Here is a 221918-nt window from a genome sequence, read left to right on the forward strand (position 1 = left end):
CGATCACGCTGCGCCCCGACGGGGCCTGCCTGTCCAGCGCCCGGACCCTGGCCAGCATGACGCACAAGGACGCCCAGGGCGACACGACCGGCAGCTCGGGCCTCGACTCGGGCGACGACGCGCAGCGCCAGGGCACGTGGGCCGCCGACGGACGCCGGCTGATCATGCAGTGGGCCGACGGCGGCGGCGAGGAGTGGGAGTACGAGCTGGGCGGCGGCGCCATGCTGCTCAAGGGCTCGGGCCAGCCGAAGCTGTATCAGAAGGTGAACTGACCGGGCGCGGCTCGCGCGGCCCGATCACGCCTCGCCGATGGCCTCCAGCAGCTCCTGCTTGCTCATGGCGCTGCGGCCTCGGATCCCGAGCTCGCGCGCGCGCTCGAGCAGCTCGCGCTTGCTGCGGGCGCGCTGCGGGCGCGCGGGGGCGCCCTCCAGGGGGCGCGCGGGGGCGCCCACGCCGATCCACCGCTCCGCACCCGGCCCGGCCAGGCGGAACTCCGCCGCCAGCCGCGTGCCGGTCCGCAGCGCCCCGGTCACCGCCGCGACCAGCGCGCCACGGTCGTCGGGGTGGATGCCGCGCAGCGCGGCGCGCACCGGCACGCTGCGGAACCCCGCCGAGCCGGGCCCCGGCAGCCCCCAATCGGCGAACACATCGCCCGCCAGCGCCACCCGCGCGGTGCCGAGGTCGAGGTCCCACAGCCCGATCCCGCCGGATTGCTGCGCCGCCCGCAGCCGCGCCTCGCCCACCTGCAGCGAGGAGAGCAGGTGCAGCCGTTCCGACAGCGCCTCGGCCAGCGCGGCGCCGCGCTCCTCCGCCGCATGGATCGCCGCCGCCTCCCGCCGCCCGGCCCTGAGCGCCGCCGAGCCGAGCCCGCCGGCCAGCGCCACCGCCAGGCCGAACACCAGCCCGTTGCGCAGCAGCCGGCGGTGGAACGGCGCCAGCACATGGTCGCGCGAGATCGCCACCACCGCCATTGCCGGCATCGCCGGCGTCATGCGCCAGGCGACCAGCCGGACGGTGCCGTCCGGCCCGGTCTCCTCGGCGATGCCGGCATCGCCGGGCCGCGCCGGCTGCGGCGGCGGCGCCCGGGATGGGAGCGGCCAGCACATCAGCACCGCGCCGTCGGTGCGCACGAGCATCAGCTCCGCGCCCGGACCGAGATCGAGCTGGTCCGCCATGCGTCCGAACGCCTCCGCATGCAGCGAGGCCTGCACCATGCCGAGGAAGCGGCCGCCCTGGCGGATCGGCTCCGCCCAGCCGAAGAACCAGACGCCGCGATGCCCCTGCGTCAACCGCACCAGGTGCCCCTGCGCGCCGCCCGCGAGAGCGCGGAATTGCTCCTCGCCCGACATGTCGCGGCGTTCCGCCTCGCGGCTGATCGTCCAGGCGGCAAGCCGCCCCTCGGCATCCGTCACCCGCAGCGCGGCGACCTCCGGGGTCGTGCGGTCCAGCCTTGCGAATTCCGCCCAATGGTCGCCGGCGATCCCCGCCACCCCGTGGTGCTCCGCCATCTCCGCCGCCCGCGCGGCGGTGAGCTGCGCGATGCGCAGCGCCCGGTCGGCCTGCTCGGCGAGCAACGCGGCCGTGTTCTCCGCGCTGATGCGGCCGCCCTGCAGCGTCGCCTCGCGGTCGGCCAGCATGGCGAGGCCGAACAGCGCCCCGGCGATCAGCGCGAAGGCGCCGAGCGCCAGCCGCAGCCTTCGCCAGGCCGGCCCTGCGCTCGCCACCCCGTGTCGAGCCTCCGCCATCCCGTCCCTTCGCAGCGTCCTTCCCGGCCTGTATCTAGCCTAAGCTCGCGGCGCGGGACATCTGTTCGTGAGACGAACGGTTTCACGCGTTTCGGACACGTTTGGGAGAGGCGGCATGGGCGATCCCGCGGCTGGCGGCACGACGGACCCCGCAACGGCCTGGCAGGCGGTGCGCGCGCTCGCCGCCGCCCCCGGCGCGGCGGGGGTGCGCGCCCGGCTCGCGGCCGATCCGGATCGGTTCCGGCGGTTCAGCCATCGCGGCGCCGGCCTGCTGCTCGACCTCTCCCGCACCGCGCTGACCGAGGAGGTGCTGGCCGCCCTGCTCGCCTTCGCCCGCGCCCGCGGCGTCCTGGCCTTCCGCGACGCCATGGCCCGCGGCGAGCCAGTCAACGCCACCGAGCGCCGCGCCGCGCTCCACCTCGCCCTGCGCGCGCCGCCCGGCGCTTTCCGGACGGGCGCCGAGGACGCCTCCGCCGAGGTCCACGCCACCCTCGCCGCCATGCGGGCCTTCACCGGCGCCGTGCATGACGGCACCGCCCGCGGCGCCACCGGCGAGCGCTTCACCGACGTGGTGAACATCGGCATCGGCGGCTCAGACCTCGGCCCGGCCATGGCCACCCGCGCCCTCTGGCGCGCCGGCATGCCCCTGCGCGCGCACTACCTGGCGAATGTGGACGCGCATGCCTGGGCAGCGATCCGCGCCACGCTCGATCCCCGCACCACCCTCGTCCTCGTCGCCTCCAAGACCTTCACCACGCAGGAGACGATGGCCAATGCCCATCTGGTGCGGGCCTGGCTGGCGGACTCGCTCGGCGAGGCCGCTGCCGGGGCGCATCTCGCCGCGCTCTCCACCAACCTGCCCGCCACCGCCGCCTTCGGCATCCCGCCCGAGCGCGTCTTCGGCTTCCGCGACTGGGTCGGCGGCCGCTTCTCCCTCTGGTCCGCCGTCGGCCTCTCCATCGCGCTCGCCTGCGGCTGGGGGGTTTTCGCCGGCCTGCTCGCCGGCGCCCGCGCCATGGACGAGCACTTTCTTCGGTCCCCCGAAGCCGAGAACCTCCCCCTCCTGCTCGCCGCCACCGAGCTCTGGCACGTGGATGCGCTCGGCTACCCCGCCCGCGCCGTGCTGCCCTACGACGAGCGCCTCGCCCGCCTCCCCGCCCACCTGCAGCAGCTGGAGATGGAATCGCTCGGCAAGCGCGTCACGCTGGAGGGCGCCCCGGTGCCGATGCCCACCGGCCCCGTCGTCTTCGGCGAGCCCGGCACCAACGCGCAGCATTCCTTCATGCAGCTGATCCACCAGGGCACCACGCCGGTCCCGGTGGATTTCATCCTCACCGCCCGCCCCGACCACGCCCACGCCGCCAGCCACCGCATCCTGCTCGCCAATGCCCTCGCCCAGGCCGAGGCGCTCGCCCGCGGCCGCACCGAGGCCGAGGCCCGCGCCGGGATGCAATCCGCCGGCCTGCCGCCGGAGGAGATCGCCCGCCTCGCCCCCCACCGCACCTTCCCCGGCGACCGCCCCAGCGTCTCCATCCTGCTGCCCGCGCTGACGCCCGAAGCCCTCGGCGCCCTCATCGCGCTCTACGAGCACAAGGTCGCCTGCCTCGGCGCCTTCTGGGGCATCAACCCCTTCGACCAATGGGGCGTGGAGCTCGGCAAGCAGCTCGCCGGCGGCATCCTCCCCGCCCTCGAAGGCGGCCCTCCCGCGCAGGATCCCGCCACCGCCGGCATGATCGCCGAGATCAAGGCGCTCTGGCCGTGACCGACAAACCCTACCGGGACAATGTCGGCGCCCTGCTCTTCAACCCCGCCGGCCTGGTCCTCGTCGCCCGCCGTGCCGACCTGCCCAACGCCGAGGGCCGCGCCGGCGGCTGGCAGCTCCCCCAGGGCGGCGTGGACCCCGGCGAGGATCTGCGCATCGCCGTGCTGCGCGAGCTCGCCGAGGAGATCGGCACCGACAAGGCCGAGATCATCGAGGAACACCCGGACTGGCTGTCCTACGACTTCCCCCCCGAGCTGGCCGCCGGCGGCTTCCGCATCGCCCAGAGATACCGCGGCCAGCGCCAGCGCTGGTTCGCCCTGCGTTTCCTCGGCACCGACGCCGACATCCGCCTCGACGCCGACGCCCACCCCGAATTCGACGCCTGGCGCTGGGCCCGCCTCGAGGAACTGCCGGCGCTCGCCGTCAGCTTCAAGCGCGACATCTACCGCGAACTGACCCGCGCCTTCGCCCACCTCGCCGCGCGCTGAGCCGGCCAGGGGCTCCGCCCCCGCGACGCCTGCGTCGCACCCGTTGCCTTCGGCACTCCGCCCGTCCATGGCCCGATGCGCATGCGGCCGCCGGCGAAGCGGTGTTCCAATCGGCTCTACCCCTGGACAAGAAAGGCTGGGGGCGAGGATAAGCGCGGCCTTGCGCTGGATGCAGGCCGGAAGGCAGCGCCCGGCCGCACAGCCCCGGAACCGGGTCGAACCGCGGGCCCGATCGGAACTCCGGCCGCGGCCGGCGCCAGCCAGCCGAGGAGCACAGCATGCCCAGATCCGAGATCGCCGAAGCGAATGCCATCGTAGCGGCAGTCACCAACCTGCTGGAGATCGTCCAGGAGGAAGATGAGGACGACGTCCTGCTGCGGATCTACGCGGATGAGGAGACCTTCCGGCTGGCCCATCCGGACGCCGAGCACATCGACAACGCCCTGCACGCCCGCATCGTCAGGACCGCCGCGCGGGCGGCCTACCGGATGGGCTACGACGTCACCATCGTCCGGCTCCGTGCCGAGCCGATGAGGGCGTGGCTCGGGCAGCAGGCCTCGTCCGACGCCCGCCCCGAGGACTACCCTGGCGAGCCGGAGGACACGCTGTCGGGCGAGGCCGCGCTCCGGGCGCTGGGGCTGAACGCCGCCGACCTCAAGGAAGCGCCGCGCAAGCCCGCGCAGGGCCGCACGCTCGCCGCGCGCATCGCACGCTGGGCGACCAGCTCCGAAGCCGATGAGGGCCTGATCGGCGAGCTGACCGAGGAACTGCTCTCGCAGCGCCTGGATGGCGCGCTCGGCATCGTCGAGAAGATGCTCGAGCCGGAGGACTATGCCTATACCCGGCACGAGATCGACCTCACGGCCTCGGCCTGCATGCTGGGCGACAAGGGCAGGGAACGGGAGGCGCTGCTGTTCGTCAGCCCGGTCCTGCGTGACGGCGACGACCCGCGCGCGCCCGATGTTCCCATGGAGCTTCAGGGGCGGCTCACCGGCATTGCGCTGGATCCCTCCTTCGTGGAGCTCATCCTGGCGCCATACTGGATCCCCACCGCGTCCCTTGCGCGCCTGAAGCCGTCCGAGCTGCGCGAGGCTGCCGAGGCCCTGGCGAACGGGCTCGAGCCCCCGATCCAGCGGGCCTCTCCGGCCGACCGGGATGTGTGCCTGCTCGGCCTCACGCTCCCGATGGTCTCCCGGTCGGGCGACGACGACGACGAGGAGGACGCGGCAGGCGATCGCCTCGATGCCTGGCTGGCCGTCGTCGCGGACGCGGCCGGCGGGGGACGCGCGGAGCCGCCGCTCTCGCTCGGCCGGGCGCTCGATCTCCTCCGCCGGGTCAAGCTCGCCGTTCCCGACGATCCGGTCGGAGAGGATGAGGAGGAGGACGAGTCCGACGACGAGGATACCGAGGTCAGCGAGGCGTTGGTGGACGCCCTGATGGCACATCTCCGAGGCATCGGGGACGGCAGCGTCCTGCTGACCGGCGACGGGGCCGTGGCGATCCGGATCGCGGACGGCACGCCGGACATCGCGCCGGACGAGCTGCGCCAGCTGCTTGCCGATGCGTTGCTTGACGGCGGCGTCCTCTTCGTCGTGCCGGCGGCGCAGAGCGGGGCGGCGAGCCGGGGACACGCCTTCCTGCTCGAGGATGGCGAGGCGGAAGGCCTGTCGGCAGCGGATGCCGCGGCGGCGTTCCAGGACGAGGCGCCGGAGGATTGGACAGCGGCGCCCGCCGGTTGGGGGGATGCGCCCCCCCTCGACTACGACCCTGCCGTGCAATGACGACCACAGCCTTCCTGCCCATCACCGCGGCAGGGCGGCGAACCCGGCAGGGCATGAACGCAGCGGGGCGTTCGGTCCAATGACCGCTTTCGGCCGGTCGTGTCGGAACAGGATCGGTCGAAAGCGGCTGTTCCCCGACATGCACCGGCGTCCCTTCACCCTCACCGCCTGAGCCCCACCACCCATCCCAGCGCCTCCGCCCCGTCCCACCGCAGCCGCCACCAGGACAGCGCGCACCCCATCGGCACCGGCAGCCACGCGTAGCGCTCCGCCGCCACCGCGGCCGCCAGCCGCCCATCCAGCGCCTGCCGCGACAGCGCCCGTGCTGCCGCGCGCACCGCCGGCGGCACCGCCTCCTCCAGCGCCACCTTCACCGCCCGCCGCTCCACCGCCGCGCAGGCGCCCGGCGCGTCCTCCACCCAGCGCGGCGCGAGGAACACCACCGCCGCCATCGCCAGCGCCAGCCCGGCCATGACCCACGGCCAGCGCCGCCGGCGTCGCCCGCGCAGCCACGCTCCGTACCGCCCGCCCTGCCCCGACCACAGGTCACCACCCACGCCCCGGCTCCCTTCCAACCACGCCGCCACCGCTACCCGACAGCAACGCCCAACCGGAACCCCGCCCCGCCACAACGCGATGACACTTGTATTCTAGGAATAAGATCCGATACACTCTTCTTGATCGCCCGCGCGTCGGAGGCCCGCATGACCGCCCATTCCTTCCCCCTCCGGCCGACCCCTCGCCAGCCCTGGGCGCCAATGACCGATGCCGAATGGTCCCTCCTCGCCCCCATCCTCTACGGCGACGAGGCGCGCCGCCGCGGCCGCCCGCCCGCCGATGCCCGCCGCCTCTGGGACGCCATCTTCTGGGTCGCCTGCTCGCGCGGGCCGTGGCGCGAACTTCCGCCCGAACTCGGCCGCGCCGACACCGCCCACCGCGCGCTGCGCCGGCACGCCCGTACCGGCACGCTCGACCGCCTGCTGATCGCCGCCTCGCCCCACCCTCTCGCCGGCGGCGACTTCGCCTCCCTCGCCTGGCGCATCGCCCGCGCCTTCCGCCGCGTCGCGCGCCTGCTCACCATGGCGCAGCTGCTGCTGGCGAAGCGCCTCGGCCTGGCCACCGCCCTGCCCTGTGCGCCGGAACATCTTCCCAAGCCCTATTTGTCCGAAACCATCGCCCGCCTCGCCGCCTTCATCCGCATCGCCCGGCCGAAGCTGCTGCGCCACCTCATCCACCTGCACCGCGAACTCGAAGGCAACCGCCGCCGCTGGCGCCTGACGGATTGAGCGCGCGCCATGGCAACCGCCGATCGCGCTGCAATCGTGATCAGTGACGGGATTGCGAAGGCCCGCCGAGTCCCTGTCTCATGGCTGGTGATGCGAGCCATGGAGGGCGTGGGCTTGGCGACTGCCGGCCCCGATTGTATCGGCGCAGCGATAACCGTGCGCGCCACCCTGGACGCCCCCGCCATCGCGGGTGAGGCGCTGTACGTGCTGGATGCCGCCGGGCGCGTCCGCTTCGCCAGCCGCCAGGCCCTGGAGTGCTGGGACAGGTCGGCCGAGGAGGCCATCGGCCGCCACATCCGCGACCTCTCCCCCTCCGCCCGCGACCGCGATCCCGGCGCCGCCCTGCTCGCCGCGCTGGCGCAGCGGCACGAGGTGTCTCTCTGCGCGCCCTTGCCGCACACCGGCCGCTGGATCGAGCTGGCCGCCTATCCGACGCCGGAGGATGGCCTCACCGTCTGCTTCCGCGACATCGAGCATCGCCGCCGCGGCCATCTCGCCCAGGCCCGCGCCGAGGGCGCCCTGCGGGAAAGCGAGGCGCGCTTCCGCATCCTGGCCGAAAGCGCGCCGGTCATGCTCTGGATGGGCGACCAGGCCGGCAAGTGCCTCTACCTGAACCGCGCGCTGCGCGATTTCTGGGGCGTCGCCGAGGACGCCATCGCCGGCTTCGACTGGGGCACCACCACCCACCCTGAGGATGTCGCGCCGCTGTTCGACGCCTTCGGCCGCGGCATGCAGGCGCAATCCGGCTTCATCGTGCAGGCGCGCTACCGCCGGGCAGACGGCGCCTGGCGCACGCTGCGCACCGAGGCCCTGCCGCGCTTCGGCGAGGCCGGCGAGTTCCTCGGCATGATCGGCGTCAATGTGGACCTCACCGAGACGCTGGCGGCGGAGGCCGCGCTCCGCACCTCGGAGCGGCGGCTGCGCCTGGCGCAGGAAGCCGGCGGCATCGGCGCCTGGGAGCTCGATCTCGCCACCGGCGCGCGGCACTGGTCGCTTGGCTGCTACCGGCTCTGGGGCATCGAGCCGGGCACCCCGGTCACCGCGCCGCTGCTGCTCTCGATCATCCACCCCGAGGACCGCGAGCGCGCCCGCACCGTGGTGGCCGAGGCGGTCGGCCTGACCGGGCCGCTCCCGCCGCTGGAGACGCGCATCGTCCGGCCGGATGACGGCGCGGTGCGATGGATCCTCTCGACCGCGGAGGCGATCGTCGAGGAGGACGGGCGCAAGCAGCGCCACATCGGCGTGATGCGCGACGTCACCGAGCAGAAGGAGGCGATGGAGCGCCTGCGACTGCTGATGCGCGAGCTGGACCACCGCGCGCGCAATGCGCTGGCCGTGGTGCAGGCGGCGCTGCGCCTGACCCCGCGCGACGATCCGGACGCCTTCATCCGCGGCGTGGAGGGACGGGTCGCCGCGCTTGCACGCGCGCATGGCCTGCTCGCCGAAGGGCGCTGGCGCGGTGCCGAGTTGCGGGCGGTGGCGATGGGCGCCCTGACCCCCTTCCTCGGTCCCGCCGGCACCGCCGGGCCGGGCATCACCGTGGACGGGCCGCCGGTGCCGCTCGGCCCCGCCGCGGTGCAGGCGCTCTCCATGGCCTTCCACGAGCTTGCCACCAACGCCGCCAAGCACGGCGCCCTCTCGCGCCCCGGCGGCGAGGTCGCCATCGCCTGGGAGCGCCTGCCGCCGGAGGCGGCCGGTGCGCCCGGCAGCCTGCTGCTGCGGTGGGAGGAGCGCGGCGGCCCGCCGCTCGACTCGGCGCCGTCGCGGCGCGGCTTCGGCTCCTCCGTGGTGGAGGCGACCGTCGGGCGTCAGCTCGGCGGCGAGATCGCCACCCGATGGGAGGGCGAGGGCCTGCGCTGGCGGGTCACGCTGCCGCTCGACCGGCTGACCGCGACCGCCGGCGCCTGGGAAGCCACGGAGTGAGCGGGAGGACGCGGCCCGGTCGGGCCGCTCAGCGCAGGGCCAGCCGGAACACCTGCTCGCGCACCGGCACGCCCCAGGTGGTATCCAGCTGTTCCCGCTCCAGCCGGAAGCCCTGCGCCTCGTACAGGTGGCGGGCGATCAGCAGCTTGTCGAAGGTGGTCAGCCACACATCGTCGAAGCCGCGCTCGCGGCAGAATTCCACCGCATTCTCCAGGAGCTGTCGGCCGAGCCCGCCGCGGGCTTCCTGCTCTATGAAGAACCAGCGCAGCCGCGCGCTCGGCCGGCCGCGGCCGTCGATGGTGATGCAGCCCACCACGCGGGGGCCCGACAGCGCCACCCAGCTGCGGCAATCCGGGTGCGGCAGCGCGGCGGCGTACTCGCCGACATCGCTGGCCAGCATCGCCTCGAAGGGCAGGCCGAAGCCGTGGTGTTCGGCGTACCAGGCCGACTGCATCTCCACCATGCGGGCGAATGCCCCTGGTGGCGGCGCCGTGCTGATGGCGGCGGGCGCGCTGACCCTCAGCAGCATGGCCGGGCTCCGGATCCTGGTGCCAGGCGGATGGGGAACCGTCACCCGGGTGGCACCCACACCCGTTGGACGTGGCTTGCCCGCCGAACCTGCACGCATCCCGCGCATGTTAACGAACGAAACCACCCCAAGGATGCGCGCTTAGTAACCATCGCGCAAGGATCCCGCTGCGGAATCGATCCGCCGACGGCCTCAGAACCGCCGCAGCAGCCGGTCGATGTAGTCCAGTTCGTCCTGCGGCCGCTCGCGTTCGGCGCCGCGCTTGCGCAGTTCGTCCTGCAACCGGCGGGTGCGCAGCAGCTCCGCCTCGTCCGGCACGCGGGTATCGCTGCCATTGTCCTGCGCCCCCGCCGCCTCACGCGTGCGGCGGCCAAGCGGATCGCGTCCGGGTCCCTGGTCCTGCGCCTGGTCCTGGCCTTGGCCCTGGCCCTGGCCCTCGCCCATCATGTCCCCGAACTCCTCGCCCTCGCCTTCCCCTTCGCCCTGCTGCTGGCCGAACTGGCGCTGCATCTGCTGTGCCATCTGGCGCGAGCCCTCGACCAGCTCGCGGATGGCGCGCTGCTGCGCGTCGCGGGCGTCGTCGCCCTGCGCCAGCTGTTCCTGCGCCTCGCGCATCGCCTGGTCGGCACGGCCGAGCTGCGGGGGTACCTCGCCGGTCAGGTCGCCGAACTGCTGCATCACCTCGCCCAGCGCACGGCGCAGCGCGCGCTGCACGCGGGCTTCACGCTGCGCCTCGTTCTCCGCCTGCTCGGCCGCCTCGTCGCGGCGCTGCTGCTCCGCCTGCTGCTGCTCCGGCGTCTGGCGCTGCCAGGGCGCGCGGCGGCGCTGCTGCTCGGCGCGGCGTTCCGCCTCGCGCCGCTCCTCCTCGCTTTCGGCGCGGCGATGGCCGCTGTCCAGCATGCGGGCTTGGCGCTGCACCATGTCCTGCATCACGCCCATCTGCTGCTCGCCGCGCTGGCGCTGCTGGCGGCGGCGTTCCTGCTGCTCGTCGCGGGCGGTGCGGCCTTCCTCCAGCGCGCGCAGCATCTCCTCGAGCTCGGCGAGCTCCCGCTCGGCGTCCTCGGTGCGGTCCTGGCGGTTGGCCTCGCGCATGCGGTCGGTGCGGCGGTCGAGGTCGCGGCGGTCCATCAGGCGGTTCTGCGGGTCGAAGGGCATCGCCTCCGCATTCTCGCGCTGCAGCTGCTCGGCCAGCGCCTCCAGGTGGCGGCGGATGGCGTCGCGCAGCTCCTGGATGCGGCGCTCGGTCTCGGTGCGCTGCTCGGCGTTGCGCTCGCCATTCTCCTCCTGCTGCTGGCGCTGCGCTTCCTCCAGCGCCTCGCGCAGCGCCTCGCGCGCCTGCTGCAGGGCGCGCGCGGTGCGATCGGCGCGGCCCTCCTCCAGCGCGAGCGCGGTCTGCCACATGATCTCCTGCGCTTCCTCCACCGCCTCCGTCCGGCGGTCCCGAGCCAGGCGGTGGCGCGCGGCGCGCAGCGCGAGGAAGGTGGTGGTATCGTGCTCGAAGGCGTCCGGCGCCGCGGCCAGCCGGTCGAGCTCCCGCTGCGCCGCGGGCCGCCCCGCCGGATCGAGCGAGAGCGCCTTGCGCAGCGCGATCAGCGCCTGCGCGACCGGATGGGTGAAGCTGCGTTCCGGCAGCGTCAGCGCGGCGGTGGCGGAGACGCCTTCCTGCCCGGCGCCGTCGCGCGCGCGCAGCAGCACCTCCACATCCAGCCCCGCCCAGGGATGGGCCGAGAGATCGGGGTTGGCGGTGCCCCGCGCCTCGCGCGGCTGGCCGGCCGGCAGCGGGATCTCGACGACATGCGGCGCTGCCTGCGGGCGCGCCTTCAGGCGGATCTCGGCGGCGAGCGTCGCGACGCCCCAATCGTCCTCGGCCTGCCAGGGCAGGCGCAGCGCCAGCCCGCGCGGCGCGCGGCCGGGCGGCTCGGGGAAGGCGGCGCGCGGCGGCTGGTCGGCCTGCACGCTGAGCGTCCAGGCGGCGAGCTCGCTCGCGTCACGGCGGATCGCCAGCCTCGCACCTTGCTCCAGCACCGCCTCCGCGCCGAAGGAGCGGGCATCGAGGGTGCGGAAGGGCGTGGCCGCGCCGCCGACCACCAGCTCCGGCACGCCGCCGGTGCCGCCGGAGAGCGCGATCTGCAGCTTGCTGCCGGCCGGCACGGCGACATCGCCGCCGGCGGCGTCGAGGAACACGGGCGGCGCGCCGGTGTAGGCCGGCGGCGTGACCCAGGCTTCCAGCCTGAGCGGCGGCGGCGCCGCGGCGATGGCGACATCGGGCGTGACGGCACGGCGCAGCCGCTCCGGCGCTTCCGCCCCGGCGATCACCAGCGCGACGAGAAGCGAGAGGCCGAGCGCGGCGCGCAGCGCGATGGGGTCGCGCTTCGCCAGCCCCGGCCGCGGCAGTCCCACGCGCAGCCGGCGGACGGAGCCGAGCACGCGCGCCCGGTGCACCTCCCACACCGCCTGCGCCACCGGGTCGTTCCCGGCGGGCCGGTCGGCGAGGGCTGCGAGCGGGCGGTGGCGCAGCGCGGAGTTGCGCTCCAGCCGCCGGTCGGCGGGATCGTCGCCGGGCCAGCGGAAGCCGCGGAAGCCTTGGCGCAGCGCCAGCCCGAAGGCCACGAGGAAGCCGGCGGCGAGCAGCATCTTGGCCCAGCCGGGCAGCACCAGCGGCAGGCCGAGCAGCGCCAGTGTCAGGAACAGCCCGAGCACACCCAGCGCCGGCCAGATGGCGGGCCAGATCGCCTCCCAGGCCAGGGCCAGCCGCGCCAGGGTCCGTCGCCGCGCGAGCGGCGCAGCCTCAAGGTTCCGGGTGAGCGGGGCGAGCGGGTCGGGCTGTGTCACGCGGTCACATCCAAGCCGGCAGGCGCTGGCCGGCGAGCAGGGCCTCCTGCGTCTGGCGTTCGCGCACCACGGCGAAGCGGGCGCCATCCACCAGGACCTCGGCGGCCAACGGTCTGGCGTTATAGGTGCTGCTCATCGCGGCTCCGTATGCCCCCGCATCGAGGAACGCCACGAGGCTACCCGGTTCGAGGCGGGGAAGGCCACGATTTCGCGCGAAGGTGTCGCCGGTCTCGCAGACCGGGCCGACCACGTCGCAGGGCGAGACAGGGGCGACATGATCCGCCGGCGAGACGGGCAGGATGCCATGCCAGGCCTCGTACATCGCCGGCCGCACCAGGTCGTTCATCGCCGCGTCGAGGATCACGAAGCGGCGCGAACCTGTGTGCTTCTCGATGATGACGGCCGCGAGCAGCACGCCGGCCGGGCCGCTGATCCAGCGGCCGGGCTCCACCATCAGCTTCACGCCGAGATTGCCGAGCGTGTTGCGGATCGCGCCGGCCAGCGCCGCGGGCGCGGGGGCGGGCTCATGCCGGTAGGGGATGCCGAGGCCGCCGCCACAATCCACCCGCTCCACCGCCAGGCCCTGGGCGCGGAGCGCGAGGACCAGCTCGGCCAGCGCGCGATAGGCGGCGGCGTAGGCGGACATGCCCGCGGTGATCTGGCTGCCGATATGCACCGCGACGCCGACCGGGCGCAGGCCCGGCGTCGCCGCCATGCGGGCATAGAGGTCGGGTGCGTCCTCGATGGCGACGCCGAACTTGTTCCCGCTCTTGCCGGTGGTGATCTTGGCGTGGGTCTTGGGGTCCACGTCGGGGTTCACGCGCAGCGCGACATCCGCGGTAACGCCGAGTTCGGTGGCGACGGCGGAGATCATCGCGACCTCCTCCGCGCTCTCGGCGTTGATCTGGCCGACGCCGCGGGACAGTGCGAAGCGCAGTTCACCGGGCGTCTTGCCGACGCCGGAGAAGACGACATGGGCGGGCGCGATGCCGGCGGCCAGCGCCAGGCGCAGCTCGCCCTCGGAGACGATGTCGGCGCCGGCCCCCTCGGCGGCGAGGGTGCGCAGCACGGCAAGGTTGGGGTTGGCCTTGACCGCGAAATGGATCTCCGCGCCGAGCTGTGCCTCATCCAGCGCATCGCGCAGCGCGCGGTAGCGGCGGCGCAGCGTGCCGGCGGAATAGACCCATGTCGGCGTGCCGACCTCGCGCGCGATGCGGGCGAGCGGCACCTCCTCCATGGTCAGCCCGTCATGCGCGTGCTGGGCGAGGTGCGGGCGGCCGGCGAGAAGCTCGGCGAAGGAGGGATCGGCGTCGTCGGTGAGGAGCGCGGGGGCGGGGGAGGCCATTTGCTCAGAATGGGATGGCCGGCGCCGTTCGGGAAGGGAGCGGCCGGTTCGGTGCTGCCTCGGTCGCATCAGATGCCGCCTCATCGGCGTGCGACAGCCAGCACGGCGCGGCGGCGCAGGTGGGCGTGCCCGACGCGCGGGGCGACGACTTCGCCGATGCCCTACTCGGCACCGCCGGCATGGCCTTTCGGCTCATCCATAGGCGAAGTGCGCCAGCCCAGCCGCGTCGAGAACCGCGATCCGCTGGTGGCGCAATGCGACCAGGCCCCGCGCATCGAAAGCCGAGAGCGCCCGCACGACCGAGCGGCGCGAGGCATTCGCCATCTCGGCCAGTTCCGCCTGGCGCAGACGAAAGCCCATGGGATCCTCCGGACGCTCGCCCTCGTCGGCGCGGGTCACCCTCAACAGGGTCGCAGCAATGCGCCGGTCGGCCTTCGGTATCAGCAGGTCGCTCACCGTGCGGACCGCGACCCCCATGTTGATGCTCCCGAGATCGGCAAAGGCCCGCGCAGCGGCCACGCTCGTCGCGGTCAACTCGCGCACCGCCGCGAGCGGCAGGTGCAGGGCGGCCGAGCTTTCCATCGCCCGGAAGCTCAGCATGCGGCGCCGCCCGGCAACGAGCGGGCCCTGTCCGAACCATAGGCCGGCCCGCACGATGGTGGCGACAGCAGGGCTCGCGAGCCCGGTCGCGACATAGATCGCGAAGCTGCCGCGCGCGATGCCATAGATGCCGCCCGCGACGTCACCGGCATGGAAGACGAACGCGTTCGCGGCGAAGCTCACCGGCCGGGCGCGGTCAAGGACTGCCCGACGGAAGGTCGGGTCGCATCCGGCAAGCCATCCGCGCGACGTCAGTACCGCCTCGATCCCCGAGCGCTCCATCTGCTCCTCTTCTGGACAAAGCTTAACCCATTCTGCGCCATTTGGCGCAAATCGGCGCAGCGACCGCTGCCACGATTCGTCCCGGCGCGCGATCCGGCGCGCCATTCAGGGAGCCCCGCCATGTGCCTGGCCTGCAGCCCCTTCGGCAGCGTCTTGCATGCGCCGCCCGCCGCCTCGCGCCGCGGCGTGCTGGGCGGCATGGGGCGCCTTGCGCTCGGCGCCGGTGCGGTGGGCTTCGGCAGCCTGCTGCGCTGCGCCCAGGCGCAGACGCCGCCCGACCCATCCGGCGCAGCCGACCTGATCTACAGCGGTGGCCCGATCGTCACCGTCAACGACGCCCAGCCCTCGGTGGAGGCGGTCGCGGTGCGTGGCGGGCGCATCCTCGCCCTCGGCACGCGCCAGCAGATCGAGGCGACGCGCGGGCCGGGGACGCGGATGGTGAACCTCGAGGGCCGCGCCCTGCTGCCGGGCTTCGTCGATCCGCACGGCCATGTCGTGATGGTCGGCCTGCAGGCGGTCGGCGCCAACCTGCTTCCCGCCCCGGATGGCGAGGGCAACGACATCCCCGCCCTCATCCGCATCCTGCGCGACTGGGCGGGGCGCAACGCTGCCGGCGTGCGGCGCTACAACCTCATCTTCGGCTTCGGCTATGACGACAGCCAGCTGCGCGAGGGGCGCCACCCCACCCGCGACGAGCTCGACCAGGTCTCCACCGAGTTCCCGGTGCTGATCGTGCACGCCTCCTCCCACCTGGCCGCGGCGAATTCGAAGGCGCTGGAGCTTGCGGGCGTGACGGCAGCGAGGCCCGACCCGACAGGCGGCGTGTTCCGCCGCCGCGCCGGCACGCGCGAGCCCGACGGTGTGATGGAGGAGAACGCGATGATCGCCGTGGCCGGGCCGCTGCTCGGCCGGCTCGACGAGGCGGCGTGGCTCTCGATGATCCGCGCAGGGTCGGAGTTCTACGCCTCCTTCGGCTACACGACCTGCCAGGAGGGCCGCGCCATGGGCCCGGTCGTGGGCCGGCTCACCGAGGCGGCGGATCGCGGCCTGCTGGCGGTGGACGTTGTCGCCTATCCCGACATCCTCGGCGCCGCCGACCAGCTTGGCGGTGCGCTGCACGGCCGCGCCTATCGCAATCGGCTGCGCATCGGCGGTGCCAAGCTCTCGCTCGACGGCTCGCCGCAGGGCAAGACGGCCTGGCTGTCGCGCCCCTACCACGTGCCGCCGCCGGGTGCCGGGCCGGACTATCGCGGCCTGCAGACCGCGCCGACCGACGCGACGATCGAGGCGGTCTCGCGCTGCTTCGAGCTCAACTGGCAGATCCTCATGCACGCCAATGGCGATGCCGCGATCGACCTGATGATCGCCGCGGTGCGCGAGGCGACGCGACGGCACGGCCCTGGCGACCGCCGCCCGGTGATGATCCACGGCCAGACGCTGCGCGAGGACCAGGTGGACCCGTTGCGGGAGCTCGGCATCTTCCCGGCGCTGTTCCCGATGCACACCTTCTACTGGGGCGACTTCCACCGCGACTCCGTGCTCGGCCCCGAGCGGGCGGAGAACATCTCGCCGACCGGCTGGCTGATGAGCCGCGGCATGATGTTCACCTCCCACCACGATGCGCCGGTTGCGCGGCCGGATTCCATGCGCGTGCTGAGTGCCACCGTGTCGCGGCGGTCGCGGACCGGCGACATCATCGGCCCGCGGCATCGCGTGCCGGTGATGACGGCGCTGAAGGCGATGACGATCTGGTCGGCGCACCAGCATTTCGAGGAGGCGACGAAAGGCTCCATCGAGGTGGGCAAGCTCGCCGACTTCGTGGTGCTGTCGGACAACCCGATGACAGCGGACCCGGAGCGGCTGGCCGAGTTGCGGGTAACCGAGACGATCAAGGAGGGTGTGAGCGTCTACCGTTCGTGAGTCATGGCGCCCGACCGCGGTGGTTGCGCTGCCGGCGCTGACCGGCTGCGCGACCGATGTGGGCATCGCGGCGTTCCATGAGGTCGGGGTGGCCGCCGATCTCCGGGTTGGACCCCGAAGCGAGACGCGACCGCCGCTTCCCCTATCGCGGCTGCGCCGCCGGCGCCGGCGGGCGCTCCGGCGCCGGGTAGGTGCGGGGGAAGGTCACCTCCTCGGGCGGGCCGGGCGGGCGGATGGGGCCCACCCGGCCGCAGGCGGCCAGCAGCAGCGCCACCGCACCCAGGACGAGAAGCGGCCTCATGCCAGCCTTTCCTTCCACTCCGCCGCCATCGCCGCAACATTCGCCGGCGCGGTGCCGCCATGGCTGGTGCGGGAGCGCACCGAGGCGGCGACGCTCAGCACGCCGAACACGCCCTCATGGATACGCGGCTCCACCGCCTGCATCTCGCCGATGGTCAGTCCCGCCAGGTCCACGCCAATCTGCTCGGCCTTCGCGACCAGCTTGCCGGTGGCGTGGTGCGCATCGCGGAAGGGCATCTTCAGATCGCGCACCAGCCAATCGGCCAGGTCCGTCGCGGTGGAGAAGCCGGCGCCGGCGGCCTCGGCGAGCCGTCCCACCTGCGGCTGCATGTCGCGCACCATGCCGCCGATGGCGGCGAGCGCGAGGGCCAGGTTCTCGGCGGCGTCGAAGACCGGTTCCTTGTCCTCCTGCATGTCCTTGAAATAGGTCATGGCGAGGCCCTTCATCACCGTCAGCAGGGCGACGAGGTTGCCGATCATCCGCCCGGTCTTGCCACGCACCAGCTCCGCCGCATCCGGGTTGCGCTTCTGCGGCATGATCGAGCTGCCGGTGGTGAAGGCGTCGGTCAGCTTGACGAAGCCGAAATAGGGGTTGGTCCAGATCACGATCTCCTCCGCGAAGCGGCTGAGATGCGTGGCGCACATGGCGCAGGCGAACAGGAACTCGGCGGCGAAGTCGCGGCTGGCCACGCTGTCCAGGCTGTTGCGCGTCGGGGAATCGAAGCCCAGCGACTGCGCGGTCATGTGGCGGTCGATGGGGAAGCCGGTGCCGCACAATGCCGCCGCCCCCAGCGGGCACTCGTTGAGCCGCCTGCGGCAATCGGCCAGCCGGCCGCGATCGCGGGAGAGCATCTCGACATAGGCCAGCAGGTGGTGGCCGAAGGTGGTGGGCTGGGCCGGCTGCAGATGGGTGAAGCCCGGCATCACCGTGCCGGCATGCTCCGCCGCGCGCTCCACCAGGGCGCGCATGACGTCGGCGACCTGCGCATCGAGCCCGTCGATGGCGTCGCGCACCCAGAGGCGGACGTCGAGCGCCACCTGGTCGTTGCGGCTGCGGCCGGTGTGCAGGCGCTTGCCGGCCTCGCCGATGCGCTCGGTCAGGCGGGCCTCGATGTTCATGTGGATGTCCTCGAGGGCCTCGGAGAAGGCAAAGTTTCCCGAGTTGATCTCCTGCCCGATTTCCTCGAGCCCGCGGCGGATGGCAGCCTCGTCCTCGGCGGAGATGATCCCTACATGCGCCAGCATGGCGGCGTGGGCGAGGCTTCCCCTGATGTCCTGGCGCCACATCTTGCGGTCGAAGCCGATGGAGGCGTTGATCTCGCGCATGATCGCGCCCGGCCCCTCGGCGTAGCGGCCGCCCCACAGGGAGTTGGAACCGGTGTTCTTCGTCTCGTCGCCCACGGAAGAGGTCGTCCTGTGCTGAATGCGCCGCGCCGGAAGCTGCTGGCCCTCGGGATGGGCGCGACCCTGGCCACCCTGGCCGTTCCGCGTCAATCCTCCGCCGCCGGGGATGGCGGGCTGTCCAAGCTGCGCGAGACGCCGGAAGGCCGCCCGCTGCCGGATGGCCTCGTCTTCCAGGACGCCGAGGGCCGGGAGGCGCGCTTCGGCAGCTTCCGCGGCAAGGGGCTGGTGGTGAATTTCTGGGCCACCTGGTGCCCGCCCTGCGTCGCCGAGATGCCGGCGCTCGACCGCGCCCATGCCGCGCTGGTCCGCGACGGGATCGAGGTGCTGGCGCTGTCCTCCGACCGCGGCGGGCGGGCGCAGGTGGAGCCCTTCTACCGCCGCACCGGCCTGCAGCACATGGCGATGTGGTTCGATACGCGCGGCGCGACCGGCCGCGCGCTCGGCATCCGCGGCCTGCCCACCACGCTGATCCTCGACCGTCGCGGCCAGGAGGTTGCGCGCCTGGAGGGCGAGGCGGAATGGGACCGGCCGGAGATGCTCGCCGCCATCCGCCGCCTGGTCGGCGGCAGCACCGCCCCAACCGGCACCAACACCTGACACGGGAACCCCCCATGCCCGACGACGCCCACCCCGCCACCACCTTCGAGGCCCGGCTCGACAAGCTCGCCATGCTCGGCGTGCGCGTGGGGCTGAACCTGCGCGCCGGGCAGGAGCTGGTGATGACCGCGCCGCTCGACGCCATGCCGCTGGTGCGCCGCATCGTCGAGCACGCCTACAAGGCGGGCGCGACGCTGGTGACGCCGTTGATCTCCGACGATGCGGTGGCGCTGGCGCGCTACCGCCACGCACATCCCGACGCGGCCTTCGACGTCGCGCCCGGCTGGCTGTTCAACGCCATGGCCGAGGCCTTCAAGGGCGGCGCCGCGCGGCTGGCGGTGGTCGGCGACGACCCGACGCTGCTCTCGGCCGAGGACCCGGAGAAGGTGGCGCGTGCCAACAAGGCGCGCAGCATCGCCTATCGCCCGGCGCTGGAGCTGATCACCGGCTTCGCCATCAACTGGAACCTGGTGCCCGCCGCCACACCCGGCTGGGCGCGCCAGGTGTTCCCCGACCTGCCGGAGGCGCAGGCGGTGGAGCGCCTGTGGGACGCGATCTTCGCCGCCTGCCGCGTGGATGTGGCGGACCCGGTGGCGGAATGGGCGCGCCACAACGCGACGCTGCGCGCGCGCAGGGAGTTCCTGAACGGCAAGGATTTTTCGGCGTTGCACTTCCGGGGGGCCGGCACCGATCTGCGCGTCGGCCTGGCAGAGGGGCATCTGTGGTGTGGCGGCGCCGAGGAAGCCAAGAACGGCATCGTCTGCAACCCGAACATCCCGACCGAGGAAGTGTTCACCACGCCGCATGCGCTGCGGGTGGAGGGCGCGGTGCGCTCCACCAAGCCGCTCGCCTACCAGGGCACGCTGATCGAGGACATCGCCGTGCGCTTCGAGGGCGGGCGCATCGTGGAGGCGAATGCAACGCGCGGCGCCGAGGTGCTGCGCAAGGTGATCGGCACTGACGAAGGCGCGGCGCGGCTGGGTGAGGTGGCGCTGGTGCCGCATTCCTCGCCGATCTCGGCGAGTGGGCTGCTGTTCCGCAACACGCTGTTCGACGAGAACGCCGCCAGCCATATCGCGCTCGGCCAGGCCTACACGACGTGCCTGCGCGACAGCGCGGGCGTGCCGATGGAGGCGCTGGCGAAGCGCGGCGCGAACGCCTCGCTGATCCACATCGACTGGATGATCGGATCGGGCGAGGTGGATGTGGACGGGATCACGCAGGGCGGCGAGGCGGAGCCGCTGATGCGGAAGGGGGAGTTCGTGGCGGGGCCGGTGTGAGGGCGCCTCAATCGTAGCCGAACGCCTCGAAATCCTCGCGGAACCAGTCGCGAATCACTGCGCGGTCCGGCTCCGGCAACGCCGCGGGGGTGACGAGCTTGCGCTCCGTGACGTTCAGGTGCGGCAGCACGATGTCGCAGCCGAGGCGCCCGCCGATCTCCGGCAGGCGCTGCTCGATCTCCTCCAGCCGGAAGGCCTCTGCCGTGCCGGAGGCGCCGCGGAGGCGGGAGAGCTGCGTGCGGCAGGCGATCGACTTCCGCGTGGCGGGATGCCGCAGGAAGCCGCCGAAATCCTCGGTTTCGAGGAAGGCGCGCGAGGTCTCCCAGCGCAGCTGCTCATGCGCCGGCGCCAGCTCGGCCCGGCGTGCCCGCGCCTCCTCGACCGGGATGCCGTGGCTGCGCGACCAGGTGTCGAGGACGCGGGCGGTGAAGTTGTAGAGCGAGCAGATGCGGGCGGCGGGATGCCGCACCAGCGCGAAGGCATACATGCCGCGGAGCAGATCGGCGCCGCAGACACGCTCCACATCGGCCAGCGCGCTGTGCTTTGAGAGGCCGAAGCGCTGGCGGTAGTGACCGTCGATGATCTGGCCGAAGCGCGTGCTGCCGAGCAGCAGGTCGTTCCACTGCAGGCGGGGCTCCAGCGCGGCCTCCATGCTGGTGCCGCCTGCCTTGTGGATGTGGATGAACACGAAGCCGCGCGAGAGGCAGATGATCACCGCTTCACCTCAGCCGCTCGGCGTCACCGTCACGTTTCCGCGCCTCCATTCACCGCGATCATCTGCCCGTTGACATAGGCGCCGCCCTCACTGGCCAGCATGCGCACCACCGTGGCCACCTCCGCCGGGGTGCCCATGCGGCCCATCGGGACCTTGGCGACATAGCCAGAGCGGCTGTTGGCCTCGCCCGGCACGTCGTCGTCCGCGGCGATCGGACCCGGCGAGATGGCGTTCACCGTCACGCCCGCCGTCGCGAACTCCTTCGCCAGCGACTTGGTCAGGCCCCAAAGCCCGTGCTTCGCAACCGACACCGGCGCGCGGCCGGAATAGCCGTGGATGGCGTTCATGCCGGTGAAGTTCACGATGCGGCCCCAGCCGCGCTCGATCATGCCCGGCAGGCAGGCCTGGGAGAGCCAGATCGCCGCCTCCATGTCCACCGCAAGAACCCGGCGCCAATCGTCCAGTGTGCTCTCGAGGAAGGGTTTCGCGGGGCGCAGCGCGGCATTGTTCACCAGCACGTCCACCGCGCCGAACTCGGCGATCGCGGCATCGGCGATGCGGCGGCAGCCCTCCGGCGAGCCGACATCGCCCATCACCACCACCGCCTCGGCGCCATAGGCGCGCACCGCCTCGGCCACCCTCTCGCACGCTGTCTGGTCGGAGGAGCCGTTGATGGCGATGTCGAAGCCGTCCTGCGCCAGGCCGAGCGCGACGGCGCGGCCGATATTGCGCCCGGCGCCGGTGATCAGCGCGGCCTTGCGTGTGGGCATGCTCGTCTCTCCCGCTCAGCCGGCGCGGCGCAGGAACTCCGCGCAGCGCTCGCCGACCATCAGCGCAGCCGGCTGGATATTCGGAGACGGGATCAAGGGGAAGACCGAGGCATCGGCAATCCGCAGCCCCTCCACGCCGCGCAGGCGCAATTCCGGGTCCACCACGGCGCGGTCGTCGCTGCCCATGCGGGCGGTGCCGCAGGGGTGGAAGACGGTGCTGGCGGTGGCGCGGATGTTGGCCTCGATCGCCGCATCCGTGGTCGCGTCGGGGCCGGGGCGCAGTTCCTCTTCGATCAGGTCGCGCAAGGGCGCCTGCTGCGCGATGCGGCGGCAGATCTGCGCCGCGCCGAGCATCACGCGCAGGTCGTTCGGGTGCTCCAGGTAGTTCGGGCGGATCACCGGCGGATCGGCGGGGTCGGGGCTGCGGAGCGTCAGCGTGCCGCGGCTGTCGGGGCGGCAGGCGCCGTAGTTCAGCATGATGCCGGGGAAGGGCGTCAGGCCCTGGCGGTAGTCGAAGGTGGCGAAGTTGATGAAGAGAAGCTGCGCCTCCGCCTCCTCCGCGCCGGGCGTGACGCGGACGAAGCCGCTCGCCTCGCCGGCGCCGACCGCGAGCGGGCCCGACTTGCGCAGCAGCCAGTCGAGCCCGATGGCGGCCTGGCGGAAGCGGCTGCGGATGATCTCGTTCAGCGTGCCGCACGGGCGGGTGCGCCAGATGAACTTGGCGATCAGGTGGTCCTGCAGGTTGCGCCCGACATCGGGGCTGTGCGCGACGACGGGGATGCCCATCGCCTGCAGCGCCTCGCCATCGCCGATGCCCGACAGCATCAGCAGCTTCGGCGTCTCCAGCGAGCCGGCGGAGAGCACGACGCAGCGCCGCGCGCGGAACTCGCCCTGCGCGGTGGCGAGGCCGACGGCGCGCTTGCCCTCGAAGATCAGCCGATGCGCCTGGATGCCGGTGCGCACCTCGAGGTTCGGGCGCTTCATCGCCGGGCGCAGATAGGTGCGCGCGGAGGAGGAGCGGAAGCGTCCGTCCACGTTGAGCTGCACCGGCCCCACGCCCTCGATCGAGCCGCCATCGTTCACGTCGCGCAGGCGCTTGAGGCCGGCGGCGACGGCGGCATCCACGAAGGCCTGCGTCGCTGGCGCCATGCGCCGCGGCTCCATCACGCGGATCGGGCCGTCGCTGCCGCGCGCCTCGGAGGGCGGGCCGAGCCAGGTTTCCATCCGGCGGAAGGCGGGGGCGACATCCTCGTAGGACCAGCCGCGCGCGCCGGCCTGCGCCCAGCGGTCGTAATCGTGCGGCGATCCCCGCAGGAACACCAGGCCATTCACGCTGCCGGAGCCGCCGAGCACGCGGCCGCGCGGCCAGTGGATCTGCCGGTCGCCGAGCGCCGGCTCGGGCTCGGTGGTGAATTTCGGGTCGTAGCGCTGGCTGCCGAACAGGCGGGCATAGCCGGCGGGCAGGTGGATCCAGGGGCTGTCATCCGGCGGCCCGGCTTCCAGCAGCAGCACGCTTGTGCCGGCATCCTCGGAGAGCCTGGCCGCGACCACGCAGCCGGCGGAGCCGCCGCCGACGACGATGATGTCGGCTTCGCCGACCGCGGCCGATTCAGACCTCCGGGCCATTCGACCCTCCGGTCATCGGACGCGTGATGACATCCGCTTCCGTTCCCATGCGCGCCTCCTCCCGCTTGCGCGCGCCGCCTCAGGCCGGCTCGTTCACCCCGAGCCGGCGCGCGACCTGCAGGATGCTCTCCCAGGTGTCGGGCTGCAGCGGCACGCCATTGGCGAGCCGGTCGGCGCGCGTCGCGGCTTCCTTGTCGCCGGGGGCGAGCACCGGCTCGTCCGGGTTGGCTGGCGCGCAGGCCAGCACCCAATCCACGTAGTCACGGCCGGTGGCGAAGAACTCGGCCTCGGTGCCGAAATGCCGCGGCGAGACGTAGAAGCTCAGCATGCCGTTGGCGATGCGCCCGCGCGCATCCACCGGGCCGGAGGTGCCGCCGCCGGTCAGCGCGCCGGCCAGCATCTCGCACATGAAGGCCAGGCCGGACCCCTTGTGCTCGCCGAAGGCGCGGATCGCGCCGCGCCCGTTGGCCGGGCTGCGCGGGCCGACCTGCGGGTACTCGCCATAGAGCGTGTGCGGATCGCCGGAGAGCGTGCCATCCGGCTCGATCAGCGCGTCCTTGGGCAGCGGCTTGCCGCCATTCGACGCCACCAGCACCTTGCCCTCCGCGACCAGCGAGGTGGCGAAGTCCAGCACCAGCGGGCGGCCGGGCAGCGGCACGCCGACGCTGAAGGGCGCGGTGGAGAAGCGCCGCTCCACGCCGCCGAAGGGCGCGACCAGCACGCTGCCGGCGACGTTGACGAAATGCACCGAGATCAGCCCGGCGCGGATCGCCGTCTCGGCATAGTCGCCGGCGCGGCCGATATGGCCGGCGTTGCGCAGGCCGACCACGGCGATGCCGTGCTGCTGCGCGCGGGCGATGCCGAGCTCGACCGCCTGCGGCGCCACCGTCTGGCCGAAGCCGAAATGCCCGTCGAGCAGCGCGAAGCAGCCACCATCCGTGACGATCTCGGCATCCTGGCCCTTCACCACGTAGCCAGCTTCCAGCCATTCCACGTAGCGCGGCACGCGGGCGACGCCGTGGCTGTCATGGCCCGCCAGGTTGGCGCCGAGCAGATGGGTGGAGATGCGTCCGGCCTCGGCGGGGTCGCAGCCGGCGGCGCGGAAGATGGCGGCGACGAAGGCGTCGAGCCTGCCGGCTTCGACCATCACGTAGTTCGGTGCCATGTCGGGGTCCGTGTGGGAGGCGATGGCCGGCAGCATCGGGCTGCCGGCCGTGCACGGCAAGATGGGCGGCGCTACAGCACCTTCCCGCTCTGCGGATCAATCACGTGCATATGGTTCAGGTCGGCGGCCACCTGCATCGGCTGGCCCGGATGGGCATCCGTGGTGGGGTCGATGCGGATGCACACCTCACTGCCCTGCAGCCATAGGTGCACCAGCGTCTCCATGCCCATCGGCTCGATCACCTCCGGCGTCAGCTCGAAGACGGAGATGTTGTCGCGGTCCAGGTTCTTCGGCTCGGTCAGGTGCTCGGGGCGGATGCCGAACAGCACCTCCTTCCCCGCCACGGCGGCGTAGCGGTTGGTGCGGTCCGCCGGCACCGGCAGCACGATGCCGTTCGGCAGGTTGAGGCGCAGCGCGCCGGAACCGTTCTCGACGCGCGCAGGGATGAAGTTCATCGCTGGCGAGCCGATGAAGCCGGCGACGAAGCGCGTGTTGGGGCGGTGGTAGAGTTCCTGCGGCGGGCCCACCTGCTCGATGATGCCGTGGTTCATCACCACCACGCGGTCGGCGAGCGTCATCGCCTCCACCTGGTCGTGGGTGACGTAGACGGTGGTGGTCTTGACCGTCTGGTGCACCTTCTTGATCTCGGTGCGCATCTGCACGCGCAGCTTGGCGTCGAGGTTGGAGAGCGGCTCGTCGAACAGGAAGACCTTGGGGTCGCGCACGATGGCGCGGCCCATCGCCACGCGCTGCCGCTGGCCGCCCGAGAGCGCCTTCGGCTTGCGGTCGAGCAGCGGCGTGATGTCGAGGATGCGGGCCGCGTTCTCCACCCGGCGCCGGATCTCGTCCTTCGGGAACTTCCGCAGCGTCAGGCCGAAGGCCATGTTGTCGTAGACGCTCATGTGCGGATAGAGCGCGTAGTTCTGGAACACCATGGCGATGTCGCGGTCGCGCGGCGGGATGTCGTTCACCACCGTGCCGCCGATCGCGATCTCGCCGGAGGTGATCTCCTCCAGCCCCGCGATCATGCGCAGCGTGGTGGACTTGCCGCAGCCCGAAGGGCCGACGAGGACGACGAATTCATGGTCCTCGATGTCGAGGTCGATGCCCTTCACCGCCTGCACGCCGCCTTCATAGGCCTTGACGATCTTGCGGATGGAAACCTGAGCCATGGATCAGCCTTTCGTCGCGCCGGCGGTCAGGCCGGCGATGTAGTAATCCATCAGGAACGCGTAGACGAGCAGCGGCGGCGCCGCGGCCATCAGGGCGCCGGCCATGATCTTGCCCCAGGCGAAGGTATCGCCGCGGATCAGGTCCGACACGATGCCCACCGTCAGCACCATCTGGTCGGAGCTGACGAGGAAGGCCATAGGGTAGAGGAACTGCGCCCAGGAGACGGTGAAGGCGAAGATCGTCGCCGCCAGGATGCCGGGCAGCGCCACCGGGATGAAGATCTTCCACAGCATCTGGAAGTGGTTCGCGCCATCGATCAGCGCCGCCTCGTCCAGCTCCTTCGGGATGGAACTGAAATAGCCGATCATGATCCAGGTGCAGAAGGGGACCGTCAGCGTCGGGTAGAGCAGGATCATGCCCAGCAGGTTGTTGTAGAGGCCCATGCCGCCGATGATCTGGAACAGCGGGATGAACAGCAGCGTCTCCGGCACCAGGTAGGTGAGGAAGACGCCGGTGGCGAGCGCCGTGCTGCCCCAGAAGCGCATGCGCGCCAGCGCGAAGGCCGCGAAGGTGCTGATCACCATCGTGATCGCCACCACGGTGAGGGTGACGATCACCGAGTTGCGGAAATGCAGCACGTAGTTGCCGTTCGTCAGCAGGTCCCGGTAGTTCTCCAGCGTCGGGCTGCGCACGATCCAGGGATTGCCCTCCAGGTCGGCGATCTCGGCGCTGCTCTTCAGGCTGGTGATCAGCATGTGGAAGGGCGGGAACAGGAAGAAGAACACGAACACCGCCAGCGCGATGTAGGCGCCGATCAGCGCCCAGCGCCGTTCCCGCTTGATGCTGCCGGCCTTGTGGTACATCGGCGCGCCGGCGGCCGTCCCGGTGGTGAGGCTTGCCCCGCTCATCCCGCCATCTCCTTCGAGCGGCGGGTCACGCCGCGCAGCACGAACACCGCGAAGACCGCGAGGATCGGGAACATGAACAGCGACACCGCGGCGCCGAGCGGCAGGTCACCGGACTGGATGCCCACCTGGAAGGCATAGGTGCCGAAGATGTGCGTCTTGTCCTGCGGGCCGCCGTTGGTGAGGATCCGCACGATGTCGAAATTGGCGAAGGTGACGATCAGGCTGAACAGCACGGTGATGGCGATGATGTTCTTCATCATCGGGATCGTCACATAGACCAGCTTCTGCCACGCGGACGCGCCATCGATCGCCGCTGCCTCGTAGAGCTGGTCGGGCACCGATTTCAGCGCGGCGAGGTACATGATCATGAAGAAGGGCGCACCGTACCAGACATTCACCAGGATGACCGAGAAGCGCGCCCAGCTCGGCTCGCCGAGCCAGGCCACCGGCGGGATGCCAATGGTGGCGACGGCCCAGTTGATCGCCGAGTAGGAGGGGTCGAACAGCCACCACCAGGCCAGCGTCGAGATCGCCGGCGGGATCACCCAGGGCACCAGCAGCATGCCGCGCCATTTGCGCTGGCCCTTGGCCGGTAGCGCGTGCAGCACATGGGCGAGGATGAAGCCGATCAGCGCCTTCGCGATCACCGCGCCGACGGCGAACAGCACGCTCTGCCAGATGACGCCCTGGAAGGTCTCTCGGCTGAGGAGGAAGGTGAAGTTCTCGAGGCCTATGAAGCGCGTCATGCGCTTGTTCAGCATCGAGAGATAGATCGCGTAGACGAACGGATACGCCACCAGCCCGCCGATCACCAGCAGCAGCGGCAGCGTCATGAGGAAGGCCAGGGTGGATCGTCGCCGCGCGATCTTGTGCAGCGTCCCTGTCCGGGGTGGGGCAACCGCGGCCGGTACTCCGGGCGCCGTTACGACATTTCCATCGGCCACCAAATTGCCTCCCTGGCCGTTTTTGATTCGTATCTTTCTTCGCGCCGCTCAGCGGGCAGGGGCACCCCCGCGGCCTGGGCTTTCGCCTGGGCCGCGGGGGGCCATCGCCGGGGCGGAGCGCGTCAGCCGCGCTTGAAGCCTTCGACCTCCTGATGCGCCCAGGCCAGCACGCGGTCCAGCGGCTCGTTGTTCTGGACCATGCGGGCGATCATCTTGGCCTGGATGCCCTGGTTGTACATCTGCACCGCGATCTCCGCCGGCGCCGGAGCATAGGCGATGGACGGCGTCGCATTGTGGTGGTTGCGCACCGGATAGTTGTAGACGACGCCATTGGGCGGCTGGACGGTCTTCCAGGCGTCGATGTCGTCGAACATGTTGGCGAAGGGCGGGATGTCGTAGCCGCTCGACGCCTGCACCAGCTTCTGCACCTGCTCGATCTGGCTGACATGCTCGAGCAGCGCCTTGCCGGCCGACTTGTTCCGGCTGAAGCTCCACATGCCGTAGAAATACGGCAGGTGCGGCACCGGATGGCCCTGCGGGCCCGACGGCGAGGGGAAGTGCCAGACGTTGCGCGCGACATCCGGCGCATCGCGGGCCGCCACCGCCCAGGCCGACGGCGGGTTGAAGATCAGCGCCGAGCGGCCGGAGATCAGCGCGCGGTTGTTGGTCGCGTCGTCGGCCGCGAACATCTCGTTCGGGATGTGCTGGAACAGGCGCTTGGCGTAGTCCATCACCTGCCGCACCTTGTCGTTGTTGCGGATGGTGAGATTCCCGTTGGCATCCACCAGATCCGCGCCGAAGCTGCGGAACATCGCGCCGATCCAGTCGGTGGCGTCGCTGAAGGTGCCGGCCGGCAGCGCGAAGGGGAAGCCGGCCTTGTTGCACTTCTCAGCCGCCGTCAGGAAGGTTTCCCAGGTCCATTGGTCGGCGCCCGGCCCGAGCCTGTTCTCGGCCGGGTACATCGCCTGCACGTCGATGCCGGCGTGCTGCTTCATCAGGTCGATGCGGGCGGCGGAGGGCTTGAACTGGCTGCCGACGGTCTGCGGCACGGCGTGCCACTTGCCGCCGATCTTGGCGAGGTACTCGGAGGCGTCGTTGACCTTGCCGTATTTCTGAATCAGCCGGCCCATCACGTCGTCCATCGGCTCCAGCAGGCGCTGCTGGTCGTGGACCATCCAGGTCGGGAAGGAGAGGATGTCGTGGCCCTGGCGCGCCTGCGCCTCGGCCGCGATGGTGATCAGGTTCTTGTTGCCGACCGAGGTGATGAAGTCGATCGTGACTTCCACGCGGTTCTGGCGGGCCCAATCGGCCACGATGGCGCGAAACGCGTCATTGGCCACCGCGCCAACCCAGTGGTCCCACACGCCAAGCGCCAGGCGGCCGCCCGATGTCTGTCCATGCACCATGGGCGCCGCGAGCGTCGATGCCGCGATGCCGCCAAGCCCGGCCTTCATCAGGCCACGCCGGTCAAAACCCTTCGCCATTCCGTTCCTCCTCACTGCGGCCAGCCGTTCTCGACCGTGCCTGTTGCGGCAAACAGCCTATGCGCGGCATTGCCCCGGCCGCAAGTGCCTTGGCGAACGCGAGCGCATAGGTGTGTTGAATATCCGTAATGGAACCGCGGGAGATCGACGGGAACCGACCGGGGGATGCGCCGTCAACTCCGCAAAGCCAGCGGGAGCGCCGCCATGCGCCACGTCATCACAGCCCTGTTCCACAGCGAGCAAGCCGCGAAGGCCGGCGCGGCCGCCTTGCGGGCACGCGGCGTGCCGGATCATCGCATCGCACTCCACCCGGAGCCGCCACAGGAGGTGGCGCGCGCCACCGAGAATGCGCCGGGCGGCGAGCCCGGGCTGCCGCACCTGCTGGATGCGCTCTTCCTTCCAGCCGAGGATCTCGCCGCCCACCGCGAGGCGATGCGCCGTGGCGGCTTCGTGCTGACCGCCGAGGTCGAGGCGGCGCAGGTGGAGGAGCTGCTGGAGGCGCTCGACGATGCGGGCGCGGCGGATCTCGACGAGCACGAGAGCAGCTGGCGGCGCGAGGGCTGGGCGCCGGCGGCGGCGGCCGGCGCGGTCGGCACCGGGCCGGGCGGTGGCACGCCGATGATGCCGGGCACCGGCGGGCTCGACGCCGAGGCGGCCAGGCAGCTCGGCACCGCGACGGGCGGCGGCGGCGAGGCGCCGCAGGATCCGCGCCGCGCCGCGACCCGGCGCGAGCCGGCGCTTGGCCGCGCCCGCTCCTATGTCATCGAGGCGCCGCTCGCGGAGGATCCGTCGCTGCCGGATGACGTCGCGGGCAAGGGCCCCGCCGCGGAGCGCGGCAAGGGCTGAGCTGCCCACCCCGACTGGCCGCGCCGCCCGCACGGCGGGACATTGACGACCACGCCCGCACGGCGGGACATTGACGACCACGCCCGCGCGGCGGGACATTGACGACCACGCCCGCGCGGCGGGACGATGCCGGGCATGGAAACCCAGGATTTCGACGCGATCGTCATCGGCGCCGGGATGGCCGGCGCCACGGCGGCGGCGCAACTCGCCTCGACCCACCGCGTCGCGCTGCTGGAGGCGGAGGAGAGCGCCGGCTACCACAGCACCGGCCGCTCCGCCGCGATCTGGATCCTCAACTACGGGCCGGGCGATGTGCGCCGCCTCACCGGCGCCTCGCGCGGCTTCTTCGAAGCACCGCCGCCCGGCTTCTCCGCCGCCCCGCTGCTCGCCCGCCGCCCGGTGGTCACGCTGGCCCCGGAGGAACAGCGGACGATGCTGGAGGCGATGCTCGCCGCCGGCGAGGGGCTGGAGCCGATCGGGGTGGCGGAGCTGGCCGCGATGGGCGTGCCGTTGCGGCCCGGCTATGCCGTCGCCGCGGCGATCGAGCGCGATGCCTTCGACATCGACGTCGCCGCCCTGCACCAGGGTTTTCTCCAGTCCCTGCGCCGCCATGGCGGCGTGCTGGCGCTGCGCAACCGCGCCGGGCGGATCGAGCGGCGCAACGGAAGGTGGGAAGCCGAGACCAGCGGCGGCGCCGTCTTCGCCGCGCCGGTGATCGTGAACGCGGCCGGCGCCTGGGGGGACGAGGTGGCGCGCATCGCCGGCGTCGCGCCGATCGGGCTGCAACCGAAGCGGCGCACCGCGCTGATCGTCGACCCCGGCGCGCATGACTGCACGCACTGGCCGCTGCTGGGCGATGCCGGCCACTCCTGGTATGTGCGGCCGGAGGCACGGCGGAAGCTGATGGTCTCGCCGGCCGACGAGACCGACATGCCGCCGCATGACGTGCAGCCGGACGAGATGGATGTCGCGATCGCGGTGGATCGCATGCAGCAGGCGCTCGACATTCCCGTCCATCGCGTGGAGCACCGCTGGGCCGGGCTGCGCAGCTTCACGCCGGACCGTTCGCTGGCGATCGGGCGGGATGTCGATGCGGCGGGCTTCTTCTGGATGATCGGCCAGGGCGGCTACGGCATCCAGACCGCGCCCGCCGCCGGCGCACTGCTCGCCGCGCTGGTCCGCGGCGAGGATCCCGGAGCGCTGGCGCCGGTCGTGCCGATGGTGGACCCCAACCGCTTCCGAGGACCAGGCCAATGAGTGGATCACTGCCGACGCATGCCGATGTCCGCGACGCTGCGCGGCGAATCGCCCCGCACGTCATCCGGACGCCGATGCTGCGCCATGCGCTGCTCGACCAGCTCACCGGCGGGACCATCCTGGTGAAGCCGGAGCCGCTGCAGCGCACCGGCAGCTTCAAGCTGCGCGGCGCGACCAACGCCGCGCTGAAGCTCGATGCGGCGCAGCGCAGGGCCGGTGTGGTGACGCATTCCTCCGGCAACCACGGCCAGGCGACCGCCTGCGCCGCGGCGATGCTGGACATGCCGGCGCTGATCGCCATGCCGATGGACGCGCCCGCCATCAAGGTGGAGAGCACGAAGCGCTGGGGCGCCGAGATCACCTTCTTCGACCGCAGGACCACCGACCGCGAGACGCTGGCGCAGACGCTCGCCGAGCAGCGCGGTGGCATCGTGCTGCCGCCCTTCGACCATCCCGACGTGATCGCCGGCCAGGGCACGCTGGCGCTCGAGCTGTTCGAGGATGCCAGGGCGGCGGGGCTGACGCTGGACGCGCTGGCGGTCTGCACCGGCGGCGGCGGGCTGATCGCCGGCTGCGCGCTGGCGGCGGAGGGCGCATCGCCGGCCACGCGGGTCTGGGCGGTGGAGCCGGAAGGCTGGGACGACACGAAACGCAGCCTGGAAGCCGGCGCGCGCGTCGCCAATGACGGGCAGGGCTCGATGCTGTGCGATGCGCTGCTCTCGATGCGCCCGGGAGCCTTGACCTTCGCGGTAAACCAGCCGCGGCTGGCCGGCGGCGTGGCGGTGACGCGCGCGGAGATCTTCCGCGCCATGCGCTTCGCCTTCGAGCACCTGAAGGTGGTCGCCGAGCCGGGCGGCGCCGTCGCGCTGGCCGCCGTGCTGGCGGGCAAGGTGGAGACGAAGGGCAGGACGGTCGGCGTGGTGATCAGCGGCGGCAACGTGGACCCGGCCGTCTTCGCGGAGGCGCTGGCGGCCTGATCCCACACCCCGCCTGACCGGGACGTGATCGGCCGCCGGGCACCGCGCGGCGCGCCGGGCGTATCGGACCAGGCGCAGCGGCATCCGGTCCGCGCGACCATGCGGAGGGTTCGCGGATGGGACGGCGCGGGTGGCTGGCTGCCCTGTGTCTCGTCTGGCTGGTACTGCCGGCGGCGGCCGAAGCGCGTGATCGCCTCTGGCACGCGACGCTCTATCTGGGGCAGTGGGTCTCGCCGTCGGAGTTCACGCGCAGCATCGGCGCCGGCGATGACGCGCTGGGCGATGGCTACTTCGCCTCCGTCCTCGCCAGCCGCGTGCTGGTGCGGGAGTTGCGGACGGACCTGCCGGTGCTCGGCCCACTCATCGATGGCGGCTCGATCGAGCTGGAAGGGCAGTTCGGCCAGCATTTCGGATTGCAGCGCCATGCCGAGGCGAGCCTCGCCCTGCTGTGGCGCTCGCGCGAACTGCGGCTGCCGTTCTCGGCGATGCAGCTGAATCTCGCCGTCGCGGAGGGCCTCTCCTACGCGCTGTCGCGGCCGACCTACGAGGGGGTCGTGAATGAGCGATCACCGCAAAAGTTCCTCAACTACCTGGCCTTCGAGGCGGAGTTCTCTCATCCCGACTGGCCGGGCGTGTCGCTGGTGCCGCGGCTGCACCACCGCTCCGGCATCTTCGGGTTGATCGCGCCGCAGGGCAGCGGCTCGGACTTCCTCGGCATCGGCGTCCGGGTGAGGCTGCAATAGGGCGCCGGCCGCCTCGGCGGCGCGGTTCAGCGCCCGCTGCGGTCCGGCGTCACCGCGGGCGCCGGCACCGGCACGCCGGGCGCGATCTCGCGCGTGATGGCGTTGAGGTCCTCCAGCTGCTCCCGGCGCACTTCCGGCGGGGCGGCGACACCGGCCTCTCGCATCTGCTCGAGGATCTGCTGGCGCTGCGTCTGGCCGCCGGGCTGGCCCGGCCCGCCGAGTGGCACGCGCTCCGTGCCGACCGCACCGCCGCCCGATGCCTGCCCGCCGCTGCCGGTCGCGCCGGAGCGCGAGCCGGATTGGCCCTCTGCGCCCGCCGCGCCGGATCCCGAGCCGCTTGCGCCCGCCTGCGAACCGTCTGCGCGGCCCCCGGACTGGCTGCCGCCCCCCGACCCGCCGCTGCCGAGCAGCGGCGTGTTGGGCTGCAAGACGCCGGGAATGCCGGCCGCTCCGGTGGTGCTGCCAGCGCCCGCGCGCGTGCCGCCCTGCGTCGCGCCGCCAGTTGCGCCGCCGCTGGTGGCCGCGCTGCCGGAAGCGCCCGAGCCGGAGCCGCCACCGCTTCCGCCGCCGGACGAGCCCCCGCCCCCGCCCCCGCCTCCCTGGCCGAAAGCGGGCGGACCGGCGAGCAGGCCGAGACACGACGCCAGGGCCAAGAGCCGGGTCAGGCGGGGGCTGGACATGGCGGCCGCTCCTTCATGATGCGGCCTCAACGCCCCGGTCGGCTCATGGATCGCGCGACGGGGCGGAAAGGTGTGTGCCCGCGCAGCCGGAGCAGCACGATCTCCGTCACCGCGGCGGCGACGAGCAGCCCGCGCTGGCTCGGGGCCGTGCCGGGCATGGCGAAGCCCCACCCGGGCCGGCCCGGGCGGCGCCCCATGCCGGAACGGCCCGCGCGGCTCAACGCGCCGCGCCGCGCGTCTGCTGCGGCTCGGCCGGTTCGCGCCCGCGCGTCGCGCGATCGTCCTTCGCCGGGCGCAGCAGCTCGCCGACCGAGGGCGGCGGCTCGGTGGCCCAGCGATGGGCGTGCACCAGGCCGTCGTCGTGATCGTGGTCCATGACGTGCTCCTTTCCGTTGTTGCTGGACGTTCCCAAGGGGATCAGTGCGCGCGCTCGAACTGCGCCGCCTCGGTGGACGTGGCGAGCGCCGTGGTGCTCGCGGTGCCGCCGCTGGCGGCAGTCGCGACCGCATCGAAATAGCCGACGCCGACCTCGCGCTGGTGGCGGATCGCGGTGAAGCCGTTCTGCTCCTCGGCGAATTCGGCCTGCTGCAATTCGGAATAGGCGCCCATGCCGCGCTCGGCGTAGCCGCGCGCCAGCTTGAACATGGACAGGTTCAGGCTGTGGAAGCCGGCCAGCGTGACGAACTGGAACTTGTAGCCCATGGCGCCAAGCTCGCGCTGGAAGCGCGAAGCGGCCTCGACACCCATCTTGCGCTGCCAGTTGAAGCTGGGGGAGCAGTTGTAGGCGAGCATCTTGCCGGGGAACTGCTTGTGGATCGCCTCGGCGAAGTCGCGGGCGTCCTGCAGGTCGGGATCGCTCGTCTCCCACCACAGCAGGTCGGCATAGGGCGCATAGGCCAGGCTGCGCGCGATGGCGTACTGTTTGCCCATGCCGGGGCGGATGCGGTGGAAGCCTTCCGGCGTGCGCTCGCCGCCGATGAAGGGGTGGTCGCGCTCGTCCACGTCGCTGGTGAGCAGCTGCGCGGATTCCGCATCGGTGCGGCAGAGCAGCACGGTGGGCACGCCCTCCACATCGGCCGCCAGGCGCGCGGCGTTCAGCGTGCGGATGTGCTGGGTGATCGGCACCAGCACCTTGCCGCCGAGATGGCCGCACTTCTTCTCGCTGGCGAGCTGGTCCTCGAAATGCACGCCGGCGGCGCCGGCCTCGATCATCGCGCGCATCAGCTCGTAGGCGTTCAGCGCTCCGCCGAAGCCGGCCTCGGCATCGGCGATGACCGGCGCCATGTAGTGCGTGGTGTCGCCCTTCCCTTCCTGCACCGCGATCTGGTCGCAGCGGCGCAGCGCGTTGTTGATGCGGCGCACCACGGTCGGCACCGAATCCACGGGGTAGAGCGACTGGTCGGGGTACATCTGGCAGCCGCTATTGGCATCCGCGGCGACCTGCCAGCCGGAGAGGTAGATCGCCTTCAGCCCCGCCTTCACCTGCTGCACCGCCTGCATGCCGGTCAGCGCGCCGAGCGTGTTCACGAAGGGCTCGGCCTGCAGCAGCTGCCACAGCCGCCGCGCGCCCATGTCTGCCAGCGTGTGCTGCACCCGGAAGCTGCCGGCGAGGCGGGCGACATCGGCGGGCGTGTAGTCGCGCCGGATGCCGTCGAAGCGGCCGGGCATCGGCGCGCCGCCGCCGAAGCCGGCACCGTCGGGGGCGAAGGTCGGGGTGGTCGAAGGACGGGTCATCGGAACTCCTGTTGCCGCGCTTCCTCATCCGCGGCGCTCGTCAATAATTCACATTGCGCTGCCGAAGTTCAGCAGGAATCCTGGGCGCGGGGCGGCAAGGTTGTGGGATCCTTCACGCACGCCCCGCCGATTTTGTAAGGATTTCACATGTCGCGCCCGTTGATCGGCCGCACGATCCGCCGCCTGCGCATGGAGCGCGGCCTCACCCAGCAAGCGCTGGCGGCGCGGCTCGGCATCTCGGCCAGCTACCTGAACCTGATCGAGCACGACCAGCGCGCGGTCACCGCCAGCCTGCTGATCAAGCTCGGCGAGACGCTGGCGGTGGATCTTGCGGCGCTGTCCGGCTCGCGCGAGCGGCAGATGGAATCGGGGCTGCGCGAGGTGCTCTCCGACCCGCTGCTCGGCCTGGACCAGATCCCGGAGCAGGAGGTGGCGACGCTCGCCGCCTCCGCCCCCAATGCGGCGCGCGCGATGCTGGCGCTCTACCGCGCCTGGCGCGTGGCGCGGGAGGATGCCGCCGGCATCGCACTGCCGACCGGGCGGCGCCTGCTGCTGCCGACCGAGGAGACGCGCGACTTCTTCCACGACCACGCCAACCACTTTCCCGCGCTGGAATCCGTCGCCGAGCGCATCGGCGCCGAGTTGCGCGCCGCGCCCGCAGAGATGAACCACGCCATCGCCGAGCGGCTGCGCAGGACCCATGGCGTGACCGTCGCGGTCGGGCCGCTGGAGGGCGCGCTGCGCCGCTACGATCCGCAGCTGCGCCGCCTCGATCTATCGGAATCGCTGCCGCGCGAAAGCCGCGGCTTCCAGATGGCGTTCCAGTTGATGCTGCTGGAAGCGCGCGAGGCCGTGGAGGCGGCGGTCGCACCGGCCGAGCCCTCCACGCCGGAAGCCGCGGCGCTGATCCGGCTCGGGCTGCTCAACTACGCGGCCGGCGCGCTGCTGCTGCCCTATGCGGCCTTCCTCGCCGCCGCGCGCGAGCTGCGCCACGAGGTGGAGGCGCTGGCCGCGCGCTTCGGTGTTTCCTTCGAGCAGGCGGCGCACCGCCTTTCCACGCTGCAGCGCGACGGCGCGCGCGGGGTGCCGTTCTTCTTCCTGCGGGTGGACCCGGCGGGCAACGTGGACAAGCGGTTCAGCGCTGCCGGCTTTCCCTTCGCGCGCTTCGGCGGGTCCTGCCCGAAATGGATCGTCCACCGCGCCTTCGCCCATCCCGGCGGGACGCAGGTGCAGTTGGCGCAGCTGCCGGATGGCGCCACCTTCCTCACCTTTGCGCGCGCCATCGTCGCGCCGACCACGCGCTGGGGCGAGCCGGCGCCGGTGCAAGTGGTCGCGATGGGCTGCGACATCGGCCGCGCCGGGGAGATCGCCTATGCCGATGGCCTCGACCTCGCCCGCGCCGCCGTGGGCATCGGCCTGTCCTGTCGGCTCTGCGAGCGGCCGGATTGCCGGTCGCGTGCCTTCCCTCCGCTCGAACATCGGTTGAAGCTGGACCCGAACGAGGACAGCGCGGCGCCATGGCGCTTCGAGGCGGCACCGCCACGCTGATCCGCCGACGCAGGAGGACAGGCCATGCCACCGCCCTACACGAGCATCTCGCTCGACCATGTCGTGATCCGGGTCGAGGACATGGAGCGGATGCTCGGCTTCTACCGCGACGTGCTGGGCTGCGAGGTGGCGCACCGGCAGGACGCGCTCGGCCTGGTGCATCTGCGCGCCGGTGCGGCGCTGATCGACCTGGTGTGGATCGGCGGCAGGCTCGGCCGGGGCGGCGCGGCGCCGGACCATGAGCGGCCGAACCTCGACCATCTCTGCATCGCCGTCTCGCCCTGGGACGAGGCGGCGCTGCGCGCGCATCTCGCCGCCCATGGCGTCGAGGTCGAGCCCGCCGCCACGCGCTACGGCGCCGGCGGCCAGGCGCTGTCGGTCTATCTGCGCGACCCGGAGGGGAACGGGGTGGAGATCCGCGCGGCCTGACATCGCGAAATGCGCCGCGCAACCGGCGCGAAGCGGTCGTGCAACATGCGACGTCGAATCGAAACGCCCGGGCACGAAAAGGCGGCTCCCACGCAACCGGAGACGCCGCATCATGGCCACGCTGACGATCCACAACTCCTTCCCCGGGCTCACCCTGCCGCTCTCCGCCTGGCCAGGGCTCGACCGGCTGGAGGGAGGGACGCCCACCGGCGCCGAGTTCATCATCCTCGACGGCCCGCTGGCCGGCGGGCGCGTCGTGATCGGCGGGCGGAACTTCACCTATGACGGGGAGGAGCTGCCGGCCACCGGCGCGATCACCTCCCTCACCATCCTCGCGCCCGACCTCTCGCCGGTGGCGACGCTGGACGGCTTCAGCCGCGCCTCGTCCATCCTGCGCGCGGCGGAGGATCTGCGGCCGCTGCTGCTGAACGGGCACGACGTGCTGACCGGCGGCGCCGGCGCGGACAACATCCAGGGCTTCAACGGCAACGATCTCATCTCCGGCGGTGGCGGCCATGACCGGCTGGAGGGCCAGGGCGGCCATGATACGCTCGAAGGCGGCAGCGGGCGCGACGTGCTGCTGGGCGGCGCCGGCAATGACGAGCTGATCGGCGGCGGCAGCCGCGACGTGATCCGCGCCGGCGCGGGCGACGACCGCATCGTCCTCGCCAGTCAGCTCGATATCGAGCCGGGCGAATTGATCGACGGCGGCGCCGGCGACGACACGCTGGTGCTGCGGCACGCCGGTACCGCCGCCTCGGACCTCGGCAGTGCGCAGGTCTCCGGCATCGAGGCGATCCGCTTCGAGCGAGCCACCTCGCTGCTGCTCAAGGCTACGCAACTGCTGCCGATCGAGCGGATCGAGCTGGACTGGGACGCGCTGGCCGAGCCCTGGGGCGCGCAGCTCGTGCTCGACGGCAGCGGCACCTTCACCCTGGCCGGCTTCGACATCCTCGGCGCGCCGGAGCTGTCGCTGGCATACCGCGTCACCGGCTACGGCGACAGCTTCATCTATGGCCGAGACCTCGCCTCCGGCCACGCCGACGACCACGTGACCTCCTTCGGCGGCTTCGAGTGGATGTGGCTCGGCGAGGGCAACGACGTCGTCCATGCCGGCGGCAGCACCGATCGGCTGTACGGGGAGGAAGGCGACGACACGCTGCATGGAGAGGACGGCGTGGACTTCCTGTCCGGCGGCGAAGGCGATGACCTGCTCAGCGGCGGCGCCGAGTTCGACAAGCTGTTCGGCGGCGATGGCACCGACACGCTGGAGGGCGGCGAGGGCAATGACGAGCTCTACGGCAACGAGGGCGCCGACAGCCTGTCCGGCGGGAACGGTGCCGACACGCTGGATGGCGGCAGCGGTGCCGATACGCTGGAAGGCGGTGCGGGCAACGACCTCTACCAGGTGGACTCCGACGGCGACCTGCTGATCGAGATCGCCGATGGTGGCGTGGACCTGGTGATGGCCTCCACCAGCTTCACGCTCGGCGCCGGTCTCGAGAACCTGACGCTGACCGGGCTCGCCACGACCGGCACGGGCAACGGCCTGGCGAACGTGATCGTCGGCGGCTTTGGCGCGGATACGCTGGAGGGGGCGGGCGGCGCGGATACGCTGAACGGCGGCTCCGGCACCGACGAGCTCTGGGGCGGCAGCGGCGCCGACCGCTTCGCCTTCAGCTCGCACCTCCACAGCGGGACCGCGGCCGGCACCCGCGACATCATCCGCGACTTCAACCGCGCGGCGGGCGACCGGGTGGACCTGTCCGGCATGGATGCGAACACGAGCGATGGCGACAACGACGCCTTCACCTCCTTCGCCGCCTGGAACCCGCTGGAGAATGTCGGGGCCGGCAGCCTCCGCTGGTACGCCAGCGGGACGGGCGTGATCGTGCAGGGACATGTGGACGGCAATGCCGGCGCCGATTTCGCCATCGAGCTCGCCGGCCTGGCCAGCGTAGTGGCGGCCGACTTCATCTTCTGACACCTCCGTTTGCCGCCGCTTAACCGGCTGCCCCCATACCCTGCGGCGGGCAGCCGCATTCACGGACGGGATGGCAAAGGGTCGCAACGCCGGGACGACGATCGTCCTGAAGAAGGTCGAGGAAGGCGGCGACGGGCACCATGGCGGGGCCTGGAAGGTCGCCTATGCCGACTTCGTCACGGCGATGATGGCGTTCTTCCTGCTGATGTGGCTGCTGAACGCCACCACGGAGGAACAGCGCAAGGGCATCGCCGACTATTTCGCGCCGACCAACGTGATGGGCCGCAACCAGACCGGCTCCGGCGAGCCGTTCGGCGGCCGCACGCCGCACAGCTCCGAACAGATGACGCAGGATGCCGGCGCGGTCACGGTGCAGCGCGGCGCGCTGCCGGTGTTGCCGGATGTCGAGGTGGAGGATGACAGCAACGTCCCCGCCCGCCCGGTGCCGCTGCGCGCCGGGCCGGATGGCGAGGATGAGGAGGCGGAGCCGCGGCGCGTGCGCACCGCGCGACCGGACGCGCCGCCAGGGGAAGAGGATCCGCGGGAGGCGACGGACCCGCGCCGCCTCTCCGATGCCGAGCTCCGCGCCGAGCACGAGCGGCGCGAACGCGCCGCCTTCGAGCGCGCCGCCGAGGAGATCAGGCGCGTGGTCGCCGAGGATCCGGCGCTGGCCGATCTCGGCCGCCAGCTGCTGATCGAGCAGACGAGGGAAGGCCTGCGCATCCAGCTTCTCGATGCCGAAGGCGTGCCGATGTTCGCGCTTGGCGGCGCCACGCCGAATGAACGCGCGCGGGCGCTGATCGCGCGCGTCGCGCAGGTGGCGAACCGGCTCTCCAACCCTGTCGCCATCACCGGGCACACCGATGCCACGCCGTTCCGCGGCGGCGTGGAGCGGTCCAACTGGGATCTTTCGGCCGAGCGCGCCAATGCCACGCGCCGCCTGCTGGCCGAAGCGGGCCTGCCGGAATCCCGCATCCAGAGCGTCGCCGGTTATGCGGAGCGCCAGCCGCTGCTGCCCGAGGATCCGAACGCCGCGGCGAACCGCCGCGTCGCCATCACCCTGCTGCGCGAGCCGCCGCCCGCCACGACGCAGGAAGCCGGCGCCGGGCCGCGTGCGGGAGTCGCCACGCCATGATGACGATCGGCGGCTTCGTCTTCCTGCTGGTGATGGTGTTCGGCGGCTACCTGATCGCCGGCGGCAAGTTCGGCATCATCTTCTCCACTCTCGCCTTCGAATTCATGATGATCGGCGGCGCGGCGGTGGGTGCCTTCGTGATGTCGAACAGCATGCACGACATCAAGCACACGATGGGCGGCTTCGGGAAGATCATGAAGGGCGGCAGGTACCACAAGTCGGACTATGTGGAGATCCTGTCGCTGCTCTACTGGTTCGTCCGGCTGGCGCAGCAGAAGGGCGCAATGGCGCTCGAGGTGCATATCGAGCGCCCGCAGGAAAGCCCGGCCTTCCAGAAGTTCCCCAAGATCGCCGCCGACCACCACGCCGTCACGCTGATCTGCGACTACCTGCGCATGATCGGCATGAACGCCGACGACCCGCACCAGATCGAGGACGTGATGGCGCGGGAGCTGAAGAAGGTGAAGGAGGAGGAGATGCACCCCTCCCACGCTTTGCAGAGCATTGCCGATGCGCTGCCCGCGCTCGGCATCGTCGCCGCCGTACTCGGCGTGATCAAGACGATGGGCTCGATCGACCAGCCGCCGGCGGTGCTGGGCAAGATGATCGGCGGCGCGCTGGTCGGCACCTTCCTCGGCGTGCTGCTGGCCTATGGCCTGATGGGACCGCTGGCGACGCGGCTGAAGGGCGTGGTGGAGGAGGAGGCCAAGTACCTCGAGGTCATCCGCGCCGTGCTGGTCGCGCATCTGCACGGCAACGCGCCGCAGGTGGCGGTGGAGACCGGCCGCAAGATGGCGCCCACCCATTCGATGCCGAGCTTCCAGGAACTGGAGGAGAGCCTGCAGAACCTGCAGATCGGCTGATCACGCCGGGCGGATCACCCGCCCCGTCGCCGCCTCCACCACCAGCACGCGGCTGGTGGCGCGGCGGCGGAGCGTCAGGCGCAGGGTTCCGGCATCCTCGCCCTCGCCGCGCTCGACCACCGAATACACCACGCCGGCGCGCAGATCGGCGAGGAAGTCGTCGAGCGGGACGCCGAGCAGCCGCGCCGCCTGCTCGGCCGGCAGCGCCACGTCGCCCGCCGCATCCAGCTCCACCCGCTCCGGCCAGGTCTCCGCCATGTCGCGCCCCTCATCCTGCCGCCGGCAGATGCTGCGGCGGCGGCTTGACCGCAAGGCGCCAGGACGGCAGGGGGCGGGCCATGACCGACACACCATCCCCCGCGACGCTCGACCCGTACCCCGCACCGTTCCACGAGCTGCTCGGCATCGAGCTGCTGGAATGGCGCGACGGCTTCGCGCGCATCGGCTGCGCGGTCGGGCCGCGGCACACCAACCGGTCGGGCATCGTGCATGGCGGCGTGATGCTCTCGCTGATCGACCAGGGCGCGGCCTATGCGGGGCTGTGGTGCAGCGTGCCGGGCAATGTCCGCCGCGCCGTGACGCTCGACCTGGATTGCCGCTTCACCGGCCAGGTGGCCGCCGGGGGCAGGCTGGTGGCGGAGGGCAAGGTGGTCACGCGCGGGCGCAACATCTTCTTCTGCCGCACCGAGGTGTTCGACGCCGAGGGCAAGCTGGTCGCCTTCGGCGCCTCCACCCATCGCTGGCGCGCCGGCAGCGAGGGCGTGGAGGGTCAGAAGCCCGACGCCGGCGAATAGCGGGGCGGCGGCCTACCGGCCGAGCAGCGGCAAGGCGGCTTCCGGCCCGGCCAGGATCTCCGCCAGCCGCGCCACCTCCACCCGGCCGAGCCCGCCGGGGGCGGCAGCCAGGGCGCGCAGGCGCGGCATCGCCGCGGCCACCGCCGGGGCGCAGTCGCCGGCCTCACCGAGGCCGCGGCCGGCCGTGGCCAGCCGGCGCAGCTCGCGCGCCGTGGCTTCCAGCGCCGCCACCGCGGCATCGCTGGCGCGCGGCGTGGCGGCGAGCCGCTCGGCCGGCTCCAGCACCGTCTCGCGCAGCGCCTGCGCGAAGCGCGCCTGGCAGGCCTCGGCGCCCTCGCTGCGAAGCCGGGCGACGAGCCGCCGGCGGGCCTCGCGATTGGCCGGCGTCTCCGCCGCCTCGGCATCGGCCAGCCGCCGTTGCAGCCCCGCCGCGGCCTCGACCAGGTGCAGCATGTCGGCCTCGCGGAGGGCGACGCCGTGCTCGACCAGGTCGGCCTCCAGCGCCCGCTCGGCCAGCGGCGCGACGGCGGGGCTGAGCGCGGCGGCCACCGCGGCGACGCGGGCCGGTGCCTCGGCATGGTGCATCAGCAGCGCCATTGCGGCCGCCAGCGCCGCCGGGCCTTCCTTCGCGAGCGGGGTGAGGGTGGCGCGCAGCAGCGCCTCCGGCGGCCCCCCGGCGCCGGCCATCCGGGCATCCCAGAGCGCCGCGCCGTGCCGCCACAGCGCGCCGGCCAGGGCGAGGATCGGGGCGGCCGCCTCAGCAGGCAGCCCCGCCTCCCGCCAGCCGGGCAGGGGCGCGGCCAGTTCCACCGCGCCCGCCATCCTCCACAGCCGGGCGCCGAGCTGGCCGACCAGCGCGGTGTTGGCCACGGTATGGCCGCAGCCGCGCATCTCGACCTCCTCCGCCAGCTCGCCGAGCTGGCGCTGCACGGCGGCGGCCAGCGGCGTTATGGCGCTACGCGGGATCTCCTCCGCGGCGCGCGTCCAGGCGTTCGGCGCCACCAGCGCGCCTTCCAGCGGCATCGCCAGCAGGCGGGGGAAGCGCAGCGGCCGGGCCGGGCGCAGCCAGCGCAGCCGGCCGCGCACCGGCTCCAGCAGCTCGTCCACGGTCTTGCGGTCGAGCAGGCTGTCGAGCATGCCGACGATCCGCCCCAGCTTGGCATCCGGCGCGCCGGCCAGCGCCGCGCGCACCGCCCGTGCATCCGCGCCCAACATGTTCATGCCGCCACCGCCCGCATTGCTTCCAGCCGCGCCACCATCTCCACCCGCGCCTCGCCGCCCCGCAGCGCGCGCGGCGCCAGGCGGGCACGGCCGCGCAGGATCGCGTCCCAGCCGCCGGCCGAGGACCACCATTCCTCCGCCTCGAAGGGCGCGACCGGCAGAGCGAGCAGGACCTCGCGCAGCAGCGCGGCAAGGCTGCCCGGCGCCAGCCGCGCGAGCGCGGCCGGCCGCCACCAGCCGTCCAGCAGCCAATCCGGCCGAGCCGCGAGCAGCACGACCCGCGCGACCGCGGCGGGGTCGGAGGGCGTGGCCTGCAAGGGCTCGACCGCTTGGCGCAGCGCGGCGAGGCTGGCGCGTGCCGCGGCCAGCGCCAGCTGCGCCGCCGAGGCGACCAGCCGCGCTGTCTCGCGATCGGTGGGTTCGCTGGCGGCCAGCGCCTGGGCGGTCGCCGCCTCGGCGAAGGCGGAGAGCGCGTCGAGCCGGGCCGCGACGGGCGTGCTCGGCCCGCCATCCGGGCCGGTTTCGGCCAGCGCCTCGGCGAGCGCCTCGGCCGGCGAGGTGGCGGCCGCGAATCGGGCCTCCAGCCCGGCGCGCAGGGTCGCCTGCGCCTGTCGCGCGGCCAGCGCCGCCGCCTGCGCGGCGCGGCCGGCGAGGCCCTGGGCAGCGACCTCGCGCGCCGCCGCGCGGATCGTGGCCGGCGTCAGCACCGGCAGGGAGGCGAGGCGCGGCCACAGCGCGCGGTCGTGCAGCGTGGGCGAGAGGCCGAGGCAGGAGTCCCAGCCCAGCACATAGCTGCCGCGGCCGCCGAGCGGCGGCAGCACCAGTTCCGGCGCCTTGCCGGGCAGCCGGCGCAGCCGGGCCGCGGCGAGCATCGGCGTGGTGAAGGGCACCGCCACCCCGCATTCGGCGAAGCTGCGCGCCCGCTCCGGCAGGGTCGCCACGAAGACGTCAAGCTGCTGGAGGTCGGGCGTGGCCATGTTGCCGCCAGGATCGGCGGCCTGGGTTAAGAAGCGCTTAATGCGGCGCGCACGAATTCTGGCGAACTCGTGCCCGCCCACGCCGGCGGTCAGGGCAGCGCCCCGACCCGGCGCCTGGCTGCGTCATGCCGCAGGCCGGAATTCCGGCACGGCGCTTCAAGTCGCGCGCAGGAAGTCCAGCACCGCGGCGTCGAACGCGGCGGGGTTGTCGCGGCTCATCGAATGGCCGGCGTCGGGAATGCTGGCCCGCCGGGCTCCGGGGATGGCGCCCTCCAGCGCATCCAGCACCCTGGTGAAGGCGGGCTGCGTCAGGGCGCCGCCGACGAGCAGCGTCGGCGCGCGGATGGATTCGGCGGCGGCGCGTTCATAGGGTTTCCGGCCCTCGCCGAGCTGGCCGAGCAGGGTCATGGCGTTGTCGCGGGCGAACTGCCTGCGCTCCTCGGTCCGGCGCTCCCAGGCCCCTGGCCCGCCGGTGTATTCGGCGAAGCTGCGCAGCCCGGCCTCCACCTCCCCGCGGCGGACCAGTTCGACGGCCCCGCCGATCAGATCGGCATAGCTCGCCGGCTGCGTGCCCGGCGGCAGCAGCGTTGCGTCCAGCACGCCGGCGGGCTCGGCGAGCACCAGGCGGCGCACCAGCCCGGGGTGCCGTTCGGCGATGCGGAAGGCGATGTGCCCGCCACGCGAATGGCCGACCAGGTGCACCGGTCCGGTGCCGAGCGCGGCGATGAAGCCGGCGAGGTCGGCGACATGCCGGTCGATGGTGAAGCCGCCGCCGCTGCCGTCCCAGTGCTCCGGCCAGAAGTGCCGCAGGCTCGGCGCGATGGCCCGGAAGCCGGCCGCCGCGAAGCTCGGCATCTGCGGCGCCCAGTGCCGCAGGTCGCTCAGCGAGCCATGCACCAGCAGCACCGGCGGTCCGCTGCCCTGCTCGACGAAGGCGATGTCGTAGCCGTCGATCCGCAGATGCCGCATGCGCTCAGCGCCCTTTCCAGGCCGGCTTGCGCTTCTCCAGGAAGGCGCGCGTGGCCTCGTGGAAGTCCTCGGTGTAGGCGAAGCCGTTGACGGCGGCGAGGTCGCCCTCGTTCAGCGGCAACGGGCCGCGCAGCTTCTGCAGCATGGATTTGTGGTAGCGGTTCGACAGCGGCGCGCCCTGGGCGATGCGGTGCGCCATCGCCATCGCTTCCGCCTGCACCTCCTCGTCCGGCACCAGGCGGGTGAGCAGGCCCTTCTGGAAGGCTTCCTCGCCGGTCAGCACGCGGCCCTCGATCAGCATCTCGCAGGCCACCCAGTAGCCGACCGATTGCAGGATCGGGTCCAGCTCGCCCGGGTGGTAGAAGATCGAGAGGTTGCGCGCCGGGATGCCCATGCGGGTGGCCGGGCCGCCGATGCGGAAATCCGCCATCGTCGCGATGCCGCAGCCGCCGCCCATGGTCCAGCCGCGGCAGGCGGCCACCACCGGATGGACGCAGCGCCGGATGGACTGGAAGGAACGCGTGAGCTCCCGCCCATACACCGCCTCACGTTCCGGGGTGCCGCGTTCCCCGCCGAAGGCGCCGATGTCGGCGCCGGCGCTGAACGCCACCTCGCCCGCGCCGCGGATCACCACGCAGCGCAGCGTGTCGTCGGCGGAGGCCGCCTCCATCGCCTCGGCCAGCGCAATCCACATCGGCAGGTCGAGCGCGTTGCGCTTGGCGGGGCGGTCGATGATGACGAGGGCGATCTCGCCCTCGCGCTCGGTGCGGATCATGGGGTGCGGCATGGGCGGCACGCTAGCCAAGCCCGGCGCGCGCCGCCAGCCGGCGGCTTTACCCGCCGTTCACCGCGGCGGTGGATACCGGGGTGAGACCGCGACGGAAACCACTGGCATGCTGCATCGCCTGGCCGAGCTGCCGATCCTGGGGAGGGGCATGATCGTGGTGTCGCCTGACCTTTCCGCTGTCGCCACCGCTGCCGCCCAGCTGGCCGCCTCGCTCCAGGAGGTCGCGCGCGAGGTCCGCGGGGCACCCTTCGCGGAGCGCGGGACCGGCGAGGCGGCGCGAACGATCGAGGAGGCCCCGGGGCTGCCGGAACTGCCGGCGCCGGTGCCGGAGGAGGAGGCGCGCATCCTGGTCTCCGAGCCCGACGCCTTTCTCTCGGACTTGCCCGGGGTGCAGGAGCGGCGCAGGGACGAGCGCATCGCGGGCAATGAGACACCGGCGAGCGTCGCCGCCGGCCGGAGGGAGATCGCCGCGCGCATCGCCAACATCGGCCGCGGCGGCGTGTGGCTGCGCGGCGCGCTCGATCACCTGCGCATGGGGACGGCGGTGCGCGTGGCGCTGCCGGGCGCTGCCGAGGCCGTCGCCGCGCGGCTGGTGCGCCACACCGAGGATGGCGCGGCCTTCGCCTTCCACCAGGATGCGGCGACGATGGCGCTGGTGGACCGCGCGCTGGAAGCCATCGCCGCTCGCCGCGCGGCGTGAAGGCTCAGCGCTTGCGCGCGGCGAGCACGCGGTAGCGCACGAACCCCTCGGTCTGCAGCGTCTCCAGCAGCAGGCCGCCGATCTCCGCCTCCAGCCGCACCCCGAGGCCGAGCAGCCGAGGCAGGCGGGCGCGGCGTTCCAGCGCGGCGAGGCGCGGCGCCAGCTCATCCATGCCGCGCACCCGAAGCAGCGGGTTGAGGTCGCGCTCCGCCACCAGATCGAGCCCGGCGGCGGTGCAGGCGGCGATCCAGCCCTCCCGCGTCGGCGCCACGGGGCAGCGCCAGAAGCGGCGGAAGCGGTCCATCCGGGCGGCGGCCTCGGCCGGCAGCCGCGCCTCGGGCATGTCGTCCACGATCACGAGATGGCCGCCGGGGGCGAGCCCGGCGGCGAGGTTCGCCACGGTCCGTGCGGGGTCGGCACTGTGGATCAGGCTCTCGATGCCATAGGCGAGGTCGTATTGCCCGGGCAACGGCGCGTCGTAGGAGCGGACCTCGATGCGCACCCGGCCCGTGAGGCCACGGGCGGCGACCTCCGCCATGCCACGCGCGGCCTGCACGGCGGAAAGCGTCAGCCCGGTCCAGTCGCCGCCGAGTTGCGGCGCGAGGTCCAGCATGGTCGCGCCATAGCCGCAGCCGGCATCCAGCACGCGCGGCGCGAGCGGCAGGTCCAGCCCCTCCAGCATCAGCTGGTGGATGACGAAGGGCGAAGGCGCGCCACCTGCCGGATCGGCCAGCGCGCGGTGCACCGGCAGGGCGCCATGGCCGGCCTCGGCGCGCCGCTCATGGAACCAGGAGAGGCGGTCGAGCGAGCAGTAGTAGCGCGCCACACGTTTCGCCTGGCGCGCCGCCGCCTTGGGAATGCCGGTCATGCCGCGAAGATGGCGGAAGCGGCGCGCCGCGCAACCCGCAGGCGCGCCGGAACCCCACGCCGCGCCCGCCGTTCCGGGCCTCGACCCCGAAGGGAGAGACCGAGATGGTGGAGACACGGACTGACCAGGCGGCGCGGAACAAGGTCTGGGAAATGATCCGCGAGGTGCAGGTCGCCATGATGGTGACGCTGGACGAGCAGGGCCACATGCGCGGCCGGCCGATGCGTGCCGTCTCGACCAAGGATTTCTCCGGCACGCTGTGGTTCTTCACCAGCCAGCCCAGCCCGAAGACGGACGAGATCCAGCACGATGACCGCGTGCTGCTGGCCTATGCCGACCCGAACGACCAGAACTACGTCGCGATCTCCGGCACCGCGCAGGTGATCCGTGATCCGGCGAAGCAGAAGGAACTGTGGTCGGAGCCGCTGCGCACCTGGTTCCCCGGCGGGCCGGAGGATCCGAAGGCGGCGCTGCTCAAGGTGGAGATGGAAGGTGCGGAATACTGGGACGCGCCCTCCTCCACCTTCGTGCACGCCTATGGCTATGTGAAGTCGCGCATGACCGGCGAGCCGCCGAAGGCGGGCGAGAACGACAAGGTGGCGTTCCGCAAGCCGGCCTGAGCGCCGCTTCGCGATGCTCACCGGCGGCTGCCTGTGCGGCGGCGTCCGCTACGAGGCGAGCGGGGCGCCGTTCCACGAGACGGTCTGCCACTGCTCGATGTGCCGCCGCGCCTCCGGTGCGCCGATGGTGGGCTGGTTCACGGTGCGCCGCGAGGGCTTGCGCTTCGTCGCCGGCGCGCCGGCGCGCTACGCCTCCAGCACCTGGGCGGAGCGCAGCTTCTGCCCGCGCTGCGGCACGCCGCTGACCTTCGAGAGCCGGGACTTCCCGGAGGAGGTGGACGTCACCACCGCCAGCCTCGACGACCCGGAGGCGGTGCCGCCGCGCGACCACACGCGCACGGCGACGCAGCTCGGCTGGGTGCGGCTGGCGGACGGGCTGCCGCGCTACACGGACGCCCGCGACGATTCGTAGCCGCGCCGTCAGTCGGCGAGCGCGAAGCCGAGGCCGGGTGCGTCAGGCACGACCAGCCGCCCTTTCGACAGGGTTGGATGCGCGGCGAAGCGGTCGCGCAGCGCGGCGTGGGCGCCGTGCACCTCCAGCATGCCGCCATGGGCGTGGCCGGCCATGGCGGGCAGGTTCGCGGCCTCGAAGCCGCCGGCGCCCGTCACGGGCACGCCATGCGCCTCGGCCAGCGCCAGGATGCGCAGCATGGCGGTCAGGCCGCCGCAGAAGGCGGCGTTGGGCTGGATGATGTCGAGCGCGCCGGCCGCCAGCGCATCGCGGAACCAGGCGACGGACTGGATCATCTGGCCGGAGGCGAGCGGGATGGCCGTGGCGCGGCGCAGCTCGGCGAGGGACGCGATGTCGTTGTCGCGCACCGGTTCCTCGAAGAAGGCGATGTCGCAGTCGGCGACGCGCTGCGCCAGCCGCTTCGCCTCCGCGACGGTGAAGCCGCAATTCGCGTCGAGCATGAGCGGCGCATCGCCGATGGCACGGCGGACGGCGCGGATGCGCGCGGCGTCCTCGGCGAGGCCACGGCCGGCGCCGACGATGATCTTCACGCCGGCAAAGCCTTCGGCCAGGGCGGCCTCGCAGGCGGCGACCAGCTCGGCCTCGGTGAAGGCGGGCAGGCCGGCGGTGGCATAGGCAGGGACGGCCTCGCGCGCGCCGCCGATCAGCCGCGCCACCGGCTGGCCGAGCGCCTTGCCCTTCAGGTCCCAAAGCGCGAGATCCAGCGCCGAGAGCGCCGAGACGAAGACGCCCGTCGCGCTGCGCGGGTTCAGCTTCCGCGCGAGCAGCGTGCGCGCCGCCTCCTGCGCCATGGCGTCCTGGCCGCGCAGCGCTTCCGCCACCGGGCCGTTGAGCAGCGCGGCGACGCTCTCCGCCAGGAAGCGGCCGGTGACGCCGTGGCCGACCAGCCCGTCCTCGGTCGTCACGCGCAGGCGCAGGAAGGTGAGGCTCTCGCGGCCGGCATAGGCATCCGCCGCGCGCGCCGGGCGCAGATGCTCGACGGCGGCGGCCAGATGCGCGATGCGCATCAGCGCGTCGGGGTCGGGGGCGTCGTGCCGTGGTCGTAGAAACCCTTGCCCGACTTCCGGCCGAGCCAGCCGGCCTCGACATAGGTGCGCAACAGCGGCGCGGGGCGGTATTTCGAATCGCCGAGGCCGCGATGCATCACCTCCATCACCGCGAGGCAGACATCGAGGCCGACGAAATCCGCCAGCTCCAGCGGGCCCATCGGGTGGTTGCAGCCGAGCTTCATGCCGGCATCGATCGAGGCGACGTCGCCCACACCTTCCTGCAGCGCGAAGACGGCCTCGTTGATCATCGGCACCAGGATGCGGTTGACGATGAAGGCGGGGTAATCGGCGGCGAAGGCCACGGTCTTGCCCATCCGCTCGGCGAGCTGCGCCACCGCCTGCACGGTGGCCTCCTCGGTGGCGAGGCCGCGGATGACCTCGACCAGCTTCATCATCGGCACCGGGTTGAAGAAATGCATGCCGACGAAGCGCCCCGGCCGGTCCGTCGCCGCCGCCAGCCGCGTGATCGGGATGGAGGAGGTGTTGGTGGCGAGCAGCGCATCCTTGCGCAGCACCGGGCAGAGGGCGGCGAAGATTTTCTTCTTCACCTCCTCGTTCTCGGTCGCCGCCTCGATCACCAGGTCGCATTCGCCGAACGCCTTGGCATCCGTGGTGCGCGCGATGCGGGCGATCGCGGCGTCGCGGTCGGCCTGCGTCAGCGTGCCCTTCTGCACCTGGCGGTCCATGTTCTTCGCGATGGTGGCCATCGCCTTGTCGAGGGCGGAGGCGGCCACGTCCTGCAGCAGCACCTTGATGCCGGATTGCGCCGCGACATGCGCGATGCCGTTGCCCATCTGGCCGGCGCCGACCACGCCGAGTTTCTCGATGTTGGCCATGCAACATTCCCCTTCAACGAAAAGCGCCGGGGCTTGCCCGAGAAGGGCCCGCCGCCGGCGCCGAACGCCTTCGCCGAAGCGCTGGCGGCTACTTCTTGGCGAGCTCGGCCTCGAGCTCCGGGATCACCTTGAAGACGTCACCGACCAGGCCGTAATCAGCCACCTGGAAGATCGGCGCCTCCTCGTCCTTGTTCACGGCGACGATCACCTTGCTGTCCTTCATGCCGGCCAGGTGCTGGATCGCGCCGGAGATGCCGAAGGCCATGTAGAGCTCCGGCGCCACGATCTTGCCGGTCTGGCCGACCTGCATGTCGTTCGGCGCATAGCCCGCATCCACCGCCGCGCGAGAGGCGCCGATGGCCGCGCCGAGCTTGTCGGCAACGCCTTCCAGGATCTTGAAGTTCTCCGCCGAGCCCATCGCGCGGCCACCGGAGACGACGATGCGCGCGGCGGTGAGCTCCGGCCGCTCCAGCTTGGCGATCTCGGCGCCGACGAAGGAGGAAAGGCCCGGATCGTCCGCGTTCGGCGCGTCCTCGATCGCGGCGCTGCCGCCCTCGGCGGCGACCGGGTCGAAGGAGGCGGCGCGGACGGTCATCACCTTGGTCGCGTCGGAGGTCTTCACGGTCGCCAGCGCATTGCCGGCATAGATGAACCGGCGGAAGGTGTCGGCACCCTCGACGCCCGCGACGTCGCTGATCACCTGCATGTCGAGCAGGGCGGCGACGCGGGGCATGATGTTCTTGCCCATCGCCGAACCCGGCGCGAGCAGGTGCGAGTAGCCGGTGGCCATCGCCACGATCAGCGCCGCGGCGGGCTCCGCCAGGCCGTGCTCATAGGCCGGGCCGTTCGCCACCAGCACCTTGGCCACGCCAGGCAGCTTCGCCGCCGCCTCCGCGCCCTCGGCGCCGAGGACGAGGACATGGATGTCGCCGCCAAGCTTCTGCGCCGCCGCGACGGCGCTGCGCGTGGGCTGGGAGACGGCCGGACCGGACCGGTCGGCAAGGACGAGAACCGCCATCTCAGATCACCTTCGCCTCGTTGCGGAGCTTGTCCACCAGCTCCTGCACGGAGCCCACCTTCACGCCGGCCTGGCGCTTCGGCGGCTCCTCCACCTTCAGCACGGTCAGGCGCGGGGTCACGTCCGCGCCGAGATCCCCGGGCTTGACGTTCTCCACCGGCTTCTTGCGCGCCTTCATGATGTTGGGCAGCGAGGCGTAGCGCGGCTCGTTCAACCGCAGGTCTGCGGTGACGATCGCCGGCAGCTTCAGCGCCACCGTCTCGAGGCCGCCATCCACCTCGCGCGTCACCTTCACGCCGCCATCGGCGAGCTCCACCTTGCTGGCGAAGGTGCCCTGCGGCCAGCCCATCAGGGCGGCGAGCATCTGGCCGGTGGCGTTCATGTCGTCGTCGATCGCCTGCTTGCCCATCAGCACCAGCTGCGGCGATTCCTTGGCGACCAGCGCCTTCAGGATCTTGGCGACGGCGAGCGGTTCGACCGTGCCCTCCGCCTCCACCAGGATGCCGCGGTCCGCGCCCATGGCGAGCGCGGTGCGGATCTGCTCGGCGGCGGCGGCCGGGCCGATGGAGACGGCGACGATCTCGGTCGCCGCGCCCTTCTCCTTCAGGCGCACCGCTTCCTCGACGGCGATCTCGTCGAAGGGGTTCATGGACATCTTGACGTTGGCCGTCTCGACGCCGGTGCCGTCCGATTTGACGCGCACCTTCACGTTGTAGTCCACCACCCGCTTGACGGGGACGAGGATCTTCATCGGCTGCCGGATCCCTAGCTCAGACCCTGAAAGGGCTCACCCGCGGCAGGGCGCAGGCCGCCGCCACGCCGGCCGCTCCTGCGGCCGCGAAACGGGGCGGACCATAGGGCGGGGGGCGTGGCCGGGCAAGGCAGGTGCGCGCGGCGCCGCTCACCCCCGCATGACCAGCAGCAGCAGGAGGAACAGACCGATCGTCACGAACTGCAGGATCACCCGCCAGCGCATCAGCGCGTTGGACCGCGCGCCGCCCGCTGTCTCGTTGCGCACCAGGCCGAGCATGCCCGCGAACATCACGCCGAGCGTGGCCAGCATGGAGACCACCACCAGCACCATCAGGATCGTCGTCATCGGCTCAACATGGCACCCGCGCGCGCCGGGTCAACGGCGCGGCCCGGTGGCGATGGCCAGCGCGCCGACCAGCGTCGCCGCCACGCAGAGCAGGAACCCCGCCGAATAGCCGCCCGTCGCCATCACCAGGCCGGAGAAGGCCGGCGGCGCCACCAGCATGGTCAGGGCGAAGGCGAAGGAGAGCGCCGCCGTCGCCCCGCCCACCTGGCCGGGCGGGGCGATGCGCGCGGCCTCGGCCAGCATCACGCCGTTCCAGCCCACCGCCGTCACCCCCATGACGATCCCGGCCAGCAGCACCACCCAGCCGGGCCAGCCCGGCCCGACCGCCGCCAGCACCAGGCCGGCCGCCGCGGCCAGCAGCCCGCAGGCCACCAGCACGCCGCGCGCGCCGATGCGGTCGGCGATCAGCGCCCAGGCGATCCGGCCCACCACGCCGCCGGCCTGCCCGATCGCCAGCCACAGCCCGGCCTCCGCCATGGAGACGCCCATCGTCGCCACCTGGAAGGCCACGAAGAAGGTCAGGAAGCAGAACTGCGCCACGCCGTAGCCGCAGGACATCACGGTGAGGTGAAGCAGCGCCCGGTCGGTGCGCAGCAGGCCGAGCGAGCCCGCCGCCTCGCGCGCCAGGGCGCCGAGCCCGGCGCCACCGGCACGCGGATCCCGCCCGGCATCGAGCGGGGCGCGGATCGGCTCCAGCGAGAGCGCGATGATGAAGGCGGTGGCCGACATCGCCAGCACGCCGGCCCGCCAATCGCCGTAGAGGAAGGCGATCACCGGCGCCGCGGCGGAGACCAGCATCGCCCCGGCCGGCACGCCGGCCTGCTTCAGGCTGAACACCAGCGCGCGCCGCCGTGGCGGGGTGCGGGCGGCGATCAGGTGGCTGCTGCCGGGCGTCACCGGCCCGTGGCCCATCCCCGCCACCAGGGCGGAGACCACCAGCGCCCAGGGTTGCCCCACCGCCGCCAGCGCGATGCCGAGGCCGAGCACCACCAGCCCCGCCTGCAGCACCCGCACGCCGCCATGCCGGCGCACCAGCGGCCCGGTCAGCGGCCCGGTGACCAGCGCCCCGGCATAGACCAGCGCGGTGTGCAGCCCGGCCAGGCTGGCCGGCAGCCCGATCTCGGCGGCGATGGCCGGCGCCAGCACCGGCACCGTCAGGAACCCCCCCATCCCGGCCAAATGCACCGCGAGCAGGGCCAGCATGAGCACGGGAAGGGAAGGGCCAGCGGCGTTCACGGGCGGCATCCTGTGCCCGGGCGTGCTGCACCGCAACACTGCGCCACGAACGCAAGGGTTGACCGGCGAGAGGGGCCGGGGTTCACCCCCGGCATGGTTCTTCTCCGTCTCCTCGCCCTGGTCCTCCTGCTCGGGGTGGCTGCGGCCGGTGCGCTGGCCCAGGCCCCGCAGCCGGCGCCCCGCCCCGCGACCCCCGCCCCGGCCCCGGCTTCGGCGGCCGCCGCCCCGGCGCCGGAGCTGCAGCGACTGATCGAGGTGCTGCGCGACGATGCGCGCCGCGCGGAGCTGCTGCGCGCGCTGGAGTCGGCGCAGCGCGTCCCGCCGGCCTCCGCGCCGGCAGCGTCCGCGCCCGCCGCCGCGGCGCCGGCCACGCCGACCGCACCGGCAGTGCCGGCCGCACCGGGCGCGCCGGCCGCCGAGACCCCGCCCGCGGCGCCGGCCGCGGCGGAGCCGGCCTTGCTCGCGCCCAACACGCTCGGCGCGCAGCTGCTGATGGGCGCGTCGCAGCGGCTGCAGGCGCTGACCGACGGCCTGGTCACCGCCGCCGAGGCCGCCACCGATCTGCGGGGCATCGCCGGCTGGGCCGCCGGCGTGGCGCGCGACCCCGTGACCCAGGCGCGCGTCGCCGATGCCGCCTGGAAGCTGGCGCTGCTGTTCGGCCTCGGCCTGCTGGCCGAATGGCTCACCCGCCGCGGGCTGCGCCGCTGGTCCGACCGGCTGGACACGATGGCGCCGGAGAATGGCAGCGTCTGGTCCTGGATGCGCCGCGTGCCGCTGGTGCTGGCGCGCCTGGTGCTGGACCTCGTGCCGATCGCCGCCTTCGCCGTCGTCTCCTACGGCATGATCGGCTTCGTCCGCCCGCTGCCGACCACCGAGCTCGTGCTGCTGACCGCCAACAACTCCTACATGGCGCTGCGCGCGGTGATGGCGCTGTCGCGCGTGCTGTTCTCCCCGGCCTCCACCCACCTGCGGCTGGTGCCGGTGATCGACGAGACGGCGGCCTATGTCACGGTCTGGGTGCGGCGGATCGCGGTGGTGGCGATCGGCGGCTATGCGATCGCCGAGGCCGGGCTGCTGTTCGGCCTGCCGTGGAGCGCCTACGACGCGATCCTGCGGATCTCGCTGCTGGCGGTCACGCTGCTGCTGGTGGTGGTGATCCTGCAGAACCGGGACCACGTGGCCGCGGTGCTGCGCGCGCCGCCGCTGGCCGAGCACGAAAGGCCCGACCGCGCGCGGCGGCTGTTCCGTGGGGTGCGCGACCGCTTCGCCGATGTCTGGCACCTGCTCGCGATCCTGTGGCTGCTGGCGCTCTGGGGTGTCTGGGCGCTCGAGGTGCGCGACGGCTTCGAGCGGCTGATCCGCGTCTCGGCCATGACCATCCTGATCGTCGGTCTGGCGAAGCTGGCCGATGAGCTGCTGCGCCGTGCGATCGGGCGCGGCTTCCGCATCGGGCCGGACATGGCGCGCCGCTATCCCGGGCTGGAGGCGCGCGCCAATCGCTATTTGCCTCTGCTGAAGGGGCTGGTGAGCGGCCTGATCGGCGTGGTCGCGCTGCTGTTCCTGCTGGAAGCCTGGGGGCTCGACAGCTTCGGCTGGTTCGGCCGCGGCCAGCTCGGTGCGCGGCTGATCGCCTCGCTTGTCTCGATTGGCCTGACGGTGCTGGTGGCGATCACGGTGTGGGAGCTGGCGAACGCCGCCATCGAGCGCCACCTGGCCAGGCTCTCGCGCGATGCGCAGGCCGCCCGCTCGGCCCGCGTGCGCACCCTGCTGCCGATGCTGCGCACGCTGCTGGCGATCACCATCCTGGTCTTCGTCGCGCTCAACGTGCTGACCGAGATCGGCGTGAACGTCGCGCCGCTGATCGCCGGCGCCGGCGTGGTCGGCCTTGCAGTCGGCTTCGGCTCGCAGACGCTGGTGCGCGACGTCATCACCGGCGCCTTCCTGCTGTTCGAGGATGCGATGGCGGTCGGCGACGTGGTGCAGGTGGGCGGCCTGTCGGGGGTGGTGGAGCAGCTCTCCATCCGCTCGATCAAGCTGCGCGCGCTGGATGGCAGCGTGCACATCATCCCGTTCAGCGCGGTGACGACGGTCACCAACATGACGCGCGACTTCTCCTTCGCGGTGCTCGACATCAGCGTCGCCTATGGCGAGGACACCGACCGCGTGACCGAGGTGCTGCGCGAGGTTTCGGCCGAGATCCGGGCGGACGCGAAGTTCGGCGCCGTGATGCGCGACGACATCGAGATCATGGGCGTCGAGCGGCTGGCCGATTCCGGCGTGGTGATCCGCACCCGGGTGAAGACCGACCCGATGGCGCGGTGGAACATCGGCCGCGAGTTCAACCGGCGGATCAAGCAGCGCTTCGACAAGCTCGGCATCGAGATCCCCTACCCGCACCAGAAGATCGTCATGGAGCGCGGCAGGAAGCACCCGGCGGAAGAGGACTTCCCGGAGGCCGCCGACGCGGCTAAACTTGAGCCGTGACGAGCTTCCGGATCCTCACGGGCCGAATTACCGGCCCGGTTGCCTGAGCCGCCCCCGCATCGGGGTGCGGCACTGCGCGGCCGGGTGCCTGCATGGTCCCTATCCCCGATCCGGAGCTTCTCCCGTGTCCGATTGCCCTGACGAACCGCTGGTGGCAGCGCGTTTCACCGTGACGGCCGACGCCTTCCCCGGCCTGCTCTCCCGCCTGCTGGAGCCCTTCGCCAAGCGCGACCTGATCCCCGACAGCGTGCGCGCCATGCGCGAGGGCGAGGCGATGCGCGCCGAAGTGGCGCTGCACGCCATGCCGCTCGGCATGGTGCATCTGGTGGCGGGCAACCTCGGCCAGATCGTCGGCGTGCGGCGGGTGGAGGCGATGGAAGGGCGGGTCGTCCGGCTGGCCACGGCGGCCTGACCCGCCAGCCCGGCTGGGAGCGATCCGGCGGCGTCACGCCAAGGTGACGCGGCATTTGCACTGGCGCAAGCCGACGCGCGCTAGGCTGTGACCCCGTAAGGACCACGCAGCCGGGAGCCGCAGATGCCGTGGGACGCTTTCCCGAGCGCGCTCGACCTTGCGCGCTTCCAGTTCGCCTTCACCGTGGTCTGGCACTTCCTGTTCCCCGCCTTCACCATCGGGCTGGCCTCCTACCTGGCGGTGCTGGAGGGGCTGTGGCTGGCGACCGGGCGCGCCGTGTTCATCGACACCTACAAATGGTGGCTGCGGATCTTCGCGGTGGCCTTCGCGATGGGCGTCGTCTCCGGCATCGTCATGTCCTACCAGTTCGGCACCAACTGGTCGGTCTTCACCGACCGCGCGGCGCCGACCATCGGCCCGCTGCTCGGCTACGAGGTGCTGACGGCGTTCTTCCTGGAAGCCGGCTTCCTCGGCGTGATGCTGTTCGGGCTGAACCGGGTGGGCAAGGCGCTGCACTTCGCCGCCACCTGCTGCGTGGCCTTCGGCACGCTGCTCTCGGCCTTCTGGATCATCTCGGCGAATTCCTGGATGCACACGCCGGCGGGCTTCGAGATCAGCCCGGAGGGGCTGTTCCTGCCGGTGGACTGGTGGGCGGTGGTCTTCAACCCCTCCTTCCCCTATCGCTTCCTGCACGTGGTCTCGGCGGCGTACCTGACCACCGCCTTCATCGTGGGCGCGGTGGGGGCGGCGCATCTGCTGCGCGACGCCGCCAACCACCATGCCCGGCTGATGTTCTCGATGGCGATGTGGATGGCGCTGATCCTGGCGCCGGCACAGGTGGTGATCGGCGACCTGCACGGGCTGAACACGCTGGAATACCAGCCACAGAAGGTGGCGGCGATGGAAGGCCATTGGGAGGAACGCCGCCCGATGGCACCGCTGATCCTCTTCGCCCTGCCGAACGCCGAAGCCGAGCGCAACGACCTGGAGGTCAGCATCCCCGGCCTCGGCAGCCTGATCCTCGGCCATGACTGGGAGGCCGAGATCGTCGGGCTCAAGGCCTTCCCGCCGGAGGAGCGGCCGACCAACGTGCCGCTGGTGTTCTGGTCCTTCCGCATCATGGTGGGGATCGGGCTGCTGATGGTGGCCCTCGGCATCGCCGCCTTCGTGCTGCGGCTGCGCGGGCGGCTCTACGACACGCGCTGGCTGCACCGCTTCGCGCTGGGCATGGGGCCGTCGGGGCTGGTGGCGGTGACGGCGGGCTGGATCGTGACGGAGGCGGGGCGGCAGCCCTACACGGTGTATGGGCTGCTGCGCACGGCGGACAGCGTCTCGCCGATCGCGGCGCCGGCGGTGGCGACCTCGCTGGCGATGTTCATCGTGGTCTATTTCGTGGTGTTCGGCGCCGGCATCTGGCTGATCCTGCGGTTGATGGGCAGCCCGCCGCATCCGGCGCAGGAAGGCCCGGCCGAGGGCAAGCCGATCCGCACCGCGGGCATCACGCCCGCGCCGGCGCTGCCCGAGGGACGCATCACGCAACCCGGCCCGGCGGAGTAGGCGCGATGATGGAGAACCTCGACCTTCCCCTGATCTGGGCGCTGCTGCTGGCCACCGCGGTGTTCCTCTACGTCGCGATGGACGGCTTCGACCTCGGCGTCGGCATCGTCTTCCCCGGGCTGGCGCGCGGCGAGCAGCGCGACGTGGCGGTGGCCTCCATCGCGCCGGTCTGGGACGGCAACGAGACCTGGCTGGTGCTCGGCGGCGGCGGGCTGCTGGCGGTGTTCCCGCTGGCCTACAGCATCGTCATGCCGGCGCTCTACATGCCGCTGATCGTGATGCTGCTGGCGCTGATCTTCCGCGGCGTGGCGTTCGAGATGCGCTTCCGGCAGGAGACGGATGCGGGCAAGCGCGCCTGGGACAACGGCTTCTGGCTGGGCAGCACGGTGGCGGCACTGAGCCAGGGCATCGCGCTGGGTGCCTTCGTGCAGGGCATCGCGGTGGTGGGGCGCGGCTATGCCGGCGGCTGGTGGGACTGGCTGACGCCCTTCTCGCTGCTGACCGGCGTTGCGCTGGTGGCGGGCTACGGGCTGCTCGGCGCCACCTGGCTGGTGTGGAAGACCGAGGGCGAGCTGCACGAGGTGGCGCGGCGGCTGGCCGGATGGCTCGCCGTGGCGACGCTGCTGTTCATCATCGCGGTGAGCCTGATCATGCCCTTCCTGCAGCCCACCTTCGTCGAGCGCTGGTTCGGCTTCCCGGCGCTGCTGGTCGCCTGGATCGTGCCGGTGCTGGTGGCGGTGCTGATAGTGCTCCTGTTCCGCGCGCTGGCGGCAGCCCCCGTGCAGGGCAAGCGCACCAGCCTGCTGTGGCGCGACGCCATCCCCTTCGGCTGCGCGCTCGGGTTGTTCCTGCTGGGCTATGTCGGCCTCGGCATCAGCCTGTGGCCGATGATCGTGCCGGGCGCGCTGACCATCTGGCAGGCCGCGGCACCGCCGGCGACGCAGGCCTTCCTGCTGGTGGGTGCCGCGGTGCTGGTGCCGATCATCCTGGTGTACACTGGCTTCGTGTACTGGATCTTCCGCGGCAAGGTGCGGCCGGGCGAAGGGTATCACCACTGAACCGCGGGTGGAGAAGGCTCGCCTGGTTCGTCGCGTTGTGGGTGGCGAGCGTCGCCGTGCTCGGCGCCGTCGCCCTGGTGATCCGCGCCGCGCTCGGATTGTAGGGTGCGCTACGCCAGCAGGAAGCGCCTGACGGACTCCGCGTACGCCTCGGGCGCCGTCGTCATGCCCTCATGCGCCTGTCCGGGAAGCGGCTCGACGCGCATGTCGGGCAGCACCGCGGCGAGCGCATCGGTCGCAAAGAGGTCGCGCGGGCTCTCCGTGCCGATCTGCAGCATCACCGGGCAGCGCAGGCTGCGGAAGCGCTCCGGCCGGAAGTCGTAGCGGGCCAGCGCGCGCAGATCATGGAGCGTCGCCGGGGCGTCGGCGAGAATCGGCGGCCAGTGCTCGGTGCCGCGCAGCGCCTCCAGCTCCTCCGCGGGAACTCTGATCGTGTCGCGGAAGAAGGTGAAGGCGAAGCCGTCCCAGTCGCCCGCCGCGGCAAGGCGCTCGAGCTGCGTCAACGCCGCGCCGGTGGGCATGCCCCGCCGGGGCGGCTCGTAGAGCACCAGCTTCCGCACGCGCTCCGGCACCCTGGCCGCCGCGGCGAGCGCGACCTGCGCGCCATGCGAGTGCCCGAGCAGGAACACGGGCTCGCCCGCCGCCTCGATCACGGCCGCGACATCGGCGGCCTCGTCCTCGATCGTGTGTCCCGTGGTGGCATCCGTCTCGCCCCGCCCGCGCCGCGCGACGGCAAGCAGGGTGAAGCGTTGCGCCAGGAGTGGGCCGGCGAAGGTCCAGTTCGTCCGGTGGTCGCTGAAGCCACCGTGCACGAGCACCAGCGGCGGCCCGCCGCCATGGCGCTCGAAGGACACCATGATGCCTGCCGGCGTTGCAAGGCGCTGCATCGCGAACGCTCCCCGTCCCTCCGCGTGCAAGCTGTGGCGTACCCGGCGGCGGAGTTGAATGCACGAGATGGCGAAGCCACATCCCGTGGCATGTCCTACCTGCTCGCGATCCTCGTCCCGCCGCTGGCGCTGCTGCTGCAGGGCCGTCCGTTCCAGGCCGTCTTCAACGGGTTGCTCTGGATTGGCGGCCTGGTCTTCATCCTGCTGCCCTTCGTCGCCGGGCAGGCCGCATGGCTCGTCGCGGTGATCTGGGCCGTTGCGGTGGTCTACAACCGCAAGCAGGAGGAGCGCGACCGTCGCCTCCTCGAGGACGCGCTCCGCCGCAAGGGCTAGGCGCTACCCCAGTTTCGGCCGCGTCTTCACCACGGCCGGGCGCGCGTTCATCTTCTCCCACCAGGCGGAGAGCTTCGGCTTCGCCGCGAAGGCCGCGCCGCCTTCCTTCGTCATGCGGAGGTATTCCACCACCGGCAGCAGGTGCAGGTCGGCGAGGCTGACGGTGCCGCCACACAGCAGGTCGCCGGCGGCAAGCCCTTCCAGCACGTCCAGCACCTGGCGCGTGACCTTCAGCCCCTCGGCGGCGATGGCGGCATCCGGCGTGCCGCCCTGCATGGGGACGATCACCTCCTGCCAGAACACCTTATGGACGATCGCGCCATAGGCGTAGCTGTCCACGATGCCGCAGATCTGCGTCATCCGCGCACGCGCCCTTACGTCGGCGGGTTGCAGCGCGGGGCCGGGAAACGCCTCGTCCACGTAGCGGGCGATGGCGAAGGTCTCGAACAGGCTGAAGCCGTCATGCTCGAAGGCCGGCACCTTGCCCCAGGGCTGGCGCGCCAGGTGCTCCGGCGCCTGGCCCTTGCCGGAGAGGACGTCCACCTCGTTGAGGTCGTAGCCGACGCCCTTCTCCTCGAGCGCGAGGCGGGCGGTGCGGGCATAGGTGCTGTAGCTCGGGCCGTGCAGGACGACGGGCATGGCGTTTTTCTCCCTTGGCGGTGCGGCGGATCCCATCACAGGAATCCCACCGGGTCCACGTCGATCTGCACGCGCACGCTGTTCGGCAGCTCGACGCGGCCGATCCACTCGCGCAGCACCGGCTGCACGCTCACGTCGCGCCGCGCCTTGAGCAGCAGCCGCCGCCGGTGCCGGCCGCGCAGCAGCGCAAGCGGCGCCGGCGCGGGGCCCAGCACCTCCACCCCTGCCGCGCGCGGCGCGGCAAGGCCGAGGTCGCGCGCGGCGCGGTCGGCTTCCCGCTCATCCTCGGAACTGACGATCAGCGCGGCGAGGCGGCCGAAGGGCGGCCAGTGGCCGGGACGGCGCCCGGCAGCTTCCTCGGCCATGAAGGCGGCGATGTCGCCGGAGACCAGCGCGTGCATCACCGGGTGGTCGGGCGAGAAGGTCTGCAGCAGCACCTTGCCCGGCGCCTCCGCACGGCCCGCACGGCCGCTGACCTGGTGCAGCAGCTGAAGCGTGCGCTCCGCCGCGCGCAAATCGCCGCCGGCGAGACCGAGATCGGCATCCACCACGCCGACCAGCGTCAGGTGCGGGAAGTGCCAGCCCTTGGCGACGATCTGCGTGCCGATGATCAGATCCACCTGCCGCGTCGCGATCGCCTCCGCCGCCGCCGCGGCCGCCGCGGGGCCGGGGATGGTGTCGGAGGCCATCACGATGCGCCGCGCATCGGGGAACAGCGCCTGCACCTCCTCCAGCACGCGCTCCACGCCGGGGCCGACAGGCGTGAGCGAGCCCTGCGCCTTGCATTCCGGGCATTCGGGCGGGATCGGCTCGGCATGGCCGCAATGGTGGCATTGCAGGCGGCGCTGGGCGCGGTGCTCGACCAGCCAGGCGGTGCAGTTCGGGCAGCGCATCCGGTGGCCGCAGGCGCGGCAGAGCGTGAGCGGCGCATAGCCGCGGCGGTTGAGGAACAGCATCGCCTGCTCGCCGCGCGCCAGCGTGTCCTGCACCGCCTCGATCAGCGGCGGTGAGAGGAAGCGGCCGCGCTCCGGCGGGTGTTTCCGAAGATCGATCGCCTCCACCGCCGGCAGGCCGGCGCTGCCGTGGCGCTCGGACAGATGCAGGTGGTCGTAGCGGCCGGTCTCGGCGTTCGTCAGCGTCTCGAGCGAGGGCGTGGCGGAGACCAGCACGATCGCGGCACCCGCCAGCCGCGCGCGCACCACCGCCATGTCGCGGGCGTGGTAGATCACGCCTTCCTCCTGCTTGAAGGCGGTCTCGTGCTCCTCGTCCACCACGACCAGGCCGAGATCGGGGAAGGGCAGGAACAGCGCGGAGCGCGCGCCGACCACCACCGGCGCGGCGCCTTCCGCCACCGCGCGCCAGGTCTCCCGCCGCGTGCGCGACGACAGTTCCGAATGCCACAGCGCCGGGTCCACGCCGAAGCGGCGGCGGAAGCGCTCCAGCCATTGCGCGGAGAGCGCGATCTCCGGCAGCAGCACCAGCGCCTGCCGTCCTTGCCGCAGGCATTCGGCGACGGCGTCCAGATAGACCTCGGTCTTGCCGGAGCCGGTCACGCCGGTCAGCAGCGTCACCCCGAACTCGCGCGTCGCCACCTTGCCACGCAGCGCCTCGGCCGCCGCCGCCTGCTCGGGCCCAAGCACCGGGCCGGGATGCTCCGGGTCGGGCAGCGGGAAGGCGGCACCCTTGGGCAGCAGCGCCGGCACCAGAAGCCCTGCATCGGCCAGCCCGCGCACCACCCCGGGGGAGACGCCGGCGGCCTCCGCCAGGGCGGTGGCGGAACGGACCTCGCCCGGCCCCAGCTGGTCGAGCACCCGCTGCCGGGCGGAGGTCAGCTTCACATCTTCGCGGATCGCGCCCGGCGCCAGCTGCCAGCCGGCCTTGGCGGTGGGGGGTTCCAGCGCGGAGGGGGCGCTCATCGCCATGCGCAGCACCATCCCCGGCGGGCTCAGCGTGTAGGACGCCACCCACTCGACGAAGCGGCGCAGGCTCTCGGTCATCGGCGGTGCGTCCAGCACGGCCTGCACGTTCTTGAGCTTGTGCGCCGGCAGTTGCGGGTCCGGCGTGCCGTCCCAAACCACGCCGACCGTCTCACGCCCGCCGAGCGGCACGACCACGAAGCTGCCGGGCGGTGCATCCAACCCGGCCGGCAGCGCGTAGTCATAGGTGCCGGCGGCCAGCGGCAGCGGCAGCATCACAGGCAGCCGTGGCACGGAAGCCACGCCGGTGTGTCGTATCGGGCTCGGTGACTTCCGCCTCTGCTCACGCATCCTGTATGCTCATTTCAATCACTTGGAGAACGACGTCCTTAGCCGGGCGCGCACCTTGAGATAGGATATAGGATGAAATTCTTCGTGGACACTGCCGAAGTGTCCGACATCCGCGCCCTTGCCGAGGCGGGGCTGGTGGATGGCGTGACGACCAATCCCAGCCTGATCGCCAAGTCCGGGCGGAAGATGGCCGAGGTGATCGCCGAGATCTGCGCCATCACCCCCGGCCCGGTGAGCGCCGAGGTCACCGCGACGGATTTCGAGACGATGCTGTCCGAGGGAAGGTTCCTCCGCGACATCGCGCAGAACGTCGCGGTGAAGGTGCCGCTGACGGAAGCCGGGCTGCGCACCTGCCGCGCGCTGGCGAACGAGGGCACGCAGGTCAACGTGACGCTCTGCTTCTCGCCGGCGCAGGCGCTGCTGGCGGCCAAGGCAGGGGCGGCCTTCATCTCGCCCTTCGTCGGCCGGCTGGACGACATCTCGACGGACGGGATGGGGCTGATCGCCGACATCGTGCAGATCTACCGCAACTACCCGCATCTGAAGACCGAGGTGCTTGTGGCTTCCGTGCGACACCCGCTGCATCTCGTGCAGGCGGCGAAGCTTGGGGCGCATGTGGCGACGCTGCCGCCTTCGGTGATTAGGCAATTGTTAAGGCATCCGCTGACTGATAGCGGCCTCTCGGCCTTCCTGGCCGACTGGAAGAAGACGGGGCAGTCCATCCTGTGAAGAACGCGGCCGCAAAGATCCTCGACCCGGTGGCCGAGGAGGTTGCGGCCTTCCTCGTTGCGAACCCGGATTTCCTCGCCCACCGCCCGGAGCTCTACCGGGCGCTAACCCCGCCGCGCCGCGTGCATGGCGAGAACCTGGCCGACCACATGGCCGCCATGGTCGCCGCCGAGCGCGCCAGGCTGCGCGCGCTGGAGGCGGAGATGCAGGCCGCGCTGGTGGATGGCCGCGCCGGCGCCGGGCTGGCGCTGCGCGTCCGGCTGGCGGTCCTCGCGCTGATGCGGGCGCGCGACGTGCCCGACACGGTCGGGCAGGAATGGCCGCCGCTGCTGCGGGTGGACACCTGCTCGCTGCTGGCCGAGCCGCGTCCCGGCCCGGTCTACCTGCACAGCCGCGGCGACACCGCGCTGCCGCGCCAGGGCGTGCGGCGCCTGCCGGAAGGCGCGGTGGCGCGCCTGCTCGGCCCCGGCCGCGACGCCCGGGTGCGCACCGAGGTCACCGACGCCGAGTTGCTGCACGCCGAGGCCTCGGCCCTGGTGGTGCGCGACGCGCTGGTGCGCGTGCCGCTGTGGTGCGGCACGCCCTGCCTGCTGGCGCTGGGTGCGCGCGAGGGCGCGGCGCTGCCGACGAGGCAATCGGTGCAGACGCTGGCCTTCCTCGGCCGCGCCCTGGCCGCTGCCCTCGCCCGCTGATGGACGGGGCCGCGGCCCTCGCCCGCTGGCTCGACACGCTGGCCCATGAAAGGCGGGCCAGCGCCAACACGCTGGAAGCCTACCGCGCCGACCTGACGCTGTTCCTGGGGTTCCTCGGCCGGCACCTCGGGGAGGCGCCGGACCTCGCCGCGCTCGCCGCGCTCCGCCCCACCGACATCCGCGCCTTCCTCGCCGACCGCGCGCGGGAGGGTGACGGCAATGCCACCCGCGCCCGCCGCCTGGCCGCGTTGCGCGGCTTCCTGCGGCACCTGGCGCGCCGGCACGGCACCGGCACGGCGGCGATCGCCGGGATGCGCGGGCCGCGCGCCAAGGCGCCGGTGCCGCGCGCGCTCTCGCCCGAGGCGGCGAAGGAGGCCGCTTCCGGCATCGGCGCCGTGCACGACCCGGCGCGGGCGATGCACCCGGCCATGCAGGCGGCGCGCGACGTGGCGCTGTTCACCCTGCTCTATGGCTGCGGCCTGCGGATCGCCGAGGCGCTGGCCCTCGATGTGCGGCAGGCCCCCCTGCCCGGCGCGGATGCCGCGCTCCGCGTCCTCGGCAAGGGCGCCAAGGAGCGGCTGGTGCCGGTGCTGCCCGCGGTGCGACAGGCGATGGCCGCATGGCTGGCGCAGCACCCGGATCCACGCCCGGACCAGCCGCTCTTCGTCGGCGCGCGGGGCGCGCGACTCGATCCGGCGGTGGCGCAGCGGACCCTGCGAACCTGGCGGCGGCTCGCCGGGCTGCCCGAGCACGCCACGCCGCATGCGCTGCGGCATTCCTTCGCCACCCACCTGCTCGGCGGCGGGGCGGATCTGCGGGCAATCCAGGAATTGCTTGGCCATGCAAGCCTTTCCACCACCCAGCGATACACCAGGGTGGATGCGGCCGGGCTGCTGGAAACCTGGCGGCGCGCCCATCCGCGTGCCGATTAGGCCACGTCACGCACAGATTCCTGCGGTGGGACGGGCTTTTCCGCGTTTCTGACTGTTGCCCGGAACGCTCATGCTGTTCCATACCGCGCGGCGGTGCGAATCGGGCTTCGGTCCGGTGACCGGCCCTCGACCTTCCCTGTCCGTGCGCGAAACCAGCGAGAGGAACGCAGATGGCAAAGCAGGCTCCCCCCAAGAGCGCTCCGAAGGCCGCGGCCGGCAAGGCCGCCGCCAAGGCCGGCCCGTCCACCGTGACGGTCAAGCAGATCGCCGCCGAGCTGGCGGAGAAGCACGACATGCCGAAGCGGCAGGTCGAGGCGCTGATGAACGACCTCGGCGAGGCGTTCACCACGCATCTCAAGAAGGGCGACAAGATCCGCTATTCCGGGATCGGCGTGCTCGAGGTGCGCTCCCGCGCCGCGCGGACCGGCCGCAACCCCGCGACCGGCGCCGAGATCCAGATCCCGGCCTCCAAGAAGATCGCCTTCCGCCCCGCCAAGGAGCTGAAGGAAGCCATCTGAGGCTTCGCCACCCGGAACCCTCCCTCGCGGTCGCGGGGGAGGGTCGGGGTGGGGTGGTGGCCGGCGGAGCGCGCTCAGCCCCGCCCGGTTCCCCGCCGCAGCACCTCCAGCGCCTCGCGGCGCGCCGGCTCCGGCAGGGCGCCCGCCAGCTCGCGCAACGCCGCGCGCAGGCCGTGCAGCTGGTCCAGCAGGTCCAGCGCCACCTCCACGCCCGCGTCGTTGACGCCCATCTCCTCGCGCAGGTCGCGGATCAGGCAGGCGCGGGCGAGGTCGAGCTCCGAGAGCTCGCCTTCGCCGCGAAAGATCCAGCCCTCCTCGATCCAGGCCTCAACCTCGCCGGCGTCCAGCCGGGCGCGGAGCAGCATCTCGCGTGACGCGGCCATTCACGCCTCCATCCCGGCTCGCGGGTCCTGGTCCTTGCCCGCCTGCCAGCGTTGCGCGAAGGCCTCCAGTTCCGGATCGGGCTTGTCGGGCAACACGATCCTGAGCGTGACATAGGCGTCGCCGCGGGTGCCGTCCGCCCGCGGCACGCCGCGGCCGCGCAGGCGCAGCACCGTGCCGGTGTTCGACCCCTTCGGCACGTTCACCATCACCGCGCCGGCCGGCGTCGGCACGCGGATGCGGCCGCCGAGCACCGCTTCCGGCAACGTCACCGGCAGGTCGAGCAGGATGTCGTCGCCGCGGCGGGTGTAGTGGCGATGCTCGCCGACCTGCACCTCCACCAGCAGGTCGCCTGACGCCCCGCCGCCGAGCCCGGCACCGCCCTTCCCGCGCAGCCGCAGCACCTGCCCGTCCCGCGTGCCGGGCGGGACGGTGACGTCGATGGTGCCGCCATCGGGCAGGGTCACGCGCTTCGTCGCGCCGTTCACGGCTTCCAGGAAATCGAGCACGAGGCGGCCATGCAGGTCGGCGCCGCGCATGCGGATCGTGCTGCTGCCGCGCCCGCGCCCGCGGCCGCCGCCGCGCCGGCCGAACAGCTCGGCCAGGATCTCGTCGGCATCCGCCATGTCGGCGAAGCCGGCGCCGGAGGCGTAGCCCTGCGGCCCGGCCTCGGCGAAGTCGCGGTAGTAGCGATCATAGTGCGGCTGCTGCGGACGTTCCTGCCCGGAGGCGTCGATCTCGCCGCGGTCGAAACGGGCGCGCTTCTCCGGGTCGCCGAGCAGGTCGTTGGCGGCGGAGACGCGCTTGAACTTCTCCTCCGCGGCCTTGTCGCCGGGGTTGAGGTCAGGGTGCAGCTTGCGGGCGAGCTTACGGTAGGCGCGCCGGATCTCCTCCTGCGTCGCGTCCTTCTTCACGCCCAGCGTGGCGTAGGGGTCGTCGCTCATCTCCACATCCTCGCAGGGAGCAACATGGAAGGGTCCGGGCCCTGTCCAGGCGCCCGGTGTTCTGTTCGGGATGTGGGCGGCGCGCGAAGCGCGAACAAGTGCTACCCGGCCGGTGCCGCCAGCAGCAGGCGGTTCAGCGGTTCCATCGCACGGATGAGCGCCACGCGGTCGCGCGCCGCCTGCTCGGGCGCGGCGCCGGCGGCGACGACATCGGCGGTGATCTCGCCCCAGCTCCGCCTTCCGTCCACGCGGGCGAGGAAGGCGCCGGCCAAGCGCGGCAGCGGCACCGCGCAGCGCAGCCCGTCCCAGGTGACCGGCAGCACGCCATCGGCACGCAGCCCCTTGGCGAGCGTCGGCCCGTCCAGCTCCCGCAGCACCGGCACCGATGCATCGTCCTCCCAGGGCGGCGCGATCACGCGGTCTTCCGCGCGCACGCAATAGGCGATGTGGATGCCCATGTTGCCGCAGATCGCCTCGGCCAGCGCCGCGCGCTGGATGGGATCGAGCCGCGCGGTGCGGGCGCGCAGCTTCGGGTCCGCCAGCCAGGTGTCGGGGTCGTAGCGCAGCGGCTCCACCAGGGTGGCGATGCGCAAGCCAGCGCCGGCGACCAGCGCGGCCAGCTGCGGCACGGTGAAGGCGATGTCGCGGGGGTTCAGCAGCAGGTCGTAGAGGCCGGCATCGCCGCCCTTCAGATGGTCGGTGATCCAGGAGTTGCGGCGCAGCCAGGCGGTCTCCGGCGCCTGCTTCCACAGCCGCTTCGCCACCTCCACCCGCTCGGGCGGCGCTTCCTCCGGCGGAGTGAGCAGGCGCAGCGCGTCCTGCAGCATGTAGACGCCGGTGCGGCCATGCGGCGCATAGACCATCAGCCCGATCCCGCCCCCCGGCGCCAGCACCGAGACCAGCGCGGCCAGCCCCGCGGCCGGGTCCGGCAGGTGGTGCAGCACGCCGCAGCAATCGATGTAGTCGAAGGGGCCGAGGCCCGAACCCGGCAGCTCCAGGATCGAGCCGTCCTGGAAGGCGATATTCTCCAGCTTCCGCGCCGCCGCCCGCGCCGTGGCGACCTTCCGCGCCTGCGCCGAGCGGTCGAGCCAGGTCACCCGGCCGGGGCGGCCGAGCCAGGCCATCTGCTGCGCCAGCATGATCGTGCCGTCGCCCGAGCCGCCGCCGGCCATCAGCGCTTTCAGCGGCCGGCTCGCGGGGCGGCGCGCGCCGAAGATCCAGTGATCCACCTCCCGCAGGTGGGAGGGGCTGCCGACGACGAGCCTGCGCGCCTCCTCCCGCGGGTCCCGGGCGGGGTAGGGGTAGGCCTCGTACTGGGCGGCGAGCTGCCGGTCGGCGGAGTCGGTCATGGCAGGCCTGCATAGGCGTGCCGCGCGGGTGGCGGAAGCGCGGCGGTTGTCCCGTGCCGGGGCGCGCCGTATCTAGCGCCCATGCCTCGCAACAATTCCCTTGTCGCCGGCCTGGTGCTGGCTGTCCTGCTCGCGCTTCCGGCGGCCGCCCAGCAGGGGCCGCAGCTTCTCGGCGAGCACGGCGCCTGGACGGCCGCCACGCATCAGGAGGGCGGCCAGAAGGTCTGCTACGCCTTTGCCCGTGCCGCCCGCAGCCAGGGCGCGCCGGCCAGTCGCGGCGCCGTCACGCTGACCGTCGCGCATCGCCCGAACGGCCGCGACCAGGTGGCGCTCTCGGCGGGCTATCCGCTGGGGCGCGCGGCGCAATCGGTGCTGGCGGTGGGCGAGCAGGAGTTCCGCTCCTACGGCGTGGTGCGGACTAGCGCCTTCTTCGACAGCAGCCGGGAGCTCATCGCCGCTTTCCGCCGCGGGCGGGACGCGGTGGCGCGCACGCCCGCCCCCACCGGCGGCGGGGCCGTGACCGACACCTTCTCCCTCAGCGGCTTCACCGCCGCCTATGAGGCGATCGGCCGCGCCTGCCCGGCGAGGGCGGCGCGTTGAGCGATCTCACCTCGGCGGAACGGGACCGCATCCTCGCCAAGGCCGCGATCTTCGCGCCGCCCGCGGCGACGCTGCCCGATGGCCGGCGCGACCTGGTCGGCCTCTCGCGCGAGGAGCTGGCGGCGGAGATGGTCGCGATCGGCGAGAAGCCCTTCCGCGCCCGCCAGCTCTGGCACTGGATCTACCACCAGGGCGAGACCGACTTCGCGAAGATGCCGACCATCGCGAAGCCGATGCAGGCGAAACTCGCCGAGCGCTTCGTCGTCGGGCGCCCCGAAGCGGCGACGGTGCAGACCAGCGAGGACACGACCCGCAAGTTCCTGTTCCGCTTCCGCGACGGGCAGCAGGTGGAGACGGTCTACATCCCCGACCGGCACGAGGATCGCGGCTCGGTCTGCATCTCGACGCAGGTGGGCTGCACCCTCTCCTGCCGCTTCTGCCATACGGGAACGCAGAAGCTGGTGAGGAACCTCGGTGCCGCGGAGGTCGTCGGCCAGTTCATGGCGGCGCGTGATTCCTACGGCGAATGGCCGAGCCCGAAGGACGGCACGCCGCGGCTGCTGTCCAACATCGTCGTCATGGGCATGGGCGAGCCGCTCTACAACTACGAGAACACGGCGAAGGCGCTGCGCATCATCATGGATGGCGAGGGCATCGGCCTCTCGCGCCGGCGCATCACGCTGAGCACCTCGGGCGTGGTGCCGATGATGGACCGCTGCGGGGAGGAGCTGAACGTCAACCTCGCCGTCTCGCTGCACGCCGTCACCGACGAACTCCGCGACGAGATCGTGCCGCTGAACCGGAAATACCCGATCGCCGAGCTGCTGGCCGCCTGCCGCCGCTATCCCGGCGCGACCAATGCGCGGCGCATCACCTTCGAATACGTGATGCTGCGCGGTGTGAACGACAGCGAGGCGGAGGCGCGGGAGCTGGTGCGGCTGATCAAGGGCATCCCCGCCAAGGTGAACCTGATCCCCTTCAATCCCTGGCCCGGCAGCCCATACCTGACCAGCAAGCCCGAGCAGGTGCGGCGCTTCGCGGAAATCGTGGAGGCGGCCGGCTATTCCAGCCCGATCCGCCGCCCGCGCGGCCGCGACATTCTCGCCGCATGCGGCCAGCTCAAGACGGACAGCGAGCGCGCGAAGCGCACCCCGAAAGCCGACGCGGCGTGACCATGCCCGTCGTGCTCGCCGTGGCGCGCAGCCCGGTGCACGGCTTCAGCAAGCCGGTCGAGCCCCGCATCCGCCTGCTCGCCGGCCTCGGCGTGGAGGGCGACGCGCATCTCGGCGCCACGGTGAAGCACCGCTCCCGCGTCAGGCGCGACCCGACGCAGCCCAACCTGCGCCAGCTCCACCTGGTCCATGCCGAGCTGATCGAGGAACTCGCGGAAGCGGGCTTCCGCGTCGCGCCCGGCGCAATGGGCGAGAATGTCGTCACGCGCGGCCTCGACCTGCTGGCGCTGCCGCGCGGCGCCCGGCTGCGCCTCGGCGCCGAGGCCCTCGTCGAGGTCACCGGGCTGCGCAACCCCTGCCATCAGCTCGACGATTTCCAGCCCGGGCTGATGGCCGCCACGCTCGGCCGCGACGCCGGGGGAAGGCTGATCCGCAAGGCCGGCGTCATGGCGGTGGTGCTGGCCGGCGGCGAGGTCGCGCCGGGCGATGGCATCGTCATCGAGCTGCCCGCCACGCCGCATGCCCCGCTCGAGCCGGTCTGAGGGGTTGAACCCCGTCTCGCCGCCGATCTGGCTGATGGCGATGGCCGCCTTCACCGTCGGCTGCGGCATGCGCATCCTCGATCCGCTGCTGCCGATGCTGGCGGGCGAGTTCGGCGTCGGGCTCGGCGCCGTGGCGCCGCTGATCGGCGGCTTCGCCCTGGCCTACGGGCTCGGCCAGCTTGCGGCCGGGCCGCTCGGCGATGCACTCGGCAAGATGCGCGTGGCGGCGGTGGCGATGGCGATCTACGCCGCCACCCTGCTGGGCGCGACGCTGGCGGGCGACCTGTTCTCGCTGCTGCTGATGCGCATCGCCTCCGGCCTGGCGGCGGCGGCGACCATTCCGCTGTTCATGGCCCATATCGGCGACCGCGTGCCGTATGAGCACCGCCAGGGGACGATCGGGCGCTTCCTGACGGGGATGGTGATGGCCACCCTGCTGGCCGGGCCGATCTCCGGCACGGTGGCGGAATTCGCCGGCTGGCGCAGCTCCTTCCTGGTGCTGGGCGGCATGGGGGCGGCGATCGCGCTGCTGTTCATGCTGCTGCTCGGCCCGGTCTGGAAGGAAGGCGGGCGCGGCGGGTCGGGCGGGCTCGGCGGCTTCATCCGGCTGTTCGGGCGGCCGGCGGGGCGGCGGCTGATGATCGCGGCGACGGCTGACGGGATGCTGCTGTTCGGCGGCGCAATTCCCTTCATCGCCTCGCTGCTCATCACCCGCTTCGGGCTCTCGGCGGCGACGGCGGGGCTGATCGTGGCGGGCTTCGGGATCGGCGCCTTCGTCTATACCCGCGCGGCACCCTGGCTGGTGCGGAAGCTCGGCGAGCGCGGGCTGGTGCTGTGGGGCGGCGTCGGCCTCACGGCGGCGCTGGTGGCGATGGCGCTGGCGCCCGTCTGGTGGGTGGTGGCGGCGGCGCAGGTGGTGTTCGGCCTGCACTTCTTCATGCTGCACGGCGTGCTGCAGGCGCGCGCCACCGAAGCCCTGCCGGAGGCGCGCGGCACCGCGGTGGCGGGCTTCGCCATGTCGCTGTTCCTCGGCCAGAGCCTGGGTGCGGTGGTGTTCGGCGCACTGATCGCCGCCGCCGGCTTCACCGCCGGCTTCCTGGTCGCGGCGGCGGGCACGGTCGCGCTGACCTTCGCGATCCGCGCAAAGGTCATCCCGAAGGCCTGAGCGCCTCCAGCTCCCTGGCGACCTGCCCCTCGATCGCCGCGCCCAGCCCGTGCAGCGCCGTGGCGCCGTCCGCGCCATCCATCACCCGGTGGTCGAAGGAGAGATAGGCGTCCAACTCGCCGGTCTCCGAGATCGGCCCGTAGGAGAGGAAGCAGGGCAGCACGCTGACGCTGTCCACGATGGCGGCGCCGTGCCGGCCGAGTGCCGAGACCGCGAAGGTGCCGCCATAGCGCAGCAGCGGCCGGCCGATCGCCAGCGCGTAGCGCAGCAGCAGCCGGCGCAGCGGCCAGGGCTGGCGGGCGAAGCGCATCTGCCGCCGGTGCGTGCCGACATTCTCCGCCGGGCTGCGCTTCGCCGCGCGCAGCGCCTCGGCCAGCACCGGCAGCGGCGTCGCGTGCGGCTCGGTGAAGCGGGCCATGCCGAGCAGCGGGCCGGCCGCTTCGTCGCGCTCCAGCACGATGCAGCCGATGGCGTGCGGCACCTCGATCAGCCGCGGCGAGGGCAGCGTGGCGTGCACGCGGCGCAGCTCCGGCTGGCCTTCGGCGGCGAGCGCCAAGCCCTTCAGGAAGATCGTCGTCCAGGGCGGCCGCGGCGCCGGCAGCGCGGCGCGGGCGGCGCGCGCCCGCGGCAGCGCGAGCCGCGCCGTGATGACGCAGCGCGGCACCCGCAGCGAGGCCCAGGAAAGATCGGCGATGGTCTGCCGGCCTGGCGAAGGGCGGATGATCCGCCGTGCCGTCACCCCTGCCATCCGGACAGCCGCGCAAGGCGCGTGGCGGCCTCGGCGTTCAGCGCGCGCTCCGGCATGCGTCCCGCCGCCAGCGCGGCGATCTGGCGGACGGTGTCCATCGCCTGGTGCTCGGCGGCTTCGGGCGTCAGGCCGCCGATATGCGGCGTCGCCACCACATCCGGCCGGGCGGCGAGCGCGGGGTTCGGCCACTGGTCGGGCGCGCTGCCGACATCCATCGCCGCCGCCGCCACCTGGCCCGAATCCAGCGCCGCGGCCAGTGCATCCTCGTCCACCAGCCCGCCGCGCGAGAGGTTCACCAGCAGCACGCCACGCTTCGCCTTCGCCAGCGAAGCCGCGTTGACGATGTGATGCGTGGAGTCGTTCGCCACCGCCAGCGGCATCAACACATCGGCCTCGGCGAAGACGCGGTCGAGGGACACCGATTCCACGCCGGCGTCGGCGATGGTAGCGAAGGGGTCGTGCACCAGCACACGCATGCGCAGCGCGACGGCAAGCTCCGCCACGCGCCGCGCGATGCGGCCATAGCCGATCAGGCCGAGCGTGCGCCCGGCGAGCTGGCGTCCCATCCGCGGCACCGGCACGCGGCCGGCATGGAAATCGGCGGCGTAGGACGACACGCCGCGCGCCAGGTCCACCATCATGCCGATCGCGAGCTCGGAGACGCTGTCGCCGAAGCCGGGCGTCGCCTGCGTCACCAGCACGCCGGCGCGCGAGGCCGCGGCGATGTCGATGGTCGAGACATCCACCGCGACGCGCAGGAAGGCGACCAGGTCGGGCGCGTTCTCGAAGGTTTCCGCCGTGCCGGGGGTGGAGCGGTCGGCGACGATCGCCTGGCTGCCGGCGGCGGCCTCGGCCAGCGCGCGGCCGGAGAGTGGGGTGTCACCCTCGTGCAGCGTGACCTCCGCGACCTCCCGCAGCGCGGCCAGGGGGCGCTCGCCGTAGTAGTTCGCCCGCATCTCCGGCGTATGCGTCAGGAACACCCGTAGCATGGCCTCGTCTCCGTCCCGGTTCGGCACTAGCCTAGCAACCATGGACGACGCCGCCATTCCCTTCACCGCCGGCACCGCGCCGCCGCGCATCACGATCCCCGCCGGCGCGGTGGATTGCCATCATCACGTCTATGACGCCGCGGCGCCGGTCGCAGCCGGCGCGCGGCCGCATGCGACGGCGCGGCTGGCCGACCATGCGCGGCTGCTGGCGCGGCTGGGGGTGGAGCGGCACGTGCTGGTGCAGCCCTCGACCCATGGCTTCGACAATGCGCTGCACCTGGCCGCGCTGGCGGAGGCGGGGCCGCGCGCGCGGATGGTGGCGGTGCTCCCGCCCGACGCGAAGCCGGCGGAGCTGCGCGCGATGGCGGCGCAGGGCGTGGTGGGCGCGCGCGCCAACCTGATCAGCAGCGGGCTGCTGACGCTGGCCGATGTGGCGCCGCTGACGCGCCTGCTCGCCGATGCCGGCTGGCATCTGCAGGTCTTCGCCACCGCACAGATGATCGCCGACCTCGCCCCGGTGCTGCGGGCGGCACCCTGCGAGGTGGTGTTCGACCATTTTGCGCAACTGCCGCTCCGCGACTGGGCCGCGCATCCGGCCTGGGGCGTGGTGCTAGAGTTGCTGCAATCCGGACGCGGCTGGGTGAAGCTCTCCTCGCCCTACAGCCTGGACCAGGCGAATCCGCTGGCGGTGCGCGATCTTGCGCGGGCCTTCGTCGGAGCGGCGCCGGAACGGATGGTCTGGGGCACCAACTGGCCGCATCCGAATGCGACCGCGATGCCGGATGATGCCGCGCTGCTCGATGCGCTGGCGGAGTGGGCGCCGGAGGAGGCAACGCGGCGCGCCATCCTGGTGGAAAACCCGGCGCGGCTTTATCGCTTTGGCTGAAAGCCTGTCTGTGGATTAAGCCTTCGCTCAAAGAAGACCTGACCCTGCGGCGATCACCGCCCAGCCTGCCAGCAGGCCGGCCAGGCCCGCCAGCAGCGTCGGCAGCATGCGCGCGCCGAACAGCCGCCAGCCGAGCACCCCCGCCGCCACGCCGGCCAGCCGCGCAGGCCAGGGCACCGTGGCCAGCAAGCCGCCTGGCGTGGCGATCGCCAGCACGACGAAGGCCGCCAGCGTCGCCAGCGAGACGGCCGCGGCCCAGGCGATGAAGGGATGATCCGGCCGCAGCGCGCCGCCGAGCAGCATCCCCGTCCCGCGCAGGCCGAGCATCGCCAGCACCGTCAGCCCGAGCGCGAGATCGGCCTCGGTCATCGCCTCTGCCACAGGAAGGCGATGGTGCCGCCCACCAGCCCGGCGCCGAGCAGCCCCCAGGCCGGGCCAAGCCACAGCGCCAGCGGCGCCGCCAGCGCGCCGCAGATCACCGCGCTGCGCACCCCCGGCCGGCCGAGATCGGCGGCCAGCAGCAGGGCGAAGTAGAGCGGGTTGGTGAACAGCAGCGCCGCGCGCAGCGCCACCGGCAGGGATGGCGCCAGCCAATGCCCCGCCGCGGTCGCCGCCAACCCGGCGGTCCAGGAGGCGAGGGCGAAGCCGAGGAACCAGGGCAGGCGCTCATGCTCGGGCAGCCCCGGCAGGCGGCGCATGGCCGGCGCCCAGGGGGTTATGGCAATGAAGGGCGTCGCCAGCAGCCGCTTCCAGCCCGGCCGGCGCGGCCCGAGCAGCGGGGCGATGGCCACCGACATCGGCAGGAAGCGCGCATTCGCCGCCGTGGCCGCCGCGACCGCCGGCAGCACGCCCGCGCCCGCGCCGGTGGCCAGCCCGAGCAGCACCAGCTGCCCCGCCATGCCATAGACCGCCGCCGAGCAGAGCAGCGCCCAGCCGAGGGGCAGCCCGGCCTCCGCGACGGCGGCGCCGAAGGCCAGGAAGGTGACGCCCATGGCTAGGGCGGGGGCGCCCAGCGCCTCGATCGCGCCGATGCGGAAGGGGGTGGGTCGCGGCACGGGTGGTATGCTGCCCGCTGCCGGCGGGTTCGTCAGCCTGGGCCCAAGCACGGCCCAGCCAACCGGACCACGGGCCGCAAGGCGGCCCCGCGCGCAGAGCCGGCAATTCAACTCAGCGCCACAGCGCGTCGGCGCGCAGGCAAGGCGGCGGCTTGCGGCGCTGCTGCAAGGCCGCCCGCCGCCTGAGGGCCTGGATCAAGTCTCCTCTTCGCGGTCGGTCTCGACCTCGATGTCCTCGCCCAGCGTCTCGTCGGCGTCCTCGAGCTCCTCGGCGTCCTCGATCGCCTCGTCCGCCTCGTCGGCGTCCACCTCGACGATGTCCTCGGCCTCGGCCTCGGCCGGTACCACGCGCTTCTTCACCCGGTCGTCGGGTGGCGCGGGGGCGCGCTTCAGCTTCGGCTGCTCCGCCGGCTGCTCCGTCCCGCACTTCGGACAGACAGCAGGGGCGCGCGTCATGTCGTAGAACTTCGTCCCGCAGGAGACGCAGATACGCTTCAGTCCGAGTTCAGGCTTGGCCATCAGGAACCGCCAGGCAAAGGGGTCCGCGCGATTGCCACTTCGCGCCCTGCATGTCAAACGCCGCGCCCATGCAAGGCTCTGCCCCGCGCGCTGCGCACGACCCGACCGCCCCCCGCCCGCTGGCCGCCCGCCCGCCCGCCCGCCCCCTCTCCGGCGAGGCCCGGATGCCCGGCGACAAGTCCATCAGCCACCGTGCATTGATGTTCGGCGCGCTGGCCGTCGGCACCACCGACATCACCGGCCTGCTGGAAGGCGAGGACGTGCTGCGCACCGCCGCCGCCATGCGCGCGCTGGGCGCGGAGGTGGAAAATCGCGGCGGCGGCAACTGGCGCGTCGCCGGGCGGGGGATCGGCGGGCTGGTGGAGCCGGCGGACGTGCTCGACATGGGCAATTCCGGCACCGCCGCCAGGTTGCTCTGCGGGCTGCTGGCGGGGCACCCGATCTTCGCGGTGATGACCGGCGACGCCAGCCTGCGGAAGCGCCCGATGAAGCGGGTGACGGAGCCGCTCTCCGCCACCGGCGCCCGATTCGCCACCCGCGCCGGCGGGCGGCTGCCGCTGGCGGTGGAGGGTGCCGCCGATCCGCTGCCGCTCGACTACCTGGTGCCGGTGCCCTCCGCGCAGGTGAAATCGGCCTGCCTGCTGGCCGGGCTCTGCGCCCGCGGCGTGACGCGGATCGTGGAGCGGGAGGCCACCCGCGACCACACCGAGAACATGCTGCGTCACTTCGGCGCGACGGTCGGCGTCTCGGTCGAGGGTGCCGGCCGGGTGATCGAGCTGACGGGCCAGCCGGAATTGGTGGCCGCCCCCGTGGTGGTGCCGGGCGATCCCTCCTCCGCCGCCTTCCCCGCGGTTGCCGCGCTGCTGGTGCCGGGCTCCGAGGTCACGCTGCGCGGCGTGGGGATGAACCCGTTGCGCGCCGGTCTGTTCGCCACGCTGGCCGAGATGGGCGCCGACATCACCCGCCTCAACGAGCGGGTGGAGGGCGGCGAGCCCGTCGCCGACCTGCTGGTCCGGGCCAGTGCGCTACGAGCGATCGACGTGCCGGCGGACCGCGCGCCGAGCATGATCGACGAATACCCGATCCTCGCGGTGGCCGCCGCCGCCGCCACCGGCACCACCCGCATGCGCGGCCTGAAGGAGCTGCGGGTGAAGGAGAGCGACCGCCTCGCCGCCACCGCGGCGCTGCTGGAGGCGAACGGCATCCGCTTCGCGATCGAGGGCGACGACCTGATCGTGCATGGCGTGGGCGGGCCGCCGCCGGGCGGCGGCCTGGTCGTCACCAATATGGATCATCGCATCGCCATGTCCGCGCTGGTGCTGGGCCTGGCGTCCCGCGCGCCGGTGGTGGCGGACGACGCCGCCTTCATCGAGACATCCTTCCCCGGTTTTTCCGAGCTGGTGAACCGGCTGGCGGGCGAGGCGGCGCTGGCAGCGCCGTGACAGAGCCCAGGGTCGTCGCCGTCGATGGCCCCGCCGCCGCCGGCAAGGGCACGCTGGCCAGGCGCCTCGCCGCCGCGCTGGGCCTGCCCTATCTCGACACCGGGCTGCTCTACCGTGCCGTCGGCCGGCGCGTGCTGGACCGCGGCGCCGATCCGCGCGACGCCGCGGTCGCGGAAGCCGAGGCGCGCGCGCTGACCGCCGCCGATCTCGACCGCGCCGACCTGCGCGGGCCGGAGGCGGACATGGCGGCCTCGGCTGTCGCGGTGATCCCCGCCGTGCGTGCCGCGCTGCTCGACTGGCAGCGCGCATTCGGTCGCAGCCACGGCGCGGTGATGGATGGGCGGGACATCGGCACCGTCATCTTCCCCGACGCCCCGGTGAAGCTGTTCGTCACCGCGAGCGCCGAGGCCCGCGCGAAGCGCCGCCATGCGGAATTGCTCGCCCGCGGCATCGCCCGCGACCTGGCGGCGGTGGAGGCCGAGATGCGCGCCCGCGACGCGCAGGATGCCGGGCGCTCCACCGCGCCGATGAGGCCCGCCGAGGATGCCGTGCTGCTGGATACCACCGCGCTCGGGATCGAGGAGGTCTTCGCCACCGCGCTGGACCTCGTGCGCGCCCGCCTCGGAGCGTGACGATGCAGGACCTGCCCGCCCGGATCGAGCTGCATCCGATCTCCACGCTGACGCTGACCGATGCGCAGTTCCTGCGTGGCGAGGCGGCGGGCACGCCGACCACGCTCGCCGCCATGCTCTCGCTGGCCCAAGGAGGTGGGCGGCAGCCGATGGTGCTGCTGATGCATGGTTCGGGCGGGATCGGGCCGTCCATCCCGCTCTGGGTGCGGCAGATCAACGCGATCGGCGCCGCCGCCTGCGTGCTGGACGGGTTCAGCGGGCGCGGCCTGGTCTCGGTGAACCAGGACCAGGCCAGGCTCGGACGGCTGGCCTTCGTGCTCGATATCTACCGCACGCTGCCGCTACTGGCGCGGCATCCGGCGATCGATGCGTCGCGGATGGCGGTGCTGGGCTTCTCGCGCGGCGGGCAGGGCGCGCTGTATTCGGCGATGGCGCGGTTCCACCGCATGTGGAACCCGGGCGGGCCGGTGCCCGTCGGTACGCTCGCCTTCTACCCGGATTGCTGCACGCGCTACCTGGAGGACACGGCGATGGTGCCGGGGCCGATCCGGGTCTTCCACGGCACGCCCGACGACATGAACCCGATCGCCCGCGCGCGCGAGCAGGTGGAGCGGCTGGCGGCGGCCGGGCATGACGCGGCGCTGCTGGAGTATCCGGGCGGGCACCACGCCTTCGACAACCCGCTCTCGCCCGCCGCGGCGCGCGTGCCGGCGCAGAGCGTGCGCGATTGCCGGATCGAGGAGCGCGAACCCGGCCTGCTGGTCAATGCCGCCACCGGCGCACCCTTCGGCTACGACGATCCCTGCGTCGCGCGCCAGGCGCATATCGGCGGCAACCCGGAGGCGGCTGCGGCCGCGCGGCGCGATGTGCTGGGTTTCCTGCGGGGGCTGCTGAGCCTCGCGTGATCTACCAGGCCTTGATCGGCGGCGATTTCACCTCGACCGAGACGGTCGGCTCCAGCGCCTCAATGTGGTGCTCGACGCCGGGCTCGTTGTACCAGGCGTCGCCCGGGCCGGCGATGAACTCCTGCCCTGCGATCGTCACGCGCACCTTGCCGCTGACCACATAGACGATCGACTCATGGTCCGCATGCACATGCGGCTGGGAGGCCTGGCCGGCGGCGAAGGTGGTCTCCACGAACAGCATCCGCGGCGTGACCATCAGCGTGCGGAGCTGCACCTCGCTGCCGAGCGGACGGCCCTCCACCGCCGTCATGCGGGTGATCTCGGCGTCCTGGCGCGCGGTGAAGACGCGGCCGAGCGGGGATGCGGCGCGGGCGGTGGACATCGGGTGTGCTCCCTTGGCAGGTGCGGCCAGCATGCCCGAAGGCGCGGCGGCAGGGCCAGCGCAACGGATTCCAGTTGACTCCTTAATGCTTCACGCGTAACGCCCGCCCCCGAACCGCGTCCCCGGCAACGGGCCGCGGTGCCCCTGCTTTGGCGGCAAGGGGAACGATCCTTCCGGCGACCACCCTCACAGGTCACGCCAGGTTGGGGCGTCGCCGCCAGACCGGGGCCGGGACCGGTGGCCCGTCGCAACCCGCCTTCAGCCCAGGGGCCGTTCGGATCCAAGGGGGATCCGCAGCGGCCACGTCGTGTCCGCGGAATGACCGCGGAGGCGCATACCGCATGGCCCGCCCGTCCCGGCGCGGCCACCACCAGGAACCGCATACCGCATGGCAAGCGCCACCACCCTCGCCCGCAACCCGGAAGAGGATTTCGCCGCCCTTCTCGACGCGACGCTCGGCGACAACACCGGCTTCGCCGGTTCGGTCATCACCGGCAAGGTCATCCGCGTGGATGACGACTTCGCGATCGTGGATGTCGGCCTGAAGAGCGAGGGGCGCGTCCCCCTCAAGGAATTCGCCCCGCAGGGCCAGAAGCCGGAAGTGCAGGCCGGCGACACCGTCGAGCTCTTCGTCGAGCGTTACGAGGACCGCGACGGCTCCATCGTGTTGAGCCGCGAGAAGGCCCGGCGCGAGGAAGCCTGGACCAACCTCGAGAAGTCCTTCACCGCGCAGCAGCGCGTGAACGGCGTGATCTTCGGGCGCGTCAAGGGCGGCTTCACCGTGGACCTCGGCGGCGCGGTCGCGTTCCTGCCGGGCAGCCAGGTGGACATCCGCCCCGTCCGCGACGTGACGCCGCTGATGGGCAGCCCGCAGCCCTTCCAGATCCTCAAGATGGACCGCGCCCGCGGCAACATCGTCGTCTCCCGCCGCGCCGTGCTGGAAGAGACCCGCGCCGAGCAGCGCGCCGAGCTCGTCCAGGGCCTGAAGGAAGGCATGGTGCTCGACGGCGTGGTGAAGAACATCACGGACTACGGCGCCTTCGTGGATCTGGGCGGCGTGGACGGCCTGCTGCATGTCACCGACATCGCCTGGCGCCGCATCAACCACCCGTCCGAGGCGCTGAACATCGGCCAGGCGGTCAAGGTGCAGGTGATCCGCTTCAACCCGGAGACCCAGCGCATCAGCCTCGGCATGAAGCAGCTGATGGCCGATCCCTGGGACGGCGTGGCGACGAAGTACGCCGTCGGCGGCAAGTTCTCCGGCCGCGTCACCAACATCACGGACTATGGCGCCTTCGTGGAGCTGGAGCCGGGCGTCGAGGGCCTGGTGCACGTCTCCGAGATGTCGTGGACGAAGAAGAACGTCCATCCCGGCAAGATCGTCGCGACCAGCCAGGAAGTGGACGTCGTCATCCTCGACGTGGACGGTCCGAAGCGGCGCATCTCGCTCGGCCTCAAGCAGGCCAGCGGCAACCCGTGGGACGTCTTCGCCGAGCAGCACCCGCCCGGCGCCGTCATCGAGGGCGAGATCCGCAACATCACCGAGTTCGGCCTGTTCGTCGGCCTCGGCCCGGACCTCGACGGCATGGTGCACATGTCCGACATCAGCTGGGACGAGCCCGGCGAGGTCGCCATGCAGCGCTACAAGAAGGGCGACATGGTCCAGGCCAAGGTGCTGGACGTGGACATCGAGAAGGAGCGCATCTCGCTCGGCATCAAGCAGCTCCAGGCCGATCCGGCCGCCGAGGTGCTGGACCGCGTCCGCAAGGGCGAGGTGGTGACCTGCATCGTCACCAAGGTCGAGGCGAACGGCATCGAGGTGAAGGTGGACGACGTGCTCACCGGCTTCATCCGCCGTGCCGAGCTTGCGCGTGACCGTGCCGACCAGCGCCCCGACAAGTTCGCCGTGGGCGAGAAGGTCGATGCGAAGGTGACCGCCGTGGACCGCGCCGGCCGCCGCCTGGCCCTGACCATCAAGGGCAAGGAAGTGGAGGAGGAGCGCGAGGCGATGAAGGAGTACGGCTCGACCGACTCCGGTGCCTCGCTCGGCGACATCCTCGGCGCGGCGATCCGCCGCCGCCAGGCCGGCGAGGAGTAGTCCGCGCGCCGGCCAAGCCGGCGCAGGGAGACCGAAGGAACCCCGGGCAGCGTCGCTGCCCGGGGTTTTTTCTTGCTCGGCAAGGCCAGCCGGTCCGGTGCGTCAAGGGCGCGGTCCCGTCGCTGCTGGAGGCGAGCAGGTGTTCGGCGCGCAGCGCCATCGCGCGCGGCGGGCCGCCGGACGCAAGACGGCTTCCCCCGCTCTCGTGCTGCGCGGCGAGGTGCGGGTGATCGCCGCCACCGCCACCCGGCTGCATGCGCCCACCGCGCGCGACCTCGGCGCGTCAGCCGCGAATCATGGCGCGAGCTTCGTCAGCGCCTCTTGAGCCCGCCGCCATGCGGCGTGCGCTCCTCGGCGAGCGGGCGGATCGCAGCGCCCCGCCTTGCGCGCCAGCCGGCGCTGTCCGATACGCGCCTGATCACGAATCGGAGCGGTGGAACGTGGCGCGACTGACGGTGCTCGAACCGGAGGCGATGTATCCGGATACCTCCCTCGAACAGGAGGTCTTCGGCCCCGAGGTCGAGATCCTGCACGGTGGGGCGCCGCACACCGAAAGCCTCGACATGCTGCCCGACGAGGTCTGCGCCCGGGTGGACGGGCTGCTGATCTTCCGCCACTGGCTGAAGCCGCACCACATCGCGCGCTTCCCGAGGCTGAAGGCGGTGGTGCGGATGGGCGTCGGCTATGATCGGCTCGACCGTGCCGCCTGCGCCGCGCGCGGCATCAAGGTCTGCAACGTGCCCGATTACGGCACGATGGAGGTGGCGGACCACGCCATTGCCCTGACGCTGGCGCTGCGGCGCGGCATCGCGCTGCATCACGACCTGCAGCGGGCGGACCCGCCCGCGGCCTGGCGCTACGTGGACAGCCCGCTGATCCGCCGGCTGGAGGTGCAGGGCTTCGGCATCGTCGGGCTCGGGCGGATCGGCACCGCGGTGGCGCTGCGCGCCAAGGCGCTTGGCTTCAAGGTGCGCTTCTTCGACCCCCACCTGCCGAACGGCGTGGACCGCGCGCTCGGCATCGGCCGCGCCCGCACGCTGGAGGAGTTGCTGGCCGGCGCCGACGTGCTCTCGATCCACGTGCCGGACACCCGCACCACGCGCGGGCTGATCGGCGCGGCGCAGCTCGCCCTGCTGCCGAAGGGCGCAGTGGTGATCAACACCGCTCGCGGCACCAGCCTCGACATCGAGGCGCTGGAGGCGGCGCTGCGCTCAGGGCAGCTGGCCGGCGCCGGGCTGGACGTGATCCCAGTGGAGCCGCCGGTGGAGCCAGTGCCCAACCTGCTCGCGGCCTATCGCCGGCGGGAGCCCTGGCTGACGGGGCGGCTGATCGTGACGCCGCACAGCGCCTTCCATACGCCGGAGGCCTGGGCCGATATCCGTCGCAAGAGCGCCGAGACGATGCGGGACGTGTTGCTCCACGGCCACTCGCACAACGAAATCCCGCCACACTCGGATTGAAATGCTCGCATAGGTTGTGTAGTCTCGCGCATTGCGTGTTGTCTGCGCAATGCAATGAGCGTAGCGTGCCCTTCGCCGTAACACACGTTTGATTGATCGCGATCATGTTGCGCTGCATAATACCAGCGCGTCAAAAGTTCGGCGGCATATAGGCACTTCCGGGCGAATGTTCGCCCGGGGCGGCTGGAGCGGCTCGTAAGTCGGCTTTCAGGTCGTGGGGGAGCGGTTGCAGGTCATCCTCGATATCTCCCGGCTGCTCACCGTGGCGCACCGCCCGGCGCCGACCGGCATAGACCGCGTGGAGCTCGCCTATGCCCGGCGCTGGGCCGCGGAGCCGGAGGGGCGCTGCACCTTCGTCGCCGAGATGCCGCTGTTCGGCTTCGCCACCTTGCCCCGCAATATGGTCGCCGAGCTGGTGACCGCGCTGGAAGGCGCCTGGCTGCATGGCGGGCGCAGCGCCGCCACGGTGGCGCGCCGGGCGCGCCTCGCCCTGCCCTTCGGCCGCAGCGCCCTGGTGGAGCTGCTGCGCCGGCCCGCCCCCAAGGCCTTCCTGCTGGTCTCCCACCGCGCGCTGGAACGGCCGGCCCGGATCGCCGCGATGCGCCGGCAGGGCTGCCATTTCGTGCCGCTGATCCATGACCTGATCCCGCTGCAGCACCCCGAATTCGCCCGCGCCGGCCATGCCGACCGCCACCGGCGGCGCATCGCCACCACCGCCTCGCTCGCCGATGCCATCGTGGTGAACTCCGCCGCCACCGGCGAGGAGCTGACCCCCTGGCTCGCCGGCCGGCCCATCCCACCGCCCATCGCCGTCGCCCCGCTCGGCGTCACCCCGCCCGAGGTGGAGGAGCCGCCGGTGGCGCTGCGCCCCTATTTCGTGGCGCTCGGCACCATCGAGCCGCGGAAGAACCACCTGCTGCTGCTCAATCTCTGGCGGCAGTTCGCGGCGAGCCTCGGCCCCGCCGCGCCACGCCTGATCGTGGTCGGCCGCCGCGGCTGGGAGAATGAGAACGTGCTCGACATGCTCGAGCGCTGCGCGGCGATCGACGGCTTGGTACGCGAATGCGGCGCGCTGCCGGATCGCGAGGTCGCCTCGCTGCTGCGCGGTGCGCGCGCCCTGCTGTTCCCCTCCTTCGCCGAGGGCTTCGGCCTGCCGCTGGCGGAATCGCTCGCGCTCGGCGTGCCGGCCATCGCCTCCGACCTGCGCTCGCTGCGGGAAGTCGGCGGCGCGGTGCCCGACTACATCGACCCGCTGGACGGTGCCTCCTGGCGGAATGCCGTGCTGGACTATGCCCGCCCGGACAGCCACGCGCGCCGTTCGCAGCTCGGCCGGCTCAGCGGCTGGAAGCAGCCCACCTGGGCGGACCATTTCGCCGCGGTGGACCGGCTGCTCGAGGTGCTGGTGCGCCAGGCCGGCGGCGCCCGGCCGCCGCACGCCCCGGCCGCCACCTTGGCGCCAGGCCGTGCCGCGGCGCGGGAGAAGGCCGCCGCTATGGACGGCCTCGGCCGTGACGAGATCGCGCCGTGAGCCGCCGCCTCCGGGCGCGCGCCGCACGCCCCTGACCCGCGGCGCGACGCAGTGACCTCACGCGGCCAAGGCCCGCGGCGGGCGCGCCCCGCCGGCGGTGCGGTCCCCGTCGCCATCCTCGGCGCCGCCTGCCGGCTGCCCGGCGCACCGGACCTCGATGCATTCTGGCAGCTGCTGGAACGCGGCGGCGATGCCGTCTCCACCCTGCCGGCCGACCGCTTCCCCCAGGCCGCCTTCTTCCACCCGCGTCGCGGCGAGCCGGGCCGCGCCTATACCTTCGCCGCCGGCCATGTCGGCGACGCCTATGCCTTCGACGCCACCGCCTTCGGCATCTCCCCGCGCGAGGCGGCCGAGATGGACCCGCAGCAGCGCCTGCTGCTGGAGGTGACGCTCGGCGCCGTGGAGGATGCGGGATGGCGGCCCTCGGCGCTGGCGGGGCGGGAGGTCGGCGTCTTCGTCGGCGGCTCCGCCACCGACTACGCGGAGCTGCGCCTGGCCGACCCGGCGGGCGGCGACCGCTATTTCATGACGGGCAACGCGCTCTCGATCCTGTCGAACCGGCTGACCAACGTGTTCGACCTGCGCGGCCCGGCGGAAACCATCGACACCGCCTGCTCCTCCTCGCTGGTTGCGTTGCACGCGGCCTGCCGGGCGGTCGCCGAGGGGCGGGTGAAGGCGGCGGTGGCGGCGGGGGTGCAGATGCTGCTCTCGCCCTACGCCTTCATCGGCTTCTCGCGCGCAGGGATGCTCTCGCCGACCGGGCGCTGCCGCGCCTTCGACGCGGCGGCGGATGGCTATGTGCGGGCCGAGGGCGCCGGCGCGGTGCTGCTCAAGCCGCTGGATGCGGCGCTGCGCGACGGCGATGCCGTGCGCGGGGTGATCCTCGGCAGCGGCGTGAACAGCGCCGGACGGACCATCGGCCTCGCCCTGCCGAACCGCGAGGCGCAGGCGCGGCTGATCCGGCGGGTGATGGCCGAGGCCGGCGTCGGGCCGGACCGGCTCGCCTATTTCGAGGCGCATGGCACCGGCACCCAGGCCGGCGACCCGGCCGAGGCCTGGGCCATCGGCCACGCCGCCGGAGGTCTCGGTTGCCGCTCCGCGGAGAGGGGGCGGACGGCGAAGCTCGCGGTCGGCTCGGTGAAGACGAATATCGGCCATCTGGAGCCGGCATCCGGCATCGCCGGGCTGCTCAAGGCGATGCTGGTGCTGGAACACCGCGTGGTGCCGGCGACGCTTCACCAGGAGAAGCCGAACCCCAACATCGACTTCGACGCGCTCAACATCCGCATCCCCGCCGCCACCGAGACGCTGGACGCAATCACCGAGCCGGTGGCGGGGGTGAACTCCTTCGGCTTCGGCGGCACCAATGCCTGCGTGCTGCTCGGGCCCGCGCCGAAGCCGCGCGCGGCACGCAGGGGCCAGGCGGGCGCGGCACCGCCGCTGCTGCTCTCCGCCCGCTCCGCCGCGGCGCTGGCCGAACTCGCCGGGCGCTGGCAGGCGCGGCTGGAGGGCGCCACCCCGAGGCAGGCGGCGACCCTGGCGCGCGGCGCGGCGCGGCATCGCGACCTGCTGCCGCACCGGCTGGCGCTGCGCGGGCGGGGCGGCACCGGGATGGCCGCCGCGCTCGGCGCCTGGCGGGACACCGGAAAGGCCGAAGGCGTGACGGCCGGCGAGGGTGCCACCGGTCAGACCGCGCTCTGCTTCGTCTTCAGCGGCAATGGCGCGCAACACGCCGGCATGGCACGCATTGCGCTGGCCCATTCGTCGAGCTTCCGGCGCGGGATGCAGGCGGCCGACGCCGCGCTCGCGCCGCTGCTCGGATGGTCGCCGCTGGCGCGGATCGCGGCCGGCATCACGGCGGAGGAACTCGCCGCCACCGACATCGCCCAGCCCACCCTCTTCGCCATCCAGGCGGCGATGCTGCCGGCCCTGGCCGAGCAGGGGCTGCGGCCTGCGATGGTGCTCGGCCATTCCGTCGGCGAGGTGGCCGCCGCCCATGCCGCCGGCCTGCTCGACCTTGATCAGGCGGCGCGGCTGGTGGTGCGGCGTAGCCGCCACCAGCATGCGTGCCGCGGCAATGGCCGCATGGCCGCGCTGAGCGCCACGCCCGAGGAGGCCGCGGCGATTCTCGCCGGCACCGGCATCGAGATCGCCGCCATCAACGCGCCGGCCGCGCTGACCCTCGCCGGCCCGCAGGCGGGGCTGGAGCAGGTGCGCCGGGAGGCCGAGGCGCGGCGGCTGGCCTTCGTGCCGCTCGACCTCGACTACGCCTTCCACAGCGCGGCGATGGACCCGGTGCGGCAGGGCCTGCTCGCCGACCTCGCCGATCTGCGCTGCGGCGCGGCGGCGCTGCCGATCTTCTCCACCGTCACCGGCGCGAAGCTGGCGGATGGCGAGGCGGATGCCGGCTACTGGTGGCGCAACCTGCGCGAGCCGGTGCGCTTCGAGGCCGCGGTGCGCGGCGCGCTGGCCGCCGGCGCACGGCTGTTCCTGGAGATCGGCCCCAACCCGGTGCTGCAATCCTACCTGCGCGAAACCCTGCGTGCGGCAGCGCCCGATTCGGGCGGGTCCACGGCGATCCTGGCGAGCCTGTCCAAGCGCGATGCGGATGCGGCCGATCCCTTCCCGGCCATCGCCGACCGCGCCTTCGCCGCCGGCGCCGATCCGCGCGACGGCCCCGCCTTCCAGGGGCCCGCCGAGCGCCGCCTGCCGCTGACGCCCTTCGCGCGCCGCCGCTTCTTCCATGCGATGACGCCGGAAGGCGCGCGGATCACCGACCCGGAGCAGGACCATCCGCTGCTCGGCTTCCGCCGCGGACAGGAGCCGGGGGTCTGGACCCGGCTGCTCGACACCGCGCTGGAGCCCTGGCTGGCCGATCACCGGCTCGGCGCCGATGCGGTGCTGCCGGCGGCGGCGATGCTCGAGATGGCGCTGGCCGCCGGCCGCGCCCGCCACCCGGAGGCCGGGGCGCTGGAAGCCGCGGAGTTCCGCATCCTCCGCCCGCTGGTGCTGGAGGCGGCGCAGGCGCGGGAGGTGCGCAGCAGCCTCGACCCCGACGGCGCCTTCCGCCTGGAAAGCCGCCGGCGGCTGGCGGAGGAAGGCTGGACCCTGCACGCCCTGGGCGAGGTCCGCCCCGCCACGCCGGCCGCCCTGGGCCTGCCGGCCACCGCACCGCCCGGCGCGGAGACGCTGGCAGGTGCGGAGATCCGCGCCCGCGCCGCCGCGCTCGGCCTGACCTATGGCCCGGCCTTCGCCGCGGTGGAGAGCGTGCAGGCCGAGGATGCGAAGGTCCTGGTCCGGCTTTCGCTGCCGGAGGCCGCGCCCGCCGATGCCGGCTTCCTGCTGCATCCCTCGCGGCTGGACGGCGCCCTGCAGGGTCTGTTCGCGCTGATCGACCCGGCGCTGATGCCGCCCGGCACGGGGCTGGTACCGGTGAAGGCGGGGCGGCTGGTGGCGCTGGCCGCCGGGCAGCCGGCCGTGACGGCCGAGCTGGAACTCACCCGCCGCGGCGCCCGCTCCGCCGCCGCCCGGCTGGTGTTGCGCGACGATGCCGGCCGCGCCGTGGCGCGGCTGGAGGAAGCGGTGTTCCAGCGCCTCGCCCTGCCCGGGGCCGCCGATCCCGCCGAGGCGGCCGCCCGCATCGAGCTGCTCCCCGCCGCCGAGGGCGCGCCGCCGCCGCCCGCCCTGCCCGCCGCCATCGAGGCCGCGCGCAGCCACGCCGCCGCGCATGACCTCGGCGAGGCGGCGTTGCTGCTGGAGGCGCATGTCGCCGCCGCGGCGCAGGAGGTGCCGCTGCGCGCCGCCGCGCCGGAGGCCGCCGCCTACCTCGCCTTCCTGCGGCTGTCGCTGGTCGAGGACGGCGCCGCCGAAGCCGGCCCGCGCGGCTTCCGCCTGCTGCCCGAAGCCGCGCTGCCCCCCTCCGCCGAGATCTGGCGCTCGGTGCTGGACGAGCACCCGGAACTCGCCCTCGACCTCGCCTGGATTGCCGAGGCGGCGGAGCGGCTGCCGGAGGCGCTGCGCGGCCAGCGCCGCGGCGTGGCGCCGCCGCCGCTCGGTGGCGCCGCATTCGGCAGGCTGGCCGATGCGCTGGCCGCCGCCGTCGCCGCCTTCGCCGCCGCTTGGCCGGAGAACCGGCCGCTGCGCATCCTGGAAGTCGGCGCCGCGGGCGACCTGCTGGCGCGGCGCGTGCTGGCGCGCCTCGCGCCACTCGGCCGCCGGCTGCACTACCTGGCCGCCGGCGAGGCGCGCATCCCGCTGCCCGCGGCGCAGGGCACCACGCTCGACTCCGCGGCCTGGGATCCGCGCGGCGGCGCGCCACCGCCGATGGTGGCGGACCTCGTCATCGGCCTGGCGCCGGCCGCCCGGCTGCGGGCCGGGGCGGCACTGGCCGGGGCGCTGCGCCCGGCACTCGCGGAGGGTGGCGCGCTGCTGCTGGCCGAACCGCTGCCCGGCCGCGCCTGGACCTTCGTCTGCGGCCAGGACCCGGCCTGGTGGACCGGGCTCGGGGCCGATCCGGCCGGCGGATCGGATGGCGGCGCGCTGCCGGATGCGACGCTCTGGCTGAACCGGCTGGGCGATGCCGGCTTCCGCGCCGCGACAGCGGAGAAGCTGCCCTGCGCCCCCTGGCCCGCCGTGCTGCTCGGTGCCGAGGCGGCACCACCCCCCGCCGCCGCGCGCCCCGCCGCGCCGCGCACGATGATCTTCGCCGCGCCCGCCGCGGCCCCCCTGGCCGAGGCGCTGGCGGCGCGGCTGGTCGCCGCCGGCACCAGGGTCGAACACCTGCCGCTCGGCGAGGCGCCGCCGCCGCGCGCGCTGGCCGGGGCGCGGATGCTCGTCTTCCCCGCGACCGAGCCCGCGGGGCTGGCGGAGACGCTCGCCGCACTGGTCCGGCTGGCCGAGGCCGCCACCGGCAGCGCAGCCGGCTTCGTGCTGGTCACCGAGGGCGGCGCGCAGCCGCCGGAGGGGCGGCACCTGCCCGCAGCCGCCGCCGCGCGCGGCCTGTTCCGCGTGCTGGCCAACGAAATGCCGGCGCTGCGCCCGCGCCGCATCGACATCGCGCCCGGCCTGCCGGTGGAGGCCGCGGCGCGGCGCCTGGCCGCCGAGCTGGACGCGCCGGATGCCGAGCCGGAGGTGACGCTCGCAGCGGCCGGGCGCCTTGTGCCGCGCCTGCTGCCCGGCCTCGCCGCGCCGCCGCCCGCAGGGCCTCTGCGGCTCGGCATCGGGCAGCCCGGCCGGCTCGGCACGCTGCGTTGGGAGAGGGCGGAGACACGCCGCCCCGGCCCCGGCGAGGTGGCGATCCGCGTCGAGGCCGCGGGGCTCAACTTCCGCGACCTGATGTGGGCCCAGGGCCTGCTGCCGGAGGAGGTGCTGGAAGCCGGCTTCGCCGGCCCGACGCTCGGCATGGAATGCGCCGGCGTGGTGGAGGCGGTCGGGCCCGGCGTCGCGCTGCGCCGTGGCGCACGGGTCTTCGGCGTGGCGCCGGCCGCCCTCGCGGCCCGCGCCATCACCCGGGTCGAGGCGCTGGTGCCGCTGCCGGAGGGGCTTTCGCCGGAAGCCGCGGCGACCATCCCGGTCGCCTTCCTCACCGCCGTCCATGCGCTGGAGGAATGCGCACGGCTGCAGCCGGAGGAGACGGTGCTGATCCATGGCGGCGCCGGCGCCGTGGGGCTGGCCGCCTTGCAGGTGGCGCAGGCGATCGGCGCACGGGTGGCGATGACCGCCGGCTCGCCCGCCAAGCGCGCGTTCCTGCGCGCCGCCGGTGCCGAGCTGGTGCTGGACAGCCGCGACCCCGGCTTCGCCGATGCGCTGCGCGCCGCGTGGCCGGACGGCGTGGATGTCGTCCTCAATTCACTCGCCGGCGAGGCGATGGAGCGCAGCCTCGAACTGGTGAAACCCTTCGGCCGCTTCATCGAGCTCGGCAAGCGCGACTTCGTGGAGAACCGCCGCGCACCGCTGCGCCCGTTGCGCCGCAACGCCACCTATTTCGCCGTGGACGTGGACGAGCTGCCGCGCGCCCGCCCGGCACTTGCCGCGAAGCTGCTCGCCCGCATCCGCGAGCGGGTCCAGGACGGCAGCCTGCGCCCGCTGCCGCATGCGGTGTTCGGGCCGGACGAGATCGAGGCGGCGTTCCGCACCCTCCAGGCCTCGGCGCATATCGGCAAGCTGGTGGTCCGCCCGCCGGCACCGCGCGAGGCGGCCCTCGCCGCCCCCTGGCTGCCGGGCGAGGCTCATGTCGTGGTCGTCACCGGCGGCACGCGCGGCTTGGGGCTGGAATGCGCGAAGTGGCTTGCCCGGTCCGGCGTGCGGCATCTCGCCCTCCTCGGAAGGCGCGGCGCGATGGAGAATCCAGCGGCGCTGCGCGACCTCGCTGCGCTCGGCGCCCAGGCCGCGATCCACGCCTGCGACGTGGCGGATGCCGAAAATCTGGATGCGACGCTGACAAGAATCCGCGGCGTGCGGCCGATCGGCGGCGTGGTGCATGCCGCCGGCATGCTGGACGACGCCGCGGCGGTGGCGATGGACGCCGCCCGCTTCCGCCGCGTGCTGGCTCCCAAGCTCGATGCCGCCGAACACCTGGACCGGCTGACCGCGGAGGATCCGCTTTCGCTGTTCCTGCTGTTCGGCTCGGCGACCACCGCCTTCGGCAATCCCGGCCAGGCCAACTACGTCGCCGCCAATGCCGCGCTGGAAGCGCTCGCCCGCCGCCGCCGCGCCGCGGGGAAGCCGGCGCTGGCCGTCGCCTGGGGGCCGATCGCCGATACCGGCATGCTCGCCGCCGATGCCGGCAAGGCGGCGGCGCTGCACCGCCGCCTCGGCGTCGAGTCGATGACCGCGGCGGAGTCGCTCGCCGCGCTGCCGGCGCTGCTTGCCGCGCCGCATGCGGCGCCGCTGCTCGCCCGGCTCGGCGAGGCCGGGCAGCGGCTGCGCCTGCCGGTGATGGAGGAGCCGATGTTCGGCACGCTGGCCGTCGCCCAGGCCGCGCCCGATGCCGGCGACCTGCGCGCGCGCCTCGCCGCCATGCCGGCCGACCAGGCCGAAGCCACCCTGCTGCGCCTGGTGCAGGAGGAGATCGGCCGCATCCTGCGCCTGCCCGCCGAGGCGGTGGGCGCGGAGGCGGCGGTGGCGGGCCTGGGCCTCGACAGCCTCGGGGCGCTCGAGCTGCGCGGCGCCCTGGAATCGCGGCTGGCCTGCCAGGTGCCGATCGCCGGCCTGTCCGAGGAGTTGACGGTTGCCGCCCTGGCGCGGCAGATCGCCGCCGGGATCCTGTCGCCGGCGAACGGGGGCGAGGCCACGATCGCCGTGCTGATGGAAAGTTTCGAGCCGGCGCCGGGGGCGATCCGCGCGGCCGAGTAGGTTGGGCAGGGCAGGTGATGGCGAGAGCGCAGTCCTTCGGTCTCTCCGCCACCGCGCGGCTGGCGCTGGTGCAGCGTCTGGCCCGGCGTCGCGAGGGGCAGGAAGCGCAGGCGGCCTCCGACCCGCGCGGCTTCGGCAGCATCCAGAACCTCAAGGATTGGGGGCTGGTGCGCGACGCGATGGACGCGCTCGGCATCGAGAGCCCGTTCTTCCGCGCGCATGACGGCCGCGCCGGCGCGCACAGCCTGATCGGCAACCGCGACGTCATCAATTTCGGCAGCTACGACTATCTCGGCCTGAACGGCGATCCGCGGCTGCATGCGGCGGCGGCCGAGGCGATGGCGCGCCATGGCATCTCCGCGTCCGCCTCTCGCCTGGTGTCGGGCGAGCGGCCGGTGCATGGCGCGCTGGAGCGGCGCATCGCCGCGCATTACGGCGCGGAGGCGGCGCTCGCCTTCGTCAGCGGGCATGCGACGAATGTCACGCTGATCGGCCATCTGATGGGCCCGCGCGACCTCATCCTGCACGATGCGGCGATCCACAATTCCTGTGTCGAGGGCGCCAAGCTTTCCGGCGCGCGGCGCGTGCCGTTCGCGCATAACGACCTTGCTTCGGCGGAGAAGGAGTTGAAGGCGGCGCGCCGCGGCGCACAGCGGGCGCTGATCGTCGTCGAGGGCCACTACTCCATGGATGGCGACCTGCCGGACCTGGCGGGCTTCGTGCGGCTGGCGCGCGCGCACGATGCCTGGCTGATGGTGGATGACGCGCATGGCCTCGGCGTGGTGGGCCCGACGGGCAAGGGCGTGTTCGAGGCCGCCGGCGTGGACCCTGCCGAGGTGGATCTCTGGATGGGCACGCTCTCCAAGACGCTCTGCGCCTGCGGCGGCTATGTCGCGGCGCGGGCGGAGCTGGTGGACTGGCTGCGCCACACCGCGCCGGGATTCGTCTATTCGGTCGGGCTCGCGCCGCCGCTCGCGGCCTCTGCCGCCGCGGCCTTCGACATCATGCTGGCGGAGCCCTGGCGGGTGGCGAAGCTGCAGGCGAATGCGCTTCTGTTCCGCGACCTCTGCCGCACCCACGGCTTCGACACCGGCGCCTCCGCGGGGCTGGGTATCGTGCCGGTGGTGCTCGGCAGTTCGGTGCGCGCGGCGCGGGTCTCCGGCGCGCTGCTGGAGCGGGGCGTGAACGCGCTGCCGATCGTCTTCCCCGCCGTGCCGGAAGGCGCCGCGCGCTTGCGATTCTTCATCTCCGCCGAGCATGAGGACGCCGACATCCGCACCGCGGTGGCGGCGCTCGCCGCCGCCGCCGACAGCGTGCCGGCCGCCGACCAGGGACTTTGAGCACGCTCCGCATCGAGGCGGTCACGACGGCGGCACAGGCGCGCGTCTTCCTCGCCCTGCCGGCGCGGCTTGCGCATCTCGGCTGGGGCATTCCGCTGCGCTGGGAGGAGCGGCGGCTCTTCGATCCGCGCTGGAACGGCTTCCTGCGCGACCACGCGGTGGCGCGCTTCCTGGCCTGGCGGGATGGCGAGGCCGTCGGGCGGATCGCCGCCTGCGTGCCGCTGGCCGGGCCAGGCCCCGCGACCTTCGGCTTCCTGCGCGCCGAGCGGGACGCGGCGGTGGTGGCCGCGTTGCTGGACGCCGCGCGCGGTTTCGTGGCGCGGCACGGGCGGAGCAGCCTCGATGGCCCGCTTTCCTTCACCATCAACCACGAGGCCGGCGCCCTCGTCGCGCCGCAGGCGGGCGGCAACGTCATCGTCCCGCCGGAAGCGGGCGGCGAAGCCATGCCCGCGGGTCGCGTGCCGATGCTGCGCATGCCGCGGACGCCGCCCTGGCTGCCGTTCATGATCGAATCGGCCGGCTTCACGCCGCTCGGCGACCTGCTGGCCTGCACGCTCGACCTGGCGCAGGAGCGTCACCGCGCCCGCTTCGCCGCGCTGGCGGCGCGGCGCCCGGCGGAGATAGCGCGGCTGCGGCTGCGGCGGCTCGACCGGCGCGACTTCGCCGCCGAGGTGTCCCGCGTCGCAGCGCTCTACGACGATGCCTGGGGCGCCAACCGCCACGCCGTGCCGCTCCGCCCCGGCGAGGTGGCGACGATGGCGAAGCTGCTGCGCCCGCTGCTGCTGGCCGGCGAAGTGGTGTTCGCGGAGTGGGACGGCGCGCCGGTCGGCCTGGTTTCGGTCGTGCCGAACATCGAGCCGTCGCTGCCGGCGGATGGCCGGCTGCTGCCCTTCGGCTGGCTGAAGCTCGGCGCCGCGCTCGCCGGGCGCACGGACAGTGCCCGCATCCCGATGCTCGGTATCGTGCAGGGCTTCCGCGGCCACCCGGCCTCCGCGCTGGCGATGGGCGCGCTGCTGGCCGAGGCGATCGGCATCGCCGAGCGGCGCGGCTGGCAGCGGACGGAGATCTCCTGGATCCTCGAGGAGAACGCCGCCATGCGGAACGCCATGGCGCGCCTGCCGGCGCCGGTCACCGGGCGGTGGCGGCTGTGGCGCGCGGGCGGGGGCGCCTCCTTGTGACCGGGCGGGACGCGGCGCGGCATTGACAGCGAGGCGCGTGGCATCGAGGTATCCACGCAGCATGTCGCCGCGAGACACCTCCCTGCCACCGGAGGACGAGCCGCGCCCGCCGGGCCGGCGTTTCCTCTTCCTGCAGGGACCGATCAGCCCCTTCTTCGCGGAGGTGGCGGCGGGCCTCACCGCGCGCGGGCATGCGGTGCACCGGATCAACCTCTGCCTCGGCGACCGGCTGTTCTGGAAACCGGTGGAAGGCGCGCCGCGCCCGGTGGACTTCACCGGCCGCGAGTCCGACTGGCCGGGCTTCATCGCCCGCTACCTCGACCTGCACCGCATTACCGACCTGCTGCTGCTGGGGGAGCAGCGCGACTACCACCGCATGGCGATCGCCGCCGCCCGGCGCCGCGGCGTTGCGGTGACAGTGACCGATTTCGGCTATTTCCGCCCCGACTGGATCACGCTGGAGCGCGACGCCATGGGCGGCGACAGCCTGTTCCCGCGCAATCCGGCGGCGATCCGCGCGCTGGCGGAGGGCCTGCCGCGCGCCGATCTGATGGAGCGGCTGCGCGACGACTTCCCGCGCCAGGCGCGGTGGGATGTGCTGTATCACCTGGCGAACCTGCTGCCCTGGCCCTTCCCGCACTACCGCAGCCATCAGCTGCACCACCCACTGACCACCTATGCCGGCATCGGGCTGCGGCTGCTGCGCCGCAACGCCGAGCGGGCGGAGGGTGCGCGTGCGCTGGAGCTGGCCTCCGGCCATCCCTACTGGGTCTTCGCCATGCAGATGGAGACCGATTTCTCCATCCGCGCCTATTCCAGCTACAGCGACATGGACACGCCGCTGGCGGAGACGCTGCACTCCTTTGCCCGCCGCGCGCCGCCGGATGGCCAGATGATCGTGAAGGTGCATCCGCTCGATCCCTGCCTGAAGCGCTGGGGCCGCCGCGTGCCGGCGATCGCCGAAGCCGCCGGCGTCGCGCGCCGGGTGCATCTCGCGCATCACGGCCCGCTCGACACGATGCTGCAGGGCGCGCGCGGGCTGATAACGGTGAACAGCACGGTCGGGCTGCGCGCGCTGATGCTCGGCCGGCCGGTGAAGGCGCTCGGCCGCGCCGTGTGGGATGTGCCGGGATTGGCGCATCAGGGTCCGCTCGACCGGTTCTGGGCGGGGGGTGAGGCGCCGGATCCGTCCCTGTGCGACGACTTCCTCGCATCGCTGCAGGCGACGACGCAGTTGCGCGGCGTGTTCTACGCCGCCGAGGGCCGCGCCATGGCGGTCGCCGGGACGGTGGCCCGGCTGCATGACGGCCGGGTCGGCGTTCCCGCAGCTCAGTCGGCGGGCATCAGCGACGCCGCGATGAGCGGCGGCTCCTGACGCGACGGCAGGTCGTCTCACCGCACGTTGCAGGCCGCCGCGGGCATCGCCCTTTGGCCGCAGCGCTGCGGCTGATGTCTCCTGACGGGCGGGGCCGGGGCTGCGCCACGCTCCCCGCGCTGTCTCCGCGCCGCAGCAATACGTGATTCGCCCATAAGGCGTGTTTGGCAGAAAGAAATGCGCCGCATACGCGTGATACGCGTGTGCCTGCCGTCGAGATCCCCTATAGTTTATCCGTGCCGCCATATTTTCTCCGCAGAGTAGTCCACCTTTAGAAACATGCGGGATACCACCGTCGTCCTCCTGTCCGTCCTCGACGGCGCGGACTACCTGCCGACCCAGCTCGAGAGCCTGGAGCGGCAGGTCGATCAGCGCTGGATGCTGCTGTGGCGCGACGACGGGTCGCGCGATGGCTCGGTGCGCATCCTCGAGGAATTCGCGGCGCGGATGGCGCCAGGCCGGGTGCGGCGGGTTGCCCATGCCGCCCGTCGGCTGGGCATCGCGGCCTCCTTCCTGGCGCTGCTGCGGGCGGCGCCGGCGGATGCCGCGTGCTACGCCTTCTGCGACCAGGACGATGTCTGGCTGCCCGACAAGATCGGCCGCGCTGCCGCGGCGCTGGGGGCCGTGCCGGCCGAGCGGCCGGCGCTCTACTGCGCACGCCAGGTGATGGTGGACCGCGGCCTCAGGCGCCTCGGCCTTTCGCCCGATGCGAAGCGCGGACCGGGGCTGGCGAATGCGCTCGTGCAGAACATCGCCACCGGCTGCACCACCGTGCTGAACGCGGCGGCGCGACGCCATGTGCTCTCCGGCACGCCGCCGCCGCCCACGCTGCACGACTGGTGGGCCTATCTGGTGGTGACCGCGACCGGCGGCCAGGTGATCTTCGACCCGCAGCCCGAGATCCTCTACCGCCAGCACGGCGCCAATGCGGTGGGCGGCAATGTCAGCAAGCTCGCTCGCGCGATGCGGGCGCTGCGGCGCGGGCCCGGCGCCTTCCTCGACACGATGGCCGCGAACATCGATGCGCTTTCCGCCTGCCCTGGCCTGACGCCGGAGGCGCGCCGCACGCTGGATGCGCTCGGCGCCCTGCGCACCGGCAGCTTCGTCGCGCGGCTGCGCACGCTGCGTCGCACCGGCTTGTGCCGCCAGGGCTTCCGCGAAGACGTGCTGTTGCGGCTGTGGTTCACGCTGCGCCCGCTGCCGCGCTGCCGGGCCACGAGGACGGTCGCGACAGCGTGACGAACCTCTCCCTCAAGAGAATGTGACCGCCCGTTTGGACCGTTTGCGATCCGCAGGCGCCGCGCTCGCGGGCCGATGCTTGTCGCGTTGCGGGCCCTGCGGTATGCGCCCCGCGCCTGTGCGCGGTTGCCTCGTGCGCAGCGGATCGGCGCGCGCCTTCCCCGCGTCCGTGCGGCCCGCGTGATGCGGTTTCCAGCCCAGCAGGAGCCCGACAGATGAGCCAGCGCAACGACACGGCGCATATCTTCGTCGGCTCCGACCGGTCGCAGCTGCTGGCGGTGAAGGTGCTGGAGTACTCGATCCGCCGGCACACCGACCTCGAGATCCGGCTGCGCTCGATGCATGACCTCGACCTGCCCGATCCGCAGGACCCGCGGCAGGGCAAGCGCACCGGCTTCTCCTTCACCCGCTTCGCCATCCCGCAGCTGATGGGTCACCAGGGACGCGCCGTCTATCTCGACGCCGACATGCTGGTATTCCGCGACTTCCGCGAATTGTGGGAACTGCCCTTCGACGGCCACAAGGTTCTGATCCAGGAGGAATTGCCGGAGGAAGCGCAGAAGCGCGCCGATGGCGGCAAGCGCATCAAGCAGTGCTCGGTGATGCTGCTCGACTGCGCCGCGCTGGACTGGGATCCGGCGAAGATCATCGCCGGCCTCGACGGGCGCTACACCTATGAGGACCTGCTCTACCACATGTGCGTGCTGCGCGAGGAGGAGGTCGGCTACACCGTGCCCTTCGCGTGGAACAGCCTCGAGACCTACGAGCCGGGCAGGACCGGGCTGATCCACTACACCGACATGAACACCCAGCCCTGGGTGAACCCGGCCAATCCGAATGGCTGGCTGTGGCTCGAGGAAGTCCGGCGGATGATCGCCGAGGGTGCGCTCTCCATCGCCGAGATCGAGCAGGAGATCGCGCTGGGCCATTTCCGCCCCTCGCTCGCGGTCGAGCTTCGCGAGATCGGCGAAGGGCCGGCGAAGCCGGTGACGCAGGAGGATGCGCGCCGCTTCCAGAAGATCGACGACGAGGCCGGCTACAAGCGCCACGCCGCGGTGTACGAATCGGCGCGCAGGCGCAAGCAGGCGGTGCAGGAGTACGAGGCGAAGCTGGCGCGGGAGGCCGGCACCGGCGCGATGGCCGCGCATGCCGCCACCGGCGCGCTGCGCGAAGGAACCGGCGCGCTGCGGCGCGTGGTCGGCGCGCTGCGCCGCGCCTTCCGTTGAGGCACGGCGCCCAGGCGGCCATGGCGGACACCGTCCAACCCACCGGCTCGCCGATCCACCCGGAGGCGGAGTTCGACGCGACGGGCGGCACGCTCGCCCTCGATCCGACGGTGGTGGTGCGCCGCCATGCGGCGATCGAGACCGGGCAGGGCGGGCGCATCTCGATCGGCCGCAAATCGGTGATCCTCCAGTATGCACAGCTGCTGGCGCATGGCGGCGAGATCTCGATCGGCGCCTTCTGCAGCGTCAATCCCTTCTGCGTGCTGTACGGCCATGGCGGGCTGCGCATCGGCAACTACGTGCGCATCGCCACCCATACGGTGATGATCCCGGCCAACCATGTGTTCGACGATCCCGGGGCGCCGATCACCCGCCAGGGCCTGCGCATGCAGGGCATCACCATCGAGGACGATGTCTGGATCGGCGCCGGCGTGCGCGTGCTGGACGGCGTGACGATCGGCCGCGGCGCGGTGATCGCCGCCGGCGCGGTGGTGAACCGCGACGTGCCCTCGATGGCGATCTTCGGCGGGGTGCCGGCGCGCCAGATCGGCTGGCGCGGCCAGGCCTCCGCCAGCGCGCCGCCGGTGCCTGATGCGTCCCCCGCACGATAGCGCGGGCTTCGGCCTCGGCGCCGGGCTGCGCTGGTTGCGCAGTCGGGTGGCGCCGGATGCGCGGAACGCCACGCCGCGCCTGGCCGCGCGCATCCTGCCGTCGCCCGATGCACCGCGTGCGCCGCTCAATCTGCTCGTCATCGCCGATGCTGCCGGTGCCACCCTGCAGATCAACCTGCTGCGTCCGCTGCGCGCATCGCTCGCCGCCGGCGCCTGCCGCATCCACCTCGTCACCGAGGCGGAGGAAGCCGCATGGCGCCTGGCCGGCGGCCGACCGGCCGAGGCGGTGCGTCGCTTGTGGGACGAGGTGGCGCCGGAGGCGGTCTTCGTCAGCCGCTACGGCGGCGGCCTGGCGGAGGAGATCGTCGCGGCCGCGAAGCGCCACCGGACGCCGCTCGTCTATCACCTGGACGACAACCTGTTCGCCGTGCCCCGCGAAGCCGGCGCGGCAAAGGCCGCGAAATACGGCGCGCCGGAGCGCCAGGCGGCGATGCGCCACATGCTCTCGCAGGCCGACCTCGTCCTTCTCTCCACCTCACGGCTGCGCGACCAGCTGGCCGAGGCCGGCCTCTTGCCGGCGCGGCGCGATGCGGTGCAGGTCGCAGGCATCGCCAGCGCCAGCGACCCGTTGGAGCCGGCCATCACGCACGAGGCTGCCGGGCCGGTCTTCGGCTACATGGCGTCCTCCTCGCATGGGCCGGACCTCGCGCTCGCGCTGCCAGGGATCGAGGCGGCGCTGCAGCGCCTGCCTGCGGCGCGCTTCGAGATCTATGGGTCGTTGCCGATGCCCGGCACGCTCGCCGGCCGTTTCGGTGCGCGGGTGCGGCATCATCCCGCGGTGCCGGATTATGATGCCTTCCTGCGTGGCCTCGCCGATCTCGGCTGGCATTGGGGCCTCGCGCCACTGCGCCAGGGCAGCTTCAACGAGGCCAAGACCGACACCAAATGGGTGGAATATGCGGCGGCCGGGATCCCGTGCCTTGCCTCGCGCCATCCGGTGTACGAAGCGTCGCTTGCTGCCGGCGCGGCGGTGCCGGTCGGTGACGGCGACTGGGCGGAAACGTTGCCGGCGGCGCTGGCCGATGCCGCATGGCGGGATCGCGTGCTCGCGGCGGCACAGCAGCGGCTGCGCGCGGAGCACGGCCTGGCGCGCATGACGACGCAGCTCGCCGAGGCGCTCGGCGCCGCCGGCGTGCCGCGGGGCTTGCTGGCGTTGCCCGGGATGTGCCCCGGATGATACCGGGCAGCGCCGGCGGAGACGCGGCTCGGCTTCAGCGGCGGGGCCGGGCCCGGAGCCGGCCCTCGCAATCAATGTTCCTCTGACGACGGGGCGGGAAGACAGACGTGTTGCGCGCCATCGCGAACATCTTTCGCAGGGACGACACCGTGGGTGTGGCGGCCGAGGGTCCGGCGTCGCCCACCGCACCGCCGGTGGCTGCCGCGCCCGAAGTGCCTGTGGCGCCCGAAGTGCCTGCCGCGCCCGAAGTGCCTGCGGCGCCCGAAGCGCCTGCGGCGCCCGTGGCACCGCTCGGCGGCTACGACGAGGGCCGCGTCCACATCCCAGGGGTCGAGTCGCTTCCAGACGAGGAGTTGCAGCGGCTGAACGCGCTGCTTCCCTGGGCGGCCTTCGTGGTGGATTCACGAGGCCGGCGCTTCGGCGCGCCCTATTCCGCCAACAAGCGCAACGTGCCGCAGCTGGTGCCCGATCCGCGCATCGTCGAGCTCGACCGCCGCATGCCGCTCGCCGGCCGCACCGTGCTGGAGATCGGCTGCTTCGAGGGCATCCACACCACCGCCCTCGCGGAGCGCGCCGGCCGCGTGCTGGCCTGCGACAGCCGCATCGAGAACGTGGTGAAGACCATCGTGCGCTGCGCGATGTTCGGCGTGCCCGCGCCACATGTCTTCCGCTGGGACGCCGAGGAGACACCGCCGCCGGGCATGGATCTCGGCTGCGACGTGCTGCACCATGTCGGCGTGCTCTACCACCTCACCGATCCGGTCGGGCACCTGCGCAGCATCGCGCCGCTGGTGCGCGACGGCATCATGCTCGACACCCAGGTCGCGCCGGAGGACGCCGCGGTGCGGGAGTACGAATCGGGTGGCCGCCTCTGGCGCTACATGCACTACCGCGAGGCGGGCCGGGAGGCGCCCTTCGCCGGCATGCTGGACCACGCCAAATGGCTGTTCCGCGAAGACCTCGTCGCGCTGCTGCGCGAGCTGGGCTTCAACGACCTGCATGAGGAAAGCCTGTTCCAGTCACGAAACGGCCCGCGGTGGCTGGTCTATGCCCGGCGCTGAAGCCGCGGCGCGCCGGCTCCCCCCGCTGCGGCATCCGCGCGTCGCGAGCCTTGCGCGCCATCTGCGGCTGGCGGTGGACCTCGCCGCGCGCGACATCCGCGACCGCTACGCGGGTGCCGCGATCGGGCCGCTCTGGCTGCTGGTCACGCCGGCGGTCTACCTGCTGATGTACTGGCTCGTCTTCGGGCAGCTGCTGCGCGTGGGCTGGCCGCCCGGCGCGCCGGGCGAGGCGTCGCCGGGCTTCCTGCTGCCATTCTTCTGCGGGCTGGTGCTGTATCTCTTCATGGTGGATCTGGTGATTTCCTCCACCGACGTGTTCCAGCGCCGCCGCGACTATGTGCGCCGCGCGCCCTTCCCGCTCTGGGTGCTGTGGCTGGCCAACCTGCTGCGCACCGCCACGCCGGCGGCGGCGGGGCTGCTGCTGCTGCTCGTGCTGGCCTTCGCGCAGGGGCGGCTTGGCGTCGCGGGGCTTGCCTGGCTGCCCGTGGCGCTCGGCGCCAGCCTGCTGTTCCTCGCCGCGCTCTCGCTCTGCCTGGCGATGCTCGGCCCGTTCCTCGGCGACCTGCAGGAGGTTCTGCGGCTGGTCGCGCGCGCGCTGTTCTATGCCGGGCCGATCGCCTATCCGCTCGCCATCGTGCCGGAGCAGGTGCGCGCGCTGATGTGGCTGAATCCGCTGACCCACATGGCGGAGATGCTGCGCGGCGCGCTGGTCTACGGGCAGGGGCCGCAGGCGCTGCCCTTCCTCGGCTTCCTGCTCGCCACCGCCTTGCTGCTGGCGCTGGCCGCCTTCCTCTATCGCCGCGTCGCCGGGGCGGTGGCCGATGTCGTCTGACGCCGCGCCGGAGGAGCTGCTGCTGCGCGCGCGCGGCATCGGCAAGGCCTACACCAGCATCGATTCGCCGATGTCGCGCCTCGGTGAGGCCCTGTTCCGCCGCGAGAGCGGCAGGCGGCGCAAGCATGTCGTGCTGGACGGCATCGACCTCGATGTTCGGCGCGGCGAGACGCTCGGCATCATGGGCCGCAACGGCGCCGGCAAGACAACGCTGCTGGCCATCCTCGGCCGCGTGCTGGAGCCGAGCGCGGGCACGGTGGAGCGGCTCGGGCGCATCGCCACGCTGCTGGAGGTCGGCGCCGGCTTCAACCCGCAGTTCAGCGGCCGCGACAACGCGAAGCTGTTCTGCGGCATCATGGGCCTGACCACGCGCGAGGCGGCCGCGGTGCTGCCGGAGATCGAGGCCTTCGCCGACCTCGGCGAATATTTCGAGATGCCGCTGCGCACCTATTCCTCCGGCATGCAGGCGCGGCTCGGCTTCGCCTGCGCGGCGCATGTCGAGGCCGACCTGGTCATCATCGACGAGACGCTGGCGGTGGGCGACGCCGCCTTCCGCGTGAAGTGCTACATGCGCATCAAGGCGATGCAGGAGCGCGGGCAGACCTTCCTGATGGTCAGCCACAGCCCGAACCTGATCGCCAATTTCTGCTCGCGCGTCGTCGTGCTGGAAGGCGGCCGCAAGGTGTTCGACGGCGCGCCCGTCGGCGCCTTCGAGGTCTACAAGGACATCCGCGAAGGGCTGGAGCGCCGCGCCGCGACGGTCGCCAGCGTCGCGAAGCCGGTGACGGCCGACGACCCGCGCCTCACGCTGCGCGGCGCACACCTTGTCGAGACGTGGCAGGCAGACGGGCCGCCGCTGGTGGAGCTGACGGCGGAGCTGGTGGCCGGCGCCGCAATCGCGCGGCCCATCCTCAGCTGCGGCATCCGCAACAAGGAAGGCATCGTGGTCTGCGGGCTGGCCACATCCGACCTCCCCCAGGGCCTTGCGCCGATGCAGGCGGGGGAGAGCCGCCGCCTTCGCCTGGTGTTCCGCAACCGGCTGCTGCCGGGCATCTATTTCCTCGCCGCCCGCACCGGCGAGACGGTGGGCGACGTGACCACCACCTTCAACGTGTACCACAACCTCGCCAGGCTCGATGTCGTGCGCGACACGCCGAGCCGCGGGCTTGTGGACCTCGACATGCGGATCAGCGCCGATGCCGCGGCACCCGTCGGCGACTGAGCGCGACCAGGATGATGACGATGCAAGCCGACCTGCCGAGCCTGTTCGCCGACGCCTATGTCGGCCCGCCCCACAAGCGCGTGGAGCTGCTGCCGCTGCTGCACGGCTTCGCCTTCGCGCTGCTGGCCGCGCGGCACGGGGCGCCGCCGGCGGAGCCGCTGCAGGCGGCCGAGTGCGGCGTCTACAAGGGACACTCGCTGGCCTCCTGCGCGCGGCTGGCGCAGGCGCTGGGAAGCCGCGTGGCCTTCACCGGGCTGGATACCTTCGCCGGCCTGCCGGCACTGTCGGAAACCGACCTGTCCTACAATCCGCACGAGGCGGCGCGCGGGCCGGTACCGCTGTTCAGGGACACCTCGGTCGCCGAAGTGCAGGGCTTCGTTGCGGAGCAGGCGCCGGGCACCGAGGCGCATCTGGTGGCGGGGCTGTTCGCCGACACGCTCGGCACGCTGCCGGAGCGGCTCTACGATTTCGTGCATGTGGACTGCGACCTGTACGAGCCGCACCTTGAATGCCTGGAATACTTCTACCCCCGCGTGCGACCCGGCGGCATCGTGTTCTTCGATGACTACCACTCGGTCGAGTTTCCCATGGCCAAGGGCGCGATCGACGTGTTCATGTCCGGCAGGCCCGAGGAGCTGATGCATCTGCGCTGCGGCGAGGACCGCCCGAACCATACCAAGGCCTGGTTCGTGAAGCGCTGACCGGGCACGAGGCGCAGGATGGCGCGCGGCGATGCGGAGGATGGGACGGAAGGCATGAACGCGACCGGTCCTGCGCCCATGCCCCCGCCGGGACGCAAGCTCGCGATCGGCATCAAGGTGGCCGCGCTCCGCCCGGACATGGCGAGCGTCTGGTACCGTGGCCTCTACCCCGCGGTGCATCTGCACGCGCTCGGCCACCGGGTCGAGGTGTTCGACGCGATCGCGACGGCTGCGCAGTTGCGGCGCTTCGACCTGGTGATCCTGGTGAAGCCGACGACGCTGGACGATCTCGGCTTCGCCAACGCGGCGCGCGACCAGGGCGTGCCGGTGGTGCTCGATCTCTGCGACGACGTGTTCATCCCCGGCTACGGCGGCAGCCGCGGCAAGGAGGCGGCGGTGTGCCGCGCGGTGGCCGGGATCGCCGCGGCGGTGGTCACCACCGGCCCGGTGCTTGCCGCGAAGCTGCGCGCCATGGTGCCGGCCGGGACCCCGGTGGTAGAGATCGCCGATCCCGTGGAGAACGAGGCCGACAACGCGGCAGTGATGCGTGCTTTCGGCGGAGCCTTTGCCGCCGCGCGGCGAAAGCGCGGCCTGCAGCGGCTGCGCGCCGTGCTGCGTCCGCGCCAGCGCCTGCATGCTCTGCGGGTCAGGCTGCGGCCCCGCCGGCGGCTCCAGGCTATCCGTGCCCAGCTGGGGTCGCGGAGGCGCTTCCACGCACTCCGCGCCCGGATGAGAATCGCGTGGCAGCGGCTGGCTCTCATTTTCGTGCTGAAGCCGCGCTGGAAGCTGCTTGCGCTGCATTCGGCGATCCGGCCCCGGCGACGCATCATGCAGCTTCGCGACCTTTGCCGCGCCGCGCCGCGCGCCATCCTGAAGGCGCGCGATATTCCGATTGCGGAGTGGCCGCGCCGGCTGCCGGGAGCCGTCTGGCGCCGATTGGTCTATCTGCTCGGACCAACCCCGCGCAGGGCTGCGCAATCCCCGCTCCCGGCACCCTGCCCCGCCGCGCCGGCATCGCGCCCTGCCGTGCCTGTAGCACGGCCGCCGTCACCCGGACTGCCGCCGTCATCATCCGCGCTGCCGCCCGCGCCGCCGCCCGTGCTGCCGGCAATGCCCGCCGCCGCAGAGCCGCGCCCCGGCGAGGCGCGACGCACGGTGATCTGGTTCGGCATCAAGGGCGCCGCGCATGGCGATTTCGGCATCCGCAACCTGGCGCTGATCGCCCCGGCGCTGGCGCGCGTGGCGGCGGAGATCCCGCTGCGCCTGCTCGTGGTCAGCAACGGCGAGGAGGAGTTCCGCCGCGTCACCGCCGGCTGGCCCTTCGCCTGCGAGTACCGCGAATGGAGCCGTGAGACGATCCTCGCCGAGCTCGACGGCGCCGATGTGTGCGTCATCCCCAATTCGCGCGACGCGTTCAGCATCGGCAAGTCCGCCAACCGTCACGCGCTGGCGCTGAGCCGCGGCGTGCCGGTGGTCGCCACCGCCATCCCCGCGCTGCAGGGGATGGAGGGCTTCATGGTCCTCGACGACTGGGAGGGCGGGCTGCGCGGCTACCTGAGCGACCCGGCCCGGGCCGGTCGCGACGTGGCGGCCGGGCGCGCGCATGTGCAGCGCGCCTTCTCCGCCGGCGTGCTCGCCCGCGCCTGGGATGCGCTGCTGCAGGAGGTGACGGGGCGCGGCGCCGGCCCGGCCGCCGCGGCGGATGCGCCGCCCCGAATCCTCGGCTTCCTCGACCTGGTGCAGGACCTAGACGTGCTGCTGCCGGTGCTGGAGGCGATGCGCGCCGACCCGCGCTTCGCGCCGGAGGCCTGCATCTCCGACCGGCTGGCCGCGGCCTCGCCGCGTGTGCTGCGGGAGTTGGTGGAGCGCGGGCTGATGCCGCGCATCGTGCCGCGCAAGGACGTGATCGCCGGCAGAGCGCCGGCGCTGGAGGGCATCGCCGCGCTGCTCACCGCGGCGGAGAGCTCCCATCCCGCACATCGCGCGCCGTATGCGCTGGCTGCGCGCGCCACGGCGCGGGGGATGCCAAGCTTCACCTTCCAGCACGGGCTGGAGAATATCGGGCTGACCTACTTCGCGCCCGACCCGGAGCATCCCGGCCCGATCCGCTTCGCCTCCTCCCGTATCCTGGTCTGGGGTCCGGTGGAGTCGCTGCCGGCGGACGTCCTGCCCGAGACCCGCGCGCGCTGCGTCGCGGTCGGCTGCCCGAAGCCGGCGGAGGCGCCGCCCGCCACGCTGCCGCTGCCGCCGCATGCGGGCAAGGTGGTGGGCGTGTTCGAGAACCTGCACTGGGAGCGCTACGACGCCGCCTATGTGCAGGCCTTCCTGGCCGATCTCGGCGCCACCGCCGTGCGCTTCCCGGAGGTGCTGTTCCTGGTCAAGCCGCACCATGCCGCGCGCTGGCTGGCAAAGAACCCGCAGGCGCTGGCCGGCATGCCGGGCAACCTGCTGCTCGCCGACCCCGCCCAGCCGACCTGGGAGCCCTTCACGGCGGCGGCGATCCTGGCCGCGGTGGACGGGGTGATCACCACCCCCTCCACCGTCGCGCTCGATGCCGCGCGGGTCGGGCGGAAGGTGGCGGTGGCGGGCTATGGGCTCGACCTGCCGGTCTATGCGCCGCTGCCGATCCTGCGCGGCGCGGAGGATTGGGCGGGCTTCGTGGCCGGGCTGTCGGCGGCCGATGCCGATCTCGCCGGGCGCATGGAGCGCTTTCGCGCCCGGCACCTGCTGCCCGGCCAGGCGGTGCCGCGCATCCTCGACCTCGTCGCGGCCGATCTGGCCACGGCGGCGGCGCCGGCGGGGCGGGACGCCGCGGCCGCATGACCGGACTTCCGGCACGGCTGCGCGGCGCGATCGCGGCGCTGCTGCGTGGCCGCCCGCAGCCTGCATCCGCCCCGCAGGCACCACGGACGCGCCTGACCTATGCCGAGTGGGTGGCGCGCCACGGCACGCCCGGACCGGCGGCGCTGGCGCGGCTGGCGGCGTGCCTCGGCGAGCGGCCGGCCCGTGTCTCGGTGCTGATGGCGGCGGGGGAGCATGACATGGCGGCCGTCACGGCCAGCCTCGCCTCGCTGCAGGCGCAGCTGCATCCGGATTGGGAGCTCTGCCTCGCGGCGCCTGCGGACCTGGTACTGCCCGCGGAGCCACGGCTGCGGCGGGTCGCCGGGAGCGGGCTGGACGCGGCCTGGGGCCTTGCGGGCGGCGACTTGGCGATCGTGCTGGAGCCCGGCGACCTGCTCGCCCCGGAAGCCCTCGCTGCCGCCACGCTGGACCTCGCGGCGGCGCCGGAAGCGCGGCTGGTCTATGCCGACGAGGACCGGCTGGACGCCGCCGGGCGCCGCACCGATCCCTGGTTCAAGGGCGGCTGGAACCCGGACCTGTTCCGCGCCCAAGCCTACGCGCTGCGGCCCTGCGTGATTCGCCGCGTGGCGCTGGAGGCGGTGGGCGGCCTCGCCGGGCCGCCAGGCGCCGAGCTGTACGCGACCCTGCTGCGCCTCGCCGAGGGCGCGCCCGCGGGCGCGATCCGGCACCTGCCCCTGGTGCTGCTGCACCGCCGCGCCGACGCGCCGTCCGAGGAGCCGGCGGCACATGCGGCGGCGCTTTCAGCCCATCTCGCCGCCACCGCGCCCGGAGCGAGGGTGGAGACCCTGCCGCAGGGCGGCTGGCGGCGCGTGGTCTGGCCGTTGCCGGCGACGCCGCCGCGCATGTCGCTCTGCATCCCGACGCGCGACCGCGTGGCGCTGCTCGAAGGCTGCGTCGAGGGGCTGCGCCACCGAACCGACTGGCCCGACCTCGAGATCCTGGTGGTGGACAACGACAGCGCCGAGGCGGCGACGCGCGAGTACCTGGATTCGCTGGCCGACGATCCGCGCGTGCGCGTGCTGCGCGAGACCGGGCCGTTCAACTTCTCCCGCCTCAACAACCTCGGCGCCGCGGCGGCGAGCGGGACGCTGTTCGGGCTGGTCAACAACGACATCGCGGTGCGCGAACCCGGCTGGCTGCGGGAGATGGCGGGCCATGCGCTGCGGCCGGAGGTCGGCGCGGTCGGCGCGCTGCTGCACTACGGCGATGGCACGGTGCAGCATGCCGGCATCGTGCTCGGCATCGGCGGCGTCGGCTCGCACATCCACAAGCGGCTGGCCGGTGCGGCGCCGGGCTACCAGGGACGGGTCGCGGTGGCGCAGGAGGTGGCGGCGGTCACCGCCGCCTGCCTGCTGACGCCGATCGCCACCTGGCGGCGACTCGGCGGGCTGGACGAGGCGAAGCTGCCGGTCGCCTACAACGACGTGGACTACTGCCTGCGCGTGCGGGAGGCCGGGCTGCGCGTGGTGTTCACCCCCCATGCCGTGCTCGACCATCTGGAATCCGCCTCCCGCGGGCTGGATGATGGCGGCGCGCGCCGCGCTCGGCTAGAGCGGGACAAGGACTGGATGCGCGGCCGCTGGGGGGCGCTGCTGGACGCCGATCCCTTCTACAGCCCGAACCTGGCGCTGGACGCGACGGATTGCCGGCTCGCCGCGCAGCCGCGCTGGCGGCCAGGATGGATGCAGTCGGCCTGAACGCCTGCCGATGCCGCCGGGCGGGGCCGCCTTGCGCGCGGCTGCGGGGCCCCTCGGCCACCTGCGCCGCGACCTTCAGGCGCCACTGCGCAGAACGCTACGGCGCCGGATATCCCATCTGTTCCAGCGCCGCGCGGATGCGAAACTCGTGCGCCATGTCCCACTCGACATAGGTCAGGGCACAGGCCGGGCATGCACGCGCGATATGGTCGCGGGCCGCCTGCGCATGGGACGGGTAGGTCGTGGTGTCCCGGCTGCCGGCATTGAGCCAGATGCGCAGCGGCGGCCGGATGCCATCGAGAGCGACGGACGGCGAACGCGCCGCGTATGCGCGATCTGATGGGCCGGCCGGACCTCGCCCGAAGCAGCCGATCATGTCCTGCTGGAACTCACCCCCGTTCGTGGCTTCCCTGAACCACTGCGCCAGGTCGTAGATCGGCAGCCAGACACCCGCGGATGACACCAGGCCAGGGCGGCTGCCGAGGAAGACCAGGGCGACGTAGGCGCCACCGGAGAAGCCAAGCAGGTCAACGACCGCGATGCCGGTGCGCCTGACGCTCTCCTTCAGGACCTGTTCGATCCGGGAGATCGCGTCCTCGGACGCGCAGGCGCGCGGCGTCCGGTTCGGTCCGTTGAAGTTCGGTGCGACGACACACGCATCCTCGAGCGCCCGGAATTCCGGGAAGGCAGCCGCCTGCCTGTGGTCCGCGGACCAGGAGTGGAGGAACAGGAGTATCCGGGTCGGCCGCGTGCCGCACCGCGCCAGATAGGGCTCGTCGCCGATCCGCTGCTCCTCGAAGTCCCGGCCGTAGGTCGCCGCGTCGGCGATCGCGCGTGCCGGGACAAGGCAGGCGAGGGAAGCCAGCAGCAAGGCTGCCGCCGCTCCCATCCGTCGCGCCAGGCGCAGCCGTATCCTCCCGACGGGCGGCATCACGTCAGGCCGGCTTTCGCACGATGAAGCGATCCATGAGCTTGTTGTAGCCGCCGGGCTGGTAGTCCTCGATCTCGAAGAACTCGGACGCCATCTGCTGCGCAAGCCGCGCGCTGATGAGCGAGGCGGATTTGTAGTGCCCCTCGCGCTCGACATGCACCCAGCCATGCGCCTCGTAGTGGGCAAGATGCTCGGCGCCGGTCACGCGCTTCGCGGCGATGATGGCATCGCCCTGCACGGTCAGCAGGGCACGGCCGCCGGGACGCATGACGCGCCGCAGTTCGGCATACCAGAGGGGGTGCTTCGGCGGGTCGATGTGCGTCAGCACCGAGAAGGAGAAGACCTGGCCGAAGAAGCCGTCCTCGTAGGGCAGCGGCGGCTCGTCCGCGCAGGGGCGGGCGTTGGCGATCCCCTGCGCATTGAGCCAAGCGATCGCCGCCCGGTCCACGTCGCAGCCGTGCCACCAGCGCGCCCAACTGCCGACCGGGTGGAGCCAGTTGAGCGTGCGGCCGCTGCCACACCCCCAGTCGAGCACGGGGAAACCCGGGTCGTCGCCGAATACGCTGCGCACAAGTGCTGCGGATCCGTGCCCCTGGAAAAGGAAGTTGGCACGGGTCGTGCGGGTTCCGACGTTGAGGCGAAGCGCCTCGGGTGGGAGTTCGCGGAAACGGGTCACAGGCAGGCCCATGACGACCTGCTCGAGCCGGTGCGTGTCCAGCTCAAGTGCCTGGTACTCGCCGCTGAGCGATCTCAGCTCGCGCGTCAGATCGGCAACGCGGCGGGCACGGTCCTCAAGCTTCGCCTCCATCGACCGCATGCGGCGAAGCTCGGCGGCGTCCGCGGCCGCCGCAGGCGGCCCATGCACAGCCCGTGGCTGCTTGCGATCGAGAAGGGCCGTCAGCCGCGAGACAAACTTCCGCATGCGGCCCTTTCTGGCCTGGGACACGGCTTTCGCAAAGCCGTAATCGACGGCCGGCTCCCTTCACTAGAGTCCGAATATGCCGTCTCCGCTGGGCGCCAGGGAACTCCATACGCCGGAGTTGCCGAACCCGACGACGTCTGCGCGCCCGTCGCCGTTCATGTCCGCCATCTGGCGCGGGAAGCTGTCCTGGCCGGTCCAGGCGCCCGCCTCCGCACCGAACTGCCTGATCAGCAACCGCAGCCCACCGAAGGTGCCATCCGCGTTCTGGAGCGACGCCCACACGCCGGAATCCCCAAAGCCGATGATATCGGTGCGCCCGTCGCCGTTCACGTCCGCCAGCTGGCGTGGGTGACGATCGAAACTGGTCCAGCCACCAGCCTCCGCGCCGAACTGTCGGATCAGCAGGCGCAGGCCGCTGAAGCTGCCATCGGCGTTCTGGGTCGATACCCAGGCGCCGGAATCGCCGAAGCCGACGATGTCGGCCAGGCCATCGCCGTTCATGTCCGCCAGCAGGCGCGGGTGGCGATCGAAGCTGGTCCAGTTTCCCGCTTCCGCGCCAAACTGTCGGATCAGCAGGCGCAGGCCGCTGAAGCTGCCATCGGCGTTCTGGGTGGACACCCAGGCGCCGGAATCGCCGAAGCCGACGATGTCGGCCAGGCCATCGCCGTTCATGTCCGCCAGCTGTCGCGGGTGACGATCGAAACTGGTCCAGCCACCAGCCTCCGCGCCGAACTGTCGGATCAGCAGGCGCAAGCCGCTGAAGCTGCCATCGGCGTTCTGGGTGGACACCCAGGCGCCGGAATCGCCGAAGCCGACGATGTCGGCCAGGCCATCGCCGCTCATGTCCGCCAGCTGGCGTGGGTGACGATCGAAACTGGTCCAGCCCCCGGCCTCCGCGCCGAACTGGGAGATCAGCTTCCGCAAGCCGCTGAAGCTGCCATCGGCGTTCTGGGTCGATACCCAGGCGCCGGAATCGCCGAAGCCGACGATGTCGGCCAGGCCATCGCCGTTCATGTCCGCCAGCTGGCGCGGGTAGCGGTCATAGCTCGTCCAGTTGCCGGCCTCCGCACCGAACTGGGAGATCAGCTTCCGCAAGCTGCTGAAGCCTTGCCCATCCGCCTGCAGGCCGCCGCCCTGCCCGACAGGCGCCCAGGCCGTGTCGTTCCAGACCCGGTCGATTTCGCTGCCGAGACCGGCCGTTCCCGTCACGCCGATGCCCCCGCTTTCGACGGGCAGATCGCGCCCCACCGTGGCATCGAAGTAGCGGGTGGTGCGGATCTCGCCGGCCGCCGCTCCCGGATTCGCCTCGGCGGGCAGCGCCGCCTTCGCGGTGATCTGATAGCTCCCGAAGGGCGTCGCGAAGGTGTCGCCGGTGCCGTAGCTCAGCGCTTCGGCGACCAGGGTGCCGTGCAACCGGTCGCCGCTGTTCGCTTCGAACACCCAGGTGAAGAGGGCCAGCGCCGGCGACCCGACCTGGTCGGCGCCGCCGCGCCCGAAGTTCACCCAGGCCGCGCCGTCCCACGCCGCGTCGAGCTCCGAGCCGAGACCGGCCAGCCCGACCGGTACCCCCGGCCCGGCGCGGGTGGCCAGGAAGGGGCCGGTGGAATCGCGGTACCACTCCACCCGCACCTGGCCCTCCGCCAGGCCGAGCGGCGAGAGGTCCGTGCCGCGCTCCTCCTCGGTGGTGATGAGGTAGTGGCCGTGCGCGGTGAAGATGGTGTCGCCGGCGACGTAGCGGGCGCTGTCCTCCACCAGCCAGCCGCCCCAGCTGTCCCCGGTGCTCGCCTGGAAGACCCAGGTGAAGATGCTGTCGGGAAGCTGGTCCGCGCTGGTCGCGCCGGTGGTCGGGATCGGGGTCGCCATTGCTCCCAAGGTCGCTTGCGGGGGGTGATGCCGTTCCCCAAGCTACAGGAGCCGGGTAAAGCCGAGGTAAGCGGCGCCGCCGACCGACCCGGCGGAGCGCATCAGCGGGAGACGCAGCGGCCTTGACCGCCTTCCACAACATCCACGCCCATGGCTTCGTCCGGGCCGCCGCCTGTGCGCCGCGGCTGCGCGTCGCCGACCCCGCCTTCAACGCGGGCGAGACGCTGGCCATGGCGCGCCGCGCGGCGGAGGCCGGCGCCTCGCTGGTGCTGTTCCCGGAGCTCGGCCTATCGGCCTACGCCATCGACGACCTGCTGCAGCAATCCGCCCTGCTGGAGGCGGTGGAGCAGGCGGTGGCGGGGCTGCTGGACGCCTCGCGCGAGCTTGCGCCGGTGCTGTTCGTCGGTGCGCCGGTGCGGGCGGGCGGGCGGCTCTACAACACGGCGCTGGCCATCCATCGCGGCCGGCTGCTGGCCGCCTTCCCCAAGAGCTACCTGCCCAGCTACCGGGAATTCTACGAGAAGCGGCACTTCGCCACCGGCGCCGGCAGCGTGCCGCCCACGCTGCGCCTGGCCGGCCAGGAAGCGCCCTTCGGCACCGACATCCTGCTGCGCGCCCAGGACCTGCCCGACCTCGTGATCCATGCCGAGATCTGCGAGGATGTCTGGGCTCCCGTCCCGCCCTCCACCGCCGCGGCGCTGGCCGGCGCGACGGTGCTGCTGAACCTCTCGGCCAGCAACGTCACCGTCGGCAAGTCCGCCTATCGCCACGCGCTGTGCCAGGTGCATTCGGCGCGTTGCATCGCCGCCTACCTCTATTCGGCGGCCGGGCAGGGGGAGAGCACGACGGACCTCGCCTGGGACGGCCAGGCCATGATCTACGAGAACGGCGCCCTGCTGGCCGAGGCCGAGCGCTTCGCCGCCGAGCCGCCGCTGATCCTCGCCGACCTCGACCTGGAGCGCATCCAGCAGGAGCGGCTGCGCCAGACCAGCTTCGGCGACGCTGCCGATTTCCACCCGCCGAAGCGCCCCTTCCGGGAGGTTTCCTTCACCCTGGCGGCGGATCGCGAGAGCGACCTCGGCCTGAAGCGCGAGGTGCCGCGCTTCCCCTTCGTGCCGGACGATGACGCCCGCCTCTCGGAACTCTGCTACGAGGCCTACAACATCCAGTCGCACGGGCTTCGCCAGCGGCTGGAGGCGACCGGGATCAAGCGCATCGTCATCGGCGTCTCGGGCGGGCTGGATTCGACGCAGGCGCTGCTGGTTGCGGCGCATGCCTTCGACCGGCTTGGCCGGCCGCGCAGCGACATCCTGGCCTATACGCTGCCCGCCTTCGCGACCAGCGACCGCACCAAGGCCAATGCCTGGAAGCTGATGCGCGCGCTCGGCGTGACCGCGGCCGAGATCGACATGACGCCGGCCTGCATGCAGATGCTGCGTGACATCGGCCACCCCTTCGCGGAGGGGAAGCCGGTCCACGACATCACCTTCGAGAATGTTCAGGCCGGTGCCCGCTCTTCGGCGCTGTTCCGGCTCGCCAACCAGCACGACGCCATCGTGCTGGGCACCGGCGACCTGTCGGAGCTGGCGCTGGGCTGGGCCACCTATGGCGTGGGCGACCACATGTCGCACTACAACGTCAATGGCAGCGTGCCGAAGACGCTGATCCAGCACCTGATCCGCTGGGTCGCGGAGGAGGAGGTGTTCGGCACCGCGGCGAAGCCCGTGCTGCTCGACATCCTGGCCACCGAGATCTCGCCGGAGCTGGTGCCCGGCGACGGGACGGATGGCCCGGCGCAGAAGACCGAGGATTTCGTCGGCCCCTATGCACTGCAGGATTTCACCCTGTTCCACGTCACCCGCCACGGCTTCCGGCCCTCCAAGGTGGCGTTCCTCGCCTGGCACGCCTGGCACGATGCCGCCGCCGGCGCCTGGCCGCCGCACACCCCGCCCGAGAAGCGCCTGGCCTATGACCTGCCGACCATCGCGAAGTGGCTGCGGGTCTTCGTCCGGCGCTTCTTCGCCACCAGCCAGTTCAAGCGCTCCGCCCTGCCCAACGGGCCGAAGGTGAGCTCCGGCGGCTCGCTCTCGCCGCGCGGGGACTGGCGGGCGCCGAGCGACGCTTCCGCGGAGACCTGGCTTGCCGAGCTGGCGCGGATTCCCGCCCCACCGGGCTGACCTGCGCAGCCGGCACGGCTCGGCCTGTCGGCGAGTGCCACGGCAAACGTTACTTACCCAGGAACCGCCATGTTCGATTGCCTCGCCACCCCCGGAACCCCCGCGCCGACGCTGCACGCGGTCGCGCCGGAGGGTCTCGACGCCCTGCTCGCCCGGCTGACGGCGCCGCAGGCGGCCTTCCTGCGCGCCTCGGGCTTCACCGCCCAGGCGCAGGAGCTTCGCCTGCTGCCCGGCGACGAGGGCATCGCCGGCGCGGTGCTCGGCCTCGGCGCCGATGCGACGGAGGCCGCCAGCCCCTGGGCCTTCGGCGCCGCCCCCTTCGCGCTACCGGACGGCACCACCTGGATGATCGAGGGGGCGCCGGATCCGCAGGCCGCGGTGCTCGGCTGGTGCCTCGGTGCCTATCGCTTCCGGATGCTGAAGTCGGAGCAGGGGCGTGCCCCTGCCCGGCTGGTGCCGCCGGCCGGGACCGAGGCGGCGCAGCAACGTGCGGCGGCGATCCGTCGGGGGCGGGACCTCGTCAACCTGCCCGCCAGCCACCTCGGCCCGGCAGAGCTGGCGGAGGCGGTGCGTGAGCTCGGCGCGGCGCATGGCGCGACGGTGGAGATCATCGAGGGTGCGGCGCTGGCCGAGGGTTTCCCGGCGGTGCAGGCGGTGGGCGGCGGCTCGCCACGCGCGCCGCGCGTCGCCGTGCTGCGCTGGGAGGGCGCGAAGGACGGGCCGCTGCTGGCACTCTGCGGCAAGGGGGTCTGCTTCGACACCGGCGGGCTCGACCTCAAGCCGTCGGCGGCGATGTTGCGGATGAAGAAGGACATGGGCGGCGCGGCGGCGACCATCGCCGCGGCCGAGATGCTGATGGCGGCCCGCGCGCCCATCCGGCTGCTGCTGCTGGTCGGCGCGGTGGAGAACGCCGTTTCCGGCACCGCCTTCCGCCCGATGGACGTGATCCGCACCCGCAAGGGCCTCACCGTCGAGATCGGCAACACCGATGCCGAGGGCAGGCTGGTGCTGGCGGACCTGCTCACCTTCGCTGCCGAGTCGCAGCCGGCGCTGGTGGTGGACTGCGCGACGCTGACCGGTGCGGCGCGCGTCGCGCTCGGGCCGGACCTGCCGGCGCTGTTCTGCGATGATGATGATCTGGGGAATGCGTTGCTCCAGGCAGGGTTGCAAAGCAACGATCCCCTCTGGCGGCTTCCATTACAAAAAAGCTATATTTCCTGGCTGGACAGTTCGGTTGCCGACCTGAACAACGTTTCTTCCAAGCCCATGGCGGGGGCTATCGTGGCGGCGCTCTTCCTTCGGCGTTTCGTGCCGGAGGGCCTGCGCTGGGCGCATCTCGATCTCTATGCGTGGAACGATCAGTCCCGCCCGGGGCGCCCGGAAGGCGGAGAGGTGCAGGGGGCGCAGGCCATTGTCGCGGCCGCCCTCAGCCTTTTTTCCGGCGGCCACAACGCGACACGGTAACAAAGCCAAGATGAAACGGGAACTTTCTGGGTCAAGCCGCTCTCCAAGAGGTGCTTCGCGCGAGGACCATTCACGCAACGCCGCATCGCAGAGGCGCGCCAAGGGACGATCCGGAGCCAAGGCGAAGCCGGAATCGGGCAACCGGGAGAGCGCCCAGGAAGGATTTGAGACCATGGCGACGCAGACCAACCCGGATGTGCTGGTCGGCATTCTCAGGGACACGGTTGTAGCCCTCGTACGCCGCGACGGGCCGGACCTTTCGGCCCGGCAGCTCGGCGTGTTCCTGACCGTCTACCTAACCGACGGGCCGCACACCGTGCGCGGCCTGGCGGCGGAACTGAACGTTTCCAAGCCGGCGATCACCCGCGCGCTCGACCGGTTGGGCGAACTTGACCTCGCCCGGCGCAAGGTGGACCCGATGGACCGCCGCAGCGTGCTGGTGCAGCGCACCCTGAAGGGCGCCGGCTTCCTGCGCGACATGCGCAGCATCATGGCCGGCGCCGAGCAGGCCGCGCGGGAGAACCCGCCGACCACCGAGGCCGGCGATGCCAGCTCCCCCCGCAAGGTGGGGTGAACCGGACTCGCCGCCGGCTCAGTAGCCGGCGGCGAAGTCCACCAGGTTGAGCAGCGGCTGCCCCGCCCGGGCACGGTGGATGTTTTCCACCACCTGGGGGGCGGCACTGGCGGGGATGGTGATGCTGGCGGCATGCGGGGTCATCACCACCCGCGCATGGGACCAGTAGGGGCGGCCTGGCGGCAGCGGCTCGGGCTCGAACACGTCGAGCGCGGCACCGGCCACCTGGCCGCTGTCGAGCGCGGCCAGCAGGTCTGCATCCACCACATGCCCGCCGCGGGCGCCGTTGATAAGGAAGGCACCGCGGGGCAGCAGGCCGAGCAGCCGCGCATTCACGATGCCGCGCGTCGCCGCCGTCAGCGGCAGCAGGCAGACGAGGATGTCGGAGCGAGCGGCCATCGCGGGCAGGCCCGCATCGCCGTGGAAGCCCTCCACGCCGTCCAGGGCGCGTGGCCGACGGGTCCAGCCCATCACGGGGAAGCCGAGGCCGCGCAGCAGCCCTGCCGCATGGGTGCCGAGCTCGCCGAGGCCAAGGATGCCGATGCGGCGCTCCGCGGTGACCGGCGCGGGCAGCTCCAGCCAGGTCCGGTCGCGTTGCAGGGCGCGGTATTCCAGGTCCTGGCGGTGGAACCGCAGCACGTTCAGCAGCACCCACTCGCCCATCTGGCTGGTCAGCATCCGGTCCACCAAGCGGGCAACCGGAATGCCCGGCGGCGGCCCCGGCGGGCGGAACAGGTGGTCCACGCCGGCGCCCATCGAGACGATCAGCCGGAGGTTCGGGTAGCGCCGCAGCTCCGCCATGTCATGCGCGGTCCAGACCACCGCCGCCTCGATATCGGCCGGCTCGCCGGCATCGGGGAACAGGCGGATCTCGAGCGTGGGGTCGAGCGCCAGCAACGCGTCGCGCCACATCTCCATCGCCGCCGCCTTGGTGGAGAGCAGCACGGCCATCAGGCGGCATCCTTGATCGGGGTTGTGGCAGTCTCGCGCGCGACGAGGCGGACGAAGCCGCGCCAATCGTCGCGGCGCGTGGCGGCAAGCTTCCGGCCGTCCGGCAGCTCGGTGTAAAGGCTCAGCACGCCCTTCGCCCACAGCGCGTCGAAATGCGCGTCCGATTGCAGCGCAAAGAGCATGGTGCGATCGAACACGCCGTCCTTCACCTTCGGCTGCACCCGGGTCAGCCACCACCAGCAGCCGGCCACCAGGATCGCGCCGCCGAGGTAGTAGTGCACCCAGGCGGTGGCCGCGAAGGAGGTGACGAGGATCAGCCCTGCCGGCCACACATTCTCCCAGGTGCGGTACACCGGGCTGCCCGGCGAGTTCATCTTGCGGATATGCACGCCGAGCTTCAGCTGCTGCCCCTCCAGCAGCGCCCGCATGATCGCGAGCGGCGGTGCCGGCTCCTCCGCGTTCACATCCGCACCTCGCCATTGGCGGTGGCGGCGAGTTCGAAGGCGGCGGCCATCAATGCGCGGGTATAGGCCTGGCGCGGCGCGCCGATCACCGCCTCGGTCTCGCCTTCCTCCACCACCTTGCCATCCTTCAGCACCACCACCCGATGCGCCATCGCGCGCACCACGCGGAGGTCGTGCGAGATGAACAGATAGGCCAGGCGGTGCTTCGCCTGCAGCTCGCGCAGCAGCTCCACCACCTGCGCCTGCACGCTGACATCGAGTGCGCTGGTCGGCTCGTCCAGCACCACCAGCCGCGGCTTGAGCACCAACGCGCGGGCGATGGCGATGCGCTGGCGCTGGCCGCCGGAGAATTCATGCGGGTAGCGGTCGGCCATCGCCGGCTCCAGGCCCACCTCCTCCAGCGCGGCGGCGACGCGGGCGGCACGCTCCGTGGCGGAGAGGCGCTCATGCACGGCCAGGCCTTCGCCGACGATCTCGCCCACCGTCATGCGTGGCGAGAGCGCACCGTAGGGGTCCTGGAAGACGATCTGCATCCGCGCGCGCAGCGGCCGGAGCGTGGCGCGGTCCAGGCCCTGGATGTCGCGGCCCTCGAAGCGGATCGCGCCCTCGCTCTGCTCCAGCCGCAGCATCGCCAGGCCGAGCGTGGTCTTGCCGCTGCCGCTCTCGCCCACCAGGCCGATCGTCTCGCCCTCGCGGATCTGCACGGAAACGCCGTCCACCGCGCGCACCTCGCCGACCACGCGGCGCAGCAGGCCGCGGCGGATGGCGAAGTGCACCTTCACCTCGCGGCCTTCCAGCACCACGGGTGCAGTCGGCTGCACCGGCGCGGGGCGGCCGCGCGGCTCGGTGGCCAGCAGCATCTTCGTGTAGTCGTGCCGCGGGTCGGCGAAGACCTCGCTGACCTTGCCCTGCTCCACCGCGCGGCCCTGGCGCATGACCACGACGCGGTCGGCATGGCGGCGGACGATCTGCAGGTCGTGGGTGATCAGCAGCATCGCCATGTTCAGCGTGCGCTTGAGATGCGCCAGCAGCTCCAGGATCTGCGCCTGGATCGTCACGTCGAGCGCGGTGGTCGGCTCGTCGGCGATCAGCAGAGCGGGGTCGTTGGCGAGCGCTGCGGCGATCATCACCCGCTGGCGCTGGCCGCCTGAGAGCTGGTGCGGATAGGCGCCGAGCCGGTCCTCCGCCTGCGGGAAGCCGGCGCGGCGGAGCAGCTCGATGACCCGCCCGCGCAGCGCCTCGCCCTGCATCGGGCGGTGCAGCGTGACCGCTTCGCTCACCTGGCGGCCCACCGTGTGCAGCGGGTTGAGCGAGGTCATCGGCTCCTGGAAGACCATGCCGGCGACGCCGCCGCGCAGCCGGCGCAATTCCTCGCCCTCGGCGCGCAGCACATCGGTGCCGTCGAGGATGATGCGTCCGTCCGGGTTGCTGCCGGCGCCGGGCAGCAGGCGCAGGCAGGACAGCGCCGTCACCGACTTGCCGCTGCCACTCTCGCCGACCAGCGCGACCGTCTCGCCGCGGTCCACGGTGAAGGAGACGCCGTGCACCACCTGCGTGCCGCGGAAGGCGACGGAGAGATTCTCGACCGTGAGGATGTGCTTGCTCATCGCCCGCCATCCTCCACCGCAGCGCTCGGCGGCCTCATCGGCCGCCTCCCGGCAACTTGCGCGGGTCGAAGGCGTCGCGCACGGCCTCGCCGACGAAGATCAGCAGCGTCAGCACGCCGCCGAGCACGATGAAGGCGGTGATGCCGAGCCAGGGCGCCTGCAGGTTGTTCTTGCCCTGCGCCACCAACTCGCCCAGCGAGGGCGACCCGGGCGGCAGGCCGAAGCCGAGGAAGTCCAGCGAGGCCAGCACCGTGACCGAGCCCGACAGGATGAAGGGCAGGAAGGTGAGCGTGGCCACCATCGCATTCGGCAGGATGTGGCGCCACATCACGGTGGTGTCGCCGACGCCCATCGCCTTCGCCGCGCGGACATAATCGTAGTTGCGCCCGCGCAGGAACTCCGCCCGCACCACGCCGGTCAGGCCCATCCAGGAGAACAGCAGGAGGAAGACCAGCAGCGTCCAGAAGCTGGGCTCGATCACGCTGGCCAGGATGATCAGCAGGTAGAGCTGCGGCATGCCCGACCAGACCTCGATGAACCGTTGGAAGCCGAGATCCACCCAGCCGCCGTAATAGCCCTGCACCGCGCCGGCGGCGACGCCGAGGATGGAGCTGACGATGGTCAGCGAGAAGCCGAACAGCACGGAGATGCGGAAGCCGTAGATCACCCGCGCCAGCACGTCGCGGCTCTGGTCGTCCGTGCCGAGCCAATTCTTCGAGGAGGGCGGCGCCGGGCTCGGTCGGCCCAGGTCGCGCACCACCGTGTCGTGCTTGTAGGGGATGAGCGGCCAGACGGCCCAGCCGCCACGTTCCTGGAACTCCTCGCGCAGCGTCGGGTCCTTCCAGTCCATGCTGATCGGCAGGCCATCGGGAATGACATCGCTCTCCGCATACCCGACCAGCACGGGGAACAGCCAGCGATCGTCCACGCGGGCGACGATCGGCTTGTCGTTGGCCAGGAACTCGGCGAACAGCGTCAGCAGGAAGAGGACAAGGAAGATCCAGAGCGACCAGAAGCCGCGCCTGTTGGCCTTGAAGTTCGCCAGCCGCCGCTGGTTGATCGGCGTCATCGGCGGGCTTCGAAGTCGATGCGGGGATCGATGACGGTGTACATCAGGTCGCCCACGATCTGCATCAGCAGCCCGAGCAGCGTGAAGATGTAGAGGGACGCGAACATGATCGGGTAGTCGCGGCGGATTGCCGCCTCGAAACCCAGCAGCCCGAGCCCGTCCAGTGAGAAGATGATCTCCACCAGCAGGGCGCCGGTGAACAGGATGCCGATGAAGGCCGAGGGGAAGCCCGCGATGATCAGCAGCATCGCGTTGCGGAAGACGTGCCCGTACAGCACCCGCGTCTCGCCGTTTCCCTTCGCCCGCGCGGTGATGACGTACTGCTTGCCGATCTCGTCGAGAAAGCTGTTCTTGGTCAGCATGGTCAGGCCCGCGAAGCCGCCGATCACCAGCGCCAGTGTCGGCAGCGTCATGTGCCAGAAATAATCCCCCACACGCTGCCAGAAGGGCCACAGCTCGCTGCCCGGGGATGAAAGGCCGCGCAGCGGGAACCACTGGAAGAAGGAACCGCCGGCGAACAGCACCACCAGCAGGATCGCGAAGAGGAATCCCGGCACCGCATAGCCCACCAGCACCACGCCGCTGGTGGCCACGTCGAAGCGGCTGCCGTCCTTCACCGCCTTGCGGATGCCGAGCGGGATGGAGACCAGGTAGATGATCAGCGTGGACCACAGGCCGAGGCTGACCGAGACCGGCATCTTCTCGATGATGAGGTCCACCACCGGCCGGTCCTGGAACAGGCTGCGGCCGAAATCGAAGGTCAGATAGCCGCCGAGCATCTCGAGGAAGCGCTCATGCGCCGGCTTGTCGAAGCCGAACATGCGCTCGATCTCGGCGACGATGTTGGGGTCGAGCCCGCGCGCGCCGCGATAGGTGCCGACCGGGCCATCGCCGCCACCGGCAGCGGCACCGGGTCCGGGGCCGCCGGGCTGGCGCGTCTCGCCGCCGCCCTCGCCGGTCAGGCGGCCGAGCGTCTGCCCCTCGCCGCGCAGCTCGGCGAGCATCTGCTCGACCGGGCCACCGGGGGCGAACTGCACGACGGCGAAGTTGATCAGGATGATGCCGAGCAGCGTCGGCACCACCAGGATCAGACGGCGGAGGATATAGGCGGCCACAGGCGCGCTTTAGAGGTTGCGGCGCGCTTCCGCCAGCGCCTGCTCTCGCCGCGGGTCGATCCACCAGGTGTCGAGGCCGAGGCCATAGCGGGGGTTCCGCACCGGGCGGCCGAACTTGTCCCAGTACGCGATGCGGAAGCTCTGGATATGCCAGTGCGGGATCATGAAGTGGTTCCACAGCAGCACGCGGTCCAGCGCGCGGGTGCGGGCCACGAGCTCCTCCCGGTCCGGGGCGTTCACCACCAGCTCCACCAGTTCGTCGATCGCGGGGTCGCAGATGCCGGCGACGTTCTGGCTGCCCTGCTCGCGCGCCTTCTCGCAGGTGAAGAAGTCGCGCTGCTCGTTGCCCGGCGAGAGGCTCTGGCCGATGCTCTCGATCGTCATGTCGTAGTCGAAGGCATCGATGCGGGTCTGGTACTGCGCCGGGTCCACGGTGCGCACGTTCACGCGCATGCCGATGCGCTCCAGCGCCTGCACATAGGGCAGGGCCACGCGCTCGAAGGTCGGGCCCTGGATCAGGATCTCGAACTCGAAGGGCCGGCCCTGGGCGTCGACCAGGCGACGGTCCTGCACACGCCAGCCGGCCTCCTGCAGCAGAGTCAGCGCGCGGCGCAGCCCGGCGCGGTTGTTGCCGGAGCCGTCGGTCTTCGGCAGCGTGTATTCGGTGGTGAAGACCTCCTCCGGGATGCGGCCGCGGAACTGCTCCAGGATCTCCTTCTCGCGCCCCTGCGGCAGGCCGGAGGAGGCGAGCTCGGAGTTGGAGAAGTAGGAGCTGGTGCGGGTGTAGGCGCCGTAGAACAGGTTGGCGTTCATCCACTCGAAGTCGAACAGCTCGGTCAGCGCGCGGCGGACGCGGGCATCCTGGAACAGCGGGCGCCGCAGGTTCACCGCGAAGGCCTGCATGCCGGTGGGGATCTGGTGCCGGATCTCGTCGAGCTTCACCAGGCCGCGGCGGCGGGCGGGGAAGTCGTAGGCGGTGGCCCAGTCGCGCGCGACATTCTCGGTGCGGAAGTCGATCTGCCCGGCCTTGAAGGCCTCCAGCGCCACGGTGGTGTCGCGGAAGTATTCATAGCGGTAGGCGCCGAAATTCTGCGTGCCCTTGCAGCTCGGGATGTCCTTCGCCCACCAGTCGGCGACGCGGTCATAGACCACGCTCCGCCCGGCATCGAAGCGCGAGATCCGGTAGGCACCGGAGCCGAGCGGCGGATCGAGCAGCGGGCGGGCGAAGTCCCGCCCCTCCCACCAATGCTTCGGCAGTACCGGCATCTGGCCGAGGATCAGCGCCAGTTCGCGGTTGTCGTTGTTGCGGAACTTGAAGGTCACGCGCCGCTCGGTCTCGGCCACCGCCTCCGTCACGTCGCCCCAATAGGCGCGGTAGAAGGGGCGGCCGTGCTGGCGCAGCGTGTCGAAGGTCCAGACCACGTCGGCGGCGGTGACCGGCTTGCCGTCATGCCAGCGGGCGTTCGGGTTCAGCTCGAAGGTCACGCCCATGCGGTCGGCGGGCAGCTCGATCCACTGCGCGAGGTAGGGGTATTCGGCGGAGGCCTCGTCGGCGCTGGCCTTCAGCAGCGTGTCGTAGATCAGCGTGACGCCGACCGCTGCGGTGCCGCGCAGGATGAAGGGGTTGAAGCTGTCGAAGCTGCCGAGTGCGGTCAGCGCGATTTCGCCGCCCTTGGGCGCCTCCGGGTTCACCCAGGGGAAATGCGGGAAATCCGCCGGCAGCGCCGGTTCCCCCAGCAGGGAGAGGGCGTGGGTGCGGATCGCCTCGCCGGGCGCGGCGGAGCCGCCGGCCGGAGTGGCGGCGCGGAGGCCCATCGGCGCGAGACCGAGGGCGGCGGAGAGCGAGAGCAGGTCACGGCGAAGCATGGGCGACAATTAGGGGGTGCGACGGGGCGCCCGCAACCGGCGTGGTCAGCCCGAAAGGATCTTTGAAACCCGCGGCAGCAAGGCCGGGTCCCCAACCGCGAGGATGGTGCCGTCCCCGTCGAGGCGGAGCGGCTTCCCCGCCCAGTCGGTGCAGCGCCCGCCGGCGCCCTCCACCACCGGGACCAGCGCGGCCCAGTCCCAGGGCTTCATCGTCGCCTCCACCACCACGTCCAGCAGGCCGAGGGCGAGCAGGCCATAGGCATAGCAGTCGCCCCCCCAGCTGGTCCGCCGCGCCGCCGCCTTCACCGCGGCGAAGCGGGCGGCGGCGAGCGGGTCGAACATGTCGGGCGAGGTGCAGGACAGCTCGGCATCCGCCAGGTCGGGGCAGGCCCGGCAACCGGCTGTGCCACCGAGGGGCGAGCGGAAGCGCGTGGGCTGGCCCGCGATGCCGATCCAGCGCTCCCCGCTCGCCGGCTGGTCGATGATGCCGAGCACCGGGGTGCCGCGGTGCAGCAAGCCGATGAGCGTGCCGAACAGCGGCCGGCCGGTGACGAAGGCCCGCGTGCCGTCGATCGGGTCGAGCACCCAGACCCATTCGGCCTCCGTGCGCTCCTCGCCATATTCCTCGCCGATCACCCCGTGACGGGGCAGGCGGTCGGCGAGCAGGGCGCGGATGGCGCGCTCGGCAGCGCGGTCGGCCTCGGTGACGGGGCTGGCGTCGCCCTTGGCCTCGACCAGCAGGGCGGAGCGGAACAGCGGGCGAATCGCGGCGCCGGCGACATCCGCCGCTTCCTCCGCGACCGCGAGGAAGTCGGTCGGCTGCGTCACGGGCGGCGCGTCAGGGCAGCGGCTGCGGGTTGGCGTCCAGCGAGCGCAGGTAGGCAATGACGTTGGCGCGCTGCTGCGGGTCGCGGATGCCGGCGAAGGCCATGCGCGTGCCCGGCATGGCGGCGGCGGGCCGCTGCAGGAAGGCGTTCAGCGCCTCGTAGTCCCAGGGCTTGTCGGCCAGGGCGCGGTTGGCCTGGCTGTAGTTGAAGCCCTCCACCCGCGCATGGTTGGCGCCGACGATGCCCCAGAGGTTCGGGCCGACGCCGTTGTTCCCGCCCTCGGTGAAGGTATGGCAGGAGGCGCAGAGGCGCTGCGCCATCTGGCGGCCGGCGGCGGCGTCGGCGCTGGCCAGCAGCGGCCCGATCGGCTCCACCGTCGGGCCGGCCGGGGTGGCGGGCTGCTCGGCCGCCGGCGGCTCGCCGGTGGCGATCGCAGCGGTGTGCAGCCGCGGCGCGGAGACGAGGAACTCACCCACCAGGCCCGCGACCATGAAGGTGATCCCGGCGGTGAGCACCGCGGCGGCTGTCTTGTTGAATTCCAGACTCATCCCGGAATCGATCCTTCCCGAACCGCGACACCATCGCGGCAATGCGCAGCGCGCCCAAGGCGCCAGGGGCGCGGAGGAGCGTCGCCGGCGCGCGTGCCGCCGGGCTTGCGCCCCTGTCGCCGTGCCGTAAAACCGGGCGGAACATAGAGGCGGTACCGAAGCTCGACAACCCGGCCGCCTTCGCCTGGCGCCACCGATCGCACGACGCCGCCTTCGCCCTGCAGGATCCGCCAATGGACAGCCCCGCCACGACCACCCGCCCCGCCATCGCCGCGGAGGCGAGCAGGACAATCGCCTTTCAGGGCGTGCCGGGCGCCTATTCTGACCTGTCCTGCCGGCACGCCTATCCCGGCTGGGCCACCCTGCCCTGCGCCTCCTTCGAGGCGGCGATGCAGGCGGTGCGCGAGGGTCGCGCCGACCTGGCGATGCTGCCCTGCGAGAACTCGCTGGCCGGCCGGGTGCCCGACATCCACCGCCTGCTGCCCGATTCCGGCCTGCACGTGGTCGGCGAGCATTTCGAGCGGGTGGAGCACTGCCTGCTGGCCCCGAAGGGCGCAACCATCGGCTCGATCCGCCGCGCGCACAGCCACCCGGTCGCGCTCGGCCAGGTACTGAAGCTGCTGAAGGAGCTGGACCTGCAGCCGGTGATCGAGGCCGACACCGCCGGCGCCGCGGCGCTGATCGCCGAGCGCGGCTCCACCACCGACGCCGCCATCGCCAGCGAGCTCGCCGCCGAGATCTACGGGCTCGAGATCCTGCGGCGGAACGTGGAGGACGAGACGCACAACACCACGCGCTTCTACGTCATGTCGCGCACGCCGCTGCGGCCGCCCTATGGCGAGGGCAACTGGGTGACCAGCTTCGTCTTCCGCGTCCGCAACATCCCCGCCGCGCTCTACAAGGCGCTGGGCGGCTTCGCGACCAACGGCGTCAACATGACCAAGCTGGAGAGCTACATGGTCGGCGGGGCCTTCACCGCGACGCAGTTCCTGGCCGATGTGGACGGCCAGCCGGACGAGCCCGGCCTGAAGCGCGCGCTGGAGGAGCTGGCCTTCTTCTCCGCCGACCTGCGCGTCCTCGGCACCTACCCCGCGCACCCGTACCGGCTGGCGCAGCGGGAGGGGAACTGACGGCGGCTGCAGGTTCGGTCAGAAGTCGTCGAGGCGCCTGATCGGCTCGACGCCGCCGCCGCGCATCACGCCGCGGCGGCGCAGGCAGTCGCGGAAGGCGCGCTGCTCCGCCTCCTCCTGCATGCGGGCGATGCGGGCCATCTGGTTCACGTCGGTGAAGTTCTGCCGCCGCGCGATGTCCCGGCTCGAGATGCTGGCGCGCGCCTCCTCGCGGCAGGCGGCCACTTCGGGCGTCTCCGGCTGCGCCGGCGCGCGCGCGGTGGCCGCGCCACCGCCGCCGCAGGCGCCGAGCAGGAGCAGCGCCGGCAGCGCGAGCCAGGTCAGGGTCGGGCGCCTCATGCCGTGGCCTCCAGCCAGTCCTCGATCAGCCGCCGGGCGATGGAATCCACCCGCGGCAGGGAAAAGCCGTGCGCGGCATGGTTGCGCAGCTGGTCGCGGCTGAACCAGCGGGCGTCCTTCAGCTCCTCCGGGTCGATCGTGATCGCCTCGGTAAGGCCCTCGGCGTGGAAGCCGAGCATGATGGAGGAGGGGAAGGGCCAGGGCTGGGAGGAATGGTAGAGCACGTCACCCACCTCGATCCCGGCTTCCTCCTTCACCTCGCGGCGCACCGCCTCCTCCAGGCTTTCGCCGGGCTCCACGAAGCCGGCCAGAGTCGAGTACATCGCGGTGTTGGGGAAGCGGTGCGAATGGCCGAGAAGGCAGTGGTCCCCGCGCACCACCAGCATGATCACGGCAGGGTCGGTGCGCGGGAAGTGCTGGGTGTTGCAGCCGGTGCAGACCATGGCGTGACCGGCGCTGCGCGGCGTGCAGGGCGCGCCGCAGACGCCGCAGAAGCGGTGCCGCGTGCGCCAGTGCATCATGCCGCGCGCATGCGCCAGCACGCTGGCCTCGCCGGGCGGCAGCAGGCCGGCGACTTGGCGCAGGTCGGCGAAGGCGCCCATGCCCTCCGGCAGCAGCGGCAGCGGGTCCTCGGCGGCGGAGCAATCCACCGCGAAGATGGGCCGCCCGCCCCACAGGCCGAGGAAGGCCCAGGGGCCATCCTGCATGCGCACCGCCTCGGCCGCCGCGGCGGTCAGCAGCACGGCTTCCGGCTGCCCGGCCTCGAGCCCCTTCATCAGGCTGCGGCTGCGCCAGACCGGGGCGAACAGCGTCTCGGGATCGGCCAGCGCCTGATGGATCCAGTCCGCGTCCTCCCGCAGGTGGCCGGCGCGGTCGAGGGGGCTGCCGGTATAGGCATTGGGCCGGCTGGCGGGGATCGAGAGCATCGCCGCAGGATGTGCCACGCCCCCCGCGAACCGGCAACCGAGAGGCGTGGCGGCGCCGGCCTGGCCCGCGATCGCCCTGAGCGTGCACGCCGCAGGCCGGCACGCCAGGGCGTGAATCGCCGGCTCGAAAGGCCTGGACCCGAGTTGCCTGGAAACAGTCCGGGCAACTCGCGCCTAGCGCGCGGCCAGGCGCGGCCAGTTGGCGTCGGCGCGCGCGATCCGGCCGGGGATGTCGCCTTCCCAGATCCGCTGCGTGCGGCGATCGTAGTTGAGGAACAGGCGGCCTTCCACGATCCGCCAGGCGGCGGGGTCGATCGGCGCGGTGTAGCCCTCGCTGACCGCATAGGCGCAGAAGCCGCCATAGGCCGGGGCGTAGCGCGCCGGGTCGGCGGCGAAGCGGTCGCGGTTCGCGGCGGAAGCGAAACGCCAGGTGGCGCCGCCCCAGTCGTGGGTGAACTCTGCCCGGCCCGGCACCGGCCGCCCTTCGCTGAAGTAGGCGACCACGTCGGTGCCGCGCACGGCCAGGCCGTTCTCGGCGAAGATGCGCTGGGCACGGCCGGCGGCGGGCATCAGCACGGTGCCGAGCGGCACGCCCACCGTGGCACCGGCGAGCAGCAGTTGCGCGAGACGACGACGGGGCAGCTTCATGGCGCGTTCTCCTCGGCCCGTCCTTCGCCGCCTGGGGCGGGGAGGTTACGCGCCCCCCATTGGCGCCGGCTGCCGGAGGCCTCATATAGGTCGGCGGAAGGTCGGCGACGGACGTGCCCCTCGCCAACCCGGTCAGGCCCGGAAGGGAGCAGCCGTAACGAGTTCTCGCGCGGGTCGCGCGCCGGCCTTCCACCTGGCAGCCAGCGTGATTGCCCCTGGGTCCCGCGATCCGGGCCTTGGATCCCCACCCGGACAGCCCGCATGGCGAGCGACATCTTCGGCAATCCCCTCCCGCCCGAAACCGCAGCCGAGCGCGAGGAGGGGCTGCCCGAGCCACCGGCCGCGGACGGGCCGGGCCTGTTCGGCGAGGCGCTGGCTCCGACGCCTGCGCCTGCCATGGCCGAGGCCCCGATCTCCGCGGCGCCGGAGGCGCCGGACGCGGCGATCTCCACCGCGGCGCCGGAGGCGGCGACCTCCACCGCGGCGCCGGAGGCGCCGACGCCCTATCGCGTCCTCGCCCGCAAATACCGCCCCCGCAGCTTCGCCGACCTGATCGGCCAGGAGGCGCTGGTCCGCACGCTCCGCAACGCCTTCGCCCAGGGGCGCGTGCACCACGCCTTCATGCTCACCGGCGTCCGCGGCGTGGGCAAGACCACCACCGCCCGCATCATCGCCCGCGCGCTGAACTGCATCGGGCCCGACGGCCAGGGCGGCCCGACGCCCGATCCTTGCGGCGTGTGTCCGGAATGCCGCGCCATCCTCGCCGACCGCCACCCGGACGTGCAGGAGCTCGACGCCGCCAGCTCCAACTCCGTGGACGACGTGCGGGAGCTGCGCGAGCGGCTGCGCTTCCGCCCCGCCCAGGGCCGCTTCAAGGTGATCATCCTGGACGAGGTGCACATGCTCTCGTCCGCCGCCTTCAACGCGCTGCTGAAGACGCTGGAGGAGCCGCCGCCGGACGTGAAGTTCATGCTGGCGACCACCGAGCTGCGCAAGGTGCCGGCCACCATCCTCTCGCGCTGCCAGACCTTCCATCTGCGCCGCGTGCCGCAGGAGGTGCTGCGCGCGCACTTCGCCCGCATCTGCGATCTTGAAGGCGTGTCCGCCGAGCCGGAAGGGCTGGCGTTGATCGCCCGCGCCGCCGACGGTTCGGTGCGCGACGGCCTTTCCATCCTCGACCAGGCGATCGCGCTGGCGGGCGGCGGCGGCGTTGGTGCCGACAGCGTGCGGGAGATGCTCGGCCTCGCCGACCGCGCGCTGGCGCTGACGCTGATGGAGGCGCTGATGGGCGGCGACATCGCCGCCGCGCTGGCGGTCTCGGCGCAGGCGCATGAGCGCGGCACCGATCCGGGGGTGGTGCTCTCGGACCTGCTGGCGCTGACGCATCTGCTCTCCCGCCTGAAGACCATCCCGGACCTGCGCCGCGATCCCTCGCTGACCGAGGATGAGCGCGGCCGGGGCGCGGCGCTGGCCGACCGGCTCTCCATCCCGGTGCTGGCGCGCGCCTGGCAGATGCTGCTGAAGGGAGCGCAGGAAGTGGCGCAGGACGGCGTGGACCGCCGCGCCGCCGCCGAGATGGTGCTGATCCGCCTGGCGCATGCCGCCGACCTGCCGACGCCGGGCGACCTGGTGCGGCGCCTCGCCGAGCAGGGCGCACAGCCCGGTCCGGCGCCGAGCGCTCCGGGACCCTCGGGGGGTGGCCTGCGCGCCGTAGCCGGCGGGGGCGCGGGCGGCGGAGCGATGGCCGCCCCGGCGGTGCCCGCAACCGCGCCGATGGCCGCGCCCGCGCCGGCCCAGCCCGGCTCCTGGCGGGAGGTGGTGGCGCTCGCCTCCGGCCGGCAGCCGCTGCTGCATGCGCATCTGGTGCACAGCGTGCACCCCGTCCGCATCGCGCCCGGCCGCATCGAGATGCGCACGCGCCCCGACGCGCCGCGCGATCTTGCGCAGCAGCTCGTCGCCCTGCTGCAGCAGGCGACCGGCACGCGCTGGACGGTCTCCCTGGTCAACGAAGGCGGCGAGCCCACTCTCGCCGAGCAGGGCCGCACGGCGGAGCAGGACCGGCTTTCGATTGCGCGCAGCCACCCGCTGGTGCAGGCGGTGCTGCATGCCTTCCCGGGTGCCACGATCGAGCTGGTGCGCGACGCCTCGCTCGACGTGTACGGGCTCCCGCCGCCTTCCGTGGTGGCCGATGAGGGGCGCGATTTCGCACCGCCCGAGGCCGAGCCCGTCGGGCCGGACGCCTATCTCCGCGAGCCCGAAGGGCTCGACGACATCACCGAAGAGGACTGAGACGCCATGAAGAATCTCGGCAACATGCTGAAGCAGGCGCAGCAGATGCAGACGCGCATGCAGGAGATGCAGGCGAAGCTCGAGGCGATGGAGGTCGAGGGCGCCTCGGGCGCCGGCATGGTGAAGGTGCTGCTCTCCGGCAAGGGCGACCTGCGGCGCGTCGCCATCGACCCCTCGCTGATGGCGCCCGACGAGAAGGAGGTGCTGGAGGACCTGCTGGTCGCCGCCCATGCCGACGCCAAGCAGAAGGTCGAGGCGACGATGGCCGAGGAGATGCAGAAGGCCACCGCCGGGATGAACATCCCCGGTGGCCTCGGCGGACTGAAGCTGCCGTTCTAGCGCGGGTCAGGGCCGCGCAAGCGGCCCGCGCGCAGACCGACCTTCCGGCCGGGCGCATCAGCGCGTCACGCCAAGGGCGTGCCCGCGGCACGACGCCCGGCGCATGAGGACACATGGACAACGATCCCATCGAGCGGCTGATCGGCCTTTTGGCGAAGACGCCCGGCCTCGGCCGGCGCAGTGCGCGGCGCGCGGTGCTGCGCATGCTGATGCGCCCGCATGAGACGATGCTGCCGCTGGCCGAGGCGCTGACCGAAGCCGCCCGCGCGGTGCAGCCCTGCGGCATCTGCGGCAATCTCGACGCGCAGAATCCCTGCGGCATCTGCCGCGATCCGCAGCGCGACCGGCACTTGGTCTGCGTGGTGGAGGGTGTCGCCGAACTCTGGGCGCTGGAGCGCGCGCATGCGCATCGCGGGCTCTATCACGTGCTGGGCGGCGTGCTCTCGCCGCTGGGCGGAATCGGGCCGGAGGATCTCTCGATCCAGCCGCTGCTCTCGCGCATTGCGGCAGGCGGCGTGGAGGAGGTGATCGTGGCGCTGCCGGCGACGGTGGATGGCAGCGCGACGGCGCACTACCTCACCGACCGGCTGAAGCCGACCGGCGTGGCGGTGACGCGGCTGGCGCAGGGCGTGCCGATGGGTGGCGCGCTCGACGTGCTCGACGAAGGCACGCTCGCCGCCGCGCTCAGGGCGCGACGGCCGGTTTGATCGCCCTCGGGCGCCAAGTATAGCCGGTTCAGACGCCGGACTTCATGCCCTGCGATTCGAGCTGCATGTAGCGGCGGATCGTCGGGCTGAGGTGCTGGTCGATCCATTCCGCCATGCGCTTCTCCTCGTTCAGGCTCTGCTCGAGCAGGCGCGGGGAGGCGCCGTCGCCGGCCGCCTCGGCCATCTCGATCAGCGCGCGGTAAGAGGCGATCTCGAAATGCTCGAAGGCGTAGTTGGCGAAGGTGTTCTTCACCACCTCGTCCTGCATCATGGCGTGCTGCATCGCCGCCACGTTCCCCATGATGGAGGTGCCCATGTCCTTCAGCGAGGAGTGGGAGGTACCGAGGCTCTGCAGGATCTGCTCGACCCGCTCCTGCTGCCGCCGGCTTTCCTCGGCGTGCTCGCGCAGGCGTTCGCGCATCTCCGGGTAGTTCTCCAGCCGTTCGACCTGGCGCTGGCAGAGCTGGATGGCCTGGGCTTCCAATGCATGGGCGTTCTGGAGGCCGGTGATGTAGATGTCGCGGATACTGGTGGCCATGGGGTGGGTTCCTCGCGCTGGGGTCACGCGTCGGGGAACGGCGCCCGCCTTGCCCGGTTCCGCACCCCTCGCACCGGCCGGCTGGCTTATGCTATGTCCCCCGCGGGTTCCCGTAGCTCAGCTGGATAGAGCACCAGATTCCTAATCTGGGGGCCGTGGGTTCGAATCCCGCCGGGAACACCACCGCCATGTGGGCGGCAGACCTGGACCCGACCGCATCGCCAGGAGCCCGGCCATCGGCCGTCTGTTCCGGCCATAAACGCATCGCCAGGGCCATGCGCTGCGGCTGCTCGACGCAGAGGGACATCTGCCGGCGTCGTCGCGCTTCTTTCCCGCGCCGCCGCTTCTTCGAGCAAGCCATGGCGCTGGAGGCACATGACCCCGTCGTCGATGTCGGGATGCGGCAGCCAACCGGCTGCGAGGCGCTGGTGCGTTGGCATCGCGCCGGCTACAGCCGGCTGATCGGCCCGGCGGAGTTCATCCCATCGGCGAGGAGACCGGCCTGATCAGGCAGCCCGGCGAGCTGGTGCTGCGCCGCGCGCCTGCGCGGTCGCGGCCGGCGGGAAGGACGAGTCGCTGCGGCTGACGGCGAATGCCTCCCCCGCCCAGGTCGCGCCGTGTCAGCCGCGTGCGAAGCGCGCCTTCAGCGGGATGGCGGCAAGCGAAAGCGCCGCCAGCCCGAGCAGCGCCGCGAGGATTTCCGTGCTGAGCACGGCGCGCGCATCGAACTCTCCGCCCATCGCCAGCACATCGCCCAGGCCCGACCCGGCAAGGCTGAACACCGCCGTGCCCGGCAGGATGCCGAAGGCGGTGGTGAGCAGGTAGGTGCCCAGCCGCACGCCCACGAAGGCCGGCACCAGGTTCACCAGGAAGAAGGGGAACAACGGCACCAGGCGCAGCACCAGCAGGTAGGAGGCGGCGTTGCGGCGGATGCCCTCGCCCAGAAGCTGTGCCTTGGGGCCGAGCCGGTCGAGCGCATCCTCGCCCGCCAGGCGGCGTGCGAAGAGGAACACCAGCACCGCGCCGGTGGTCGCCCCCAGCACGGTCAGCGCCGTGCCGCCCGCCGCGCCGAACAGGAATCCGCCGGAAAGCGTGAGGAACAGCGCGCCGGGCAGCGAGAAGGCGACCGTCGCGACATAGATCGCGACATAGGCCAGGGCTGCCAGCACGCCATTCGCCGCGACGAAGGCCGACAGCGCCTCCCGGTGCCGCGCCAGCGTCTCCAGCGAGAGATGATCGGCGAGGCCGGTCGCGCGCAGCGCGACGATCGCGGCGACCACGCCGGCACCGATCCAGACCCGCCGGTCGCGCAGGGCGCAGCGGAGTGACATGGCGGCCCTCCTCACGGCAGGAAGCGCTGGATCAGCCCGACCAGCGCGCGGGTGCGCGGGCCGAACAGCGCCGGGGTGTAGAAGCCGCCCGCGGCGCGCTTCGAGATCTCGGACATCGTGGGGTAGGGCGCAAGCGAGGAGGCGATGGCGCCGATCTTCAGCTTCTGCTGGATCGCCAGCCCCCAGGTGCCGATCATCTCGCCCGCACGCGGCGCGACGATGGTCGCACCGAGGATCCGCCCGCGTCGGCCGAGCACCACCTTGATCAGCCCCTCCGTCGCGCGTTCCGCCTGTGCGCGGTCGTTGCCCGACAGCGGCTGGGAGAGGATGGAGACCTCATGGCCGGGGGCACGCGCATCGGCCTCGGTCAGGCCGACATGGGCGAGTTCGGGATCGGCATAGGTCACCCAGGGCAATGCGGCGTAATCCGTCTTCGCCGGCAGGCCGAACAGCGCGTTCCGGATGACGATGCCGGCATGGTAGCCCGCGACATGGGTGAACTGCGGCCCACCGGCAACGTCGCCGATCGCGAAGACATGGCGGTTGCTGCTGCGCAGCCCGGCATCCACGGTGATGCCGCGCGGCGTCACCTCGACCCCGGCTGCCTCGAGCCCCAGCCCGGCGGTGTTCGGGCGGCGGCCGGCGGCGACCAGCAGATGCGTGCCGATCAGCGTCGTGCCATCGGCGAATTGCACCTCGACGCCGTTGCCGGCACGTCGTGTGGCGGCGACCTGTGCGCCTTCCTGAAGCGCGATGCCCTCGCGCAGCAGCGCGGCGCGCAGGATCGCCACCGCTTCCGGCTCATCCTTCGGCAGGATGCTCGCGCGCTCCAGCACCGTCACGCTGGCGCCGAGGCGGCGGAAGGCCTGCGCCATCTCGATGCCGATCGGGCCGCCGCCGAGCACGATCAGGTGCTCCGGCAGGTCGGTGAGGTCGAACACGCTCTCGTTCGTCAGGTGCGGCGTCTCGGCCAGGCCGGGCACCGGCGGCAGCGCGGCGGAAGAACCGGTGGCGACCACGAAGCGCCGCGCGCGGATGCGCTTTCCGTCGGCCTCCACCTCACGCGGGCCGGTGAAGCGTGCGGCGGCGCGGATCACGGTGACACCGAGCCCTTCGAAGCGTTCCACCGAATCGTGCGGCGCGATGGCGGCGATGACGCCGTGCACATGCGCGTGGACGCGGGTGAAATCCACCGCCGGCTCATGCCCGTTGACGCCGAAGCGCCCGGCATGACGCACCACATCGGCAGCGTGCGCGGCGGCGAGCAGCGCCTTCGAGGGCACGCAGCCGGTGTTGAGGCAGTCGCCGCCCATGCGGTGCTTCTCGATCAGCACCACGGAAGCGCCCATCTGCACCGCGCCGGCGGCGACGGAGAGCCCGCCGGAGCCCGCGCCGATGATGCAGAGATCAGCTTGCAGCACGCCGTCGCGCAGGACGGGGCGACGCGCGGGCCCGAGCGTGGGGGGATGTGTCTCGGTCATCGGGCGTCCTCTCGGTCTCGGGCATCGCTTCGCCCCGATGCCCGGCCGGGTTACGCCCGCCGATCAGCCGGCATGGGTGCCGCGGATCGGATAACCCAGATCCTGGATGCGCTTCGCGCCGCGCGCGATCGCAGCCAGGTCCGGCCGGGCCCAGGGCGCGTTGGAGATGTCGAGCACCTGCACCGCCCCATCGGGGTTGATCAGGAACAGGCCCGGCTCCGCGAAGGGCCGGTCGGTCTCCTGCGGCGAGCGCGGGTCGGAGACATAGAGGCCGAGCTCGCGCATCTGCGCGACGGAAAGATCGTGCCCCACCGGGAAGCGCCAGCCGAATTCCGCAACGTCCGCCGCGGCCTTCTCGGCCGGGTCGGCGGAGACCGCCATCACCTGCACCCCGGCGGCGGCGAACTCCTCCATCAGCGTGTCGAGCGTGCCGAGATAGGGCTTGCACAGCGGGCAGTGCCTGCCGCGATAGACCACCAGCAGCCGCCAGCCCTCCATCGCGGCGGGCGCGATCTCGCCACCGCCGAGGCGCGGTAGGGCGATGGCGGGGAAGGGCGCACCGGCGGCGAGCTTCGTTGCTTTTGACATCTGCATCTCTCCTTGCATCAGCCGGCGCGCACGGTGGCGGCGGCCTGGCCGAACAGCAGCGCGGCGGTGTCAGCGAGGTTGAGCAGGATCGCGCCGCTCTCGCACAGCGGCACCGGCGCGCCGCCACAGGCGGGGGCGTGGTCCACGATGGCGGGAATGCGGTTGTCGGGCGCGATCGCCAGGAAGGCCGGCGTGAATTGCTCGCCCTTGGAGGTCTTCACCGGGATGATGCGGCAGGGCAGCCCCGCCTCTTCCAGGAACACCGTCGCCTTGTGGCCGTTCGGCGTGGTCCAGTGGTGCAGATCGATCACCAGGGTGGCTCCGGCTTGACGGGGCGTGCAGCAATGCGCCTATTCTATAGCGAATGATATAGAACGACGTTCCACCCCCGCAAGCCCGGCGTCCAGGCCGGGCCACGCGGCGAAGTCGCTACGGAGCCTGCCCGCGACCTGCCGGACCGCCACACCCGAAGGAGACCGCCATGCCGAACGCCGGACCCATCACGACCCGCCGCGCAAGCCGCTTCGGACCGCCGGCCTGGCCCGGCGCCATCCTGTTGCTGCTCGCCGTCCTCACCACGCCGGCCGCCGCACTGGCGCAGGCGCCGACCGAGGGGCTCGTCACCACGCCGAGCGCGCACGCACACCGCGCCACGCTGGACCGCTTCGCCGAGGCGGTGCGCGCCGCCGGCTGGAAGGTGTTCGCCGAGGTGGACCACGCCGCCGCGGCGCGCGAGGCCGGGATGCAGCTGCGCCCGCGCAGCGTGGTGTTGTTCGGCAACCCGCGCGCCGGCACGCCCGGCATGGCGGCTCGCCCGACGCTTGCGCTCGACCTGCCGATGCGCGTGCTGGTGTGGGAGGATGATGCCGGCCGCGCCTTCGTGACGCGCAGCACCGGCGCGGACCTGGCCACGCGCGTCTTCGCCCGCCACGGCGTCACCGTTCCCGCCGAGGGGCAGGCCAGCACGGAAGCCTTCCTGGCCGGCCTGGTCCGCCGCGCGACGGAATAGCCCTCGGGCGGGGCGGCCGGCGCCGTCTCTACGCCGGTGCGGCCGCCTCCTCCGCCCGCATCACCCGCGGGCCGAGGAAGGTGGCGACCAGCGTCACCACCAGCACCGCCAGGCCGTGCCAGACCAGCACCATCACCGCCGCATTCAGGTGATGGATCGCGGAAAGCCCTACGCTGGCGAGCGCCGCGGCGGAGAGTCCGCCAAGGGCGGCAACCGGCGTCGGGCGCAGCGGCGCGGCGTGGCGCGCCAGCCACAGCATCCCCATCGTCAGCGGCACGCCGAGGCCGGCGATGAAGGCCAGGCACGGATAGCTGGTGGTCAGCCGCAGCCCCTCCGGCCCGAACCGCGCCAGGTCCTGCAGGCAGCCCCAGCCCATGGTGGCAAGCCAGGCCACCACCGCCGGCAGCGGCAGCAGCGCCCAGCGCTGGTCGCGGTCCGGCAACGCCAGCTCGAAGGCGGCGAAGGCGGCCAGCAGGCCGGTCGCAAGCGCGGCGATCAGCTGCGGCAGGTCGAAGCCGGAAGCGAGCCGCTGCGCCAAGTCGTGGCGCAGGCCGAACACGGCGATCGCCGCGCCGATCACGCCCCCGGCCAGCAGCAGCCACACCGCCGTGGACTTCGCGGGATGCCAGACGCGCCGCACCGGACGGAGGCCGGCGGCGAGCTGGGTGATCAGGTCTTCGCTCCGCATCTCCGTCACTCCTCCACGCCGAACCGGCGCCGCAGCGAACGCAGCGCGCGATGCGTCGCGACCTTGAGGGCCCCCACGCTCATGCCCGACCTGCTGCTGGCCTCGGCGAGCGACAGATCCTCGATCTTGGTCAGGCCGAGCGCGGTGCGCTGCGCCTGCGGCAGATCCTCGACCGCCCGGCGCAGCTCCACCGCGGCGCGGCGCGAATCCAGCTCGGCATCGGCGGCGCGCTCGGGCGTCGCCACATCCATCGCCGCCTCCAGGTCCACCTCCCGCAGGCTGGTGCGACCGCGGCGGCGGCCGCGATCCACTGCCCGCCGCTCCGCGATCGCCGCCAGCCAGGGGCGGAAGGGGCGCGAGGGATCGTAGGTGTGGCGGACCCGGTGGATGGTCAGCAGCGCATCCTGCGCCGCATCCTCGGCGTCGGAAGGATCGCGCAGCCGGGCGCGGCAGATCGCGCGCAGCAGCGGCAGGCAATCGCGCAGCAGGGTTTCATAGGCGCGCGCATCGCCCGCCTGCGCAGCCGCCATGAGCTGCGACCAGCGCAGGTCACGCGCGTCGCGTTCGGCGATCGGCATCATGGCGGGCAGGCCCACCGATGTACACGGCGCAATGGCATCTGACATGCGCAGGCTACCCCAATGCCATCGGTCCGCGCGAGCCTTGCCGAGGCCCGGTGCGCGTGACCATTCCGGGAATTCGCTGCGCGGCGGGGAAGGTTACGCCGGCGCGCCGGGAAATGACGGGGCCGGACACGGAAGGGTGAGCGGGGATTCGGCGGGCGTAACCCGGCTGGCGCTTCCGGCGAAGCATCCCAGGTTCCCTGCCGGAGGTCGGCCTTGCCCTGGACGAAAGCGCCACAGCGCAGCGCGGCGGTCGCCGGCCGCCCTTCTTCCCTGCGCCCGCCGCCGCGGGACACCAGGCTCGACATCGTGCGGGGCTGGATGCAGGTCTCGATCTTCATCTCGCATGTGGTGGGGACCGGCTTTGCCTGGGGCATCCATGCCGCCTGGGGGCTTTCCGACAGCTCCGAGCAGTTCGTCTTCCTGTCCGGCCTCGGGCTCGGCTCGGTCTTCGCGCTGAAATCGGCGCGCGACGGCTTCGGCGCCGCGCGCGCCGACCTCGCCGGCCGCACCCTGCACCTCTACCGTATGCACCTGATGGTCGTCGCGTTGTTCGCCGCGCTGGTTCTGGCGGCGGAGATGTGGCTGCCGCTGCCGGGCGAGGTCGCCCGCCTCGGCTGGAGCTGGCTGACCGAGGCGCCGTGGTTCGCCGTGCCCGCCGCGGCGACCATGCTGTGGCAGCCGGAATTCATGGGCATCCTGTCGGTCTTCGTCTGGTGCATGCTGCTGCTGCCGCCCTTCATGTGGCTGACGGAGCGGGCCGGCGCCTGGGCATTGCTGGTGCCGGCGGCGCTCTATGCCGCGGTGCAGGCCGGGCTGATCGCCACACCGGGCCTCGGCGGCACCGAGATCGCCTTCGACCCGCTTGCCTGGCAGGCGCTGTTCATGACCGGCGCCTGGCTCGGCCGCCGCGCACTGATGACCGGTGAGGCGGTGCCCCGCCGCGGCTGGATGATGGCCGCCGCCAGCGTCGTGGTCGTCTACGGCTTCTGGGTGCAACTGGTGGTGCACGGCTTCGTCGCCGGGCCGGAGGACGCCATCGAGGCGTTGTACGGCAAGACGGTGCTGGCACCGGCGCGGCTGGTTCACGCCCTGGCGCTGGCCTACCTGGTCGCCGTGCTGGTCCCGCGCGAGGCCGCCTGGATGCGCGCCGCGCCGGCGGCGATGCTGGCGATGATAGGGCGTCACAGCCTGAACGTGTTCTGCGCCGGCCTCTTCCTCTCCTGGGCGGCCTCCACGATGCTGGCGCGGTGGCCGGGGCATGCGGGCTGGCTCGATCCGCTGCTGATAGCCGGGGGCACCGCCGTGCTGGTGCTGGTGGCGCTGGCCTCGGAGCGCCGCCGGATGCGCCTGCGGCCGGCGCGCGCGGCGGCCTGACCGCCGCCGCCCGGAACCTTCCGCCGCGCCCTGGTGTTCGCGCCGAGACGGCGAAGGAGCACCGGTATGGCGCAGGAGTCCTGGTTGTCAGCACCGCCGCGCCGCGGGACGCTGCGCCTCGTGCTGCAGGTGGCGCTCGCCGCGGCGGGCGTCTTCGTGCTGCTGTTCCTTGCCTGGCGCATCCGTGAGGCGCTGCTGCTCGCCTTCGCGGCGGTCGTGGTGGCGGTCGTCCTCGATGCCGCGGCGGGGCCGGTGGAGCGGTGGTCCGGCCTGTCGCGCAGCCTGGCGCTGGCGGTCGTCGCATTGGTCGTGGCGCTGGTGCTGCTGGGCTTCGGCTGGCTGCTGGGCTCCAGCATCCAGTCGCAGGTCTCGAGTCTCGCATCGCAGCTGCCGCAGGCGATCGGCCAGCTGGAGGAGACGCTCGGCATCGAGTTGCTGGCGCGGGAGGAGGGGCAGCAGGGCGGCCTGGCCGACATCACCGCAGCGGTGCGCCAGCTGTTCGGCTCGCTCGCCGCACTCGGTTCCTCCATCGCCGGGGCGCTGACGGCGCTGGTGCTGGTCGTGGTGGGCGGCTTCTTCCTGGCGGCCGATCCCCATCTCTATCGCCGGGGCCTGGTGAAGATGTTTCCGCCGCGCATGCATGCCCGCGTGGATGACGCGCTCGGCGCCGCCGGCCGCGCCCTGCGGCTCTGGCTGCTGGCGGAGCTGATCGCGATGGCGATCGTCTTCGTGCTGGTTTCGCTCGGCGCCTGGGCGATCGGCCTGCCGGCGCCGCTGGCGCTCGGCCTGTTCGCGGGACTGACGGAGTTCGTTCCCATCATCGGGCCGATCGTCGGCGCCATCCCCGGTCTGCTGCTGGCGCTGACCCAGGGCGGCAGCACGCTGATCTGGGCGGCGCTGCTGTATCTGGCGATCCAGCAGCTCGAATCGAACGTGATCACGCCGGTGGTGCAGGAGCGCATGGCGGAGATCCCGCCGGCGCTGCTGCTGTTCTCCGTGCTTGCCTTCGGGCTTGTGTTCGGCATGGCGGGCGTGATCGTTGCCGCGCCGTTGACAGTGCTGCTCTACGTCCTCGTGAAGAAGCTCTACCTGCGGCAGACGCTCGGCGAGGCGACGGACGTGCCGGGAGAGGACGAGGCGGAGCCGAAGAAGGCTGGAACGGTTGCCTAGGTAGCACTGCGGACTCGGCCGCAGGCGCCAGCTTCGCGATATGCCGATGCAGGGCGGCAGAAGGGCGGAACCGGCCCCGCCTTCGGCCGCTCTCCTCTCGATGCACCCGTGATTCCCGACGACCACCCGGGAGAACACCACATGCGACATCGCAGCAAGCGAAACGGATGCGTGGCCGCGTGGCTCTTTGCCGCGTTGCTGGCCGCAGCGCCCGCCGCCGCCCAGAACGGCAGATTCGGCGATGGCCCGGATCGCGGCATGGAACGCATCGGCCGCGACGCGTTCGAACAGGGCTACCGCGCCGGCCGCACGGCGGAACGCCGCGACTTCGAGCTTGGCCTGGCGTGGAACGATGCACGGCAGAGCGAAGCCTATGAACGGCTGGAACGTGCGGCGGCCGAGTTGCGTCGTGCGCTGGTGCTGATGCGGCGCGCACCGTCGCTGCCGCGTGTGAACGGCGCGCTGGTGCAGGCACGCGAGGCGCTGGAGCGCACGCAGAACGCCATGACCTGGCTGCCACCCGGCGTCGGCCGCGGCGTGGAGCGCCGTTACGAGCGCCGCTCGGGCCGCGGTATCGGCGCCGAGCGCGCTTCGGGCGGCTGGGCCAGTTGAGCCCATCGCTTCGACACCACCACCACCCAACAGGAGGAAAGCTATGACGGCAAGGAAGCGGACTGTTCCGGTATTCGCCGCACTGGTCGGCGGCACGATGCTGCTGGCGGCGCCTGCGCTGGCGCAGCAGGGATGGCAGGGCGACCGCGGCAGTTCCCGTGATTGGGTGCAGAGCCAGGATCCGATGGATGCGTATGATCGCTACCTGCAGCGCCTGCAGCGCGACCGCGAGAGCCGTGGCATGGGCGACCAGCGCTTCGGCAGTGGTGACCAGCGCTTCGGCGGCATGGGCGACCAGCGCTCCGGGGGCATGGGCGACCAGCGCTTCGGCAGTGGTGACCAGCGCTTCGGCGGCATGGGCGACCAGCGCTCCGGGGGCATGGGTGGCCAGCGCTTCGGCGGTGGTGACCAGCACTTCGGCGGCATGGGCGACCAGCGCTCCGGGAGCATGGGTGGCCAGCGCTTCGGCAGTGGTGACCAGCGCTTCGGCGGTGGCGGACAAGACCGTCGCGCGATGGCTGAACGCTACGCCCGCGAGCAGTTCGAACGCGGCTACCGTGCGGGTCGCGAGGAGGAGCGGCGGCGGCGCAGCGGCCAGTTCTCCGGCGGTCAGGACCGTTCCGGCGCCTCCGGCTCCTCCGGCGGGAGCGGCATGGACGCGGACTACTACTGGGTGGTCCCCGACATCCTGCCCGACACGCAGCGGTATCGCGGCATGCAGGATTTCGCGCTGATCCCCGATTACAGCCGCCCGATGGACCGGCTGCTGGTCGCCGCGCAGAGCCTCCGGGAAGCGATCCAGTCCACCGCCATCCGCCTGCCGCCGAGCGATGGCCGTGACCGTGCGCTCGACATGCTGAACGAAGCGCTGATCGAGACCCAGCAGGCCATGGTGGCGCTGCCGCCGGAGCAGCGCACGCGCTGAGGCGCGGTGCGCGTCACACCACATCAACGAAGCAACGGAGGATACTAGAATCATGGCAAGAAAAACGGCAGGCACGGCCGTGCTCGCGGCGGCGACGCTGGCGCTCGGTGGTTTCGCGGCAGGCGGTGCCGCGGCGCAGGGCTACTATGATGGCGGGCGCTTCAGCGGTCCTGACAGCCGCATGATGGATCAGCGCCGCTTCGGCTCCGGGCCCGAGTTCGACCGGCAGGGCGGCCCCGGCGGCCCCGCGATGGACCGCTATGCGCGTGAGCAGTACGAGCGCGGCTACATGATGGGCCGTGAGCAGGAGCGTCGCGCGGCCCAGATGCGCGGCCAGTCCGGCGACGACCGCAGCGGCCCGCGCATGGGCTGGGGCGGCGGCCAGGCTCAGGCCGGCATGGACGACCAGGGCCTGCTGATCCTGCTGTTCGAGCGTGAGCGCGCGCAGCAGTCGCTGCGCGATGTCCGGCAATCCCTGCAGGAAGCGCGCACTGCGTTGCAGCAGGGCGACCGCACGCGCGCCGAGCAGGCGCTGAACCAGGCCGACCAGACGCTCCGGCAGGCGGACTCGATGCGCAACCAGCAGCAGGTCGAGCAGTCCTTGAGCCAGGCCGAGCAGGCGCTGCAGCGAGGCGACCGGCAGGCCGTGCAGCAGGCGTTGCAGCAGGCGCGCCAGGCCCTGCGCAGCGGCGGCTCGCAGGGCCAGACCCAGGGCGGGACGGGCGCCGGCAGCACCATGCCGGGCCAGGGCGGCCAGACCGGCGGCGGCCAGAGCGGTGGCCAGAGCGGTGGCCAGAGCGGTAGCGGCCAGAGCGGTGGCCAGAGCGGTAGCGGCCAGACCGGCGGCCAGCAGACCGGCGGCGGCGGTGGACAGGGCGGCCAGGGCACGAGCCAGGGCGGCACCAGCACCCAGTAGCAGCGGACGAAGGGACGATGCACATGGAAGACCGCAAGACGACAGGCGCCGGCGCGGAGAGCGGCAAGCGCGGCGGCGTCGCGATCAACGAGACGGAAGCGCTGATCGCCTCCGACAAGGTCGAGGGCACGCCGGTGTACAACCAGGCCGGCGAACATCTCGGCTCCATCTACACGCTGATGCTCGACAAGCGCTCGGGCAAGGTGCGGTATGCCGTGATGAGCTTCGGCGGTTTCCTCGGCATCGGCGAGCACTACCATCCGCTGCCCTGGGACAAGCTGACCTATGAGCCGCGCCAGGGCGGCTACGTGGTGGACATCACGCGCGAACAGCTGGAAGGCGCGCCCCGCTACGCGCGCAACGAGACGCCGTGGAACGACCCGCTCTACGGCCAGTCCGTCTATGGCTACTACGGCGTGCCCTACCCGCGCCTCGGCGCGCGACGCAAGCGCTGCGACCGGCCCGGTCCGCCCACATGGCGGACCGGGCCTCCCCCTTTACAGAAACGGAGCCACCACATGCGTGCAGCCCCGATCCTCGCCGGCCTGCTCGGGCTATGCATCGCGCTGCCCGCGGCCGCCCAGCAGCAGCAGCAGCAGCAGCAGCAGCAGCAGCAGCAGCAGCAGCAGCAGATGCCGCAGGCGCGCGGCAACTTCGTCAACGCGCAGGGCCAGTCTGTCGGCACCGCCGGCCTGGTGCAGACGCCGAGCGGCGTGCTGATCACGCTGCAACTGCGCGACCTGCCCGCCGGGCTGCATGCCTTCCACATCCACGAGACCGGCCGCTGCGAGGCCGGCGGTGGCTTCCAATCGGCCGGCGGCCACTACAATCCGCGCAACCAGCAGCACGGCTATCTGGTGCAGGGCGGCGCACATGCCGGCGACATGCCGAACCAGTTCGTCGGCCCGGATGGCGTGCTCCGCGGCCAGGTGCTGAACGACAAGGTGACGCTCGGTCAGGGCGAAGCGACGCTGTTCGACTCCGACGGCTCGGCGCTGGTGATCCATGCGCAGCCCGACGACTACCGCAGCCAGCCCGCGGGCGATGCCGGCGGCCGCATCGCCTGCGCCGTCATCGAGCGCCAGGGCGGCTGAATTCCCGTGCACGCCATGGCGTCGGGATGCAGGAGGCCGGGATGACTCTCCGCACGAGGCTGTTCGCCACCGCCACCGCGCTGCTGATCGTCGCCGCGCCGTGTCTGTCGCATGCCGCCGAGCCGCCATGGCAGGAGGCGGAGGCCTCGGTGATGACGCCGCTCGGCTGGACGTCGGGCCAGCTGGAGGGCGTCACGCTGTATGGCGAGAATGGTCGCGCACTGGGCGAGGTGGAAGCCGTGCTGGTCAGCGAGACGGGGCTGATCGCCGGCCTCGCCGTGGAGGTCGGGGGTGTGCTCGGCATCGGCGGGCGCGAGGTGATCCTGCGTTTCGATCAGGTCCGGCGCGTCGGCGATCGCCTGACCACGCTGCTCAGCGAGGCCCAGCTCGAAGCACAGCCGCGCTGGGACGATTGACCCGGCGAATTCAGCGTCCCGCCGGCGCGGCCGGAGCCTCGCCGCCGGTCGCGCCGGCATCGCCATTGCCCAGATCGAAGATCCCGCGCAGGAAGCCGGGCGTCAGCGCGCTCAACGGGTTCACGCTGACCTGCGGATCGGCGATCGGCCCGGTCACCGTGAAGGCAGCGGAGAACAGCCCTCCGCCGCGCTCCGCGCTGAACAGCCGTCCGACGATCGGCAGATTGCCGAGCAGCGAATTGAACACATAGGCCGGCACGACGGTCCCCTGCAGGTCGAGCACCTCCTGCCGCCGGTCGATGCGCCCGGTCGCCGTCAGGCCGAGCGAGGCGGAGAAGGCGCGCGCCTCGCCGATCAGCAGCGCATCGCGCTCCAGGCGGAAGGGCAGCACCAGGCGCGAGAAGCTGAGGCCGGGGCCCTGCAACGCCTCCAGCAGGCCATAGCCGGTCAGCGCCTGCAGCAGCTTCCCCACCGCCGGCGCGTCACGCACGGTGAAGTCGGCGAGCTCCGCGGTGCCTTCGATCGGCAGCCCGATCGCGCCGTCCGGCATCACCGCGGCAAGCTCGAGCCGGCCACCCTCGATCCGCCTGCCATAGCCGAGGGCCGCGAGCAGCGCGCCGGCATCGCCGGCCTGCACCCGCAGCAGGCGCCCGCCCTGCTGCGCTGGTGCGAGGGAGGCGGCGAAGCGCGTCGCCGCGTGCTCGCTGGCCTGCGCCGCGACCTGGGCCTGGTGCAGCGCGCCGCCGGCGGCGAAGGTCAGCTGCGCCTGCAGGCCGCGGAGCGGCGAGGCGCCATCCGGCATCAGCGCGCGTTCGAAGCGCGCGTCCAGCACGAAGGGCGGGGTGCCGTCGCCGTTGCGCGCTTCGCCGCCCCGCGCGCCCGCGCGAGCGCCCTCCCGCGCGCCTGCGCGCGACAGCAGCGGGCGGAGGTCCACCACCGGTCCCTGCACCGTGGCGCTCCAAGCGCCGCCTGCGGCTTCCGGACGACGCAGCCGGCCGGTAAGGCGTGTCTCGCCGAAGCGGGCCTCGCGGATCACCAGCGTCGCGCCTGCCCCAACGCCCTCCGGCGCGGCGGCGCGCAGCCGCAGTGCCGGGCCATTCGCCTGCAGCGATTCCACCGCGCCGACCCCGCCCTCGCGCAGCCGCAGCACCGCTGCGGCGCTCGCCGCGCGACCTGGCGCCTTGCGGTAGCCGAGCGGAACGAGCGTGACCTCGGCCGCCTCCAGATCGGCCTCCACCGCCAGTCGCGCCGGTGCCTCTCCGCGCGTTTCGTAGCGCAGGTCGAGCTCCACCGGGCCGCGTACCACGCCCCCAGGATCGAAGCCGAAGGCGGCGAGCTGCGCCGCCTGCGGCCGGCCGCGCGCGGTGACCACCACGCCCGTCGGCTCGCCCGGCGCGTCCGGGAAGTCCACCGCGATTTCCGTGCGCACCGGCACCTCGCCGAGGATGCCGGTGCCCTCGGCGCGCAGCCCGTCATCGTCGTTCAGGGTCAGCTCGAAGCTGCCGTCGCGCAGCGTCTGGCCGAGCACGACATCGGGCAGCCGCAGGTCCGAGAGCTGCGCCGTCGCGCGGAAGAACGGGTCCTGCGCGGCGAAGCGGCCGGAGAGCGGCACGGTCGCCGCCACCTCCGCCGTCACCGCGCCGGTGGGATCGCGGATCGGCAGGTCACGGCCCGCTAGTAGGCCGAGCCCCGGCTCCCGCAGCACCGCCCAGAGGTCGGCGACCGGCCCGGCAAGCTGCCCCTGAAGCTCCGCGCGCGCCGGCCCGGGGCCGAGGCCGGCGAGCTTCAACCGCCCATCCGTCAGGCGCAGCGCGGTGCCGGCCTGCCGCGCTTCCTCCGCGGCGAGCGTGATCCCGTCCGGCGTGAAGGTGACATCGCCGGACAGGCCCTCGAGCGGCGGCAGCTCCGGATGCCAGCGCACCGCGAGATCGTCGAGCCGCGCCGTGCCGGAGAGTTCGGTAAGCTCCACCTGGTCGAGGCTGTCGGGCGCCGTGGCGGCGATGTGCCAGCGTCCCGCGCTGAGCACCCCGCCGACCAGGTTCTCGGCGACCCAGCCGCGCCCCGCCTGGGCCAGGCCGGAGGGCCACCAGGTGTCGAGCGCGGCGAGCATCGCGCGGTCCAGCGTGAGATCCGCCTCGGCGCGCCAGCGCCCCTCCTCCTGCGTCGCCTGGCCCTCCGCGGTGAGGGTCGGGCCGGCGCTGCCGGCCGGCGTCTCCGGCGCAGGCGGCAGGTTCAGGCGCAACAGCTCCAGCCGCACCGCCTGCGGCGTGCCGGCGAGGCGAAGTGCCAGCGCGCGGAACGGCACATGGCCGAGCGTGGGCAGATCAACGGCGCCCGCCTCGGAACGCAGTGCGACGCTGCCCTCGACAGGGCGCAGATCGGCGTCGAGCGTCGCCGCGGCGGCGAGGTCCGCCGACGCGTCCAGCACGGCGAGCGGCGCCAGCTCCGGCACCGCGCGCGCCAGCGCGGCCGGGTTCACCTGCGGCAGGGCGAGGTCGAGGCGCAGCTGCAGCGGCTCCGGCGCCAGCGAGGCCGCAAGGCGCAGCGGCACGACCTGATCGGCCACCGCGAGTGTCCCGCTGGCCTCGCCGCGCAGCGCGCCCGCATCGCCACGGTTCGCGGCGAGGAAGATGTCGCGCAGCGCCCAGTCCTGCCCGAGCTGCGCATCCAGCACGCGCAGCCGGCCATCCAGGATGGCGACATGCTCGAGCGTGGCGAAGGGCGAGCCCGGTTCGGGGCGCGCGAGGTCGGCGAGGGTCAGGTTGCCTCCCCCGCCCGGCGGCCCGAGCCCGGTGACCAGGCGGCCATCCGCCTCGCGCCGCAGGCGCAGCTCCGCGCCGCGGATCTCGATGCGCTGCGGTGCGACGCGCCGGCGCAACAGCGCGAAGGGGCGGAGCGCAACCGTCGCCGTGGGGGCCTCGAGCCAGGGCTCGCGTTCCGCATCCAGCGCGGTGAGGCCGGTGAGGTGCACCTCAAGCGGCGCGATCCCGCGATCCTCCCAGCCGCGCCAGCCGATCTCGGCCCCGGCGATCTCGATGCGCGCCGGGCCTTCGGGATCGAGCGCCGCCTCCAGCCGCGGCACCAGCGCCGGCACCGCGATCGGCCCGCGATCCAGCCGCCAGGCGAGCACGCCGAGCCCCGCCACGACCAGCAACGCCAGGGCCAGGAACCCGAAGCCGATCCGGCGCAGCGTCACAGCCTTCCTCCCGCTTGCGCGGCGCGGCGGGGCTCCGCCGGCGTCGCAGCAATGACAAGCGCTGGAGACCGCGCGCGGTCGCCACGCCGCACGGGAACGTCACGTCGCGCGGCGCTCCGTTACGGCGCTGCGGTGCGCCCCTGCGCCGCCGGCTGGATCCATCGCCCGAACAGCGCGATGGCGCCGAGTGCCAGCAGCAGGCCGGCCACCGTCACCGCGATGACCAGCGCGGGAAGCTCGGAATACTCGCCGCGTTCGACCGGGAAGAGCGCGTTGAACCCGCGCGAGAAGACGGAGCCCGCCTGCAGCGCCAGGTTCATCAGCGAGGCGACCAGCGCGAACCAGGTGGCCTGCCTTCCCGGCGGTGCATGCACCGCGATCAGCGTCAGCATCGGGATCATGCCGAGCTGCACCAGCGGCGCCGAGAGCGCGGTGTCCACCAGCCCGATCGTCCGCGCGCCGAAGCCCAGATGCGCCTCGGTCCATTCGTGCAGGCCGAACAGCATGCCGATCGTCGGAAGCGAGAACAGCGCGCCGAGCACCGCCAGCCAGCCCAGCACGCGCCCCAGCGGCAGCCGCACGATGCGCGCGCCGAGCAGCAGCGAACCGGCGATGGCAAGCCCGGTGCCGATCTGCGCCAGCACGCCGAAGAAACCCTGGTCGTAGCCCAGCACGTCGATCTGCCACCATTGCAGCCCCGGCCCCGCCGGCGGCGCGGCGCGGAAGGCGAAGATGACCGCCGCGGCCGCGGCCATCGCCCATTGCGTCTCGCGCGGCACGCCCTCCATCGTCCGCTTCAGCAGCCAGCCCAGCACGCCGAGCGAGACCAGCACGCCGATCTCCGGCGCGAAGGGCGGATCGAACACGCCGAGCGCGAACAGCACCACAGCGAAGGCGCCGCCGCCGCCGAGGATGCGTATGTCGGGGCGCTGCGGCACCGGCGCCGCCTGCTCCCGCAGCAGCAGGGCGCCGGCGACGGAGAGCAGCGGCACCGCCGCGCCGATCAGGAACACCGTCGCCACCGGCAGCACCTGCGCCGCCCAGCCGCCGATGCCGGCGGTGGCGAAGGCGCCGCCCATCAGCGCGACGCGGCCGAGCACCTGCACGTCGCCGAGCTCCGCCTGCACCACCTCCGGATCGCGCGGCGTGCCGTCCGGCTGCGTGCGGTCCACCACCTCGGTGGTCATCGCATCCGCCACGCAATCCTGCACCACCAGCCCGACCACGACGAGCAGCGAGGCGGCGACATAGACCCGCTCCGCGCCGATGCCATCCGCCAGCCCCGCCGCCGCGGCCGACAGCCCGAGCGAGGCACCGCATTGCAGCAGCGCGCCGAGCAGGATGTAGGCGCGCCGGCGGGAGCCGAGGATCGGCACCGTGTCCACCAGATGGCCGAACACCATCTTCAGCGTCCAGGGCACCGTCAGCCAGGCGGCGAGCGCGAGCAGTGCGGTTGCGGAAAGCCCCAGCCGCTCGCGCACCCAGAAGGTCTCGGCGATCGCGGCGAAGCCGCTGGCGCCGGCGGCGAGGTAGATCAGCAGCGGCGGCAGGGTGCGCCGGTTCAGCCGGCGCAGCGAAGCCAGCACGCCGGGATGGCGCAGTTCCTCGCGGGCGTCCTCCGCGCCCGGCTGCTCGGCGGCGGTGTCAGCCGTCGGCTGCGTCATGCTTGCCGCCCCCCGGCCTGTCCCCTGGCCTGCATCCGCTGCCAAGCCTCCTCCGCCGGTCGGGTTCCGGCAAGCCGTGGCAAGGTCATTCGCGGTCGCGATCTTCCGCCGCCAGCGTCGCCCGATGCGCCTCCTCTTCCTCCACCCGGTCCGGCTTCAGCCGGCTGATCATGTAGAGCGTCACCGCGGCGAACAGGCAGAGCGTGACCGCCACCTGGTAGCTGCCGAGGCCGATCGCCGCGCCGATCGCGCCGGTGACCCAGATGCTCGCCGCGGTGGCGGTGCCGTGCACATGCGTCCCGCCCTTGAGGATGGCGCCGGCGCCGATGAAGCCGATGCCGGTGATCACCCCCTCGACCACGCGCGCCAGCGCCTCCGGCGAGCTGCCGACCATCGTCTCGGCGGCCTGCACGAAGCCGCAGGAGGCGATGGCGACCAGCGGGAAGGTGCGCAGCCCGGCACTGTGCCCGCGCCGCTCGCGGTTCCAGCCGAGCACGAAGGCGAGCGCATAGGCGATCGAGAGATCGCGGACCTGCGGCAGGATGGCGATGACGAAATCGCGCACCGTCGCCGGCAGGTTGTCCAGATCCAAGCCGTTCCTCCCGATGGGCGGGCCAGTGTCGGTGCGGCGGCGTCTCGGGCCGCGATGGCGCGCCTGCCGGAACAACCCTGGACCGGGGCGGCGGTTCCGCTCGCCGGGGGATGGCGAAACCATGGCGCCGCCCTGCGGTTCAGGCTTTCCGGACGCCCCACGACAAGATGGAGAACAACCATGTCTGCCGTTCCGCACGTCTGCCGCGCCGGGCTGCTCGCCCTCGGCCTGCTTGGAGGCACTGCGCTCACCACGCCCGCGCTGGCGCAGCAGCAGGGCCAGAACCAGAACCTGCAGGCACAGATCACCGCACCCAATTTCGCCGCGCTGGTGGAGCGCGTCGCGCCGGCCGTGGTGCGCGTGACCGTCCAGGGCGCCGCACCGCAGATGGAGGCGATGGAAATCCCGCCCGAGCTGCGCGGCACGCCGCTCGAGGAGTTCTTCCGGCGCTTCGGCGGCGGCCAGGGCGGCCCACGCGGCGGCCAGCCGCGCCGCGCGATGGGCCAGGGCTCCGGCTTCATCATCGGTGCCGAGGGCTTCGTGGTGACCAACAACCACGTGGTCGGCGAGGCCAGCCGGGTGACGGTGGAACTCGCCGATGGGCGCGAGCTGCAGGCGCGCGTGATCGGCGGCGACCCGCTGACGGACATCGCGCTGCTGAAGGTGGATGCCGGCGGCAACCTGCCGACCGTCTCATGGGGTGACAGCGAGGCGCTGCGCGTCGGCGAGCCGGTGCTGGCGATGGGCAACCCGTTCGGGCTGGGCGGCACCGCGACCTCCGGCATCGTCTCGGCGCGCGGGCGGCAGATCGGCGCCGGGCCCTATGACGACTTCATCCAGACCGACGCCTCGATCAACCCGGGCAATTCGGGCGGGCCGCTGTTCAACGTGAACGGCCAGGTGGTCGGCGTGAACACCGCGATCTTCTCGCCCTCCGGCGGCAACATCGGCATCGGCTTCGCGGTGCCCTCGCGGCTCGCGCAGCGGGTCGTGGAGGACCTGCGCGACGACGGCAAGGTGAGCCGCGGCTGGCTCGGCGTCTCGCTGCAGCCGGTGGACCAGGAACTGGCGCAGGCGCTCGGCCTGCAGGACCAGCGCGGCGCGCTGGTGGCCTCGGTCGAGCCCGGCTCGCCGGCCGCGCGCGCGGGGCTGCGCGCCGGCGACCTGGTGACCAGGGCGGGCGAGCGGCAGGTGCAGAACCCCCGCGACCTGGCCGCAGCGGTGGCGGAGACCGATCCGGGCTCGCAGCTCGCGCTGACGCTGCGCCGCGATGGCCAGCAGCAGCAGCAGCAGGTGACGCTTGGCACGGCACCGGATCGCCGGGCCGACGCCGGCGGGCGTGGCGGCGCACAGGGCGGATCGGCCACCGGGCCGCTCGGCCTCGCGCTGGCGCCACGCCCGGGCGGGCAGCAGGGTGCCGCGGTGACGCGCGTCGCGCCCGGCAGCGTGGCGGCGGAGCGCGGCTTGCAGGAAGGCGATGTGATCCTGCGTGCCGGCGACCGTGACGTCGCGAACCCCGGCGACGTGTCGGCCGCGATACAGGCGGCGCGCCAAGCCGGACGGCCGGCGGTGGCGCTGCAGATCCAGCGCGGCGACCAGCGCAGCTTCGTGGCACTCCCGCTCACCGGGCAGCAGGGCTGAGAAGGCCGCGGCCCGCCGCGCCAGGCGGCGGGCCGCTTCAGCCTCCGGCTTGGTCGCGCAGCAGCCACAGCACGCCCACGCCGCCGAAATAGACCACCAGCGTGGCCAGCGAATCGTAGCCCATCCGGAGCACCGTCCTGTCGCGCCGCTCGACCAGGCCGGCCAGGAACAGCGCCGTCAGCACCAGGCCGAGCAGCGCGCCGAAGGCGGAGAAGGCGCCGACCCGGCCGAGCAGCGGCTCGCCCGGCGCCAGCGCGTCCGTCACGAAGATCAGCGCCGCGTTGAAGAGGTTGGTGCCGAAGATGTCCGCCATCGCCATCTCGTAGCGCTTCAGCCGCACGGCGCCGACCATGGTGCTGATCTCCGGCAGCGAGGTGGCGATGGCGACGAAGGTGGCGCCGAAGAAGGCAGAGCCCAGCCCGGTCTTCGCCGCCGCCGCCGAGCCGGTCTGGCTGAGCACATAGCCCGCCGCGAGGATCAGCGCGCCGGCGATGGTGGTGCGCACCACCAAGCCGCGCAGCGGGATCTTCTCGCGCTCCTTTTCGCCCGCCTGCTTCGGCTGCGGCGCATTCGCGACGTCGTTCTTGGCCTTGGCATCGTCATCGTCGTCATGCGGGACGATCCAGGTGGTGCGGTTCTCGTAGCCGGACAGCGCATAGATGGACGCGGCATAACCGACCAGCAGCGCCAGGCTCCAGGCGCCGAACGGCCCGAGGGCGATGTCGCCCGTGGTCACCGCCGCCGCCACCATCGCCAGCAGCACGATGTTCAGCGCCGCCTGCAGCAGCACCACCGGCGCGACCACCACGGCAGTCAGCGCCTCGCGCCCGATCACCGCATCGGCCAGCGCCAGCAGCGCCACCTGGGAGGCGACGCTGCCGAGCAGGTTGTTCACCGCCAGCACCTCCTCGCCCGTCAGCGAGGAGGAGACGGAGACCGCGACCTCCGGCAGGGAGGTGATGCCGCCCAGCAGGATCAGCCCGGCGAAGCCCTTGCCCATGCCGGTACGGTCGCTGATCTCGTCAACATAGCCGGCGAGCCGGGTGCCGGCGAACCAGACCACCGCGGCTGCGGCGGCGAAGGCCAGGGCGAGGAGCCAGAGCGACCATTGCTCGAAGTTGAGCACCATGAGCCCCCGCGTTCAGGCGCAGGGCGGCAGGATCAGGACCGGCACGGCCTCCCAGACGATCGCGAGGGCGGAGACCAGCGCGATCGCCATGGTCATCCAGAGCGTGAACTGGGGCTCGTCCTCCCCCTCCTGGCCGGACATGCCGCTGACCAGCCGGTTCCGGGCGCGCAGGCCGATGATGACGACGACGACCAGGGCAGCGGCGGTGAGGCCGAGCACGGTCGCGGGTATCAGGGGCAGCCCGAGCACCTCATGGCCGGACCCGATGCGCACGCAGAGGGTGGCCTGCACGGTGTAGATCACCAGGAAGTGCGCCGCCCACACCAGCATCGCCGAGACCGCGCCAAGGACCGGGGAGAAGCCGGCGACCTTCATGCGCCCCCCGCCAGCCGCGGGAAGAGATGCGTCAAGGCCAGCCCGACCAGCGCCTGCACCACGCAGTAGGACCAGAACAGCCGCACATTGTCGAAGCTGGCCCGCCACACCGGGTCCAGCCTTCCGGCGAAGCTGCGTGCCGCGAGGTAGATCGCCATGATCAGCAGGACGGCACCGTGAAAGCCTTGCCAGAACAGGTTGGCGAAGACCGACGCACCGAAGGCGTGCCAGGTCGGCCGGATGCCGGCGGCCCAGATCGCGCCGAAATCGACCACGAGGCCGCCGAGATGCACAACCAGCGCCGCCAGCACCAGCAAGGCCATCGCCCGCCTCCTGCCCTGCCGCAGCACGCGGTCGGAAAGCCAGATCAGCCCGGCGCCCGCCAGGACGAGCAGGCCCGCGCCGAGCGGCCATGCGAGGCCCGGCAGCGAGGTGCCCGGCGGCGGCCAGCCCGCCGGGCCGTTGACGAGCCAGAGGAAGGCATGGGTGAAGATCAGGCTCGCGAAGGCGGCGCTGTCCACCAGCACGAGGGTGAGCATCGCCCACCAGCCGAGCGAATCCCGGCCGCTGGCATAGACCGGCAGCCGCAGCCCGCCGCCGATATCCGCCGGCGGCCGCAGCGGCCCGACATCGGTGCCGGTCCATACCCACCGCAGCATCGCGATGAAGCCGACCACCCCGAACGCACCCGCGACCCAGACCAGCTTGAAGGTCAGCGAGAGGAAGAACCCGGCCGTGCCCAGCGCCGCGATCAGATGCGCCCAGCCGGGGCTGCCGATCACGGCGACGAACTGCGGAATCGCGTGCGTCGGGCTGGTCACCAGCGTCTCGCGCCGGCCGGTGAGGCTGCCCGGCAGGAAGTAGCGGCCCTCCTTCACCTTGTCGGCCAGGTCGGGGTCGTCCCAGAGCGGCTCGCGGCTATGGATGCGCGGGATGCTGCGTGCGGCGTAGTTGCCTTGCGGCAGCCATTCCAGCGTGCCCGCGCCCCAGATGTTGCCGCCGCCCGACATGCCCATCCGGAAGTTCCGCGCCAGGTCGAACAGCACCACGGCCACGCCCGCCGCGGCGACCACGGCGCCGATGGTGGACAGCAGGTTCCAGAGCTCAAGGCCCATGCCTTCGGGATAGGTGTAGACGCGCCGCGGCATGCCGATCAGGCCGCTGATGTGCATCGGGAAGAAGGTGAGGTTGATGCCGATGAAGAGCAGCCAGAAGGCCCAGCAGCCCAGGCGGTGCGACATCTTCTTCCCGCTCGCATTGGGCGCCCAGTAGTAGATCCCTGCGAAGACCGGGAAGACCATGCCGCCGATCAGCACGTAGTGCAGGTGCGCGACGATGAAGTAGGTGTCGTGCACCTGCCAGTCGAAGGGCACGATCGCCACCATGACGCCGGTGAGCCCGCCGAGGACGAAGATGAAGAGGAAGCCGAGGATGAACAGCATCGGCACCTCCAGGCGCATCTTCCCGGTGGCGATGGTGGCGATCCAGGCGAAGACCTGGATGCCCGTCGGCACCGACACGGCGAAGGAGGCACCGGAGAAGAAGGCGAGCGAGAGATTCGGGATGCCGGTGGCGTACATGTGGTGGACCCACAGCCCGAAGCTCAGGAATCCGGTGGCCACCAGCGCCACCACCACCAGCCCGTAGCCGACCAGCGGCTTGCCCACCATGGTCGGGATGATCATGGAGACCATCCCCGCGGCGGGCAGGAAGATGATGTAGACCTCCGGGTGGCCGAAGAACCAGAACAGGTGCTGCCAGAGCAGCGGATCGCCGCCACGGTCCACGATGTAGAAGGGCCAGTCGAAGGCGCGTTCCAGCTCCAGCAGGATGGTGGCCCAGATCACCGCCGGGAAGGCGAAGACGATCATCACCGCGAAGACCAGGAAGGCCCAGACCAGCACCGGCATTCGCGCCAGCGTCATGCCCGGCGCGCGGGTGCGGAAGACGCCGACGATGATCTCGATGGCGCCGGCGATGGCGGAGATCTCGATGAAGCCGATGCCGAGCAGCCACATGTCGATGTTGACGCCCGGCGAATAGCGGGTGCTGGTGAGCGGCGGGTAGATGAACCAGCCTCCATCCGGGGCGATGCCGAAGAATATGCTGGAGAAGAAGGCCAGCGAGCCCACCGCATAGGCCCAGAAGGCGAACGCGCCGAGGCGCGGGAAGGGCAGGTCGCGCGCACCGAGCAGCGCGGGCAGCAGATAGACGGCGAAGGCCTCCACCACCGGCACGGCGAAGAGGAACATCATCATCGTGCCGTGGGTGGTGAAGAGCTGGTTGTAGAGGTCGTATCCGATCAGGTCGTTGTTCGGCACGATGAGCTGCGCACGCATCAGCAGTGCAAGGCTGCCGGCCAGCACGAAGATCAGCAGCGACATGCCGATGTAGATCGTGCCGATCCAGTTGTTGTTGACCATGCTGAGCATCCGCCAGCCCTTCGGGCGGACCCAGACCCGCTCCAGCTCCTCCAGCTCCCCCGGCGGGCGGGGCGCCGGGTTGGGCAGGGGTGCGCTGGGGGAGAGCGGGTCGTGCCTGTCCTCCTGGGGGCTCACTTCAGGCTCTCCAGCCAGGCGGCCATCGCGCGCAGTTCGGGACCATCGAGCGCGGTGGCGAAGGAGGGCATGCGGTTTCCTGGCTTGATGTCCTGCGCGCCGGCGATCCAGCCAGCGAGCGTGCCGCGGTGGTTGTCCAGCACGCCGGCCGCGAGCGAGAGGCGACCGCCGACATGTGTCAGGTCCGGGCCGATCTGCCCGTTCCATTCGGTGCCGCGGATCTTGTGGCACCCGCCGCAGCCGGCGGCGCCGAAGGCGGCTCGGCCCATGGCCATCACCGGGTCGGCGGTCGGCGGTGCGGGCAGGCGCTGGCGGTTCAGCCAGGCCTCGAAAGCCGGCGGCGTCTCCGCCACCACGTAGAAGGCCATCAGCGCATGCTGCGCACCGCAGAACTCCGCGCATTGGCCGCGCAGCACACCGGGGCGGTCGGCGCGGATCGGGCGCGTGTTCCAGCGCCCCGGGATCATGTCGATCTTGCCGTTGAGCGCCGGGATCCAGACGGAATGGATGACGTCGGCCGACGTCACCTCCAGCACCACGTCGCGGCCGACCGGGATGCGCACCTCGTTGGCGGTGACGACGCCGCCATCCGGCATGGTGCCGGGATAGCGGACCTCCCACCAGAACTGGTAGCCGATCATCTGGATGCGCAGCGGCGGCTCGCTGCCGAGACCGAGCGGCAGGCTGACCGCGCGATTGATACCGAGCGTCCACACCAGCAACGCGCTCAGCACCACCACGGGAAACGCCACGCCGCCGGCAAGGATGAAGCGCCGCGAGCCGAGATGTGCGCGCAGGGCCGGGCCGCCGAAGCTCGCCAGTGCGAGGAAGACGCCAACGATCAGGAAGATCACCGTCCCGCCGACGAACAGCACCCAGGAAAGCTCCGCGATGCTCTGCGCATACGGGCCGGCGGGCGAGAGGACCGCTTGCAGGTTCGCCGAGTCCAGGTTCATCGCGGCGCAACGCCCGGACGCAGCGAGGCGTAGTAGAGCGCGACCGCGTCGATTTCCGCCTCCGTCATGCCGGCTGCGACCGCGGCCATCACGCCGAGCGGCCCATTGCGCCGCTCGCCCTGTTTCCACAGCCTGAGCTGCAGCGCGATGTAGGGCGCGTACTGCCCGGCGAGCGAAGGGATCGCGATATTCGGCGCCTCACCTTCCATGCCATGGCAGTTCACGCAGGCGGTGACGCCGCGCGCCGCGATGCCCACCGCGGCGATGGCGGCGCCGCGCTGGCGGATGGCGAGATCCACGCGCGGCGGCGGCGGGAAGGGCGCCTCTCCCTGGCGCGCGTACCAGGTGGCGACATCGAGCATCTCACGCTCGGTCATCGCACGCGCGATCGGCGTCATCACCGCGTTCACCCGCGTGCCGGAGGCGTAGTCCATCAGCTGCTTGTAGAGATACCAGGCGGAGAGGCCCGACAGGCGCGGAAAGGCGCCGCTGCCGTCGCCCGCACCGTAGAGCCCGTGGCACTGCACGCAGGCCCAGCCGGCGCCGAGATCGCCGCCGATCGCCACGGCGCGGCCGGCCAGCGCATCGGCGCGCTCCGGCGCCTGCGGCGCCGGCACCGACCAGAGCGGGCGCATGCCATAGGCGCGCGGCGATGGCGCATCCTGCGCCAGGGCGAGACCGAGCGGGGCGAGCAGCACGCCGAGGAGAAGGGCGATCCTCATTGCAGCACACCCACGCCACGCGGCGCTGTGCCCACCGGAATGGAGGCGAAGTAGAGCGCCACCGCCTCGATGTCACGGTCGGACATGCGCTGCGCAATGGTCTGCATGCTGCGCCACGGCTCCACCCCCTGCCGCTCCCCGGTCTTCCAGGCGCGCAGCTGCGCGGCGAGGTAGGCGGCGGGCTGGCCGGCCAGCCGTGGATAGAACGGCCAGATGCCGATGCCGGCCGGGCCATGGCAGTTCTGGCAGGCCTGGATGCCGCTCTCGGCCGAGCCGGAGGCGGAGAGGATCGCGCCGTGCTGCAGCAGCGCGGGATCGGCCAGCGCGATGCCGGTCGCAGGCGGCACCGGCTGCACCGCATAGAACACCGCGACGTCCCGCATCTGCGCTGGGGTCAATGCGCTGGCGATCGGGCTCATGATGTCGTTCCGCCGCTCGCCGGAGGCATAGCGGCGCAGCTGCTCGTGCAGGTATTCAGCGCTCATCCCGCCGATCGCCGGGAAGCCGGCGGCGTCCTGTGCTGCGCCGGCGAAGCCGTGGCAGCGGAAGCAGGCGCCGGCCTGCCCCTGCTGCCCGCCGCCCGCTGCCACGGCGCGGCCGGCCGCCACCTGGCCCGGCTGCGGCGGCACGCCGAGCAGTGCCTCGCCCGCTGCGCCGCCGGCAATGCCGAGCAGCAGCGCGAGCAGCAGCGCCGCCCTCATGCGTCCACCAGCGGGCGCGGGTTGGGCAGGTAGTCCTCCCGCATCGCGCGCGCCGCCCACAACGCGAGCGCGCCGACCGTGTCGGTCGGGTTGTAGCCCGGATTGTGCGGGAAGGCGCAGGCGCCCATGACGAAGACGTTGTGCGCGTCCCAGCATTGCAGGTAGCGGTTCACCACGCTTTCGCGGGGGTTCTCGCCCATGATGGCGCCGCCGGTGTTGTGCGTGGTCTGGTAGGGCACGACGCTGTAGAGTCCCTGGCGCCGCGCCGCCTCCACCTTGCCGCCGATCGCATTGCCGATCAGCACCGCCTTGTCGGTGAGGAATTCCGACATCAGGCGGTCATTGGCCGGGAAATCGAAGGTCATGCGCAGCAGCGGCAGGCCGAAGGAGTCGCGATAGGTCGGGTCGAGGTCGAGGTAGTTGCCGCGGTGCGGCATCGAGCTGCCATGCACCGAAAGCGATATCGTGCTGTTGTAGTGCCGCGCCACCGCCTGCTTCCATGCAAGCCCCCAGCGCGGCGTGTCGCCCGGCACCGGGTGCCGCTCGATCGGGCGGCCGCCGGTCTGGTAGCAGGCGATGTAGGCGCCGCCGATGAAGCCGAGGCCGCTGTGGTCGAAGGCCTCGCCATTGTAGTCGTTCACCGCCATGCCGAGCGCGCCGGCACCCATGTACGGGTTGAAGTTGAAGCTCTCGTCCTTGAAGATGCTCACGCCGCTCATCGTCTGGTACGTGTAGTTCTTCCCGACATTGCCCTCGCCGGTGCGCGGGTCGTAGGGCGCGCCGATGCCCGACAGCAGCAGCAGCCGCACGTTGTGGATCGAGAAGGCGCAGAGCGCGACCATCCCCGCAGGCTGGAACACCTCCTCGCCGCGTCCGTCGATATAGGTCACGCCGGTGGCGCGCCGCGCCTGGCGGTCGTATTCCACGCGCGTCACCTGGCAGCGCGTGCGCAGCTCGAAGCGGTCGTTGCCCAGCAGCGCGGGGAACACGCAGACCTGCGGCGAGGCCTTGGCGAAATGCTCACAGCCGAAGCGCTCACAGAAGCCGCAGTAGTTGCACGCATGCATGTCGCAGCCATAGGGGTTGCGATAGGGCCGCGTGACATTGGCGGACGGCACCGGGAAGGGATGCATGCCGACCTCGGCCGCCGCCCGTGCGAACAGCGTCGGCGCATAGGGCTGGGTCATCGGCGGGTTGGGGTATTCGGCGCTGCGCGGTGCCTCGAAGGGATCGCCGCCGGGCTGGATCTCGCCACGCAGATTGCCGGCCTTGCCGGCGATGCCGCAGATCCTCTCGAATCGGTCGTAATAGGGCTCGAGCTCGTCATAGGTGACGCCCCAGTCCTGGATCGTCAGCCCGTCCTGCAGGATGTCCGGCCCGTAGCGCTGCAGGATGTGGCTGCGCAGCACGAAGTCGCTGAGCTGGAAGCGCCAGGTCTGCCCGTTCCAGTGCACGCCGGCGCCGCCGAGGTCGATGCCCGGCAGGAAGGAGCCGAGCTGGCGCATCGGCAGCGCAGTCTGGCCGGTGAAGTTGCGGACGGTCAGCGTCTCGCGCGAGGGGTCCTGCATCAGCCCATGGCGCACGGCGTAGCGCAGCTCGTCATGCATCGTGGGGGTCTGGAAATCCGGCACGGTCTGCCGGCCGACGCCGCGTTCCAGCCCGACGACGCGGTGGCCCGCATCGGTCAGTTCCTTCGCCAGCAGGGCGCCGGTCCAGCCCATGCCGACCAGCACCACCTCCACTTCCGGCAGGCGTCTCGCCATCCCGCTCTCCTCAGCGATGCGCGTGCGGCGCGGGGTTGTGCGCGTGGTCGCTCAGCGCCTGCGCGATGCTGCGCGGCGGGCGCGTGAAGGGCAGGTTGTGGCGGCCGACCAGCTCGGTGTAGCCGGCATAGGCGCCGGGGAATCCGACCATGCGCCAGCCCACCATGTCGCGGTTGCCGCCATGGATCGGGTCGCTGAAGAAGCCCTCGACCGTGTTGGCCAGCAGCGTCTCGAAGAAGACCGGCGCGGGCACCTCGCCGAAATCCGCCTCGCCGCTTTCCACCCGCGACAACGCCTCGTCCATCGTCGCCGGCGCCAGCTCCTCGAAGCGCGTGCCGTAGGCGGCGCGCACCCACTCGGCGAAGGCCGCCAGCCCGATACGGTAGAGCGCGGCCGGCGTGTAGGGCAGCTGGTAACCCTGCTCCGCCGTGCCCTCGTGGAACGGCGGGTGGCGATAGAGCCGCCGCCCCGCGCCATAATCGGTGGCGAGCTGGCGGTCGATGTAGATCGGCACGCCGGCGCCGACCGCGCCGGTGAAGACCTCGTCGGGCGGGATCAGGCGGTCCACCGCGGCGGTCACCAGCGTCGCCTCGGGCAGGGTGAAGAACTGCCAGGCGATCTGGTCCGGCGCCGCGCCGGGCAACGGCGGCGGGCCGGGAGGCACCTGCGCGCTCGCGTAGGAGAGCAGCGGCGCCGCGGCGGCGCCTCCGAGCAGGCTGCGGCGGGACAGATCTGGCGGCATGCTGGCCGTCCTTCCCTCAGAGACCGCTCTTGGCGCGGCATTCCGCCAGCAGCTCGGGTTGCGCCGCCAACCCGCGGCAGACCGGGGCGAGCACGCGGGTGCGCCAGTCGCCGGTCGCGGGCTCGGCTGCCGTAGCCTGGGCCGGGCCGCTGCTGCCGGTGGTGACCTCCGGCGTCGTCAGCACGCCGACCGGCGCTGTGCGGCGCGCGGTGTCGGTGCCCGCCGCCGTGGTCGAATCATTCCCCTGCGCCAGCGCCACCGCCGGCGCCAGCACGACGCAGAGCAGCAGCGCCGGGACGGCGCGCCGAGCCTGCTCGCGCAGCACCGGGCCGCGCAGAACCGTGGCCAGCACCGCGACCATCACCGCCGCGAAGAGCAGCCCGCCCGGCACCCACATGACCAGCCCGCCGAGCTGCTGGTCCTCCAGCGGCGTCAGGCCCCAGGGCAGCGTGACGTCCGGCGCGTGCGGCGCGTAGAGCGGCCGCGGCGCGAAGGTCAGCAGCGCGCCGAGCACGCCCATCTGCACGCCGGTGACGAGCCCGCCCAGCGCCGCCGCCTCCGGGCGCGCCGGCAGCGCGGCAAGGATCGCCGCCCAGAGCCAGGTTGCTGAAAGCACCAGCGTCGCATGCAGCCACCACCAAGCGATGCCGTCGGCTGCAAAGGTCGCGACATAGGGCAGCGGCAGGTGCCAGAACCACAGCAGCGCGCCGAACAGTGCGGCGGCCGGCAGGCAGTGGCCGCGCGGCCATTGCCGGCCGGCGAAGGCCAGCGCCAGCAGCGGCGCTGCGACCAGGGTGATCAGCAAATGCTGCGCGATCCGCACCGAGAACAGCGCCACCGCCAGGTTGCAGAGCGGCGAGACCAACGCCACGCCGAGGAGCAGCCAGCCTGACGCCACCGCCGCCCGGCGCGCGGCGGGCGCGCCGCGGATCTCCCGCGCCAGGCCGAGCCCTGCCGCCGCCAGCGCCGCCAGCAGCAGCGGATCGAAGTTCCACGCCGCGCCGCTCGGCAGCGGCGGCGCGCCGCAGAAGGGAATGCCGTTCATTCGCCGTTCTCCCCCGCGGGCCCGCTCACTGCGCCGCCATCTCGGGCTTCACGCCGGCGGCGAGCGCCATGCGCACCGCTTCCGGCAGGCTGCGCGCACCGAGCTTGCCCATCAGGTTGCCGCGATGGATCTCCACCGTGCGCGGGCTGATGCCGAGGTGCTGCGCGATCACCTTGTTCTGCCGGCCGGCCACCAGGCCCTGCAGCACCTCGGCCTCCCGCGCCGAGAGGCATGCGATGCGCGCCACCGCCTCGGCCGCCTCGCGCGCCTCCGCCTGCGCGGCGCTGCCGCGTTCGAGCGCCGTTTCGACCGCGTGCAGGATGTCCTCGCCGTCGAAGGGTTTCTCGATGAAGTCGCAGGCGCCGGCCTTCATCGCCTGCACTGCCAGCGGCACGTCGCCATGGGCGGAGATCACGATCACCGGATGCGGCAGCCGCCGCTCCGTCAATGCGCGCTGCACGGACAGCCCGTCGAGCCCCGGCATCCGCACGTCGAGCAGCACGCAGCCGAAGGGCAGCCCCGCAGTGGCGGCCTGCAGGAAGGCCTCGCCGCCGTCGAAGGTCTCGACATCGTAGCCTGCCGAGCGCAGCAGCAGCGTCAGCGACCGCCGCACGGCGGGGCCGTCATCCACCACATAGGCGCAATGCGTTGCGCAGCCCGGCTCAACCTGCACGCGTGCCCTCCTCGACCTGCGCGGGTGCGTCGTCCATCGCACCCACTGGCAACGTGAAACGGAACACGCTGCCGCCGCCCGGGTTCGGCGCCCAGGAGAGACGTCCGCCATGTTCCTCCACAATGCCGCGCGAGATCGCCAGCCCGATGCCCATTCCGCCGGGTTTGGTGGTGTTGAACGCCGCGAAGAGCCGGGTGCGGACCTCGGCCGCGACGCCCGCCCCGGTATCGGCGACCTCGACCTCCACGAAACCCGGCGCCGCGCGGCGCGTCGCGATCAGCAGGTCGCGTCGCGACGTCTCGTCCATCGCCTCCACCGCGTTGCGCACCAGGTTGACCAGCACCTGGCCGATCTGCACGCGGTCCAGCACCACCGGCGGCAGCTCCGCGGCGGGGTCGAAGCGCAGCGAGATGCCGCGCTGCCGCGCATCGGCCAGCGCCAGCATCACCGCCTCCCGCACCAGGTGGTTGAGGTCGGTCGCCCGCCGTTCGCCATCCGACGCGGCGGTGAAATCGCGCAGCCGGCGCACGATGCGGCCGGCCTGGACGGCCTGCCCCGCCGCCTCCTGCATCGCCTCGCGCGCCGGCTCAAGCGCGGGGTCGCGCGCGGCGGCGTCGCCCAGGAGCCTGAGCGCCGCGGCGGAGAAGGTGGAGGCGGCGGTCAGCGGCTGGTTGATCTCATGCGCCAGCGCGGCGGCCAGCGTTCCCATCTCGTTCAGCCGCGCCACGTGGCGCATCGCCGCCTGCGCATCACGCAGGCGCTGCATCTCCGTGCGCGCGGCGGCATAGGCCTCGGCCAGCGCATTCACCTCCCGCACCGGTGTCGCCGGCGCCGCATCCGCGCCGCGCGCCGCGGCCTCGGCGAGCGCCGAGATCGGCCGGGTGATGCGATGCGCGAAGAGCAGCGCGAGCAGCGATGCGAGGCCGGCGAACAGCAGCGCGACGAGCGCGGCGATCGCGAGCGAGCGGCGCAGCGGCGCGGTGAAGGCGCGTTCGGGCATGAAGGCCCAGGCGGTCCAGCCGGCGATCTCGCTGCGCGCGAAGGCCATCACGATCGGCTCGCCATCGGCATCCCTGCCGCGCTGCCAGCCCTCGGATGTCGCCGGCACCGCACCGGCGCGGCGCGTGCCGACCAGCCGCGCCGCATCGCGGCTGCGCGCCAGGACGGCGCCCTCACGGTCGGTCACGGTCGCGGTGAGGTCGGCCGGCAGCCCCTCGCGGGCCAGCAGCCGGTCGAGCTCGGCGACCGGCATGCCGAGGCTCAGCAGCCAGCCGCGCGCGACCCCGCGTTCCGGTACCGCGACGGTCACGGCGAACGCGAAGGCGCCGGGCTCTCCGGTGTGCAGCAGGCCGGAGAAATGCGGCCGCCCGGTGCTGCGCGCCGCCTGCTCCGTCAGCGGGTCGCGCGCCGCCTCGCCCGCCCCGTCGGTGGCGAGCAGGATCCGCCCGGCGGCGTCGCGCAAGACGATGTGCATCTCCCTGCCGCGCGGCAGCAGCCGGATGCGCGCCTGGAAGCCCGCCACGTCGCCCTCGCCCAGATGGTCGGAGGAGGCCAGCACCTCCGCCACGGCGCCGAGCGTCGCCAGCCCGCGGTCGAGCGAGACGGCGATCCGCCGCGCCGCGTCGCGCGCTTCCACCTGATGACGTGCGCGCTCGGACCGCGCGATGTCGGCGAGGAGAAACACCTCCAGCGCCAGCAGCGGCATGAGCAGCGTGGCGCAGAGCAGGCCGAGATACCAAGCCAGTGGCCGACCGGCCCCGCGCGGCGCGCGGCCCGGGGCCGAACCGATCCGCACGGTGCGACGTCTCCCGCGCCACGGCCAGCCCGGGCGCCGGCAAGGGAACGCCTCACCACGCATCGGTTTCCGGCGAATCGCTAGGTAGCGCCACGGAATCACGGCTTCGGGCGATGCGCACCACGTGGCGCGGGTCGGCACCGGGACACCGGCGGCGACGCTGGCCCGCGCGCAGCGCCGGCCGGCGCACACCCCCCCACATTCAAACGATCCAGGAGAGCGTTGCATGAACGGTAAGCTGATCCTCACCGCCCTGCTCGGCGCCGCCCTCGCCGGGCCCGCCTTCGCACAGGGCTCCACCGGCAGCGGCACCACCCAGCGTCCTGGCGCCTCCACCCAGGCGCAGGGCTCGAGCCAGAGCACGACTCAGAGCCAGGGCCAGGGGCAGAGCCAGGGCATGTCGCAGCAGCAGGCGATGAGCCAGCAGCAGCTTCGTCAGCAGCTCGAGCGCGCCGGCTTCACGAACGTGCAGATCGTGGACGCCGCCTATCTCGTGCAGGCGCGCACGCAGGACGGGAACACCGTCATGATGATGATCAACCCGCCCGCCGGCGGTGCGCAAACCTCCGGCAGCATGCCGGGCAGCACGACGCAGAGCGGCGGCAGCAGCGGCACCGGCGCGTCCGGCAGCGGCGGCTCGTCGTCCGGCAGCGGCTCCTCGGGCACCCGCACGGCCCCGACGCGCTGACCGACCAGGCCGGGCGGCGCGCCGCCCGGCCGAGCGCGCTTACGCGGCGTCGGCCAGCCGCGCGTCCTGGCTGAGCGCGCGCGACGCTGCATCGGCGCGCTCGGCCACCGCCGCACGCACACTGGGGTCATCGCAGCCCGCCAGCGCGGCATCGTGCGCCAGGTCCAGGTGGCGGCGCAGCACCGCGCGGCGCGCCGGATCGTGCTCCACCCCCGCGACGGCGCCGATCACCTCGATAAGCCGGATCATCACGGCCGGCTGGTCGGCGGCCGACTGGCGCAGCATGTGGAACATCGCATCCACCAGGCCGGCATAGTCGGTGGTCGGCCGGCTGACCCGCGCCACGCCGTCGCGCCAGGTGATGCCGTCCGGGAACTCGCGCCGCGCCGCCTCGCACAGCGAGGCGCCGAGGTGGTCGAGCACGTTCACCGCGCTGAAGGGATCGTTGATGCCGCTGGAAAGCGCGCGCATGCCGATCTCCACCATCTGGCGCACCGCGAATTCCAGGTCCTGCTCCACGTTGCGCGTGTTGCCGAGCGACATGGCCGAGGCCAGCGCCGCCTCGGCTTCCTCGCGCAAGGCCGCCGGCGTCACCTCGCCCACGGTGCTGCCGGGGAAGACGAAGCCGCCGGGCCGCACGGCGAAGCGCAGCACCGCACCGGCGCCCTCTGCCCAATCCGCCAGCGCAGCATCGTCCAGCACGCGCAGGTAGCCGCTGCCGCGGGCGCGGAGCGGTGCGGCCGGACCGGCAGGATCGCCGCCAGCCGGCGGCACCGGCGCGCCGTCACCGCGCTCCGGCAGGGCGTGCAGCGCGGCGGACAGATCGGCCTCCACCAGCGCCACCACGCGGTCCAGGTTGATGGAACTGGCGACGTGGTGGATGAACCAGACCAGCATCGCCACGCAGGCGCCGGCCAGCAGCAGTGCCGTCGAGACGGCGAGCTGCGGCACGAAGGCGCCGTTCTCCGCCTCGTGCACCGAACGCAGCGCCACCAGCGAGAAGGCGAAGGTGGCCACGAAGGTGCCGAGCGCATACTGGTTGCCGGCGTCGCGCGTGAAGTTGCCGAGCAGCCGCGGCCCCATCTGCTGCGTCGCCAGCGTCAGCGCCGCGACGGTGATGGAGAACATCGTCCCCGCCACGCCGATGCTCGCACCCGCGATCGCGCCAAGCACGCCGCGCGCGCCGGAGATGCCACCGGCATAAACCCAGGATTCCAGCCACGCCGGCAGGCGCACGCCCTCAACCATCACCAGCCCCTGCGCCAGCAGGATCGCAGCCAGCGTCATCACCGCCGGGCGCAGCCAGAAGCGGGAGAGCAGGTCGGCCCAGAACTGCCGCAGCCAGGCGCCGTTCACGGCGCGCGCTCCGCCTGCCGATCGGCCCGCCAGCGCGGCCGCGGGGGCCGGCCGCGGGCGGGCCAGCCTTCGCGCTGGCGCGCACGGTCGCCGTCGGTCTCCTCGGTCTGGTCGTGCAGCAGCACCTGATGCGTCGGGAAGGGCATGTCGATGCCGGCGCGGGCGAGCGCCGCCTTTGTCGCTTCGAAGACATGGTCGGTGACGTCCAGCGCCTCCACCCGATGCGGCGGGTCGATCCAGACGAAGAGGTCGAGCTGCACCGCGAAGTCGCCGATCTCCGCCACGCGCACCACCGGCGGCGGCTGCGCCAGCACGCCTTCCGCGCCGCGCGCCGCCTCGGCGATCACGCGCTTCGCCTCGGCGATGTCGTCGCCCATGCCGATGCCGTGGCGCAGCGTCAGCCGCCGGCGATCATAGGCGGTGGCGACCAGCACCTTCCCGGCGAAGAGGTCGGCGTTGGGGATCACGGCGCGACGGTTGTCGTAGGTGCGGATGGTGGTGGCGCGGATCTGGATGTCCTCGACCGTGCCTTCGAACTCGCCGGTGCGGATCTGGTCGCCGAGGCGGAAGGGCTGGGTCAGCAGCAGCAGGATCCCGGCCAGCAGGTTCTGCAGGATGTCGCGGAAGGCGAAGCCGATGGCGACGCCGCTGATGCCCAGCACGCCGAACAGGTCGCCGGCGCCGATCGACGGGAAGGCGATCGCCGCCGCCACCAGCACGCCGAGCAGCACGACGATGCCGCCGCTGATCCGCCCGAGCACCAGCGCCAGCCCCGGCGATCGCGCCCGCAGCCCCGGCGCGCGCGACAGCCCGCTGCGCACCCCGCGGGCCAGCAGCGCGAACGCACCGAGCACCAGCAGCCCCAGCACCAGGCCAGGCAGCAGGATCAGGCCGAACTGCGCGAGTTCATTGATGCGCCCGAGCGCCGTGTCGAACATCCACCTCCCTCCCCGGCCTGCGAGCCAACGGTTCGGGCGCGGTGCGGTTCGCTGCACCTCCTTCAGGGGCCCGGCAAACGTTGTCAGGCCGGGCCGTGCGTGGCAGCGTCCGAGGCCCCGTCATGCTGGACCTTCTCCCCTTCCACCTGCCTGGATTCGGCGTTCTCTCGGCGCTGCTGGCAGCCGGCCTGGGCGCCGGCATCCTCGGCGGGCTGCTCGGCATCGGCGGTGGCGTGGTGATCGTGCCCGTGCTGCTCGAGGTCTTCGCCGCGGAGGGCATTGCCGCGGAGGTGCGAACGCCATTGGCGATCGGCACCGCGCATGCCGCCGTGTTGCTGGCTTCGGTTTCCGCTGCGCGGGCGCATGCGCGGGCAGGGCGGGTGGACGGCGCGCTGCTGCGCGGCTGGTTGCCGCCCATGCTGGCCGGCACGGCGGCAGGGCTGCTGCTCGTGCGCATCGTCGCGCCGGCGCTGCTGGTCGGCGTCTTCGCGCTGGTTGCGCTGCTGCTCGGCCTCTCGCTGCTGGCCGGCGAGCGCGCGGCGCTGGCGGAGCGTCAGCCGCCGCCACCGCTCTCCGCCCTGCCGCCGGCGCTGGTCGGCACCCTGGCGGCGGCGCTCGGCGTCGGCGGCGGCACGCTGAGCGGGCCGACACTGGCGCTGTTCTCGGTGCCTCTCGTGCGCGTGATCGGCGCGGGGGCGGTGTTCAACATTGCGGTGGCGCTGCCGGCCACGCTGGCCTTCGTGTGGAGCGGCCTCGGCAACATGGCGCTGCCGGCGGGCACGCTCGGCTATGTGACGCCGGTGCCGCTGGTGGCACTTACGGTGCCGGCCTTCCTGGTCGCGCCCTGGGCGGCACGGCTGGCCCCGCGCCTGCCCTTGCGCCTGCTGCGGCGCCTCTTCGCGGCCTGCCTGCTGGCCATCGCGCTGCGCATGCTGCTGCGCCTGTTGGGTTGAACGGTGCGGTTGCGGTAGGCTCGGGGCATGCAAGCCGGCCTGGCCCCTCAACCCCGTGCGCCGCTGGTCGGCGTGGTGAACGCCGGCTCCTCCTCGGTGAAGTTCGCGCTGTTCGAAGGCGAGGCGCGGCTGCTCTCGGCGCAGGTGGACGGCATCGGCGTGCGGCCCGCGGCACGTGCGAAGGGCGCGGCGGGCGAGCCGATCGCCCCGCCGCCGCTCGGCCCGACGCCGAAGAGCCCGGCGGCGGTGATGCCCGCGCTCTTCGCCTGGCTGCGGGAGAGGCTGGGCGGGCGGCGACTGGATGCGCTCGGCCATCGCGTGGTGCATGGCGGGCTGCGCCATGCGCGGCCGGAGCGCGTGACGCCAGCGCTGGTGGCGGAGCTGGAGGCGCTGATCCCGCTGGCGCCGCTGCACGAGCCGCACAACCTGGCGCCGATCCGTGCCGCGACGGCGCTCGATCCCGCGTTGCCGCAGGTCGCCTGTTTCGACACCGCCTTCCATCGCAGCGCGCCGGATGTCGCGCAAGCCTTCGCGCTGCCGCTCGCGATGTTCGAGGAGGGCATCCGCCGCTACGGCTTCCACGGCCTGTCCTACGAATACATCGCCGGCGCGCTGCCGGCGCTCTCGCCGCGCCTCGCCGCCGGACGCTGCGTGGTGCTGCATCTCGGCAACGGCGCCTCGGCCTGCGCCATGCGCGGCGGCGTCTCGGTCGCCACCACCATGGGCTTCACGGCGCTAGATGGGCTGCCGATGGGCACGCGCTGCGGTGCGCTGGATGCGGGCGTGGTGCTGCACCTGCTGCAGCAGAAGGGGATGGACGCGCAGGCGGTGCAGGACCTGCTGTACCGCCGCTCCGGGATGCTCGGGCTGTCGGGCGGCATCTCCTCCGACTTCCGCGACCTGCTAGCGAGCAAGGATCCGCGCGCAGCCTTCGCCGTCGAGGTATTCTGCCACCACGCGGCGCGGCAGGTCGCCTCGCTGGCGGCAGCGATGGGCGGGCTGGACGGGATCGTCTTCACCGCCGGGGTGGGCGAGAACGCCGCGCCGGTTCGCGCGCGCATCGCCGAGGGCTGCGGCTGGCTCGGCCTCGACCTGGACGAGGACGCCAATGCGCGCCACGGCCCGCACATCAGCGCCGATCGCAGCGCGCTCGAGGCCTGGGTGGTGCCGACGGACGAGGAACGCATGATCGCCCGCCACACCGCCGCGCTGATCGCCGGCTGAAGCTTCCCTTGGCCGGCGGCAAGGGCTACCTCTGCCGCCGGAGGACAGCCCGATGACCGCCCTCGCCGACGAGGTTTCCCGCCTGCTGGACAGCGCCGCGCGCGATGCGCGCGAGGCCGCGCATGCGCTCGCCGCCGCGCCGCGACCGCAGAAGGATGCGGCACTCGCCGGCGCCGCCGCGGCGCTGCGCCGCCGCGCCGGTGCGGTGCTGGCCGCGAACGCCGAGGATCTTGCCGCCGCGACGGGGCTGACCGACGCGTTCCGCGACCGGCTGACGCTCACGCCTTCGCGCATCGAGGCGATGGCGACGGGGCTGGAGGAGATCGCGGCGCTGCCCGATCCGGTCGGCCGGACGCTGAGCGAGTGGACGCGCCCGAACGGCCTGGTGATCCGCCGCGTGGCGCAGCCGATCGGCGTGGTCGGCATGATCTACGAGAGCCGCCCCAACGTCACCGCCGATGCCGCCGGGCTCTGCCTCAAGGCGGGCAGCGCGGTCATCCTGCGCGGCGGCAGCGAGAGCCTGCGCAGCGCGCTCGCCATCCATGCCTGCATCCTCGATGGCCTGCGCGGCGCCGGCCTGCCGGAGGCGGCGGTCGCCGTCGCGCCCACCGCCGATCGCGGCTTCGTCGCGGCGATGCTGCGCGCGGCGGGGCTGATCGACCTGATCGTGCCGCGCGGCGGCAAGGGCCTGGTCACGCGAGTGATGGAGGAGGCGCGCGTGCCCGTCCTCGCCCATGCCGAGGGGCTCTGCCACACCTATGTCCACGCGGCCGCGGACCATGCGATGGCGCGCAGCCTGGTGGCGAATGCGAAGATGCGCCGCACCGGCATCTGCGGCGCCACCGAGACGCTGCTGATGGATGCCGCCATCGCGCCCGCGCTGCTGCCGGCGATCGTCGCCGACCTGCGCGCACTGGGCTGCGCCTTCCGCGCCGATGCTCGCGCGCGGGCGATCGTGCCGGACCTCGATGCCGCGACGGATGCCGATTTCCGCACCGAATGGCTCGATGCGATCCTGAGCGTGAAACTGGTGGATGGCGTGGACGACGCGCTCGACCACATCCGCCGCTACGGCAGCGAGCATACCGAGGCGATCGTGACGCAGGACGCAGCGGCGGCGCGGCATTTCCTTGATCGGCTCGGCTCCGCGGTCGGGATGTGGAACGCCTCCACCCAGTTCTGCGACGGCGGCGAGTTCGGCTTCGGCGCCGAGATCGGCATCGCCACCGGAAGGCTGCATGCGCGCGGCCCGGTCGGGCTGGAGCAGCTCTGCACGTACCGCTACCAGGTGATCGGCACGGGTCAGACCCGACCCTGACCTGCGGCGAGCGCCGGAAGACACGATTCCGGTCGGAACCCCGTGGCGGCCCTCGCTTTCCGCCTGCTTCACGCAGGAAGGATCGCAGATGTCGCAGGACAGCCACAACACGTCGCGCCGCGCGGTGCTCGGCGGCGTCGGCGGCGCGGTCGCCGCGCCGGCGGTGCTCGCCCAGGCGCAGCAACAACAGCAGCAGCAGCAGCAGCAGCAAGGCCAGCAGGCGCAGCGGCGCGACCTCGGCGATCCGCGCGGCGAGTATCCGCGGCCGCCCTTCCCGCGCCAGCAGCAGCCCTGGCCCGGCCTCGCCGCCCGCATGCAGCCGCAGCCCGACCATGGCGAGACCAGCTATCGCGGCGCCGGCAGGCTGACGGGACGGCGCGCACTGATCACCGGTGGCGATTCCGGCATCGGCCGCGCCGCCGCCATCGCCTATGCGCGGGAGGGCGCCGACGTCGCCTTCAACTACCTCGAGCAGGAGGAGGAAGATGCGCGCGACGTGGTGGAGCTGATCCGCCAGGCCGGGCGCAAGGCGGTGCCGATCCCGGGCGACCTTCGGGAGGAAGCCTTCTGCAACCGGCTGGTGCAGCGCGCGGTGGACGAGCTCGGCGGGCTCGACATCCTGGTGAACAACGCGGCGCGGCAGACCGCGCAGCCTTCCATCGCCGACATCACCACCGAGCAATTCGACGCGACGATGAAGACGAACCTCTATGCGATGTTCTGGCTGACCAAGGCGGCGCTGCCGCACATGCCGACCGGCAGCACGATCATCAATACCGCCTCGGTGGTGGCCTATGACCCGCCTTCGCTGCTGCTGGACTACTCGATGACCAAGTCGGCGATCATCGCCTTCACCCGGGCGCTGGCGAAGCAGGTGGCGGAGAAGGGCATCCGGGTGAATGCCGTCGCACCCGGCCCGTTCTGGACGCCGCTGCAGCCCTCCGGCGGGCAGCCGCCGGACGAGGTGGTCAGCTTCGGGTCGCAGACGCCGCTCGGCCGTCCCGGCCAGCCGGTGGAGCTGGCGCACACCTACGTCCTGCTGGCCTCGCCGGAGGCGAGCTACACCAGCGGCGACGTGCACGGCGCGACCGGCGGCCGGCCCTCGCCCTGACCCGTCCGTTTCCGCCCTCCCCGGACGGCGCGATCCCGTGGCAGGATGGCGCCGACCGAACGGGAGGACGGAATGCGCCGGATACTGGCTGCGCTGTGCATGGGCGCCCTGCTGGGGCCGTTGCCGGCCGCCGCCGCCTGCCCCTCGGTGCCGGAGGTGGCGCGCTTCGCCCGCGCCTTTCTCGACCGTACCGCCCCGCCGCAGCTGCCGGCGGACCTCTCCATGGCCGATGCGGTCTGCGCGCAGGAGCGGCTGGTGGCGGTGCTGGCGCAGCCCTTCGGCGACCGCGTCGGCTGGAAGGTGGGCCTCACCAACCCCGCCGCGCAGCGCCGCTTCGGCGTGAACCAGCCGGTCGCCGGCGCGATCTTCCACGGCACCATCCGCGACCGGTCGGGCGCCGAACTCCCCGCCCGCTTCGGCATCCTGCCGATCATCGAAAGCGACCTGCTGGTCCGCATCCGCGACGAGGGCATCAACACCGCCGGCAGCGACCACGTCGCGCTGCTGCGCCACATCGAGGCGGTGATCCCCTTCATCGAGCTGGCCGACCTGGTCTATCCGCCGGACGCCCCCTGGTCCGCGCCGCTGATCGTCGCGATCAACATCGGCGCGCGCCACGGCGTGCTGGGCGAGGAGATCCCGGCCGAGGCGACGGCCGAATTCGCGGCGCGACTCGCCGCCATGACCATCACGCTGTCGGGAACCGATGCCAGCGCGCCCCCGCGCGAGCTGGCGCGCGCGCCCGGCCGGGCCTTGCTCGGCCATCCGCTCAACGCCGTCGCCTGGCTGGTGGAGGAGCTGAAGGCGCGCGGGCGCACGCTGCGCGGCGGCGAATACGTCTCGCTCGGCGGCTTCTCGCCGCCGCTGCCGGTCGCGGCGGGGCAGAGCTATCGCGTGACCTATGAGGGGCTGGCGCCGCAGCCGTTGCAGGTGGATGTGCGCTTCCGGTGACGCTCAACCACAGGGGCGACCGCCGGCGGCGGCGCATCGGGCTGCTCGGCGGCAGCTTCAACCCGGCCCATGCCGGCCATCGCCATGTCGCCGAAGCGGTGCGCCGCGCGTTGCGGCTGGACGAGGTGTGGCTGCTGGTCTCGCCGGGCAATCCGCTGAAGCCGCGCGCGGGGATGGCGCCGCTGGCGCAACGCTTGGCCTCGGCCCGGGCGATCGCCGATGGCTGGCGGATCATCGCCACCGACATCGAGGCGTCGCTCGGCACCCGCTACACGCTCGACACGCTGGCGGCGCTGCGCCGGCGCTTCCCGCGGGCGCGCTTCGTCTTCGTGATCGGCGCCGACAACCTGGTGCAGTTGCCGCGCTGGCAGGGCTGGACACGGCTGGCGGCGGCGACACCGATCGCGGTGCTGCCGCGCCCCGGCTGGACCCGGCGCGCCCTGGCCGGCAAGGCTGCGCATCGCCTGGCGCGGCACCGTCGCCGCCCGGCGGCGTTGCTGGCTGGGGCGTCGCGGGCAGAACCGGCGGAGGGCCACGCGCCCTGGACCTTCATCTCCACCGCGGAGCATCCGGCATCCGCCACGGCGATCCGGGCGTCGCAAGGGGAAGCAGGCCAGGGGACGAAGCCGGTGGCCGGTGTGGCGCCTGGGCCGCGCCGGCGGCTTCCCCGCATCGCTGCGGAACCGGTGCGGATGCGGGCCGCCGCTGCGGCTGCTAGGTGAGATGCAGGAATCGACAGGAGGCGGCTATCGCGCGCACCCCCAAGGCATCCGAGGACGCCCCGAAGCCGCGCCGTGCGCCGGCCAAGGCGGGGACGACCAGGACAGCAACGACCCGGTCCGGCGCCACCAGGCCTGGCACCGGCAAGGCGGCCGCGCCGAAGGCCGGCACGACGAAGCCCAGCGCGCCCAAGACAAAGCCGGCGCCGAAGGCGAAGGCGCCTGGCGCCGCGGCGTCCCGACCCGCTGCCAAGCCCGCTGGCAAGCCCGCTGCCAAGCCCGCCGCGAAGCCGAAGGCCGCGCCGAAGCCGGCCGCGAAGCGCGCACCGGCACGGGCGACGCCGCAGCTCAAGGCCTCGGCCAGCGCCGCCGCCCGGCGCGATGCCGCGCCTGCCGCCCCGCGCGATGCCGCACCGGCCGCCCCGCGCCCGGTGCGCCCCGCCCGCGAACGCAAGCCGAAGGTCGCCCCGGCCCTGCTCGACCGCCTGGTCGAGGCGGCCCGCAAGAGCCTGGAGGACGACAAGGCGGAGAACGTCCTGGTCCTCGATGTCACCGGTCGTGCCGACTATGCCGACCGGCTGGTGATCGCCACCGGCCTGGCGGACCGGCAGATCCAGGCGATGGCCACGCATCTGCAGGAAGCGTTCGAGAAGGAAGGCCTGAAGCTCCGGCGCGACGCCATCCAGGGCTCGCCCGACTGGGTGCTGATCGACGCCGGCGACCTGGTGGTGCACCTGTTCAAGCCGGAAGCGCGCGGCCTCTACGGGCTGGAGCGGATGTGGGGCCCCGAGAGCCCGGCCGCCGAGCCCGACCGCACCCCGCTGCCCGATGACGGCATCGGCGGCTCGACCGCCACGGAAGACGACGACGAATAGGCCGGTCTCGATCCTCGCCGTCGGCCGGCTGAAGCCCGGCCCCGAGCGCGCGCTGTTCGAGCACTACGCCGCGCGCCTGCGCCCGCCGCCGCTGGTGGCGGAGATCGCCGAGGCGCGCGGCAGCCCCGCGGAGGTCCGGCGGCGGGAAGGCGCGGCACTGCTCGCCGCGCTGCCGCAGGGTGCGCTTGCGGTGGCGATGGACCTGGGCGGGGAGGCGCCGGGCAGCGAGGCCTTCGCCGCCCTGCTGGAACGCTGGGCCGGCTCCGGCCGGTCGCTCGCCTTCCTGATCGGCGGTGCGGAGGGGCTGGATCCGGCGGTGCTGGCGCGGGCAGAGCACCGGCTCTCGCTCGGGCCGATGACCTGGCCGCATTTCCTGGTGCGCGGGATGCTCGCCGAGCAGCTCTACCGGGCGCAGGCGATCCGGGCGAACCATCCCTATCACCGCGCCTGGCGGCCGGACTGATACGATACCCCGCGGGGCGCGACCGATCCGGCCGCATCGCCGGCACGGGGCCGCCAAGCGCCACACTTGCGTCTCGCAAAAGGTTCATTACGATTTTTTACCGGACCTGCCGCCGGCCGCATGGCATGTCATGGCTGTCCGGATTACGGGATTCAAAGAATGCAGGTTGACTACTATTGTCTCCTCGAACAGGAAAAAGTGTGGCGGGACATCAACGAACTTGCGCTCGCCTGCGGTAGTTACGGGGGCACCTACCGCGTCCACGCGCACAAGCCCGGCGCCGCGCTGTGCTGGCATCCCTACAACATGATGCGCATCGGCCGCGCCACCGGCGAGGATCCGCTGGGCCTGCTCTATGTCGGCGCCGCCGAGGATTTCCGGGTGGACTTCATCTCGCTCTGGGCGTCGCTGGGCCCGGTGCGCGCCGACGTCGCGGAGCACCCGGTGGGCAAGGCCTTTTCCGCCTCCGAGGCGCTGCGCCGGCGCTTCCGCCTGCTCTGCTTCACGCTGCGCTTCAGTGCCGACCCGGCCGCCACCCAGGCCGAGGAGCTGGCCGCCTATACGGCCGAGTACGGCGAGCTCCCGCCGCTCCACCAGCTCGCCGTGCGGCAGCGGGAGGCGCTGGCCGCGATTGCGTGACGCGGCGGCGCGCGGCAGGCTCGGCCGTCCCCGTCGGAGACCGCCCGCATGGTCCTGCTCGTCCTCGCCGCCCTGCTCTGGGTGTTCATCCATATCGGCCTCTCCGGCACGCGGCTGCGCGACGCGGCGGTGGCGCGGCTGGGCGAGGGGCGGTTCATGATCGCCTTCTCGGTCGCCTCGGTGGTCTCGATCCTGCTGCTGGTGCTGGCCTGGCGGGAGGCCGAGACCAGCTTTCTCTGGGCCGCGCCGGACTGGCTGCGCTGGATCCTCGCCTTCCTGATGCTGCCGGCCTTCGTGCTGTTCATGGCCAGCCACAAGCGCAACCCGACCGCCGTGGGGAACAAGGGGCTCGGCGAGGAGCCGCGCGGCATCCAGCGGGTGACGCGCCACCCGATGCTGTGGTCCTTCGCGATCTGGGGCCTGGTGCATGTGCTGGGCAATGGCGACACCGCGAGCCTGGTGTTCTTCGGCGCCTTCCTGGTCACCGCGCTGGCGGGCATGCCCTCGATCGACGCCAAGCTCGCCCGGCGCAACCCGGAAGCCTGGCGCGGCTTCGCGGCAAAGACCTCCATCCTCCCCTTCGGCGCCATCCTGTCGGGCCGCAACCGGCTGGCGCTCGGCGAGATCGGCTGGATGCCGCCGGTGGTGGGCTTCGTGCTCTGGGCCGCGCTGCTGCACTTCCACCGCGGCGTCTTCGGCGTGCCGGCGCTGATCCTGGGGTGACGCCTTCCGAGGCTTGAAACCTCGTTGCGGCGGCGCCATTCCCTGCGCCGCCAACACGAAGAAACAAGCCCGGGATCCCATGCAGGAAGTCCTCACCTCGGCCGATGCGGCCGAAACCCTCCGCGCGCGCACCGCGCGGCTGGTGCTCTCGGCCCCGTTCCAGTCCGCCGTCATCGGGCTGATCCTGCTCAATGCCGTGACGCTCGGGCTCGAGACCTCGGGCAGCGTCATGGCGGCGATGGGCGGGCTGCTGTACTTCACGGATCGCGTGCTGCTGGCGCTGTTCACGGCGGAGATCGCGCTGCGCATCTACGCCTTCCGCGGCCGCTTCTTCCGCGACCCCTGGGGCATCTTCGACCTGCTGGTGGTGGCGATCGCCTGGGTGCCGGCGACCGGCCCGCTCTCCGTGCTGCGGGCACTGCGCGTGCTGCGCGTGCTGCGGCTGATCAGCATCGTGCCCTCGATGCGGCTGGTGGTGGAGGCGATGCTGAAGGCGCTGCCGGGGATGGGCAGCATCGTGCTGCTGATGGCGCTGATCTTCTACGTCTTCGCGGTGATGGCGACGAAGCTCTACGGTGAGCTGGCGCCGGAACGCTTCGGCTCGCTCGGCGCCAGCCTGTTCACCCTGTTCCAGATGATGACGCTGGAAAGCTGGGCGGAGGCCAATGTCCGCCCGATCCTGGAGCAGCAGCCGCTGGCCTGGCTGTTCTTCGTGCCCTTCATCCTGGTCGCCACCTTCGTCGTGCTGAACCTGTTCATCGGCGTGATCGTGGACAGCATCCAGACGCTGCGCGCCCAGCGCGAGGCGCCGGCGCTCGAGGCGGCGCGGTCGGAAGCGCATCTCGACGCGCAGACCGTGCTGGCCGAGATCCGGGCGCTGCGGGCGGAGGTACGGGAACTGCGCGCCGCGCGCACCGGTTGACCCCTCGCGCGGTCGAGCCCTTGCGCGCCGCATCGCGCGGTTGACCCGGGCTGGCGGGCGCGGCTAGCTCCCCGCGCCCCGCCACGGAACCCGAGACACCATGCCGAAGCCCGCCCGCCGTCCCGTCATGCTGGTGATCCTGGACGGCTGGGGCTGGCGGGAGGAGGTGGCGGACAACGCCGTGAGGCAGGCGAGGACGCCCGCCTTCGACGCCCTCTGGTCCAACGGCCCGCACGCCTTCCTGCGCACCTCCGGCCGCGATGTCGGCCTGCCCGAGGGCCAGATGGGCAATTCCGAGGTCGGCCACCTCAACATCGGCGCCGGGCGCGTGGTGATGCAGGACCTCGTGCGGATCGATGCCGCCTGCGAAAGCAATGCGATCGCCACCCTGCCGGGGCTGACCGCGCTGTTCGACAAGGTGAAGGCCGCCGGCGGGAAGCTCCATCTGGCCGGGCTGCTCTCGCCCGGCGGCGTGCACAGCCACCAGGACCACGCCGTCGCGCTGGCCTGCGCCGCCACCGCCCAGGGGCTAGAGGTGCTGGTGCATGCCTGGACCGACGGCCGCGACACGCCACCCAACGCCGCGCCCGAGTACCTCGCCCGCTTCGAGGCCGCGCTGCCGGCCGGCGCGAAGGTCGCCACCGTCTGCGGCCGCTACTACGCGATGGATCGCGACAGGCGCTGGGAGCGCGTGCAGAAGGCCTACGACCTCATAGTCGCCGCGCGCGCGCCACGGTTCGAGACCGCGCACTCCGCCATCGAAGCCGCGCACCAGGCCGGGCAGTCCGACGAGTTCATCCTGCCGGCCGCGATCGGCGATTACCGCGGGATGCGCGACGGCGACGGGCTGCTCTGCTTCAACTTCCGCGCCGACCGGGTGCGGCAGATCCTCACCGCCCTGCTCGATCCCTCCTTCGACGGCTTCGCGGCCGAGCCGACCATCCGCTTCAGCGCCGCCGCCGGGATGACGGAATACAGTGCCGCGCTGAACCCCTTCCTGCTGACGCTGTTCCCGTCGGACTCCATGGCCGACATCCTGGGCGAGGTCGTCAGCAAGGCAGGGCTGACGCAGCTCCGCATGGCGGAGACCGAGAAATACCCGCACGTCACCTACTTCCTGAATGGCGGCGAGGAAGCGGTCTATCCCGGCGAGGACCGCATCATGGTGCCCTCCCCCAAGGTCGCCACCTACGACCTGCAGCCGGAGATGTCGGCGCCCGAGCTGACGGCCAAGGCGGTGGAGGCGATCCGCTCCGGCCGCTACGACCTGATCGTGCTGAACTTCGCCAACCCCGACATGGTCGGCCACACCGGCAGCCTGCCCGCGGCGATCAAGGCGGTGGAGACGGTGGATGCCGGCCTCGGCCAGATCGCGGAGGCGATCCGCGCCCAGGGCGGCGCGCTGCTCGTCACCGCCGACCACGGCAATTGCGAGATGATGCGCGACCCCGCCACCGGCGGCCCGCACACCGCCCACACCACCAACCCCGTCCCCGTCCTGCTGGCCGGCGGCCCGCCCGGCGCGACGCTCGCCGATGGCCGCCTGGCCGACCTGGCGCCGACCCTGCTCGCCCTGCTCGGCCTGCCACAGCCACCGGCGATGACCGGACGGTCGCTGCTGCGGGGCGGCGAGGGGGCCGCGGGTGGGTAGGGCGAGCAGGGGGCGCTGCCCCCTGGCCCCGGCCGGGGGGCCTGAGGCCCCCGTGATCGCCCTTCTCGCCGCAGCACTCCTCCTCGCCCCCGCCGCCGCCACCGCCCAGTCCGCCCGTGACCTGCGGCAGGCCGAGGAGGTCGCGCGGGAGCGGCGCGAGGCGGCCGAGGCGGCGGCTGCGGCGGCGCGGCGCCTCGCCGAGGAGGAGGTGCGGCTCGCCAACCGCCGGGTGGAGGCGGCGCAGCGCGCGCTGGCGGCGGAGGCGGAGGTGCAGGCCGCGCAGGCGCGCGCCGAAGCCGCCCGCAATGCCGGTGCCGAGGCCGCCGCCGAGGTCCGCGCGCGCGCCGAAGCGTTGCGCCCGCTGCTGCCGGTGATGCTGCGGCTGCAGATGTGGCCGGCCGAGACGGTTCTCGCCGTGCCTGCCGAACCGGAGGAAGCGTTGCGCGGCGCGCTGGTGCTGCGCGGCATGGTCCGCCGCCTGGAGGAGGAGGCCGCCGCGCTCCGCGCCGCGCAGTCCGAGGCCGGCCGAGCCCTGGCGCTGGCCGAGCGGGAGGCCGCTGCCCTGGCCGAGGCCGAGCAGGAGGCCCGTGCCGCCGAAGCGGCGCTGGAGGCGGAACTCGCCGAGGCCCGCCGCCTGTACGCCGAGGCTGCCGAGGCCGAGGACAAGACCGCCGAGCGGGCCCAGGCTGCCGCCGCCCAGGCGCGTGACCTGGCCGAGGCGCTGCGCCGGCTTGAGCGCGAGCAGACTCGGCGGGAGGCCGCCGAGCGCGCCTCCGCCGCCGCCCGGGCCGCCGCCGAGGCCCGCCGCCGGGCCGAGGAAGCCCGCGAACAGCGCCTGGCGGAGCAGGCGAGGCGCCGTGCCGGCCCGTCGCGCGAGGAAGCGGCGATCCCCACGCCCTCGCGCGGCGGGCGCGCCCTGCCGGTGGCCGGGCGGGTGGCGACGAACTGGGGCGAATCCGGCCCCGGCGGCCCGCATCGCGGCCTGACCTTCGCGGCCGCGGCGGGGGCGCGCGTGGTTTCGCCCTGTGCCGGACGGGCGGTCTATGCGGCGCCGTTCCGTTCCTACGGCCTCTTGTTGATTGTGGATTGCGGCAGAGGGTACCATTTTGTGCTGGCCGGCCTGGACCGGCTCGACACCGCGGCGGGCAGGCGCCTGCTCGCGGGGGAGCCGGTCGGGGTCCTTGCCGGCACTGGCGGCGGCGGCGCTTCGCTCTATGTGGAGTTGCGGCGCAACGGGCAGCCAGTGGATCCGCGGCCTTGGTTCGCCGCACGGGGTTAGGGCAGGTTACCGGAAGGGCATGGCCCGCCGGTGCGGATATGCTCTAAGGGTTGCGTCTTCGGGTCTCCGGCCCGGATTGAAGTTGGGCAGGCTGGCGCTTCCGGGTGCCGGCCCAGAAATCGGGTGGTCGCATGAGCGGCATGTCTGGACAGGACGGTTCCAAGGGCGACGGCCGCGTGCCGCGGCTGGGTGCGGCGATGGCCGCGCCAGAACGGCAACGTCGCTGGCGACTGCGCACCCTGGGCGCGGTGGGGGGCGCATTCCTCGCCGGGGCGGTGGTCGGGCCGATGATCGCGGTGCCGGGCATCCAGGCCTGGGCGCAGGATGGCGGGCGGGCGGAGACCTATCGCCTGCTCAACCTGTTCGGCGACGTGTTCGAGCGCATCCGCGCGGAATACGTGGAGCCGGTGAGCGACCGCGAGGTGATCGAGGCGGCGATCAACGGCATGCTGCAGGGCCTCGACCCGCACAGCTCCTACATGAACCCGCGCAACTTCCGCGACATGCAGGTGCAGACGCGCGGCGAGTTCGGCGGCCTCGGCATCGAGGTCACGCAGGAGAACGGCTACGTCAAGGTGATCTCCCCGATCGACGACACGCCGGCGGCGCGCGCCGGGGTGAAGCCGGGCGACCTGATCACCCACCTCAACGGCCAGTCCACCCAGGGCCTGACCCTGCAGGAGGCGGTCGAGCAGATGCGTGGCGAGCGCGGCACCACGATCAAGCTGACGATCCGCCGCGAGGGCGAGCGCACGCCACTCGAGATCAGCCTGACGCGCGACGTGATCCGCCCGCAGGTCGCCCGCTTCCGGCTGGAGGGCAACGACATCGCCTATGTCCGCCTCTCCGCCTTCAACGAGCAGACCGAGGCCGCTCTGCGCCGCGCCGTCAGCACCATGCGCCAGCAGGCCGGCGGCAACCTGCGCGGCCTGATCCTCGACCTGCGCAACAACCCGGGCGGGCTGCTCGACCAGGCGGTGCAGGTTTCGGACGATTTCCTCGACCAGGGCGAGATCGTCAGCACCCGCGCCCGCCGCGAGGGCGATGCGCAGCGCTGGAATGCGCGGGCGGGCGACATCGCCCAGGGCCTGCCGATGGTCGTGCTGGTCAATGCCGGCTCCGCCAGCGCCTCCGAGATCGTGGCCGGCGCGCTGCAGGACCACCGCCGCGCGGTGGTGATGGGCGTCAAGACCTTCGGCAAGGGCAGCGTGCAGACCGTGATGCCGATCCCCGGGAACGGCGCGATCCGGCTGACCACGGCGCGCTACTACACGCCCTCCGGCCGCTCCATCCAGGCGACGGGCATCGAGCCGGACATCGAGGTGCTGGCGGCGCGGCCCGACCCGAACGCCCCCGCCGTCGCCCAGCGTGGCGAAGCGGAGTTGCGCCGCGCGTTGCGCAACGACAACGGCCAGGCGCAGCAGCAGGCCGCGCCGGTGCCGCTGCCGCCGATGAACCTGCCGGCCGGCGTGCAGGAGCGGGTGGTGCGGGCCCCGGCCGAGGACGCGCCCGCCTTCGACCCGACCAAGCCGGAAACCGACCACCAGCTGCAGCAGGCCGTGCAATTCCTGCGCAACCTGGCGGCGGCGCAAGGCGGGCCGCAGCGCCGCGCGCAGCGCTGAGCTGATCCTGCCCCGGCAAGGTCGCGGGCATGGGTAGGTTCGGCCTGCGCGCGCTCCTGCTGTTCTGGGCGGCGCTGCTGGCCGCGGTGGCTGGTGGTGGCGCGATGCTGGCCTGGCTCGGGCCGCCACCACCGCCGCTGGTCGCCGAGGCACCGGCGCCGGAGGCACCGGCGCAGCCAGTCCTGGAGGCGTTCGCGGCGCCGGTGGCCGAGCCACCGCCGGCCGCCGTCGCCCCCTCGGCGCCGGTTGCGGCGGCACCGCCCGCGACGCCGCCCTCCGCACCGGAGCCGCCGCCCCTGGTCGCGGCCGCGGCCGGGACGCAGGCGATCGCGGCGCCGGTGATCGCGCCGCCCGATCCCGCGCTGCTGGAAGTGTCGCGTCACGGCCAGGTGCCGCGGCTGGGGCCGGACAACCGCAGCTCGATCCGCGCCTATGCCCGGCCCTTCGACCGCGAGGACCGGCGCCCGCGGATCGGCATCATCATCAGCAACATGGGCGCCCACGGCCCCTATTCCGAGGATGCGATCCGCCGCCTGCCGAGCGGGGTGACGTTCGCCTTCAGCCCCTATGCGCTGCGCACCGAGCCCCTGGTGGAACGCGCCCGCGCGCGCGGGATGGAGCTGCTGACGGCGCTGCCGCTGGAGCCGGCCGGCTTCGGCCAGCGCGCCGATCCCGGCGACCGCGCGCTGCTGACCAGCCTCCCGATCAACGAGAACATGGACCGGCTGAACTGGGCGCTCTCGCGCATGCAGGGCCAGGTGGGCGCGATCGGTGGCCTGGGGGGCATGCGCGGCGAGCGCTTCGCGACGAATGGCGAGCTGCTCGGTACACTGCAGGCGGCGCTGACCCGGCGCGGCCTGCTCTACGTGGATCCGCGCCCCGGCGCGCCCCAACCGGCGCGTGCCTTCGGACGCAGCGTGGACCTGCTGCTGGACGAGCCCTCCGAGGTGCGGGTGGAGGTGGAACGCCGGCTGGCGGAGCTGGAGGCGCTGGCGCGGCGGCAGAACTCGGCGCTTGGACTGGCGTCCAACCCGATGCCCTCGGTGGTCGCCGCGATCGCCGGCTGGAGCGCAGGGCTGGAGGAGCGCGGCGTCGTGATCGCGCCCATCAGCGTGCTGATCCGCCGCCCGGCGGAGCAGGCGGGGCGCTGAAGGCCGCCATCGGCTTCACACGCCGAGGCGCCGGGCCCCGCGCAGGGCGAACGCGGTGCCGATGCCGGTCGCGGCCATGGTCAGCGTGGTGCCGAGCCCGCTGCCGAACTCCACCAGCCCGACGATGAAGGTCAGCAGCGCGCCGAAGCACATCTGCATCGCGCCGAGCAGCGCGGACGCGGTGCCCGCCAGCTGCGGCCGGGCGCTCAGCGCGCCGGCGATCGAGCTCGGCTGCGTCATGCCGTTGCCGATGGCGACCACCGCCATCGGCAGGAAGAAGGAGAGCAGGTGCGGCGGGAACGCCACCAGCACCACCGCCGCCAGCAGCGCGCCGCCGGTGCAGAGCCACACGCCGATCGTGAGCAGCCGCACCGTCCCCAGCCGGGTCGCGTAGCGCCCGGCGATCCAGTTGCCGGCGGCAAAGGCGATGGAGGTGGTGGCGAAGGCGATGGCGAAGGTCACGGGCGAATAGCCCATGCCCTGCACCACCACATAGGGCGCGCCGCCGAGGAAGGCGAAGAACACGCCGGTGGCGCAGGCCGTCACCGTGGAATAGCTGCGGAACGCCGGGATCGCCCAGAGGCTGCGATACGCCCTCCAGATCGCCACCAGCCCGGGCAGTTGCTGCGGCGCCGGCAGCGTCTCCGGCAGCCGCGTCCAGCAAACCGCGGCCAGCGGCAGCGCGAAGGCCAGGCAGGCGAGCATGCCGGCGCGCCAGCCGAAACTCTCCTCCAGCAGGCTGCCGATCACCGGCGCGAGCATCGGCGAGATGGTCATGCCCATGGTGACGTAGCCGAGCACGCTCGCCGCCTGGTCGCGCGGCCAGACGTCGCGGATCACCGCGCGCGCCAGCACCACGCCGGCGCAGGCGCCGATCGCCTGCAGGACGCGCGCGATGACGACGCCGACGACGCCCACCGCCAGCGCCGCGCCGAGGCTGGCCACCGCGTAGAGCGCGAGCCCGCCCATCAGCAGCGGCCGCCGCCCGAAACGATCCGACAGGGGCCCATAGACCAGCTGCCCCACCCCGACCGCCACCAGGTAGAGCGTGACCGTCAGCTGGATGGTGGCGATGCTGGCGCCGAGGTCGCGCGCCATCGCCGGCAGCGAAGGCACGATGATCTGCATGGTGAAGGGCCCGAGGCCGATCATCGCCACCAGCAGCCAGATCGGCGGCCGGGCCTTCGCCTGCGCGGCTGGGGCGGCAGCCGGTTCCGGGATGATATCGCGCGGGCTCACGGGGGCGGGACGCTAGGCCCGCGCGCCCCGGCGCGATACTGCCTTGTGCGAAGCGCAGCCCTGCGTCAGACGACCAGGATGTCGCCGGCGCCGAGCGTCACGCCGCCGCGCAGGATGGCGACGAGGTCGCGCGCCCCGTCGCCGGCGCCGTCATCGTCCCACCAGAGCCGGCCGTTGTCGGTCTCGAAGATGAAAGTGCCGAGGCCGGGCGTCGCCGCCTGACCGCTGAGGTTCGCGAGGAAGCGGGAGGGGTCGAGCGTGCCGGGCGCCAGCGAAGCATCGAAGGCCGCGCCGAGAATGCCGATACGATCCACGCCGAGGGTGAAATCGATGATGATGTCGGACTCGGCGAAGCTCGGGGGGACGGCGCTGAGCAGGAACAGGTCGGCGTCGTCCCCGCCTATCAGACGGTCACGCCCGGCGCCGCCATCCAGCGTGTCGGCACCCGACCCGCCCAGCATCGTGTCCTCGCCGAGGCCGCCGAGCAGGCTGTCGGCGCCGCCGTCGCCGCGCAGGCGGTCGCCGCCCTCGCCGCCATCGAGCGTGTCGGCGCCGTCATAGGCGATCAGGAAGTTTGCACCGGCATTGCCGATCAGCAGGTTGTCGCCGCCATTGCCCTTGAGGTCCAGCGCGTCGCTGCCCTCGAGCACGCCGGCTTCCATGTTCGGGCGGAGCTTGAAGGACACCGTGCCGGAGACGGTATCGGCCCCGCGAGCGACGCCCTCGGTGGCGACATCGAGCGGGTCGTCCACGCGGTAGAAATCGTCACCCGGGCCGCCCACCAGGGCATCCTGGCCGGCACCGCCATCCAGCGTGTCGTTGCCGCCGCGGCCGAAGATGGTGTCGTTGCCGGCGCCGCCCTCCACCGAGTCGTCGTCGCCGCCGAACACCAGCAGCTCGCCGGCGGGGCCGAAGTCCAGGGCCACCAGCAGCGGATCGTGGTCCGATGCGCGGAAGGGCACGGTGCCGTCGAAGATCGCGGGGTCGCGGCCGAAATCGAGATTGTAGTCGAGCGCGTCGGCCTCGTCGGCGTTGATGTACCAAGGCGCCGCGCCGGCGACCTTCGCCGCGAGCGCGGCCGAGGCCAGCGCATGGTCGAGCGAGCCGGTCAGCCCGTCGAAGACGTAGGAATACTCGCCGGGCTGCTCCAGGTTCACGTAGCCGCCATTCTTCAGCACCTGGATGGGGTCTTCCATCGCATAGGCGTTGAGGTCGCCGATGATCAGCACGTCCTGGTCGTTCGCGCCGGTCGGGTCGGTGGCGAGCCAGGCCAGCAGCTCCTGCGCCTGCTGCACGCGCGTGGCGTTCGACAGGGCCTGGCCATCACCCTGGTCGGCATCGCCGGGCAAGGTGGCGGCGGAGCCCTTCGACTTGAAGTGGTTCACCGTGACGGTGAAGACCTCGCCGCTGGCCAGATCCTCGAAGCTCGCGGCGATCGGGGCGCGGCCGGACTCCGCGATCAGCCCGCTGTCGAGGATGGAGATCGTGGTCCCGCCGGCGAGCTGCACCGCGTCGTTGCGGTAGATCAGCCCGACCGCGATGGCGTCGCTGCCGACGAACTGCGTGTCGGGGTTCACCCAGGACCAGACATCGGTGCCTTCGATCGCGTTGAGGCCCTCGACGATGAATTCGATGGCGTTGCCGGAGGAGCCGGGCTGGAAATCGTTCTCCAGCTCGATCAGGCCGATGACTTCGGCCCCGAGCAGGTCGAGCGTGGTGAGCAGCTTTTCCGCCTGCCGGTCGAACTCCCCGAGGCTGTTCGCGCCGCGTGGCTGGAAGCCGGCCGCCGTGACGGCGCCGCCAGCGTTCAGGGTCGTGAAGAAATTGAGCACATTGAAGGAGGCGACCGTCAGCGTGCCGCCGAGTTCGGGCGGCGCATCAGGGCGCGGATTGCCTTCGTCGAAGGTGTTGGCGCCGTCCTCGGTTGCGCGCAGGCGCCAGGTGGCGCCGCTGGTCGCATTGCCCGCCCACTGGTAGTCGAGGACGCCGGTCAGACCGGTGACGGTATCGCCCATGCGCGGCGCATTTGCGGTGGCGTAGGTCGGCCCGAATCCGTCGAGGTTGCCGATCAGCGCATTCTGGACATTCAGCCCGTCGTCATAGGTGATGGTCCGCGCGCCCACCTCGATCAGCGAGGCCTGGTAGCCGGCGGTGCTCGGCGCGTTCTCCTGGGTGAACTGCGCCGGGCGGTCGCCGGCGACGAGCTTGATCTCGTTGAACCGGTCGAGCTGGAACTGCTCGGTGACGGTCAAGGTCTGCGGGAAGGTGACCCGCATCCCCTCATAGGCTTCGAGGTCGGGCTGTACATCGCCGTTCTGGCTCAGCGTCGTCGCGGCGGCGGGCAGCAGGATCTGGACGGCGTTGGGCAGCGGGTTCGCGGCGTTGACGACACTGATGCTGGCGGCGTTGAGCTGCGTCAGGCCGAAATACTCCGACACCGTGCCGGTGACCCGCACGCGGTCGCCGACCGCGACATCGCCGATGGCGCTGCCCTGGAAGACGAAGATGCCTTCCGAAGTCAGCGCATTGCCGTCGGCTTCGGCATCCTCCTCCTGCAGGTAGAAGCCCTGCAGGTCGCGCCGCGCATCGGCGTCGCCGTTCTGGAAGTCGCCGACCACGATGGCCTCGACCGTGACGGTCTGGCCGGCCAGCGGGCTCGCGGCGCCCGCGCCCTGGATCGCGTGGATCAGGGTCAGCGCGGCGTCGTCGTTGAGGATGGTGCCGGTGCCGCTGGCGTCCAGCAGCGTGGTCGTGCCCGTGGTGTTGACCAGGTTGGCGAGGGTGACGGTGAAGGTCTCGTCCGGCTCCACCGTGGTGTCGCCGTTGATGGTGATGGAAACCTGCCGACTCAGGGCACCGCCGGCGGCGAAGTCGAGCGTGCCGAACCCGGCCGCGTAGTCGCTGTCCGCCGTGGTCGCGGTGCCGTCGGAGGTGGCGAAGTCCACGCTGAAGGCGCCGGTGTTGCCGGTGCGGCTGACGGTGAAGGTCAGCAGCGCCGTGCCGGCATCGCCCTCGGCGACGGAGACGTCGTCAATGGAGACGCTTTCGCCGACGGGCGGCGCATAGGCCTGGTTCGGGGCGCCGGGCGTGTTCAGTGCCTCGCCCACCACCGGCGTGCCGGCGAAGCCGGCGATGCCCGCCAGGTCGAAGTCGTTGCGCATCCAGTCGCCGGCGGCGTCGGTGTCGGCGCCCTCCGGGATGCGGCTGGCGCCGCCGGGCGCGAAGGGCAGGCCGTCATAGCTGGCGGTCAGCACCGGCGCGCCATAGGTCAGGTCGCCCGCGCCGCCGTCATTCACCGCGATGCCGTCGGTGATCGCGGTCCAGGGCGTGACATCGAGCACGCCGTCATTGTCGGTGTCGAGGTCGGTGCCGACGGTGCCGGTCCAGTCGGACACCAGCAGCAGCGTGACGGTGCCGTTCTCGTAGGTGTTGGCGACGACGTTCCCGAGCCAGTAGCCCGCCGCATCCGTCGTGCCGACCCGCAACACGCTCTCCACGGTGCCGGCGCTGGTCCCCGCATCGCCTTCGATCTGGAGCAGATAGAGCGACGAGAGATCCGTGCTCGGCGCGCCCTTCACCTCGACGTACTCGACGTCCGTGCCGGTCGTGCTGAAGCTGAACTCGTTGATCACCGGCATGACCACGGCCGCGGCGAAGCTCTGGCCGGCATTCACGCTGCCGGGGCTGTTGTCGCCGGTCGCGGCCCAGGCGAAGTCCGCATACTCGTCGCCGGTGCCGATCAGGTGCAGCGAGAAGCCGATGGGCGTGTTGCTGGCCTGCGAAATGCCGATATCCGTGCTGGCCACGCCATCCGCCGCGCCGCCGACGCCGACGAGGCTGCCCTCATAGCTGAGGAACTGGACGAGCGCGCCGGTATCGTCCACCAGCGCGATGCCGTCCGGCGAGCCGTTCTGGATCCCGTTGGAAGGATAGCTGAAGGATACCGTACCGAAGCCGCCTGACTGGTTGGCGATGACGCCGCTGAGGCTCCGCGTGTCGTAGGATGTGCCGCCGTTCCCGTTGTAGAGGACCAGCGACCAGCCGGCGAGGTCGGTGCCGGCCGTGCCGGCGACCTCGACGAACTCGCCGGTATCGGTCCCGTCATTGTCGTAGTGGAACTCGTTGATCCAGACGGCCATGACCTGTGCTCCCCGATCGGGATCGTCGCCCCGTGGCAGGCCATGCGCGTACGCGTTCTGGTTGAAAAATCAATAACGACATAATGACAGATGGCTGAAATCGTGGGTCGGCGGCCGCCGCCGGCTACCAGCGCAACCCGGCAAGCGCGGCGATGGGGCGCACGCCTTCCGCTTCCGCAACCTTCGCGAGCTGCGCCGGATCGGGGGTCGCGCCATGCGCGTGGGCGGCCAGCCCGGTGAGCGCCCAGACCGCATCAAGCCCCGCCGCCTGCGCGCCGGCCAGGTCGGTGTGCGGGCTGTCGCCGATCGCCACCACGCGGGCACGATCGGCGATGCCGAGCGCCTCGAGCACCGGCGCATAGACCGCCGCGTCCGGCTTGCCGATCTCGCGCGCCACCGGGCCGCCGAGCGTCAGATAGAGGTCGGCCAGCGCGCCGGCGCAGATCACGCGGCTCTCGCCCACCATCACATGCCGGTCCGGGTTGACGCAGAGCATCGGCAGCCCGCGCGCGGCGCAGGCTTCCAGCATCGGGCGATAGGGCTCGACAGCGCCGTTGCCGCGTTCGGGATCGGGGCCGGTGTTCAGCACCCACTCGGCGCCAGCCGGATCGGCAACCAGCGCAATCTCGCGGCTTTCCACCACCGAAAGATCGCGCTCCGGCCCGATATGCAGCGCGCGTCGCCCGTAGCCATGCGCCTCGCCGAGCAGGCGCCAGGCGAGCTCGCCGCTGGTGATGGTCGCGTCCCAGAGCGCGCGGTCGAGGCCCATGCCGGTCAGCAGCGTCTCGACGACATGGGAGCGCCGGGGCGCGTTGGAGAGGAAGGCGATGCGCTTGCCGCGCCGCTTCAGCTCTCCAAGCGCCGCGGCGACGCCCGGATAGGGCTCGCGCCCGTTGTGCACCACGCCCCAGAGGTCGAGCACGAAGCCGTCGTACCGCTCCGCCAGCGGCGCGATGCCGTCGAGAATCTTCATGCGATGTCCGCCCCCACTGCGTCGCCGACGCTCCGAAAGCCGTCGCGGCGCAGCAGCGCGGCGAGGTCGCGCTTGATGCGCGGGATCAGCGCCGGGCCCTCATAGGCGAAGGCGGCGTAGAGTTGCACCAGCGAGGCGCCGGCGCGGATCTTTTCCAGCGCATCGGCACCGTTGGATACGCCGCCGCAGCCGATCAGCGTCAGATTGTGCCCGTGCGCGAGGCGCGCCACGCGGCGCAGCATCTCGGTCGCGGCGGCGCGCAGCGGCGGGCCGGAGAGGCCGCCGGCCTGGTTGCGATGCGCGCTGCGCAGACCCGGCCGCGCGATGGTGGTGTTGGAGACGATCAGCCCGTCCATGCCATGCGCAACGACGCTCTCCACCAGCGGCTCCAGCGCGGCGGGGGAGAGGTCGGGCGCGATCTTCACCAGGATCGGCGGGCGCCGGCCGGGCAGCGCAGCGCGGGTAGCGGCCAGCGCGGCGAGGATTTCCTTCAGTTGCCGCTCGCCCTGGAGATCCCTGAGCCCCGGCGTGTTGGGAGAGGAGACGTTGACGGCGACATAGTCCGCCAGCGGCGCCACCGCCTCGTACAGCGCCGGGTAGTCGCGCAGCGGCGCGGCCCCTTCCTTGTTGATGGCGATGTTGGCGCCGAGCACCGCCGGGCGGGGCTGCGGCAGCGCGGCCAACCGGGCGCGCACGACGGCAATGCCCGCATTGTTCATGCCCATGCGGTTGATCACCGCGCGGTCCTCGACCAGGCGGAACAGCCGCGGCTTCGGGTTGCCGATCTGCGGCTTCGGCGTGACCGAGCCGGCCTCCACGAAACCGAAGCCGAGCCGCATCAGCGGGCCGATGGCAATGGCGGATTTGTCGAAGCCCGCGGCCAGCCCGATCGGATTGCGGAACTCGCAGCCGAACATGCGCGTGGCGAGGATCGGGTCGTCGGCCGAGGTATCGCGCCCGGCCAGGCCGAAGCGCAGCGCGCGCAGCGCCAGGTCATGCGCGCGTTCGGGATCCACGCCGCGCATCAGCGGCATGAGGATGGAGGCGAGGCGGGGGGTCATCGTCGGGTGAGGTGTGTGCCCCGGACGGGGCGGCAAGGGAAGCCGGGTCAGGCCGCGGTCGCCGTCCAATTCTGGCTGCCGTCCCAGACGATGCGCCAGCATGCGCCAGGTGCGACGTCCTGCACCACATTCGGCTGGAAGGCGACGAGGCAGGTCCCGCCGGGATGCCGCACCGAGGGATACACCAGGCCCCGCGAGCCGCCCGCGACGAGCGTGCCGGCCAGCGCCTGCCCGGCGGGATAGCCCGTCAGCGGATCGGGGTGCAGGCAATCGGGCGCCGGCTCGGCGCCGCGCAGGTCATGGAAGCGGCCGATGAAGGAGGCATGCAGCGCGCGGTACTGCACATCGTCATGGTAATGGCCGATGAAGCCGAGTTCGCGTGTCCTGTGGAAGCACACCTCGCAGAGCGCGGTGCGGTCGTCGAACCCGGCGTACCAGGCGCCGCGCGCTTCGCCATTGAAGCGGCTGCCGCCCTTGCGCGTGTAGGTGAAGGCCGCCGCGATGTAGGTATGGCCCCAGCGGTCCATGTCCGCCGCAATGACCGGCCGGGCGAGCCGCCTGCTCGTGCGCCCCTCCAGCGCCTCGATCACGGCGAGTTCCGCGTCGCTGTCCACGAGGGCGCGAAGCACCGGCGGCTTGTAGTGCGCGGTCGGGATCAGGCGGACGGTGCGCTGCTGCGCGATCTCGCACAGCGGCAGCTTCATGCCGCCTCGCGACAGGGCGGGGCCATCACAGGCCGCCGCGGAGCGCGTCCAGGTAGTCGCGCGTGGCGAGGATCGCCGGCAGGCCACCCGCCTGCATGTAGGCTGCCGGCGCGGCGCCGCCGAACAGGGGCCCTCGGTTCGGCATCCGGACCCAGCGGTCGGCGAGTTCCTCCCCGAAGTAGAGATGGAGGGCCTTGTAGATCCCGATCAGCGCACTGGCACGGTCGAGCTGGTCGTCATCGAGCGAGCCGCTCCAGGCAGCGCTGCGCATCCGGCTCCAGGTGCGCTCGGACACGCCGACCAGGCGGGCCGCTTCGGCGGTGGTGATCCGCCACGCCGCGAAGACCCGCTGCATGGCCTTCACCGCGACCAGGTCCGCCCCGGCGTGATCGGCGGAGCGTTGACGGGGGGCGGCCGCGGAATGCCGGTTCGTCATGGGCGTGTCAGACATGTGGCGTCCTCACCCCTGTCAGCTGGCGTGGCTTGATGCTAGTTCAAGGGCGGTCATGCATGCAACCGCGCCACTCGCCGTCCCCGAAAACCGCGAATGGCCGCAGGCCAGCGCGGAATGAAGGGCCCCGCCTACATGCTGGCCGGCATCGGCCTGTTCGGGTTGCTGGATGCGATCAGCAAGCTGCTCTCGGCGGAGCACCTGGTCTGGCAGGTGCTGCTGGTGCGCTTCGCGACCATCCTCGCCGTGGTGCTGGCGCTGCGCGCGGTCCGGCCGGGCTGGGGCGGTGTGCTCACCACGCGGCATCCGCGCATCCACCTGGCGCGGGCCTGCGCCATGCTCGGCAGCGCAACCTTCTTCTTCCTGACCTTCACCCACCTGCCGCTGGTGGAGGGCTACCTCGTGTTCTTCACCTCGCCCTTCTTCGTGCTCGGCCTCGCCGCGCTGGCGCTGGGCGAGACGCCGCGGCGGTCCGCCTGGGGATGGGCGGTGCTGGGCTTCGCCGGCGTGGCGATCGGGCTGGCGCCGGGGCTTGCGGCAGGGCTGAGCGGGGCGGCGGTCGGCTATCTCTGGGCGCTCTGCGGCACGCTCTGCTACTCGCTGGTCTTCGTGCTGAACCGGCGCCTGCGGCACGAGGCGGGCATGGCGCGGGTACTGTTCTGGCCGGCCCTGCTCGGCTTCCTCGTGATGCTGCCGCCGGGCCTTCTGCATTGGCGCACGCCGGATGCGCCGGCGCTGGCGCTGATGCTGGCGAATGGCGTGATCGTCGGCGCCGCCACCGCCTGCCTCGCCGAGGCCTTCCGCCACGCCTCCGCCGCGCGGCTGGCGCCCTTCGGCTATTCCGGCCTGGTGTGGAGCGTGAGCTTCGACCTGCTGCTGTTCGGCACCCTGCCCGGCTGGACGATGCTGGCCGGTGCCGCGGTGGTGGTGGTGGCCTGCGTGATGAGCGAGCGGAGCGCTCAGAAGCCCGGCGGGAAGTCGTGCGACCCGTCCGCGCGCAGCGGCAGCCGCGTCGCCGAGAGCACGGCGGAAAGCGGCAGCGGCCCGTAGAGATGCGGGAACAGCCCGGGCCGCTTGCCGCCCGAGGCCTGCTCCCATCTCAGCGCCGCGCCGAGGCGCGCGCTGTCGGCCTCCACCAGCCACAGATCGGGCTCGCCGCGGCGGTGCTTCGCGGCGCTTTCCTTCACCTGCGCGGCGGTGGAGAAATGCAGGAAGCCGTCGCGGGCATCGTCGGCGCTGCCGGTGTATTCGCCGCGGCGCTCGGCCTCGCGCCAGTCGGCGCCGCGGATGAGTGTGTAAATGCTCGCGTCCATGCCGGACGCATTCACGCGATCAGCCGGTAGAACACAAGCCCGCCGAGCTCGGCCGTCGGCGTCAGGCCGAGCGCCCAGCGCGGCAGCGCATCCGCCGCGTGGAAATGCGTCGCGCCCCCGGTGGGGTCCGGCAGCGCGCCGGCCAGCGCGCGGGCGGCGATGCGGCGGCAGGCGCCGAGATCGGCGTCCGGCGGCAGCTCCGCCAGCGCATTGCGGCGCGGATGGCCGGGCATCCAGCAGGCGAACTGGAAGGGCGCCCGGCACACGCCCACCACGCCGCGGCCGAGATGGGCCGGCCCGCCCGGCGCGGCCGCCAGGCGCACCCGCGTCATCACCACGCTCGCCACCCCTTCGGCGGCACGCACCGGGCGGCCATCGGCCTCGCCCCAGAGGGTGAGCGCCAGCACCTCCGTCGCGCCTGCGGCGCGCGACTGACTTGCGCCTGCGGCGTGCGGCATGGCGGCATCAAGGGTGGCGCTCATGCCTCGTCTCCCGCGCGCAGGCCGAAGCCGATGCGGCGCGGCGGCACCGCCTGGCCGGAAACCGCGGCCGCCGCGGTGGCAGCGCGGCTCACCTCGTCCAGCTTCTCCTCGAGCCGGCCGAGCTGCTTGGTCAGCCGCGTGTCGAGATCGCGGATCAGCGAGAGCGGCACGTAGGTGCGCGCGACCTCCAGCTTGAAGGCCACCAGCTCGTCGCGGGCGATCTCGTGCACCGGCGCGGGGGGCGCGGCGGGGCGGACCACCGGCGGCAACTCGTTGCGCGCCGTCGCGAGATCGCGGCGCAGCAGCATGATCATCCACAGCAGCGTCAGCGCGAAGGGCGCGTCCGCCAGCGCGGCCGCCAGCGGGGGTGGAATCTCAGGCAGCATCGCATATCACTCCTGGAATGGATGCCGCGCCTTGAAGCGGCATCGCAGCGGAACCACCCTTGCGTCACCCCATTGCGACGCCGGGACCATGTGGAACGAGCCCTATCTCGAGACCTGCTGCCGCTCCGCGCTCCACCGGCTGACGCTGGTGGATGCGGGCGGCCGACCGTCGGGGCTGAAGGACGGGCCCTGCCTGGAGCGCCTCTCCGGCATGGGCCTCGCCCGGCAGCGCGGCGATGGCAGGTTCGAGATCACCGCAGCCGGGCGGCGTCGGCACGACAGCGAAATCCTGAAGCGGAAGGCGGGGTAGCTCAGCCGCCGCGCCAGCTCGGCAGGTTCGCGCGCGGCGGCAGCAGCGGCAGGCGCACCGGCTCGGCAGCCAGGCAGCCGGCCACCGCATCCAGCGCATCGTCGCGCGCCCCGGCCGCCTCCGGCCGCCAGGCCGCCATCTCGCGCGGGAAGGGCGTGCGGAACACGCTCTCATGCGCGGAGAGGCGACGCGCGGCGAGCACGGGGTCCAGCGCGCCGAGGATGCGTTGCACCTTCGGCACCCGGCTCGTCACCTCCTTCACCGCGCAGGCGATGCCGGTGCGCTGGATCTCCTGCCGCAGCAGGCCGGGCAGGAAGCCGCCGATGCCGTTGGTCTCGACACGCAGCACCGGCAGCAGCAGGTCGCGCGCAATGGCGGCGACGGTACGGCATTGCTGCGTCGCCGGATCCTCCGCCGCGCCGGGATCGTGCGTGACATAGGCGAGGCGGTGCAGGTAGTGGCGCCCCTCGCCATCGGCGAAGGTGGCGGCGACGACGCTGGAATCGCCCTGGCCGGGCCGACCGAAGGCGGGATCCCACCAGCCGCCGCCCGAAACCAGCCGCGTGCCCATCAGCGTCAGCACGCCGCGGCCATTCGCCTCGCGGTAATCGGGCTCGGCGGCGTAGCGGGCGATCAGCGCGGGATCGAGCCGCGCGGCTTCCTCCGCCACCGCCTCCAGCAGCATCTGGCGACGGAAGGCGAGGGGGCCGACGCGGTTGCGCAGCTTCGCCACCGCGTCTTCCGGAAAGCGCTCCGGCCAGGTGCTGCGGCCGTCCGCATCGAGCAGCGGCAGCACCAGGCGGCGATAGCCGGCGAGGAAGCCATCCTGGCCGTCGGCATAGAGCGTCTCCGCGCAGTGCGGCGTGCCGACGAACAGCATGGTGCCGCCGGGCGTCAGCACGAACTCGGCTTCCGTCAGGCGCTCGCGCAGCTCGGCGCGCTTGGCGGGCGTGTCGCAATTGCCCGCCACCTCGACATCGTCGCAGATGATCAGCTCGGCGCGCGCGCCGGTGATGTTGCCGCCGATGCCCGCCGCCAGCATGGAGGCATCGCGCAGCACTGCCGGCCGCGCCACGGTGAAACGGTCCGACGCCCAGCTTCCCTCGGCGCGTTCCGGCAGCAGGGCGCCGCAGAGCGGATGGCGCGCCAGGATGCGGCGCACGGTCGCCACCATGCGCGTGGCCAGCGCATGGTCCGCGGCCAGCACCAGGATGCGCGTGTCCGGCTCCCGGTAGAGCCGCCAGGCGCAGAACAGGCCGACCAGGGTGGACTTGCCGGCGCCGCGGAAGGCCATCAGCAGCAGCCGGTGGTCGCCGGAAGCAGGCGCCTGCTGCAACCAGCGCAGCACGCGGCGGTGCAGGCCCGGCGTGCCGAGATGGGCGCGCTGGTTCCAGATCCAGGCGAATTCGAGGAGATCGGCAGGTCTTTCGGCAGCCTGCGCTTCGATCACGTTTTGTTCTCACCAAGGCCGATGCGCGCCGCCTCGATGAGCTGCTGCAGCGTCGGCTCTGCCGGTGCCTCGGCCTCCTCGGCCGGCGCCGCCTGGGCGGCAAGCTGCGCGAGGTGATCGAGCGCATCGCGTGCGGCGGCGTTGCGCGCGATGAAGCGCTTGGGATCCTCGGTCGCGGTGTCGGAGACGAAGCCCAGGTAATCCTCCTCCAGCTTCTGCCTCGCCAGGTCGAACAGCTCCTTCGTGACGGCTGCCTGCGGTGCCGCCCCCTTGCGGCTCCGCTTCATGCCTTCACCACCCGCACCCGCAGCGTGCCGGCGGGCACATCCACCGCGCCGGCCGTGCGGTTCCAGACGATGACCGTCACCGTGTCCTGCGCGCTGACCTGCGCCATGAACGGCAGGATGGTGGCGGTGGAGAAGGCGGCCTGCACGAAATCGCCGGGCCGCGCGCCGGGCACGGCGACCGTGGTGGTCGCAGTGCCGCCGGCGACGACCGAGGCCGGGTCCCAGGCGAGCTCGGCCACCAGCTCGCGCGCGCCGTGGCGCAGATCCGGCAGGCCGTAGAGCACCGGCGGCGCGTGCCGCGGATCGCAGAGCAGGCGCATCGCGCGCACCTCGTAATCCTGTGCGATGCGCGCCAGGCCGATCACCGCGAAGCCGACCTGCGGCGCGAGCCGCACGGCCTGCAGCCGGGTGAGCGTCGCATCCTGCATGTCCGCGGTGCCCTGCCACCAGCGCGCCGTGCCGTTCCACACGACCGGCTGGCCGGAGGCGAGCACCAGCGGGCCGGCGCTGTCGGTCAGCAGGTTCATGTTCGCGTCGAAGGTCATCACCACCAGACGCGGCGTGTCGGCATCCACCGCCAGCGCGAAATCCTTGCACTGCCGTGCATCCACCACGAAGCCGAGGCCGCGCCCACCGCCAAGCACCGCGCCGCGGTCGTTCAAGGTGAAGTTGTCGAGCCCGGGGAAGACGAGACCCGCCAGCGTGGCGGGGCTGCCGCCGACGCTGGAGGACAGGCAGGCGAGCTTCTCGAAGCCGGTCTCCGTCGCATTCCAGCGGATCGCAGCGCTGCGCAGGCTCGGCACCGCGACAAGCTCGCGCGAGGCTTCGAGATGCGGCGTCGCCTGGTGCAGCGCGCGCACCGCACCGCCGAGCCGCGTCGCGGTGCCGGTGTGCTCGATTTGCACCTGATAGCCCTGGCTCGCCCAGGCGACCTCGTAGAGGTGGTCCTGCGCGGCGGCCGTGTGGCGTGCGACCAAGGGGCTGCAGCCCTCCATCCGCATGGCGCGAGCCACCACGGCGCGGCTGTTCACCTCGCAGAGGAAGGGGATGCCGGCGATCGGGCGGCCTTCGGCATTCAGCTCGAAATTCGGTCCGTCGAAGAGGTGCCGGTTGTGCGCGACGTAGGCGCCGGGTGCTGCCGAAAGCCGCACGCCGAAGCGGTCCAGCGTGGTGTTCACCGTGCTGCCGACGGCGAAGTGCCCGCCATAGTAGCGCACGGATGTGTTCCACGCCGCCGCCGTCGCGGCCCGCACGTCGAGCCCGATTTGGTTGTTGATGATGCGGCCGAGCAACAGCGTGCTGTCCTCGAAGCCACGTTCGTCGCCGAGCGTGCGGATGCCGATGGTGAAGCCCGCGACTTCGCGGATCTCGACCATGCTGGCGTCCAGGTTGCGCAGCACGATCCCGACATCCGACATGTCGGACCAGTCGGACTGCGTGGCGCGCAGCACCGCGAGGCCGGTGAGGATCTTGTTCGCGTTGCGCGCCGTGCCGCCATCGCCGATGGTCAGCGCCGCCTGGCCGGCGGGGCCGGCATAGAGGATGGCACCGCGCATCACCACGCCCGCCGCCGCGCCAGGCAGCGTCAGCGGAATCGTCGTGCGATGCGTGCCCTCCCCGATCAGCAGCATCTTGCCGGCGGCGGCGGCGGCGTTCATCGCGGCCTGCAGCGCCGGGCCGTCATCCGTCGCGCCGTCGCCCATGGCGCCGAAATCTCGCGCCGAGAGCCGTTCGGCCAGCTTGTCCTCCGCCGTGCGCGGCACGCCGCCGGGAAAGGGCGCGGTGAGCAGGCCGGAATCGCGCGGGAAGACGATCGCATCGCCGTTCGAGTCGAAGCCGAGCAGCCGGTTCGCGCGCGCTTGGCGCATCGGCAGCACGAGCTGTCCGCCGATCTCGGAGGGGTCCTGGCGCAGTGCAGAACCGAGCTCGTCGCGCTGCTCCTGCAGTACGGCGACCACCCGGTCCAGCTCGTCGTTCAGCGTGCGGGCGCGCAGCAGGCCGTTGTCCTGGAAGCGCGTGTTGCGCTCCACCCGCACGCGGCGGCGCAGCGTCACGGTCTCGCCGAGCATCGGCGGCGTGGCGAGCACAACGGTCCCGCCCTCGCCCGCACCCGCGCCGAGGACCGTGAAGCCGCCGGAGAGCAGCACGCCGCCGACGCGGATCTCGAGGTCGGCGGCGTCGAAGATGGGGAAGGGGAAGGCGAAGTCGGTGCGCGCGCCGTTGCCGGCATACTGCACGCGCGGCGCGACATCGCCGATGCTGATGGGCTCGGCCATGGGGAAAGCGGCTCCTGGAGTCAGGGGGTTGAAGGGGGCCGGAGCCCCCCTTGCGCCCGGCGGGCAGGGTTGTTCGGGGTCCCACCGCAGCGAAGCCGCGATGGAAGCCCGGCGTGATGGCTGCCCGACGGGCGCCTAATCGAGCAGGCTCCGCACGGCGTTGCCGAAGCTCGCGCCGGCGCGCAGCCAGGGCGTGAGCGAGCCGTCGTCGTTCAGCAGGCTGCGCCGGCCGGCGGCGAGCCGTGCGGCGAACACCGCATCGGAATCCGCCTGCGCCGCGGCGGCGTCGCGCTGCAGGCCGGAGGTCAACGCGGCCGCCGAGCCTTCGTCGGGCGCGACGCCGCCGGCGGCCAGCCGCGCGCGCGTCGCCGCGACGGTCCCGGCCAGCCGCGCCTCGCGCGCGCGGCCTTCGGCCGCCTGTTGCGCAGCCACCTGCTGCGCCCGCGCCTCGTTCGCCGCGCGCGCGTCGTCCTGCGCGCGGCGCGACTGTGCGGACTGGGTCTGCGCCTGGCGCGCCGTCGCGTAGAGGGACGCGCCGGTGCCGATCAACGTGGCGATGGGGGCGAGCTGCGCCATCAGTCGTTCATCCTCATGTCAATCGTGACGGAGAGCAGCGTGAGCGGCAGCGGCGTGTCGCCCTCCACGCGCCAGAGCGGCGCCATCGCATCGCGCCGCCACCCGAGCGCGCGCAGCGTGACATCGCCGGTGAAGGCCAGCGGCGGCGCATCCAGCAGCGCGGTGTCCAGCCGCCGGAACGGCACCGGCTGCACGCCTCGCCCCAGATCCACCGAGAAGGCCGGCGTCGCCAGCAGGCGGAACGTGGCCGAGACCAGCCGCAGCGGCGCTGCGCCCGCGCCCGCACCGATCGAGAGCTGCGGCGGCAGGGGCTCGATCACATGCGCGAAGGGCAACCCCGCCTGCACGCTGCTTGCCGGTGGGTCGAGCGCGATGCGCGCATCGGCGACCTGCAGCGTGCCACGCGGCGCGCCATCGGCCAGCACGCCGACCTGCTGCGCTTCGAGATGCGCGAGACCGGTCCATTCATCCTGCGGTGCCGCCACTTCGCCGGACAATGCCGCATCGAGGCCGAGCGCCGCGTCGAAGCGTTCCAGCCGATGCGTGCCGGCCCGCTCCACCACCGCGAAGACGCGGCCATCGGTTTCCGCCACGGCACGGAAGGCGCCCTGCGTCTCCTGCTTCGTCCAGGCGATCACCTGCTCGGCGCGGTAGAGCGTCAGCGTGGCGATGCTGCCATCCACCATCACCAGGTGCAGCAGCCGCTCCGTCTGGTCGTACGCCATCGAGACCGGCGTGCCGACGAGATGCCGCGCGACCAGCGCCAAGTCGTTCGCCTGATAGGCATCGCCGACATCGGTGTAGGCGAATTCGTGCACTGCGCGGCCGGTGCGCGCGACGAAGACGGTGGAGCCATCGACATCCACCGGCGGCACCATGCGGTCCACCGGGCTGCCGATGCGCGTCTGCCGGCTGAGCTGGATGGAAGCCGGCGTCAGCGGATCGCCGGTGACCATCCACTCCGCGCCGGAGGTGAAGACCTGCAGGTGCCGGCCGGAGAAGACGCCGCGGATGGCGTTCACCTGGTCCGACATCAGCGCGAAGTCGATGGCCTCGTCGTCGAGGCCGGTGCCGGTGTCGAAATTGCCGAGGTCGCCGGTGCGCGAGAGCCAGAGCCGGTTCGGCAGATCACGGGAGCCGCCGAGCACCAGGCGCGCCTGGTGGAAGCAGGCCGTCACCGGCCAGCCGCGCGCCGGACTGAAGGCGCTTTCCTGCCAGTCGAGCACAGGTTCAGTGCCGTCCAGCGGATCCTCGACCAGCGCGGTCGCGGCGATGTCGTTGGTGATGGCGGTGATGCGCACGCGCTTGCCGGCCAGCGTGAAGCGTGCGCCGACATGGCCGGGCAGGAACAGCTCGGTGGAGGCGGAGAGCGTGACGGTGCCGGTGGTGCCGCTCGCCTGCAGGGTCGCGCCGGCGACGGTGAAACGCGCCATCGGCTCGTGCGTGAACTCGAAATCGGCGAGCGTCCAGCTGGTGTGGCTGCTGCGCGTGACGCGCTTGGGCGGCATCGCCGGATGGAACAGCAGCAGCGTGTCGGCATTCTGCGTGAAGGCGATCTGCGGCAGCATCTGCGCCGTCCAGGGCGCGGCGAGCGAGGCAACTTCCGCATCCTGCAGGAACACCTGCATCCGCCCGCCGGTGAGCACCACCAGATAGGTCTGCTCGGTGTTGAACTCGAAGGGGATCAGCCGCGCAGGACCATCCAGCATGGCTATGTGGCGCAGGCCGGGCCGGCGCGCGACGCCGCCGGTCGGCTGGATCACCACGTTGCGCAGGCGGCGCGCGCCGTTCTCGAAGGCGCGCAGGTCGCCGCGGCCGTAGAGCTCGGGCGCGAGTTCGCCGGCGGCGAAGCTTGTCTTGGCGCGGCGGGTGGCGGCGGGCATCGCGCTCAGCCCCTGACATCGACCAGCGGGAAGCCCTCGATCGCACGGGGCGTGTCCTGCTGGCTGTCCACCTGGCGCGCGTGCCGCAGATCCTGCTCCGCCAACCGGAACAGCACCTCGGCGCGCGATGCGCTTTCGGTGAGCGGCAGGCAGAATTCGGCGGCGAGGCGCGCGACGAGCGCCGCGGCGAAGAAGGGCGGGAAGGCGCTCTCGTCGGGGCGGAACAGGTAGGTGAGCGTCACCTGCTCGGCATCCGCGTGCAGCCGGCCTTCGTTGATCCGGTACGGGATGCCGCGGCCGCGACCGGTACTGCCGGCGGAGAGCGCGCGCAGGAAGCCGCTCGGCAATTGGAAGGCATGCGCGAAGTCGGCAAGCGGCACGGCGGTGAGGCGCGGCAGCACGGCCTGGCCGGTGGCGAAGGACCAGGGATGCGCGGAGAGCAGCGCGTCGCGGATGCCGGGGTAGAGGTTCGCCGCGGCCTCCGCTTCCGCGGTGCCCTCGGTGAGCGAGGCGATCGGCTGCGCGCCGAGGCGCAACAGGGCGCGCGAGCAGAGGGCGAGGGCGGTGAGGGACATCGGGGGCTTTCCGCGTGATGAGGGTTGGCGCGGGTGAATGGGCGTGTTGCCCCCACCCCGGTCAGGCGCCCTTGGCGCCTGACCCCCCGCAAGCGCGGGGAAGGGAGATGGGCGCGCGATATTCCATCGCGCGCAGGCGCGCCTACTCCTTTGCGCGCATGCGTACGACGCCGGTGTCGTCCACCAGCACGGCGCCCTGGCTCATCATGTTGGCGACGAAATGCGCGGCGCGATCGCCATGCCAGGTGACGTCGGTCTGCACCTCCGCCGCCGCCGCATGGCCGATCGCGGTGCGGTGATAGAAGTAGCAGTAGCGCAGCGTGCCCGACATGGTCAGGCCGGAATGCGGCATCCACATCGCGCCGAGCCAGCGCTTCGCCTGCGTGCCGCGCCAGGGCAGCTCGTCGGCGCCGACGTAGTCGGAGGACGCGAACTCGTCGATCGCCAGCAGCTCGCTCCACTGCTTCCAGCCGACCACCGCGTAGCGCTGGCCGTCATCGGGCACGTCGGCCGCGCCCATCATCTCGAAGGCGAGCAGCACCTTCGCCTTGGTCAGGCCGTCCGCATCGGTGGTGCCGGCGGCGACACCGACCGCTTCACGCGTCGCGGTATCCAGCGCGGCGATGATCAGCTCGTCGGTCTTGCGGCCGAGGGCGTAGGCGCCGGCATTGGCGATCACCTCGCGCTCATCGAGGTTGGTCTTCAGTTCGTCGAGCCGGTCAACCCAGTCGCCGGCATAGTAGTCCTGCAGCACGCACTCGATCTGCGCGTGCTCGAGGTTCATCACCGGCACGCTGCCATGGCGGGTCTTCGCCGCGGCAGTGCCCTTGCCGACCTTGGGGAAGAAGGTGCTGGTGCCGGTCACGCCGGTCTTGCTGCGCACCGTGCGGCGCAGCTTGGAGCCCTGGCGCTGGTAGGCCTCGTGGACCTCGGCCTGGAACTGCTTGGTGAAGACGGCGTCGATCTGGGTGCTGGTGGGCATCGCGGCCCTCCTGGATCAAGGGGGTTGAGGGGTGCGACGGCGCGCCCGTTGACCATGCGGGCGGGCGCGGCGACGCGGACGTCCGCACGCCCGGACAAGCCGGGTTGGGTGCGGACGGAAGGCGGGAGAGGGGTGCGGGGCGGACGGGGGCATCGCGGGATGCCCGCACCGCCCGCCCCGCCGCCGCCGCGGGCTGCTTCAGACCGTCGCTTCACGACCCGGCATGGCCACCTTCGGTGTGCACATGCAGGGCGATCGCAGGCCAAGCGCCACGCGGCGGCAGCCGGCCGCGCCTCGACCGCGGGAGATCGGGAGGCGGCGGCCGGTAGCGGTCAGGATTTCTCGCCCACCAGCCGGCGGAAGCCGTCGGTGACGCGCTTGACGAAGTCCGGCTCGCGGGTGCGCCAGTAGCGCGGGTCGCGCATCATCTTGCGCAGTTCCGCCTCGTCCGGCGCCGCCTCGGCGGAGGCGTCACGCGACAGCGGCGGCTCCTTCGCGCCCATCATGCGGTACATCGCCATCACGCCCTCGGCCGTGGTGGCCAGCGCCGCGAAGACCGGCTCGGAGAGGTTGGCGCGGCCCCAGGCGGCAATCTGCGGCGCCAGGCGGCGAAAGCGGTCCTCTCCGCCGAATTCCGCGTTCAGCTTCTCGCGCTGCTTGCCGGCCTCGAACTCGGCGGCCGCCTCGGTGATCAGCGGCAGCAGGCGCTCGGCGGCCAGGTCGTAGACCAGCTGCGCCTGGCCGCAGGTGAAGCCGGCCTCGTGCAGCCGGCGGTTCACCTCGGGGTCGGCGCTGCACATCTCGTGCGGCGGCGTGATCTCGTAGGCGTCCGGCGTCTCCGGCACGCCGAGCATGCGACGCCAGCGCGCGCGCTCCTCCTCCGGCGCATCGGCGCCGGGCGCGGCGGCACGACGCGAGAGGGCGCGCTCCAGCTCCAGGTACGACTTGAGCAGCGCCTCGACGCGAAGCGCCCCGGTTGCGGGATCCCGGAACTTTTCCGGTATCTCCATCTGGTGCGCAGCCACATTCGCGGGCGATGGGGTGACGTCGAGAAGATCCTCGGTCATGCCGGGCTCACTCCTGTTCGGGGTTTTCTGTGGTCATTGTGGGTTCTCGCCGGATTATTTCCGGCGGGGCGCCCAGCGTGCGGGCCAGCCAGCGGGCGGCGGCGCCGGCATCCAGCGTCGCCTTCGCCTCCGGCCCGAGCGCGACCGCGGTCTGCAGGAACAGCAGCGTGTCCGCCGCATCCGCCCGCGCCTGCACCCGCGCCAGCGGCGAGGCATAGACCAGCCGCACCTCGCGCCCGCCGAGCTCGACCGGCGGCACCTCGCCGCGGCGGCGCAGCAGCGCCAGGCAACGAGCGATCAGCGGCGTCAGCAGCTCGGCCTGCAGCCTGCCGTAGGTGGCGCCGAGCAGCCGTGCCGCGGCGGAAGCGCGTTCCAGCACCTCGGTCGCCGTCATCGGCGCCTTCTCGCTGGCCGCGATCCGGTCGGCGAGCAGCGCACCCCGGATGCGCGCCCGCAGATCCTGCAGCACGAGCTGCGAGACATCGAAGTTCCCCGGCGCGGCCAGCGGCGTCAGGCCGGAGGAACCGGCCGCCTTCGGGATGATCGCGCCGGGCACCAGGCGGATCGTCGCCGGGTTCAGCACGCCGTCATCCTCGGCCATCCAGATCCCCGTCGCCGCGATCGAGGCGTTCTTCAAGATCAGCTCCACCACCTTGTTGGCGGTGCGAATATCCGGCAGCGCCTTCGCCACCGGCCCCCGGCCATAGGTCTCGCCGGGCAGCTTCAGCCAGCGGAAGGCGATGAAGGGACTCTCGGCGAAGCGTCCCTCGGCCAGCAGCACGGGGGGGCCGCTGTCGGCCTCGAGCACCGCGGCGAAGCGGTGGCCGGTGCGCGGATCGGGCCAGGCCGCTTCCACCACGCGCAGCTTCGGCGCCGGCTCGTCGCCACGCCGCGTGGGCGGCAGCGGCGCGCCAGGCCAGCGCTGGCGGATCTCGTCCTCGGTCAGCCGCAGGCTGCGGAAGACGGTGTCGAGCCGGCCCGAAGCGCCTTCCTCCAGCACCGCCTCGCGCAGCGGCACGGCGCGGAAGCGCAGCGCGGAAGCCTCGCCGGCCGGCGCCTCCTCCACCGAGAGCAGGCCGGTGCCGGCGACCACCAGGTCGAGGAAGGCCTGGTGAAGCTCCAGCGCGAAGTTGGAGCGGTCGAGATGCCCCTGCAGCGTTTCCGCCGTCTCGGTCAGGCTACGGGCAAGCTGCGCCTCCGCCTCATCGTGCAGGGCGCGCGCAGGCACCAATCCGAACCAGCGCGACCAGGGCGGGGCGAGCTCGGCCAGCAGCGAGGCGGCCAGCTGCTCCGCCGCGTCGGCCGCCGTTGCGTCGAACAGCGGCGCGGCGCCGGGGGCGGGCAGGGCGTGGTCGTAGCAATCCTGCCAGATCGTCTCGAGCGGGCGGCGGCGCGCGGCGGCGCGGGCGTGGCGCGCCAGGATCTCCTCGGGTCCCATGGCGATCATTCCCCGAGCAGCGTCTTGCGCCGCAGCGCGGCCGGCACCGGATCGAGCACGCCGCGGGCGCTGGTGGCGATGGTGCCGGTCAGCCCACGGCGCGCGCGCTCCACGGCGCGCAGGCGGGCCTGGCGGCCGGCATCCTCGGCCGCCGTCTCGGACTGCGCGCTGCTCGCAGCGATACTCTCGGCCTGCGCCGGTTCGGGCGGCGCTTCGATCACCACCGGCTTCGGCGCGCGGAACAGGCCACCCATGCGCAGGTCCTTCGGGTTGGGGGAGACGGGGAACCGCCCCGGCGTCCCGAAAAGGCGAAGGCCCGCCCGGGGAGCCGGGCGGGCCTTCAAGTCGGGGATACCGGGGAGGAGGAGTAAACCGCGAGGCGCAATTCGCCCCGTGGCAGAAGCGTTCTAGGCCGGCCTCAGCCCGCCGTCAAGACTTTTTTCCTAGACCGACGAGATTCCGTTCCGCCGAGCGCCCGGAACAGCCCATACGGGGTCACTGCGAAAGGCGCGTCCGGCCCCAGCAGAGCGCGGCACAGCGCCACGCAGGTGAAGGGCGCAAATGCCGGCAGCTTGCGGGCGCGCGGCAGGCCGGGGGCGAAGGGGCCCAGCACCGAAAGGCCGGCGCGGCGGTAGAAGCCCGGCAGGTCGAAGCCGGCCGGCACCGGCAGGCGTGCCACCAGCAACCGGCCGGAGAGCGGCTCCAGCACCGTCCAGCCGGCCTCGTCGGCCAGCGCGGCAAAGCAGTGCCGGAAGCCTCGGCGCAGCGGCTTCAGCCAAGGCTGGTCGGCCTCGCCGCCGAAGGCGAGCCAGATCCGCTGGCCTTCGCCCCCGGCCTCCACCCGCCGATGCGCCAGGCGTTTCACGCGGAACATCCGGGGAAGGGGATGATCTCCGCACCTTCGGTCGGCGTCATGCCGCGGGCGACGCCGGCAACGATTCCCTTCTGGCGCAGCGGAAAGTCCAGCCGCTCCATCGCCTCGCGCCACAGACGCGCGTCGCCGCGCTCGGAGGGATAGCGCGGGCTGGGGGCGCTGCCGCGTTCACCCCAGATCCGCATGATGCGCGCATGCTGCAACTCGATCCGGCGCTGGCGGTACAAGCGGTCGAGGCACTTCACCACATCGTCGGGCTCGCAGGGGCGGATCACCGAGCCGCGGGCGGCGGAGAGGCGGGCACCTTCGCGCCGGGCGATCAGGGCGGCCATGGTCCAGAACCAGGCCTCCTCGGCGCTGGCGAAGGGCTCGGCCTTGGTCAGACTGGCCAGGATGGGGGCGCGGCCGGGGGCGATGGGCATGGGGGGTCCTTCTTCCGATCCCGAACAAAACAGGAACATCGCAACGTTAACGCTCTCCACCGATGGTTGCAAGGCAAAACTTCCTATTGCTTCGCGACTCGAAACCTAGGATGTGATGCCCAGCGCCCCAGGACGAGGGCGACTCGACGGAGAGGCACTGGCAGATGATGCGGCACGAGGATGTCTGGCGGGCAATCGACGCGCTCGCGGCGGAGCATGGGCTCTCCGCCTCCGGCCTGGCGCGCAAGGCCGGGCTGGACCCGACCGCCTTCAATCCCTCCAAGCGCACCGGGCCGGACGGCCGTTCGCGCTGGCCCTCCACCGAGAGCGTGGCAAAGGTTCTGACCGCCACCGGCACCGGGATCGAGGCCTTCGCCTCGCTGGTCACCGGCGTGCCGACGCTCTCGCGCGGGCGGGCGGTGGCGGGCCGGCGCATTCCGCTGATCGGCCTGGCGCAGGCCGGCGGCGAGGGCTACTTCGACGATGGCGGCTATCCCGTCGGCGGCGGCTGGGACGAGATCTCGGTGCCCGACGTGCTCGACCCCAACGCCTATGCACTGGAGATCAGCGGCGAATCGATGGAGCCGGTGTTCCGCGACGGCGACGTGGTGATCGTCTCGCCCGGCGCGCCCATCCGCCGCGGCGACCGCGTGGTGGTGCGCACGCGACAGGGCGAGGTGATGGCGAAGGAGTTGCTGCGGCAATCGGCGAAGCGCGTGGAGCTCGCCAGCCTCAACCCGCTGCATCCGGGCTACAGCTTCGGGCTGGAGGAGCTGCAGTTCATGCACCGGATCGTCTGGGCGAGCCAGTGATCTTGGTGCCCTCAGGTGCCGGGCGCCGGCATCCGCCCTCGATGCGGCACGTCGAGTGGCTTGCGCGCCGTCATGCCGGAGGCGTGCCTTCGGCACGACGCGCTGTTGCGCTGGGCCACGCGGGCACTCTGCGCGCGGGGCCGCGGTGCGGCCCTGACCTCTATGCTGTTGAGGGCAACTATCGCCTGACGCCGCTCACCGGTTCCGCCTGCGGCAGCAGCGCCAGCAGCTTCTCCAGATCCTTCTCGGCCCGGCACGCCAGGTAGCGCTGCGGCTCGCCGGCCGCCGGGGGGCCGAGCGGGAAGGCCGTCAGCCCGATATCGCCATACACCCGCAGCAGCGCCGGCGAGACGCGCCAGAAGGCGGGGTCCACCCCGGCGCGGTCGCACATGTCGCGGAAGCGCCAGATCGCCGAGACGCGGTCCTGTTCCTCCCCCGCCGGATCGCCGAGCGCCATCCAGATCCCGTCGCGCTGCACGAAGGCGAAGCCGGCGCGCCCGGCATCGCCGAAGGCCGCGCCATCCGCCCGCTCCGGCGGCGCGGCGCCGAGCCGGCGCAGCCGCGCGCGCACCTCCTCGCTCCACGGCTCGGGCACGATGCGCGCCGGGCGCAGCAGCCGCAGCATGCCGATCAGCAGCAGCACCGCCGCCAGGCCCACGGTGAAGCGCAGGCTGTCCGGCGCCAGCGGCGAGAGCACCACCTCGAACCAGCTCTCCGCCGCCACCTTCCCGCCGTACGACACGAGGGCGAGCAGGATGGCGCAGCCGCCGACCACGCCCATCGCCACCAGCGTCTCCGCGCCCAGCGGCTCCCGCAGCAGCCGCGGGTGGCGGTAGAAGGCGCTGCCCATCGCCGCCAGCAGCGTCGCCACCAGCAGGAAGGCACCCCAGAGCCACCAGGGATCCTCCCGCAGCCAGCAGATCACCGCACCATTCAGCAGCAGCAGGATGCCCAGCCCCCAGGCCAGCGACAGCCGCCGCAGCAATCCGTAGCCCATCAGCAGCAACAGCGAGCCGACCACGGAGGCAGCGAAATGCGAGGCGACCGCCGCTTCGTAGCCCGCCCATTCGTACATGGGCGTCCCGCGCGTCGGCAACGCCCCGAGGAAGATCAGCACCGTGCCCCCGAGCCCGACCAGCCCGGCGATTGCCGGCACTTCCAGCGCGTCCGCCACGCGCTGCTCCGCGGCGAGCCGCGCCAGGGCATGGCGCCGCTGCGCCACCTCGAAGCCGGCGAACAGCAGGCCGGCGAGGAACAGCGGCACGATGTAGTAGTAGAGGCGGAACACCAGCAGCGCGCCGATCACCTCGGCCGGGCCGAGATAGGGCGCGAGGCCGATCAGGATGGCACTGTCGAACACCCCGATGCCGCCCGGCAGGCTGGCCGCAATCCCGGCCAGATAGGCGGCGATGTAGATGCCGAGGAAGCGCAGATAGGTCAGGCCCTCGGCCCCGGGCAGCAGCGCGTAGAAGATCATCGCCGTCACCGCCACGTCCACGCTGGCCAGCGTGGTCTGCGCCAGCGCCATGCGGAAGCCCGGCAGGTCGATGCGGTACCTGAACAGCGTGACATGGCTGCGGATGCGCGACATCGTCAGGTAGGCCGCCAGGATCCCCCAGGCGCAGAGGCCGAGCGCCTGCATGATCCAGTGCGGCACGTGCTCGCCGAGGCCCGGCACCACCTCCGGCTCCACCACCAGCACCAGTCCGCCGAGCGCAAGCGCGCCGAGGCCGAAGGTCAGGCTGGTGAAGGCCACCACCTTGGCGATCGCCAGCGGCGGCAGCCCCCAGGCGGCATAGAAGCGGTAGCGCACCGCAGCCCCCGAGACCGCCGCGAAGCCGAGATTATGCGCGAGCGTATAGGCGCAGAAGGAGGCCAGCGAGGTGCGCGCATAGCTCACGGGATGGCCGGCATAGACGCTGCCCAGCCGGTCGTAGATGGTCAGCACCGCATAGGCCAGCAGCGTCCATCCCGCCGCGTGCCATAGCGTCGCGTTCGGGATCGCATCCAGCGCGGCACGCACATCGGCCACCGAGAGGCTGCGGAATTCCTTCTGCACCACCCAGACCGCGGCGACGAGCAGGACCAGCCCGAAGACCGTCATCCCGTGCCGCTTGAGCAGGAGCAGCCAGCCCTTCATGCAGATGGCGTGTCCCGGCTGAGCGCCGTCTCGATCAGGCCGATCGTGCCGGCGATGCCGTAGAGCGCGACGAAGCCGCCGAAGCGCGGTCCTTCCGGCTGGCCGAGCAGCACCTGGTAAAGCGCATCGAACCAGGCGCGGGAGACACCTGGCCGCCCGCCGTCCTTGGCCGGCTGCAGGAAGGGCTCACGGCGCCCGGCATCGTACACCAGGTCCTGGATCGCCTTGGCACGGTCCTCGGGCGGCATCTGCTCGAGGTCGGTGATGCGCTCGCGCAGCGCGGCGGCCAGGTCGCGCATCGCCTCGGCTTCGGCCGGCGTCGCGGGGCGGTGCCGCTTCTCCGGCACCACGCGGTCGCGGTAATAGGCGACGGCGCGCTCGACCAGCCGCGCGACGAGCGGATGGCTCTCGGGCGTCACATCCGGCGCGTAGCGCTGGAGGAAACCCCAGAGCATCCCGGGATTGTCGGCGTTGATCACGCTGGCCAGGTTCAGCAGCATGGTGAAGGAGATCGGCGAGCCGGGATCGTTGGTGCCGCCGCCATGGATGTGCCAGGCCGGGTTGTCCGGCGTCGGCGCGGCGCGCAGCCGGTCGAGGTTCTGCACGTACTCGTCGGTGGCGCGCGGGATCACGTCGAAGAACAGGCGCTTGGCGCGGCCCGGCTGGTTGTACATGAACTGCGCCAGCGATTCCGGCGGCGCGTAGTGCAGCCATTCCTCGATCGAGAGGCCGTTGCCCTTCGACTTGCTGATCTTGGTACCGGCCTCGTCGAGGAACAGCTCATAGGTGAAGCCGACCGGCGGCTCCCCGCCCAGCACGCGGCAGATGGCGGAGGAGAGCTTCACGCTGTCGATCAGGTCCTTGCCCGACATCTCGTAATCCACGCCGAGCGCGAACCAGCGCAGCGCCCAGTCCGCCTTCCACTGCGCCTTGCAATGGCCGCCGGTGATGCGGGTGCCGAAGCGCTCGCCGGTGTCGGGATCGCGCCAGACCAGCTCGTCGAGGCCCGGCCGCACTTCCTCCATCGGCACCTGCATCACCACGCCGGTCCTTGGGTGGATCGGCAGGAAGGGCGAATAGGTGGCGCGGCGGTCCGGCCCCAGCGTCGGCAGGATGACGTCGCGCACCGCCTCGTGCCGCTCCGCCATGCGGAGCAGCGCCGCGTCGAACTTGCCCGAGTGGTAGTAGTCGGAGGAGGAGGCGAACTCGTAGTCGAAGCCGAACTGGTCGAGGAAGGCGCGCAGGCGCGCGTTGTTGTGGTGGCCGAAGCTCTCATGCGTGCCGAAGGGATCGGGGATGGCGGTGACCGGCTTGCCGAGGTGGCCGGCCAGCATCTCCCGGTTCGGCACGTTGTCCGGCACCTTCCGCAGCCCGTCCATGTCGTCGCTGAAGGCCACCAGGCGGGAGGGCAGGCCGGTCAGCCGCGTGAACGCGTTGCGCACCCAGGTGGTGCGTGCCACCTCGCCGAAGGTGCCGATATGCGGCAGGCCGGAGGGGCCATAGCCCGTCTCGAACAGCGCCGACCCTTTGCCCGAGGCCTGCACCCGGGCGGCGACCTTGCGGGCCTCCTCGAAGGGCCAGGCCTTCGTCGCGCCGAAGGCGCGCGACTCGTCGGCGGAATAGTCGGCGTCTGACATGCGTGGGTGCTCGTGCGGGGGCGTTCCGCCGCGCCTTATAGGGAGGCGGGGCGGCGCAGGCGACCCCGGACAGGGCAGACCCCGCAACGGCGCATTTGGCCCTGCCGCCGCTTTGCGCTATCTGCGCCAGGCTGGCGGGTCGCTTGCCCGCCGGCGTGAACGCTCATGCGAGAAGGAGAGACCCCGATGCGGGTCGGTGTGATCGGCGCCACGGGTGCGGTGGGCAAGGAGCTGGTGGAGGTCCTGGGCAAGCGTCGCTTCCCCGTGACGAAACTCCGCCTCTTCGCCTCGGGCCGCAGCGCCGGCACGCGGGTCACGACGCCCTTCGGCGAGATCACCATCGAGGAGTTCACGCCGGACAAGGCGAAGGATCTCGACCTGGCCCTGCTCGCCGTCTCCGGCGACTTCGCCAAGCAGCACGCCCCGGCGCTGGTCGCGGCCGGCGTGACGGTGGTGGACAATTCCTCCGCCTTCCGCCTGGACGACAACGTCCCCCTGGTGGTGCCGGAGGTGAACGCGGCCGCGGTCGGCAATGCCCGGCTGATCGCCAACCCCAACTGCACCACCGCGATCCTCGTCGTCGCGCTGGCGCCGCTGCACGCGGCTTTCGGCCTGAAGCGCGTGATCGTCTCCACCTACCAGGCCTCCTCCGGCGCCGGCGCCGAGGGCATGGCCGAGCTGGAGCGCGAGACGCGCCGGGTGCTGGTGGAGGGCGAGAAGCCCCGCGCCGAGGTCTTCGCCCATCCGCTGGCCTTCAACGTCATCCCGCACATCGACAGCTTCCAGCCCAACGGCTACACGCGGGAGGAGATGAAGGTCGTCTGGGAGACCCGGAAGATCATGGGTCTGCCCGACCTTCCCGTCTCCTGCACGGCCGTGCGCATCCCGACCATGCGGGTGCATGGCGAGAGCGTGACGATCGAGACCGAGAAGCCCATCACGCCCGACGCCGCGCGCGAGGTCCTGCGCGCCGCTGCCGGCGTGAAGGTGGTGGATGATCCCGCCAACAAGCTCTACCCGATGCCGCTGACGGCGACTGGCCAGGACGATTGCGAGATCGGCCGCATCCGCCAGAACCTGGTCTTCGGCGACCACGGCCTGGATTTCTTCGTCTGCGGCGACCAGCTGCTGAAGGGCGCGGCGCTCAACGCGGTGCAGATCGCGGAGCGGGTGCCGGCGCTGAAGGTGGCGGCCTGACTTTCCTTCGCCCTCCCCCGCTTGCGGGGGAGGGACGCGAAACCGGGGCCGCGGTCCCTTACGGCAGTAACGGCACCCCCGCAGCGGCGGCCGCGCTCCGGAGAGCCCGATCCGTCGTCGCCAGCGGCAGACGGCGTCGCTGCGCCAGTTCCAGGTAGCTCGCGTCGTACACCGACAGGCCGAACCGCTCCGCGAGACGGATCGTGTCCGTCCACGCCTGTTCGGCCGTTTCCGCATCCAGCGCGATCGGCAATTCCCGGAGCAACCGCGCCAGTTCGGCGCGTTGCGCCGCATCCACCCGCTGCCGGCGCTCTGCCATGAGCAAGCCGTTCTGCGCTTCCAGCGGCCAGAGCCCAGGCGCGACCGCGCCCGCCTCGGCCACACGGTCGAGCAGCGCCATCAACTCCGGTGCCTGCTCATCCGCGAAGCACCAGGCCAGCGCGACAGAGTTGTCGATGACGAAGCTCAAGACCGGCCTTCATCCACCAGTTCCTTGATGCCAATGCCTCCAAGGGTGAGGCCCCGGCTGGCTTGGCGCAGCGCCTCCGCCGTGCGGCGTGCCTTCTCGCGATCGAAGCCGGGCGCGACGGGAACGATCTTCGCAACCGCCACGCCGCGCCGCGTGATCGTCACCTCGCGACCATGTTCGGCCTCCGCCACCAGGGCGCTGAGGCGGTTCTTGGCCTCGAACAGGGGAACTTGCACGGGCAGCGCTCGCGTGTTGATCTGGCTAGATAGATGGCTAGACCGCCGTCCAGGCGCAATAGGCCGGGCGCGCTTGGGCCATCTTGCCCGTATGGAGTCGCCCCCCTGAACCGGTGCATCATTCCCCAGGAGTGAAGAAGGTGCGGCGAAGCTTGGCGGCGACCGCCATCCTGTTCGGGGTAGCCGGCATCCTACCTTTGCTGCTGGAGTTGGGGCTGCCAGCACCTGCCTTCGTGCGCGACGCGATATCGTTCGGCGAGCAGTCGGTAAGGATCGCGGTGGTCGGCGTCGTGGCGCTGCTGGTTGCGCCGACCCTGCTGCTTTGGGGCCTGATTGCCTTTCAGCAGACGAGCCGCGGGCGCTCGGGCGTCACCGTCGGGGCGATCGTCGTCTGCCTTTGCACCGCGCCCTTCGGTATCGGCCTCGTTCTCTGCCTGCCCATCTTCTTTTGCGTGATCCTGCCGATCATGCGCCAGTTCAAGGCCGCCGGCGGCACGCCTCCATTCGAGCAAGCCTAGTGTTCGGAAACCACCCATCGGGGCGGGCCGGGTGGGCCCCCGGGAAAACCGGACGGTGCCTTCCCTCTTTGTTCGCGCCCCCATCCGGGCCAGATTGCCCCCGTGTCCTCGCCCCGCGCCGCCATCCCCGCCCGTCAGCCGCGCCTTCTCCTTCCCGACGCCCCGGCGCTGGTCGCCGGCTTCGGGCGCGGCGCGTTGCTGACCCCCGATGGCGAACTCCTCACCCTCCCCACCGCCGAGATCGGCCGCCGCCTGCGCGATCTCGGCCCGCCTTTGCTGGTCCATGCCCCCGCCACCTTCAGGCGCCTCGGCCTGCCGCCCGTCCCGGCCTGCGACCTGCTGGAGCTCTTCGCCTTCTGCCGCCCGGCCCACCCGGCCGCGCCCACCCCGCGCGGCCTCGCCATCTCGCTGGACCGCGACCTGCCGGCGGACGACGAAGCCGCCGCTGCGCTGCTGCCGGAGCTTGCCACGGACCTGCTCCGCCACCTCGCCGCCGGCCGCAACGCACCCCTGAACCGCGACGCCGCCCAACTCGCTCAGAAGCTCGGCGCCGAGATCCACTGGCCTTGGGCCGAGTCGGTCCTCGCCGCGCTCGGCCAGCCCGACGCCCGCCCCTCGCTCGATCCGCTGAAGGTCTGGCGCCGCCTGCCCGATTGGGAGGACGAGGCGCCGCCCCCGCCCCCCGCCCACCAGCCCATCACCCAAGCCGAGGCCCGCCGCCGCCTGGCCGACATCCTGGGCGAGGGCGCCGAGCAGCGCCCGCAGCAATCCGACTTCGCCTCCGCCGCCGCCGGCGCCTTCCAGGCCCGCGAGGCCAAGGGCTCGCCCAACCTGGTGCTCGCCGAGGCCGGCACCGGGACCGGCAAGACGCTCGGCTATGTCGCGCCCGCTTCCCTCTGGGCTGAGCGCAACGGCGCCCCGGTCTGGATCTCCACCTTCACCCGCAACCTCCAGCGCCAGATCGACCAGGAGACCGCGCGCCTCTACCCCGACCCGGTCGAGCGCCGCCGCCGCGTCGTGGTCCGCAAGGGGCGGGAGAACTACCTCTGCCTGCTGAACATGGAGGAACAGATCGGCGCGGCGCAGATGGCGGGCATGCTGCTGCCTCTTGCGCTGGTCTCCCGCTGGGCGCTGTTCACGCGCGACGGCGACCTGATGGGCGGCGATTTCCCGGGTTGGCTCAGCGAGCTCTTCGGCCACCACGCCGTCTGGCCGCTCGCAGACCGCCGCGGTGAATGCGTCCACTCCGCCTGCGGCCACTACAAGCAATGCTTCGTCGAGCACTCCATCCGCCGCGCGAAGACCGCAACGCTGGTGGTGGCGAATCATGCGCTGGTGATGGTGCAGGCCGCCCTCGGCGGTGGCGAGGATGGCCGCCCGCTGCGGCTGGTGTTCGACGAGGGCCACCATCTGTTCGACGCCGCCGACGCCGCCTTCTCCGCCGATCTCACCGGCGGCGAGACGGCGGAGCTGCGTCGCTGGCTGCTCGGCGCCGAGGGCGGCCGCTCCCGCGCCCGCGGCCTGGCGCGGCGGATGGAGGAGCTGGTCGGCGATCGTCCCGACCTGCTGATGCCCCTGGAAGACGCCCTGCAGGCCGCCCGCGCCTTGCCCGGCCAGGGCTGGCCCTCGCGCCTGGCGGAGAACGACCCGCGCGGCGCCACCGAGGATTTTCTTCATTCCGTCCGCCGCCAGGTGCTGGCGCGCATCCGCGACGACGATGCCGGCTATGGCGTCGAGTGCGACGTCCACCCGCTGAACCCCGGTGTCCCCGAAGCGGCCGAAAAGCTGGGCGCGGCCCTCGCCCGCCTGCACGCCCCGTTGCAGACCCTGCGCGATCGTCTGCACGCCCGCCTGGAAGACGAGGCGGAGGAGCTGGAAGTCGGCGACCGCATCCGCATCGAGGCCGCGGTGCGCGGCATCGAGCGGCGAGCTCTGATGCCGCTCACCGGCTGGGGCGCGATGCTCAAGACGCTGGCCGAGCCGCCCCGCCCGCCCGGCATTCGCCCCGACTACGTGGACTGGTTCGCCCTGGAACGCCGCGAGGGGCGGGAGGTGGATGCGGGGATGTTCCGCCACCACCTCGACCCCACCCAGCCCTTCGCGCTGACGGTCGCGGCTCCTGCGCATGGCGTGCTGATCACCTCCGCCACCTTGCGCGATTCCGGCGACGGGGAGACCGACGACCCCGACACGATCTGGCGCGCCGCCGAGGCCCGCACCGGCGTGCAGCACCTGGCCGCGCCCGCCATCCGCGCCGCCGTGCCCTCGCCCTTCGACTACGGCGCCCGCACCCGCGCGCTGGTCGTCACCGATGTGGCGCGGGAGGAATTCGGCCAGGTCGCAGCCGCCTATCGCACGCTGTTCGTCGCCGCCGGCGGCGGCGGGCTCGGCCTGTTCACCGCCGTCCGCCGCCTGCGGGAAGTGCATTCGCGCATCGCCGAACCGCTCGCCCAGGCCGGCATCCCGCTCTACGCGCAGCACGTGGACGCGATGGACAATGCCACGCTGGTGGACGTGTTCCGCGCCGAGGAGTCCTCCTGCCTGCTCGGCACCGATGCCATGCGTGATGGCGTGGACGTGCCCGGCCAGTCGCTGCGCATCCTGGTGTTCGACCGCGTGCCCTGGCCGCGCCCGACCATCCTGCACCGTGAGCGCCGCCTGCACCTCTCCGAGGGTCGCCCGAAGGCGCATGACGACGCGATCGCCCGTCATCGCCTGCGCCAAGCCTATGGCAGGCTGATCCGCCGCGCCGACGACAAGGGCGTCTTCGTCCTGCTCGATGCGCGCACGCCCTCCCGCCTGCTGGCGGGGCTGCCGGACGGCGTGATCGTGCAGCGCCTCGGGCTGCGCCAGGCGGTGGAGGCGACGCGGGAGTTCCTGGCTCAGCCCTGAGTCTTCGCCGCCCGAAGTTCCGCCTCGGTCCGTTTCGGCAGGTCGGGGTCGGCGCTGGTCCAGGCGACATGCGTATCCCAGAAGGCGTGCACCTGCGGCGCGCGGTCCGGGCCCTCGTCCAGCGCCGCCGCGGCGACATGCAGTTCTTCCGCCCAGCGGTCGGACCGGAACAGCATCGGCGAGCCGCAGCGCCGGCAGAATCCGCGCCGCGCACCGGGACTCGACTCGTGCCAGGCGAGCGCCGCTTCCCCGGCCGGCTCCACCGCGAAGCTCGTGCGCTTCACCGAGACCCAGGTGACGAAGGCCGCGCCATGCGCGCGCTGGCACATGCGGCAATGGCAATGCGCCACCCAGTTGCTCGGCAGCGCGACGCGGAAGCGCACCGCCCCGCAGAGGCAGCCACCCGCGGCATCACGGCGAACCATCGCCCTGTCCTCCCGTCCAGGCCCGTAGCGTAGAGCGGCGGCACACGGCACCGAAAGCGCTCGCATGATGTTGCGCACCGGCCCGCATCCGCGCGACGGACGCGGCAAGCTGGTGTTCCTCGCCGACGCCGGGCGCGCCGGGCGGGAGCAGGCGGTTGCCGTCGCCACCGCCTCGATCCCGCCGCGCGCCGCCGGCCTGCCGGACTCCGAGATCGAGGCGGCCCTGCCGCTGTTGCGCCGGCTGCGCGCCGCGCCCGGCACCGCGCGCGATGCCGATCCGCCGTCCGCGGCGACGGAGCCGTGACACCGCGCCCGCTTGACCCGCCCCCGCTGCCGCGCGAGGGAGTGCCCCTGTTCACGCCGGAGAGCCTCCCATGACCGCCCGCAGCGAGGCCCACATCGCCCGCTTCACCCCGCAGGAGGCGCTGGTCTGCGCCATGGTGCTGATGTCGGTCGCCGATGGCCCGATGTCCGATGCCGAAGTCGGCATGATGAGCCGCATGGTGCAGGAACTGCCCGTCTTCGCCGATTTCCACAGCGGCGAGATCGAGACCGTCACCGATGCCGTGGCCAAGCTGCTCGGCCGCAATGACGGGCTCGACCAGGCGATGACGCTGCTGCGCGACTCCCTGCCGATGCGCCTGCGCGAGACCGCCTACCTGCTCGCCTGCGAGGTCTGCGCCGCGGATGGCGAGGCAACGCAGGAGGAACTGCAGCTCCTCCAGGATCTGCGCATCGGCCTCGACATCGACCGGCTGATCGCCGGCGCCATCGAGCGGGCCGCCAAGGCGCGCTATCAGGTGATCTGACCCCCGGCGCAGCCGGCGATTTTCGGTCCCCCGCGCCCGGGCCCTCGTGCATAGTCTTCGCCCGGTGGGCCGGCCAGGACCTGGCCGGCGCAAGCGGGAGGATCGCGAATGCGCAGGACCCTGATGCTGCCGGCTGCGGTGGCGTTGCTGACGGCCCTCGGCCTGGCGGCCGACGCCCAGACGCCGGCACCGGACGCCGCGCGGAACATGACGTTCTTCGTCACCAGCATCGGCATCGGCCGCGGCGCCGATCTCGGTGGCCTCGCCGGCGGTGATGCGCATTGCCAAGCGCTGGCCAGCGCGGCCGGCGCCGGCCAACGGACTTGGCGGGCCTATCTCAGCACCCAGGGTTCGGGCGCGGTGAATGCGCGCGACCGCATCGGGACCGGTCCCTGGCAGAACGCCAATGGCGTGGTGATCGCCCGCAGCGTTGCGGAGCTGCACTCGCCCGCCAACGCCATGACCAAGCAGACCAACGTGGACGAGCGCGGCCAGCTGGTGAACGGCCGCGGCGACACGCCGAATCGCCATGACATCCTTACCGGCTCGCAGGAGGACGGCACCGCCTTCAGCGGCGCCGAGGACCGCACCTGCCGGAACTGGACCTATAGCGGCCAGGATGGCTCGGCGATGCTCGGCCATCATGATCGGGTCGGGCTGCGGGACGACGCGCCCTCCCGCTCCTGGAACACCTCGCACCCGTCGCGCGGCTGCAGCCAGGACAATCTGCGCAGCACGGGCGGCGCCGGGCTTTTCTACTGCTTCGCCACGGACTGACCCGCTGGCGGACCGGGACGTCGCTTCGCACCGGGCGATCGGCGCCCGGTGCGAAGCTTGCGCGGGCGTGTGCGGCCCGCTGCTATTCGATGATCCGCGCCACCTGGGTGTAGCTCACGCCGGTTCCGGTCCCGGCGCAGCTGCTGACGCCGGCGGAAGAGCCGCCGCGCAGCTCGATGGTGTCGGCAACCAGCACCATGCAGCCATCGGTGGCAGAGGCGCCACTGAACTGCACGGTCGAGCTTGGGAAATACAGCCCGCCCTCGATGTCGAACTCCGCATTGGCGGCGATCTTCACCGCGGCAGTGCCGCCGCCGCCGGTGGCGCGGATATCGCGGTAGAACAGGATGCCGCGGTAGTCGGGATCCTGCGGGTTCTCCGGCGCGCGCAGCCCCACCATCGCGCCGCCATTGATGTCGATCTCGCCGATCCGGGAGGGATCGCCGGTGAGCACGATCGTGACGCCCTCACCGCCGGTGCAGGTCGGGCATTCGAGCCTGCCGCCGCCATTCACCCGCAGCGAGGCGTTGTGGAGGTAGTAGGTGCCGGGCGTGAGCGTCAGCGTGGCGCCGGCGGCCACGCGGATGTCGTCGCAATAGGCGCGGCGCCCGTTGCTCTCGTAGGGGGAGAGGCTCGTCGGGTTGTTCGATGCGCTCAGGCAGGAGCTGCCGTTGAAGGACGGGAGCACCTTGGTGTCGAGATGCGCATAGGGATTGCTGGCGGGAAGCTGCCCTTCCGCCGCCGGCTGCGTCAGTTGCACGGCTTCATCGTCGCAGCCGTCGCAGGTGGTCACGGCGCTTGCCGTGAAGGCGGTGACCTGGCCGCTGCCGCTGAAGTCGAAGCCGGGGCCGCTGGTGCGGTTGGAGGCGAGCGCGCACTCCGGCGCGCTGATCGTGGCGGAGCCCGCCACCGTGAATCCGCCGGCGAGGGCGAGGAAGCACACCGGGCGGCTGTCCCGCACCGCCGCCACCGAGCGCCCGGCGACGATGGGCGCACTGCGCAGGAACATGCCGGACGCAGCGAGGCGCTGCTGCTGCCGCACGATCACCTCGACCGCCGCGGGGTTGCCTCTGTTCGGGCCGCTGGCGGGCGGGATGTTCACCTCGACCGTGTTGATCCCGCCATGCGCGAAGCCGTTGCGGCCCGACACGTCCGCCGCGGCCAGCCTCGCGGTGGCCTCGCCGCTCCGCGGCAGGACGGCCGCCGCCGCGAGCGCCGACATGTCGGCCGCGTTCCCCGCCCCGCGACGCGCCGAGTACCACACGCCCGCATCGGTCGCGAGCGCGACCGCGCCAAAGAGCGGAACCACGGAGGCGGCGAAGACGACCGCGGTGACACCGCGGCGGTCGCCAAGCATGCGGCGGAGGCTCGGGAGCAAGGTCGGGAGCATCATGAGTGGGGTGTCCTCTCTAACTCATAGGAAATTCGTAATTTTGATACGTCATAATGACTCTTAACGTTTGCGCACGCTCGTTCGGAACCGTCACGAAATGTCAGGAAAGGTTCGAAGCAGCCAGGAAGACGCTGCGGCCGGCAGCGGCTCGGCTCGTGTGTGAGGAAATCGCCCGCACGAACAAGGCTTTGCACGCGTTTGTCGCTGGATGCCAAAGCCGCCCCCAGCCCTGCACGCGCCAGGACGCGGATCTTTTTCGGAAATGAATCTTAATTATCTATCTTATGTTCTATCCAGGAGACGATATGGCGTCTCGTCGGACGGCCCGCGAACATTGTAGGGCGCGCCGTCACCGTGTGCGGCGCTCGGCCGCGCGGAGGCGGGCGCCGGCATGCCCGTCGGCGCCACGTCGGCGGCAACCATGCCCGACCGGTCGCATCCAATCGGTCGGGACACGCTCCTAGCCCGCGGTCTCCTGCGATGCCGGCTGGCTGACGGGCCCGGCCGCAACAGCGCCGCCGTCTCCCTCGCTCCACGCGGCCATCGCCACGAACTCCACGGCGTCATGCGTGCAGAACACCGCGATATCGGCGTCGGGCGCAGCCAGCATCTGGCGCAGCCGCGCCAGGCTGTCGTGCTGCGCCGCAACATCGGCGGCCATCATCCGCTCATAGGCCGCGAGCAGCGGCGGCGCGGCGCCGTCGCCATGGGCCTCGGCCCGGTTGAAGTAGGTGTCGCCGGCATGCAGCAGCCAGCCGCGCGGCCCCTTCACCGCCACCCCGGCATGGCCCGGCGTATGGCCGGGCAGCGGGACGAACAGGAACTCCTCCGGAAGCCCGGCGATCTCGCGCACGTTGCGCAGCCCGAACAGCGTCTCGCCGCTGCCGCGGCCGCGGCTGCCGAGCCGCGTCTCCACCGTGTGCCAGCGCGAGGTGTCACCCCATTGCGCCGGGCGCCAGCGGGCCCGGCCGATGATGCCGCGCCGCTCCGTCGCCGCTTCCGCCTCCGGGGCGGTCAGGTGCACGACGGCATGCGGGAAATCCACCAGCCCGCCGGCATGGTCGAAGTCCAGATGCGTCATCACGATGTGCTGCACATCGTTCGGCGCGAAGCCGAGCCGCTTCAGGCGCCGGATCGCGGTTCGTTCGGGGTCGAGCCGCGGGCGCAGCAGCGCCAGATTCCAGGCGGGCAGGCGCGGGACGGGCCGCATCGTGTCGCGCAGGCCGAACCCGGTATCCACCAGCACCAGGCCGTGGTGATCCGTCTCGATCAGCAGGCAATGGCAGGTGAGGCGCGCCACCGCCCCGGGCGTGATCCCGTCCATCAGCCGGCCGCCAAGCGGCCGCAGCGGGCCGAGGTCGAGGTGGTGGATCTTCATCGGCGCCTCCCGCGTGAGCCCGCAGGAAACGGGGCGGAAGGCCCGGCGTTCGTTGCTGCCCTGCCCCCGTCGGCGCCTGCCTCAGTCGCCGAGCACCCACTCCCTGAACAACGCCAGGTCGATGTTGCCACCGCACAGGATCACCGCGACGCGCCGCCCCCGCATCCGCGCCGCCTCCTGCAGCAGCGCGGCGAGCGGCGCGGCACCGGCGCCCTCGGCCAGGTTGTGGGTGTCCTGCCAATAGGCGCGGATCGCCGCCGCCATCTCGGCATCGGTCACCGTGATGATGCGCGACGCGCCCCGCCGGATCATCTCCAGCGCGGCGGGGTCGGGGATGCGCGTGGCCATGCCGTCGGCGCGCGTATTGGCGCTCGGCACGGTCACGACGCGGTGGGCGGCGAAGCTGCGGGCATAGGCGTCGGCCTCGGTGCTCTGCACGCCGATGATCTCGGTGGGCAGACCGAGCAGGTCGCGCGCCATGATGCAGCCGCAGATACCGGAGCCCAGCCCGATCGGCACATAGAGCGCGTCGAGCGGCGGCGCGCCCCGGAACAGTTCCAGCGCATAGGTCGCCACGCCGCGCACCAGATCCGGCGCGAAGGATGGGGCGAACTCCAGCCCCTCCGCCCCGGCAATGCGCATGGCCTCGATGCGCGCGGCGTCGAAATCCTCGCCATGCTCGACCAGGCGGGCGCCGAAGGCCCGCATCGCGGCGTTCTTCTCCACACTGTTGCCGCGCGGCACCACGATCGTCACCGGCACCGCGGCACGCGCGCCGGCATAGGCCAGGCTCTGCCCGTGATTGCCACGGGTGGCGGAGACCACGCCCGCCACGCCGGGCCGCTCGCGCTTCAGCCGGTCGAAGTAGGTCAGGCCGCCGCGCACCTTGAAGGCGCCGGTCGGCGTGTGGTTCTCGTGCTTGACCCAGACCTCCGCACCGGTGCGGGCGGCGAGCAACGGCCACGCGTATTGCGGCGTCGGCGGGAACACCGCGTGCACCAGGCGGGCAGCCTCTTCGAGCGCGGGCAGGTCGAACACGCGGGAACCTCCGGGCGGGCAGGACGCCGGGCGGCACCGGGGAAACGTCCGCCGCCGCCCGCGTTCACCATCGAACGGGAAGCATAGCGGAGGGCGACGCCATGGCCATCACGGTGGACAGCAGCCAGTGGACCGGTGAGCGCGATGACACGCCACTGGCGGTGCCGATCGTCTGGGGCGAGTTCGCGGATGAGGCGGCCCGGGACGCAGCTCTGCGGCGGCTGCGCGAAGCCGGCGCTATGGAGCCGGAGCAAACGCCAGCCGCCGGTTCCGGCGGTGTCGCACCGCCCCGGGCGGCGGCGAACGAGGATCAGGTGGCGCCGCCGGACGAGCATCCCAGGCAGGCCGACCGGCGCAACCAGCGCCAGCTTCATGTCGGCACGGCGATGGCTGCGACGTCGATGGCCGCGGCCGGCATCGTGATCGCCACCGGCGGCGCCGCGCTTCCCGCAGTGGCCGCGGCCGCGGCCGCGGGCGCTGCGACGGCGGCGGTCGGCGAGCCGGTTGCCGACGCCCTCACGCCGCAATCGGGACAGCCAAAGCAAAAGGAAGTTGACCTGCCCCGGGCCGAGGGACCGGTGATCGGCCTTCAGGCGCCGGATGCCGAAACGCGGGCGCGCGCCGAAGCATTGCTGCGCGAGGCAGGTGCGCGGCGCGTCTTCGTGCAGGAAACGCGCGCAGGCTGACGCCCGCGCTGGCCCTTCCCCAGC

Annotated in this window: 211 protein-coding genes, 1 tRNA gene, 1 other RNA gene and 1 pseudogene; 103 read left to right on the forward strand and 111 right to left on the reverse strand. The window is 72.5% G+C overall.

Translation table 11 applies throughout. The features are described 5' to 3' along the window. Positions 1–272 (forward strand): hypothetical protein (locus ACESM1_RS00005; RefSeq protein WP_372616686.1); only part of this gene is annotated, 272 nt, incomplete at its 5' end. 24 nt (positions 273–296) lie between these two features. On the opposite strand, the gene ACESM1_RS00010 is transcribed toward ACESM1_RS00005, so the two are convergent. After that, positions 297–1745, reverse strand: coding sequence for a Rho termination factor N-terminal domain-containing protein (locus tag ACESM1_RS00010; protein WP_372616687.1), 1449 nt, complete (start codon positions 1743–1745; stop codon positions 297–299). 115 nt (positions 1746–1860) lie between these two features. Between ACESM1_RS00010 and pgi the strand changes: the two genes are divergently transcribed. The 3 genes from pgi (at position 1861) to ACESM1_RS00025 (ending at position 5776) form a co-directional block, all read left to right on the forward strand. After that, positions 1861–3507 carry a glucose-6-phosphate isomerase gene (pgi, locus tag ACESM1_RS00015; protein WP_372616688.1) on the forward strand — a complete coding sequence of 549 codons (1647 nt, stop codon included), beginning with the start codon at positions 1861–1863 and terminating at the stop codon, positions 3505–3507. Continuing rightward, positions 3504–3995 carry an RNA pyrophosphohydrolase gene (locus tag ACESM1_RS00020; protein WP_372616689.1) on the forward strand — a complete coding sequence of 164 codons (492 nt, stop codon included), beginning with the start codon at positions 3504–3506 and terminating at the stop codon, positions 3993–3995. Before pgi ends, ACESM1_RS00020 begins: the two co-directional genes overlap by 4 nt. Positions 3996–4273: 278 nt before the next feature. Then, positions 4274–5776, forward strand: a complete 1503-nt coding sequence (locus ACESM1_RS00025) for a hypothetical protein (RefSeq protein WP_372616690.1) — start codon at positions 4274–4276, stop codon at positions 5774–5776. Between the two features lie 161 nt (positions 5777–5937). Here the strand turns inward: ACESM1_RS00025 and ACESM1_RS00030 are convergent, their stop codons facing one another. Continuing rightward, positions 5938–6333: a hypothetical protein gene (locus tag ACESM1_RS00030; protein ID WP_372616691.1), complete on the reverse strand. Its 396-nt coding sequence runs from the start codon at positions 6331–6333 to the stop codon at positions 5938–5940. 147 nt (positions 6334–6480) lie between these two features. Between ACESM1_RS00030 and ACESM1_RS00035 the strand changes: the two genes are divergently transcribed. Continuing rightward, a complete protein-coding gene (locus ACESM1_RS00035) occupies positions 6481–7062 on the forward strand; it encodes a transposase (protein WP_372616692.1) in 582 nt (193 codons plus the stop codon). Positions 7063–7218: 156 nt separating this feature from the next. Then, positions 7219–8985, forward strand: a complete 1767-nt coding sequence (locus tag ACESM1_RS00040; protein ID WP_372616693.1) for a PAS domain S-box protein — start codon at positions 7219–7221, stop codon at positions 8983–8985. A gap of 28 nt (positions 8986–9013) precedes the next feature. Here the strand turns inward: ACESM1_RS00040 and ACESM1_RS00045 are convergent, their stop codons facing one another. From ACESM1_RS00045 to ACESM1_RS00060, 4 genes are all read right to left on the reverse strand, one after another. After that, positions 9014–9514: a GNAT family N-acetyltransferase gene (locus tag ACESM1_RS00045; protein ID WP_372616694.1), complete on the reverse strand. Its 501-nt coding sequence runs from the start codon at positions 9512–9514 to the stop codon at positions 9014–9016. A gap of 192 nt (positions 9515–9706) precedes the next feature. After that, a complete protein-coding gene (locus tag ACESM1_RS00050) occupies positions 9707–12346 on the reverse strand; it encodes a TIGR02302 family protein (protein ID WP_372616695.1) in 2640 nt (879 codons plus the stop codon). 4 nt (positions 12347–12350) lie between these two features. Beyond that, positions 12351–13691, reverse strand: coding sequence for a diaminopimelate decarboxylase (gene lysA / locus ACESM1_RS00055; protein WP_372616696.1), 1341 nt, complete (start codon positions 13689–13691; stop codon positions 12351–12353). Positions 13692–13883: 192 nt separating this feature from the next. Further along, a complete protein-coding gene (locus ACESM1_RS00060) occupies positions 13884–14678 on the reverse strand; it encodes a Crp/Fnr family transcriptional regulator (RefSeq protein ID WP_372616697.1) in 795 nt (264 codons plus the stop codon). A 15-nt stretch (positions 14679–14693) separates the two neighbouring features. Between ACESM1_RS00060 and ACESM1_RS00065 the strand changes: the two genes are divergently transcribed. Further along, the gene (locus ACESM1_RS00065) at positions 14694–16493 is read left to right on the forward strand and encodes an amidohydrolase (RefSeq protein WP_372616698.1); all 1800 of its coding nucleotides are present in this window, start codon (positions 14694–14696) and stop codon (positions 16491–16493) included. A 142-nt stretch (positions 16494–16635) separates the two neighbouring features. Here the strand turns inward: ACESM1_RS00065 and ACESM1_RS00070 are convergent, their stop codons facing one another. Both ACESM1_RS00070 and argH read right to left on the reverse strand, forming a co-directional pair. Further along, the gene (locus ACESM1_RS00070; RefSeq protein ID WP_372616699.1) at positions 16636–16794 is read right to left on the reverse strand and encodes a hypothetical protein; all 159 of its coding nucleotides are present in this window, start codon (positions 16792–16794) and stop codon (positions 16636–16638) included. Further along, positions 16791–18194 (reverse strand): argininosuccinate lyase, encoded by a 1404-nt coding sequence (gene argH, locus ACESM1_RS00075; protein WP_372616700.1) that lies wholly within the window; start codon positions 18192–18194, stop codon positions 16791–16793. Before argH ends, ACESM1_RS00070 begins: the two co-directional genes overlap by 4 nt. Positions 18195–18209: 15 nt before the next feature. Between argH and ACESM1_RS00080 the strand changes: the two genes are divergently transcribed. Together ACESM1_RS00080 and ACESM1_RS00085 are read left to right on the forward strand one after the other, a co-directional pair. Further along, positions 18210–18794, forward strand: a complete 585-nt coding sequence (locus ACESM1_RS00080; protein ID WP_372616701.1) for a TlpA family protein disulfide reductase — start codon at positions 18210–18212, stop codon at positions 18792–18794. 14 nt (positions 18795–18808) lie between these two features. After that, a complete protein-coding gene (locus tag ACESM1_RS00085) occupies positions 18809–20074 on the forward strand; it encodes an aminopeptidase (protein ID WP_372616702.1) in 1266 nt (421 codons plus the stop codon). Between the two features lie 7 nt (positions 20075–20081). Here ACESM1_RS00085 and ACESM1_RS00090 read toward each other — a convergent pair whose 3' ends face one another. The 8 genes from ACESM1_RS00090 to ACESM1_RS00125 form a co-directional block, all read right to left on the reverse strand. Continuing rightward, the gene (locus ACESM1_RS00090; protein ID WP_372616703.1) at positions 20082–20789 is read right to left on the reverse strand and encodes a sulfotransferase family 2 domain-containing protein; all 708 of its coding nucleotides are present in this window, start codon (positions 20787–20789) and stop codon (positions 20082–20084) included. Between the two features lie 29 nt (positions 20790–20818). Beyond that, positions 20819–21559 (reverse strand): SDR family NAD(P)-dependent oxidoreductase, encoded by a 741-nt coding sequence (locus ACESM1_RS00095; RefSeq protein WP_372616704.1) that lies wholly within the window; start codon positions 21557–21559, stop codon positions 20819–20821. Between the two features lie 15 nt (positions 21560–21574). Then, complete coding sequence (locus tag ACESM1_RS00100; RefSeq protein ID WP_372616705.1) at positions 21575–23185, reverse strand: GMC family oxidoreductase; 1611 nt, start codon at positions 23183–23185, stop codon at positions 21575–21577. Between the two features lie 79 nt (positions 23186–23264). Next, positions 23265–24386, reverse strand: a complete 1122-nt coding sequence (locus tag ACESM1_RS00105) for a malate/lactate/ureidoglycolate dehydrogenase (protein WP_372616706.1) — start codon at positions 24384–24386, stop codon at positions 23265–23267. Positions 24387–24421: 35 nt separating this feature from the next. Then, on the reverse strand, positions 24422–25522 hold the full coding sequence (locus ACESM1_RS00110) for an ABC transporter ATP-binding protein (RefSeq protein WP_372616707.1): 1101 nt from the start codon (positions 25520–25522) through the stop codon (positions 24422–24424). A gap of 3 nt (positions 25523–25525) precedes the next feature. Beyond that, the gene (locus tag ACESM1_RS00115) at positions 25526–26431 is read right to left on the reverse strand and encodes a carbohydrate ABC transporter permease (RefSeq protein WP_372616708.1); all 906 of its coding nucleotides are present in this window, start codon (positions 26429–26431) and stop codon (positions 25526–25528) included. Further along, complete coding sequence (locus tag ACESM1_RS00120) at positions 26428–27264, reverse strand: carbohydrate ABC transporter permease (protein ID WP_372616709.1); 837 nt, start codon at positions 27262–27264, stop codon at positions 26428–26430. The genes ACESM1_RS00115 and ACESM1_RS00120 overlap by 4 nt, the downstream gene beginning before the upstream one ends. A 233-nt stretch (positions 27265–27497) precedes the next feature. Then, positions 27498–28859, reverse strand: a complete 1362-nt coding sequence (locus tag ACESM1_RS00125; protein WP_372616710.1) for an ABC transporter substrate-binding protein — start codon at positions 28857–28859, stop codon at positions 27498–27500. Positions 28860–29063: 204 nt separating this feature from the next. Here ACESM1_RS00125 and ACESM1_RS00130 point away from each other — a divergent pair, with 204 nt between their 5' ends. The 4 genes from ACESM1_RS00130 to ACESM1_RS00145 all read left to right on the forward strand — a co-directional run bounded on the left by ACESM1_RS00130 (position 29064) and on the right by ACESM1_RS00145 (position 32682). Next, a complete protein-coding gene (locus ACESM1_RS00130) occupies positions 29064–29705 on the forward strand; it encodes a hypothetical protein (RefSeq protein WP_372616711.1) in 642 nt (213 codons plus the stop codon). Between the two features lie 135 nt (positions 29706–29840). Continuing rightward, positions 29841–30962 carry an NAD(P)/FAD-dependent oxidoreductase gene (locus tag ACESM1_RS00135; RefSeq protein WP_372616712.1) on the forward strand — a complete coding sequence of 374 codons (1122 nt, stop codon included), beginning with the start codon at positions 29841–29843 and terminating at the stop codon, positions 30960–30962. Further along, positions 30959–31939, forward strand: a complete 981-nt coding sequence (locus tag ACESM1_RS00140; protein WP_372616713.1) for a threonine/serine dehydratase — start codon at positions 30959–30961, stop codon at positions 31937–31939. Before ACESM1_RS00135 ends, ACESM1_RS00140 begins: the two co-directional genes overlap by 4 nt. A gap of 116 nt (positions 31940–32055) precedes the next feature. Further along, positions 32056–32682 (forward strand): hypothetical protein, encoded by a 627-nt coding sequence (locus tag ACESM1_RS00145; RefSeq protein ID WP_372616714.1) that lies wholly within the window; start codon positions 32056–32058, stop codon positions 32680–32682. Between the two features lie 26 nt (positions 32683–32708). On the opposite strand, the gene ACESM1_RS00150 is transcribed toward ACESM1_RS00145, so the two are convergent. Genes ACESM1_RS00150 through aceA form a run of 4 tightly spaced genes read right to left on the reverse strand, consistent with a single transcriptional unit; the run spans position 32709 to position 35030 of the window. Beyond that, positions 32709–33362, reverse strand: a complete 654-nt coding sequence (locus tag ACESM1_RS00150) for a hypothetical protein (RefSeq protein WP_372616715.1) — start codon at positions 33360–33362, stop codon at positions 32709–32711. A 26-nt stretch (positions 33363–33388) separates the two neighbouring features. Further along, complete coding sequence (locus ACESM1_RS00155) at positions 33389–33520, reverse strand: hypothetical protein (protein ID WP_372616716.1); 132 nt, start codon at positions 33518–33520, stop codon at positions 33389–33391. 59 nt (positions 33521–33579) lie between these two features. After that, positions 33580–33738 (reverse strand): hypothetical protein, encoded by a 159-nt coding sequence (locus tag ACESM1_RS00160; protein ID WP_372616717.1) that lies wholly within the window; start codon positions 33736–33738, stop codon positions 33580–33582. Between the two features lie 41 nt (positions 33739–33779). Further along, positions 33780–35030, reverse strand: coding sequence for an isocitrate lyase (gene aceA, locus ACESM1_RS00165; RefSeq protein ID WP_372617301.1), 1251 nt, complete (start codon positions 35028–35030; stop codon positions 33780–33782). Between the two features lie 213 nt (positions 35031–35243). Here aceA and ACESM1_RS00170 point away from each other — a divergent pair, with 213 nt between their 5' ends. From ACESM1_RS00170 to motA, 5 genes are all read left to right on the forward strand, one after another. After that, positions 35244–36644 carry a short-chain fatty acyl-CoA regulator family protein gene (locus ACESM1_RS00170; RefSeq protein WP_372616718.1) on the forward strand — a complete coding sequence of 467 codons (1401 nt, stop codon included), beginning with the start codon at positions 35244–35246 and terminating at the stop codon, positions 36642–36644. A 24-nt stretch (positions 36645–36668) separates the two neighbouring features. Beyond that, the gene (locus ACESM1_RS00175; protein WP_372616719.1) at positions 36669–37073 is read left to right on the forward strand and encodes a VOC family protein; all 405 of its coding nucleotides are present in this window, start codon (positions 36669–36671) and stop codon (positions 37071–37073) included. Between the two features lie 112 nt (positions 37074–37185). Beyond that, positions 37186–39057 carry a calcium-binding protein gene (locus tag ACESM1_RS00180; protein WP_372616720.1) on the forward strand — a complete coding sequence of 624 codons (1872 nt, stop codon included), beginning with the start codon at positions 37186–37188 and terminating at the stop codon, positions 39055–39057. Between the two features lie 70 nt (positions 39058–39127). Beyond that, positions 39128–40192 (forward strand): flagellar motor protein MotB, encoded by a 1065-nt coding sequence (locus ACESM1_RS00185; protein ID WP_372616721.1) that lies wholly within the window; start codon positions 39128–39130, stop codon positions 40190–40192. Next, positions 40189–41055, forward strand: coding sequence for a flagellar motor stator protein MotA (motA, locus tag ACESM1_RS00190; RefSeq protein ID WP_372616722.1), 867 nt, complete (start codon positions 40189–40191; stop codon positions 41053–41055). The genes ACESM1_RS00185 and motA overlap by 4 nt, the downstream gene beginning before the upstream one ends. On the opposite strand, the gene ACESM1_RS00195 is transcribed toward motA, so the two are convergent. After that, positions 41056–41313, reverse strand: coding sequence for a DUF6522 family protein (locus tag ACESM1_RS00195; protein WP_372616723.1), 258 nt, complete (start codon positions 41311–41313; stop codon positions 41056–41058). A gap of 80 nt (positions 41314–41393) precedes the next feature. Here ACESM1_RS00195 and ACESM1_RS00200 point away from each other — a divergent pair, with 80 nt between their 5' ends. Next, positions 41394–41849: a PaaI family thioesterase gene (locus ACESM1_RS00200; protein WP_372616724.1), complete on the forward strand. Its 456-nt coding sequence runs from the start codon at positions 41394–41396 to the stop codon at positions 41847–41849. Positions 41850–41861: 12 nt separating this feature from the next. Here the strand turns inward: ACESM1_RS00200 and ACESM1_RS00205 are convergent, their stop codons facing one another. The 4 genes from ACESM1_RS00205 to ACESM1_RS00220 all read right to left on the reverse strand — a co-directional run bounded on the left by ACESM1_RS00205 (position 41862) and on the right by ACESM1_RS00220 (position 45803). Next, positions 41862–43070 carry a hypothetical protein gene (locus ACESM1_RS00205; protein ID WP_372616725.1) on the reverse strand — a complete coding sequence of 403 codons (1209 nt, stop codon included), beginning with the start codon at positions 43068–43070 and terminating at the stop codon, positions 41862–41864. After that, positions 43067–44047 (reverse strand): hypothetical protein, encoded by a 981-nt coding sequence (locus ACESM1_RS00210; RefSeq protein WP_372616726.1) that lies wholly within the window; start codon positions 44045–44047, stop codon positions 43067–43069. Before ACESM1_RS00210 ends, ACESM1_RS00205 begins: the two co-directional genes overlap by 4 nt. 156 nt (positions 44048–44203) lie before the next feature. Next, entirely contained in the window at positions 44204–45016 is an 813-nt protein-coding gene (locus ACESM1_RS00215; RefSeq protein WP_372616727.1) for an alpha/beta fold hydrolase, read from the reverse strand. Between the two features lie 4 nt (positions 45017–45020). Next, positions 45021–45803, reverse strand: coding sequence for an enoyl-CoA hydratase/isomerase family protein (locus ACESM1_RS00220; protein ID WP_372616728.1), 783 nt, complete (start codon positions 45801–45803; stop codon positions 45021–45023). 106 nt (positions 45804–45909) lie between these two features. Here ACESM1_RS00220 and ACESM1_RS00225 point away from each other — a divergent pair, with 106 nt between their 5' ends. Further along, positions 45910–46503 (forward strand): PilZ domain-containing protein, encoded by a 594-nt coding sequence (locus ACESM1_RS00225; protein WP_372616729.1) that lies wholly within the window; start codon positions 45910–45912, stop codon positions 46501–46503. A gap of 4 nt (positions 46504–46507) precedes the next feature. Here the strand turns inward: ACESM1_RS00225 and ACESM1_RS00230 are convergent, their stop codons facing one another. After that, the gene (locus tag ACESM1_RS00230; RefSeq protein WP_372616730.1) at positions 46508–47371 is read right to left on the reverse strand and encodes an SAM-dependent methyltransferase; all 864 of its coding nucleotides are present in this window, start codon (positions 47369–47371) and stop codon (positions 46508–46510) included. A 104-nt stretch (positions 47372–47475) separates the two neighbouring features. Here ACESM1_RS00230 and ACESM1_RS00235 point away from each other — a divergent pair, with 104 nt between their 5' ends. Both ACESM1_RS00235 and ACESM1_RS00240 read left to right on the forward strand, forming a co-directional pair. Then, positions 47476–47991 (forward strand): pyridoxamine 5'-phosphate oxidase family protein, encoded by a 516-nt coding sequence (locus ACESM1_RS00235; protein ID WP_372616731.1) that lies wholly within the window; start codon positions 47476–47478, stop codon positions 47989–47991. A 13-nt stretch (positions 47992–48004) separates the two neighbouring features. Further along, positions 48005–48403: a GFA family protein gene (locus ACESM1_RS00240; RefSeq protein WP_372616732.1), complete on the forward strand. Its 399-nt coding sequence runs from the start codon at positions 48005–48007 to the stop codon at positions 48401–48403. An 8-nt stretch (positions 48404–48411) separates the two neighbouring features. Here the strand turns inward: ACESM1_RS00240 and ACESM1_RS00245 are convergent, their stop codons facing one another. The 6 genes from ACESM1_RS00245 to ACESM1_RS00270 all read right to left on the reverse strand — a co-directional run bounded on the left by ACESM1_RS00245 (position 48412) and on the right by ACESM1_RS00270 (position 53701). Then, positions 48412–49470 carry a mandelate racemase/muconate lactonizing enzyme family protein gene (locus ACESM1_RS00245; RefSeq protein ID WP_372616733.1) on the reverse strand — a complete coding sequence of 353 codons (1059 nt, stop codon included), beginning with the start codon at positions 49468–49470 and terminating at the stop codon, positions 48412–48414. Further along, positions 49470–50348 (reverse strand): 3-hydroxybutyryl-CoA dehydrogenase, encoded by an 879-nt coding sequence (locus ACESM1_RS00250; RefSeq protein WP_372616734.1) that lies wholly within the window; start codon positions 50346–50348, stop codon positions 49470–49472. Before ACESM1_RS00250 ends, ACESM1_RS00245 begins: the two co-directional genes overlap by 1 nt. Before the next feature lie 88 nt (positions 50349–50436). Further along, positions 50437–51366, reverse strand: a complete 930-nt coding sequence (locus ACESM1_RS00255; RefSeq protein ID WP_372616735.1) for an electron transfer flavoprotein subunit alpha/FixB family protein — start codon at positions 51364–51366, stop codon at positions 50437–50439. 1 nt (position 51367) lies between these two features. Beyond that, positions 51368–52117: an electron transfer flavoprotein subunit beta/FixA family protein gene (locus ACESM1_RS00260; RefSeq protein WP_372616736.1), complete on the reverse strand. Its 750-nt coding sequence runs from the start codon at positions 52115–52117 to the stop codon at positions 51368–51370. A gap of 150 nt (positions 52118–52267) precedes the next feature. After that, positions 52268–52465: a twin transmembrane helix small protein gene (locus tag ACESM1_RS00265; RefSeq protein WP_372616737.1), complete on the reverse strand. Its 198-nt coding sequence runs from the start codon at positions 52463–52465 to the stop codon at positions 52268–52270. Between the two features lie 30 nt (positions 52466–52495). Continuing rightward, positions 52496–53701 carry an MFS transporter gene (locus ACESM1_RS00270; RefSeq protein WP_372616738.1) on the reverse strand — a complete coding sequence of 402 codons (1206 nt, stop codon included), beginning with the start codon at positions 53699–53701 and terminating at the stop codon, positions 52496–52498. Positions 53702–53794: 93 nt separating this feature from the next. Here ACESM1_RS00270 and ACESM1_RS00275 point away from each other — a divergent pair, with 93 nt between their 5' ends. The 5 genes from ACESM1_RS00275 to ACESM1_RS00295 all read left to right on the forward strand — a co-directional run bounded on the left by ACESM1_RS00275 (position 53795) and on the right by ACESM1_RS00295 (position 59316). After that, a complete protein-coding gene (locus ACESM1_RS00275) occupies positions 53795–56185 on the forward strand; it encodes a mechanosensitive ion channel family protein (protein ID WP_372616739.1) in 2391 nt (796 codons plus the stop codon). A 124-nt stretch (positions 56186–56309) separates the two neighbouring features. Beyond that, positions 56310–56597, forward strand: a complete 288-nt coding sequence (locus tag ACESM1_RS00280) for a hypothetical protein (protein ID WP_372616740.1) — start codon at positions 56310–56312, stop codon at positions 56595–56597. 123 nt (positions 56598–56720) lie between these two features. Further along, positions 56721–58154, forward strand: a complete 1434-nt coding sequence (locus tag ACESM1_RS00285) for a cytochrome ubiquinol oxidase subunit I (protein ID WP_372616741.1) — start codon at positions 56721–56723, stop codon at positions 58152–58154. A 5-nt stretch (positions 58155–58159) separates the two neighbouring features. After that, positions 58160–59212 carry a cytochrome d ubiquinol oxidase subunit II gene (gene cydB / locus ACESM1_RS00290; RefSeq protein WP_372616742.1) on the forward strand — a complete coding sequence of 351 codons (1053 nt, stop codon included), beginning with the start codon at positions 58160–58162 and terminating at the stop codon, positions 59210–59212. Further along, positions 59209–59316 (forward strand): DUF2474 family protein, encoded by a 108-nt coding sequence (locus ACESM1_RS00295; protein ID WP_372617302.1) that lies wholly within the window; start codon positions 59209–59211, stop codon positions 59314–59316. Before cydB ends, ACESM1_RS00295 begins: the two co-directional genes overlap by 4 nt. A gap of 6 nt (positions 59317–59322) precedes the next feature. On the opposite strand, the gene ACESM1_RS00300 is transcribed toward ACESM1_RS00295, so the two are convergent. Beyond that, positions 59323–60099 (reverse strand): alpha/beta fold hydrolase, encoded by a 777-nt coding sequence (locus ACESM1_RS00300; protein ID WP_372616743.1) that lies wholly within the window; start codon positions 60097–60099, stop codon positions 59323–59325. A 90-nt stretch (positions 60100–60189) separates the two neighbouring features. Here ACESM1_RS00300 and ACESM1_RS00305 point away from each other — a divergent pair, with 90 nt between their 5' ends. After that, on the forward strand, positions 60190–60432 hold the full coding sequence (locus ACESM1_RS00305; protein WP_372616744.1) for a hypothetical protein: 243 nt from the start codon (positions 60190–60192) through the stop codon (positions 60430–60432). Between the two features lie 3 nt (positions 60433–60435). Here ACESM1_RS00305 and ACESM1_RS00310 read toward each other — a convergent pair whose 3' ends face one another. Further along, on the reverse strand, positions 60436–61071 hold the full coding sequence (locus tag ACESM1_RS00310) for a glutathione S-transferase family protein (protein WP_372616745.1): 636 nt from the start codon (positions 61069–61071) through the stop codon (positions 60436–60438). A gap of 35 nt (positions 61072–61106) precedes the next feature. Continuing rightward, on the reverse strand, positions 61107–63263 hold the full coding sequence (locus ACESM1_RS00315; protein ID WP_372617303.1) for a primosomal protein N': 2157 nt from the start codon (positions 63261–63263) through the stop codon (positions 61107–61109). Between the two features lie 147 nt (positions 63264–63410). Here ACESM1_RS00315 and fsa point away from each other — a divergent pair, with 147 nt between their 5' ends. The 4 genes from fsa to ACESM1_RS00335 all read left to right on the forward strand — a co-directional run bounded on the left by fsa (position 63411) and on the right by ACESM1_RS00335 (position 66209). Continuing rightward, complete coding sequence (gene fsa, locus ACESM1_RS00320; RefSeq protein ID WP_372616746.1) at positions 63411–64067, forward strand: fructose-6-phosphate aldolase; 657 nt, start codon at positions 63411–63413, stop codon at positions 64065–64067. Then, the gene (locus ACESM1_RS00325; protein ID WP_372616747.1) at positions 64064–64759 is read left to right on the forward strand and encodes a DUF484 family protein; all 696 of its coding nucleotides are present in this window, start codon (positions 64064–64066) and stop codon (positions 64757–64759) included. Before fsa ends, ACESM1_RS00325 begins: the two co-directional genes overlap by 4 nt. After that, on the forward strand, positions 64759–65691 hold the full coding sequence (locus tag ACESM1_RS00330; protein WP_372616748.1) for a tyrosine recombinase XerC: 933 nt from the start codon (positions 64759–64761) through the stop codon (positions 65689–65691). Before ACESM1_RS00325 ends, ACESM1_RS00330 begins: the two co-directional genes overlap by 1 nt. A 170-nt stretch (positions 65692–65861) precedes the next feature. After that, positions 65862–66209, forward strand: a complete 348-nt coding sequence (locus tag ACESM1_RS00335) for an HU family DNA-binding protein (protein WP_372616749.1) — start codon at positions 65862–65864, stop codon at positions 66207–66209. Positions 66210–66283: 74 nt separating this feature from the next. Here ACESM1_RS00335 and ACESM1_RS00340 read toward each other — a convergent pair whose 3' ends face one another. From ACESM1_RS00340 to ACESM1_RS00350, 3 genes are all read right to left on the reverse strand, one after another. Then, positions 66284–66592 carry a hypothetical protein gene (locus ACESM1_RS00340; RefSeq protein WP_372616750.1) on the reverse strand — a complete coding sequence of 103 codons (309 nt, stop codon included), beginning with the start codon at positions 66590–66592 and terminating at the stop codon, positions 66284–66286. Next, positions 66593–67534, reverse strand: coding sequence for a DnaJ C-terminal domain-containing protein (locus tag ACESM1_RS00345; RefSeq protein WP_372616751.1), 942 nt, complete (start codon positions 67532–67534; stop codon positions 66593–66595). It lies immediately after the preceding gene. A 101-nt stretch (positions 67535–67635) separates the two neighbouring features. Next, positions 67636–68883, reverse strand: a complete 1248-nt coding sequence (locus ACESM1_RS00350; protein WP_372616752.1) for a class I SAM-dependent methyltransferase — start codon at positions 68881–68883, stop codon at positions 67636–67638. Between the two features lie 81 nt (positions 68884–68964). On the opposite strand from ACESM1_RS00350, the gene ACESM1_RS00355 reads away from it, so the two are divergent. Genes ACESM1_RS00355 through ACESM1_RS00370 form a run of 4 tightly spaced genes read left to right on the forward strand, consistent with a single transcriptional unit; the run spans position 68965 to position 72362 of the window. Then, a complete protein-coding gene (locus ACESM1_RS00355) occupies positions 68965–69483 on the forward strand; it encodes an invasion associated locus B family protein (RefSeq protein ID WP_372616753.1) in 519 nt (172 codons plus the stop codon). Next, the gene (rlmN, locus tag ACESM1_RS00360; protein WP_372617305.1) at positions 69459–70655 is read left to right on the forward strand and encodes a 23S rRNA (adenine(2503)-C(2))-methyltransferase RlmN; all 1197 of its coding nucleotides are present in this window, start codon (positions 69459–69461) and stop codon (positions 70653–70655) included. The genes ACESM1_RS00355 and rlmN overlap by 25 nt, the downstream gene beginning before the upstream one ends. 2 nt (positions 70656–70657) lie before the next feature. Further along, on the forward strand, positions 70658–71197 hold the full coding sequence (locus ACESM1_RS00365; protein ID WP_372617307.1) for an MOSC domain-containing protein: 540 nt from the start codon (positions 70658–70660) through the stop codon (positions 71195–71197). Between the two features lie 4 nt (positions 71198–71201). Further along, positions 71202–72362: an MFS transporter gene (locus ACESM1_RS00370; protein WP_372616754.1), complete on the forward strand. Its 1161-nt coding sequence runs from the start codon at positions 71202–71204 to the stop codon at positions 72360–72362. Here ACESM1_RS00370 and ACESM1_RS00375 read toward each other — a convergent pair. Both ACESM1_RS00375 and ACESM1_RS00380 read right to left on the reverse strand, forming a co-directional pair. Next, a complete protein-coding gene (locus tag ACESM1_RS00375) occupies positions 72346–73101 on the reverse strand; it encodes a hypothetical protein (protein WP_372616755.1) in 756 nt (251 codons plus the stop codon). The genes ACESM1_RS00370 and ACESM1_RS00375 overlap by 17 nt on opposite strands. Next, entirely contained in the window at positions 73098–74099 is a 1002-nt protein-coding gene (locus ACESM1_RS00380) for an NAD(P)-dependent oxidoreductase (RefSeq protein WP_372616756.1), read from the reverse strand. The genes ACESM1_RS00375 and ACESM1_RS00380 overlap by 4 nt, the downstream gene beginning before the upstream one ends. 40 nt (positions 74100–74139) lie before the next feature. Here ACESM1_RS00380 and ACESM1_RS00385 point away from each other — a divergent pair, with 40 nt between their 5' ends. Continuing rightward, the gene (locus tag ACESM1_RS00385; RefSeq protein ID WP_372616757.1) at positions 74140–74985 is read left to right on the forward strand and encodes an amidohydrolase family protein; all 846 of its coding nucleotides are present in this window, start codon (positions 74140–74142) and stop codon (positions 74983–74985) included. 27 nt (positions 74986–75012) lie between these two features. On the opposite strand, the gene ACESM1_RS00390 is transcribed toward ACESM1_RS00385, so the two are convergent. The 3 genes from ACESM1_RS00390 to ACESM1_RS00400 all read right to left on the reverse strand — a co-directional run bounded on the left by ACESM1_RS00390 (position 75013) and on the right by ACESM1_RS00400 (position 76559). Then, complete coding sequence (locus ACESM1_RS00390) at positions 75013–75354, reverse strand: hypothetical protein (protein ID WP_372616758.1); 342 nt, start codon at positions 75352–75354, stop codon at positions 75013–75015. After that, positions 75351–76040 (reverse strand): AzlC family ABC transporter permease, encoded by a 690-nt coding sequence (locus ACESM1_RS00395; protein WP_372616759.1) that lies wholly within the window; start codon positions 76038–76040, stop codon positions 75351–75353. Before ACESM1_RS00395 ends, ACESM1_RS00390 begins: the two co-directional genes overlap by 4 nt. Before the next feature lie 195 nt (positions 76041–76235). Then, the gene (locus ACESM1_RS00400) at positions 76236–76559 is read right to left on the reverse strand and encodes a TIGR02300 family protein (RefSeq protein WP_372616760.1); all 324 of its coding nucleotides are present in this window, start codon (positions 76557–76559) and stop codon (positions 76236–76238) included. Positions 76560–76627: 68 nt separating this feature from the next. Here ACESM1_RS00400 and aroA point away from each other — a divergent pair, with 68 nt between their 5' ends. Genes aroA through ACESM1_RS00415 form a run of 3 tightly spaced genes read left to right on the forward strand, consistent with a single transcriptional unit; the run spans position 76628 to position 79538 of the window. After that, a complete protein-coding gene (gene aroA, locus ACESM1_RS00405; RefSeq protein ID WP_372616761.1) occupies positions 76628–78001 on the forward strand; it encodes a 3-phosphoshikimate 1-carboxyvinyltransferase in 1374 nt (457 codons plus the stop codon). Continuing rightward, positions 77998–78633, forward strand: coding sequence for a (d)CMP kinase (cmk, locus tag ACESM1_RS00410; RefSeq protein ID WP_372616762.1), 636 nt, complete (start codon positions 77998–78000; stop codon positions 78631–78633). The genes aroA and cmk overlap by 4 nt, the downstream gene beginning before the upstream one ends. A gap of 2 nt (positions 78634–78635) precedes the next feature. After that, positions 78636–79538 (forward strand): dienelactone hydrolase family protein, encoded by a 903-nt coding sequence (locus ACESM1_RS00415; protein WP_372616763.1) that lies wholly within the window; start codon positions 78636–78638, stop codon positions 79536–79538. A gap of 1 nt (position 79539) precedes the next feature. Here ACESM1_RS00415 and ACESM1_RS00420 read toward each other — a convergent pair whose 3' ends face one another. After that, positions 79540–79920 carry a cupin domain-containing protein gene (locus ACESM1_RS00420; protein WP_372616764.1) on the reverse strand — a complete coding sequence of 127 codons (381 nt, stop codon included), beginning with the start codon at positions 79918–79920 and terminating at the stop codon, positions 79540–79542. 388 nt (positions 79921–80308) lie between these two features. Here ACESM1_RS00420 and rpsA point away from each other — a divergent pair, with 388 nt between their 5' ends. The 18 genes from rpsA to ACESM1_RS00510 all read left to right on the forward strand — a co-directional run bounded on the left by rpsA (position 80309) and on the right by ACESM1_RS00510 (position 108940). Then, positions 80309–82018, forward strand: a complete 1710-nt coding sequence (gene rpsA / locus ACESM1_RS00425) for a 30S ribosomal protein S1 (protein WP_372616765.1) — start codon at positions 80309–80311, stop codon at positions 82016–82018. A gap of 139 nt (positions 82019–82157) precedes the next feature. After that, positions 82158–82343: a hypothetical protein gene (locus ACESM1_RS00430; RefSeq protein WP_372616766.1), complete on the forward strand. Its 186-nt coding sequence runs from the start codon at positions 82158–82160 to the stop codon at positions 82341–82343. 115 nt (positions 82344–82458) lie between these two features. Beyond that, positions 82459–83478, forward strand: a complete 1020-nt coding sequence (locus ACESM1_RS00435; protein ID WP_372616767.1) for a C-terminal binding protein — start codon at positions 82459–82461, stop codon at positions 83476–83478. 226 nt (positions 83479–83704) lie between these two features. Further along, a complete protein-coding gene (locus tag ACESM1_RS00440) occupies positions 83705–85006 on the forward strand; it encodes a glycosyltransferase family 4 protein (protein ID WP_372616768.1) in 1302 nt (433 codons plus the stop codon). A 51-nt stretch (positions 85007–85057) separates the two neighbouring features. Further along, on the forward strand, positions 85058–92359 hold the full coding sequence (locus ACESM1_RS00445; RefSeq protein WP_372616769.1) for an SDR family NAD(P)-dependent oxidoreductase: 7302 nt from the start codon (positions 85058–85060) through the stop codon (positions 92357–92359). 17 nt (positions 92360–92376) lie between these two features. After that, positions 92377–93699 (forward strand): aminotransferase class I/II-fold pyridoxal phosphate-dependent enzyme, encoded by a 1323-nt coding sequence (locus tag ACESM1_RS00450; protein WP_372616770.1) that lies wholly within the window; start codon positions 92377–92379, stop codon positions 93697–93699. Further along, positions 93696–94877, forward strand: a complete 1182-nt coding sequence (locus ACESM1_RS00455) for a hypothetical protein (protein ID WP_372616771.1) — start codon at positions 93696–93698, stop codon at positions 94875–94877. Before ACESM1_RS00450 ends, ACESM1_RS00455 begins: the two co-directional genes overlap by 4 nt. A gap of 61 nt (positions 94878–94938) precedes the next feature. Next, positions 94939–96252: a capsule biosynthesis protein gene (locus ACESM1_RS00460; RefSeq protein WP_372616772.1), complete on the forward strand. Its 1314-nt coding sequence runs from the start codon at positions 94939–94941 to the stop codon at positions 96250–96252. 279 nt (positions 96253–96531) lie between these two features. After that, entirely contained in the window at positions 96532–97491 is a 960-nt protein-coding gene (locus ACESM1_RS00465) for a glycosyltransferase (RefSeq protein ID WP_372616773.1), read from the forward strand. A 215-nt stretch (positions 97492–97706) separates the two neighbouring features. Further along, complete coding sequence (locus tag ACESM1_RS00470) at positions 97707–98717, forward strand: glycosyltransferase (RefSeq protein ID WP_372616774.1); 1011 nt, start codon at positions 97707–97709, stop codon at positions 98715–98717. 20 nt (positions 98718–98737) lie between these two features. Continuing rightward, positions 98738–99328 (forward strand): acyltransferase, encoded by a 591-nt coding sequence (locus ACESM1_RS00475; RefSeq protein WP_372616775.1) that lies wholly within the window; start codon positions 98738–98740, stop codon positions 99326–99328. Further along, complete coding sequence (locus ACESM1_RS00480) at positions 99309–100565, forward strand: glycosyltransferase (protein ID WP_372616776.1); 1257 nt, start codon at positions 99309–99311, stop codon at positions 100563–100565. The genes ACESM1_RS00475 and ACESM1_RS00480 overlap by 20 nt, the downstream gene beginning before the upstream one ends. A 107-nt stretch (positions 100566–100672) precedes the next feature. Continuing rightward, positions 100673–101626 (forward strand): class I SAM-dependent methyltransferase, encoded by a 954-nt coding sequence (locus tag ACESM1_RS00485; RefSeq protein ID WP_372616777.1) that lies wholly within the window; start codon positions 100673–100675, stop codon positions 101624–101626. After that, positions 101613–102458, forward strand: a complete 846-nt coding sequence (locus ACESM1_RS00490) for an ABC transporter permease (protein WP_372616778.1) — start codon at positions 101613–101615, stop codon at positions 102456–102458. Before ACESM1_RS00485 ends, ACESM1_RS00490 begins: the two co-directional genes overlap by 14 nt. Then, the gene (locus ACESM1_RS00495; protein ID WP_372616779.1) at positions 102448–103680 is read left to right on the forward strand and encodes an ABC transporter ATP-binding protein; all 1233 of its coding nucleotides are present in this window, start codon (positions 102448–102450) and stop codon (positions 103678–103680) included. Before ACESM1_RS00490 ends, ACESM1_RS00495 begins: the two co-directional genes overlap by 11 nt. Positions 103681–103700: 20 nt before the next feature. Further along, the gene (locus ACESM1_RS00500; RefSeq protein ID WP_372616780.1) at positions 103701–104381 is read left to right on the forward strand and encodes a class I SAM-dependent methyltransferase; all 681 of its coding nucleotides are present in this window, start codon (positions 103701–103703) and stop codon (positions 104379–104381) included. Between the two features lie 54 nt (positions 104382–104435). Then, entirely contained in the window at positions 104436–107204 is a 2769-nt protein-coding gene (locus tag ACESM1_RS00505) for a glycosyltransferase (RefSeq protein ID WP_372616781.1), read from the forward strand. After that, entirely contained in the window at positions 107201–108940 is a 1740-nt protein-coding gene (locus tag ACESM1_RS00510) for a glycosyltransferase family 2 protein (RefSeq protein ID WP_372616782.1), read from the forward strand. Before ACESM1_RS00505 ends, ACESM1_RS00510 begins: the two co-directional genes overlap by 4 nt. Positions 108941–109037: 97 nt before the next feature. On the opposite strand, the gene ACESM1_RS00515 is transcribed toward ACESM1_RS00510, so the two are convergent. From ACESM1_RS00515 to ACESM1_RS00525, 3 genes are all read right to left on the reverse strand, one after another. After that, complete coding sequence (locus tag ACESM1_RS00515; protein WP_372616783.1) at positions 109038–109811, reverse strand: alpha/beta hydrolase family protein; 774 nt, start codon at positions 109809–109811, stop codon at positions 109038–109040. Between the two features lie 64 nt (positions 109812–109875). Further along, positions 109876–110679: a class I SAM-dependent methyltransferase gene (locus ACESM1_RS00520; RefSeq protein ID WP_372616784.1), complete on the reverse strand. Its 804-nt coding sequence runs from the start codon at positions 110677–110679 to the stop codon at positions 109876–109878. A gap of 177 nt (positions 110680–110856) precedes the next feature. After that, the gene (locus ACESM1_RS00525) at positions 110857–112656 is read right to left on the reverse strand and encodes an FG-GAP repeat domain-containing protein (protein ID WP_372616785.1); all 1800 of its coding nucleotides are present in this window, start codon (positions 112654–112656) and stop codon (positions 110857–110859) included. Between the two features lie 122 nt (positions 112657–112778). On the opposite strand from ACESM1_RS00525, the gene ACESM1_RS00530 reads away from it, so the two are divergent. The 3 genes from ACESM1_RS00530 to ACESM1_RS00540 all read left to right on the forward strand — a co-directional run bounded on the left by ACESM1_RS00530 (position 112779) and on the right by ACESM1_RS00540 (position 116871). Beyond that, the gene (locus ACESM1_RS00530; protein ID WP_372616786.1) at positions 112779–114833 is read left to right on the forward strand and encodes an NAD(+) synthase; all 2055 of its coding nucleotides are present in this window, start codon (positions 112779–112781) and stop codon (positions 114831–114833) included. Between the two features lie 69 nt (positions 114834–114902). Next, positions 114903–116297, forward strand: coding sequence for a leucyl aminopeptidase family protein (locus tag ACESM1_RS00535; protein WP_372616787.1), 1395 nt, complete (start codon positions 114903–114905; stop codon positions 116295–116297). A gap of 172 nt (positions 116298–116469) precedes the next feature. Beyond that, entirely contained in the window at positions 116470–116871 is a 402-nt protein-coding gene (locus tag ACESM1_RS00540) for a MarR family transcriptional regulator (RefSeq protein WP_372616788.1), read from the forward strand. 18 nt (positions 116872–116889) lie between these two features. Here ACESM1_RS00540 and ACESM1_RS00545 read toward each other — a convergent pair whose 3' ends face one another. Genes ACESM1_RS00545 through ACESM1_RS00580 form a run of 8 tightly spaced genes read right to left on the reverse strand, consistent with a single transcriptional unit; the run spans position 116890 to position 125318 of the window. Continuing rightward, positions 116890–117822 (reverse strand): 2-hydroxyacid dehydrogenase, encoded by a 933-nt coding sequence (locus tag ACESM1_RS00545; protein ID WP_372616789.1) that lies wholly within the window; start codon positions 117820–117822, stop codon positions 116890–116892. Next, positions 117822–118286 carry a hypothetical protein gene (locus ACESM1_RS00550; protein WP_372616790.1) on the reverse strand — a complete coding sequence of 155 codons (465 nt, stop codon included), beginning with the start codon at positions 118284–118286 and terminating at the stop codon, positions 117822–117824. Before ACESM1_RS00550 ends, ACESM1_RS00545 begins: the two co-directional genes overlap by 1 nt. Next, positions 118283–119893 carry an ABC transporter ATP-binding protein gene (locus ACESM1_RS00555; RefSeq protein ID WP_372616791.1) on the reverse strand — a complete coding sequence of 537 codons (1611 nt, stop codon included), beginning with the start codon at positions 119891–119893 and terminating at the stop codon, positions 118283–118285. Before ACESM1_RS00555 ends, ACESM1_RS00550 begins: the two co-directional genes overlap by 4 nt. 34 nt (positions 119894–119927) lie before the next feature. Next, complete coding sequence (locus ACESM1_RS00560; RefSeq protein WP_372616792.1) at positions 119928–120962, reverse strand: ABC transporter permease; 1035 nt, start codon at positions 120960–120962, stop codon at positions 119928–119930. Then, positions 120959–122077, reverse strand: a complete 1119-nt coding sequence (locus tag ACESM1_RS00565; protein ID WP_372616793.1) for a microcin C ABC transporter permease YejB — start codon at positions 122075–122077, stop codon at positions 120959–120961. The genes ACESM1_RS00560 and ACESM1_RS00565 overlap by 4 nt, the downstream gene beginning before the upstream one ends. A gap of 9 nt (positions 122078–122086) precedes the next feature. Beyond that, a complete protein-coding gene (locus ACESM1_RS00570) occupies positions 122087–123943 on the reverse strand; it encodes an extracellular solute-binding protein (RefSeq protein ID WP_372616794.1) in 1857 nt (618 codons plus the stop codon). A 45-nt stretch (positions 123944–123988) separates the two neighbouring features. Further along, a complete protein-coding gene (hisN, locus tag ACESM1_RS00575) occupies positions 123989–124771 on the reverse strand; it encodes a histidinol-phosphatase (protein ID WP_372616795.1) in 783 nt (260 codons plus the stop codon). A gap of 10 nt (positions 124772–124781) precedes the next feature. Further along, on the reverse strand, positions 124782–125318 hold the full coding sequence (locus ACESM1_RS00580; RefSeq protein WP_372616796.1) for a c-type cytochrome: 537 nt from the start codon (positions 125316–125318) through the stop codon (positions 124782–124784). 233 nt (positions 125319–125551) lie between these two features. On the opposite strand from ACESM1_RS00580, the gene ACESM1_RS00585 reads away from it, so the two are divergent. Then, positions 125552–126448 (forward strand): prephenate dehydratase, encoded by an 897-nt coding sequence (locus ACESM1_RS00585; protein WP_372616797.1) that lies wholly within the window; start codon positions 125552–125554, stop codon positions 126446–126448. An 18-nt stretch (positions 126449–126466) separates the two neighbouring features. Here the strand turns inward: ACESM1_RS00585 and ACESM1_RS00590 are convergent, their stop codons facing one another. The 3 genes from ACESM1_RS00590 to ACESM1_RS00600 all read right to left on the reverse strand — a co-directional run bounded on the left by ACESM1_RS00590 (position 126467) and on the right by ACESM1_RS00600 (position 128361). After that, positions 126467–126787, reverse strand: coding sequence for a phosphoribosylamine--glycine ligase (locus ACESM1_RS00590; protein ID WP_372616798.1), 321 nt, complete (start codon positions 126785–126787; stop codon positions 126467–126469). Further along, the gene (gene nudC, locus ACESM1_RS00595; protein ID WP_372617309.1) at positions 126784–127713 is read right to left on the reverse strand and encodes an NAD(+) diphosphatase; all 930 of its coding nucleotides are present in this window, start codon (positions 127711–127713) and stop codon (positions 126784–126786) included. The genes ACESM1_RS00590 and nudC overlap by 4 nt, the downstream gene beginning before the upstream one ends. A 174-nt stretch (positions 127714–127887) precedes the next feature. Continuing rightward, a complete protein-coding gene (locus tag ACESM1_RS00600) occupies positions 127888–128361 on the reverse strand; it encodes a YHS domain-containing (seleno)protein (RefSeq protein WP_372616799.1) in 474 nt (157 codons plus the stop codon). A 95-nt stretch (positions 128362–128456) separates the two neighbouring features. Here ACESM1_RS00600 and ffs point away from each other — a divergent pair. The 4 genes from ffs (at position 128457) to recR (ending at position 131696) form a co-directional block, all read left to right on the forward strand. Next, positions 128457–128555: signal recognition particle sRNA small type (ffs, locus tag ACESM1_RS00605), an RNA gene on the forward strand. 67 nt (positions 128556–128622) lie between these two features. Then, positions 128623–130650 (forward strand): DNA polymerase III subunit gamma/tau, encoded by a 2028-nt coding sequence (locus ACESM1_RS00610; protein WP_372616800.1) that lies wholly within the window; start codon positions 128623–128625, stop codon positions 130648–130650. A gap of 6 nt (positions 130651–130656) precedes the next feature. Further along, positions 130657–130989 (forward strand): YbaB/EbfC family nucleoid-associated protein, encoded by a 333-nt coding sequence (locus tag ACESM1_RS00615; protein ID WP_372616801.1) that lies wholly within the window; start codon positions 130657–130659, stop codon positions 130987–130989. A gap of 113 nt (positions 130990–131102) precedes the next feature. Then, the gene (recR, locus tag ACESM1_RS00620) at positions 131103–131696 is read left to right on the forward strand and encodes a recombination mediator RecR (RefSeq protein ID WP_372616802.1); all 594 of its coding nucleotides are present in this window, start codon (positions 131103–131105) and stop codon (positions 131694–131696) included. A 28-nt stretch (positions 131697–131724) separates the two neighbouring features. Here the strand turns inward: recR and ACESM1_RS00625 are convergent, their stop codons facing one another. Beyond that, entirely contained in the window at positions 131725–132234 is a 510-nt protein-coding gene (locus ACESM1_RS00625; protein WP_372616803.1) for a ferritin-like domain-containing protein, read from the reverse strand. Between the two features lie 106 nt (positions 132235–132340). On the opposite strand from ACESM1_RS00625, the gene ACESM1_RS00630 reads away from it, so the two are divergent. Both ACESM1_RS00630 and ACESM1_RS00635 read left to right on the forward strand, forming a co-directional pair. Continuing rightward, positions 132341–132417, forward strand: a tRNA-Arg gene (locus tag ACESM1_RS00630). A gap of 5 nt (positions 132418–132422) precedes the next feature. Beyond that, positions 132423–132740, forward strand: coding sequence for a hypothetical protein (locus ACESM1_RS00635; RefSeq protein WP_372616804.1), 318 nt, complete (start codon positions 132423–132425; stop codon positions 132738–132740). Positions 132741–132854: 114 nt separating this feature from the next. Here ACESM1_RS00635 and ACESM1_RS00640 read toward each other — a convergent pair whose 3' ends face one another. The 4 genes and pseudogenes from ACESM1_RS00640 to ACESM1_RS00655 all read right to left on the reverse strand — a co-directional run. After that, on the reverse strand, positions 132855–133565 hold the full coding sequence (locus ACESM1_RS00640) for a TVP38/TMEM64 family protein (protein ID WP_372616805.1): 711 nt from the start codon (positions 133563–133565) through the stop codon (positions 132855–132857). Between the two features lie 11 nt (positions 133566–133576). Next, entirely contained in the window at positions 133577–135046 is a 1470-nt protein-coding gene (locus tag ACESM1_RS00645; RefSeq protein WP_372616806.1) for a dihydrolipoyl dehydrogenase family protein, read from the reverse strand. A gap of 63 nt (positions 135047–135109) precedes the next feature. Then, positions 135110–135634, reverse strand: a complete 525-nt coding sequence (locus ACESM1_RS00650) for a redoxin domain-containing protein (RefSeq protein WP_372616807.1) — start codon at positions 135632–135634, stop codon at positions 135110–135112. Between the two features lie 62 nt (positions 135635–135696). Beyond that, a pseudogene (locus ACESM1_RS00655) lies at positions 135697–135945 on the reverse strand (glutathione S-transferase N-terminal domain-containing protein); the annotation flags it as partial. 170 nt (positions 135946–136115) lie between these two features. Between ACESM1_RS00655 and ACESM1_RS00660 the strand changes: the two are divergent. Further along, the gene (locus tag ACESM1_RS00660; protein ID WP_372616808.1) at positions 136116–136643 is read left to right on the forward strand and encodes a DUF302 domain-containing protein; all 528 of its coding nucleotides are present in this window, start codon (positions 136116–136118) and stop codon (positions 136641–136643) included. A 28-nt stretch (positions 136644–136671) separates the two neighbouring features. On the opposite strand, the gene ACESM1_RS00665 is transcribed toward ACESM1_RS00660, so the two are convergent. Both ACESM1_RS00665 and ACESM1_RS00670 read right to left on the reverse strand, forming a co-directional pair. Further along, the gene (locus tag ACESM1_RS00665; protein ID WP_372616809.1) at positions 136672–137331 is read right to left on the reverse strand and encodes an NrsF family protein; all 660 of its coding nucleotides are present in this window, start codon (positions 137329–137331) and stop codon (positions 136672–136674) included. Positions 137332–137336: 5 nt separating this feature from the next. Further along, positions 137337–137912: an RNA polymerase sigma factor gene (locus ACESM1_RS00670; protein WP_372616810.1), complete on the reverse strand. Its 576-nt coding sequence runs from the start codon at positions 137910–137912 to the stop codon at positions 137337–137339. 258 nt (positions 137913–138170) lie between these two features. Between ACESM1_RS00670 and ACESM1_RS00675 the strand changes: the two genes are divergently transcribed. The 7 genes from ACESM1_RS00675 to ACESM1_RS00705 all read left to right on the forward strand — a co-directional run bounded on the left by ACESM1_RS00675 (position 138171) and on the right by ACESM1_RS00705 (position 144464). Then, on the forward strand, positions 138171–139331 hold the full coding sequence (locus ACESM1_RS00675; protein ID WP_372616811.1) for an OpgC family protein: 1161 nt from the start codon (positions 138171–138173) through the stop codon (positions 139329–139331). Between the two features lie 84 nt (positions 139332–139415). Next, positions 139416–140501 (forward strand): AI-2E family transporter, encoded by a 1086-nt coding sequence (locus ACESM1_RS00680; protein ID WP_372616812.1) that lies wholly within the window; start codon positions 139416–139418, stop codon positions 140499–140501. A gap of 108 nt (positions 140502–140609) precedes the next feature. After that, complete coding sequence (locus tag ACESM1_RS00685; protein WP_372616813.1) at positions 140610–141113, forward strand: hypothetical protein; 504 nt, start codon at positions 140610–140612, stop codon at positions 141111–141113. 43 nt (positions 141114–141156) lie between these two features. Further along, positions 141157–142038 (forward strand): hypothetical protein, encoded by an 882-nt coding sequence (locus ACESM1_RS00690; protein WP_372616814.1) that lies wholly within the window; start codon positions 141157–141159, stop codon positions 142036–142038. A 52-nt stretch (positions 142039–142090) separates the two neighbouring features. Next, positions 142091–142954: a hypothetical protein gene (locus tag ACESM1_RS00695; protein WP_372616815.1), complete on the forward strand. Its 864-nt coding sequence runs from the start codon at positions 142091–142093 to the stop codon at positions 142952–142954. A 23-nt stretch (positions 142955–142977) separates the two neighbouring features. After that, complete coding sequence (locus ACESM1_RS00700) at positions 142978–144048, forward strand: superoxide dismutase family protein (RefSeq protein WP_372616816.1); 1071 nt, start codon at positions 142978–142980, stop codon at positions 144046–144048. A 41-nt stretch (positions 144049–144089) separates the two neighbouring features. Further along, positions 144090–144464: a PRC-barrel domain-containing protein gene (locus ACESM1_RS00705; protein ID WP_372616817.1), complete on the forward strand. Its 375-nt coding sequence runs from the start codon at positions 144090–144092 to the stop codon at positions 144462–144464. 10 nt (positions 144465–144474) lie between these two features. Here the strand turns inward: ACESM1_RS00705 and ACESM1_RS00710 are convergent, their stop codons facing one another. From ACESM1_RS00710 to ACESM1_RS00720, 3 genes are all read right to left on the reverse strand, one after another. Continuing rightward, positions 144475–147660: an AsmA-like C-terminal region-containing protein gene (locus tag ACESM1_RS00710; RefSeq protein ID WP_372616818.1), complete on the reverse strand. Its 3186-nt coding sequence runs from the start codon at positions 147658–147660 to the stop codon at positions 144475–144477. A gap of 119 nt (positions 147661–147779) precedes the next feature. Further along, on the reverse strand, positions 147780–149324 hold the full coding sequence (locus ACESM1_RS00715; RefSeq protein ID WP_372616819.1) for a hypothetical protein: 1545 nt from the start codon (positions 149322–149324) through the stop codon (positions 147780–147782). 85 nt (positions 149325–149409) lie between these two features. Next, positions 149410–149916 (reverse strand): MgtC/SapB family protein, encoded by a 507-nt coding sequence (locus ACESM1_RS00720; RefSeq protein WP_372616820.1) that lies wholly within the window; start codon positions 149914–149916, stop codon positions 149410–149412. 180 nt (positions 149917–150096) lie between these two features. On the opposite strand from ACESM1_RS00720, the gene ACESM1_RS00725 reads away from it, so the two are divergent. Further along, complete coding sequence (locus ACESM1_RS00725) at positions 150097–151557, forward strand: Do family serine endopeptidase (RefSeq protein ID WP_372616821.1); 1461 nt, start codon at positions 150097–150099, stop codon at positions 151555–151557. A gap of 37 nt (positions 151558–151594) precedes the next feature. Here ACESM1_RS00725 and ACESM1_RS00730 read toward each other — a convergent pair whose 3' ends face one another. Genes ACESM1_RS00730 through ACESM1_RS00780 form a run of 11 tightly spaced genes read right to left on the reverse strand, consistent with a single transcriptional unit; the run spans position 151595 to position 164016 of the window. Next, positions 151595–152686: a sodium:calcium antiporter gene (locus tag ACESM1_RS00730; RefSeq protein WP_372616822.1), complete on the reverse strand. Its 1092-nt coding sequence runs from the start codon at positions 152684–152686 to the stop codon at positions 151595–151597. A 12-nt stretch (positions 152687–152698) separates the two neighbouring features. Then, positions 152699–153061: a hypothetical protein gene (locus tag ACESM1_RS00735; RefSeq protein WP_372616823.1), complete on the reverse strand. Its 363-nt coding sequence runs from the start codon at positions 153059–153061 to the stop codon at positions 152699–152701. Then, positions 153058–155619, reverse strand: coding sequence for a cytochrome c oxidase subunit I (gene ctaD, locus ACESM1_RS00740; protein WP_372616824.1), 2562 nt, complete (start codon positions 155617–155619; stop codon positions 153058–153060). The genes ACESM1_RS00735 and ctaD overlap by 4 nt, the downstream gene beginning before the upstream one ends. Further along, entirely contained in the window at positions 155616–156575 is a 960-nt protein-coding gene (locus ACESM1_RS00745) for a c-type cytochrome (protein WP_372616825.1), read from the reverse strand. The genes ctaD and ACESM1_RS00745 overlap by 4 nt, the downstream gene beginning before the upstream one ends. Then, the gene (locus ACESM1_RS00750; protein ID WP_372616826.1) at positions 156572–157297 is read right to left on the reverse strand and encodes a c-type cytochrome; all 726 of its coding nucleotides are present in this window, start codon (positions 157295–157297) and stop codon (positions 156572–156574) included. The genes ACESM1_RS00745 and ACESM1_RS00750 overlap by 4 nt, the downstream gene beginning before the upstream one ends. After that, entirely contained in the window at positions 157294–157998 is a 705-nt protein-coding gene (locus ACESM1_RS00755) for a c-type cytochrome (RefSeq protein WP_372616827.1), read from the reverse strand. Before ACESM1_RS00755 ends, ACESM1_RS00750 begins: the two co-directional genes overlap by 4 nt. Beyond that, positions 157995–159761, reverse strand: coding sequence for a GMC family oxidoreductase (locus ACESM1_RS00760; RefSeq protein ID WP_372616828.1), 1767 nt, complete (start codon positions 159759–159761; stop codon positions 157995–157997). Before ACESM1_RS00760 ends, ACESM1_RS00755 begins: the two co-directional genes overlap by 4 nt. 10 nt (positions 159762–159771) lie before the next feature. After that, positions 159772–160503, reverse strand: coding sequence for a gluconate 2-dehydrogenase subunit 3 family protein (locus ACESM1_RS00765; RefSeq protein ID WP_372616829.1), 732 nt, complete (start codon positions 160501–160503; stop codon positions 159772–159774). Positions 160504–160519: 16 nt separating this feature from the next. Continuing rightward, positions 160520–161548 carry a cytochrome c oxidase assembly protein gene (locus ACESM1_RS00770; protein ID WP_372616830.1) on the reverse strand — a complete coding sequence of 343 codons (1029 nt, stop codon included), beginning with the start codon at positions 161546–161548 and terminating at the stop codon, positions 160520–160522. Between the two features lie 25 nt (positions 161549–161573). After that, positions 161574–162221 (reverse strand): response regulator transcription factor, encoded by a 648-nt coding sequence (locus ACESM1_RS00775; protein WP_372616831.1) that lies wholly within the window; start codon positions 162219–162221, stop codon positions 161574–161576. After that, positions 162211–164016 carry an ATP-binding protein gene (locus ACESM1_RS00780; RefSeq protein ID WP_372616832.1) on the reverse strand — a complete coding sequence of 602 codons (1806 nt, stop codon included), beginning with the start codon at positions 164014–164016 and terminating at the stop codon, positions 162211–162213. Before ACESM1_RS00780 ends, ACESM1_RS00775 begins: the two co-directional genes overlap by 11 nt. A 226-nt stretch (positions 164017–164242) precedes the next feature. On the opposite strand from ACESM1_RS00780, the gene ACESM1_RS00785 reads away from it, so the two are divergent. Next, complete coding sequence (locus tag ACESM1_RS00785; RefSeq protein ID WP_372616833.1) at positions 164243–164704, forward strand: hypothetical protein; 462 nt, start codon at positions 164243–164245, stop codon at positions 164702–164704. A 39-nt stretch (positions 164705–164743) separates the two neighbouring features. Here the strand turns inward: ACESM1_RS00785 and ACESM1_RS00790 are convergent, their stop codons facing one another. Together ACESM1_RS00790 and ACESM1_RS00795 are read right to left on the reverse strand one after the other, a co-directional pair. Then, a complete protein-coding gene (locus ACESM1_RS00790) occupies positions 164744–166060 on the reverse strand; it encodes a DUF2254 domain-containing protein (RefSeq protein ID WP_372616834.1) in 1317 nt (438 codons plus the stop codon). Beyond that, positions 166057–166998 carry a mechanosensitive ion channel family protein gene (locus ACESM1_RS00795; RefSeq protein ID WP_372616835.1) on the reverse strand — a complete coding sequence of 314 codons (942 nt, stop codon included), beginning with the start codon at positions 166996–166998 and terminating at the stop codon, positions 166057–166059. The genes ACESM1_RS00790 and ACESM1_RS00795 overlap by 4 nt, the downstream gene beginning before the upstream one ends. A gap of 122 nt (positions 166999–167120) precedes the next feature. On the opposite strand from ACESM1_RS00795, the gene ACESM1_RS00800 reads away from it, so the two are divergent. The 6 genes from ACESM1_RS00800 (at position 167121) to ACESM1_RS00825 (ending at position 173277) form a co-directional block, all read left to right on the forward strand. Continuing rightward, the gene (locus ACESM1_RS00800) at positions 167121–167951 is read left to right on the forward strand and encodes a TSUP family transporter (RefSeq protein WP_372616836.1); all 831 of its coding nucleotides are present in this window, start codon (positions 167121–167123) and stop codon (positions 167949–167951) included. 27 nt (positions 167952–167978) lie between these two features. Further along, on the forward strand, positions 167979–169175 hold the full coding sequence (locus ACESM1_RS00805) for an acetate/propionate family kinase (protein WP_372616837.1): 1197 nt from the start codon (positions 167979–167981) through the stop codon (positions 169173–169175). A gap of 52 nt (positions 169176–169227) precedes the next feature. After that, complete coding sequence (locus ACESM1_RS00810) at positions 169228–170493, forward strand: glutamate-5-semialdehyde dehydrogenase (RefSeq protein ID WP_372616838.1); 1266 nt, start codon at positions 169228–169230, stop codon at positions 170491–170493. An 88-nt stretch (positions 170494–170581) separates the two neighbouring features. Next, positions 170582–171604 (forward strand): SDR family oxidoreductase, encoded by a 1023-nt coding sequence (locus tag ACESM1_RS00815; RefSeq protein ID WP_372616839.1) that lies wholly within the window; start codon positions 170582–170584, stop codon positions 171602–171604. 72 nt (positions 171605–171676) lie between these two features. Further along, positions 171677–172555 carry a 2-keto-4-pentenoate hydratase gene (locus tag ACESM1_RS00820; RefSeq protein WP_372616840.1) on the forward strand — a complete coding sequence of 293 codons (879 nt, stop codon included), beginning with the start codon at positions 171677–171679 and terminating at the stop codon, positions 172553–172555. Next, complete coding sequence (locus ACESM1_RS00825; protein WP_372616841.1) at positions 172552–173277, forward strand: nicotinate-nucleotide adenylyltransferase; 726 nt, start codon at positions 172552–172554, stop codon at positions 173275–173277. The genes ACESM1_RS00820 and ACESM1_RS00825 overlap by 4 nt, the downstream gene beginning before the upstream one ends. Here ACESM1_RS00825 and ACESM1_RS00830 read toward each other — a convergent pair. Next, positions 173270–173626: a hypothetical protein gene (locus ACESM1_RS00830; RefSeq protein ID WP_372616843.1), complete on the reverse strand. Its 357-nt coding sequence runs from the start codon at positions 173624–173626 to the stop codon at positions 173270–173272. The two genes, ACESM1_RS00825 and ACESM1_RS00830, sit on opposite strands and share 8 nt — an antisense overlap. 79 nt (positions 173627–173705) lie before the next feature. Between ACESM1_RS00830 and rsfS the strand changes: the two genes are divergently transcribed. The 9 genes from rsfS (at position 173706) to ACESM1_RS00875 (ending at position 182599) form a co-directional block, all read left to right on the forward strand. Further along, entirely contained in the window at positions 173706–174149 is a 444-nt protein-coding gene (gene rsfS, locus ACESM1_RS00835; RefSeq protein ID WP_372616845.1) for a ribosome silencing factor, read from the forward strand. After that, positions 174103–174612, forward strand: a complete 510-nt coding sequence (locus tag ACESM1_RS00840; protein WP_372616847.1) for a 23S rRNA (pseudouridine(1915)-N(3))-methyltransferase RlmH — start codon at positions 174103–174105, stop codon at positions 174610–174612. Before rsfS ends, ACESM1_RS00840 begins: the two co-directional genes overlap by 47 nt. Positions 174613–174771: 159 nt before the next feature. Beyond that, on the forward strand, positions 174772–175251 hold the full coding sequence (locus ACESM1_RS00845; RefSeq protein WP_372616848.1) for a hypothetical protein: 480 nt from the start codon (positions 174772–174774) through the stop codon (positions 175249–175251). 48 nt (positions 175252–175299) lie between these two features. Next, positions 175300–175974, forward strand: coding sequence for an NnrU family protein (locus ACESM1_RS00850; protein WP_372616849.1), 675 nt, complete (start codon positions 175300–175302; stop codon positions 175972–175974). A 79-nt stretch (positions 175975–176053) separates the two neighbouring features. Continuing rightward, complete coding sequence (locus ACESM1_RS00855) at positions 176054–176896, forward strand: ion transporter (RefSeq protein ID WP_372616851.1); 843 nt, start codon at positions 176054–176056, stop codon at positions 176894–176896. Between the two features lie 100 nt (positions 176897–176996). Then, positions 176997–178547, forward strand: a complete 1551-nt coding sequence (gene gpmI, locus ACESM1_RS00860; protein ID WP_372616853.1) for a 2,3-bisphosphoglycerate-independent phosphoglycerate mutase — start codon at positions 176997–176999, stop codon at positions 178545–178547. A gap of 52 nt (positions 178548–178599) precedes the next feature. Then, a complete protein-coding gene (locus ACESM1_RS00865) occupies positions 178600–179826 on the forward strand; it encodes a murein hydrolase activator EnvC family protein (protein WP_372616854.1) in 1227 nt (408 codons plus the stop codon). A gap of 131 nt (positions 179827–179957) precedes the next feature. Beyond that, the gene (locus ACESM1_RS00870) at positions 179958–181448 is read left to right on the forward strand and encodes a S41 family peptidase (protein ID WP_411278352.1); all 1491 of its coding nucleotides are present in this window, start codon (positions 179958–179960) and stop codon (positions 181446–181448) included. Positions 181449–181477: 29 nt separating this feature from the next. Continuing rightward, positions 181478–182599 (forward strand): divergent polysaccharide deacetylase family protein, encoded by a 1122-nt coding sequence (locus tag ACESM1_RS00875; RefSeq protein ID WP_372616856.1) that lies wholly within the window; start codon positions 181478–181480, stop codon positions 182597–182599. Positions 182600–182614: 15 nt separating this feature from the next. On the opposite strand, the gene ACESM1_RS00880 is transcribed toward ACESM1_RS00875, so the two are convergent. From ACESM1_RS00880 to ACESM1_RS00905, 6 genes are all read right to left on the reverse strand, one after another. Then, positions 182615–183838, reverse strand: a complete 1224-nt coding sequence (locus ACESM1_RS00880; protein WP_372616857.1) for a multidrug effflux MFS transporter — start codon at positions 183836–183838, stop codon at positions 182615–182617. A gap of 65 nt (positions 183839–183903) precedes the next feature. Further along, on the reverse strand, positions 183904–187977 hold the full coding sequence (locus ACESM1_RS00885; protein ID WP_372616859.1) for an ExeM/NucH family extracellular endonuclease: 4074 nt from the start codon (positions 187975–187977) through the stop codon (positions 183904–183906). A gap of 124 nt (positions 187978–188101) precedes the next feature. Continuing rightward, positions 188102–188950 (reverse strand): TIGR01459 family HAD-type hydrolase, encoded by an 849-nt coding sequence (locus ACESM1_RS00890; protein WP_372616861.1) that lies wholly within the window; start codon positions 188948–188950, stop codon positions 188102–188104. Then, positions 188947–190011: a quinone-dependent dihydroorotate dehydrogenase gene (locus tag ACESM1_RS00895; RefSeq protein WP_372616862.1), complete on the reverse strand. Its 1065-nt coding sequence runs from the start codon at positions 190009–190011 to the stop codon at positions 188947–188949. Before ACESM1_RS00895 ends, ACESM1_RS00890 begins: the two co-directional genes overlap by 4 nt. 47 nt (positions 190012–190058) lie before the next feature. Further along, entirely contained in the window at positions 190059–190715 is a 657-nt protein-coding gene (locus ACESM1_RS00900; RefSeq protein ID WP_372616864.1) for an RES family NAD+ phosphorylase, read from the reverse strand. A 25-nt stretch (positions 190716–190740) separates the two neighbouring features. Continuing rightward, a complete protein-coding gene (locus ACESM1_RS00905; RefSeq protein ID WP_372616865.1) occupies positions 190741–191166 on the reverse strand; it encodes an antitoxin Xre-like helix-turn-helix domain-containing protein in 426 nt (141 codons plus the stop codon). Positions 191167–191283: 117 nt separating this feature from the next. On the opposite strand from ACESM1_RS00905, the gene ACESM1_RS00910 reads away from it, so the two are divergent. Beyond that, positions 191284–192216: a DMT family transporter gene (locus tag ACESM1_RS00910; protein WP_372616867.1), complete on the forward strand. Its 933-nt coding sequence runs from the start codon at positions 191284–191286 to the stop codon at positions 192214–192216. Here ACESM1_RS00910 and ACESM1_RS00915 read toward each other — a convergent pair. Genes ACESM1_RS00915 through ACESM1_RS00925 form a run of 3 tightly spaced genes read right to left on the reverse strand, consistent with a single transcriptional unit; the run spans position 192126 to position 193347 of the window. Next, positions 192126–192479, reverse strand: a complete 354-nt coding sequence (locus tag ACESM1_RS00915; protein ID WP_372616869.1) for a DUF952 domain-containing protein — start codon at positions 192477–192479, stop codon at positions 192126–192128. The genes ACESM1_RS00910 and ACESM1_RS00915 overlap by 91 nt on opposite strands. An 11-nt stretch (positions 192480–192490) precedes the next feature. Further along, positions 192491–192961, reverse strand: coding sequence for a cell wall hydrolase (locus ACESM1_RS00920; protein WP_372616871.1), 471 nt, complete (start codon positions 192959–192961; stop codon positions 192491–192493). Next, a complete protein-coding gene (locus tag ACESM1_RS00925) occupies positions 192958–193347 on the reverse strand; it encodes a hypothetical protein (RefSeq protein ID WP_372616873.1) in 390 nt (129 codons plus the stop codon). Before ACESM1_RS00925 ends, ACESM1_RS00920 begins: the two co-directional genes overlap by 4 nt. Positions 193348–193435: 88 nt before the next feature. Between ACESM1_RS00925 and ACESM1_RS00930 the strand changes: the two genes are divergently transcribed. Continuing rightward, the gene (locus ACESM1_RS00930) at positions 193436–193657 is read left to right on the forward strand and encodes a hypothetical protein (protein WP_372616874.1); all 222 of its coding nucleotides are present in this window, start codon (positions 193436–193438) and stop codon (positions 193655–193657) included. Position 193658: 1 nt separating this feature from the next. On the opposite strand, the gene terL is transcribed toward ACESM1_RS00930, so the two are convergent. The 12 genes from terL to ACESM1_RS00990 all read right to left on the reverse strand — a co-directional run bounded on the left by terL (position 193659) and on the right by ACESM1_RS00990 (position 205487). Further along, positions 193659–195107, reverse strand: coding sequence for a phage terminase large subunit (terL, locus tag ACESM1_RS00935; RefSeq protein WP_372616876.1), 1449 nt, complete (start codon positions 195105–195107; stop codon positions 193659–193661). Continuing rightward, a complete protein-coding gene (locus tag ACESM1_RS00940) occupies positions 195104–195394 on the reverse strand; it encodes a hypothetical protein (protein WP_372616878.1) in 291 nt (96 codons plus the stop codon). The genes terL and ACESM1_RS00940 overlap by 4 nt, the downstream gene beginning before the upstream one ends. After that, on the reverse strand, positions 195391–197670 hold the full coding sequence (locus tag ACESM1_RS00945) for a phage tail fiber protein (RefSeq protein ID WP_372616880.1): 2280 nt from the start codon (positions 197668–197670) through the stop codon (positions 195391–195393). The genes ACESM1_RS00940 and ACESM1_RS00945 overlap by 4 nt, the downstream gene beginning before the upstream one ends. 135 nt (positions 197671–197805) lie before the next feature. Further along, entirely contained in the window at positions 197806–198246 is a 441-nt protein-coding gene (locus ACESM1_RS00950; protein ID WP_372616881.1) for a hypothetical protein, read from the reverse strand. Further along, positions 198246–200129, reverse strand: a complete 1884-nt coding sequence (locus ACESM1_RS00955) for a hypothetical protein (RefSeq protein WP_372616883.1) — start codon at positions 200127–200129, stop codon at positions 198246–198248. Before ACESM1_RS00955 ends, ACESM1_RS00950 begins: the two co-directional genes overlap by 1 nt. Before the next feature lie 5 nt (positions 200130–200134). Beyond that, on the reverse strand, positions 200135–200704 hold the full coding sequence (locus ACESM1_RS00960) for a hypothetical protein (protein ID WP_372616885.1): 570 nt from the start codon (positions 200702–200704) through the stop codon (positions 200135–200137). A gap of 142 nt (positions 200705–200846) precedes the next feature. After that, positions 200847–201686: a phage capsid protein gene (locus ACESM1_RS00965; protein WP_372616886.1), complete on the reverse strand. Its 840-nt coding sequence runs from the start codon at positions 201684–201686 to the stop codon at positions 200847–200849. Positions 201687–202018: 332 nt separating this feature from the next. Further along, positions 202019–202753 (reverse strand): capsid assembly protein, encoded by a 735-nt coding sequence (locus tag ACESM1_RS00970; protein ID WP_372616888.1) that lies wholly within the window; start codon positions 202751–202753, stop codon positions 202019–202021. 7 nt (positions 202754–202760) lie between these two features. Then, the gene (locus ACESM1_RS00975) at positions 202761–204191 is read right to left on the reverse strand and encodes a portal protein (RefSeq protein ID WP_372616890.1); all 1431 of its coding nucleotides are present in this window, start codon (positions 204189–204191) and stop codon (positions 202761–202763) included. Between the two features lie 5 nt (positions 204192–204196). Continuing rightward, positions 204197–204445: a hypothetical protein gene (locus tag ACESM1_RS00980; protein ID WP_372616892.1), complete on the reverse strand. Its 249-nt coding sequence runs from the start codon at positions 204443–204445 to the stop codon at positions 204197–204199. A 164-nt stretch (positions 204446–204609) separates the two neighbouring features. Further along, positions 204610–205056: a hypothetical protein gene (locus ACESM1_RS00985; RefSeq protein WP_372616894.1), complete on the reverse strand. Its 447-nt coding sequence runs from the start codon at positions 205054–205056 to the stop codon at positions 204610–204612. After that, positions 205053–205487, reverse strand: coding sequence for a hypothetical protein (locus tag ACESM1_RS00990; protein WP_372616896.1), 435 nt, complete (start codon positions 205485–205487; stop codon positions 205053–205055). The genes ACESM1_RS00985 and ACESM1_RS00990 overlap by 4 nt, the downstream gene beginning before the upstream one ends. Positions 205488–205651: 164 nt before the next feature. On the opposite strand from ACESM1_RS00990, the gene ACESM1_RS00995 reads away from it, so the two are divergent. Next, positions 205652–206299 (forward strand): helix-turn-helix transcriptional regulator, encoded by a 648-nt coding sequence (locus ACESM1_RS00995; RefSeq protein WP_411278353.1) that lies wholly within the window; start codon positions 205652–205654, stop codon positions 206297–206299. A gap of 178 nt (positions 206300–206477) precedes the next feature. Here the strand turns inward: ACESM1_RS00995 and ACESM1_RS01000 are convergent, their stop codons facing one another. Together ACESM1_RS01000 and ACESM1_RS01005 are read right to left on the reverse strand one after the other, a co-directional pair. Continuing rightward, positions 206478–208439 carry a phosphatidylglycerol lysyltransferase domain-containing protein gene (locus tag ACESM1_RS01000; RefSeq protein ID WP_372616898.1) on the reverse strand — a complete coding sequence of 654 codons (1962 nt, stop codon included), beginning with the start codon at positions 208437–208439 and terminating at the stop codon, positions 206478–206480. Then, entirely contained in the window at positions 208436–210076 is a 1641-nt protein-coding gene (locus ACESM1_RS01005; RefSeq protein WP_372616900.1) for a lysine--tRNA ligase, read from the reverse strand. Before ACESM1_RS01005 ends, ACESM1_RS01000 begins: the two co-directional genes overlap by 4 nt. A gap of 186 nt (positions 210077–210262) precedes the next feature. Here ACESM1_RS01005 and ACESM1_RS01010 point away from each other — a divergent pair, with 186 nt between their 5' ends. After that, on the forward strand, positions 210263–211273 hold the full coding sequence (locus ACESM1_RS01010) for an aspartate-semialdehyde dehydrogenase (RefSeq protein WP_372616901.1): 1011 nt from the start codon (positions 210263–210265) through the stop codon (positions 211271–211273). Between the two features lie 58 nt (positions 211274–211331). Here ACESM1_RS01010 and ACESM1_RS01015 read toward each other — a convergent pair whose 3' ends face one another. Beyond that, positions 211332–211742, reverse strand: coding sequence for a type II toxin-antitoxin system VapC family toxin (locus tag ACESM1_RS01015; protein WP_372616902.1), 411 nt, complete (start codon positions 211740–211742; stop codon positions 211332–211334). After that, on the reverse strand, positions 211739–211978 hold the full coding sequence (locus tag ACESM1_RS01020) for a type II toxin-antitoxin system Phd/YefM family antitoxin (protein WP_372616904.1): 240 nt from the start codon (positions 211976–211978) through the stop codon (positions 211739–211741). Before ACESM1_RS01020 ends, ACESM1_RS01015 begins: the two co-directional genes overlap by 4 nt. A 152-nt stretch (positions 211979–212130) precedes the next feature. On the opposite strand from ACESM1_RS01020, the gene ACESM1_RS01025 reads away from it, so the two are divergent. Both ACESM1_RS01025 and ACESM1_RS01030 read left to right on the forward strand, forming a co-directional pair. After that, positions 212131–212496 (forward strand): hypothetical protein, encoded by a 366-nt coding sequence (locus ACESM1_RS01025; RefSeq protein ID WP_372616906.1) that lies wholly within the window; start codon positions 212131–212133, stop codon positions 212494–212496. Between the two features lie 123 nt (positions 212497–212619). Next, the gene (locus ACESM1_RS01030) at positions 212620–215388 is read left to right on the forward strand and encodes an ATP-dependent DNA helicase (protein WP_372617315.1); all 2769 of its coding nucleotides are present in this window, start codon (positions 212620–212622) and stop codon (positions 215386–215388) included. Here ACESM1_RS01030 and ACESM1_RS01035 read toward each other — a convergent pair. Then, positions 215379–215813: a GFA family protein gene (locus tag ACESM1_RS01035; protein WP_372616908.1), complete on the reverse strand. Its 435-nt coding sequence runs from the start codon at positions 215811–215813 to the stop codon at positions 215379–215381. The genes ACESM1_RS01030 and ACESM1_RS01035 overlap by 10 nt on opposite strands. 64 nt (positions 215814–215877) lie before the next feature. Between ACESM1_RS01035 and ACESM1_RS01040 the strand changes: the two genes are divergently transcribed. The 3 genes from ACESM1_RS01040 to ACESM1_RS01050 all read left to right on the forward strand — a co-directional run bounded on the left by ACESM1_RS01040 (position 215878) and on the right by ACESM1_RS01050 (position 217399). After that, positions 215878–216117, forward strand: a complete 240-nt coding sequence (locus tag ACESM1_RS01040; protein WP_372616909.1) for a hypothetical protein — start codon at positions 215878–215880, stop codon at positions 216115–216117. Positions 216118–216187: 70 nt separating this feature from the next. Further along, entirely contained in the window at positions 216188–216622 is a 435-nt protein-coding gene (locus tag ACESM1_RS01045) for a tellurite resistance TerB family protein (RefSeq protein WP_372616911.1), read from the forward strand. Positions 216623–216730: 108 nt separating this feature from the next. Further along, positions 216731–217399, forward strand: a complete 669-nt coding sequence (locus ACESM1_RS01050) for a hypothetical protein (RefSeq protein WP_372616912.1) — start codon at positions 216731–216733, stop codon at positions 217397–217399. A gap of 82 nt (positions 217400–217481) precedes the next feature. Here the strand turns inward: ACESM1_RS01050 and ACESM1_RS01055 are convergent, their stop codons facing one another. The 3 genes from ACESM1_RS01055 to ACESM1_RS01065 form a co-directional block, all read right to left on the reverse strand. Then, a complete protein-coding gene (locus ACESM1_RS01055) occupies positions 217482–218792 on the reverse strand; it encodes a pilus assembly protein TadG-related protein (protein WP_372616914.1) in 1311 nt (436 codons plus the stop codon). A gap of 460 nt (positions 218793–219252) precedes the next feature. Beyond that, a complete protein-coding gene (locus ACESM1_RS01060; protein WP_372616915.1) occupies positions 219253–220170 on the reverse strand; it encodes an MBL fold metallo-hydrolase in 918 nt (305 codons plus the stop codon). 81 nt (positions 220171–220251) lie between these two features. Then, positions 220252–221208: a threonine dehydratase gene (locus ACESM1_RS01065; protein ID WP_372616916.1), complete on the reverse strand. Its 957-nt coding sequence runs from the start codon at positions 221206–221208 to the stop codon at positions 220252–220254. A gap of 101 nt (positions 221209–221309) precedes the next feature. On the opposite strand from ACESM1_RS01065, the gene ACESM1_RS01070 reads away from it, so the two are divergent. Then, complete coding sequence (locus ACESM1_RS01070) at positions 221310–221894, forward strand: hypothetical protein (RefSeq protein WP_372616918.1); 585 nt, start codon at positions 221310–221312, stop codon at positions 221892–221894. The last annotated feature ends 24 nt before the right edge of the window (positions 221895–221918 follow it).

It is taken from the genome of Falsiroseomonas sp. (assembly GCF_041690465.1).
Taxonomy (GTDB): domain Bacteria; phylum Pseudomonadota; class Alphaproteobacteria; order Acetobacterales; family Acetobacteraceae; genus Falsiroseomonas.

Coding starts and splice junctions, on each gene's coding strand:
- ACESM1_RS00010 (WP_372616687.1), bottom strand. CDS start 1,745: ATGGCGGAGGCTCGACACGGGGTGGCGAGCGCAGGGCCGGCCTGGCGA.
- pgi (WP_372616688.1), top strand. CDS start 1,861: ATGGGCGATCCCGCGGCTGGCGGCACGACGGACCCCGCAACGGCCTGG.
- ACESM1_RS00025 (WP_372616690.1), top strand. CDS start 4,274: ATGCCCAGATCCGAGATCGCCGAAGCGAATGCCATCGTAGCGGCAGTC.
- ACESM1_RS00035 (WP_372616692.1), top strand. CDS start 6,481: ATGACCGCCCATTCCTTCCCCCTCCGGCCGACCCCTCGCCAGCCCTGG.
- ACESM1_RS00045 (WP_372616694.1), bottom strand. CDS start 9,514: ATGCTGCTGAGGGTCAGCGCGCCCGCCGCCATCAGCACGGCGCCGCCA.
- lysA (WP_372616696.1), bottom strand. CDS start 13,691: ATGGCCTCCCCCGCCCCCGCGCTCCTCACCGACGACGCCGATCCCTCC.
- ACESM1_RS00060 (WP_372616697.1), bottom strand. CDS start 14,678: ATGGCGCGCCGGATCGCGCGCCGGGACGAATCGTGGCAGCGGTCGCTG.
- ACESM1_RS00065 (WP_372616698.1), top strand. CDS start 14,694: ATGTGCCTGGCCTGCAGCCCCTTCGGCAGCGTCTTGCATGCGCCGCCC.
- ACESM1_RS00070 (WP_372616699.1), bottom strand. CDS start 16,794: ATGAGGCCGCTTCTCGTCCTGGGTGCGGTGGCGCTGCTGCTGGCCGCC.
- ACESM1_RS00085 (WP_372616702.1), top strand. CDS start 18,809: ATGCCCGACGACGCCCACCCCGCCACCACCTTCGAGGCCCGGCTCGAC.
- ACESM1_RS00095 (WP_372616704.1), bottom strand. CDS start 21,559: ATGCCCACACGCAAGGCCGCGCTGATCACCGGCGCCGGGCGCAATATC.
- ACESM1_RS00100 (WP_372616705.1), bottom strand. CDS start 23,185: ATGGCCCGGAGGTCTGAATCGGCCGCGGTCGGCGAAGCCGACATCATC.
- ACESM1_RS00105 (WP_372616706.1), bottom strand. CDS start 24,386: ATGCTGCCGGCCATCGCCTCCCACACGGACCCCGACATGGCACCGAAC.
- ACESM1_RS00110 (WP_372616707.1), bottom strand. CDS start 25,522: ATGGCTCAGGTTTCCATCCGCAAGATCGTCAAGGCCTATGAAGGCGGC.
- ACESM1_RS00115 (WP_372616708.1), bottom strand. CDS start 26,431: ATGAGCGGGGCAAGCCTCACCACCGGGACGGCCGCCGGCGCGCCGATG.
- ACESM1_RS00120 (WP_372616709.1), bottom strand. CDS start 27,264: ATGACGCTGCCGCTGCTGCTGGTGATCGGCGGGCTGGTGGCGTATCCG.
- ACESM1_RS00125 (WP_372616710.1), bottom strand. CDS start 28,859: ATGGCGAAGGGTTTTGACCGGCGTGGCCTGATGAAGGCCGGGCTTGGC.
- ACESM1_RS00130 (WP_372616711.1), top strand. CDS start 29,064: ATGCGCCACGTCATCACAGCCCTGTTCCACAGCGAGCAAGCCGCGAAG.
- ACESM1_RS00135 (WP_372616712.1), top strand. CDS start 29,841: ATGGAAACCCAGGATTTCGACGCGATCGTCATCGGCGCCGGGATGGCC.
- ACESM1_RS00140 (WP_372616713.1), top strand. CDS start 30,959: ATGAGTGGATCACTGCCGACGCATGCCGATGTCCGCGACGCTGCGCGG.
- ACESM1_RS00145 (WP_372616714.1), top strand. CDS start 32,056: ATGGGACGGCGCGGGTGGCTGGCTGCCCTGTGTCTCGTCTGGCTGGTA.
- ACESM1_RS00150 (WP_372616715.1), bottom strand. CDS start 33,362: ATGTCCAGCCCCCGCCTGACCCGGCTCTTGGCCCTGGCGTCGTGTCTC.
- ACESM1_RS00155 (WP_372616716.1), bottom strand. CDS start 33,520: ATGCCCGGCACGGCCCCGAGCCAGCGCGGGCTGCTCGTCGCCGCCGCG.
- ACESM1_RS00160 (WP_372616717.1), bottom strand. CDS start 33,738: ATGGACCACGATCACGACGACGGCCTGGTGCACGCCCATCGCTGGGCC.
- aceA (WP_372617301.1), bottom strand. CDS start 35,030: ATGCCCGGCCGCTTCGACGGCATCCGGCGCGACTACACGCCCGCCGAT.
- ACESM1_RS00170 (WP_372616718.1), top strand. CDS start 35,244: ATGTCGCGCCCGTTGATCGGCCGCACGATCCGCCGCCTGCGCATGGAG.
- ACESM1_RS00175 (WP_372616719.1), top strand. CDS start 36,669: ATGCCACCGCCCTACACGAGCATCTCGCTCGACCATGTCGTGATCCGG.
- ACESM1_RS00180 (WP_372616720.1), top strand. CDS start 37,186: ATGGCCACGCTGACGATCCACAACTCCTTCCCCGGGCTCACCCTGCCG.
- ACESM1_RS00185 (WP_372616721.1), top strand. CDS start 39,128: ATGGCAAAGGGTCGCAACGCCGGGACGACGATCGTCCTGAAGAAGGTC.
- motA (WP_372616722.1), top strand. CDS start 40,189: ATGATGACGATCGGCGGCTTCGTCTTCCTGCTGGTGATGGTGTTCGGC.
- ACESM1_RS00195 (WP_372616723.1), bottom strand. CDS start 41,313: ATGGCGGAGACCTGGCCGGAGCGGGTGGAGCTGGATGCGGCGGGCGAC.
- ACESM1_RS00200 (WP_372616724.1), top strand. CDS start 41,394: ATGACCGACACACCATCCCCCGCGACGCTCGACCCGTACCCCGCACCG.
- ACESM1_RS00205 (WP_372616725.1), bottom strand. CDS start 43,070: ATGAACATGTTGGGCGCGGATGCACGGGCGGTGCGCGCGGCGCTGGCC.
- ACESM1_RS00210 (WP_372616726.1), bottom strand. CDS start 44,047: ATGGCCACGCCCGACCTCCAGCAGCTTGACGTCTTCGTGGCGACCCTG.
- ACESM1_RS00215 (WP_372616727.1), bottom strand. CDS start 45,016: ATGCGGCATCTGCGGATCGACGGCTACGACATCGCCTTCGTCGAGCAG.
- ACESM1_RS00220 (WP_372616728.1), bottom strand. CDS start 45,803: ATGCCGCACCCCATGATCCGCACCGAGCGCGAGGGCGAGATCGCCCTC.
- ACESM1_RS00225 (WP_372616729.1), top strand. CDS start 45,910: ATGCTGCATCGCCTGGCCGAGCTGCCGATCCTGGGGAGGGGCATGATC.
- ACESM1_RS00230 (WP_372616730.1), bottom strand. CDS start 47,371: ATGACCGGCATTCCCAAGGCGGCGGCGCGCCAGGCGAAACGTGTGGCG.
- ACESM1_RS00235 (WP_372616731.1), top strand. CDS start 47,476: ATGGTGGAGACACGGACTGACCAGGCGGCGCGGAACAAGGTCTGGGAA.
- ACESM1_RS00240 (WP_372616732.1), top strand. CDS start 48,005: ATGCTCACCGGCGGCTGCCTGTGCGGCGGCGTCCGCTACGAGGCGAGC.
- ACESM1_RS00245 (WP_372616733.1), bottom strand. CDS start 49,470: ATGCGCATCGCGCATCTGGCCGCCGCCGTCGAGCATCTGCGCCCGGCG.
- ACESM1_RS00250 (WP_372616734.1), bottom strand. CDS start 50,348: ATGGCCAACATCGAGAAACTCGGCGTGGTCGGCGCCGGCCAGATGGGC.
- ACESM1_RS00255 (WP_372616735.1), bottom strand. CDS start 51,366: ATGGCGGTTCTCGTCCTTGCCGACCGGTCCGGTCCGGCCGTCTCCCAG.
- ACESM1_RS00260 (WP_372616736.1), bottom strand. CDS start 52,117: ATGAAGATCCTCGTCCCCGTCAAGCGGGTGGTGGACTACAACGTGAAG.
- ACESM1_RS00265 (WP_372616737.1), bottom strand. CDS start 52,465: ATGACGACGATCCTGATGGTGCTGGTGGTGGTCTCCATGCTGGCCACG.
- ACESM1_RS00275 (WP_372616739.1), top strand. CDS start 53,795: ATGGTTCTTCTCCGTCTCCTCGCCCTGGTCCTCCTGCTCGGGGTGGCT.
- ACESM1_RS00285 (WP_372616741.1), top strand. CDS start 56,721: ATGCCGTGGGACGCTTTCCCGAGCGCGCTCGACCTTGCGCGCTTCCAG.
- cydB (WP_372616742.1), top strand. CDS start 58,160: ATGATGGAGAACCTCGACCTTCCCCTGATCTGGGCGCTGCTGCTGGCC.
- ACESM1_RS00300 (WP_372616743.1), bottom strand. CDS start 60,099: ATGCAGCGCCTTGCAACGCCGGCAGGCATCATGGTGTCCTTCGAGCGC.
- ACESM1_RS00305 (WP_372616744.1), top strand. CDS start 60,190: ATGTCCTACCTGCTCGCGATCCTCGTCCCGCCGCTGGCGCTGCTGCTG.
- ACESM1_RS00310 (WP_372616745.1), bottom strand. CDS start 61,071: ATGCCCGTCGTCCTGCACGGCCCGAGCTACAGCACCTATGCCCGCACC.
- ACESM1_RS00315 (WP_372617303.1), bottom strand. CDS start 63,263: ATGCTGCCGCTGCCGCTGGCCGCCGGCACCTATGACTACGCGCTGCCG.
- fsa (WP_372616746.1), top strand. CDS start 63,411: ATGAAATTCTTCGTGGACACTGCCGAAGTGTCCGACATCCGCGCCCTT.
- ACESM1_RS00330 (WP_372616748.1), top strand. CDS start 64,759: ATGGACGGGGCCGCGGCCCTCGCCCGCTGGCTCGACACGCTGGCCCAT.
- ACESM1_RS00335 (WP_372616749.1), top strand. CDS start 65,862: ATGGCAAAGCAGGCTCCCCCCAAGAGCGCTCCGAAGGCCGCGGCCGGC.
- ACESM1_RS00340 (WP_372616750.1), bottom strand. CDS start 66,592: ATGGCCGCGTCACGCGAGATGCTGCTCCGCGCCCGGCTGGACGCCGGC.
- ACESM1_RS00345 (WP_372616751.1), bottom strand. CDS start 67,534: ATGAGCGACGACCCCTACGCCACGCTGGGCGTGAAGAAGGACGCGACG.
- ACESM1_RS00350 (WP_372616752.1), bottom strand. CDS start 68,883: ATGACCGACTCCGCCGACCGGCAGCTCGCCGCCCAGTACGAGGCCTAC.
- ACESM1_RS00355 (WP_372616753.1), top strand. CDS start 68,965: ATGCCTCGCAACAATTCCCTTGTCGCCGGCCTGGTGCTGGCTGTCCTG.
- ACESM1_RS00365 (WP_372617307.1), top strand. CDS start 70,658: ATGCCCGTCGTGCTCGCCGTGGCGCGCAGCCCGGTGCACGGCTTCAGC.
- ACESM1_RS00380 (WP_372616756.1), bottom strand. CDS start 74,099: ATGCTACGGGTGTTCCTGACGCATACGCCGGAGATGCGGGCGAACTAC.
- ACESM1_RS00385 (WP_372616757.1), top strand. CDS start 74,140: ATGGACGACGCCGCCATTCCCTTCACCGCCGGCACCGCGCCGCCGCGC.
- ACESM1_RS00390 (WP_372616758.1), bottom strand. CDS start 75,354: ATGACCGAGGCCGATCTCGCGCTCGGGCTGACGGTGCTGGCGATGCTC.
- ACESM1_RS00400 (WP_372616760.1), bottom strand. CDS start 76,559: ATGGCCAAGCCTGAACTCGGACTGAAGCGTATCTGCGTCTCCTGCGGG.
- aroA (WP_372616761.1), top strand. CDS start 76,628: ATGCAAGGCTCTGCCCCGCGCGCTGCGCACGACCCGACCGCCCCCCGC.
- ACESM1_RS00415 (WP_372616763.1), top strand. CDS start 78,636: ATGCAGGACCTGCCCGCCCGGATCGAGCTGCATCCGATCTCCACGCTG.
- ACESM1_RS00420 (WP_372616764.1), bottom strand. CDS start 79,920: ATGTCCACCGCCCGCGCCGCATCCCCGCTCGGCCGCGTCTTCACCGCG.
- rpsA (WP_372616765.1), top strand. CDS start 80,309: ATGGCAAGCGCCACCACCCTCGCCCGCAACCCGGAAGAGGATTTCGCC.
- ACESM1_RS00450 (WP_372616770.1), top strand. CDS start 92,377: ATGGCGAGAGCGCAGTCCTTCGGTCTCTCCGCCACCGCGCGGCTGGCG.
- ACESM1_RS00460 (WP_372616772.1), top strand. CDS start 94,939: ATGTCGCCGCGAGACACCTCCCTGCCACCGGAGGACGAGCCGCGCCCG.
- ACESM1_RS00465 (WP_372616773.1), top strand. CDS start 96,532: ATGCGGGATACCACCGTCGTCCTCCTGTCCGTCCTCGACGGCGCGGAC.
- ACESM1_RS00470 (WP_372616774.1), top strand. CDS start 97,707: ATGAGCCAGCGCAACGACACGGCGCATATCTTCGTCGGCTCCGACCGG.
- ACESM1_RS00475 (WP_372616775.1), top strand. CDS start 98,738: ATGGCGGACACCGTCCAACCCACCGGCTCGCCGATCCACCCGGAGGCG.
- ACESM1_RS00480 (WP_372616776.1), top strand. CDS start 99,309: ATGCGTCCCCCGCACGATAGCGCGGGCTTCGGCCTCGGCGCCGGGCTG.
- ACESM1_RS00490 (WP_372616778.1), top strand. CDS start 101,613: ATGCCCGGCGCTGAAGCCGCGGCGCGCCGGCTCCCCCCGCTGCGGCAT.
- ACESM1_RS00495 (WP_372616779.1), top strand. CDS start 102,448: ATGTCGTCTGACGCCGCGCCGGAGGAGCTGCTGCTGCGCGCGCGCGGC.
- ACESM1_RS00500 (WP_372616780.1), top strand. CDS start 103,701: ATGCAAGCCGACCTGCCGAGCCTGTTCGCCGACGCCTATGTCGGCCCG.
- ACESM1_RS00505 (WP_372616781.1), top strand. CDS start 104,436: ATGAACGCGACCGGTCCTGCGCCCATGCCCCCGCCGGGACGCAAGCTC.
- ACESM1_RS00510 (WP_372616782.1), top strand. CDS start 107,201: ATGACCGGACTTCCGGCACGGCTGCGCGGCGCGATCGCGGCGCTGCTG.
- ACESM1_RS00520 (WP_372616784.1), bottom strand. CDS start 110,679: ATGGAGGCGAAGCTTGAGGACCGTGCCCGCCGCGTTGCCGATCTGACG.
- ACESM1_RS00525 (WP_372616785.1), bottom strand. CDS start 112,656: ATGGCGACCCCGATCCCGACCACCGGCGCGACCAGCGCGGACCAGCTT.
- ACESM1_RS00535 (WP_372616787.1), top strand. CDS start 114,903: ATGTTCGATTGCCTCGCCACCCCCGGAACCCCCGCGCCGACGCTGCAC.
- ACESM1_RS00540 (WP_372616788.1), top strand. CDS start 116,470: ATGGCGACGCAGACCAACCCGGATGTGCTGGTCGGCATTCTCAGGGAC.
- ACESM1_RS00545 (WP_372616789.1), bottom strand. CDS start 117,822: ATGGCCGTGCTGCTCTCCACCAAGGCGGCGGCGATGGAGATGTGGCGC.
- ACESM1_RS00555 (WP_372616791.1), bottom strand. CDS start 119,893: ATGAGCAAGCACATCCTCACGGTCGAGAATCTCTCCGTCGCCTTCCGC.
- ACESM1_RS00560 (WP_372616792.1), bottom strand. CDS start 120,962: ATGACGCCGATCAACCAGCGGCGGCTGGCGAACTTCAAGGCCAACAGG.
- ACESM1_RS00570 (WP_372616794.1), bottom strand. CDS start 123,943: ATGCTTCGCCGTGACCTGCTCTCGCTCTCCGCCGCCCTCGGTCTCGCG.
- ACESM1_RS00580 (WP_372616796.1), bottom strand. CDS start 125,318: ATGAGTCTGGAATTCAACAAGACAGCCGCCGCGGTGCTCACCGCCGGG.
- ACESM1_RS00585 (WP_372616797.1), top strand. CDS start 125,552: ATGGACAGCCCCGCCACGACCACCCGCCCCGCCATCGCCGCGGAGGCG.
- ACESM1_RS00590 (WP_372616798.1), bottom strand. CDS start 126,787: ATGAGGCGCCCGACCCTGACCTGGCTCGCGCTGCCGGCGCTGCTCCTG.
- nudC (WP_372617309.1), bottom strand. CDS start 127,713: ATGCTCTCGATCCCCGCCAGCCGGCCCAATGCCTATACCGGCAGCCCC.
- ACESM1_RS00600 (WP_372616799.1), bottom strand. CDS start 128,361: ATGAAGCTGCCCCGTCGTCGTCTCGCGCAACTGCTGCTCGCCGGTGCC.
- ACESM1_RS00610 (WP_372616800.1), top strand. CDS start 128,623: ATGGCGAGCGACATCTTCGGCAATCCCCTCCCGCCCGAAACCGCAGCC.
- ACESM1_RS00615 (WP_372616801.1), top strand. CDS start 130,657: ATGAAGAATCTCGGCAACATGCTGAAGCAGGCGCAGCAGATGCAGACG.
- recR (WP_372616802.1), top strand. CDS start 131,103: ATGGACAACGATCCCATCGAGCGGCTGATCGGCCTTTTGGCGAAGACG.
- ACESM1_RS00625 (WP_372616803.1), bottom strand. CDS start 132,234: ATGGCCACCAGTATCCGCGACATCTACATCACCGGCCTCCAGAACGCC.
- ACESM1_RS00635 (WP_372616804.1), top strand. CDS start 132,423: ATGTGGGCGGCAGACCTGGACCCGACCGCATCGCCAGGAGCCCGGCCA.
- ACESM1_RS00640 (WP_372616805.1), bottom strand. CDS start 133,565: ATGTCACTCCGCTGCGCCCTGCGCGACCGGCGGGTCTGGATCGGTGCC.
- ACESM1_RS00645 (WP_372616806.1), bottom strand. CDS start 135,046: ATGACCGAGACACATCCCCCCACGCTCGGGCCCGCGCGTCGCCCCGTC.
- ACESM1_RS00650 (WP_372616807.1), bottom strand. CDS start 135,634: ATGTCAAAAGCAACGAAGCTCGCCGCCGGTGCGCCCTTCCCCGCCATC.
- ACESM1_RS00660 (WP_372616808.1), top strand. CDS start 136,116: ATGCCGAACGCCGGACCCATCACGACCCGCCGCGCAAGCCGCTTCGGA.
- ACESM1_RS00665 (WP_372616809.1), bottom strand. CDS start 137,331: ATGCGGAGCGAAGACCTGATCACCCAGCTCGCCGCCGGCCTCCGTCCG.
- ACESM1_RS00670 (WP_372616810.1), bottom strand. CDS start 137,912: ATGATGCCGATCGCCGAACGCGACGCGCGTGACCTGCGCTGGTCGCAG.
- ACESM1_RS00690 (WP_372616814.1), top strand. CDS start 141,157: ATGACGGCAAGGAAGCGGACTGTTCCGGTATTCGCCGCACTGGTCGGC.
- ACESM1_RS00695 (WP_372616815.1), top strand. CDS start 142,091: ATGGCAAGAAAAACGGCAGGCACGGCCGTGCTCGCGGCGGCGACGCTG.
- ACESM1_RS00700 (WP_372616816.1), top strand. CDS start 142,978: ATGGAAGACCGCAAGACGACAGGCGCCGGCGCGGAGAGCGGCAAGCGC.
- ACESM1_RS00705 (WP_372616817.1), top strand. CDS start 144,090: ATGACTCTCCGCACGAGGCTGTTCGCCACCGCCACCGCGCTGCTGATC.
- ACESM1_RS00715 (WP_372616819.1), bottom strand. CDS start 149,324: ATGACGCAGCCGACGGCTGACACCGCCGCCGAGCAGCCGGGCGCGGAG.
- ACESM1_RS00725 (WP_372616821.1), top strand. CDS start 150,097: ATGTCTGCCGTTCCGCACGTCTGCCGCGCCGGGCTGCTCGCCCTCGGC.
- ACESM1_RS00730 (WP_372616822.1), bottom strand. CDS start 152,686: ATGGTGCTCAACTTCGAGCAATGGTCGCTCTGGCTCCTCGCCCTGGCC.
- ACESM1_RS00735 (WP_372616823.1), bottom strand. CDS start 153,061: ATGAAGGTCGCCGGCTTCTCCCCGGTCCTTGGCGCGGTCTCGGCGATG.
- ACESM1_RS00745 (WP_372616825.1), bottom strand. CDS start 156,575: ATGAACCTGGACTCGGCGAACCTGCAAGCGGTCCTCTCGCCCGCCGGC.
- ACESM1_RS00750 (WP_372616826.1), bottom strand. CDS start 157,297: ATGAGGATCGCCCTTCTCCTCGGCGTGCTGCTCGCCCCGCTCGGTCTC.
- ACESM1_RS00755 (WP_372616827.1), bottom strand. CDS start 157,998: ATGAGGGCGGCGCTGCTGCTCGCGCTGCTGCTCGGCATTGCCGGCGGC.
- ACESM1_RS00760 (WP_372616828.1), bottom strand. CDS start 159,761: ATGGCGAGACGCCTGCCGGAAGTGGAGGTGGTGCTGGTCGGCATGGGC.
- ACESM1_RS00765 (WP_372616829.1), bottom strand. CDS start 160,503: ATGCCGCCAGATCTGTCCCGCCGCAGCCTGCTCGGAGGCGCCGCCGCG.
- ACESM1_RS00770 (WP_372616830.1), bottom strand. CDS start 161,548: ATGAACGGCATTCCCTTCTGCGGCGCGCCGCCGCTGCCGAGCGGCGCG.
- ACESM1_RS00785 (WP_372616833.1), top strand. CDS start 164,243: ATGAACGGTAAGCTGATCCTCACCGCCCTGCTCGGCGCCGCCCTCGCC.
- ACESM1_RS00795 (WP_372616835.1), bottom strand. CDS start 166,998: ATGTTCGACACGGCGCTCGGGCGCATCAATGAACTCGCGCAGTTCGGC.
- ACESM1_RS00800 (WP_372616836.1), top strand. CDS start 167,121: ATGCTGGACCTTCTCCCCTTCCACCTGCCTGGATTCGGCGTTCTCTCG.
- ACESM1_RS00805 (WP_372616837.1), top strand. CDS start 167,979: ATGCAAGCCGGCCTGGCCCCTCAACCCCGTGCGCCGCTGGTCGGCGTG.
- ACESM1_RS00810 (WP_372616838.1), top strand. CDS start 169,228: ATGACCGCCCTCGCCGACGAGGTTTCCCGCCTGCTGGACAGCGCCGCG.
- ACESM1_RS00815 (WP_372616839.1), top strand. CDS start 170,582: ATGTCGCAGGACAGCCACAACACGTCGCGCCGCGCGGTGCTCGGCGGC.
- ACESM1_RS00820 (WP_372616840.1), top strand. CDS start 171,677: ATGCGCCGGATACTGGCTGCGCTGTGCATGGGCGCCCTGCTGGGGCCG.
- ACESM1_RS00840 (WP_372616847.1), top strand. CDS start 174,103: ATGACGGCATCGGCGGCTCGACCGCCACGGAAGACGACGACGAATAGG.
- ACESM1_RS00845 (WP_372616848.1), top strand. CDS start 174,772: ATGCAGGTTGACTACTATTGTCTCCTCGAACAGGAAAAAGTGTGGCGG.
- ACESM1_RS00850 (WP_372616849.1), top strand. CDS start 175,300: ATGGTCCTGCTCGTCCTCGCCGCCCTGCTCTGGGTGTTCATCCATATC.
- ACESM1_RS00855 (WP_372616851.1), top strand. CDS start 176,054: ATGCAGGAAGTCCTCACCTCGGCCGATGCGGCCGAAACCCTCCGCGCG.
- gpmI (WP_372616853.1), top strand. CDS start 176,997: ATGCCGAAGCCCGCCCGCCGTCCCGTCATGCTGGTGATCCTGGACGGC.
- ACESM1_RS00870 (WP_411278352.1), top strand. CDS start 179,958: ATGAGCGGCATGTCTGGACAGGACGGTTCCAAGGGCGACGGCCGCGTG.
- ACESM1_RS00875 (WP_372616856.1), top strand. CDS start 181,478: ATGGGTAGGTTCGGCCTGCGCGCGCTCCTGCTGTTCTGGGCGGCGCTG.
- ACESM1_RS00885 (WP_372616859.1), bottom strand. CDS start 187,977: ATGGCCGTCTGGATCAACGAGTTCCACTACGACAATGACGGGACCGAT.
- ACESM1_RS00890 (WP_372616861.1), bottom strand. CDS start 188,950: ATGAAGATTCTCGACGGCATCGCGCCGCTGGCGGAGCGGTACGACGGC.
- ACESM1_RS00895 (WP_372616862.1), bottom strand. CDS start 190,011: ATGACCCCCCGCCTCGCCTCCATCCTCATGCCGCTGATGCGCGGCGTG.
- ACESM1_RS00900 (WP_372616864.1), bottom strand. CDS start 190,715: ATGAAGCTGCCGCTGTGCGAGATCGCGCAGCAGCGCACCGTCCGCCTG.
- ACESM1_RS00905 (WP_372616865.1), bottom strand. CDS start 191,166: ATGTCTGACACGCCCATGACGAACCGGCATTCCGCGGCCGCCCCCCGT.
- ACESM1_RS00910 (WP_372616867.1), top strand. CDS start 191,284: ATGAAGGGCCCCGCCTACATGCTGGCCGGCATCGGCCTGTTCGGGTTG.
- ACESM1_RS00915 (WP_372616869.1), bottom strand. CDS start 192,479: ATGGACGCGAGCATTTACACACTCATCCGCGGCGCCGACTGGCGCGAG.
- ACESM1_RS00920 (WP_372616871.1), bottom strand. CDS start 192,961: ATGAGCGCCACCCTTGATGCCGCCATGCCGCACGCCGCAGGCGCAAGT.
- ACESM1_RS00925 (WP_372616873.1), bottom strand. CDS start 193,347: ATGCTGCCTGAGATTCCACCCCCGCTGGCGGCCGCGCTGGCGGACGCG.
- ACESM1_RS00930 (WP_372616874.1), top strand. CDS start 193,436: ATGTGGAACGAGCCCTATCTCGAGACCTGCTGCCGCTCCGCGCTCCAC.
- ACESM1_RS00940 (WP_372616878.1), bottom strand. CDS start 195,394: ATGAAGCGGAGCCGCAAGGGGGCGGCACCGCAGGCAGCCGTCACGAAG.
- ACESM1_RS00945 (WP_372616880.1), bottom strand. CDS start 197,670: ATGGCCGAGCCCATCAGCATCGGCGATGTCGCGCCGCGCGTGCAGTAT.
- ACESM1_RS00950 (WP_372616881.1), bottom strand. CDS start 198,246: ATGGCGCAGCTCGCCCCCATCGCCACGTTGATCGGCACCGGCGCGTCC.
- ACESM1_RS00955 (WP_372616883.1), bottom strand. CDS start 200,129: ATGCCCGCCGCCACCCGCCGCGCCAAGACAAGCTTCGCCGCCGGCGAA.
- ACESM1_RS00960 (WP_372616885.1), bottom strand. CDS start 200,704: ATGTCCCTCACCGCCCTCGCCCTCTGCTCGCGCGCCCTGTTGCGCCTC.
- ACESM1_RS00965 (WP_372616886.1), bottom strand. CDS start 201,686: ATGCCCACCAGCACCCAGATCGACGCCGTCTTCACCAAGCAGTTCCAG.
- ACESM1_RS00970 (WP_372616888.1), bottom strand. CDS start 202,753: ATGACCGAGGATCTTCTCGACGTCACCCCATCGCCCGCGAATGTGGCT.
- ACESM1_RS00975 (WP_372616890.1), bottom strand. CDS start 204,191: ATGGGACCCGAGGAGATCCTGGCGCGCCACGCCCGCGCCGCCGCGCGC.
- ACESM1_RS00980 (WP_372616892.1), bottom strand. CDS start 204,445: ATGGGTGGCCTGTTCCGCGCGCCGAAGCCGGTGGTGATCGAAGCGCCG.
- ACESM1_RS00990 (WP_372616896.1), bottom strand. CDS start 205,487: ATGCCCATCGCCCCCGGCCGCGCCCCCATCCTGGCCAGTCTGACCAAG.
- ACESM1_RS00995 (WP_411278353.1), top strand. CDS start 205,652: ATGATGCGGCACGAGGATGTCTGGCGGGCAATCGACGCGCTCGCGGCG.
- ACESM1_RS01000 (WP_372616898.1), bottom strand. CDS start 208,439: ATGAAGGGCTGGCTGCTCCTGCTCAAGCGGCACGGGATGACGGTCTTC.
- ACESM1_RS01005 (WP_372616900.1), bottom strand. CDS start 210,076: ATGTCAGACGCCGACTATTCCGCCGACGAGTCGCGCGCCTTCGGCGCG.
- ACESM1_RS01010 (WP_372616901.1), top strand. CDS start 210,263: ATGCGGGTCGGTGTGATCGGCGCCACGGGTGCGGTGGGCAAGGAGCTG.
- ACESM1_RS01035 (WP_372616908.1), bottom strand. CDS start 215,813: ATGGTTCGCCGTGATGCCGCGGGTGGCTGCCTCTGCGGGGCGGTGCGC.
- ACESM1_RS01040 (WP_372616909.1), top strand. CDS start 215,878: ATGATGTTGCGCACCGGCCCGCATCCGCGCGACGGACGCGGCAAGCTG.
- ACESM1_RS01045 (WP_372616911.1), top strand. CDS start 216,188: ATGACCGCCCGCAGCGAGGCCCACATCGCCCGCTTCACCCCGCAGGAG.
- ACESM1_RS01050 (WP_372616912.1), top strand. CDS start 216,731: ATGCGCAGGACCCTGATGCTGCCGGCTGCGGTGGCGTTGCTGACGGCC.
- ACESM1_RS01055 (WP_372616914.1), bottom strand. CDS start 218,792: ATGATGCTCCCGACCTTGCTCCCGAGCCTCCGCCGCATGCTTGGCGAC.
- ACESM1_RS01060 (WP_372616915.1), bottom strand. CDS start 220,170: ATGAAGATCCACCACCTCGACCTCGGCCCGCTGCGGCCGCTTGGCGGC.
- ACESM1_RS01070 (WP_372616918.1), top strand. CDS start 221,310: ATGGCCATCACGGTGGACAGCAGCCAGTGGACCGGTGAGCGCGATGAC.